Annotated in this window: 236 protein-coding genes (1 of these 236 only partly in view); 150 read left to right on the forward strand and 86 right to left on the reverse strand. The window is 67.1% G+C overall.

Going from position 1 to position 226,087, the window contains the following annotated elements; genetic code table 11:
- Positions 1-314, reverse strand: the 5' end (the start) of a protein-coding gene (ddaH, locus tag AWC31_RS24425; RefSeq protein WP_110775244.1) for a dimethylargininase. The gene continues 553 nt to the left of window position 1, outside the view; 314 of the gene's 867 nt are visible here — the first part of the coding sequence; it begins with the start codon at positions 312-314; its stop codon lies beyond the left edge, outside the window.
- Between the two features lie 112 nt (positions 315-426).
- Here ddaH and AWC31_RS24430 point away from each other — a divergent pair, with 112 nt between their 5' ends.
- Positions 427-873 (forward strand): Rv2324 family transcriptional regulator, encoded by a 447-nt coding sequence (locus tag AWC31_RS24430; protein WP_085146502.1) that lies wholly within the window; start codon positions 427-429, stop codon positions 871-873.
- Positions 874-943: 70 nt separating this feature from the next.
- Positions 944-2,128, forward strand: a complete 1,185-nt coding sequence (locus tag AWC31_RS24435) for an FAD-dependent oxidoreductase (protein ID WP_085146503.1) — start codon at positions 944-946, stop codon at positions 2,126-2,128.
- Positions 2,129-2,183: 55 nt separating this feature from the next.
- On the opposite strand, the gene AWC31_RS24440 is transcribed toward AWC31_RS24435, so the two are convergent.
- Together AWC31_RS24440 and AWC31_RS24445 are read right to left on the reverse strand one after the other, a co-directional pair.
- A complete protein-coding gene (locus AWC31_RS24440) occupies positions 2,184-3,512 on the reverse strand; it encodes a VOC family protein (RefSeq protein WP_085146504.1) in 1,329 nt (442 codons plus the stop codon).
- Entirely contained in the window at positions 3,509-4,024 is a 516-nt protein-coding gene (locus tag AWC31_RS24445; protein WP_067843545.1) for an RNA polymerase sigma factor, read from the reverse strand. Before AWC31_RS24445 ends, AWC31_RS24440 begins: the two co-directional genes overlap by 4 nt.
- A gap of 118 nt (positions 4,025-4,142) precedes the next feature.
- On the opposite strand from AWC31_RS24445, the gene AWC31_RS24450 reads away from it, so the two are divergent.
- Entirely contained in the window at positions 4,143-4,856 is a 714-nt protein-coding gene (locus AWC31_RS24450; RefSeq protein ID WP_207626421.1) for a phytanoyl-CoA dioxygenase family protein, read from the forward strand.
- Here AWC31_RS24450 and AWC31_RS24455 read toward each other — a convergent pair whose 3' ends face one another.
- A complete protein-coding gene (locus AWC31_RS24455) occupies positions 4,857-5,900 on the reverse strand; it encodes a DUF2332 domain-containing protein (RefSeq protein WP_234816985.1) in 1,044 nt (347 codons plus the stop codon). It abuts the gene before it with no gap.
- Positions 5,897-6,499 (reverse strand): mycofactocin system transcriptional regulator MftR, encoded by a 603-nt coding sequence (mftR, locus tag AWC31_RS24460; protein ID WP_067843547.1) that lies wholly within the window; start codon positions 6,497-6,499, stop codon positions 5,897-5,899. The genes AWC31_RS24455 and mftR overlap by 4 nt, the downstream gene beginning before the upstream one ends.
- A gap of 92 nt (positions 6,500-6,591) precedes the next feature.
- Between mftR and mftA the strand changes: the two genes are divergently transcribed.
- The 7 genes from mftA (at position 6,592) to mftG (ending at position 13,078) form a co-directional block, all read left to right on the forward strand.
- Positions 6,592-6,687, forward strand: coding sequence for a mycofactocin precursor MftA (gene mftA, locus AWC31_RS24465; RefSeq protein ID WP_085146505.1), 96 nt, complete (start codon positions 6,592-6,594; stop codon positions 6,685-6,687).
- Positions 6,688-6,689: 2 nt separating this feature from the next.
- Complete coding sequence (mftB, locus tag AWC31_RS24470) at positions 6,690-7,004, forward strand: mycofactocin biosynthesis chaperone MftB (RefSeq protein WP_085146506.1); 315 nt, start codon at positions 6,690-6,692, stop codon at positions 7,002-7,004.
- Positions 7,001-8,179, forward strand: a complete 1,179-nt coding sequence (gene mftC, locus AWC31_RS24475; protein ID WP_085146507.1) for a mycofactocin radical SAM maturase — start codon at positions 7,001-7,003, stop codon at positions 8,177-8,179. The genes mftB and mftC overlap by 4 nt, the downstream gene beginning before the upstream one ends.
- Positions 8,180-8,181: 2 nt before the next feature.
- A complete protein-coding gene (mftD, locus tag AWC31_RS24480) occupies positions 8,182-9,375 on the forward strand; it encodes a pre-mycofactocin synthase MftD (protein WP_085146508.1) in 1,194 nt (397 codons plus the stop codon).
- A gap of 132 nt (positions 9,376-9,507) precedes the next feature.
- Positions 9,508-10,242, forward strand: coding sequence for a mycofactocin biosynthesis peptidyl-dipeptidase MftE (gene mftE / locus AWC31_RS24485; protein ID WP_084356359.1), 735 nt, complete (start codon positions 9,508-9,510; stop codon positions 10,240-10,242).
- Positions 10,239-11,651: a mycofactocin biosynthesis glycosyltransferase MftF gene (gene mftF, locus AWC31_RS24490; RefSeq protein WP_067842115.1), complete on the forward strand. Its 1,413-nt coding sequence runs from the start codon at positions 10,239-10,241 to the stop codon at positions 11,649-11,651. The genes mftE and mftF overlap by 4 nt, the downstream gene beginning before the upstream one ends.
- A gap of 8 nt (positions 11,652-11,659) precedes the next feature.
- On the forward strand, positions 11,660-13,078 hold the full coding sequence (gene mftG, locus AWC31_RS24495) for a mycofactocin dehydrogenase MftG (RefSeq protein WP_085146509.1): 1,419 nt from the start codon (positions 11,660-11,662) through the stop codon (positions 13,076-13,078).
- Here mftG and AWC31_RS24500 read toward each other — a convergent pair.
- Positions 13,065-14,639: an MFS transporter gene (locus AWC31_RS24500; protein ID WP_085146510.1), complete on the reverse strand. Its 1,575-nt coding sequence runs from the start codon at positions 14,637-14,639 to the stop codon at positions 13,065-13,067. The two genes, mftG and AWC31_RS24500, sit on opposite strands and share 14 nt — an antisense overlap.
- Positions 14,640-14,730: 91 nt before the next feature.
- On the opposite strand from AWC31_RS24500, the gene AWC31_RS24505 reads away from it, so the two are divergent.
- Complete coding sequence (locus AWC31_RS24505; protein WP_085146511.1) at positions 14,731-15,396, forward strand: TetR/AcrR family transcriptional regulator; 666 nt, start codon at positions 14,731-14,733, stop codon at positions 15,394-15,396.
- Here AWC31_RS24505 and AWC31_RS24510 read toward each other — a convergent pair.
- On the reverse strand, positions 15,362-16,612 hold the full coding sequence (locus AWC31_RS24510) for a cytochrome P450 (protein WP_085146512.1): 1,251 nt from the start codon (positions 16,610-16,612) through the stop codon (positions 15,362-15,364). The two genes, AWC31_RS24505 and AWC31_RS24510, sit on opposite strands and share 35 nt — an antisense overlap.
- 118 nt (positions 16,613-16,730) lie before the next feature.
- On the opposite strand from AWC31_RS24510, the gene AWC31_RS24515 reads away from it, so the two are divergent.
- Positions 16,731-18,317, forward strand: a complete 1,587-nt coding sequence (locus AWC31_RS24515; RefSeq protein WP_085146513.1) for a carboxylesterase/lipase family protein — start codon at positions 16,731-16,733, stop codon at positions 18,315-18,317.
- A gap of 4 nt (positions 18,318-18,321) precedes the next feature.
- Positions 18,322-18,675, forward strand: a complete 354-nt coding sequence (locus tag AWC31_RS24520) for a nuclear transport factor 2 family protein (protein WP_085146514.1) — start codon at positions 18,322-18,324, stop codon at positions 18,673-18,675.
- Here the strand turns inward: AWC31_RS24520 and AWC31_RS37515 are convergent.
- Positions 18,672-19,145: a hotdog fold domain-containing protein gene (locus AWC31_RS37515; RefSeq protein WP_085146515.1), complete on the reverse strand. Its 474-nt coding sequence runs from the start codon at positions 19,143-19,145 to the stop codon at positions 18,672-18,674. The two genes, AWC31_RS24520 and AWC31_RS37515, sit on opposite strands and share 4 nt — an antisense overlap.
- 433 nt (positions 19,146-19,578) lie before the next feature.
- Here AWC31_RS37515 and rpsJ point away from each other — a divergent pair, with 433 nt between their 5' ends.
- From rpsJ to AWC31_RS24615, 18 genes are all read left to right on the forward strand, one after another.
- A complete protein-coding gene (gene rpsJ, locus AWC31_RS24530; RefSeq protein ID WP_003883485.1) occupies positions 19,579-19,884 on the forward strand; it encodes a 30S ribosomal protein S10 in 306 nt (101 codons plus the stop codon).
- A gap of 14 nt (positions 19,885-19,898) precedes the next feature.
- Positions 19,899-20,552 (forward strand): 50S ribosomal protein L3, encoded by a 654-nt coding sequence (gene rplC, locus AWC31_RS24535; protein ID WP_067842138.1) that lies wholly within the window; start codon positions 19,899-19,901, stop codon positions 20,550-20,552.
- Positions 20,552-21,199 carry a 50S ribosomal protein L4 gene (gene rplD / locus AWC31_RS24540; RefSeq protein ID WP_067842139.1) on the forward strand — a complete coding sequence of 216 codons (648 nt, stop codon included), beginning with the start codon at positions 20,552-20,554 and terminating at the stop codon, positions 21,197-21,199. Before rplC ends, rplD begins: the two co-directional genes overlap by 1 nt.
- On the forward strand, positions 21,199-21,501 hold the full coding sequence (gene rplW, locus AWC31_RS24545; RefSeq protein ID WP_067842152.1) for a 50S ribosomal protein L23: 303 nt from the start codon (positions 21,199-21,201) through the stop codon (positions 21,499-21,501). The genes rplD and rplW overlap by 1 nt, the downstream gene beginning before the upstream one ends.
- A gap of 23 nt (positions 21,502-21,524) precedes the next feature.
- Positions 21,525-22,361, forward strand: coding sequence for a 50S ribosomal protein L2 (gene rplB / locus AWC31_RS24550; RefSeq protein WP_067842155.1), 837 nt, complete (start codon positions 21,525-21,527; stop codon positions 22,359-22,361).
- A 12-nt stretch (positions 22,362-22,373) separates the two neighbouring features.
- Positions 22,374-22,655, forward strand: coding sequence for a 30S ribosomal protein S19 (rpsS, locus tag AWC31_RS24555; protein WP_003892827.1), 282 nt, complete (start codon positions 22,374-22,376; stop codon positions 22,653-22,655).
- Positions 22,652-23,116: a 50S ribosomal protein L22 gene (rplV, locus tag AWC31_RS24560; protein WP_085146516.1), complete on the forward strand. Its 465-nt coding sequence runs from the start codon at positions 22,652-22,654 to the stop codon at positions 23,114-23,116. Before rpsS ends, rplV begins: the two co-directional genes overlap by 4 nt.
- The gene (gene rpsC, locus AWC31_RS24565; RefSeq protein WP_067842161.1) at positions 23,116-23,979 is read left to right on the forward strand and encodes a 30S ribosomal protein S3; all 864 of its coding nucleotides are present in this window, start codon (positions 23,116-23,118) and stop codon (positions 23,977-23,979) included. The genes rplV and rpsC overlap by 1 nt, the downstream gene beginning before the upstream one ends.
- Before the next feature lie 2 nt (positions 23,980-23,981).
- Positions 23,982-24,398, forward strand: coding sequence for a 50S ribosomal protein L16 (rplP, locus tag AWC31_RS24570; protein WP_067842164.1), 417 nt, complete (start codon positions 23,982-23,984; stop codon positions 24,396-24,398).
- On the forward strand, positions 24,398-24,631 hold the full coding sequence (gene rpmC / locus AWC31_RS24575) for a 50S ribosomal protein L29 (protein WP_067842167.1): 234 nt from the start codon (positions 24,398-24,400) through the stop codon (positions 24,629-24,631). Before rplP ends, rpmC begins: the two co-directional genes overlap by 1 nt.
- On the forward strand, positions 24,631-24,927 hold the full coding sequence (gene rpsQ / locus AWC31_RS24580) for a 30S ribosomal protein S17 (RefSeq protein ID WP_067842170.1): 297 nt from the start codon (positions 24,631-24,633) through the stop codon (positions 24,925-24,927). Before rpmC ends, rpsQ begins: the two co-directional genes overlap by 1 nt.
- Positions 24,928-25,013: 86 nt before the next feature.
- Positions 25,014-25,523 (forward strand): NUDIX hydrolase, encoded by a 510-nt coding sequence (locus AWC31_RS24585; protein WP_085146517.1) that lies wholly within the window; start codon positions 25,014-25,016, stop codon positions 25,521-25,523.
- A gap of 272 nt (positions 25,524-25,795) precedes the next feature.
- Positions 25,796-27,295, forward strand: a complete 1,500-nt coding sequence (locus AWC31_RS24590; RefSeq protein ID WP_234816986.1) for a phosphatidylglycerol lysyltransferase domain-containing protein — start codon at positions 25,796-25,798, stop codon at positions 27,293-27,295.
- Positions 27,296-27,401: 106 nt separating this feature from the next.
- Positions 27,402-29,324, forward strand: a complete 1,923-nt coding sequence (locus AWC31_RS24595; RefSeq protein ID WP_234816987.1) for a cellulose biosynthesis cyclic di-GMP-binding regulatory protein BcsB — start codon at positions 27,402-27,404, stop codon at positions 29,322-29,324.
- 2 nt (positions 29,325-29,326) lie between these two features.
- Entirely contained in the window at positions 29,327-30,853 is a 1,527-nt protein-coding gene (locus AWC31_RS24600; protein ID WP_085146520.1) for a hypothetical protein, read from the forward strand.
- Complete coding sequence (locus tag AWC31_RS24605) at positions 30,850-32,340, forward strand: glycosyltransferase (RefSeq protein ID WP_085146521.1); 1,491 nt, start codon at positions 30,850-30,852, stop codon at positions 32,338-32,340. Before AWC31_RS24600 ends, AWC31_RS24605 begins: the two co-directional genes overlap by 4 nt.
- Positions 32,340-34,019, forward strand: a complete 1,680-nt coding sequence (locus AWC31_RS24610; protein WP_085146522.1) for an ArnT family glycosyltransferase — start codon at positions 32,340-32,342, stop codon at positions 34,017-34,019. Before AWC31_RS24605 ends, AWC31_RS24610 begins: the two co-directional genes overlap by 1 nt.
- A 229-nt stretch (positions 34,020-34,248) precedes the next feature.
- On the forward strand, positions 34,249-36,270 hold the full coding sequence (locus AWC31_RS24615) for an alkyl/aryl-sulfatase (protein WP_234816988.1): 2,022 nt from the start codon (positions 34,249-34,251) through the stop codon (positions 36,268-36,270).
- Positions 36,271-36,306: 36 nt separating this feature from the next.
- On the opposite strand, the gene AWC31_RS24620 is transcribed toward AWC31_RS24615, so the two are convergent.
- Both AWC31_RS24620 and AWC31_RS24625 read right to left on the reverse strand, forming a co-directional pair.
- Positions 36,307-37,362, reverse strand: coding sequence for an IS110 family RNA-guided transposase (locus AWC31_RS24620; protein ID WP_085146523.1), 1,056 nt, complete (start codon positions 37,360-37,362; stop codon positions 36,307-36,309).
- 335 nt (positions 37,363-37,697) lie between these two features.
- Complete coding sequence (locus tag AWC31_RS24625) at positions 37,698-38,363, reverse strand: fasciclin domain-containing protein (protein ID WP_085146524.1); 666 nt, start codon at positions 38,361-38,363, stop codon at positions 37,698-37,700.
- 110 nt (positions 38,364-38,473) lie between these two features.
- Here AWC31_RS24625 and AWC31_RS24630 point away from each other — a divergent pair, with 110 nt between their 5' ends.
- Entirely contained in the window at positions 38,474-40,201 is a 1,728-nt protein-coding gene (locus AWC31_RS24630; RefSeq protein ID WP_085146525.1) for a cytochrome c biogenesis protein DipZ, read from the forward strand.
- Here AWC31_RS24630 and AWC31_RS24635 read toward each other — a convergent pair.
- A complete protein-coding gene (locus AWC31_RS24635; RefSeq protein WP_085146526.1) occupies positions 40,198-40,905 on the reverse strand; it encodes a TetR/AcrR family transcriptional regulator in 708 nt (235 codons plus the stop codon). The two genes, AWC31_RS24630 and AWC31_RS24635, sit on opposite strands and share 4 nt — an antisense overlap.
- 55 nt (positions 40,906-40,960) lie before the next feature.
- Between AWC31_RS24635 and AWC31_RS24640 the strand changes: the two genes are divergently transcribed.
- The 3 genes from AWC31_RS24640 to AWC31_RS24650 all read left to right on the forward strand — a co-directional run bounded on the left by AWC31_RS24640 (position 40,961) and on the right by AWC31_RS24650 (position 45,058).
- Complete coding sequence (locus AWC31_RS24640; RefSeq protein WP_085146527.1) at positions 40,961-41,641, forward strand: DUF2306 domain-containing protein; 681 nt, start codon at positions 40,961-40,963, stop codon at positions 41,639-41,641.
- A 57-nt stretch (positions 41,642-41,698) separates the two neighbouring features.
- Positions 41,699-44,062, forward strand: a complete 2,364-nt coding sequence (locus AWC31_RS24645; RefSeq protein ID WP_085146528.1) for a sulfatase-like hydrolase/transferase — start codon at positions 41,699-41,701, stop codon at positions 44,060-44,062.
- Positions 44,063-44,176: 114 nt separating this feature from the next.
- Positions 44,177-45,058: a formylglycine-generating enzyme family protein gene (locus tag AWC31_RS24650; RefSeq protein ID WP_085146529.1), complete on the forward strand. Its 882-nt coding sequence runs from the start codon at positions 44,177-44,179 to the stop codon at positions 45,056-45,058.
- On the opposite strand, the gene AWC31_RS24655 is transcribed toward AWC31_RS24650, so the two are convergent.
- Positions 44,990-45,718 carry a YoaK family protein gene (locus AWC31_RS24655; RefSeq protein WP_085146530.1) on the reverse strand — a complete coding sequence of 243 codons (729 nt, stop codon included), beginning with the start codon at positions 45,716-45,718 and terminating at the stop codon, positions 44,990-44,992. The two genes, AWC31_RS24650 and AWC31_RS24655, sit on opposite strands and share 69 nt — an antisense overlap.
- A 3-nt stretch (positions 45,719-45,721) precedes the next feature.
- Entirely contained in the window at positions 45,722-47,296 is a 1,575-nt protein-coding gene (locus AWC31_RS24660; RefSeq protein WP_085146531.1) for a hypothetical protein, read from the reverse strand.
- Positions 47,297-47,663: 367 nt separating this feature from the next.
- Here AWC31_RS24660 and AWC31_RS24665 point away from each other — a divergent pair, with 367 nt between their 5' ends.
- Positions 47,664-49,040: an MFS transporter gene (locus AWC31_RS24665; protein WP_085147290.1), complete on the forward strand. Its 1,377-nt coding sequence runs from the start codon at positions 47,664-47,666 to the stop codon at positions 49,038-49,040.
- Here the strand turns inward: AWC31_RS24665 and AWC31_RS24670 are convergent, their stop codons facing one another.
- Positions 49,041-50,708 carry a PucR family transcriptional regulator gene (locus AWC31_RS24670; protein ID WP_085146533.1) on the reverse strand — a complete coding sequence of 556 codons (1,668 nt, stop codon included), beginning with the start codon at positions 50,706-50,708 and terminating at the stop codon, positions 49,041-49,043.
- A gap of 186 nt (positions 50,709-50,894) precedes the next feature.
- On the opposite strand from AWC31_RS24670, the gene AWC31_RS24675 reads away from it, so the two are divergent.
- The 20 genes from AWC31_RS24675 to rplO all read left to right on the forward strand — a co-directional run bounded on the left by AWC31_RS24675 (position 50,895) and on the right by rplO (position 65,138).
- Complete coding sequence (locus AWC31_RS24675; protein ID WP_085146535.1) at positions 50,895-51,347, forward strand: GlcG/HbpS family heme-binding protein; 453 nt, start codon at positions 50,895-50,897, stop codon at positions 51,345-51,347.
- A 119-nt stretch (positions 51,348-51,466) separates the two neighbouring features.
- Positions 51,467-52,186, forward strand: a complete 720-nt coding sequence (locus AWC31_RS24680; RefSeq protein WP_067842216.1) for an iron-containing redox enzyme family protein — start codon at positions 51,467-51,469, stop codon at positions 52,184-52,186.
- Positions 52,187-52,220: 34 nt separating this feature from the next.
- The gene (locus AWC31_RS24685; RefSeq protein WP_067842220.1) at positions 52,221-52,598 is read left to right on the forward strand and encodes a Rieske (2Fe-2S) protein; all 378 of its coding nucleotides are present in this window, start codon (positions 52,221-52,223) and stop codon (positions 52,596-52,598) included.
- Positions 52,595-53,824: an NAD(P)/FAD-dependent oxidoreductase gene (locus AWC31_RS24690; protein ID WP_085146537.1), complete on the forward strand. Its 1,230-nt coding sequence runs from the start codon at positions 52,595-52,597 to the stop codon at positions 53,822-53,824. The genes AWC31_RS24685 and AWC31_RS24690 overlap by 4 nt, the downstream gene beginning before the upstream one ends.
- Positions 53,821-55,260: an aldehyde dehydrogenase family protein gene (locus AWC31_RS24695; protein ID WP_085146539.1), complete on the forward strand. Its 1,440-nt coding sequence runs from the start codon at positions 53,821-53,823 to the stop codon at positions 55,258-55,260. Before AWC31_RS24690 ends, AWC31_RS24695 begins: the two co-directional genes overlap by 4 nt.
- Positions 55,261-55,274: 14 nt before the next feature.
- The gene (locus AWC31_RS24700) at positions 55,275-55,628 is read left to right on the forward strand and encodes a Rieske (2Fe-2S) protein (protein WP_067842230.1); all 354 of its coding nucleotides are present in this window, start codon (positions 55,275-55,277) and stop codon (positions 55,626-55,628) included.
- 49 nt (positions 55,629-55,677) lie between these two features.
- Entirely contained in the window at positions 55,678-57,228 is a 1,551-nt protein-coding gene (locus AWC31_RS24705; protein WP_207626438.1) for a gamma-glutamyltransferase family protein, read from the forward strand.
- On the forward strand, positions 57,218-57,646 hold the full coding sequence (locus AWC31_RS24710) for a RidA family protein (RefSeq protein WP_085146543.1): 429 nt from the start codon (positions 57,218-57,220) through the stop codon (positions 57,644-57,646). The genes AWC31_RS24705 and AWC31_RS24710 overlap by 11 nt, the downstream gene beginning before the upstream one ends.
- Positions 57,647-57,810: 164 nt before the next feature.
- Complete coding sequence (locus AWC31_RS24715) at positions 57,811-59,307, forward strand: hypothetical protein (RefSeq protein WP_085147292.1); 1,497 nt, start codon at positions 57,811-57,813, stop codon at positions 59,305-59,307.
- Positions 59,304-60,686: an amidase gene (locus tag AWC31_RS24720; RefSeq protein ID WP_085146545.1), complete on the forward strand. Its 1,383-nt coding sequence runs from the start codon at positions 59,304-59,306 to the stop codon at positions 60,684-60,686. The genes AWC31_RS24715 and AWC31_RS24720 overlap by 4 nt, the downstream gene beginning before the upstream one ends.
- A 254-nt stretch (positions 60,687-60,940) precedes the next feature.
- Positions 60,941-61,309 carry a 50S ribosomal protein L14 gene (gene rplN / locus AWC31_RS24725; RefSeq protein ID WP_014814254.1) on the forward strand — a complete coding sequence of 123 codons (369 nt, stop codon included), beginning with the start codon at positions 60,941-60,943 and terminating at the stop codon, positions 61,307-61,309.
- Complete coding sequence (gene rplX / locus AWC31_RS24730) at positions 61,310-61,627, forward strand: 50S ribosomal protein L24 (protein WP_067842241.1); 318 nt, start codon at positions 61,310-61,312, stop codon at positions 61,625-61,627.
- Position 61,628: 1 nt separating this feature from the next.
- Positions 61,629-62,192, forward strand: a complete 564-nt coding sequence (gene rplE / locus AWC31_RS24735; RefSeq protein WP_067842243.1) for a 50S ribosomal protein L5 — start codon at positions 61,629-61,631, stop codon at positions 62,190-62,192.
- Between the two features lie 4 nt (positions 62,193-62,196).
- A complete protein-coding gene (locus AWC31_RS24740; RefSeq protein WP_064946110.1) occupies positions 62,197-62,382 on the forward strand; it encodes a type Z 30S ribosomal protein S14 in 186 nt (61 codons plus the stop codon).
- A gap of 84 nt (positions 62,383-62,466) precedes the next feature.
- Positions 62,467-62,865 carry a 30S ribosomal protein S8 gene (gene rpsH, locus AWC31_RS24745; protein WP_067842245.1) on the forward strand — a complete coding sequence of 133 codons (399 nt, stop codon included), beginning with the start codon at positions 62,467-62,469 and terminating at the stop codon, positions 62,863-62,865.
- A 13-nt stretch (positions 62,866-62,878) separates the two neighbouring features.
- The gene (gene rplF / locus AWC31_RS24750; protein WP_067842247.1) at positions 62,879-63,418 is read left to right on the forward strand and encodes a 50S ribosomal protein L6; all 540 of its coding nucleotides are present in this window, start codon (positions 62,879-62,881) and stop codon (positions 63,416-63,418) included.
- 2 nt (positions 63,419-63,420) lie between these two features.
- A complete protein-coding gene (rplR, locus tag AWC31_RS24755) occupies positions 63,421-63,834 on the forward strand; it encodes a 50S ribosomal protein L18 (RefSeq protein WP_067842248.1) in 414 nt (137 codons plus the stop codon).
- Between the two features lie 25 nt (positions 63,835-63,859).
- Complete coding sequence (gene rpsE, locus AWC31_RS24760; RefSeq protein WP_084356398.1) at positions 63,860-64,507, forward strand: 30S ribosomal protein S5; 648 nt, start codon at positions 63,860-63,862, stop codon at positions 64,505-64,507.
- Between the two features lie 2 nt (positions 64,508-64,509).
- Positions 64,510-64,689: a 50S ribosomal protein L30 gene (gene rpmD / locus AWC31_RS24765; RefSeq protein WP_067842254.1), complete on the forward strand. Its 180-nt coding sequence runs from the start codon at positions 64,510-64,512 to the stop codon at positions 64,687-64,689.
- Between the two features lie 5 nt (positions 64,690-64,694).
- Positions 64,695-65,138, forward strand: coding sequence for a 50S ribosomal protein L15 (rplO, locus tag AWC31_RS24770; protein ID WP_067842257.1), 444 nt, complete (start codon positions 64,695-64,697; stop codon positions 65,136-65,138).
- A 103-nt stretch (positions 65,139-65,241) separates the two neighbouring features.
- Here the strand turns inward: rplO and AWC31_RS37520 are convergent, their stop codons facing one another.
- Positions 65,242-65,397 (reverse strand): hypothetical protein, encoded by a 156-nt coding sequence (locus AWC31_RS37520; protein ID WP_165766049.1) that lies wholly within the window; start codon positions 65,395-65,397, stop codon positions 65,242-65,244.
- 27 nt (positions 65,398-65,424) lie between these two features.
- Between AWC31_RS37520 and sppA the strand changes: the two genes are divergently transcribed.
- The gene (sppA, locus tag AWC31_RS24775) at positions 65,425-67,209 is read left to right on the forward strand and encodes a signal peptide peptidase SppA (protein ID WP_067842260.1); all 1,785 of its coding nucleotides are present in this window, start codon (positions 65,425-65,427) and stop codon (positions 67,207-67,209) included.
- A gap of 571 nt (positions 67,210-67,780) precedes the next feature.
- Here sppA and AWC31_RS24780 read toward each other — a convergent pair.
- The 4 genes from AWC31_RS24780 to AWC31_RS24795 are packed head-to-tail and all read right to left on the reverse strand — an operon-like array spanning position 67,781 to position 71,430.
- On the reverse strand, positions 67,781-68,692 hold the full coding sequence (locus AWC31_RS24780; RefSeq protein ID WP_085146547.1) for a class I SAM-dependent methyltransferase: 912 nt from the start codon (positions 68,690-68,692) through the stop codon (positions 67,781-67,783).
- 7 nt (positions 68,693-68,699) lie between these two features.
- On the reverse strand, positions 68,700-69,596 hold the full coding sequence (locus AWC31_RS24785) for a class I SAM-dependent methyltransferase (RefSeq protein WP_085146549.1): 897 nt from the start codon (positions 69,594-69,596) through the stop codon (positions 68,700-68,702).
- Between the two features lie 7 nt (positions 69,597-69,603).
- Positions 69,604-70,506, reverse strand: coding sequence for a class I SAM-dependent methyltransferase (locus tag AWC31_RS24790; RefSeq protein WP_085146551.1), 903 nt, complete (start codon positions 70,504-70,506; stop codon positions 69,604-69,606).
- Positions 70,507-70,515: 9 nt separating this feature from the next.
- On the reverse strand, positions 70,516-71,430 hold the full coding sequence (locus AWC31_RS24795; RefSeq protein WP_067842270.1) for a class I SAM-dependent methyltransferase: 915 nt from the start codon (positions 71,428-71,430) through the stop codon (positions 70,516-70,518).
- A 266-nt stretch (positions 71,431-71,696) separates the two neighbouring features.
- Here AWC31_RS24795 and secY point away from each other — a divergent pair, with 266 nt between their 5' ends.
- The 11 genes from secY (at position 71,697) to AWC31_RS24850 (ending at position 81,327) form a co-directional block, all read left to right on the forward strand.
- The gene (secY, locus tag AWC31_RS24800; RefSeq protein WP_067842272.1) at positions 71,697-73,022 is read left to right on the forward strand and encodes a preprotein translocase subunit SecY; all 1,326 of its coding nucleotides are present in this window, start codon (positions 71,697-71,699) and stop codon (positions 73,020-73,022) included.
- Positions 73,019-73,564, forward strand: a complete 546-nt coding sequence (locus AWC31_RS24805; protein WP_067842274.1) for an adenylate kinase — start codon at positions 73,019-73,021, stop codon at positions 73,562-73,564. Before secY ends, AWC31_RS24805 begins: the two co-directional genes overlap by 4 nt.
- Positions 73,561-74,358 (forward strand): type I methionyl aminopeptidase, encoded by a 798-nt coding sequence (map, locus tag AWC31_RS24810; protein ID WP_085146553.1) that lies wholly within the window; start codon positions 73,561-73,563, stop codon positions 74,356-74,358. Before AWC31_RS24805 ends, map begins: the two co-directional genes overlap by 4 nt.
- 113 nt (positions 74,359-74,471) lie before the next feature.
- Positions 74,472-74,993, forward strand: coding sequence for a sigma-70 family RNA polymerase sigma factor (locus AWC31_RS24815; protein ID WP_085146555.1), 522 nt, complete (start codon positions 74,472-74,474; stop codon positions 74,991-74,993).
- Complete coding sequence (locus AWC31_RS24820) at positions 74,990-75,727, forward strand: anti-sigma factor family protein (RefSeq protein ID WP_067842284.1); 738 nt, start codon at positions 74,990-74,992, stop codon at positions 75,725-75,727. Before AWC31_RS24815 ends, AWC31_RS24820 begins: the two co-directional genes overlap by 4 nt.
- Before the next feature lie 134 nt (positions 75,728-75,861).
- The gene (locus AWC31_RS24825) at positions 75,862-77,595 is read left to right on the forward strand and encodes a thiamine pyrophosphate-binding protein (protein WP_085146557.1); all 1,734 of its coding nucleotides are present in this window, start codon (positions 75,862-75,864) and stop codon (positions 77,593-77,595) included.
- The gene (locus AWC31_RS24830; protein ID WP_085146558.1) at positions 77,576-78,256 is read left to right on the forward strand and encodes an SRPBCC family protein; all 681 of its coding nucleotides are present in this window, start codon (positions 77,576-77,578) and stop codon (positions 78,254-78,256) included. The genes AWC31_RS24825 and AWC31_RS24830 overlap by 20 nt, the downstream gene beginning before the upstream one ends.
- Before the next feature lie 8 nt (positions 78,257-78,264).
- Complete coding sequence (locus AWC31_RS24835; RefSeq protein WP_110775282.1) at positions 78,265-79,290, forward strand: 3-oxoacyl-ACP synthase III family protein; 1,026 nt, start codon at positions 78,265-78,267, stop codon at positions 79,288-79,290.
- The gene (locus tag AWC31_RS24840) at positions 79,290-80,321 is read left to right on the forward strand and encodes a pyridoxal phosphate-dependent aminotransferase (protein ID WP_085146561.1); all 1,032 of its coding nucleotides are present in this window, start codon (positions 79,290-79,292) and stop codon (positions 80,319-80,321) included. The genes AWC31_RS24835 and AWC31_RS24840 overlap by 1 nt, the downstream gene beginning before the upstream one ends.
- Positions 80,322-80,353: 32 nt before the next feature.
- On the forward strand, positions 80,354-80,857 hold the full coding sequence (locus tag AWC31_RS24845; RefSeq protein ID WP_085146563.1) for a MarR family winged helix-turn-helix transcriptional regulator: 504 nt from the start codon (positions 80,354-80,356) through the stop codon (positions 80,855-80,857).
- Positions 80,858-80,898: 41 nt separating this feature from the next.
- Positions 80,899-81,327 (forward strand): hypothetical protein, encoded by a 429-nt coding sequence (locus tag AWC31_RS24850; protein ID WP_067842303.1) that lies wholly within the window; start codon positions 80,899-80,901, stop codon positions 81,325-81,327.
- Here the strand turns inward: AWC31_RS24850 and AWC31_RS24855 are convergent.
- The 3 genes from AWC31_RS24855 to AWC31_RS24865 all read right to left on the reverse strand — a co-directional run bounded on the left by AWC31_RS24855 (position 81,324) and on the right by AWC31_RS24865 (position 83,659).
- A complete protein-coding gene (locus AWC31_RS24855; RefSeq protein WP_085146565.1) occupies positions 81,324-81,707 on the reverse strand; it encodes a nitroreductase family deazaflavin-dependent oxidoreductase in 384 nt (127 codons plus the stop codon). The genes AWC31_RS24850 and AWC31_RS24855 overlap by 4 nt on opposite strands.
- A gap of 84 nt (positions 81,708-81,791) precedes the next feature.
- Positions 81,792-83,000, reverse strand: coding sequence for a GAF domain-containing sensor histidine kinase (locus tag AWC31_RS24860; RefSeq protein ID WP_085146567.1), 1,209 nt, complete (start codon positions 82,998-83,000; stop codon positions 81,792-81,794).
- The gene (locus tag AWC31_RS24865) at positions 82,997-83,659 is read right to left on the reverse strand and encodes a response regulator (RefSeq protein ID WP_067842311.1); all 663 of its coding nucleotides are present in this window, start codon (positions 83,657-83,659) and stop codon (positions 82,997-82,999) included. Before AWC31_RS24865 ends, AWC31_RS24860 begins: the two co-directional genes overlap by 4 nt.
- Before the next feature lie 104 nt (positions 83,660-83,763).
- Here AWC31_RS24865 and AWC31_RS24870 point away from each other — a divergent pair, with 104 nt between their 5' ends.
- Positions 83,764-84,564: an HAD family hydrolase gene (locus AWC31_RS24870; protein ID WP_165766055.1), complete on the forward strand. Its 801-nt coding sequence runs from the start codon at positions 83,764-83,766 to the stop codon at positions 84,562-84,564.
- 633 nt (positions 84,565-85,197) lie between these two features.
- On the opposite strand, the gene mmsB is transcribed toward AWC31_RS24870, so the two are convergent.
- From mmsB to AWC31_RS24890, 4 genes are all read right to left on the reverse strand, one after another.
- A complete protein-coding gene (mmsB, locus tag AWC31_RS24875) occupies positions 85,198-86,070 on the reverse strand; it encodes a 3-hydroxyisobutyrate dehydrogenase (RefSeq protein WP_085146571.1) in 873 nt (290 codons plus the stop codon).
- Positions 86,071-86,078: 8 nt separating this feature from the next.
- Positions 86,079-87,245, reverse strand: coding sequence for an acyl-CoA dehydrogenase family protein (locus AWC31_RS24880; protein WP_085146573.1), 1,167 nt, complete (start codon positions 87,243-87,245; stop codon positions 86,079-86,081).
- A gap of 7 nt (positions 87,246-87,252) precedes the next feature.
- Positions 87,253-88,773: a CoA-acylating methylmalonate-semialdehyde dehydrogenase gene (locus AWC31_RS24885; protein WP_085146575.1), complete on the reverse strand. Its 1,521-nt coding sequence runs from the start codon at positions 88,771-88,773 to the stop codon at positions 87,253-87,255.
- A gap of 129 nt (positions 88,774-88,902) precedes the next feature.
- Complete coding sequence (locus AWC31_RS24890; protein WP_085146577.1) at positions 88,903-89,727, reverse strand: MOSC domain-containing protein; 825 nt, start codon at positions 89,725-89,727, stop codon at positions 88,903-88,905.
- Positions 89,728-89,806: 79 nt separating this feature from the next.
- Here AWC31_RS24890 and AWC31_RS24895 point away from each other — a divergent pair, with 79 nt between their 5' ends.
- On the forward strand, positions 89,807-91,315 hold the full coding sequence (locus tag AWC31_RS24895; RefSeq protein WP_234816989.1) for an FAD-dependent oxidoreductase: 1,509 nt from the start codon (positions 89,807-89,809) through the stop codon (positions 91,313-91,315).
- Positions 91,312-91,914 (forward strand): TetR/AcrR family transcriptional regulator, encoded by a 603-nt coding sequence (locus AWC31_RS24900; protein WP_085147296.1) that lies wholly within the window; start codon positions 91,312-91,314, stop codon positions 91,912-91,914. Before AWC31_RS24895 ends, AWC31_RS24900 begins: the two co-directional genes overlap by 4 nt.
- Positions 91,915-92,180: 266 nt before the next feature.
- Here the strand turns inward: AWC31_RS24900 and AWC31_RS24905 are convergent, their stop codons facing one another.
- Both AWC31_RS24905 and AWC31_RS24910 read right to left on the reverse strand, forming a co-directional pair.
- The gene (locus tag AWC31_RS24905; protein WP_085146579.1) at positions 92,181-93,044 is read right to left on the reverse strand and encodes an SAM-dependent methyltransferase; all 864 of its coding nucleotides are present in this window, start codon (positions 93,042-93,044) and stop codon (positions 92,181-92,183) included.
- On the reverse strand, positions 93,037-93,522 hold the full coding sequence (locus tag AWC31_RS24910; protein WP_085146580.1) for a GbsR/MarR family transcriptional regulator: 486 nt from the start codon (positions 93,520-93,522) through the stop codon (positions 93,037-93,039). Before AWC31_RS24910 ends, AWC31_RS24905 begins: the two co-directional genes overlap by 8 nt.
- Positions 93,523-93,680: 158 nt before the next feature.
- Between AWC31_RS24910 and AWC31_RS24915 the strand changes: the two genes are divergently transcribed.
- The 3 genes from AWC31_RS24915 to AWC31_RS24925 are packed head-to-tail and all read left to right on the forward strand — an operon-like array spanning position 93,681 to position 96,051.
- Positions 93,681-94,583, forward strand: a complete 903-nt coding sequence (locus tag AWC31_RS24915; protein WP_085146581.1) for an ABC transporter ATP-binding protein — start codon at positions 93,681-93,683, stop codon at positions 94,581-94,583.
- Positions 94,580-95,293 carry a fluoroquinolone export ABC transporter permease subunit gene (locus AWC31_RS24920; RefSeq protein ID WP_085146583.1) on the forward strand — a complete coding sequence of 238 codons (714 nt, stop codon included), beginning with the start codon at positions 94,580-94,582 and terminating at the stop codon, positions 95,291-95,293. The genes AWC31_RS24915 and AWC31_RS24920 overlap by 4 nt, the downstream gene beginning before the upstream one ends.
- Positions 95,290-96,051, forward strand: coding sequence for an Rv2686c family ABC transporter permease subunit (locus AWC31_RS24925; RefSeq protein ID WP_085146585.1), 762 nt, complete (start codon positions 95,290-95,292; stop codon positions 96,049-96,051). Before AWC31_RS24920 ends, AWC31_RS24925 begins: the two co-directional genes overlap by 4 nt.
- A 30-nt stretch (positions 96,052-96,081) precedes the next feature.
- Here the strand turns inward: AWC31_RS24925 and AWC31_RS24930 are convergent, their stop codons facing one another.
- Entirely contained in the window at positions 96,082-96,483 is a 402-nt protein-coding gene (locus AWC31_RS24930) for a MarR family winged helix-turn-helix transcriptional regulator (protein ID WP_234816990.1), read from the reverse strand.
- 167 nt (positions 96,484-96,650) lie between these two features.
- Between AWC31_RS24930 and AWC31_RS24935 the strand changes: the two genes are divergently transcribed.
- From AWC31_RS24935 to AWC31_RS24950, 4 genes are all read left to right on the forward strand, one after another.
- A complete protein-coding gene (locus tag AWC31_RS24935; RefSeq protein WP_085147298.1) occupies positions 96,651-97,688 on the forward strand; it encodes a substrate-binding domain-containing protein in 1,038 nt (345 codons plus the stop codon).
- Positions 97,689-97,770: 82 nt separating this feature from the next.
- Positions 97,771-98,400, forward strand: a complete 630-nt coding sequence (locus AWC31_RS24940) for an AmiS/UreI family transporter (protein WP_067842350.1) — start codon at positions 97,771-97,773, stop codon at positions 98,398-98,400.
- A 35-nt stretch (positions 98,401-98,435) separates the two neighbouring features.
- The gene (locus AWC31_RS24945; RefSeq protein ID WP_067842353.1) at positions 98,436-99,473 is read left to right on the forward strand and encodes an aliphatic amidase; all 1,038 of its coding nucleotides are present in this window, start codon (positions 98,436-98,438) and stop codon (positions 99,471-99,473) included.
- A gap of 11 nt (positions 99,474-99,484) precedes the next feature.
- Entirely contained in the window at positions 99,485-100,516 is a 1,032-nt protein-coding gene (locus AWC31_RS24950; protein ID WP_085146587.1) for an AAA family ATPase, read from the forward strand.
- Positions 100,517-100,587: 71 nt separating this feature from the next.
- On the opposite strand, the gene AWC31_RS24955 is transcribed toward AWC31_RS24950, so the two are convergent.
- The gene (locus tag AWC31_RS24955) at positions 100,588-101,457 is read right to left on the reverse strand and encodes an EamA family transporter (protein WP_085146589.1); all 870 of its coding nucleotides are present in this window, start codon (positions 101,455-101,457) and stop codon (positions 100,588-100,590) included.
- A complete protein-coding gene (locus AWC31_RS24960; RefSeq protein WP_067842396.1) occupies positions 101,454-102,122 on the reverse strand; it encodes a TetR/AcrR family transcriptional regulator in 669 nt (222 codons plus the stop codon). Before AWC31_RS24960 ends, AWC31_RS24955 begins: the two co-directional genes overlap by 4 nt.
- A gap of 46 nt (positions 102,123-102,168) precedes the next feature.
- On the opposite strand from AWC31_RS24960, the gene AWC31_RS24965 reads away from it, so the two are divergent.
- Together AWC31_RS24965 and AWC31_RS24970 are read left to right on the forward strand one after the other, a co-directional pair.
- Positions 102,169-103,260 carry a DmpA family aminopeptidase gene (locus AWC31_RS24965; RefSeq protein ID WP_085146591.1) on the forward strand — a complete coding sequence of 364 codons (1,092 nt, stop codon included), beginning with the start codon at positions 102,169-102,171 and terminating at the stop codon, positions 103,258-103,260.
- A gap of 1 nt (position 103,261) precedes the next feature.
- Positions 103,262-104,695, forward strand: a complete 1,434-nt coding sequence (locus AWC31_RS24970) for an APC family permease (protein WP_085146593.1) — start codon at positions 103,262-103,264, stop codon at positions 104,693-104,695.
- A 6-nt stretch (positions 104,696-104,701) separates the two neighbouring features.
- Here the strand turns inward: AWC31_RS24970 and rfbC are convergent, their stop codons facing one another.
- The 4 genes from rfbC to AWC31_RS24990 all read right to left on the reverse strand — a co-directional run bounded on the left by rfbC (position 104,702) and on the right by AWC31_RS24990 (position 108,139).
- Positions 104,702-105,298 (reverse strand): dTDP-4-dehydrorhamnose 3,5-epimerase, encoded by a 597-nt coding sequence (rfbC, locus tag AWC31_RS24975; protein WP_085146595.1) that lies wholly within the window; start codon positions 105,296-105,298, stop codon positions 104,702-104,704.
- Positions 105,295-106,290, reverse strand: a complete 996-nt coding sequence (gene rfbB / locus AWC31_RS24980) for a dTDP-glucose 4,6-dehydratase (RefSeq protein WP_085146596.1) — start codon at positions 106,288-106,290, stop codon at positions 105,295-105,297. Before rfbB ends, rfbC begins: the two co-directional genes overlap by 4 nt.
- Positions 106,291-106,403: 113 nt before the next feature.
- Positions 106,404-107,270: an LLM class F420-dependent oxidoreductase gene (locus AWC31_RS24985; protein WP_085146598.1), complete on the reverse strand. Its 867-nt coding sequence runs from the start codon at positions 107,268-107,270 to the stop codon at positions 106,404-106,406.
- 17 nt (positions 107,271-107,287) lie between these two features.
- Positions 107,288-108,139, reverse strand: coding sequence for an LLM class F420-dependent oxidoreductase (locus tag AWC31_RS24990; RefSeq protein WP_085146600.1), 852 nt, complete (start codon positions 108,137-108,139; stop codon positions 107,288-107,290).
- A gap of 112 nt (positions 108,140-108,251) precedes the next feature.
- Here AWC31_RS24990 and vapB point away from each other — a divergent pair, with 112 nt between their 5' ends.
- The 3 genes from vapB to AWC31_RS25005 all read left to right on the forward strand — a co-directional run bounded on the left by vapB (position 108,252) and on the right by AWC31_RS25005 (position 109,897).
- Positions 108,252-108,479 carry a type II toxin-antitoxin system VapB family antitoxin gene (vapB, locus tag AWC31_RS24995; RefSeq protein WP_085146602.1) on the forward strand — a complete coding sequence of 76 codons (228 nt, stop codon included), beginning with the start codon at positions 108,252-108,254 and terminating at the stop codon, positions 108,477-108,479.
- Positions 108,476-108,880, forward strand: coding sequence for a PIN domain nuclease (locus tag AWC31_RS25000; RefSeq protein ID WP_234790670.1), 405 nt, complete (start codon positions 108,476-108,478; stop codon positions 108,878-108,880). Before vapB ends, AWC31_RS25000 begins: the two co-directional genes overlap by 4 nt.
- Before the next feature lie 102 nt (positions 108,881-108,982).
- Complete coding sequence (locus AWC31_RS25005) at positions 108,983-109,897, forward strand: AEC family transporter (protein ID WP_067842423.1); 915 nt, start codon at positions 108,983-108,985, stop codon at positions 109,895-109,897.
- Here AWC31_RS25005 and AWC31_RS25010 read toward each other — a convergent pair whose 3' ends face one another.
- The 4 genes from AWC31_RS25010 to AWC31_RS25025 are packed head-to-tail and all read right to left on the reverse strand — an operon-like array spanning position 109,898 to position 115,220.
- Positions 109,898-111,367: an ATP-binding protein gene (locus AWC31_RS25010; RefSeq protein WP_085147299.1), complete on the reverse strand. Its 1,470-nt coding sequence runs from the start codon at positions 111,365-111,367 to the stop codon at positions 109,898-109,900.
- Between the two features lie 41 nt (positions 111,368-111,408).
- Positions 111,409-113,100 (reverse strand): NAD(P)/FAD-dependent oxidoreductase, encoded by a 1,692-nt coding sequence (locus AWC31_RS25015; protein WP_085146604.1) that lies wholly within the window; start codon positions 113,098-113,100, stop codon positions 111,409-111,411.
- Positions 113,101-113,150: 50 nt separating this feature from the next.
- A complete protein-coding gene (locus tag AWC31_RS25020) occupies positions 113,151-114,704 on the reverse strand; it encodes a flotillin family protein (protein WP_067842433.1) in 1,554 nt (517 codons plus the stop codon).
- A 21-nt stretch (positions 114,705-114,725) separates the two neighbouring features.
- Positions 114,726-115,220: an NfeD family membrane protein gene (locus AWC31_RS25025; protein WP_198538762.1), complete on the reverse strand. Its 495-nt coding sequence runs from the start codon at positions 115,218-115,220 to the stop codon at positions 114,726-114,728.
- 299 nt (positions 115,221-115,519) lie between these two features.
- On the opposite strand from AWC31_RS25025, the gene infA reads away from it, so the two are divergent.
- From infA to truA, 8 genes are all read left to right on the forward strand, one after another.
- Positions 115,520-115,741, forward strand: a complete 222-nt coding sequence (gene infA, locus AWC31_RS25030; RefSeq protein WP_003418601.1) for a translation initiation factor IF-1 — start codon at positions 115,520-115,522, stop codon at positions 115,739-115,741.
- Between the two features lie 83 nt (positions 115,742-115,824).
- Positions 115,825-115,938: a 50S ribosomal protein L36 gene (gene rpmJ, locus AWC31_RS25035; RefSeq protein WP_003879483.1), complete on the forward strand. Its 114-nt coding sequence runs from the start codon at positions 115,825-115,827 to the stop codon at positions 115,936-115,938.
- Positions 115,939-116,107: 169 nt separating this feature from the next.
- Positions 116,108-116,482 (forward strand): 30S ribosomal protein S13, encoded by a 375-nt coding sequence (gene rpsM, locus AWC31_RS25040; protein WP_004571523.1) that lies wholly within the window; start codon positions 116,108-116,110, stop codon positions 116,480-116,482.
- Between the two features lie 3 nt (positions 116,483-116,485).
- The gene (gene rpsK / locus AWC31_RS25045; protein ID WP_067842438.1) at positions 116,486-116,905 is read left to right on the forward strand and encodes a 30S ribosomal protein S11; all 420 of its coding nucleotides are present in this window, start codon (positions 116,486-116,488) and stop codon (positions 116,903-116,905) included.
- A gap of 14 nt (positions 116,906-116,919) precedes the next feature.
- Positions 116,920-117,525, forward strand: a complete 606-nt coding sequence (rpsD, locus tag AWC31_RS25050) for a 30S ribosomal protein S4 (RefSeq protein WP_067842441.1) — start codon at positions 116,920-116,922, stop codon at positions 117,523-117,525.
- Positions 117,526-117,611: 86 nt separating this feature from the next.
- Entirely contained in the window at positions 117,612-118,664 is a 1,053-nt protein-coding gene (locus AWC31_RS25055; protein WP_067842444.1) for a DNA-directed RNA polymerase subunit alpha, read from the forward strand.
- Positions 118,665-118,722: 58 nt separating this feature from the next.
- Complete coding sequence (gene rplQ / locus AWC31_RS25060; RefSeq protein ID WP_085146606.1) at positions 118,723-119,271, forward strand: 50S ribosomal protein L17; 549 nt, start codon at positions 118,723-118,725, stop codon at positions 119,269-119,271.
- A gap of 19 nt (positions 119,272-119,290) precedes the next feature.
- Positions 119,291-120,151: a tRNA pseudouridine(38-40) synthase TruA gene (truA, locus tag AWC31_RS25065; RefSeq protein ID WP_085146608.1), complete on the forward strand. Its 861-nt coding sequence runs from the start codon at positions 119,291-119,293 to the stop codon at positions 120,149-120,151.
- A 74-nt stretch (positions 120,152-120,225) separates the two neighbouring features.
- Here truA and AWC31_RS25070 read toward each other — a convergent pair whose 3' ends face one another.
- From AWC31_RS25070 to AWC31_RS25085, 4 genes are read right to left on the reverse strand one after another with little or no spacing between them, the layout of a single operon-like run.
- Positions 120,226-120,939 carry a cutinase family protein gene (locus tag AWC31_RS25070; RefSeq protein WP_374214040.1) on the reverse strand — a complete coding sequence of 238 codons (714 nt, stop codon included), beginning with the start codon at positions 120,937-120,939 and terminating at the stop codon, positions 120,226-120,228.
- Positions 120,940-120,992: 53 nt separating this feature from the next.
- Positions 120,993-121,664, reverse strand: coding sequence for a cutinase family protein (locus tag AWC31_RS25075; protein ID WP_085146610.1), 672 nt, complete (start codon positions 121,662-121,664; stop codon positions 120,993-120,995).
- 25 nt (positions 121,665-121,689) lie between these two features.
- Positions 121,690-122,340 (reverse strand): cutinase family protein, encoded by a 651-nt coding sequence (locus tag AWC31_RS25080; protein ID WP_067843582.1) that lies wholly within the window; start codon positions 122,338-122,340, stop codon positions 121,690-121,692.
- Positions 122,341-122,379: 39 nt separating this feature from the next.
- A complete protein-coding gene (locus AWC31_RS25085; protein ID WP_085146612.1) occupies positions 122,380-123,432 on the reverse strand; it encodes an EamA family transporter in 1,053 nt (350 codons plus the stop codon).
- A 78-nt stretch (positions 123,433-123,510) separates the two neighbouring features.
- Between AWC31_RS25085 and AWC31_RS25090 the strand changes: the two genes are divergently transcribed.
- Positions 123,511-124,062, forward strand: coding sequence for a CGNR zinc finger domain-containing protein (locus AWC31_RS25090; RefSeq protein WP_085146614.1), 552 nt, complete (start codon positions 123,511-123,513; stop codon positions 124,060-124,062).
- Between the two features lie 50 nt (positions 124,063-124,112).
- Positions 124,113-125,519, forward strand: coding sequence for a type VII secretion protein EccB (gene eccB / locus AWC31_RS25095; RefSeq protein ID WP_085146615.1), 1,407 nt, complete (start codon positions 124,113-124,115; stop codon positions 125,517-125,519).
- Here the strand turns inward: eccB and mycP are convergent.
- Together mycP and eccD are read right to left on the reverse strand one after the other, a co-directional pair.
- The gene (gene mycP / locus AWC31_RS25100) at positions 125,475-126,755 is read right to left on the reverse strand and encodes a type VII secretion-associated serine protease mycosin (RefSeq protein WP_085147300.1); all 1,281 of its coding nucleotides are present in this window, start codon (positions 126,753-126,755) and stop codon (positions 125,475-125,477) included. The genes eccB and mycP overlap by 45 nt on opposite strands.
- A gap of 35 nt (positions 126,756-126,790) precedes the next feature.
- Positions 126,791-128,140, reverse strand: coding sequence for a type VII secretion integral membrane protein EccD (gene eccD, locus AWC31_RS25105; protein WP_110775247.1), 1,350 nt, complete (start codon positions 128,138-128,140; stop codon positions 126,791-126,793).
- A gap of 123 nt (positions 128,141-128,263) precedes the next feature.
- Between eccD and eccCa the strand changes: the two genes are divergently transcribed.
- The 4 genes from eccCa to AWC31_RS25125 all read left to right on the forward strand — a co-directional run bounded on the left by eccCa (position 128,264) and on the right by AWC31_RS25125 (position 133,829).
- Positions 128,264-131,995 carry a type VII secretion protein EccCa gene (gene eccCa / locus AWC31_RS25110; protein WP_085146619.1) on the forward strand — a complete coding sequence of 1,244 codons (3,732 nt, stop codon included), beginning with the start codon at positions 128,264-128,266 and terminating at the stop codon, positions 131,993-131,995.
- Positions 131,992-133,125 (forward strand): type VII secretion-associated protein, encoded by a 1,134-nt coding sequence (locus AWC31_RS25115; RefSeq protein ID WP_085146621.1) that lies wholly within the window; start codon positions 131,992-131,994, stop codon positions 133,123-133,125. Before eccCa ends, AWC31_RS25115 begins: the two co-directional genes overlap by 4 nt.
- Before the next feature lie 74 nt (positions 133,126-133,199).
- Complete coding sequence (locus AWC31_RS25120) at positions 133,200-133,520, forward strand: WXG100 family type VII secretion target (protein ID WP_085146622.1); 321 nt, start codon at positions 133,200-133,202, stop codon at positions 133,518-133,520.
- 12 nt (positions 133,521-133,532) lie between these two features.
- Positions 133,533-133,829: a WXG100 family type VII secretion target gene (locus AWC31_RS25125; RefSeq protein WP_067842485.1), complete on the forward strand. Its 297-nt coding sequence runs from the start codon at positions 133,533-133,535 to the stop codon at positions 133,827-133,829.
- 114 nt (positions 133,830-133,943) lie between these two features.
- Here AWC31_RS25125 and AWC31_RS25130 read toward each other — a convergent pair whose 3' ends face one another.
- From AWC31_RS25130 to AWC31_RS25155, 5 genes are all read right to left on the reverse strand, one after another.
- Positions 133,944-134,498, reverse strand: a complete 555-nt coding sequence (locus tag AWC31_RS25130; protein WP_085146623.1) for a hypothetical protein — start codon at positions 134,496-134,498, stop codon at positions 133,944-133,946.
- Entirely contained in the window at positions 134,495-135,193 is a 699-nt protein-coding gene (locus tag AWC31_RS25135; RefSeq protein WP_085146625.1) for a hypothetical protein, read from the reverse strand. The genes AWC31_RS25130 and AWC31_RS25135 overlap by 4 nt, the downstream gene beginning before the upstream one ends.
- Positions 135,194-135,252: 59 nt before the next feature.
- The gene (locus AWC31_RS25140) at positions 135,253-135,435 is read right to left on the reverse strand and encodes a hypothetical protein (protein WP_067842498.1); all 183 of its coding nucleotides are present in this window, start codon (positions 135,433-135,435) and stop codon (positions 135,253-135,255) included.
- A 226-nt stretch (positions 135,436-135,661) separates the two neighbouring features.
- Positions 135,662-135,949 carry a hypothetical protein gene (locus tag AWC31_RS25150; protein WP_085146629.1) on the reverse strand — a complete coding sequence of 96 codons (288 nt, stop codon included), beginning with the start codon at positions 135,947-135,949 and terminating at the stop codon, positions 135,662-135,664.
- Positions 135,946-136,416 (reverse strand): Asp23/Gls24 family envelope stress response protein, encoded by a 471-nt coding sequence (locus tag AWC31_RS25155; protein WP_085146631.1) that lies wholly within the window; start codon positions 136,414-136,416, stop codon positions 135,946-135,948. Before AWC31_RS25155 ends, AWC31_RS25150 begins: the two co-directional genes overlap by 4 nt.
- A 135-nt stretch (positions 136,417-136,551) precedes the next feature.
- Between AWC31_RS25155 and AWC31_RS25160 the strand changes: the two genes are divergently transcribed.
- Both AWC31_RS25160 and AWC31_RS25165 read left to right on the forward strand, forming a co-directional pair.
- Entirely contained in the window at positions 136,552-137,112 is a 561-nt protein-coding gene (locus AWC31_RS25160) for an RNA polymerase sigma factor (protein ID WP_110775284.1), read from the forward strand.
- A 71-nt stretch (positions 137,113-137,183) separates the two neighbouring features.
- Entirely contained in the window at positions 137,184-137,705 is a 522-nt protein-coding gene (locus tag AWC31_RS25165) for a hypothetical protein (RefSeq protein ID WP_085147301.1), read from the forward strand.
- A gap of 9 nt (positions 137,706-137,714) precedes the next feature.
- On the opposite strand, the gene AWC31_RS25170 is transcribed toward AWC31_RS25165, so the two are convergent.
- Entirely contained in the window at positions 137,715-139,046 is a 1,332-nt protein-coding gene (locus AWC31_RS25170; protein WP_198538766.1) for a DEAD/DEAH box helicase, read from the reverse strand.
- A 294-nt stretch (positions 139,047-139,340) separates the two neighbouring features.
- On the opposite strand from AWC31_RS25170, the gene AWC31_RS25175 reads away from it, so the two are divergent.
- The 3 genes from AWC31_RS25175 to AWC31_RS25185 all read left to right on the forward strand — a co-directional run bounded on the left by AWC31_RS25175 (position 139,341) and on the right by AWC31_RS25185 (position 142,726).
- The gene (locus AWC31_RS25175) at positions 139,341-140,606 is read left to right on the forward strand and encodes a helix-turn-helix domain-containing protein (protein ID WP_085146635.1); all 1,266 of its coding nucleotides are present in this window, start codon (positions 139,341-139,343) and stop codon (positions 140,604-140,606) included.
- 106 nt (positions 140,607-140,712) lie between these two features.
- The gene (gene adh, locus AWC31_RS25180; RefSeq protein WP_085146637.1) at positions 140,713-142,236 is read left to right on the forward strand and encodes an aldehyde dehydrogenase; all 1,524 of its coding nucleotides are present in this window, start codon (positions 140,713-140,715) and stop codon (positions 142,234-142,236) included.
- 91 nt (positions 142,237-142,327) lie between these two features.
- The gene (locus tag AWC31_RS25185) at positions 142,328-142,726 is read left to right on the forward strand and encodes a GlcG/HbpS family heme-binding protein (RefSeq protein ID WP_067842516.1); all 399 of its coding nucleotides are present in this window, start codon (positions 142,328-142,330) and stop codon (positions 142,724-142,726) included.
- Here the strand turns inward: AWC31_RS25185 and AWC31_RS25190 are convergent.
- Positions 142,723-143,430 carry a (2Fe-2S)-binding protein gene (locus AWC31_RS25190; protein WP_085146639.1) on the reverse strand — a complete coding sequence of 236 codons (708 nt, stop codon included), beginning with the start codon at positions 143,428-143,430 and terminating at the stop codon, positions 142,723-142,725. The two genes, AWC31_RS25185 and AWC31_RS25190, sit on opposite strands and share 4 nt — an antisense overlap.
- A gap of 258 nt (positions 143,431-143,688) precedes the next feature.
- Here AWC31_RS25190 and AWC31_RS25200 point away from each other — a divergent pair, with 258 nt between their 5' ends.
- The 9 genes from AWC31_RS25200 to AWC31_RS25240 all read left to right on the forward strand — a co-directional run bounded on the left by AWC31_RS25200 (position 143,689) and on the right by AWC31_RS25240 (position 153,079).
- Positions 143,689-144,117: a diol dehydratase small subunit gene (locus AWC31_RS25200; RefSeq protein WP_085146641.1), complete on the forward strand. Its 429-nt coding sequence runs from the start codon at positions 143,689-143,691 to the stop codon at positions 144,115-144,117.
- 8 nt (positions 144,118-144,125) lie between these two features.
- Positions 144,126-145,850 carry a propanediol/glycerol family dehydratase large subunit gene (locus tag AWC31_RS25205; protein ID WP_085146642.1) on the forward strand — a complete coding sequence of 575 codons (1,725 nt, stop codon included), beginning with the start codon at positions 144,126-144,128 and terminating at the stop codon, positions 145,848-145,850.
- A 1-nt stretch (position 145,851) separates the two neighbouring features.
- Positions 145,852-146,424: a propanediol/glycerol family dehydratase medium subunit gene (locus AWC31_RS25210; RefSeq protein WP_085146643.1), complete on the forward strand. Its 573-nt coding sequence runs from the start codon at positions 145,852-145,854 to the stop codon at positions 146,422-146,424.
- Positions 146,424-148,283 (forward strand): diol dehydratase reactivase subunit alpha, encoded by a 1,860-nt coding sequence (locus AWC31_RS25215; protein WP_085146644.1) that lies wholly within the window; start codon positions 146,424-146,426, stop codon positions 148,281-148,283. The genes AWC31_RS25210 and AWC31_RS25215 overlap by 1 nt, the downstream gene beginning before the upstream one ends.
- Positions 148,276-148,647, forward strand: a complete 372-nt coding sequence (locus tag AWC31_RS25220; RefSeq protein WP_234816991.1) for a glycerol dehydratase reactivase beta/small subunit family protein — start codon at positions 148,276-148,278, stop codon at positions 148,645-148,647. The genes AWC31_RS25215 and AWC31_RS25220 overlap by 8 nt, the downstream gene beginning before the upstream one ends.
- 205 nt (positions 148,648-148,852) lie before the next feature.
- Positions 148,853-150,265, forward strand: coding sequence for an ethanolamine permease (eat, locus tag AWC31_RS25225; RefSeq protein ID WP_067842536.1), 1,413 nt, complete (start codon positions 148,853-148,855; stop codon positions 150,263-150,265).
- Positions 150,262-151,677 carry an ethanolamine ammonia-lyase subunit EutB gene (locus AWC31_RS25230; RefSeq protein WP_085146645.1) on the forward strand — a complete coding sequence of 472 codons (1,416 nt, stop codon included), beginning with the start codon at positions 150,262-150,264 and terminating at the stop codon, positions 151,675-151,677. Before eat ends, AWC31_RS25230 begins: the two co-directional genes overlap by 4 nt.
- Positions 151,674-152,447 (forward strand): ethanolamine ammonia-lyase subunit EutC, encoded by a 774-nt coding sequence (eutC, locus tag AWC31_RS25235; protein WP_085146646.1) that lies wholly within the window; start codon positions 151,674-151,676, stop codon positions 152,445-152,447. Before AWC31_RS25230 ends, eutC begins: the two co-directional genes overlap by 4 nt.
- Positions 152,444-153,079, forward strand: coding sequence for an Lrp/AsnC family transcriptional regulator (locus tag AWC31_RS25240; protein WP_207626426.1), 636 nt, complete (start codon positions 152,444-152,446; stop codon positions 153,077-153,079). Before eutC ends, AWC31_RS25240 begins: the two co-directional genes overlap by 4 nt.
- Here AWC31_RS25240 and AWC31_RS25245 read toward each other — a convergent pair.
- From AWC31_RS25245 to AWC31_RS25280, 8 genes are read right to left on the reverse strand one after another with little or no spacing between them, the layout of a single operon-like run.
- Positions 153,022-153,495, reverse strand: coding sequence for an Lrp/AsnC family transcriptional regulator (locus tag AWC31_RS25245; protein ID WP_085146647.1), 474 nt, complete (start codon positions 153,493-153,495; stop codon positions 153,022-153,024). The genes AWC31_RS25240 and AWC31_RS25245 overlap by 58 nt on opposite strands.
- Before the next feature lie 34 nt (positions 153,496-153,529).
- Positions 153,530-154,264 carry a 3-keto-5-aminohexanoate cleavage protein gene (locus AWC31_RS25250; RefSeq protein WP_085146649.1) on the reverse strand — a complete coding sequence of 245 codons (735 nt, stop codon included), beginning with the start codon at positions 154,262-154,264 and terminating at the stop codon, positions 153,530-153,532.
- Positions 154,265-154,302: 38 nt separating this feature from the next.
- Complete coding sequence (locus tag AWC31_RS25255; RefSeq protein ID WP_085146651.1) at positions 154,303-154,977, reverse strand: RraA family protein; 675 nt, start codon at positions 154,975-154,977, stop codon at positions 154,303-154,305.
- Positions 154,977-155,777: a carbon-nitrogen hydrolase family protein gene (locus AWC31_RS25260; RefSeq protein WP_085147303.1), complete on the reverse strand. Its 801-nt coding sequence runs from the start codon at positions 155,775-155,777 to the stop codon at positions 154,977-154,979. The genes AWC31_RS25255 and AWC31_RS25260 overlap by 1 nt, the downstream gene beginning before the upstream one ends.
- 46 nt (positions 155,778-155,823) lie before the next feature.
- Positions 155,824-156,897, reverse strand: a complete 1,074-nt coding sequence (locus AWC31_RS25265) for an ABC transporter ATP-binding protein (protein ID WP_085146652.1) — start codon at positions 156,895-156,897, stop codon at positions 155,824-155,826.
- On the reverse strand, positions 156,897-157,967 hold the full coding sequence (locus tag AWC31_RS25270) for an ABC transporter substrate-binding protein (protein ID WP_085146654.1): 1,071 nt from the start codon (positions 157,965-157,967) through the stop codon (positions 156,897-156,899). The genes AWC31_RS25265 and AWC31_RS25270 overlap by 1 nt, the downstream gene beginning before the upstream one ends.
- Before the next feature lie 40 nt (positions 157,968-158,007).
- Entirely contained in the window at positions 158,008-158,805 is a 798-nt protein-coding gene (locus AWC31_RS25275) for an ABC transporter permease (protein WP_110775248.1), read from the reverse strand.
- On the reverse strand, positions 158,793-159,674 hold the full coding sequence (locus AWC31_RS25280) for an ABC transporter permease (RefSeq protein WP_085146656.1): 882 nt from the start codon (positions 159,672-159,674) through the stop codon (positions 158,793-158,795). The genes AWC31_RS25275 and AWC31_RS25280 overlap by 13 nt, the downstream gene beginning before the upstream one ends.
- A gap of 250 nt (positions 159,675-159,924) precedes the next feature.
- On the opposite strand from AWC31_RS25280, the gene adhP reads away from it, so the two are divergent.
- The 7 genes from adhP (at position 159,925) to AWC31_RS25315 (ending at position 166,090) form a co-directional block, all read left to right on the forward strand.
- Positions 159,925-160,959 (forward strand): alcohol dehydrogenase AdhP, encoded by a 1,035-nt coding sequence (adhP, locus tag AWC31_RS25285; protein ID WP_234816992.1) that lies wholly within the window; start codon positions 159,925-159,927, stop codon positions 160,957-160,959.
- 237 nt (positions 160,960-161,196) lie between these two features.
- Positions 161,197-161,640, forward strand: a complete 444-nt coding sequence (rplM, locus tag AWC31_RS25290) for a 50S ribosomal protein L13 (RefSeq protein ID WP_067842570.1) — start codon at positions 161,197-161,199, stop codon at positions 161,638-161,640.
- The gene (gene rpsI, locus AWC31_RS25295; protein WP_084356365.1) at positions 161,637-162,098 is read left to right on the forward strand and encodes a 30S ribosomal protein S9; all 462 of its coding nucleotides are present in this window, start codon (positions 161,637-161,639) and stop codon (positions 162,096-162,098) included. Before rplM ends, rpsI begins: the two co-directional genes overlap by 4 nt.
- A gap of 335 nt (positions 162,099-162,433) precedes the next feature.
- Positions 162,434-162,859 carry a hypothetical protein gene (locus AWC31_RS25300; protein ID WP_085146660.1) on the forward strand — a complete coding sequence of 142 codons (426 nt, stop codon included), beginning with the start codon at positions 162,434-162,436 and terminating at the stop codon, positions 162,857-162,859.
- 151 nt (positions 162,860-163,010) lie between these two features.
- Positions 163,011-164,348, forward strand: coding sequence for a phosphoglucosamine mutase (glmM, locus tag AWC31_RS25305; protein WP_085146662.1), 1,338 nt, complete (start codon positions 163,011-163,013; stop codon positions 164,346-164,348).
- Positions 164,349-164,389: 41 nt separating this feature from the next.
- A complete protein-coding gene (locus AWC31_RS25310) occupies positions 164,390-164,695 on the forward strand; it encodes a DUF7162 family protein (protein WP_085146664.1) in 306 nt (101 codons plus the stop codon).
- Between the two features lie 3 nt (positions 164,696-164,698).
- Positions 164,699-166,090, forward strand: a complete 1,392-nt coding sequence (locus AWC31_RS25315; protein WP_085146667.1) for a hypothetical protein — start codon at positions 164,699-164,701, stop codon at positions 166,088-166,090.
- Between the two features lie 64 nt (positions 166,091-166,154).
- Here AWC31_RS25315 and AWC31_RS25320 read toward each other — a convergent pair whose 3' ends face one another.
- Positions 166,155-166,931 (reverse strand): hypothetical protein, encoded by a 777-nt coding sequence (locus AWC31_RS25320; protein ID WP_085146670.1) that lies wholly within the window; start codon positions 166,929-166,931, stop codon positions 166,155-166,157.
- A 115-nt stretch (positions 166,932-167,046) separates the two neighbouring features.
- Positions 167,047-167,925 carry a LysR family transcriptional regulator gene (locus AWC31_RS25325; RefSeq protein ID WP_085146672.1) on the reverse strand — a complete coding sequence of 293 codons (879 nt, stop codon included), beginning with the start codon at positions 167,923-167,925 and terminating at the stop codon, positions 167,047-167,049.
- 70 nt (positions 167,926-167,995) lie between these two features.
- Between AWC31_RS25325 and AWC31_RS25330 the strand changes: the two genes are divergently transcribed.
- A complete protein-coding gene (locus tag AWC31_RS25330) occupies positions 167,996-168,712 on the forward strand; it encodes an SDR family oxidoreductase (protein ID WP_085146674.1) in 717 nt (238 codons plus the stop codon).
- Here AWC31_RS25330 and AWC31_RS25335 read toward each other — a convergent pair.
- Both AWC31_RS25335 and AWC31_RS25340 read right to left on the reverse strand, forming a co-directional pair.
- Positions 168,709-169,749, reverse strand: coding sequence for an LLM class F420-dependent oxidoreductase (locus AWC31_RS25335; protein WP_085146675.1), 1,041 nt, complete (start codon positions 169,747-169,749; stop codon positions 168,709-168,711). The two genes, AWC31_RS25330 and AWC31_RS25335, sit on opposite strands and share 4 nt — an antisense overlap.
- A 38-nt stretch (positions 169,750-169,787) precedes the next feature.
- On the reverse strand, positions 169,788-170,630 hold the full coding sequence (locus AWC31_RS25340) for a dienelactone hydrolase family protein (protein WP_085146677.1): 843 nt from the start codon (positions 170,628-170,630) through the stop codon (positions 169,788-169,790).
- Between the two features lie 67 nt (positions 170,631-170,697).
- Between AWC31_RS25340 and glmS the strand changes: the two genes are divergently transcribed.
- Both glmS and AWC31_RS25350 read left to right on the forward strand, forming a co-directional pair.
- A complete protein-coding gene (glmS, locus tag AWC31_RS25345; protein WP_085146679.1) occupies positions 170,698-172,563 on the forward strand; it encodes a glutamine--fructose-6-phosphate transaminase (isomerizing) in 1,866 nt (621 codons plus the stop codon).
- An 82-nt stretch (positions 172,564-172,645) separates the two neighbouring features.
- Positions 172,646-173,584 (forward strand): alpha/beta fold hydrolase, encoded by a 939-nt coding sequence (locus tag AWC31_RS25350; protein WP_085146681.1) that lies wholly within the window; start codon positions 172,646-172,648, stop codon positions 173,582-173,584.
- A gap of 13 nt (positions 173,585-173,597) precedes the next feature.
- On the opposite strand, the gene AWC31_RS25355 is transcribed toward AWC31_RS25350, so the two are convergent.
- Both AWC31_RS25355 and AWC31_RS25360 read right to left on the reverse strand, forming a co-directional pair.
- Positions 173,598-174,263 (reverse strand): MSMEG_1061 family FMN-dependent PPOX-type flavoprotein, encoded by a 666-nt coding sequence (locus AWC31_RS25355; protein WP_085146683.1) that lies wholly within the window; start codon positions 174,261-174,263, stop codon positions 173,598-173,600.
- Positions 174,264-174,272: 9 nt separating this feature from the next.
- Complete coding sequence (locus AWC31_RS25360; protein WP_085146685.1) at positions 174,273-175,214, reverse strand: PDR/VanB family oxidoreductase; 942 nt, start codon at positions 175,212-175,214, stop codon at positions 174,273-174,275.
- Between the two features lie 119 nt (positions 175,215-175,333).
- Between AWC31_RS25360 and AWC31_RS25365 the strand changes: the two genes are divergently transcribed.
- Positions 175,334-175,924: a TetR/AcrR family transcriptional regulator C-terminal domain-containing protein gene (locus tag AWC31_RS25365; RefSeq protein ID WP_085147304.1), complete on the forward strand. Its 591-nt coding sequence runs from the start codon at positions 175,334-175,336 to the stop codon at positions 175,922-175,924.
- A 25-nt stretch (positions 175,925-175,949) separates the two neighbouring features.
- On the opposite strand, the gene AWC31_RS25370 is transcribed toward AWC31_RS25365, so the two are convergent.
- Positions 175,950-176,855 carry a DMT family transporter gene (locus AWC31_RS25370; protein WP_085146687.1) on the reverse strand — a complete coding sequence of 302 codons (906 nt, stop codon included), beginning with the start codon at positions 176,853-176,855 and terminating at the stop codon, positions 175,950-175,952.
- 57 nt (positions 176,856-176,912) lie between these two features.
- On the opposite strand from AWC31_RS25370, the gene pdxR reads away from it, so the two are divergent.
- From pdxR to groL, 13 genes are all read left to right on the forward strand, one after another.
- On the forward strand, positions 176,913-178,325 hold the full coding sequence (gene pdxR / locus AWC31_RS25375) for a MocR-like pyridoxine biosynthesis transcription factor PdxR (protein WP_085146688.1): 1,413 nt from the start codon (positions 176,913-176,915) through the stop codon (positions 178,323-178,325).
- Between the two features lie 79 nt (positions 178,326-178,404).
- Positions 178,405-179,817: an NAD(P)H-hydrate dehydratase gene (locus AWC31_RS25380; protein WP_085146689.1), complete on the forward strand. Its 1,413-nt coding sequence runs from the start codon at positions 178,405-178,407 to the stop codon at positions 179,815-179,817.
- Between the two features lie 19 nt (positions 179,818-179,836).
- On the forward strand, positions 179,837-181,231 hold the full coding sequence (gene gad / locus AWC31_RS25385; protein ID WP_085146690.1) for a glutamate decarboxylase: 1,395 nt from the start codon (positions 179,837-179,839) through the stop codon (positions 181,229-181,231).
- Between the two features lie 10 nt (positions 181,232-181,241).
- Positions 181,242-181,877, forward strand: coding sequence for an AAA family ATPase (locus AWC31_RS25390; RefSeq protein ID WP_067843601.1), 636 nt, complete (start codon positions 181,242-181,244; stop codon positions 181,875-181,877).
- 61 nt (positions 181,878-181,938) lie between these two features.
- Entirely contained in the window at positions 181,939-183,108 is a 1,170-nt protein-coding gene (gene alr, locus AWC31_RS25395; protein WP_067843607.1) for an alanine racemase, read from the forward strand.
- Positions 183,105-184,193, forward strand: coding sequence for an alpha/beta fold hydrolase (locus tag AWC31_RS25400; protein WP_067842625.1), 1,089 nt, complete (start codon positions 183,105-183,107; stop codon positions 184,191-184,193). Before alr ends, AWC31_RS25400 begins: the two co-directional genes overlap by 4 nt.
- Positions 184,186-184,653: a tRNA (adenosine(37)-N6)-threonylcarbamoyltransferase complex ATPase subunit type 1 TsaE gene (tsaE, locus tag AWC31_RS25405; protein ID WP_067842629.1), complete on the forward strand. Its 468-nt coding sequence runs from the start codon at positions 184,186-184,188 to the stop codon at positions 184,651-184,653. Before AWC31_RS25400 ends, tsaE begins: the two co-directional genes overlap by 8 nt.
- Positions 184,650-185,282, forward strand: a complete 633-nt coding sequence (gene tsaB / locus AWC31_RS25410) for a tRNA (adenosine(37)-N6)-threonylcarbamoyltransferase complex dimerization subunit type 1 TsaB (RefSeq protein ID WP_085147305.1) — start codon at positions 184,650-184,652, stop codon at positions 185,280-185,282. Before tsaE ends, tsaB begins: the two co-directional genes overlap by 4 nt.
- Positions 185,279-185,743, forward strand: a complete 465-nt coding sequence (gene rimI / locus AWC31_RS25415; protein WP_085146691.1) for a ribosomal protein S18-alanine N-acetyltransferase — start codon at positions 185,279-185,281, stop codon at positions 185,741-185,743. Before tsaB ends, rimI begins: the two co-directional genes overlap by 4 nt.
- A complete protein-coding gene (gene tsaD, locus AWC31_RS25420) occupies positions 185,740-186,762 on the forward strand; it encodes a tRNA (adenosine(37)-N6)-threonylcarbamoyltransferase complex transferase subunit TsaD (RefSeq protein ID WP_085146692.1) in 1,023 nt (340 codons plus the stop codon). Before rimI ends, tsaD begins: the two co-directional genes overlap by 4 nt.
- Positions 186,763-186,764: 2 nt before the next feature.
- Entirely contained in the window at positions 186,765-187,220 is a 456-nt protein-coding gene (locus tag AWC31_RS25425; RefSeq protein WP_085146694.1) for a nuclear transport factor 2 family protein, read from the forward strand.
- Positions 187,221-187,404: 184 nt separating this feature from the next.
- Complete coding sequence (gene groES, locus AWC31_RS25430; RefSeq protein ID WP_003892970.1) at positions 187,405-187,707, forward strand: co-chaperone GroES; 303 nt, start codon at positions 187,405-187,407, stop codon at positions 187,705-187,707.
- Between the two features lie 82 nt (positions 187,708-187,789).
- Entirely contained in the window at positions 187,790-189,409 is a 1,620-nt protein-coding gene (gene groL / locus AWC31_RS25435) for a chaperonin GroEL (RefSeq protein WP_085146696.1), read from the forward strand.
- A gap of 445 nt (positions 189,410-189,854) precedes the next feature.
- Here the strand turns inward: groL and AWC31_RS25440 are convergent, their stop codons facing one another.
- Positions 189,855-190,145: a WhiB family transcriptional regulator gene (locus AWC31_RS25440; protein WP_067843608.1), complete on the reverse strand. Its 291-nt coding sequence runs from the start codon at positions 190,143-190,145 to the stop codon at positions 189,855-189,857.
- A 435-nt stretch (positions 190,146-190,580) separates the two neighbouring features.
- On the opposite strand from AWC31_RS25440, the gene AWC31_RS25445 reads away from it, so the two are divergent.
- The 3 genes from AWC31_RS25445 (at position 190,581) to AWC31_RS25455 (ending at position 193,207) form a co-directional block, all read left to right on the forward strand.
- A complete protein-coding gene (locus AWC31_RS25445; RefSeq protein ID WP_085146698.1) occupies positions 190,581-191,372 on the forward strand; it encodes a hypothetical protein in 792 nt (263 codons plus the stop codon).
- Positions 191,373-191,472: 100 nt separating this feature from the next.
- Positions 191,473-192,051: a sigma-70 family RNA polymerase sigma factor gene (locus tag AWC31_RS25450; RefSeq protein ID WP_067842651.1), complete on the forward strand. Its 579-nt coding sequence runs from the start codon at positions 191,473-191,475 to the stop codon at positions 192,049-192,051.
- Complete coding sequence (locus tag AWC31_RS25455) at positions 192,044-193,207, forward strand: anti-sigma-D factor RsdA (RefSeq protein WP_085146700.1); 1,164 nt, start codon at positions 192,044-192,046, stop codon at positions 193,205-193,207. Before AWC31_RS25450 ends, AWC31_RS25455 begins: the two co-directional genes overlap by 8 nt.
- On the opposite strand, the gene AWC31_RS25460 is transcribed toward AWC31_RS25455, so the two are convergent.
- Entirely contained in the window at positions 193,198-193,602 is a 405-nt protein-coding gene (locus tag AWC31_RS25460; RefSeq protein WP_067843610.1) for a DUF5319 domain-containing protein, read from the reverse strand. The genes AWC31_RS25455 and AWC31_RS25460 overlap by 10 nt on opposite strands.
- A gap of 142 nt (positions 193,603-193,744) precedes the next feature.
- On the opposite strand from AWC31_RS25460, the gene guaB reads away from it, so the two are divergent.
- The 4 genes from guaB to phoU all read left to right on the forward strand — a co-directional run bounded on the left by guaB (position 193,745) and on the right by phoU (position 199,293).
- Positions 193,745-195,286, forward strand: a complete 1,542-nt coding sequence (guaB, locus tag AWC31_RS25465; RefSeq protein WP_085146702.1) for an IMP dehydrogenase — start codon at positions 193,745-193,747, stop codon at positions 195,284-195,286.
- Between the two features lie 28 nt (positions 195,287-195,314).
- A complete protein-coding gene (locus AWC31_RS25470; protein WP_198538775.1) occupies positions 195,315-196,442 on the forward strand; it encodes a GuaB3 family IMP dehydrogenase-related protein in 1,128 nt (375 codons plus the stop codon).
- 184 nt (positions 196,443-196,626) lie between these two features.
- Entirely contained in the window at positions 196,627-198,363 is a 1,737-nt protein-coding gene (locus AWC31_RS25475) for a GMC family oxidoreductase (protein ID WP_067842663.1), read from the forward strand.
- A gap of 270 nt (positions 198,364-198,633) precedes the next feature.
- Positions 198,634-199,293: a phosphate signaling complex protein PhoU gene (gene phoU / locus AWC31_RS25480; protein WP_067842667.1), complete on the forward strand. Its 660-nt coding sequence runs from the start codon at positions 198,634-198,636 to the stop codon at positions 199,291-199,293.
- A gap of 3 nt (positions 199,294-199,296) precedes the next feature.
- Here the strand turns inward: phoU and AWC31_RS25485 are convergent, their stop codons facing one another.
- Positions 199,297-199,920 (reverse strand): TetR/AcrR family transcriptional regulator, encoded by a 624-nt coding sequence (locus tag AWC31_RS25485; RefSeq protein WP_085146704.1) that lies wholly within the window; start codon positions 199,918-199,920, stop codon positions 199,297-199,299.
- A 49-nt stretch (positions 199,921-199,969) separates the two neighbouring features.
- Here AWC31_RS25485 and AWC31_RS25490 point away from each other — a divergent pair, with 49 nt between their 5' ends.
- Together AWC31_RS25490 and AWC31_RS25495 are read left to right on the forward strand one after the other, a co-directional pair.
- Positions 199,970-200,680 (forward strand): P-loop NTPase family protein, encoded by a 711-nt coding sequence (locus AWC31_RS25490; RefSeq protein ID WP_085146706.1) that lies wholly within the window; start codon positions 199,970-199,972, stop codon positions 200,678-200,680.
- A complete protein-coding gene (locus tag AWC31_RS25495; RefSeq protein ID WP_085146708.1) occupies positions 200,680-202,638 on the forward strand; it encodes a YhgE/Pip domain-containing protein in 1,959 nt (652 codons plus the stop codon). The genes AWC31_RS25490 and AWC31_RS25495 overlap by 1 nt, the downstream gene beginning before the upstream one ends.
- Here the strand turns inward: AWC31_RS25495 and AWC31_RS25500 are convergent.
- Complete coding sequence (locus AWC31_RS25500) at positions 202,628-203,530, reverse strand: TauD/TfdA dioxygenase family protein (RefSeq protein ID WP_085146710.1); 903 nt, start codon at positions 203,528-203,530, stop codon at positions 202,628-202,630. The genes AWC31_RS25495 and AWC31_RS25500 overlap by 11 nt on opposite strands.
- Positions 203,531-203,604: 74 nt before the next feature.
- On the opposite strand from AWC31_RS25500, the gene AWC31_RS25505 reads away from it, so the two are divergent.
- A complete protein-coding gene (locus AWC31_RS25505; RefSeq protein WP_085146712.1) occupies positions 203,605-204,177 on the forward strand; it encodes a TetR/AcrR family transcriptional regulator in 573 nt (190 codons plus the stop codon).
- Here AWC31_RS25505 and AWC31_RS25510 read toward each other — a convergent pair.
- Both AWC31_RS25510 and AWC31_RS25515 read right to left on the reverse strand, forming a co-directional pair.
- Positions 204,174-206,528 carry a glycoside hydrolase family 65 protein gene (locus AWC31_RS25510; protein WP_085147306.1) on the reverse strand — a complete coding sequence of 785 codons (2,355 nt, stop codon included), beginning with the start codon at positions 206,526-206,528 and terminating at the stop codon, positions 204,174-204,176. The two genes, AWC31_RS25505 and AWC31_RS25510, sit on opposite strands and share 4 nt — an antisense overlap.
- 6 nt (positions 206,529-206,534) lie before the next feature.
- Positions 206,535-207,281, reverse strand: coding sequence for a beta-phosphoglucomutase family hydrolase (locus AWC31_RS25515; protein WP_110775251.1), 747 nt, complete (start codon positions 207,279-207,281; stop codon positions 206,535-206,537).
- 127 nt (positions 207,282-207,408) lie between these two features.
- Here AWC31_RS25515 and guaA point away from each other — a divergent pair, with 127 nt between their 5' ends.
- A complete protein-coding gene (guaA, locus tag AWC31_RS25520; RefSeq protein ID WP_085146716.1) occupies positions 207,409-208,968 on the forward strand; it encodes a glutamine-hydrolyzing GMP synthase in 1,560 nt (519 codons plus the stop codon).
- Between the two features lie 15 nt (positions 208,969-208,983).
- On the opposite strand, the gene AWC31_RS25525 is transcribed toward guaA, so the two are convergent.
- The 9 genes from AWC31_RS25525 to AWC31_RS25565 form a co-directional block, all read right to left on the reverse strand.
- Positions 208,984-209,865, reverse strand: coding sequence for a MerR family transcriptional regulator (locus tag AWC31_RS25525; protein ID WP_067842687.1), 882 nt, complete (start codon positions 209,863-209,865; stop codon positions 208,984-208,986).
- Positions 209,865-211,379 (reverse strand): flavin-containing monooxygenase, encoded by a 1,515-nt coding sequence (locus AWC31_RS25530; RefSeq protein WP_085146719.1) that lies wholly within the window; start codon positions 211,377-211,379, stop codon positions 209,865-209,867. The genes AWC31_RS25525 and AWC31_RS25530 overlap by 1 nt, the downstream gene beginning before the upstream one ends.
- 1 nt (position 211,380) lies before the next feature.
- Positions 211,381-212,301, reverse strand: coding sequence for a reductase (locus AWC31_RS25535; RefSeq protein WP_085146721.1), 921 nt, complete (start codon positions 212,299-212,301; stop codon positions 211,381-211,383).
- Positions 212,302-212,303: 2 nt separating this feature from the next.
- Positions 212,304-213,155, reverse strand: coding sequence for an SDR family NAD(P)-dependent oxidoreductase (locus AWC31_RS25540; protein WP_110775252.1), 852 nt, complete (start codon positions 213,153-213,155; stop codon positions 212,304-212,306).
- Positions 213,152-214,126, reverse strand: coding sequence for an alpha/beta hydrolase (locus AWC31_RS25545; protein WP_085147308.1), 975 nt, complete (start codon positions 214,124-214,126; stop codon positions 213,152-213,154). The genes AWC31_RS25540 and AWC31_RS25545 overlap by 4 nt, the downstream gene beginning before the upstream one ends.
- Positions 214,127-214,287: 161 nt before the next feature.
- Positions 214,288-215,013, reverse strand: coding sequence for a hypothetical protein (locus AWC31_RS25550; RefSeq protein WP_085146723.1), 726 nt, complete (start codon positions 215,011-215,013; stop codon positions 214,288-214,290).
- Entirely contained in the window at positions 215,010-216,227 is a 1,218-nt protein-coding gene (locus AWC31_RS25555; protein WP_085146725.1) for a zinc ribbon domain-containing protein, read from the reverse strand. The genes AWC31_RS25550 and AWC31_RS25555 overlap by 4 nt, the downstream gene beginning before the upstream one ends.
- Positions 216,224-217,828, reverse strand: coding sequence for a S53 family peptidase (locus tag AWC31_RS25560; RefSeq protein WP_085146727.1), 1,605 nt, complete (start codon positions 217,826-217,828; stop codon positions 216,224-216,226). Before AWC31_RS25560 ends, AWC31_RS25555 begins: the two co-directional genes overlap by 4 nt.
- 27 nt (positions 217,829-217,855) lie before the next feature.
- Positions 217,856-218,140, reverse strand: coding sequence for a hypothetical protein (locus tag AWC31_RS25565; protein ID WP_067842756.1), 285 nt, complete (start codon positions 218,138-218,140; stop codon positions 217,856-217,858).
- 285 nt (positions 218,141-218,425) lie between these two features.
- Here AWC31_RS25565 and AWC31_RS25570 point away from each other — a divergent pair, with 285 nt between their 5' ends.
- Complete coding sequence (locus AWC31_RS25570; protein ID WP_085146728.1) at positions 218,426-219,133, forward strand: DnaE2-dependent mutagenesis accessory factor ImuA'; 708 nt, start codon at positions 218,426-218,428, stop codon at positions 219,131-219,133.
- Between the two features lie 3 nt (positions 219,134-219,136).
- On the forward strand, positions 219,137-220,714 hold the full coding sequence (locus AWC31_RS25575; protein ID WP_085146730.1) for a DNA polymerase Y family protein: 1,578 nt from the start codon (positions 219,137-219,139) through the stop codon (positions 220,712-220,714).
- Positions 220,715-220,771: 57 nt separating this feature from the next.
- On the opposite strand, the gene AWC31_RS25580 is transcribed toward AWC31_RS25575, so the two are convergent.
- Positions 220,772-221,821 (reverse strand): nucleoside hydrolase, encoded by a 1,050-nt coding sequence (locus AWC31_RS25580; RefSeq protein WP_264051879.1) that lies wholly within the window; start codon positions 221,819-221,821, stop codon positions 220,772-220,774.
- A 51-nt stretch (positions 221,822-221,872) separates the two neighbouring features.
- Between AWC31_RS25580 and AWC31_RS25585 the strand changes: the two genes are divergently transcribed.
- A complete protein-coding gene (locus AWC31_RS25585) occupies positions 221,873-222,262 on the forward strand; it encodes a VOC family protein (RefSeq protein ID WP_085146734.1) in 390 nt (129 codons plus the stop codon).
- 3 nt (positions 222,263-222,265) lie between these two features.
- Here AWC31_RS25585 and AWC31_RS25590 read toward each other — a convergent pair whose 3' ends face one another.
- Both AWC31_RS25590 and AWC31_RS25595 read right to left on the reverse strand, forming a co-directional pair.
- Entirely contained in the window at positions 222,266-222,583 is a 318-nt protein-coding gene (locus tag AWC31_RS25590; protein WP_085146736.1) for a DMT family transporter, read from the reverse strand.
- Positions 222,584-222,600: 17 nt separating this feature from the next.
- Complete coding sequence (locus tag AWC31_RS25595) at positions 222,601-223,338, reverse strand: SDR family NAD(P)-dependent oxidoreductase (RefSeq protein WP_085146738.1); 738 nt, start codon at positions 223,336-223,338, stop codon at positions 222,601-222,603.
- A gap of 51 nt (positions 223,339-223,389) precedes the next feature.
- Here AWC31_RS25595 and AWC31_RS25600 point away from each other — a divergent pair, with 51 nt between their 5' ends.
- On the forward strand, positions 223,390-224,055 hold the full coding sequence (locus AWC31_RS25600) for a TetR/AcrR family transcriptional regulator (RefSeq protein ID WP_085146740.1): 666 nt from the start codon (positions 223,390-223,392) through the stop codon (positions 224,053-224,055).
- On the opposite strand, the gene AWC31_RS25605 is transcribed toward AWC31_RS25600, so the two are convergent.
- The gene (locus tag AWC31_RS25605) at positions 224,015-226,039 is read right to left on the reverse strand and encodes an SDR family oxidoreductase (protein WP_110775253.1); all 2,025 of its coding nucleotides are present in this window, start codon (positions 226,037-226,039) and stop codon (positions 224,015-224,017) included. The two genes, AWC31_RS25600 and AWC31_RS25605, sit on opposite strands and share 41 nt — an antisense overlap.
- Between the last annotated feature and the right edge of the window lie 48 nt (positions 226,040-226,087).

Below are 226,087 nucleotides of genomic sequence, written 5' to 3' on the forward strand. Positions count from 1 at the left end.
ACGACCGCGGTCCGCCCGACGAGGAATCCGCCGTTGGCGGCATAGACCATGTCCGGCAGGCCGGCGCGCGGCGTCACGAGATCCACGGTGTGGCCCAGGTCGGCGTAGATTCCGCGCAACTCGTGCCACTGGGCCAGCGCGCGTTCGGTGTCGACCGGCGTGGACGTATCCATCCACGGGTTGATGGCGTATTCGACGGTGAAGTACTCGGGTGCCGTCATGGCGTAATGACGGGTGCTCGATTTGCGGGCATGGGGCGGTGCGGCGACGTCGGTGGGCATGACAGCGGGCATGACATCGTCGGAAATCGTCATGAATCGACGATATGAACCCATGATCACGCAATCAATCACTGCTTGTTGCTTGTGATCCATCGATCCGTTGCGGAGAATCGGGAATTGCGGCAGTTTATTGCGTGGAGGCGACATGGACCGGCTGGACGAGACCGACGAGCGGATTCTGGCGGAGCTCGCCGAGCATGCGAGGGCGACGTACGCCGAGATCGGCCAGCGGGTGAACCTGTCGGCGCCCGCGGTCAAGCGGCGGGTGGATCGCATGGTGGCCGAGGGCGTGATCCGTGGTTTCACCACTGTGGTCGACCGCAACGTGCTCGGCTGGCGCACCGAGGCTTACGTACAGGTGTTCTGCCACGGCACAATTGCGCCCGATCAGCTGCGCGCGGCCTGGGTGGGCATTCCCGAGATCGTGAGCGCGGCGACCGTCACCGGCACCGCCGACGCCATCCTGCATGTGCTGGCCCGGGATATGCGCCACCTCGAAGAGGCGCTCGAACGCATCCGCGCCTCGGCCGACATCGAGCGCAGCGAGAGCATCGTCGTGCTGTCCAACATCATCGAGCGGGCGCGCGGGTGACGCGGGTCGTGTACCGGCGCAAATGTAGGGTGGCGCACAACGCTCAGGCGCCATCGTGTAAAAACCCCACGTGACTTCATCTTCGCAATCTGGGGGCGTCGTGATCGTCGGCGGCGGTCTGGCCGCGGCCCGGACTGCCGAACAACTGCGGCGTTCGGAGTACCCCGGGGCCATCACGATCGTCAGCGACGAGGACCATCTGCCCTACGACCGGCCACCACTGTCGAAGGAAGTGCTGCGCGCCGAGACCGACGACGTCACGCTCAAGCCCGCCGAGTTCTACGCCGAGAACAACATCACGCTGCGGCTGGGGTCGGCGGCACAGTCGGTGGACACCGCCGCCAAGACGCTGAAGCTGGCCGACGGCAGCGAAATCGGCTACGACGAGCTCATCATCGCGACCGGCCTGGTGCCGAAGCGCATTCGCTCGTTCCCCGATCTGGCCGGCATCCGGGTGCTGCGTTCCTACGACGAGAGCATGGCCCTGCGTGAGGACGCCGGCAAGGCCCGGCGCGCTGTCGTGGTCGGTGCCGGGTTCATTGGCTGCGAGGTGGCGGCGAGCCTGCGCAAGCTCGGCGTCGACGTGGTTCTGGTGGAACCGCAGCCGACGCCGCTGGCTTCGGTGCTCGGCGAGACGATCGGTGCCCTGGTGACGCGTCTGCACGAAGCTGAGGGCGTCGACGTGCGTTGCGGTGTCGGCGTGACCGAGGTGCGCGGCTCCGATCACGTCGAGCGGGTGGTGCTGGGTGACGGCACCGAGCTCGACGCCGATCTGGTGGTCGTCGGCATCGGCTCGCATCCGGCTGTCGACTGGCTCGAGGGCAGCGGTATCGAACTCGACAATGGCGTGGTGTGCGACGAGGTGGGCCGGGCCAGTGCGCCGCACGTGTGGGCGATCGGCGATGTGGCGTCGTGGCGTGATCACGTGGGAGATCAAGCGCGCGTTGAGCATTGGAGCAACGTCGCCGACCAGGCGCGCGCGCTCGTGCCTGCGCTGCTCGGTCAGGAATCCTCCGCGGTTGTTTCGGTGCCGTACTTCTGGAGCGATCAGTACGACGTCAAGATCCAGTGCCTCGGTGAGCCTGAGGCCGACGACGTCGTGCACGTCGTCGAGGACGACGGTCGCAAGTTCCTGGCCTACTACGAACGCGACGGGGTCCTGGTCGGCGTGGTCGGCGGCGGTATGCCAGGCAAAGTCATGAAGGCCCGCGGCAAGATCGCCGCAGGCGCTCCCATCTCCGACATCCTTCCCTAGCGATTTGTGCACGCTCAGCGGCGGTCAGCGCCGCTGAGCGTGCACAAATCGCTCTCTAGAACTGGCCGAGGTAGAACCGGCCACCCTGGTCGTCGGCGCACATGGCCGTGAATCCGTACGGTTGCTGCGCGGGTTCCTGCAGCACCGTGCCCCCGGCTTCGCGTACCCGTTCCACCGCGGCTTCGACGTCGGCGACGGTCCACATGGGTACGGTCGTCGCGGCCGCGGCGCCGCCGGCCATGCCCGACATCGGCTGGCTGCCCTGCACACCCCAGCCGTCGTCGATACGGCCGGGTTCGAACGTCCAGAACAGCACGCGGCTGTAGAACGCCTTGAAGGCCGCCGAGTCGGGAACTTCGTAGGTGATGTACGAAAGTTCGCCTGGCCCTGCGCCGTTCAACTCCGGCCTGGGCGTGCCGGGCTTCGGCTCGAACACCGCGAACGGCGTCCCGGCCGGATCGGTCGCGTCGAGCACGGTGCCGAAGTCGAACTCCTGAATCTGGCCGGGCTGACCTCCGCCCGCGGCGATCGCCTGGCGCGCGCCGTCCAGGTCGGTCACGGCGTAGCAGCAGAACATCGTGGGCCTGCCCGCGACGCTGAAGATGCCGATGTGCTGCTTGGTGTTGGTGACCTGACCGGTGGCTGCGTCGTAGGTCCAGCCCAGCACGTGTCCGTAGAACGCGGCGGCGCGGGCGGCATCCGGCACCCACACCGACACGTAGCCGACGTCGCCGTGCTGGATCGGTGTCGCCGATCCGGTCGCCGGCCCGGACAGCATCCACCGATGCCCGGACGGATCGATGATGGCCGCATTGCGGGTGCCGTAGTTCTCGTACGGTTCGCGCTGCACGTGCGCGCCACGGGTGCGAGCACGTTCCAGCGCAGCGTCGGTGTCTGGTACATGCAGCATGAGGCTCACGGAATTGGCTTGTGGCGCAGGAGCTCTGAGCCCGATTTCGGGATACTCGTCGGCCAGGTACAGCACGCCACCGCCGATCGCGAGTTCGGCGTGACCGATGCGGCCGTCGTCCATCACGATGGGTTCACCGACCTGGACCGCACCCAAAGCCTCGATGTACCAGGCGATTGCGGTGCGGGCGTCGGGCACGGCGAGATAGGGGATCGCGGCAGGCCGCGGAGTAGATGTGGCGGCGGGCCGCGGGGTAGATGTGGCGGCGGGCCGCGGGGTAGATGTGGCGGTTGCCGGCTCGTTGAGTTCTGCGATGGCAGTGTCGGTGCCGGTCATGACAACTCCTTCGGTTCGGTTGGGCAGCGTGAGCGCCGATTCCAGACGTGCGCGCAACCGGGCGGCGAACTCCGGATCCGGGGCAACCGGAAGCTCGCCGTCACTCAGCACGGTCAACGGATCGTGGCTGTTTCTCATGACGTCCCTCCCTCCGGTTGCGGGTATTGCGCTCGGAATGCTCGGCGGGCCCGCACCAGCAGTGCCTCGGTGGCGTGCACGGTGCGGCCGATCAATTCGGCGCATTCGGGCACCGTGCAGTCGTCCATGTAGCGCAGCGCCAGCACGGTGCGATGTTGTTCGGGCAGTCTTGCCAGAACGCTTTCGGCCACGATGCGATCGAGTTCGGCATCCCAGTCGTCGGCCGGGTCCACCGCTTCGGGCAGTTCGGCCACCGGGATGTTGAACCGGTCGTGTCGCCGCCGGTAGTGATCGGCGAGCTTGTGGCGGGCCACGCCGATCAGCCACGGCACCGAGAGGGGCGGTGGAGACGGCTTGCGGGCGGCATCCATCGCCGCCAGGAATGTCTCCGACGTCAAATCCTCAGCAGTTCCGCGGTCACCGCAACGCCGGATGAAGTACCCGTACACCACCGGCAGGGCTTCGTCGTAGAGCGTCAGCAGTGCCCGCGGAGCGTCTGTCTCGGCGCTCACATCTCTATCGTCGCCGCAGGCGCCCGAACTCCGACGGGTCTGACCGAAGTTTTTTTTCCGACCACTCGAGGCTGAAAATCATTGGCGTGCCGAGCGCGGTTTGCGTCATGGTGGTGGCGTGATCGACGTCAACGAATTCATGCGTGACGGATTTGTCAAGGTCGAGCAGGCCGCGCCGGTGGAAATCGCCGATGCGGCAAGAGATCTCCTCTGGAAGCAGATCGGGTTGTCGCCGGATGAGCCCGCGTCCTGGACGCAGCCGGTGGTGTGGGCGGCCGATCTGACCGGTCAGGGCCCCTTCGGTGAGCTGGCCGGCAGCCGGGTGCTGTCGGAGGCGCTCGACCAGGTGTGCGGCCCGGGCGGCTGGGTGCCGCGGGGTGCGCTCGGCAACATCCCGATCCGGTTTCCGGTCTCGCCACCGGCAGAAGACCGGGGCTGGCACATCGACCTCAACACACCGGTCTCCGCCGAGCACTGGGTCATCAGCGGCAGGCCGCACACCATGCTGCTGCTGACGTTGTTGTCGGAGGTGGGTCCCGACGACGCGCCGACGCGTATCCGGGTGGGTTCGCACCGAGACGTCGCCGCCGTACTCGGTGAGGAGCGGGTCGAGTTCGCCGACTCCGGCAAGTTGGTGGACGACGCCAGCGCGGGCCGGCCGGTTGCGCTTGCCACGGGGCGTCCTGGCGACATGTATCTCGTGCACCCGTTCACCGCGCATGCGGCCGATGAGCACCGCGGCGCCACACCACGTTTCATGGCGCAGGCGCCCATCATGTTGACCGAGCCGCTGAGTCCGTCGAGTTCGTCGGCGCTGGCCTGCGTGTGGTAGCTACTCCCAATGCACCGGCGGGCCGTGCGGCGCACATGAACCCAGGATCCGGTCGGCGCCGTCCGGCCAGCACTGCACGCGGATCAAGAACTCGTGATGGGCGTCCGGGGCGCGGCGCTGAGGTTCGAGGTTCAACCATGCGAACGGGGTGTTCGCCGTGGCGGCGGAGCCGAGGGCCTTCAATCGAGTTTCGACGGCGTGCTGTTCGGCCGCACCGAGGTATTGCCAGGTGACGGAGTGCCACAGCACGGTGAGCGTGCCGGGGGTCAATTGCAGCCGTGACACCGCCTCGGCCGCGGGCATCCGGTCGAGGTCGGCATCGACGCGGCGGGCGATGTCGATGGCACCGCTCAGCCGGTGCAGCCTGGCGGTCATATCCGGCCAGACGTAGCTGAGCAGGGTGAGCCTGCCGTCCTCGGTGCGCGCGTCGACGGGCGCGATGTCGAAGCCGTGGCGATGCGCGATCCGCAGCGGGGCCGCAGGCGGTAGGGCGCCGTGCCACGCATCCTCGATGACGACCGCCGAATCAGCGGGACCCCACTGGCCTCCGGCATGGCGGTAGAGGTAGTGATCGGCACGCAGGTTGAGGCCTGCGCTTGAGCCGATCTCGAAAAGCCTTACCGGCAGCGGGAATCGGTCGACGAGATGCAGCAGGCCGCCGATCAGGGCAGCCGATCGGCCGACCTCGTTGGTCTGGGGCGGCTGGTCGAGCATCGCGCGCAGGTATGCGGTCTGCCGCCGCGCCGTGGCGAGGATCTCGGGCCAGGCGGCTGCGGCGTCCCAATGGCCGCCGACGCTGGGATACCACGCCGCCAGTGCGGGTGCGCGGCCGTCGAGCACGAGCCGGTGCAGCCCGCCCAGCAGGCGCAGGGCCAAGCCGGAGGGGCCGGGATCGTCCTCGTGTCCCGCCAGCACGTCGGCGAAGATTCCGCGCGATCGGATGTCGTCGAGCACGAGATCGAGCAGCTCGGCATACATCGGCGAACCCAGGGCAGCGCAGGCACGCGCCTGCACGTCGAAGGCGCCGAGCAGGCGATCGCTCACGGACTCCCCAACGCGTCAAGGCCCGGACGGGCGATTTCGAAGGCTTGGGCGATGGTATCGGTCAACGAGACCGACTCGTCGGCGAGCCACTTCTCGTAGGCCGACAGGGCGACTCCGAGCATCAACCACGCGACGGTCTGGGGCAGCAGATCGCTGCCTTCCGCACCGATGCGATGTGCCACGTAGGTGGCGATCACGTCGCGCCAGCCGGCGTACATCGTCATCGAATACGCCTGCAGCGCTTCGGTTTCCAGGATCACCCGCATACGCTGGCGATGTTCTGCCATCTCGTGCTCGGCGTAGGTGTTGAACGCCAGCAGGGCTTCGCGAAGTGCCTCGCCGAGTGATATCTGCGGGCTCAGGGTGGCCAGTAGTTCGCGAAGGTGTTGCAGGTGGGCGTCGAAGTCGCCCCATGGTATGGCGCTCTTGGAGGCGTAGTACCGGAACAGCGTGCGCCGCGATATGCCTGCCGCGGCAGCGATGTCGTCGACGCTGACGTCGTCGAATCCCCGGGCCGCGAACAGTTCGATGGCCACGCCGGCGATGTGGTCCTGAGTCGTGGAGCGGCGCCGGCCCACGCGGGGCCCGGGTCCCTGCATCAGATCCACCTCTTCCATTCTGGCACTCGATGCCATATCCTTGCGATCTCGATCACAATTGTCGAGACCCTACGCGACGAAAGGGAGCGTTTATGGAAACGAATCAGCACGCCGAGACCGAGGCCGAGCTCGTCACCGAGACTCTCGTCGAAGAGGTTTCGATCGACGGTATGTGCGGGGTTTACTGATCGTGTCTGCACAGGTCGCCGACGCGGCTGGACAAGCCGGGGTCGCGTTCGATCCAGATGCCGGCTGGCGGTTGCATCCCCAGGTGGCGGTGCGGCCCGAGCCGTTCGGCGCCCTGCTGTACCACTTCGGAACTCGCAAGCTGTCGTTCCTGAAGAACCGGACGGTCGTCGAGGTGGTCAAGTCGCTTGCCGACCACCCCGACGCCCGCTCGGCCTGCCGGGCCGCCGGGATCGACGATGCCCAGCAAGCGCCCTACCTGCACGCGCTGAGCGTGCTGGTCTCCTCGAAGATGCTCATACCCGGGAAAAGCCAATGACTTCTGTTCAGCCCGTGCCGCGGCTCATCGAGCAGTTCGAGCGTGGCCTCGACGCGCCGATCTGCCTGACGTGGGAACTCACCTACGCGTGCAACCTCGCCTGCGTACACTGCCTGTCCTCGTCGGGCAAGCGCGATCCGCGTGAACTGTCGACGCAGCAGTGCAAGGACATCATCGACGAGCTGGAACGCATGCAGGTGTTCTACGTCAACATCGGCGGTGGGGAACCCACTGTGCGACAGGACTTCTGGGAGCTCGTCGACTACGCGACCGCGCATCACGTCGGCGTGAAGTTCTCCACCAACGGGGTGCGCATCACCCCCGAGGTGGCCGCGAAACTGGCCGCCAGTGACTACGTCGACGTCCAGATCTCACTCGACGGCGCGAACGCCGAGGTCAACGACGCCGTGCGCGGTAAGGGCTCGTTCGACATGGCGGTGCGGGCGTTGGAGAACCTGAGCAACGCGGGTTTCAAGGACGCCAAGATCTCCGTGGTCGTCACCCGCCACAACGTCGACCAGCTCGACGAATTCGCCGCGCTCGCAGCGCGTTACGGTGCCACCCTGCGCATCACGCGGCTGCGGCCGTCCGGCCGCGGCGCCGACACCTGGGACGAGCTGCACCCGACCGCCGACCAACAGCGCCAGCTCTATGACTGGTTGGTGGCCAAGGGCGACGGGGTACTTACGGGCGACTCGTTCTTCCACCTTTCGGGCCTGGGCGCGCCGGGCGCGCTCGCCGGGCTGAACCTGTGCGGCGCCGGGCGCGTGGTTTGCCTGATCGACCCCGTCGGCGACGTCTACGCGTGCCCGTTCGCCATCCACGACAAGTTCCTCGCCGGAAACATCGTGTCCGACGGCGGTTTTGACAATGTCTGGAAGTACTCACCACTCTTCCGCGAACTGCGTGAGCCGCAATCGGCCGGTGCCTGCAGTAGCTGCGCGCATTACGACAGCTGCCGTGGCGGATGCATGGCGGCCAAGTTCTTCACCGGTTTGCCACTCGACGGCCCCGACCCCGAGTGCGTCGAGGGCTGGGGCGCTCCTGCGCTCGCGCAGGAGCGCGTCAAGCCCAAGCCCAGCGGTGACCATTCCCGGGGGACCAAACAGGGTCCGGTGGCGCGGAAGCTGCTCACCAAACCCCCGGCCCGATTCTGTAACGAAAGTCCGGTGTAACGATGGCACGAGATACCTGGTTCGAGACGGTCGCGATCGCTCAGCAACGGGCCCGCAAGCGGCTGCCCAAGTCGGTCTACGGGGCGCTCGTCGCGGCGAGCGAGAAGGGCGTCACCGTCTCCGACAACGTCGAGTCGTTCGCCGAACTCGGCTTCGCGCCGCATGTCGTCGGCGCTCCGGAGAAGCGCGATCTCGCCACCACCGTGATGGGCCAACAAATTTCGATGCCGGTGATCATCTCACCGACAGGGGTGCAGGCCGTTCATCCCGAGGGTGAGGTCGCGGTTGCCAGGGCTGCCGCGGCCCGTGGCACCGCGATGGGTCTGTCGTCATTTGCCAGCAAGCCCATCGAAGAGGTCATCGCGGTCAACGACAAGATCTTCTTCCAGATCTACTGGCTCGGCGACCGCGATGCGATCGCCGCCAGGGCCGAGCGGGCACGCGCCGCCGGCGCGGTCGGATTGATCGTGACCACCGACTGGAGCTTCTCGCACGGTCGTGACTGGGGGAGCCCCAAGATCCCCGAGAAGATGGACCTGCCGACCATGGTCAAGATGATGCCCGAGGCGCTGACCAAGCCGCGGTGGCTGTGGCAGTGGGGCAAGACCATGAGTCCGCCGAACCTGCGGGTGCCCAACCAGGCCGCGCGCGGTGAGGCCGGCCCGCCGTTCTTCAACGCCTACGGCGAGTGGATGGGCACTCCGCCCCCGACCTGGGAAGACATCGCCTGGCTGCGCGAACTGTGGGGCGGGCCGTTCATGCTCAAGGGCGTCATGCGCGTCGACGATGCCAAACGTGCTGTTGACGCTGGTGTTTCGGCGATCTCGGTGTCGAACCACGGTGGTAACAACCTCGACGGCACCCCGGCGTCCATCCGCGCCCTGCCCGCGATCGCCGATGCCGTCGGCGACCAGATCGAGGTTTTGCTCGACGGCGGGATCCGGCGCGGCAGTGACGTGGTCAAGGCCGTGGCGCTGGGTGCCCGGGCAGTCATGATCGGCCGGGCCTACCTGTGGGGCCTGGCCGCCGAGGGACAGGCGGGGGTTGAGAATGTGCTCGACGTCCTGCGCGGCGGGATCGACTCGGCGCTCATGGGCCTTGGCCGTTCGTCGATTCATGATCTGGTCCCCGGGGACATCCTGGTGCCGGACGGATTCACCCGTACGCTGGGAGTACCGTCCGCGCCGGGTTCCTGACGGTGCCGGTCGGCGCTTCCCGGCCCGCGTGACAGGGGTGGCGGAAGGGACGCACGTGGTGGCGGCAAGCGGTTTCAGGAAAATTCCGGAAAATCAATTGCTGCCCATGCTCCAACAATTGGCGCACGCCAGGTGAATTCGGCCTACCATCGGCACGTGGCTTTCCCCAGCGGGCTCGGGAACTCGACGTCGAGGCAGCTACGAAGCATGTCGCCAATGTTGGTCATCCCGGTTGGTTCCACCGAACAGCACGGCCCGCACTTACCGCTGGACACCGACACCCGGATCGCCACTGCGGTGAGCCACGGCGTCGTCGAGCGGCTCGTGGGTGGCGAATGGCTGGTGGCACCCGCGGTCAGTTACGGGGCGAGCGGCGAGCACGAGGGTTTCCCGGGAACCGTGTCCATCGGGACGGCCGCCCTCCGGCTTTTGCTGGTCGAGTACGGTAGGTCGGCGTCGAACTGGGCATCCCGGTTGGTATTCGTCAACGGTCATGGTGGAAACGTGGAGGCGCTGGCGGCCGCGGTTGCGCTGCTTCGATACGAAGGGCGCGACGTCGGCTGGGTTTCGTGTAGTGCAGTCGATTCCGACGCGCATGCGGGCCATACCGAAACATCTGTATTGCTACATATTTCGCCCGGTGATGTATGGACCGATGAGCTCACCCGGGGAAACACCGCTCCGTTGGCGGAGCTCATGCCGCGCCTGCGCAGCGGCGGTATCGCGGCCGTCAGCGAACTCGGCGTGCTCGGCGATCCGACGACTGCCACGGCGGCCGAGGGGGAGCGTATCTTTGCTGAGATGGTCAACGGCTGTGCCGACCGGATCACGCGGTGGCAGCCCGACCGGAACGGGATGCTGATATGACCGGACCGAGACTGCCCGACGGTTTTGCCGTGCAGGTGGATCGCCGAGTCAAGGTGCTCGGGGAGGGGGCGGCGTTGCTCGGGGGATCCCCGACGCGCCTGCTGCGGCTCGCGCCGACAGCGCAAAACATGCTCAACGGTGGGCGCCTCGAAGTGCACGACGCGCTCAGCGCACAGCTCGCGCGAACATTGCTCGACGCGACCGTCGCGCACCCCCGACCGGCCAGTGGGCCGTCGCACCGTGACGTCACCGTCGTTGTCCCGGTGCGCGACAACGCATCCGGGCTGCACCGGCTGATCGGTGCGCTGCGCGGCCTGCGTGTGATCGTGGTCGACGACGGCTCGGCGATACCGGTGTCGCCAGCCGAATTCGCCGGAATGCACTGTGACGTCCAGGTGCTGCGACACAGCCGCAGCAACGGTCCCGCCGCCGCCCGCAACACCGGCTTGGCGGCGTGTGAGACCGATTTCGTGGCATTCCTGGACTCCGACGTGGTGCCGCGACGCGGCTGGCTGGAGGCGCTGCTCGGGCACTTCTGCGACCCCGCCGTCGCGCTGGTCGCGCCGCGCATCGTCGGCCTGCACAACGCCGACAACCTCGTGGCCCGGTACGAGGCCGTGCGGTCCTCGTTGGACCTCGGTATGCGGGAGGCGCCGGTGGTGCCGTACGGGACCGTGTCGTACGTGCCGAGCGCAGCCATCATCTGCCGGCGGTCCGCCCTCGTCGCAGTCGGGGGGTTCGATGAGACCATGCAGTCGGGTGAGGACGTCGATCTGTGCTGGCGGTTCGTCGAATCGGGGGCCCGACTGCGATACGAACCGATTGCCCTGGTCGCTCACGACCATCGCACAGATCTGCGAAAGTGGTTCACGCGCAAAGCATTCTACGGTTCGTCGGCGGCTCCGCTCACGGTACGCCATCCGGGCAAGACGGCGCCTCTGGTGATCTCGCGCTGGACGCTGATGGTGTGGCTGCTGCTCGCCATGGGGTCTTGCGTGGGGTATTTCGCGTCTCTCGTGGTGGCCTTCGTCACCGGCAGGCGCATCGCCCGCTCGCTCAGCGCGATCGACACCGAGCCCAAGGAAGTCGCGGTGGTCGCTGCGCACGGGCTGTGGTCGTCGGCGCTGCAGCTGTGTTCGGCGATCTGCCGGCATTACTGGCCGATCGCCCTGATTTCCGCGGTGATGTTCCGGCGAGCCCGCCACGCGGTGCTGCTCGCGGCGGTGATCGACGGGGTGGTGGACTGGGCGACCCGGCGCGGCAACGCCGACGACGACACCAAACCTGTCGGCCTGCTCACCCACATTCTGCTCAAGCGGCTCGATGACATCGCCTACGGGACCGGCCTGTGGACCGGCGTGGTTCGCGAACGCCATCTCGGTGCACTCAAGCCGCAACTACGGAGCTAACGCGGCAATTGCAGAGTGACATATTGATCATCGGCGCCGGAAGCGCCGGATCGGTGTTGGCCGAACGTCTTTCGGCGGATCCGGGTTGCCGGGTGACCGTCGTCGAAGCCGGCCCCGCGCCGGCGGATCCGAGGGTGGCAGCGCAGATCAGCGACGGGGTGCGGCTGCCGATCGGGGCAGCGAGCTCGGTGGTGCGACACTATCCCTCCACGCTGACCGAGGAGCCGCGTCGGCACACCGAGCTGATCCGCGGGTCGGTCGTCGGTGGCTCCGGAGCGGTCAACGGCGGTTACTTCTGCCGCGGGTTGCCGACCGACTTCGACGCGTGGGCCGTTCCCGGGTGGAGTTGGGACGACGTGCTTCCACATTTCCGCGCGATCGAAACCGACCTGGACTTCGATACCCCGCTGCACGGGACAAAAGGTCCGATCAAGGTCCGCCGCGTACGTGAATTCGATGGATGCACGGCGTCTTTCGTTGATGCGGCGGCCGCGGCCGGGTTCGAGTGGATCGACGATCTCAACGGTGCGGACGCGGCGGCCGCGCTTCCCGCGGGCGTCGGGGCGGTACCACTCAACATCAACGGCGGCACGCGACTGGGTCCGGGCGGGGCGTACCTACAACCGGCGTTGCAGCGACCGAATCTGACGCTGCTGTCCGACACCCGGGTGCGCCGGGTGCTCATCGCAGGCGGCCAGGCGGTCGGCGCCGAGTGCACTGACGGTGAAGTACTGAGCGCCGGGCGAATCGTGTTGTGCGCCGGCGCAATAGGATCGGCTCAGCTTCTGATGCTGTCCGGTGTCGGGCCGCCGGATGAGCTCGAGGCGCTCGGCATCTCCGTTGTCGCCGGATTGCCGGTCGGCATGGCGACCGTGGACCATCCGGAGTGGGTGCTGCCGGTCGCCTGGACACCCACGCACGACCTGCCGCCGTTGGAGGCCGTGCTCACCACGGCCGCCGGTGTGGAGATCCGGCCCTACACCGCCGGTTTCTCGGCCCTTGTGCACGGCCCCGGCCACGACCCCGCCGAGCTGCCACACCTCGGGGTTGCCCTCATGCGGCCGCGTTCGCGCGGCCGGGTCCGGCTTGCCTCGGCCGATCCGATGGCTCTGCCCGTCATCGAACACCGCTACGACACCGTGGCCGAGGACGTCGCGGCGCTACATGCCGGCGCGGAGCTGGCTCGCGAATTGGTCAGCCACACAGTGGAAGTCGGTGCGGTGTCGTGGTCAACCTCGCAACACTTGGCCGGCACGGCCCCGATGGGCACCGGACCGGGCGCGGTGGTCGACCCGACCTGTCGCGTGCACGGGATCGAGGGGCTGTGGGTTGTCGACGGGTCGATCATGCCGTCCATCACGAGCCGGGGGCCGCATGCCACGATCGCCATGATCGGTCACCGGGCTGCGGAGTTCATCGGGAGCTGAGCCGGCGAACCCATCGCAGCTGTCGGCCGTCGCGCCCGGGGGCCCAGATTCCGACCAGGACTGCCGCGACGATCAGAACGACGGCCATCACCAACAGTGCGGAGTTCGTCGCGTCCAGGAACGCCATGCGAGCCAGGTCGGCAAGGTGTGCGCCCCGCGGGCCCAGGTGTTCGGACACCGTCAAGGCTTCGGCGAGTGAGTTCAGCGCCGGGCCGCGCACGGCGTCGGGAACCGACGTCAGCGCCGGGGCCAGCACGTGCTGGTACTGCGCGGCCAGGATCGATCCGGCGACGGCGATGCCCAACGCGGCGCCGACCTCGCGCGTGGTGTCGTTGACTGCGGAGGCCACGCCCTGTTTCTCGTCGGGTACCGCCCCCATGATCGCCGAAGTCGTTGGCGCCGTGCATAATCCGATGCCGGTACTGACGATCAGCAGGGGCCATGCGAAATCGAAGTAGGACGAGTCGAGTTCGAGCAGTCGCATACACAGCAGGCCAACCGCGATCAACAGCAGCCCTGCCGCGGCCGCGAGCCGCAACCCCAGAAGCGGTAGGTAGAGATGGGTGGTCGCGCCGAGAACCAGGACCGGAACGGCCAAGGGGCACAACGCGAATGCCGTCTGCAGTGCGCTGTAGCCCATCACCAGTTGGATGTACTGCATGCTCACGAAGAAGAAGCCGAAGCTCGCGAAGAACAGGAACGTCACGCCTGCCGAGCCGGTCGCGAAATCCGGCTTGCCGAACAGGCGCACGTCCAGCAGGGGGTGTTTATGCCGTAATTCGACGAGCGTGAAGACCGCGGCCAGCGCGATTCCGCCGGCCATGCAGCCCCAGACGATGGGGTGCGCCCAGCCGCGCGCCGGTGCTTCCACTACGCCGAAGACGAAGACCGCGACCGCCGTTCCGACAAGGAGGGCACCCAGCCAGTCCAGTGGGGCAGCGCTGTCATCGCGTGAGGAGGGCACCGTGCACGTGAGGACGAACATCGCCACGCCCACGAGCGTGAACGTCACGAAGATGGAGTGCCAGGTCCAGACGTGCAGCAGACCGCCGGTCACGAGAAATCCGACGATTGCGCCGGATCCTACGACTCCGGCCCAGATCCCAACTGCCTTGTTGCGTTCGGATTTCGGGAATGCCGCGGTCAGCAATGACAACGTGGCGGGCATGATGAAGGCTGCGCCCGCGCCGGCGATCGCGCGGGCCATGATCAGTTGGCCCGGGCTGTCGAGGATCAGCGGTGCTGCCGACGCGAGGGTGAAGACCACGAGACCGGTCAGCAACGCGCCGCGGCGGCCGTACCGGTCGCCGATCGCGCCGGCAGGCAGCAGCAGACACGCCAGCGCGAGGGTGTAACCGTCGATCACCCACGTCAGTTGGGCCTGGGTGGCCGATGTCTGGCGCGCGATGTCCGGCAGCGCGGCGTTGAGCGCCACCATCGAGGAGATGACGATCGAGACGTCCATGCAGGCGACGGCGAGCAACCAGTACCGCTGTCGGATCGACAGTTCGGCCATGCCCGGATCTATATCCTGGGCTGACTCGACGAGAGCGTCGGCCATGCTGTGCGCTCCTTCGTCAGGCGATAGTTTTGAGACTAACAGTCTCGCATCGAGACGGTAAGTCTTGTTTCTTTGGCGGAGGTGGTGGACCATGACCCCGGGCAGCAGTGACCCGCGTCCGGCCCGCTCGCGGGCGCGACTCTTGGAGGCGGCGACAGCCCTGTTGCGATCGGGTGGGCCCAGTGCGGTCACCGTCGATGCGGTCACCCGGGCCGCCAACGTGGCGAGGGCCACGCTGTATCGGCATTTCCCGAGCGGAAACGACTTGCTGGCAGCGGCATTTCGATCGCTCATCCCCGCGGCGCCGATGCCTCCGGAGGGCGGCACGCTGCGTGACCGGCTGATCGCGACGGTGCAGGCGCAAGCTGAACTGATCGCCGAGGCGCCCATCACCATCACTGCGATGTCGTGGCTCGCTCTGGGCGGCGACATGGAGCAGCTGCCCTGGCGTGCGTCCGACAGTCAAGAGGTCCGCACGCTGCGCGAGCGGGTGGCCGAGCAGTACGCGGCGCCGTTCGAGGCGATATTCGACAGCCCCGACGCCCAGGCCGAACTGGGACCGGTGGACCGCACGCAGGCGGCCGCGCTACTGCTCGGGCCGATCGTGCTGGGCAAGCTCAGCACGCTGCCGGAGTTCGACTACTCGGCATGTGTGCGGTCGGCGGTGGACGGCTTCCTGGCCACCCACCGCCTGGCTGAGCCGCCCAGGCCTGCGCAGGCGGTCAGCGAAGCGAATAACGAATCGGCAGGTGTTTGAGCCCACCGACGAACGTCGTCGCGGAAAGCTCAGGGGTGCCTGCCAATTCGATGCTCTCGAGCCGTGACAGCAATTCGGTGAACAGGCTGTTCATCTCCATGCGGGCCAGGGCCGCGCCCAGGCAGAAGTGCACACCGTATCCGAACGCGAGGTGCTTGTTGGGGTCGCGGCCGACGTCGAAGCGGAACGGATCTGCGAAGACCTCTTCGTCACGGTTGCCGGAAACGTATGCGAGATAGACGGATTCGCCCTCGGCGATCGGTACGCCGCGCACGGTGGTGTCGGCGGTGGCGGTCCGCATGAATTCCTTGACCGGAGTGGACCACCGGATCATCTCCTCCACGGCGGTGCCCATCAGCTCGGGCTGCTCGCGCAGCCGAGCGAGTTCGGACGGGTTCTCGATGAGCGCGTGCAGCCCGCCGGAGATCGCATCCTTGGTGGTGTCGTGGCCGGCGCTGGCGACGATGACGTAGTACGACGCGGTGTCGACATCGGACAACGGCTCCCCGTCGATACGTCCGTTGGCGATCGCCGAGGCCAGGTCGTCGGTCGGGTTGGCCCGGCGCGATGCGGTGAGCTTCGAGAAGTAGGCGAAGAAGTCGAGCAGGACGGCCAGCCCGTCCTCGAGGGACTTGCCGCGTTGATATTCCTCGTCGTCGCCGCCGAACATCTCCTGGGTGAGCATGTGCATGCGGGAGTAGTCCTCCTCCGGCAGGCCCAGCAGCGACATGATCACGTACAGCGGAAAGTGGACGGCGATCTCGGTGACGAAGTCGCATTCGGGGCCGATCTCGCGCATCCGGTCGACGTACCGCTTGGCGAGTTGGTCGACACGTACCTTGAGGTCACGCATTGCCTTGGGGCGGAACCAGTCTGCGCCGATCGCCCGGACCTTGCGGTGGTGCGGGTCGTCCATGTGGATCAGTGTCCGCAGGCCCATGCCCGCCTCGAGCTGCTCCTTGGCCATGTCGTCGGCGGCCGCGGTCGCCAGCAGGGGGCGGGGTGCACTGATGAAGAGGTTGTTGTCGCGCTCGATGGCCATGATGTCGGCGTGTTTGGTGATCGCCCAGAACGGCCGGTACGGCGGATTGTCGACCCAGGCCACCGGGTTGTCGGCGCGGAGCTGGGTCAAGGCCGCATGCAGTCGCGCGTCGTCGGCATATGCCGTCGGGTCGGCCAGGACTTTGGCGGCGTCATCCATCGTCGGCGCGCTCATTCGGACTCCTCCCGATGCGGGGCTGTTTCACTTGACGGGTGTCAAGAAGTCACCATATGTGACCGGGGCCACTCGTGGAAGAGGAAAGCCAGATCCGTTGCCAGTAGGCTCGTGCCTCATGCGCTCGGGGCGTTGGATCATCGCGTTGCTCACGGCATTGACGCTGATCCTCGCCGGATGTGGCAGCGGCGGCAGCGAGACCGTACCTCCGGTGAGCGCGGACCCGGCGATCGTGCACACCGCGGCGGGCACCTTGCGCGGAACCGTGGCCCCCGACCATCGCCTGTTCGCCGGAATCCCGTACGCCGCACCCCCGGTCGGGCAGCGGCGGTTCGCGGCACCGGCCCCGGCGGCCGGCTGGCCGGGGGAGCGCGATGCCACCAGGCCGGGGCCGCGGTGCATCCAGGACCCCGGCGGCGACCCCGAGCAGGGACGAGATGCCGGTGAGGACTGCCTGACGCTCAACGTGTGGACGCCGCCCGCCTCGGGTGAGCTACGGCCGGTGATGGTGTGGATTCACGGCGGCGCGTTCGTCAACGGCAGCAGCGGGATCTATGACGCGCGCTGGCTGGCCGCACGCGGTGACATCGTCGTCGTCACCGTCAACTACCGCCTCGGCACCCTCGGGTTCCTCGCGCATCCCGCGCTCGGCGCGAACGGGGACGTCGGCAATTACGGTCTGGCCGATCAGCAGGCGGCGCTGCGATGGGTGCGCGACAACATCGCCGCATTCGGCGGCGACCCGCAGAAGGTAACTCTCGCAGGCGAATCCGCCGGCGGCATGTCGGTGTGCGATCACCTGGTCGCGCCCGGTTCGGCCGGCCTGTTCCGGGCGGCGATCCTGATGAGCGCGCCGTGCCAGGCTCAGGCCGACCTGGCGACAGCGACGCGTCGCAGCATCGACTACGCGGCGCAGGCCGGCTGCCCCGACCCGGCGACCGCGGCGGCGTGCCTGCGTGCGCTGCCGGTGGACAAGCTCCGAAAGCCGGTGTGGTACTTCAACATCGGCAGCGACGAGCTCACGGGTCCGGTCACCGGCACCGCGGTGCTGCCTGCGGCCCCGATTCCCGCGTTCACTGCGGGGCAGGCGGCACGGGTACCCATCCTGATCGGCACCAACCGCGATGAGTTCACGTTGTTCGTGGCGTTGCGATACCTGCGCGAGGGGCAGCGGTTCACGCCGGGGGAATACCCCGGATTACTGGCTGAGACGTTCGGGCCCGCGGCAGGCGCCGTGGGCGTGCACTATCCGGCGGACCGTTACGGCGGTGTGGCCGAGGCGTATTCGGCGGCGGTGACCGACGGCGAGTTCTCGTGCGTGGCCGACCGGATGGCCGATGAGCTGACCCGCACGGGAACGGTCTACGCATACGAGTTCAACGACCGCGGTGCGCCGGCTCCGGAGGCCATGCGTAACTTGCCTTTTCCGGTCGGAGCGAGCCACTCGCTGGAGTTGCGCTATCTGTTCGACGTCGGTGGCGCGCCGCCGCTCGACCCGGCCCAGCGGGTGCTCTCGGAGCAGATGATCGACTACTGGGCGGCGTTCGTGCGCAACACGAATCCGGCAGTCGACGGCCAACCGGCCTGGCCTGCCGTCGACGGTGCGGGCGCCCGGATGTCGCTGCGCCCCGACGGCAGCCGGATGATGGACGGATTCGAATCCCAGCACCAATGCCCGTTCTGGGCCGGCCTGAAGGAGAAGTGAGCTGATGCCGACACCGGAGGCGGCGACGTTCGCCGATGACTGGGTCCGCGCGTGGAATGCGCACGACGTCGAGGCCGTCCTCGCGCACTTTCACGACGACGTGCTGTTCAGCTCACCCGTGGCGGCCCGGGTACTTCCCGACAGCGGCGGCGTCGTGCGGGGCAAGGACGCGCTGCGCCGCTACTGGACCACCGCGCTGGCGGGCATGCCGGATCTGCACTTCGAGGTGCTCGACGTCTACCGCGGCGAATCGGTTCTGGTGATCCACTACCGCAACCAGCGCGGTGGACTGGTCAACGAGGTCCTGATCTTCGACGGCGACCGGGTGCGCGAGGGCCACGGAACCTATCTGGACTAGGCCGGCGTGACCCAGGTGGTGATGTCGGCGTGCACCACTTCGACTCCGTGGCGGTCGGTGATGCTGACCGGTACGACGATGTCGGCGCCTTCGGTGATCGTGCTGAAGTCGGGCGCGCTCAAGGTGGCGGTGGCCCGCAACGACGTGGTGGCCTTGGCGAGATAGGACACGTTCATCGCTTTGGGGATCCAGCGGTGGGTCGTGGGCACGGTGGCCTCCATCAGCATCCCCATCGCCATCTCGGCGGCATTGCACGATGCGATCGCGTGCACGGTGTGCAGATGGTTGTAGATGAAGAACCACTTCGGCACTTTTACCTCGGCAAGCCCGGGCTCCATGCGTACGACGTGCGGGACGATCGAGGCGAAATAGGGCACCCGAGCCATGGCCGCGGCCGAGAACAGGCGCGTGCCCAGGGGCTTGCCGGACAACTGCTGCCAGGCGCGGTAGGTGGTGCTCTGCTGCGTCACGGCCCCGACCTTACTCGTCGGTAAGATAGGGCGAAACGTCGAGCGTGGGAACTATGTACGCTGGGCAGCGGTTTTGCGTGCACAGCGCCCACGCTCGGCCCGTTTACCGCGGCTCGATCGGGGATTTGGAGCACGCCAGGATCTAGGGCATACTATTCGGGTTGCCTTGCGCCGGGTTCACACCTGGCTGGGCATCCGACCGGCGCCCAAATGGGCGCATCCGGTTCCAACACCGATCGCGACGGATTTTCCGACGCGGACGAGTGTGCGTGAGGGCGACACGCCCGACCGCGGGGATCGGTGGACCACAGACAGGTAAACAGCGGCGGCAATTCTCGGCGCAAACCGCGCCGGGCACCAGGCCCGAATGGGTTCCCATGGGAATCCGTGCAAGGCCGGCCGATGTACGAAGCAGGAGCGAGGTAGGAGAAGCGTGGCGGGACAGAAGATCCGCATCAGGCTCAAGGCCTACGACCATGAGGCCATTGACGCCTCGGCGCGCAAGATCGTCGAAACGGTCACCCGTACCGGTGCCAGTGTGGTGGGCCCTGTGCCGCTGCCGACCGAGAAGAACGTGTACTGCGTTATCCGGTCCCCGCACAAGTACAAGGACTCGCGGGAGCACTTCGAGATGCGCACCCACAAGCGGCTGATCGACATCCTCGACCCGACGCCCAAGACCGTTGACGCTCTCATGCGCATCGATCTGCCGGCCAGTGTCGACGTCAACATCCAGTAGGAGACCCGAGAAAAATGGCTAGAAAAGGCATTTTGGGCACCAAGCTGGGCATGACGCAGGTGTTCGACGAGAACAACAAAGTCGTCCCGGTGACGGTCGTGAAGGCCGGCCCCAACGTGGTGACCCGTATCCGTACCACCGAGCGCGACGGCTACAGCGCCGTGCAGCTCGCCTATGGCGAGATCAGCCCGCGCAAGGTCAACAAGCCCGTCGCCGGCCAGTACGCCGCCGCGGGCGTCAACCCCCGCCGGCATCTCGCCGAGCTGCGGCTCGATGACGAGGCCGCGGCCGCCGAGTACGAGGTCGGCCAGGAGCTGACCGCCGAGATCTTCGCCGACGGTGCATACGTCGACGTGACCGGCACCAGCAAGGGCAAGGGCTTCGCGGGCACCATGAAGCGCCACGGCTTCCGTGGCCAGGGCGCTGCGCACGGTGCCCAGGCAGTGCACCGCCGTCCCGGCTCGATCGGTGGCTGTGCCACCCCGGGCCGCGTGTTCAAGGGCACCCGCATGTCGGGCCGTATGGGCAACGACAAGGTGACCACGCAGAACCTGAAGGTGCACAAGGTCGATGCCGAGAACGGCGTGCTGTTGATCAAGGGCGCCATCCCCGGACGCAACGGTGGTCTGGTGGTCGTCCGCAGCGCAATCAAGCGAGGCGAGAAGTAATGACTCTCAAAATTGACGTGAAGACGCCGGCCGGCAAGAAGGACGGCTCTGTCGAGCTGCCCGCCGCGCTGTTCGACGTCGAACCCAACATCGCGCTGATGCACCAGGTCGTCACCGCGCAGCTGGCCGCCAAGCGGCAGGGCACGCACGCGACCAAGACCCGCGGTGAGGTCTCCGGCGGCGGCAAGAAGCCGTACCGGCAGAAGGGCACCGGCCGCGCCCGCCAGGGCTCGACCCGCGCGCCGCAGTTCACCGGTGGTGGCACCGTGCACGGCCCGCAGCCGCGCGACTACAGCCAGCGGACCCCGAAGAAGATGATCGCCGCCGCACTGCGCGGTGCGCTCTCCGACCGGGCCCGTAACGAGCGCATCCACGCGGTCACCGAGCTGATCGAGGGGCAGACCCCGTCGACCAAGAGCGCGAAGGCGTTCCTGGGCTCGCTGACGGAGAACAAGAAGGTTCTCGTTGTCATCGGCCGCACCGACGAGGTGGGCGCCAAGAGCGTGCGCAACCTGCCCGGTGTGCATGTGATCTCGCCGGATCAGCTCAACACGTACGACGTGCTCAACGCCGACGACGTGGTGTTCTCGGTCGAGGCCCTGAACGCTTACATCAGCGCGAATACCAAAGAGGAGGTGTCGGCCTGATGGCAACGATTACAGACCCCCGCGACATCATCCTGGCTCCGGTCATCTCGGAGAAGTCGTACGGGCTGATCGAGGACAACGTGTACACGTTCGTGGTGCACCCGGATTCGAACAAGACGCAGATCAAGATCGCCATCGAGAAGATCTTCGGCGTCAAGGTCGATTCCGTGAACACCGCCAACCGTCAGGGCAAGCGCAAGCGCACCCGCACCGGCTTCGGCACGCGCAAGAGCACCAAGCGCGCGATCGTCACGCTGGCTGCCGGCAGCAAGCCCATCGACCTGTTCGGAGCGCCGGCCTAGCCGGCAGAGAGACCTAGAGAATCATGGCAATTCGCAAGTACAAGCCGACGACCCCGGGTCGTCGCGGTGCCAGCGTCTCCGATTTCGCCGAGATCACTCGTTCGACTCCGGAGAAGTCGCTGGTTCGCCCGCTGCACGGCAAGGGTGGTCGTAACGCTCACGGCCGCATCACCACTCGCCACAAGGGTGGTGGCCACAAGCGCGCCTACCGCGTCATCGACTTCCGTCGCCACGACAAGGACGGCGTCAACGCCAAGGTCGCGCACATCGAGTACGACCCCAACCGCACGGCCAACATCGCGCTGCTGCACTACCTGGACGGCGAGAAGCGCTACATCATCGCGCCGCAGGGCCTCAAGCAGGGCGACGTGATCGAGCAGGGCGCCAACGCCGACATCAAGCCCGGCAACAACCTGCCACTGCGCAACATCCCCGCGGGCACCGTGATCCACGCCGTGGAGCTGCGTCCCGGTGGCGGTGCCAAGCTGGCCCGCTCGGCCGGTGTCAGCATCCAGCTGCTGGGTAAGGAAGGCACCTACGCGTCGCTGCGTATGCCCTCGGGCGAGATCCGCCGCGTCGACGTGCGCTGCCGCGCCACGGTCGGCGAGGTCGGAAACGCCGAGCAGGCCAACATCAACTGGGGCAAGGCCGGCCGCATGCGGTGGAAGGGCAAGCGCCCCACCGTTCGTGGCGTCGTGATGAACCCGGTCGACCACCCGCACGGCGGTGGTGAGGGTAAGACCTCCGGCGGTCGTCACCCGGTGAGCCCGTGGGGCAAGCCCGAGGGCCGCACCCGCAAGCCCAAGAAGCCGAGCGACAAGCTCATCGTCCGTCGCCGGCGCACCGGCAAGAAGCGCTAGGAGTAGATAGCGATGCCACGCAGCCTGAAGAAGGGTCCGTTCGTCGACGACCATCTGCTCAAGAAGGTCGACGTACAGAACGAGAAGAACACCAAGCAGGTCATCAAGACCTGGTCGCGTCGATCCACCATCATCCCGGACTTCATCGGGCACACCTTTGCGGTGCATGACGGCCGCAAGCATGTCCCGGTGTTCGTCACCGAGGCGATGGTTGGGCACAAGCTGGGCGAGTTCGCCCCGACGCGCACGTTCAAGGGTCACATCAAGGACGACCGGAAGAGCAAGCGGCGATGACAACCACGATCGAATACCCGTCAGCGACGGCGAAGGCGCGCTTCGTGCGCGTCTCGGCCAGCAAGGCCCGCCGCGTCATCGACCTGGTCCGCGGCAAGAGCGTCGAGGAAGCCCTCGACATCCTGCGGTGGGCACCGCAGGCCGCCAGCGAGCCGGTCGCCAAGGTGATCGCGAGCGCTGCCGCCAACGCGCAGAACAACGAGGGCCTGGATCCGTCCACCCTGGTGGTTGCCACCGTCTACGCCGATGAGGGTCCGACCGCCAAGCGCATCCGTCCGCGCGCCCAGGGGCGTGCGTTCCGGATCCGCAAGCGCACGAGCCACATCACCGTGATCGTGGAGAGCCGGCCGCCCAAACAGAAGGGCGCGTCAGCCCAGTCGGCTCGCAGCCGTCGTGCTCAGGGCAGCAAGGCAGCCGCGAAGAAGACCACCACGCCCGAGACGAAGGGAGGCTCGGAGTAGTGGGCCAGAAGATCAATCCCCACGGCTTCCGGCTCGGTATCACCACCGACTGGAAGTCCCGGTGGTACGCCGACAAGCAGTACAAGGACTACGTCAAGGAAGACGTCGCGATCCGCCGCCTCCTGGCCACCGGCCTGGAGCGGGCCGGCATCGCCGATGTGGAGATCGAGCGCACCCGTGACCGGGTTCGCGTTGACATCCACACCGCGCGTCCCGGCATCGTCATCGGCCGCCGTGGCACGGAGGCCGACCGGATCCGCGCCGACCTGGAGAAGCTGACCGGCAAGCAGGTGCAGCTCAACATCCTCGAGGTGAAGAACCCTGAGTCGCAGGCTCAGCTGGTCGCCCAGGGTGTTGCCGAGCAGCTGTCGAACCGTGTCGCGTTCCGCCGCGCCATGCGCAAGGCGATCCAGTCGGCCATGCGCCAGCCCAACGTGAAGGGCATCCGGGTCCAGTGCTCGGGCCGCCTCGGCGGTGCTGAGATGAGCCGCTCGGAGTTCTACCGCGAGGGTCGGGTTCCGCTGCACACGCTGCGCGCGGACATCGACTACGGCCTGTACGAGGCCAAGACCACCTTCGGCCGGATCGGCGTGAAGGTCTGGATCTACAAGGGCGACATCGTCGGTGGCAAGCGTGAGCTCGCCGCTGTCGCGCCGGCAGCTGACCGGCCGCGTCGTGAGCGTCCGTCGGGCACCCGTCCGCGTCGTAGCGGTTCGTCGGGCACCACCGCGACGAGCACCGAGGCCGGACGCGCTGCCACCGAAGAGGCGCCGGCAGCACCTGCCATCGCAGAAGCGACGGGTGGCACCGAAGCAGCAGCCGCAACTGCTGCCGAGACCACCACAGAAAATTCGGAGAGCTAGTCATGCTGATTCCCCGCAAGGTCAAGCACCGCAAGCAGCATCACCCCCAGCAGCGTGGCATCGCCAGCGGCGGCACGCAGGTGAGCTTCGGTGACTACGGCATCCAGGCCCTGGGCCATGCCTACATCACCAACCGGCAGATCGAGTCCGCTCGTATCGCCATCAACCGGCACATCAAGCGTGGCGGCAAGGTGTGGATCAACATCTTCCCGGACCGCCCGCTGACCAAGAAGCCCGCCGAGACCCGCATGGGTTCCGGTAAGGGTTCGCCGGAGTGGTGGGTCGCGAACGTGAAGCCCGGACGCATCCTGTTCGAGCTGAGCTACCCCGACGAGAAGATCGCCAGGGACGCACTGACCCGCGCGATCCACAAGTTGCCGATCAAGGCACGCATCGTGACCCGAGAGGAGCAGTTCTGATGGCAGTGGGAACTACGCCTGGTGAACTGCGCGAACTGACCGACGACGAGTTGAAGGACAAGCTGCGCGAGTCCAAGGAAGAGCTGTTCAACCTGCGCTTCCAGATGGCGACCGGCCAGCTCTCCAACAATCGTCGGCTGCGCACTGTGCGCCAGGAGATTGCACGGGTTTACACCGTGCTGCGTGAACGTGAGTTGGGTCTGGCATCCGGGCCCGTTGGTGAGGAAGCGTAATGGCAGAGACTAAGGGCCCCAAGCACACTCCGCGGACGGAGAAGCCGCGCGGTCGCCGTAAGACCGCCATCGGCTACGTCGTCAGCGACAAGATGCAGAAGACGATCGTCGTGGAGCTGGAGGATCGCAAGAGCCACCCGCTGTACGGCAAGATCATCCGCACCACCAAGAAGGTGAAGGCGCACGACGAGAACGGCGACGCCGGCATCGGCGATCGCGTCTCGCTCATGGAGACCCGTCCGCTGTCCGCCACCAAGCGGTGGCGCCTGGTCGAGGTGCTCGAGCGCGCGAAGTAACCTTCGCATCCACATGTGCAAACCCCCACCCGCCACTCGGCGGTGTCGGGGGTTTGTGCATTTTCGGAGCGGGCGATGACGTGGTGATGGACGAGACGGTCGCGGTGTATGACGCAGGCGGCAATGTGGTTGGTGCGGCGCCGCGTTCGCGGGTGTACGCCGACGGGTTGTGGCATGCGAGCGCCGGGGTGCTGGTCCGCTCGACCGATGGCCGGCGACTCTACGTGCATCGGCGTTCGGACACCAAGACGGTGTTCGCGGGCATGCATGACTGCCTCGCGGGCGGCGTCGTCGACGCCGGGGAGTCCCCGCTGCAGGCCGCGACCCGCGAACTCGCCGAGGAACTGGGCGTCACCGGGCAGTATCCCGTCCCGCTGGCCTCGGCGGCGTGGGACGGGGAGTGGGCGGGACGTCCGATGCGCTGTCATCTGTTCGCATATCAGGTGACCTACGACGGGCCGATCCGTCATCAGGCGTCCGAGATCGCCGACGGGTGGTGGTGGACCGACGACGAACTCGCCGACCGGCTTGCCGCACCGGACTGGCCGTTCGTGCCCGACACCCGCGTGCTGATCCCGAATTTGTTGCGCCGGTAGCCGATTTTCGCCGTCATCGCGGCCGGTGGGCACATGCCGACCGTATGCGGCGAATCGCCGGCAACGAACTGTTGCTGAATTCGACGCGCCACTGCGAACCTGGGCGCACGCAACGAATTCCGATTTGCTCGTCGGCCGAGCTGCCATACCATCGCGCACATGAGGGTGGGGATATGGCGTCGAATTCGCGCCGATTGCGTGGCTAGCGTCCAAGTCGGCATATTAACTGCGGTGTCAACACCGGTGCGTCACGTGTAGCCACGATGACCGCGATGTCCACGGCCGCGCGCTCGAGACCGGCGACGTTCCTGGAGTGGTACTACGGGCTGCATCCGACCTACCGCCTGGTGATCCGGTGGGCGCTGATCACCGGTCTGACGGCGTTCGCGTTCCGGGCCAGCTTCGCCAGCCTGGTCACCACGACGCGCGAGGGTGGCATCGGCGGTTACGTGTGGACGGTGCCGTTGGTCGCCGCGCTCGTCGCGGTCGGGGTGGCGCGGCGCAACCGCACCGAGCTGCCGATCCACGACCGGCAGACCGACATCATCGTCGGCACCATGGGTTTGGGCCTCGCGCTGATGATCCAGGCGGCCCTGCTGGATCGATATGCGTTGTACTTCCATCTGCTGCGCCTCGATCTGGTCGCCGCGTGGCTGTTCGTACTGTGTTGCTGCGTAATACTTTTCGGCCTTCGGCCAGTCATCCGGTTCACGTGGGTATGGGCATTGTTCGCGCTCGCGTTCTCGCTTCCGTACTACCTCGCGGTGGTCCTGCTTGGCGGTGGAAAGTTCGCCGCCGGGGCGGCAACGCTTCTCATCGCCGCGGTCGGTACGGGTATCGCTGTGGGCCGGACGTTTCGGCGCGGCGTGCTGGGTTCGCTGGGCGCGTGGGCGGTCGGCTTCGCGGTGCTCATCGCGATCGGGACGATCTTTCCGGACACGCCGTTGTTGACCTACCAACAGGTACCCGCGGTGGCGGCGATCTGCGTGGTCGGGGTCGCGATGTATCTGACATCCCGGCGCGGCGTCCGGAAGCGGATTCTGGACCGCAAGGTGGAACCGCTCGCGGCCAAGCAGGTCTGGTCGGGTGTGCCATTGGTGGTGGCGGCCGCGGTGGCGCTGTCACTGTGTGCCCTGCCGACGCAGACCACCACCGCTCCGATCAGCAGGCCCAGTCCCGTTGCGCTGTCACCGGGCCAGCCGTTGGTCGCGCCGGGCGGATGGTCGACGATCGAGCGTGAGGATTTCCGGCAGGTCCACCGTTTCTACGGAGACAATGCCGTGCTGGTACGTCAGTACATGCGGGCCGATCACGGAAACCCGCGCTGGGACAAACTGTCTCGGCCCAGGACGGTGGTGGTGGACAGCATTGTCAGTCGGCGGCCGTTCACGTTCGGGGTCTACCCGGCGCGTGTGCTGTACGGGCTGACCGGGGCGCGGTTGAGTGCCCAGCGCCCGGTCGACCTCGGCATGGGCGTACACGGTCTGATGTTGTCGGTCGTGGACGACGATCTGCTGGTCACGTGGAACTCGCTCCAATTCGCTTGGGGTGACAGCGATCTCGCGAAGCGGGTGACGGTATTCGCCGTCGACAACCATGAACCGGATGCGCCGTTCCCGACCCCGTCCGGCAGCGTCGTGTCGAATCTCCGCACGCTCATCACCTTGCTGTTCCGGGGCAACGCCGTGCTCGACGAACGCAAACCGGTGTTCAAGGACCAGGAACTTCTCACCATTTTCGGGCGCGCTCTGGTGGCCGCACAGTTCCCGTGATCACGAAATGAGGGTGACGTACATGGCCAACCGCACACGTCGGAGCGCGGGTAACGATTTCAGTGAATACCGGTGCGAGCACAACTCCCGGCCTAGGCTTTTTCGAGTGACTGCACGGATGATGCCGCTGCTGGCCGCCGCGATTGTCGTTGCCGGAACTGCGCTGCCCGGTGTCGCGCATGCCGAGCCAGAAGATCCGTCACTGGCCAGTTCGCCAACGCTGAACCTGCGCACACTCGGCGCTGACCCGACGATCTCCCTCTACGGCGTACAGGGCGCGCAAACCCTGACAATACCGGTGCCACCCGGGCTGGTGCCCGCCGAACTGACCGCGACGGTGCAGATGCCGGTCAACGCTCGGGGCGGAACGCTGGAGGTCACGCAGCAGGACCGCACGATCTCGCGCGTGCCGCTGCCGCCCGATCAGGCACCGATCACGGTTCCACTTGCCGGGGCCAGGGTCGTCGACAACGCCGTCACGGTTTTGCTGACCGATTACCTGACGCTGCCCGACGGGTACTGCGTGTACGACCCGACCAATCCGCTGCGGCTGGTCAACACTGAGGTGCGCTACACCGGCCTGGAACGCGCGCCAACGGCGATCGCCGATTTCGTCCCGCCGGTGCTGCGAAAGCTCACGTTGTTCGTGCCGCCGAAACCGTCCAAGCCCGAAGCGGACGCCGCCGTACGCCTGGCGACGGCCACGGTGGCCCAGTACGGACTGCAACGCCCCGACGTCGATGTCGTCGCCACCGACGGAGGCGCCCTGCCGCCGCCACAGCCACTGGAGCGCCAGATCGTCATACGTGCGGGCGATGCTCCCGGCCTGAGCCTGCAGGGCCCCAATGCCGTTCCGGCCCTGGTGGTCTCGGGGTCGGCCGGTGAGCTGACCAATCAGGCGCGGTTGTTGTCCAGCGATATCTCGAAATTGGCCGTGCGGTCGAAAGCCGTTGTGGGGCCGCTTTCGCGGGCACCGCAGCTTCCCGGTGACCTCACGACGATTCGCCAACTCGGCCAGCCCGGTGTCAATGCCACCTCGCTGGTCAATCCGCGCGTGACGATTCCCCTCGACCAGACCAGGCTGGGACGCTCGGTCCACGGCGTGCGCGTACATCTGCAGGGGTCGTACACGCCGCTGCCCACGAGCATCGCCGGTCAGGTGGTGGTCAGCATCGGCGGGCAGACCATCGCTCGATGGGCAACCGAGACGAGCGGAACGATCGACCGTTGGATCGATGTTCCCGACCGGCTGTTACAGCGCTACACGAATCTGGACGTGGAGGTCGACGCGGCGGGGAACACCGGCCGCTGCGGTGAGTTCCAGCCGATCACGCTCACGATCGACGGCGAGACGCCCGTGCACAGCAAGCTCGCCAAGCCGCCGGTTCCGCTCGGATTCCAGTCGCTGCCACAGGCGTTGATGCCGCGCGTCGAGGTCGGTATCGACGACGGGCTCGACAATCTGCGGCGCGCGGTGTTGATCCTGACGGGCCTGCAGCGCCTGAGCGCACGGCCGTTCGATACCGCGGTCGTATCGCGGGACGATGCGATCGCCTCGTCGAATCCCGCGGTGATCGTGAGCGCCGACGAGTGGAACGACGAGCGGATCACGCTCCCGGTTGCCGAGAACGCCGACGGCGTGATCAGTGTCGAAAACGTTGACGGCAGCGGTGATTCGAGCACGCTCACGCTGGACCCGAGGATCGGCTTCGGTTCGCTGCAGACGGTCTACAGCGGTGGTCGCACCGTGCTCGTCGCGACGTCCACCGACGCCCCGCAGGAGCTCGACCGGTTGTTGGGCTGGCTGGATTCCGACATCGGACGCTGGGCAGGCCTGACCGGCAACGCGCTGGTGGCCATACCCGGACGTGACCCGGTCGAACTGACCACGCAGGCGGCGCTGGAACCCGAGGCGGCTGCCACGGGTGACCGCAAAGCGTTGTTCCTCGGTATCAGCGCCGGTGTGGTGGCGCTGACGGTTTTGGTCGGGGCGCTGATCGCACTGCGTGGCCGGCGGTCTCGGAGCTAGCCGTGACGTCGACGGTCCAGACCGCCCCCGGCGCGTGGGATCGCCTGGGGGAATGGTGGTTCGGGCGCACTCCCACCATGCGCCTGGTGCTGCGCTGGACCCTCATCGCGGTGCTGACGATCGTGGCATTCCGGGAGAGCCTGCGGAATCTGGTCGAGACCACGTTGGCGGGCGGTCTCATCGGGTACGTCTGGATGGTTCCGATCGCGGCGTTGCTGGCGGCGTTGGGGGTGAACTACCGGCGGCGCACCGAACTACCCATCCATGACCGGCAGACCGACATCATCGTCGGCGTCATCGGGCTCGGGCTCGCGCTGATGGTCCACGGTGTCCTGCTCAAGCGGTATTCGGAGTTCTTCCACTTGATGCGCCTGGATCTGTTGGCGCTGTGGCTGTTCGTGCTCAGCTGCAGCTTCGTGTTGTTCGGCCTGCGCCCGGTAGCCCGCTTCGGATGGGTATGGGTGCTGCTGTCACTGATATCGGCATTGCCCTATCAGGTCGTCGTGATCACGTTGGGCGGCGGGAACTTCGCGGCCGGGGTCGGGACACTGTTCATCGCGGCCGCCGCGACGGCGATCGCGGTGGGCCGCACGCGCAGGCGCGCGGCGGTCGGGGCGCTGACATCATTCGTCATCGGCTTCGTCGTGCTGTTCGTACTCGACAAGGTGAGGCCGGACGCGCCGGTGATCGCCTATCAGATGATCCCATCGCTCACCTCGATCCTCGCGGTGGGTTTCGCGGCCTTTCTGTACACCCGCCGCGGACAACCGAAACGGCTGTGGGACCGCAAGATCGAACCTCTCGCCGCCAAACAGATCTGGTCTGCCGTGCCGTTGGTGGTCGCGGTCGCGGTCGCGCTGGCCTTCATGCCGTTGCCGAAGCAGCTCAGCGCGACGACGATCAGCCGGGCCGCCCCCTACGAGCTGGATCCGGGCCGGCGGCTGGCCCAGCCGCCGGGCTGGTCGATCACCGGCGAGCAGACCTATACCGGCGTATCGCGGTACTACGGCGACGAGGCGATACTCGTGCGGCAGCGCATGACCGCCGATGTCGGCGACCCACGATTCGACAAGCTGGCGGCACCGCGAACGGTCATGGTGGACAGCATCGTCAGCGAGTTGCCGTTCTCGTTCGACGCCTATCCCGGACAGGTGCTCTACGACACCACGGGCACGCGGCTCAGTGCGCCGCGTCGGGTCGACCTCGGCCACGGTGTGACCGGCCAGCTTCTCTCCGCGATCGACGACCGGCTGCTGGTGACATGGGACGTGCTGCGATTCGCGTGGGGCGACGAGGACCAGGATCAGATCGTCGACGTCTTCGCGGTCGACAACCATCTGCCCGACGCGCCGTTCCCGGACCCGCAACGCGGCCTCATCTCGACCCTACGCAACCTGTTGACGGTGCTGTTCCGGGGCAATTCGGTGTTGGTACAGCGTCAGCCGGTTTACAAGGATGCCGAGCTCCTGACCGAATTCGGCCGCGCACTGGTGGCTGAGCAGTTCGGGCAGACGAGGACCGGACAGTGACGATCCGCGAGATATTCGACGCCGACACCGTGACCGCTGAACAACGTGACTACGCGTTGCACCGGGCGATCAACGGCCTGCGCGAAGACGATCCGCTGCATTCGGCGTCGAAGCCGTTGATGGGTTGGCAGAAACCGGTGCTGCTGGGGCTGCTGGCAGTCGTGATCGCGTTCGAAATATGGCGGCCGATGCAGACTGCGGTGGTCCTCATCGGATTGTGCACGCTGGCATACCTTTTGACGTTGGGCGATCGCGTGTTGATCTTCAAGCGCGGCCTGGCGTCGCGGCCCATCGTCATCGGCGACGAGGCGGCCCGTGCGATACCTGACGAGGAGTTGCCGCCGTACACGATCCTGGTCCCGGCCTACAACGAGCCGGAGGTGGTGGCCGATCTCATCGGCGCGATGGATTCGCTGGAGTACCCGCGGGATCGGCTTCAGGTGCTGCTGTTGCTGGAGGCCGACGATCAGGTGACCATCGACGCCGCCAGGGCCTGCGGGGAATCCGACGTCATCACGATTCTGCTCGTGCCGCCCGCAGAACCGCGGACCAAACCGAAGGCGTGTAATTACGGCCTGCACTTCGCGACGGGCGACATCGTCACGATCTTCGACGCCGAAGATCTACCGGAGCCGCTGCAGTTGCGCCGCGTGGTCGCGGCGTTCCGTCAGCTTCCCGACGACGTGGCGTGTGTACAGGCAAAGCTCGTGTATCACAACGGTCACCAGAATCTGCTGACCGCGTGGTTCACCGCCGAGTACGCACTGTGGTTCGGGTATCTGCTGCCCGGCATGATGGTGAGCACTTCACCGATTCCCCTGGGTGGCACGTCCAATCACCTGCGTCGGGACATGCTGCAGCAGATCGGCGCGTGGGATCCGTTCAACGTCACCGAAGATGCCGATCTCGGGTTGCGGATCGCCGCGCACGGGTACCACACCGCGGTCATCGACTCCTACACACTCGAAGAGGCCAACAGCGATGTGATCAATTGGATCCGGCAGCGGTCCCGGTGGTACAAGGGCTATCTGCAGACCTGGCTGGTGCACATCCGGCAGCCGGTGAAGTTGTACCGGACACTCGGGTTGCGCAGTTTCATCCGCTTCACGCTGGTGTTGGCGGGCACCCCGATCATCGCGGTGCTCAACCTGCTGTTCTGGTTCATCACGGTGTTGTGGTTCCTGGGCCAACCGGCCGTCGTCGGCGAGGTGTTCCCGGCGCTCATCTATTTCCCGGCGCTCATCGCGATGATCATCGGCAACTTCACGGTCATGTACATGAACATGATCGCGCTGCGCGAGGACGACCGGTCGGATCTGCTGTTCGCCGCGCTGAGCGTACCGCTGTTCTGGTTGATGATGAGCATCGCTGCCGCCAAGGGCTGCTATCAGATGATTCGCCAACCATCGTTCTGGGAGAAGACGTTTCACGGTCTCGCCGAGCGTCCCGAGGACAAGGCCGCGCACGAGCAGATGGCGTCGACGTGATGTCTGCTGCACGCACACGGCCGGATTTCCGGCTGAAGGCGGCGATCTTCTTCGCCTTCCTCGTCGTGTATCTCGCGGTGGGGTACTGGCTGCAGATTCAGCACGCGTTCATCATGGGCGACACGCTGTCGCGAGTCGCGGCCACGCAGTCGGTGTTGTTCAGCCGCGATCCGCACCTCGCCGCGCTGGGCTTCATCTTCACGCCCGTCGCAGCCATGGTGCAGATACCGGCGATCGCGTTCAGCGCGGTGTGGCCCCACATCACCACCTACGCGTATTCCGGCACGATCATGTCGGCGGCGTTCATGGCGGGGGCCGCCGTGCAGATCTTGAGCATGGGCATCGATCGTGGTCTGCCGCGGGCATATTCGGTGACCATCACGCTGTTGTTCGCGCTCAACCCGATGATCGTCTTCTACGGCTCCAACGGGATGAGCGAGGCGCCGTTCATCTTCTTCATGGCATGGGCGGTGCGCCGGCTCATCATGTGGATGGTCGACGATGACGTGCACCATCTCGTCGCGGCAGGCGGTATCGCGATGGGGCTGGCCTATCTGACCCGCTACGACGCTGCGGCCTCGATCGGCGCCGCCGGATTGCTGGTCGGCATCACCACCTACCTGCGGGCCAAACCGCCGCCCCGCTTGCGTCGCGCCTTCCTGGACCTGTTGATCGTGAGCGGTCCCGGCTTCCTGGCGTTCCTCGGCTGGGCCGCGGCCGGGTGGCTGATCACCGGTGAGGCGTTCGCACAGTTCACCTCGCAATACGGCAACACCGCGATACTCGAGCAATCCGGGCAGACGGCACCGAACTTCGCCGATGGGCTGCGATTCGCGCTCATCTGCGTCATGTTGCTCGCACCGACGCTGATCCCGCTCGCGCTCTGGGTCACCATGCAGCGGTGGGGCAAACCGAACTGGCAGGTGCTGATCGTGCCGGTGGCGATGTTCGGTGCGGTGTTGGCGTTTCAGGCCTACAGCTACGCCGCCGGATCGACGTTCCCGTTCCTGCGGTTCTTCATCATCGCGATACCGATGACCGCTTGCCTGGCGATGCTCGCGGTTCCCGACGGAGTGTTCGTCACACCGACACGCCGCGGCAAGTACGCACCGCTCGTGAGTGCCGAAGCGCCCCGGCGTCATTCGGCGGCGCGGTATGTGGCCGTTGCCGCGACCGTCGCGATCGGTATTCCGGTGACGGTGATAGGCATGGCTCAACCCGATTACGCACCACAGGAATACGGTCTGGGCGCGGTGCTCTCGCCAGACCCGGACAACGTGACCGAACGCAAGGCCACCGAGCATCGGATCGCGCGCACGTTCGGCACGGAACGAAAGATCGCCGAGTATCTCGACACGCTCGATCTGCCGGACAGTTCGGTGATCACCGATACGGTCTACGGGTTCGGCATTCTCGCAGCGTCGAGCCGGCCGCGGATGTTTATCATCCCGTCCGATCCGGATTTCACCGAGTTGCTCAACGATCCGAGCGGCAACGGGATCGAGTACCTGCTGGCCGTCCCGCCGATCGGCCGCGGCACCTCCGATGCGCTCAATCTCCGTTATCCGACGCTCTACGACACCGGGGCCGAAGTCGCCACCCTGGAACTGGAGATACCCAACGATGGTGACGGCCAGCCGGATTGGCGTCTGTACCGGGTAAACGAACCGGTTGGTTGACGGCCTCCTGCGCGAACAGACGCTTGGGTACCCGAAATTCATTGCTTTGGGGTACCCACGCGTCTGCTCGCGATGAGATAACAATTGACGGGCAATACGCAATTGTCGGCAAAATTCTGCATTCAAATCGGCATAATCCGCTTGTATGGAACCTGTCTCAGATACGAATCGAAATCAGGCCATCGACGCAGGCCAGGGAGAGCACGGGCAGCTATCCAGACGAAAAGCATTGAGCAGCTTGGCCGTTCTCGGTGTGGGCACCGCGGCGGTATCGAGTGTGCTGGCCGCCTGTGACAGCAACGGCGCCGATGGCGGGGGTGCCGATGGCGGCGGCGCGTTGACTACCGACAACAAGCCCAAGGGTGCCACCGAGGCGACAAAAGCAGCTAACCAGAAGGTGCTCGACACCCTGCCGTTCAACGACAAAGCTGATTTCGATGACGCCAAGCGGGGACTCGTAGCCCGTCCCGACACGCTCACGATCAAAGATGCCGACGGCAACGTCGTCTGGGACCTTGAGGAGTACAAGAAGTACATCGCAGCCGACAAACCGGCGCCGGACACCGTCAACCCGAGCCTCTGGCGCAACGCGCAACTGAACATGGAATACGGGCTTTTCGAGGTGGTCCCGGACCGGATCTATCAAGTGCGCGGCTACGACCTGTCCAACGTCACGTTCATCCAGGGCGACACCGGATGGATCGTCATGGACACCGCGATCTCGCCCGAGACGGCCAAAGCGGCACTGGACCTGGCCAACCAGCATCGTGGCAGCAGGCCGGTTCTCGCGGTCGTTCACAGCCATTCGCACGTCGATCACTACGGCGGCGTACGAGGCATCGTGTCTCAAGCCGACGTCGACTCGGGCAAGGTGAAAATCATTGCACCACAAGCTTTTGTCGAGGACGCCGTCAGCGAGAACGTCATCGCAGGCAATGCCATGTCCCGACGCGCGATCTACATGTACGGTGCCCTGTTGCCGCGCAATCCGCAGGGCGGGGTGAACGGTGGCCTGGGGCAGACGGTGTCGACCGGTGTTCCGACGATGATCATCCCGACCGACATCATCAGCACAACCGGCACGAAGATGACCATCGATGGTGTCGACATGGAATTCCAGATGACACCGGGCACCGAAGCGCCGACCGAGATGAACACGTTCTTCCCGCAGTTCAAGGCCATGTGGATGGCGGAGAACACCACCAATACCATGCACAATCTGCTGACGTTGCGGGGCGCACAGGTGCGTGATGCCCGCGTCTGGGCCAGTTTCCTCGACGAAACGATCCGCACGTACGGCCCGAACACCGAGGTGAAGTTTCAGAGCCACCACTGGCCGAAGTGGGGCAATGCCAACATCATCGACTACTGGAAGCGCCAGCGCGACATGTACAAGTACATGCACGACCAGTCGGTCCGGTTGATGAACCAAGGCTATGTCGGGTCCGAGATTGCCGAGGAGATCCAGTTCCCGCCCGAGCTCAACAACTTTTGGCCCGACCGCGGCTACTACGGCACACTCAAACACAACTCGCGAGCCGTCTATCAGCGGTATATGGGTTGGTATGACGGCAACCCGTCAGATCTCGACGACCTGCCACCGCAAGAAGCTGCCAAGAAGTACGTCGAGTACATGGGCGGCGAGGAAGCGATCCTGGAAAAGGCCAAGAACGACTTCGACAACGGCAACTATCGGTGGACCGCGATGGTGCTCAAGCACGTCGTGTTCGCCAATCCCGACAGTGTGCATGGAAAGAACCTGCTGGCCGACAGCTATGAACAGATGGGTTACCAAGCCGAATCCGGACCCTGGCGTTCGGTGTATCTGCAGGGCGCCTATGAACTGCGAAACGGTGTGCCAGATGCGGGCGGCACGGACACCGCGAGCCCGGACACCATCAACGCCATGCCTCCGGAAATGATGTTCGACTACTTGGGCGTGCGGCTCAACGGCCCGAAGGCCGCTGGCAAGAACATCACGCTCAACGTGGACTTCACCGACTTGCGCAAGGTTTATGGGCTCACTGTGGAGAACGGTGTGCTCAACTACGCGCCTCAACCGATACCGAACGCCAACGCGAACCTCAAGCTCACCAAGGCGACCATGAACCAGATTCAGATGGGTGAGTTGAAGCTCACGGACGGCATCGACCAGAACAAGGTGACGCTGGAGGGCAACCGTCAATCAGTCGAAGAGTTCGTCGGTCTGCTCGACACCTTCCCGTTCTGGTTTAACATCGTGACGCCTTGAGCGAGCGCCGGTTTCCGGCGAACAATAGCTCCTATGTCAAGCGGCAGCTGATTGTTGGGTGTGGTGTGGGATTTGGCGGTCGGTGAGCAGGGCTTGGTAGACGCGGCGGCTGATGCGGCGTTTGAGGCAGCGTCGGGCTTTGGCCTTAGTTTTACCCTCGGCGATCAGCCGGTGATAGTAGGTATGGCCTTGGCTACCTTCCATCCGGGCCTGGGTGACGGCGATGCGGTGGATGGCGGTGTTGAGTTGGCGGTTGCCTGAGCGGCTTAACCGCATTTGGCCGGCGTTGGCGCCCGACCATGCCGGGATGGGTGCCACGCCGGCATGGCAGGCGAAGGCGGCCTCGCTGGTGAACCGTTCGATGCCGGCGGCCTCGCCGACGATCTTGGCCGCGGTCAGCTCCGCGCAGCCGTCGATGGCCAGCAGTGTGGGAGCGAGGTCGCGGATGCGGGCGGCGAGGCGCTTTTCGAGGGCGTTGATCTCAGCGGTGAGTCGGATGATGTCGGCCAGCTCGTCACGCGCGATCTCGGCGATGAGCCCGGCAAGGGTCTGCAGCCAGTCCTGTAGGGCTTGCTGGTGTGTGGTCAATTTGAGCTTGCGGGCGGCTGGGGCCTGCTCGGGGTCGAGTTCATGGACATGCCAGCGCAGTCGATTGATCGCCGAGGTGCGTTGCGCGACAAGGATATCGCGGCGGTCGGTGAGCAGCTTGAGCTCGCGTGAGGTCTCGTCATGGCAGGCCACTGGAAGGTCGGGTTCACGCAACACCGCCCGCGCGACCGCCTCGGCATCGATGGGATCGGACTTGCCCCGGGTGCGTGCGGACTTGCGTGTCTGGGCTGAGAGTTTGGTGGGTACCCGCACCACCTTCTGCCCGCCACCAAGCAGGTCACGTTCGAGCCGTGCCGACATGTTGCGGCAGTCCTCGATACCCCAGATCAGATCCGTGCCGAACAGTTCGCGTGCCCATATCAACGCCGCCTGGTGGCCCTCGGTGGTGGCCTTGACGGTCTTTTCGCCCAGCCGCCGGCCCACCTCGTTGACGGCGACAAAGGTGTGTGAGCGCTTGTGCACATCGGCGCCAACAACAATCATGAGAGTTGCCTCCTTCGCTCTGTGGAGAGGGTGTTGAGGTTGGACCGGTCGGCCGACACATCTCAGTCGGGGCGATGCCACGCTCCTATCAAGTCAGGTCGGCCGGTCCGTCTCACCTGATGCCGGCACTACTGCTCAACGCCAACCCCGAGGGCGACAGACGCGTAGGGAGCCAGACACCAGGTGAAACGTAACCAACCACCGCGCCACAGCGGCTGTCACCCAGACCCGCCGTAAACCCGGCACACTCACAATGACACTGAGACGCGTAGGTACCCAGAAATCGTCGATTTCGGGTACCTACGTGTCTGTTCGCGAGTAGAGGTGGCGGCCGGTTATGCCGGGGGCATCAGCACGGTGTCGATCAGGTAGACGGTCGCGTTCGCGGTGCGCACCCCGCCGCACACCACACCCGCGTCGTTGACCTTGAGCGCGTCGCCCGAGCCGGTGACGTTCACGGTCGCGCCCTGCACGGTCTGATGGCTGCCGACCACCTTGGCCGGGCTGGCCTGACCCGGCACGACGTGGTAGGTCAGGATTTTCGTGAGGGTGGCGGAATCGGTCTTGAGCGATTCGATCGTCGCCGGATCGATCTTCGCGAATGCGTCGTCGGTCGGTGCGAACACCGTGAACTCACCGCCGTTGAGGGTGTCGACCAGGTTCACGTTCGGGTTCAACTTGCCCGACACCGCCGAGGTCAGGGTGGTCAGCAGCGGGTTGTTCGACGCCGCGACGGTCACCGGGTCCTGGGCCATGCCGGTCACCGAACCCGGCCCCGACGGCACCTGCTCGGCGTACCCCGCGCACCCGGGCCCGACGAGGTCGGCAGCCGGATCGACCGGGGCGGCCGGCTCGTTCGACATCGGTGCGACCGCGCTCGTGGTCGATTCCACCTGCGGCGCCGGCCGGGCGGTCTCACTCGACGAGCAGGCTGACAGGCCCAGCGCGGCTGCCGCGGCGAACCCGGCCAGCACGCCGGCGGATTTCTGAATGTTTCGCATTTCCACTCCCTGTGTCGGCGACAGCGGTTGCCGTCGTCTACCGGGTATTCGGAGTGGTCTGCGTCATGGATGGGAGCAATCCTTACGGGGACCGGTTCCGAATACCGAGCATGTACACCTTGGTGCTCATCGGATTCCTCGGCGGCCTCATCACCGGCATCTCGCCGTGCATCCTGCCCGTGCTGCCGGTCATCTTCTTCTCCGGCGCGCAAAGTGCCCGTGTGCCCGGCGATCACGGCACGACCATGGTCGAAGTGAAACCGTCGCTCGTGCAGGCCCTGCGCCCGTATTTCGTGATCGCTGGACTCGTCCTCAGTTTCAGTGCGGTGACGCTCGTGGGTTCGGCGGCGTTGCAGCTACTGAACCTGCCGCAGGACGCGATCCGGTGGGCCGGGCTGATCGCACTCCTCCTGATCGGCATCGGGCTGATCTTTCCGCGCGTCGAGCAGCTGTTGGAGAAGCCGTTCTCCCGCATCCCACAGAAGCAGTTCGGCAGTGGGCGTGTCGGTTTCGGGCTCGGGCTCGCGTTAGGGGTGCTGTACGTGCCGTGTGCGGGACCGGTGCTGGCCGCGATCGTGGTCGCGGGGGCGACGGGTTCGATCGGGCTGAACACCGTGGCCCTGACGTTGTCGTTCGCGGTGGGGGCCGCGCTGCCGTTGCTCGTCTTCGCACTCGCCGGGCGGCGGGTGGCGGAGCGGGTCAACGCTTTTCGGCATCGGCAACGCCAGATCCGGGTGGCCGGCGGTGTCGTGATGATCGTGTTCGCACTCGCGCTCGCGGTCAACCTTCCCGCGACGCTGCAGCGCGCGATCCCGGACTACACCACGGCACTGCAGGACAAGGTTGCCTCGACGACCGAACTGCAGGACAACCTGGGCGGCATCGTCAACGATCAGAATGCGCAGTTGTCCAACTGCACCAACGGTGCCGAGCAACTCGAAAACTGCGGACCCGCGCCGGATGTCACCGGAATCAGCGGCTGGTTCAACACGCCCGGCGGAGCGCCGGTGGATATCAAGACGTTGCGCGGCAAGGTCGTACTCGTCGACTTCTGGGCCTACTCATGCATCAATTGCCAACGCGCCGTGCCGCACATCGTCGACTGGTACGACAGATACCGGGACCTCGGATTCACCGTGATCGGCGTGCACACTCCGGAGTATGCGTTCGAACGCGTGCGGGCCAACGTCGAGAACGGCGCGGCCGACCTGGGCATCACCTACCCGGTCGCACTCGACAACGCGTACTCGACATGGACGAACTACCGCAACCGGTACTGGCCGGCCAAGTACTTGATCGACGCGACCGGCACCGTGCGCCACATCAAGTTCGGCGAAGGCGACTATACGACGACCGAGCGTTTGATCCGCGAGTTGCTGGTCGACGCGAATCCAGCTGTGCAGCTGCCGGATCCGACGGACGCGGTAGACACGACCCCGGACTCCGACCGCACGCCCGAGACGTACCTCGGCGTCGGCAAGGAGATCAACTACGCCGGCGGCGGCGTCTACGACGAGGGCGAGGCCACGTTCGCCTATCCGGCGCGCCTGCCTGAAGATTCGTTCGCCTTGCGCGGCCCGTGGCGGCTGGACTACCAGGGCGCCACCGCGGGCGCCGACGCGTCGAGCATCAGGTTGAACTACCACGCCAAGGACGTCTATCTCGTGGTCGGCGGTACCGGCACGGTGACCGTGATCCGCGACGGCGAGACGACGACCGTGCCCGTCAGCGGCCCGCCCACGTTACGCCAGATCGCAGCGACCGGCGAAGTGCGGCGTGGCGAACTCGAAGTACGCCTGAGCCAAGGGCTGCAGGCGTTTTCGTTCACCTACGGTTAGCGCGTGTCAGGTATCCGTGACGCGATGCCGTCGAGTAGCTGGTTCAGGCCGGACCGGAAGTCGGCCACGTGGTCATCGTCATCGCCGAACGCGCCGGCTCGCACCGCGGCGGCCAGCGCCGGGAAACGGTCGCGATCGAGCAACGTGCTGACGACGAACGGGAAGAGCCCGGGATCGGTCTGACCGGCCTCGATGTCGATCGCCGCGGCACCTCGCACGTAGTGCAGCACTGCCATGACCGCGGCGAGTTTGTCGCGCTCGGACAATCCGGTCGGGGCAAGTGCCGCGAGGCCGGCATCCAGCCACGCCAGCTGCCCGGGGTCGACCGGCGGGCCCATCGAAGCGGCCGGCAGGATCCACGGGTGGCGGTGATAGACATCCCATAGGCCGAAGGCCCAATCCTCCAGCGCGTCACGCCAATTCGCATCATCGGTGGATTGCGGCGGCGGACCAGGACCGGCCGACAGCATGAACATCACGAGCTCGTCCTTGCTCGCCACGTGTCGGTAGAGCGACATCGTCCCGCAGCCGAGCCGTTCGGCCAGCCGGGCCATGGACAGCGCACCGAGCCCGTCCGCATCGGCCAGGTCGATCGCCGCCGCGACGATCGCTTCGCGGGTCAGCCCGCGGGCGCGCCGCGGTGCGGTGTCCTGCCGCCACAGCTCCCGCAGGGCGCGGGGGAGGCGGTCGTCGGGTGCGGTCATCGATGCTCAGCGTAAACCAGTGACAACCACGAGCGTATGTCGTACGCTTTTGCGTATGACATACGCATCGCGTCGTCGGGTCGGCCTGGCGGGCGCATTGGCCCTCGTCGTCGTCGCGTTCCTCGCCTACTCGATACCGCCGTATCTGACCGGCGGCACGCGCGTACCCGCGACGTTCGCGTTGCACTATCCGCTGCTGGTCGCACACGTCCTGTTGGCGAGCGTGGCCATGGTGTGCGCGGTCGCGCAGATCTGGCCCGGGCTGCGGCGTCGTCATCCGGGACTGCATCGACGAACCGGGCGCGTGTATGTCGTCACGGCGATCCCCGCGGCGGTGTGTGCCATGGTGATCGGGGTCGCCACCCCGTTCGGCCCGGTGCTCGCCGTGAGCAACGTGGCGCTCGCGGCGCTGTGGCTGTGGTTCACCGTCGCCGGGTTCATCGCCGGGCGGCAACGCCGCTTCGGCGTGCACCGACGCCAGATGCTGCGCAGTGTGACGCTGGCGCTGTCCATCATCACCAACCGCGTCTGGACACCCGTTCTCTTCCTGGCCTTCGAACCGTTGCGGGACAGCGTCTTTGACGGAAACGACGAGCACTATCTGTGGGCGGTGGCCGGTCTGGGCGCGTGGCTGGGGTGGACCCTGCCGATGGTGGTCCTGCAATTCTGGTTGAACCGGCGGCCAGCGGTTTCGCCGTCGTCAGTTTCTCCGGCGGCCCGCCGCGAGCCGGTGTAGTCTCCGGGCGAATCGTCCAAAACCGCGGCGGTTCCCCGACCGGGATGAGGTTTCGCCATGGCTGCTGGAATCGACGGGGCGTTCAACGGCAAGATCGCACTGGATATCAGGGATTCCGAACCGGATTGGGGCCCGTACGCCGCGCCCACGGCCGCGGAGAACGCGCCGAATGTGCTCTACCTGGTGTGGGACGACACCGGCATCGCGACCTGGGACTGCTTCGGTGGGCTCGTCGACATGCCTGCGATGAGTCGTATCGCCGAGCGAGGTGTACGGCTGTCGCAGTTCCACACCACCGCGCTGTGCTCGCCGACGCGGGCGGCTCTGCTCACCGGCCGCAACGCCACAACAGTGGGCATGGCGACCATCGAAGAGTTCACGGATGGATTTCCCAACTGCAACGGTCGAATTCCGTTCGACACCGCGCTGCTGCCGGAAGTGCTCGCCGAGAACGGGTACAACACGTACTGCGTCGGCAAGTGGCATCTCACGCCGCTGGAGGAGTCCAATCTCGCCTCGACAAAACGGCATTGGCCGCTGAGCCGAGGATTCGAACGGTTCTACGGGTTCATGGGCGGCGAGACCGACCAGTGGCATCCGGACCTCGTCTACGACAACCATCCGGTGGACCCGCCCGCCACGCCCGAAGACGGCTATCACCTGTCGAAAGACCTGGCCGACAAGACCATCGAGTTCATCCGCGACGCCAAGGTCATCGCCCCGGACAAGCCGTGGTTCACCTACCTGTGCCCTGGTGCCGGGCATGCACCGCACCACGTGTTCAAGGACTGGGCCGACCGGTACGCGGGCCGTTTCGACATGGGCTACGAGCGCTACCGCGAGGTCGTGCTCGAAAACCAGAAGCGGCTGGGCATCGTGCCGCCCGACACCGAACTGCCACCGGTCAACCCGTATGCCGACACCACCGGGCCCAATGGTGAACCCTGGCCGGCCCAGGACACCGTGCGGCCGTGGGACACGCTGTCCGACGACGAGAAGCGGTTGTTCTGCCGGATGGCCGAGGTGTTCGCGGGCTTCCTGTCCTACACCGACGCCCAGATCGGCCGCATCCTGGACTTCCTCGAGGAGTCCGGCCAACTCGACAACACCGTGATCGTCGTGATCTCCGACAACGGCGCCAGCGGGGAGGGCGGACCGAACGGATCGGTCAACGAAACGAAGTTCTTCAACGGCTACATCGACACCGCCGAGGAGGGGCTGAAGTTCTTCGACCGGCTCGGCGGCCCGCAGACCTACAACCATTACCCGATCGGCTGGGCGATGGCGTTCAACACGCCGTACAAGCTGTTCAAGCGCTACGCGTCACACGAGGGTGGTATCGCCGACCCGGCAATCATCTCCTGGCCCAACGGGATTGCCGCACACGGCGAGGTCCGCGACAACTACCTCAACGTCTGTGACATCACTCCGACGGTCTACGACCTGCTGGGTATCACCCCGCCTGCGACGGTGCGCGGCGTTGCGCAGAAGCCCCTGGACGGCGTGAGTTTCAAAGTGGCCCTTGCCGAGCCGAACGCGCCGACCGGGAAGGAGACCCAGTTCTACACCATGCTCGGGACTCGGGGGATCTGGCACAAAGGCTGGTTCGCCAACACCGTGCACGCCGCCACCCCGTCGGGCTGGTCGCATTTCGACGCCGATCGCTGGGAACTGTTCCGCATCGAATCCGACCGCAGCCAGTGCCACGATCTCGCCGCCGAGCAACCGGACAAACTCGAAGAGCTCAAGGAGCTGTGGTTCAGCGAGGCCGCCAAGTACAACGGGCTGCCGCTGGCCGACCTCAACATTCTCGAGACCATCGGGCGGTGGCGCCCCTATCTGGTCGGTGAACGGACCACCTACACCTACTACCCGCACACCGCCGAGGTCGGTCTCGGCGCGGCCGCCGAACTCCGCGGGCAGTCGTTCAAGGTCCTCGCCGAGGTCACGGTGGAGACCGCCGACGCCGAGGGCGTGCTGTTCAAACAAGGTGGTGCGCACGGCGGTCACGTACTGTTCCTCGCCGACGGATATCTGCACTACGTCTACAACTTCCTCGGTGAGCGCGAGCAGCTGCTGTCCTCGCCCGATCCGGTCACGTTGGGACAGCACGTCTTCGGCGTCAGTTACCAGCGAACCGGGACCGTGCCGGACAGCCACACCCCACTCGGCGACACCACCCTGTTCGTCGACGACGCGGCAGTGGCCGAACTGGCCGGCATGCAGACCCATCCCGGCATGTTCGCCCTGGCCGGTGGCGGCATCTGCGTCGGCCGCAACACCGGGTCGGCGGTGTCGCGCAGCTACCGGGCACCGTTCCCGTTCACCGGCGGCAGCATCGCCAAGGTCACCGTCGACCTGTCGGGTGCACCGTACGAGAACGTGAAAGCCGGTCTGGCGCTGGCGTTCTCGAAGGACTGACCGCCTCGCCCTCCGTTAAGTCAACGACCACGACCACCTGGTCACCGTCCGGACTCCGGGGTTCCGAGGCGGCTGCGCCGATCGCCGACTTCGGCATCCGCATACCCTGAACGCATGTTGACAGAGCTGGTCGAAGTCCCCGGCGGGTCGTTCCGGATGGGTTCGACGAGTTTCTACCCCGAAGAGGCGCCGATCCACACCGCGACGGTCGCGGACTTCGCGATCGAGAAACATCCCGTCACCAATGCCCAGTTCGCCGAGTTCGTCGACGCCACCGGCTACCGGACGGTGGCCGAGCGTCCGCTCGACCCCGCGCTGTATCCGGGCGTGCCCGACGAGGACCTGCAACCGGGTTCGCTGGTGTTCCGGCCCACCCCCGGACCGGTCGACCTGCGGGACTGGCGGCAGTGGTGGGACTGGGCGCCTGGCGCGAGTTGGCGCCACCCGTTCGGGCCGCAGCGGGAGGAGTGCCGCCCGGACCATCCCGTGGTCCAGGTGGCCTACCCCGACGCGGTGGCTTACGCGGCCTGGGCCGGCCGCAGGCTGCCCACCGAGGCCGAATGGGAGTACGCGGCGCGCGGGGGCGTCGAGGGTGTCTATGCCTGGGGCGACGAGGTGACCCCGGACGGCCGGTTGATGGCGAACACGTGGCAGGGCCGGTTCCCGTACCGCAACGACGGTGCGCTGGGCTGGACCGGCACCTCGCCGGTCGGGACGTTCCCACCAAATGCCTTGGGGCTGTTCGACATGATCGGCAACGTGTGGGAGTGGACGACGACGCGGTTCGCGCCCCACCACCGGCCCAATGCGGCGGAATCGGGATGCTGCCCGTCGCCGAGTGGCGATCCCGGCGTGAACCAGGTGCTCAAGGGCGGCTCGCACCTGTGTGCCCCGGAATACTGTCACCGCTACCGGCCTGCCGCGCGATCACCGCAGTCGCAGGACAGCTCGACGACTCACATCGGGTTCCGGTGCGTGGCTGACGCGCTCGTGTAGGCGCAGGTGCCCGGCGATGACGACGGCAACCGTCAGCGCCGTCGCCAGGGCCAGCGGCACGGCCATGTGCAGTCGCAGCAGCATTGCGCCTGCGACCGCGCCGAGGAAGATGACCACGATCGCGGCGATCCTGCGGTTGAAAACCGCCGCCCGTCCGCCGCCGGTCCAGGTTTCGCCGGCCAGGCTCGTCAGGGTCGAGGTCACCACGACCGTCGTCATGTCCTTGACGGCCAGCGCGCGGGCCACCATTGCCTGCACGCCCATCACGGTGGCGATCGCGGTGGCGATGACGACCTGCCCGGTGGCGCCGGGATTGTCACCGCCGAGCGCGACGGCGACCGTCAGTGCGAGGAGCACCGCCGCACCGATCGTGAGCAGCAGTGTGATGCGGGTGTCCCAGCCGGGCGCCGAGCGTCTGCGCACGGTCAGCCCCGCGGCCAGCGCCCCCGCCGTGAAACCTGCCAGCGCGATCGCGGGCCCGAGCACCGGCAGGTCGTCGGCGCCTGCCACACCCATGCCGAGGATCACGATGTTGCCCGTCATGTTTCCGGTGAACACTCGATCCAGGCCGAGATAACCGACCGCGTCGACGATCCCGGTGACGAACGTCAGCGCGAGTGTCGTGAGGAGGCCGAGGCGATTTCGATCCGGTTGCCGCATCTGTCAGAAGAAGGCGATCGCGAACACGGTGGAAAGGATCAACCCGCTCATCACCGGCAGGAAGCACTTGCGCGCCAAGGTGAGAACGGGCACCCGCGCGAATCCGGCCACCGCGACGAGTGACGACCACGCGACAAGCGTTCCGCCGCCCGACCAGATGTTGCCCATCTGGCCGATCGCGGCGAGTGTCGCGGGGTCCATGTCCACGACCGGTGCGAGCGCACCCGACAGCGAACCGGTCAGCGGCAGCCCGCTGAAGCCCGATCCCTCCAGGCCCGCGATGAGGCCGACGAACAGCACGGCGAACGCCGTGACAACGGGATTCGGCGACACGAGTGACTGCGCGGCGGTGATGAGATCGAACAGGAACGCCGGACCTTTTGCGTCCGCGGGCATTCCGAGGATCGCGGCCGAGAAGTCACCGTTCCCGATGAAGAAGAAGCCCGCGATCGGCAACACGATCCCCATGGCCTTGAACGCGAACACGAGGCCGTCGACCACGTGCTGGGACGAGGTCTCCAGGAAGTTGCGCTTGTCGTTGGTGGCGGACGCCGCGAACAGGAGCAGCGCGGCGAGCCCGCCGACGATGGCTGCCGCGTCCCCGCCCTTGAGCGGCGGCACCGCGGTGGTGAACTTCCCCAACAGCAGGTAGACGATGAACGCGAAGTAGACCAACGGAACAAGCACCGCGAACAGCTTCGCAGCCAACATCTTTCGCTCGGGTTCGGGTGGCTGGACCGGATCGGCCATGACGACCGTGGCGGTGGCTGTGGCGGTCGTGCCGTCGGTGACGACCGGGCCGGTCACCGGCGGGGGAGCCGGCGTGTTCTTGCGGGCCGCCCCGCCCCCACCCAATGACGTGTCCGGCGTATCGGCGTCGTCGTCGCGGGACCGCTCGGCCTCGTTCTCCCACTCGCGCAACAGCTCCGGGGACGGCGTCCGCCAGGTGCGGCGCTGCATGAAAAACGTGATGGCCAGTGCGGTCAGGCCGACGATCAGCGACAGCACCATCGCCTTGTCGGCCACGGCATCGGGATCCACACCCGCGGCCTTCGCCGAGATGCCCGGCGCCACCTTGATGATGTAGTCCGATGACAGCGCCATGCCCTGACCGCAGATCGCGATGACCATGCCCACCGACAACGGGGACAGGCCGGCCCGGATGGCGACCGGGATGAGCACCGCGCCGACCAGTGGGACCGCCGGCGTCGGCCAGAAGAACAGGGAGATCACGTAGGTTACGACGGCGAGCACGATGAAGCTGCTGGTGCCGGCCCGCATGACCCGCCGGAACGGCGTCACCATCATGCGGTCGGCGCCCATCTCCCGAAGTGCCCCCAGCATCGCGGTCACGATCGCGATGATCAGGAAGATGTTGAACAGTTCCTTCGCCGCGGTGAGGCTCGCGTTGAAGATCGACGACAGGCCGGTGATGAAGCTGCCCGAGAAGGCCCATGCGGTCAGCAGGGTTGCGGTGACGGCGGGCACGACGATGTTCTTCCGGATCGCCATCGTGATCAATATGACGACGATGCCGGCCAGATAGATCCAGTGCGCCGCGGTGAGTTGGATGTCCAATTCGGGACCTCTCGTTGAACTGCTGGGGGCTGTGCAGTCTGATGCTGGAATGTTCGGCGCGGTCTCGACCTGGGTCAACGACAACAGTGCACATCGGCGACGGCCTCACCATGTGCAGTGTGTTCGAAACTTGTCGACCGCATATCGTGCGGTTTCGACCACGTAACGATTGGCTTGGACTGCGGTGCCGACGGTCCGCCGCAGTGCCGTGGAGCGGCGGCTATGTGCAGATTGACCAGACAGTGCGCTGATGGCCTGTGCACTATCGCCCGGTGGGATCGCCCAATGGTGGCCGTGGCAGTGAGACAGTGCATGGGAGGGGGAGAGAACCCCGATTCCGTTGGCTACGAGGATGGTTGCGAGCACCATGACCGACGTTCGTTCCACCACACACCCCGGCTCGAAGCCGACAGGCCACGACAGCGGCACGCCGCTGGGGCTGGCAGCGCTGCTGGCGGGGACAGTGGTCGGCACCGTGAGCAACAACGTCGTGAACGTGCCACTCGACGCGATCATCGACGAGTTCGACGCTCCACTGGGCAACGGGGTGTTCGTGGTGGTCGGCTTCCTGGTCTGCTTCGCGGCGACGATACCGCTGGCCGGATGGTTCGGCGACCGATTCGGCCGCAGGCGGGTGTACTGCGCGGCCCTGCTGGCGACCGCGGTCTGCGCCGTCGGTGCCGCAACGGCACCGTCGCTGCCGCTGTTGATCGCCTGGCGATCGGCGGGCGGGGTCGCCGCGGCCGCGTTCGCCCCGGCTGTCATGGGCCTGATCGCGTGGATGTTCTCGGGCGAACGCCGAGGCCGCGCGATGGGCGCATGGGCGTCGGCGAACGGTATCGGCCAGGCGGTCGGCCCCAGCCTCGGCGGCCTGGTGGCTGATACCTGGGGTTGGCGGTGGGTGTTCGTCCCGCTGGTCCCGGTGGCCCTGGCCGGTTTCGCCGGAACACTGCGCTACGTGCCGCGCTATCGGGGCGTCAAGATGTCGTTCGACCTGGCCGGGGCGGCCGCGTTGACGATCGGTTCGGCGTTGCTGATGCTCGCGCTCGCGGTGGTGTCACGGCCCGACGTCAGCGGCTGGCTCATCGCGGGCACGGCGGCCGCCGCCGTGGCCGCACTGGCCTGGTTCGGCTGGCACTGCAGGCGTGCCGAGAGTCCGTTCGTCGACGTCCGGCTCATCAGCGAGTCGCGGTTCGTCCGCAGCTGCCTCGCGGCGTTTGCCCAGATGTTCTGTCTCGGTGCGACATTGCTCGCGGTGCCGCTCTATCTGGTCGGCAACTCGGTGTCGATCTCGGCCGCGGGATTCGTGCTGTTCACGGTTCCCGCCGCGATGGCGCTCCTCGGCCCGGGGGTGGGGCGGTGGCAGGACCGGCTCGGGCCGAGGCGCGTGTTGCGGACCGGCCTGGTGTTGTTGCTGGGTGCCCAGGTCGGCATGGCGGTGGTCGTGGCGCAGGATCGGATCGTCCTGCCCGCGTTGATCGCGGTGTTGGTGACCGGCGGGATCGGCATCGCGTTGGTGCAGACACCGGCGGCCACCGGCGCGACGCGCTCGCCCGCCGGTGCGCAGGGCACCGGGCTCGGCTTGTTCAATCTCGTTCGGTTCGGTGGTTCGGCATGCGGTGCGGCGTGGGTCGCGGTCGCGCTCGACGTGGCGGGCTACCCGGCGGTGTTCGCCGCGTGTGCGGTGATCGTGACGCTCGGGCTGGCCGGATCGTTCTTCGGTCCCGACCCGCAGCCGGTGTGATCAGCGGAAGCTGGCTTCCCGGTCGATCGCCGAGTGCACCTCGTCGAGGAGGTCGAGCCGGATCGCCAGCCACACCGTGAACTGGTTTTCCGGGACGCGGATGTCCATGCCGAGCAGCCGTGAGATCCGGTCCAGCTTGGCCAGCATGGTGTTGCGATGCACGTTGAGCACGCGCGCGGTGGCGTTCACGTTGCCGCCCTCGCTCAGGTAGGCGCTGAGTGTCTCCAACAGGTCGGGTCCGGACCGCAACGGCCCCAACATGTCTCGCACCAGCTGGCGACTCTGCTCGGTTTCGGCCACCTGGGCGAGCACGGTGAAGCCACGCAATTCTTGATACGACGTGGCGCCGGTGCGGTGCAGGCGCCGCGCGATGCCGAGTGCGACGCGGGCTTCGCGATAGCTCTCCCTGACCTCGCTCGCGCCGAGCGCCGGCCGACCGTACGCCACCGGGGCACGCAGGCCGCGCCGCCGCTCCAGCTCGAGCGACATGGCCTGCGCGTACTCGTCCATCTCGGCGCGCATGGCCGGGCCGTCCTGGCTGCGCAGCGTGCGGACCACGACGAGCACGTCGCCGATCACCGTGACGTAGGCGTGTACCGCCGGGTGCGGTGCGACGCCTGCGGCATACCGGGCCAGGCGGACCATGCTCGCGGTCGGATTGTCGACGCGGCGGGGCAGCACCCCGGGAGCCACGAAGACCCCGAACCGGGCGTCGAGTTCGATGTCGTGGTGCTCGGCGCGGGCGCGCATGTCGTGTTCGCTGGAGAAGCTGCCGTGCACCAGGGCCTGGACGAAGTCGCCCCTGGCGCGTTCCTCGGCCTCGTCGACGCTGCGTTGCCGCAACATCTCCGAACCGATGATCGCGGTCGCCTGCTCGGTCAGTACCGAATACCTGGCGAGATCATGGCTGCCGGGGTGTGGGTCGGGTACCAGGATCACGACCCAGCCTTCGAACGACTTGCCGAGCCGGATCGCGCTCGCGACACACGTCCAGGTGCTGTCGTGCAGACCGGTGATCGGCTGGATGCGGGTGTCGTGCCCGTCGGAGCGCCGTTCGGCGGCAGGCACATCGGCGGCGAGCATATCGTTCACCGAATCAGCAAGCGGTGCAAGGGTTTCGGGTGTCAGCCCGGTGTGTGCGACCACGTGTCCTCGGGCGTCCAGCGCGACCGCGGGGTTGCGCGCCAGGTTGGACACCTCCCGGACCAGGATCTGCAGCCCGGCACCGCGATGGAACAAGCCGGCAAGCGACGCGTGCACGTGCGTCGAGTACCGCATGACGTGGACTTCCTGGCTGAGCGCGCGCTCGGCCAGTAGCCGGTTGAGGGCGGCGAAACCGACCGGTATCCCGAGCTCGACGACCACCAGGCCGGTGGGCAGCCGCCCCAGATCTGGCGGGATGACGCCGTCGACGAGCAGCGTGGTCGCGCCCCGCGCGGTCAGTGCCGACAGCGCAGCGCCGTTTGCCACCAACGACTCCGGCCGGGCGTAGACCGCCACGGCGTCGAGCGGGTCATGCTGCGACAGCACCTCGTTGAGCGGCAACACCCACGTGAGTTCCCGGTCGAGTCGGTCGGTGCCGGCGACCACCCGGGCGCCGGACATGAGCGACTCGTCCAGCAGTCCCTGCACAGTCATGCGGCCGGTGCCGGTCGGTGGTTCTGTCATGTCAAACCCCGTGCTCTTTTGTGCGTTGTGTATCGATTACCGGACGTGTCGGCACAGACACCATGTGCAACTTAACCGTCATCGGCCACAGATTCAGGTCATATTAACCATCCCATCGGGGACCTGCTCGTTGATAGACATTCCAGCGTCAGCCGACACCGACTGCCGCGAGAGAGCGAAAGATCAATGCATCGAATTCACCGCATCACCCTCGACGACGCGTTGCCACTGCTAGCCGCGGGTCGCGCCAAGGCCGAGGAAATCGGCGTCAAGCAAACCCTGTGCATCTGCGACGACGGCGGCAACGTCCTTGCGCTGCACCGGTTGCCGGGCGCCCGCCTGACCGGTGTGGACATCGCGATCGCCAAGGCGTTCACCGCCGCAGGGCATGAGCGCGCCACGCATCTATTCAACGAGCCGCCCAACGGCCCGGCACTGCCCGGCAACGAGGCGTTCGGCATCAGCCACATGCTGCCCGGCAAGTTCGCGATTTTCGTCGGCGGGTTTCCGCTGGTGTTCGACGGTCAGATCGTCGGCGGGGTCGGGATCAGCGGCGGCAACGGCGAACAGGACAAGGCCGTCGGCGCGGCGATCCTCGCGGAGTTCGATGCGCTGACCGCGTCGGTCGCCCGCGCTTGAGCCGGTGTGCACGTTGACCCGGCAACGGCATCATCGCCGGTGATTGTGACCATCGCCGGTACCCGGCGCTCTAGCTAATGTCCCTGGTACCCAAGTGTTTTCACCGAAAGGATTGATCGATGACCCAGCTGCTCGGGCGCGACGAGTTTCGCGCTGAACTCGAGAACGCCATCAAGGGCCGCGAGGCGAAGAACGCGTCGTTCTCCAAGGCATGGGCGGAAGGCAAGCTGAGCAAGCAGCACTTCGCGCGGTGGGCCGAGAACCACTACCACTATGTCGGGCCGTTCGCCGACTACCTGGCCAACATCTACTCCAACACCCCCGACCAGTTCACCGGCGCAAAGGATTTCACGCTCCAGAACATGTACGAGGAGGAGCTGGCCGACATCCGCCACACCGACCTGCTGATCAAGTTCGGTGAGGCCTGCGGCACGACCCGTGAGCGGATCGAGGATCCGTCGAACATGAACGCCATCACGCGCGGGCTGCAGGCGTGGTGCTATGCGGTGTCGCAGCGCGAACACTTCGTGGTGGCGACGGCGGCCCTGGTGGTCGGCCTGGAATCACAGGTGCCCAGCATCTACACCAAGCAGATCGTGCCGCTGCGCGAGGTGTACGGATTCACCGAGGACGAGATCGAGTTCTTCGATCTGCACATCACTTCCGATGTGGTGCACGGCGAACGCGGTTACCAGATCGTGCTCGACCACGCCGACACCCCGCAGTTGCAGCAGCGTTGCCTGCAACTGGTGCGCTGGGGCGCCGAGATGCGCTTCTCCTACACCAAGGGTCTCTACGACTACTACGTCGCACCGGACCTCGAATCGGCGTCCGTCTGATCTGACCCCGCCGCCTCGGCAGAAAGGTTGAGCTGTGACCACGGATTGGATTGCGGTGGCGAGTACCAAGGAACTCGCCCGTCGCCGCAAGCTGCGCGTCACGCTGGATGGTTCGGACGGCGCCGCCGGCCTGGCCATCGCGCTGTTCGAGGCGGCGGGACAGGTATATGCGTTCGCCGACAGCTGCATTCACCAGGACCGCTCCCTGGCGAAGGGAACGCTGCTGCACGGCAAGGTCATCTGCCCCGGCCATCAGTGGCAGTTCGACCTGGAAACCGGATATGAGGAAAGCCAGGACCGTTGCCAACCCACCTATCCGGTCCGGGTCGAGGACGGCACCGTCTACGTCAACCCCACGGCGCGGATGAGCGCGGTGGCCACCGGGTCTGACGGAAAGGAAGCACAGCCATGACCAGCCGGACATTCGTCACCGTCGGAGCGGGCCAGACCGCCGCGGTGGCCGCCCGTACGCTGCGAAGGCGCGGATTCGACGGCCGCATCGTGCTCGTCGGCGACGAACCGTACGCGCCGTACCAGCGGCCGCCGTTGTCGAAGGAGTTTCTCGCCGGCACAGACACATTCGATTCGCTGGAGATTCTCCCGGAGACCTGGCGCGCCGACAACGACGTCGAGATTCTGACCGGTGCCGAGGTGACCCGCGTCGACGCGAGCACCCGCAGCGTCGAACTCGCCGGCCGTGCGCCCATCCAGGCGGATGCGGTGCTGTTCGCCACCGGTGGACGGCCCCGGGCGCTTCCAGTGCCCGGTCCGCGGCCGGAGCTCGTGCACTACCTGCGCACCGTCGAGGATGCGCAGCGGCTGCAGACCGCACTCACGGCCGGCAGGCGGCTGGCGATCATCGGCGCGGGGTTCATCGGACTCGAAATCGCCGCGACCGCAAAGAACCTCGGTGTCGATGTCACGGTTCTGGAGGCCGCGCAGGTGCCGCTGGGCGGCATTCTCGGGCCGCGCATCGGTGCCGAGGTGGCCCGCATCCACCGCGACCACGGTATCGATCTCCGCACCGGCGTCGGCGTCGACGGGATGCGCACCACCGCAGACGGGGTTGTCGTGACCTGTGGGGGTGGGCAGCCGATCGAGGCCGATGCGGTGGTGATCGGTATCGGCATCACGCCCAACACGGCGGTGGCGTCGGCGTCGGGACTGGCGGTCGACGACGGCATCGTCGTCGACGAGCAGGGCCGCACCTCGATTACCGGTATCTACGCGGCAGGCGACGTCGCGCGGCGCTACTCGACGCGGGCGGGTCGTCACGTCCGCCACGACCACTTCGACAACGCCAACAAACAAGGTGCTGCCGTGGCCAACGCGATGCTGGGCCGCGACGCCGTCAACGACGATGCCCCGTGGTGCTGGTCGGACCAGTACGACCACAACATCCAATTCCTCGGCGCGGCAACCGCCGACGTGGTCATCCGCGGCGACGTCGACGCTCTCGACTTCACCGCTTTCTATGTCGATGACGACGCCCTGCGCGGGGTGTTCACGGTCGACCGCGGCGAGGACGTGATGGTGGGACGCGAGCTGCTCGGCCGCCGGGTCGAGCGTGCCGTGCTCGAGGACGAGGACGCCGACCTGTGGGATCTCGTGGATACCGAGGAGGTGGTGAGCGGATGATCCAAGGCGCCAACTTCATCGACGGGCAGTGGGTTCCGGCGGTCTCCGGCCGGACCTTTCAGCGGCACAACCCCGCCGACCCCGACGAGCTGATCGGCACGTTTCCGGCGTCGGATGCGGCCGACGTCCGCGCCGCGGTCGACGCGCTGGAGAAAGCGGCGCCCGAGTGGGCGGCGACGCCGCCGGAGCGGCGTGCCGCGATCCTGGAATCCGCGGCAGCACAACTGGAATCCCGGGCCGACACGCTGATCGCCGAACTGGTGGCCGAAGAGGGCAAGACCAAAGCCGAAGCCACCATGGAGGTCAGCCGGACCCCGGCGAACCTGCGCTTCTACGCGGGCGAGGCGACGCGCACCACCGGCTCCACCTATCCCTCGGCGGGGGACAACCTCGTCTACACGCTGCGCGAACCGGTCGGCATCGTCGCCGCGATCACGCCGTGGAACTTCCCGTTCAACATCCCGTCCCGCAAGATCGGCCCCGCGCTGGCCGCCGGTAATCCGGTGCTGTACAAGCCATCCGAGGTGACACCGCTGATGGGCCAGCGTCTCGTCGAGGCGCTGCTGGACGGCGGGCTGCCGCCTGCCGCGATCGCGCTGGTGCAGGGGGACGGAACCGCGGGTGCGGCCGTCGCGGCCGATCCGCGGGTCGCGGCCGTGACGTTCACGGGCTCCACCAGGGTGGGCCGGGCGATCCATCGCGAGGTGGGTCCGGAGCGGCGCGTGCAGTTGGAGATGGGCGGCAAGAACCCGGTGGTGGTTGCCGCCGACGCCGACCTCGACGGCGCCGCCGCGCTGATCGTCAAGGGCGCGTTCGGGCTGAGTGGACAGGCCTGCACCGGGACGAGTCGCGTCGTCGCGGTCGATGCCGTCCACGACGCCCTGCTGGAGCGGGTGATCGCGAAAACCGAAACGTTGCAGGTCGGTCCGGGCAACCAGCCGGGGGTGAACATGGGCCCGCTGGCCAGTGCCGACCAGCTCGACAAGTTCCTGCACTATGTGCAGGCCGGAGTCGCCGAGGGCGCGACGCTGCGCTGCGGCGGTACCACCGTCGGCGAGCGCGGATTCTTCGTTCGGCCCACGGTGTTCGCCGATGCGCTGCCCACCATGCGCATCGTCGCCGAGGAGGTGTTCGGACCCCTCGTCGCATTCCAGCGGGCGGCGACCCTCGATGAGGCGGTCGCGTTGGCCAATGCGACGGAGTACGGGTTGAGCGCCGCGATCGTCACGTCCGACCTCGCCACCGCAACCCACTTCGCGCGTCAGTCGCGGACCGGGCTGGTCAAGATCAACCAGCCGACCACCGGCATGGCGATGAACGCCCCGTTCGGCGGCTACAAGTCGTCGAGTACCCAGACGTACAAGGAACAAGCGGGCGCGACGCTCATGGAGTTCTACACGCTCGAAAAAACCGTCTACCTCAACCCGGCCGTTTAACCACAGGAGCTGCAATGGAATTCAAGCGAGTCGCCCGGTCGGGGCAGGTGCCCGAAGGCATCGTCCGGCGGTTCTTCGCCGACGACCACGAATTCGCGGTGGCTCGCCTCAACGGCAAGGCCTACGCGACCTCCAACTACTGCACGCACCTCGACTGCATGCTGTCGTCGGGAAAGCTCGTCGACGACGGCATCGGATGCTCCTGCCACGGCAGCGCGTTCGACCTCGAGACCGGCGAACCGATCTGCCCGCCCGCGACCGTCGCCATCAAGACCTACCCGGTGCAGGAACGCGATGGCGAGATCTTCGTCGGCGTCGAGGCAGGGGAGATGCCTGTCGGGCCGCGGCGCCGACGCAAGGGAGCGTGATCGCGACGTGACGACACTGCAGCGACCTTCAGCGCTGTCGGTCGGGGGCATGGTCAGCTCAAGTCACCCCGCCGCGAGTTTCGCGGGCGCCCGGGTGTTGTCGGCAGGCGGCAACGCCATCGACGCGACCCTGGCCATGGCGGCCATCACGTGGCTCACGCTGCCGGGACAGTGCGGGATCGGCGGCGACGCCTTCGCGGTGGTACGCGAACCCGACGGACGCGTGTGGACCATCGGCGGCTCGGGTTTCGGCCCCGACGGAGCAACCACGCAGTTCTACCTGGACCGCGGGATGGCGGCCATCCCGTTGGACGGCGCACTCGGCGTGACGGTGCCCGGCGCGCCCGCCGCGCTGGCGGCCATGCATGCGCACGGCGCGACCATCGCGCTCAGCGAGTTGTGGGAGCCCGCGGCGCGGCTCGCCGACACCGGCCCACCGTGTTCGGCGAAGACGGCCGCCGACGTCGACGAGGCACTCGCGGCGATCCGCGCCGACAGCGGGCTGGCCGCGGTGTACGCACCGACCGGAGAACCGGTGCGCATCGGCGATCGTGTCGGCCAACCGGATCTCGCGCGCACCATCCGCCGGATCGCGCGCGATCCCGGCGACTTCTACACCGGCGAGTTCGCACAGCGTGCGCTCGAGACGCTGACCGCGGCCGGCGCCCCGTTCAGCGGTGACGAATGGGCCGCCGGGGCGGTGGCCGTGCCCGAGCCCGCGATCACCGGCCGCTACGCAGGCGCCACCATCCACCAGACGCCGTTGCCGACACCCGGCTGGATGGTGCTGCAACAAGCCGCGTTGTGTGATGGTGCCGTCGGATTCGCGCCGTGGCTCAGCGCCGAGGCCATCGACCGCATGGCCCGCGCGGCGCGGGCCGCGTTCGAGGACCGTTTCGCGCTCTGCGGCAGCGACACGTCCGGAGCACGAGATGTGTTGGAAACCAGCAGGATCCAAGCGCAGCGGAACGAGTTGTCCGGTGCGCGCCAGCTCGCGTTCCAGGTACGAGGCGGGGACACGACCTGTACGGTCGCCGTCGACTCCGAAGGCCGCGCGGTGACGTTCATCCACTCGCTCGGCTACACGTTCGGCGCCAAGCTGACGGTGCCGGGCACCGGGGTGGTGCTCAACAACCGGTTGGGCCGCGGCGCATACCTGATCCCCGGCCACCCGAACGAGCTTGCGCCGCGGCGCAAACCGCTGCACACGCTCAACGCCTGGATCGCCACCGGTGACGACGGCGAGCTGCTCGCGCTCGGCAGCATCCCGGGCGGCGACGGCCAGGTGCAGTGGAACATGCAGCTGATCTCCCACGTGTTCGACCACGGTCTCGACCCGGCGGCCGCCGTGTCCGCGCCGCGGTTCACGGTGTACCCCGGCTCCGACGCCGACGTGATCGGCCACCCCGCCGAACTGCGCGTCGAGGCGCGGATCCCCGACGAAACACGAAGCCGGCTCGAGCAACTCGGACACCGCGTCGTCGTCCAGCCGGCCTACGGTGCCGGCGGCAGCGCGCAGGTGATCTGCCGCGACGAACGCGGAGTTCTCAGCGGCGCCGCCGACCCCCGGCAGGAAGGCGTGGCAATCGGTGTCGACTGACCGGGTTACCGCGCCGGCCCCGCAGGGCGACTACGTACCGGCCGTGCAGCACGACGGCGTCATCTACACCGCGGGCATGACGCCACGGCGCGACGGCGTACTGATCCTGACCGGTGTGGTCGGTGCGACCGTGACCGCCGAACAAGCCCGCGCCGCGGCCGGCGTGGCGGCCGGCAACGCGCTGGCCGCGGTGCGTTCGCAGGCGCCGCCCGATGCGGGCATCCGCTGTCTGCGGATGACGGTCTACATCGCATGCGCGCCGACGTTTCACGAACTGTCGGCGGTGGCGGACGGTGCGTCGGCGGCGATCCGCGACGCGATCGGAGAGGCCGCACTGCCCGCCCGCGCGGCCATCGGCGTGCAAACCCTGCCGTCCGGTGCGCCGGTCGAGGTCGACCTGATCGCCGCGGTCAGTTGAGATGGGGCCGGGCCATGTTGCACAGCGCGCCGGCGCGATGGCTGTGCAGGTTCACATGGTCGCGGTCGGGTCAATCGACCACAATCACGAAACCCCTTGAGCACCATCGTGGTATGTCAATTGCAGACAGTTAGATCAGCCTAACGGATTGGATGGTGGCGCCCTTGTCCGCAGCCCATTGGGTCTACCTGGTCGGCCTCGTCGTACTGATCGGGACCGTGGTGGCCAAGAAGAACGTCATCGCCCCGGCCATCATCGCCACGTTCCTCACCGGCCTCGCCTATCAGGGCAGTTTCACCATGGGGCTCGGGGCCGTGTTCAACGCCGCGATCGCCGGAACCCGGGAGCTGCTGCCGATTTTCATCATCATCGCCCTGGTCACCGCGATGCTCGGGGCGATGCGGGCGCTCGGCGCCGACACCGTCATGATCCGGCCGTTGAGCGGGCTGTTCCGCAACGGGCACCTGTCCTACGTCCTGCTCGCGGTCGTGACATTCCTGCTATCGCTGGCATTTTGGCCCACTCCGGTGCTCCCGCTGATCGCCGCGATCCTGTTGCCCGCCGCGGTGCGGGCAGGTCTGCCGCCGCTCGGCGCGGCGCTCGCCATCGCGATCGCCGGCCAGGGCATGGCGCTCAGCTCCGACTACATCATGGGTGTCGCACCCGCGCTGTCGGCCGAGGGGGCGGATGTGCCCGCCAGGCTGATCGCCGACCGCGCGACCATCATCGCGTTGATCGCCGGTGCGGTGGCGCTGGCGATCGCCTACCTGCGCGATGTCCGCACGAAGATGCTCGATGCCGCGGCCGCCGAACAGGTGGAACTGCCGGTGTCCGACGGTGGCGGCGGTGCGCCGCGTCCGTCCGGCGGCACGGCACCCGCAGGCGGTGGCGCGACGCAGAGCGCCGTCGCGACGCTGACCGCGCCGGCCGACACCGCCGCGCCCACACCCCGGTCACCGAAGGCGCTGTTGATCGCCGTCGCGGTACCCGCACTGTTCGCCGGGCTGCTGGTGTTCATGCTGCTCGGCCGGTTCACCACCATCGTGCCCGACATCGACGAAGGGCTGGGCGCACCGCTCGTCGGCGGTACGGCTGCGTTGGCCCTTGTCGCAATCTCGTTGCTGGCCAACCGAAAAGGGTGGCTCGAGGACGTCGGCGGGCATTTCACCGAGGGCATCGCGTTCTCGTTCCGCACCATGGGCATGGTGATCCCGGTGGCCGGATTCGTCTACATCGGGCTGGCCGACTACTCCGCGGGAATCCTCGGTCTGTCCGAGGACGCGCAGGCACCGGCGTTCCTGTTCGATGCGGTCGGCGCGGTACAGCCGCACATCCCGCAGGTGCCCGTGTTCGCCGCTTTCGCAATGTTGTTCGTCGGCATGCTGATCGGGCTGGACGGCAACGGCTGGCCGGGCCTGCCGTTCACCGGATCCCTCGCCGGCACGCTCGGCGACAGCACGACCGATGTCGCGACGCTTGCCGCGATCGCGCAGAACGGCGCGAGTTGGACCGGCGGCGGCACGCTGGTGATCTGGTCGTCGCTCATCGTCGTCGCCGGCCTGACCGGGGTGTCGGTGGTGGACCTCGCGCGACGGCTGTTCATCCCGGTGGTCACCGGGTTGGTGGTGGCGACCGCGATCGCGACGGCGGTGCTGATGTGAGCCGCAGTCTGGCGGCTCCGGGCCGCACCGTCGTCGACACCGCCGCGCTGGTCCGCTCGGGTGAGCTGGCCGCCGTCACGGTCGTGGCCGAGGCGCTGCACCGGATCGAATCCGTCGACGGCGTGCTCGGCGCCTTCGTCCATGTCGACGCCGAACGTGCCCTCGACAGGGCGCGCGCGGTGGACGAGATGGTGGCCCGCGGCGCCGATCCCGGCCCGCTGGCCGGTGTCCCGTTGGGCGTCAAGGAACTTCACCCGGTGCAGGGCTGGCCGTACGCGATGGGCAGCACGCTCTACGCCGACCGCATCGCCGATCACACCTGCACGCTGGTCGCGCGGGCCGTCGAAGCCGGCGCCGTGCCGCTCGGCCTCACCGCGTCACCGGAATTCGGACGCGCGTCCTTCACCGCATCCGCATTGCACGGCGTGACGCGCAATCCGTGGAATCCCGAACTCACCCCGGGCGGTTCGAGTGGTGGTTCGGCGGCCGCGGTGGCCGCGGGGATGGTGCCGATCGCCACCGGCACCGACGGCGCCGGCTCGCTGCGCATCCCGGCGTCGTACTGCGGCCTGGTGGGCTTCAAAGGCACCTACGGCCTGGTGCCCCGGGGGCCCCGGCACCGCGGTGTCGCCGACAACGACCACTACGGCGCACTGACCCGAACCGTGCGCGACACCGCTCGATTCCTGGACTCCGTATGCGGCGTCGATCCCTATGACCGCGCCTCGCTGCCTGCACCGGTCCGCTTCGAGGACAACTTGGACGCCGATCTGCGCGGACTGCGCGTGGCGTTCACGACAGATCTCGGCAACGCGCCGTGCGATCCGCACGTGGCCGAGGCGGTGCAGACCGCCGCCGAGAAGTTCATCGCCGCGACCGGCGCGCAACGCGTCGCGGCCGACCTTCGGATCGACGACCGGTGCGGCGCGGCGTTCCGGACGCTGTCGGCCCCAGACGTGTATGCCCAGCTGCGCGACGTGTCAGCCGGTGCAACCGTGCACCCCACGCTGCGCGGCTACCTCGACGCGGCCGCCGGCCTCGACGCCGACGCGCTCGCCGACGCGCACGAGGCGCGGGCGCTCCTGGTCGCGACCGTCGCCGAGGCCTTCGAACGGTTCGATCTGCTGCTCACGCCGGCGACCCAGGTGCCGGCATTCGCCGCGCAGGGCCCGATGCCCACGGAAATCGCCGGTCAGCCCGTCAACCACTGGGGCGCGCTCGCCGTCACATTCCCGTTCAACCTGACCGGGCAGCCCGCCGTCTCGGTGCCTGCCGGTAGGGTCGGCGGTGCACCGGTCGGGCTGCAGATCGTCGGACGCCGGCACGCTGACCTGCTGGTTCTGGCAGCCGCCGCGGCGATGGAGGACATTGCGCGCTGATCGCCCAGCGTGCGCGCACGCCCGTCGAAAACGGGGCGCGGCGGCCGCTGGACCCGCATGCTCGGCGTGCGAAGTGCGACGATTTGGTGCATTCGGCGTGCTCACCTAGTATGTAGGGGTTGCCTTGGGCAGACCTCGGCTGGCCGCTGTTCTGATCCACAGTTCCGGTTAGCCCCGCGTGCCCTTGGGTGACAAAGACCGCGCACGTCCAGGTCGGTATCTGGCGTGCATACAAAACCAGGTCAGGAGATCGAGTGATTCAGCAGGAATCGCGGTTGAAGGTCGCCGACAACACGGGCGCCAAGGAGATCTTGTGCATCCGCGTGCTCGGTGGCTCGTCGCGGCGCTACGCCGGCATCGGTGATGTCATCGTCGCGACTGTCAAGGACGCCATCCCCGGCGGCAACGTCAAGCGTGGCGATGTCGTCAAGGCCGTCGTGGTGCGCACCGTCAAGGAGCGCCGCCGCGCCGACGGCAGCTACATCAAGTTCGACGAGAACGCGGCCGTCATCATCAAGAACGACAACGACCCCCGCGGTACCCGCATCTTCGGGCCGGTCGGTCGCGAACTGCGCGAGAAGCGCTTCATGAAGATCGTCTCGCTGGCCCCGGAGGTGCTGTAAATGAAGGTGCACAAGGGTGACACCGTGCTGGTGGTCTCGGGCAAGGACAAGGGTGCCAAGGGCAAGGTCCTGGTGGCCTACCCCGAGCGCAACAAGGTGCTCGTCGAGGGCGTGAACCGCATCAAGAAGCACACCGCGCAGTCGGCCAACGAACGCGGCGCATCGTCGGGTGGCATCGTCACCCAGGAGGCGCCCATCCACGTGTCCAACGTGATGGTGGTGGATTCCGACGGCAACCCGACCCGCATCGGCTACCGCGTCGATGAGGAGAGCGGCAAGAAGGTCCGCGTCTCCAAGCGCAATGGCAAGGACATCTGAGATGACCACTGTTGAGAAGACCCAGCCGCGGCTGAAGGCTCGCTACCGCGAGGAGATCCGCGAAGAACTGCAGAAGCAGTTCGAGTACGCCAACGTCATGCAGATCCCCGGTGTGGTCAAGGTCGTCGTGAACATGGGTGTCGGTGACGCCGCCCGCGACGCCAAGCTGATCAACGGTGCGGTCAACGACCTCGCGCTGATCACCGGCCAGAAGCCGGAGATCCGCCGGGCCCGCAAGTCGATCGCCCAGTTCAAGCTGCGCGAGGGAATGCCCATCGGTGCCCGCGTGACCCTGCGCGGCGACCGGATGTGGGAGTTCCTCGACCGGCTCATCTCGATCGCGCTGCCCCGTATCCGCGACTTCCGCGGTCTGAGCGCCAAGCAGTTCGACGGCACCGGTAACTACACCTTCGGGCTGAACGAGCAGTCGATGTTCCACGAGATCGACGTGGACAGCATCGACCGGGCCCGCGGCATGGACATCACCGTCGTCACGTCGGCGACGAACGACGACGAAGGCCGCGCGCTGCTGCGGGCGCTGGGCTTCCCGTTCAAGGAGAACTGAGTAGATGGCAAAGAAGGCGCTGGTCCACAAGGCCAACAAGAAGCCCAAGTTCGCGGTGCGCGCGTACACGCGTTGCCAGCGGTGCGGTCGCCCGCACGCCGTATTCCGCAAGTTCGGGCTGTGCCGTATCTGCCTGCGCGAGATGGCGCACGCGGGTGAATTGCCCGGCGTGCAGAAGTCCAGCTGGTAACAGACCCAATCCAACAGGTTGCGGCAGGCCTCCCCAAGTGATTGGGCCAGGGGGAACCGCCGCGAGAAAGGTGAGCCGGTTGTCATGACGATGACTGACCCGATCGCAGACTTCTTGACACGTCTGCGCAACGCCAATTCGGCGTACCACGACGAGGTGACCCTGCCTCACTCGAAGATCAAGGCGAACATCGCCGAGATTCTCAAGAAAGAGGGCTACATCAACGACTACCGCACCGAGGATGCTCGCGTCGGCAAGTCGCTGATCGTTTCGCTGAAGTACGGCCCGAGCCGTGAGCGCAGCATCGCGGGCCTGCGCCGGGTGTCCAAGCCCGGCCTGCGGGTCTACGCGAAATCCACCAATCTGCCGCGCGTGCTCGGCGGCCTGGGCGTGGCGATCATCTCCACGTCTTCGGGTCTGCTCACCGACCGCCAGGCAGCACGACAGGGCGTGGGCGGCGAAGTCCTCGCTTACGTGTGGTGAGGGGGTAGGAAACATGTCGCGTATTGGTAAGCAGCCGGTTCCGGTTCCCGCCGGGGTCGACGTACAGATCGACGGACAGAACGTGTCGGTCAAGGGACCCAAGGGCACGCTCGCCCTTGACATCGCCGAGCCGATCACGGTTTCGCGCAACGACGACGGCGCCATCGTGGTGGCCCGCCCCGACGACGAGCGGCGCAGCCGTTCGCTACACGGGCTGTCCCGCACGCTGGTGGCCAACCTGGTCACCGGTGTGACCGAGGGCTACACCACCAAGATGGAGATCTTCGGGGTCGGCTACCGCGTGGTCGCCAAGGGCAGCAACCTCGAGTTCGCGCTCGGCTACAGCCATCCCGTTCTGATCGAGGCGCCCGAGGGCATCACCTTCGCGGTCGAGACGCCGACGAAGTTCTCGGTCTCGGGTATCGACAAGCAGAAGGTCGGCCAGATCTCGGCGGTCATCCGTCGCCTGCGTCGCCCGGACCCGTACAAGGGCAAGGGCATTCGCTACGAGGGTGAGCAGATCCGCCGCAAGGTCGGAAAGACAGGTAAGTAACCATGGCTACCAAAACTGAAGGCACAGCTGCCGCTCAGCGTAAGCCGGTGGGGCAGAACATCTCCGAGACCCGACGGAACGCGCGGCTGCGTCGCCACGCGCGCCTGCGCAAGAAGGTCGCCGGCACCGCCGAGACCCCGCGTCTGGTGGTCAACCGTTCGGCTCGCCACATCCACGTCCAGCTGGTCAACGACCTCGAGGGCACGACGCTGGCCGCGGCCTCGTCGATCGAGGCCGATGTGCGCGCCGTCGACGGCGACAAGAAGGCGCACAGCGTTCGGGTCGGTCAGCTGATCGCCGAGCGCGCCAAGGCTGCCGGTGTCGACACCGTGGTGTTCGACCGTGGTGGCTACACCTACGGCGGCCGGATCGCTGCGTTGGCTGACGCCGCGCGTGAGGCGGGCCTGAAATTCTGATGACTGTCAACGAGAGGACTGCATGATGGCCGAGCAGGCAGGTGCCGCTCAGGCATCGGAGGGCCGTGGCGGCCGCGGTCGCCGCGACGACCGCGGTGGCCGTGGTGGCCGCGACAGCGGTGAGAAGAGCAACTACATCGAACGCGTGGTGTCGATCAACCGCGTGTCCAAGGTCGTCAAGGGCGGTCGCCGGTTCAGCTTCACCGCGCTGGTGATCGTCGGTGACGGCAAGGGCATGGTCGGCGTCGGCTACGGCAAGGCCAAGGAAGTTCCGGCCGCCATCGCCAAGGGTGTCGAAGAGGCTCGCAAGAACTTCTTCCGCGTTCCGCTGATCGGCGGCACCGTCACGCACCCGGTTCAGGGCGAGGCCGCTGCCGGTGTCGTGATGTTGCGTCCGGCCAGCCCCGGTACCGGTGTGATCGCCGGCGGCGCGTGCCGCGCGGTGCTGGAATGCGCAGGCGTGCACGACGTCCTGGCCAAGTCGCTGGGCAGTGACAACGCGATCAACGTGGTGCATGCCACCGTTGCCGCGCTCAAGCTGCTGCAGCGTCCGGAGGAGGTGGCGGCCCGTCGCGGTCTGCCCATCGAGGATGTTGCGCCGGCCGGCATGCTCAAGGCCCGGCGTGAGAGCGAAGCGCTGGCCGCCGCGGCAGCGCGTGAAGGATCGGCATAACCATGGCAGAGCTCAAGATCACCCAGGTGCGCAGCACCATCGGTGCGCGCTGGAAGCAGCGGGAGACCCTGCGGACGCTGGGCCTCAAGAAGATCCGCCAATCGGTGGTGCGTGAGGACAACGCCCAGACTCGGGGTCTCATCAAGACCGTTCACCACCTCGTAGATGTTGAGGAGGTTTAGGACAGATGAGCGTTATCAAACTTCACGACCTGAAGCCGGCTGCCGGCTCCAAGACCGCCAAGACCCGTGTGGGTCGCGGTGAGGGCTCCAAGGGCAAGACCGCAGGCCGTGGTACCAAGGGCACCAAGGCCCGCAAGAACGTCCCCGTGACGTTCGAGGGTGGCCAGATGCCGATCCACATGCGGCTGCCGAAGCTCAAGGGCTTCAAGAACCGCTTCCGCACCGAGTACGAGGTCGTCAATGTCGGCGACATCAGCAAGGCCTTCCCCGAGGGTGGCACGGTTGGTGTCGACGAGCTGGTGGCCAAGGGCCTGGTTCGCAAGAACACCCTGGTGAAGGTCCTCGGCGACGGCAAGCTGACCGTCAAGGTCGACGTCACCGCCAACAAGTTCAGCGGTAGCGCCCGCGAGGCGATCACCGCCGCCGGTGGTTCGGTCACCGAGCTGTAGTTTTTCCTGCGCGAGCAGACGCGAAAGCACCCCAAATCAACGGATTTGGGGTGCTTTCGCGTCTGCTCGCGAGGTTGCTCACCGACACAACGTTCAAGCCGGCTCACCTCAGTCGCGGGATGACCTCGGCGGCAAGGCGTTCCATCTGCTCGCGGTCCTCGGCGACGGTGGCGCCGGTCGCGGCGTCGATCACGTCCTGTAGTTCGAGTCGCAGCGAATCGTGCCGCGAGGTGACCAGGACCGCCACTCCCAGCCGCACGGAACTGCGGATCGGTAGGCTCGTGCCATGTTGGACTTTCTTCCTGGACTTCCCGGCCCGGACGAGCTGCGGGCACTCGTACGCCGCGTCGACACCGCGCGTCACAACGGGGTGCCCAGCGGCTGCGTGCTGGAGCTCGACCTGCTGTCGGTGCCGCCGGAGACCGTCGGATTCGATCCGTTCGCGATGATCGCGAGCGGCGGACGGCCCCTGGTGCTGCGCCAGGCCGTCGCGGCCATCCACCGCGCGGCCGAAGACGACCGGGTGGCCGGGTTGATCGCGCGCGTGCAGATCCCGGCCGCCGCAGCCGGTCCGGTGCAGGAACTGCGGGATGCGATCGCCGCGTTCGGCGCGGTGAAGCCGACGCTGGCCTGGGCCGAAACCTATCCGGGCACCCTGTCGTACTACCTGGCATCGGCATTCCGCGAGGTGTGGATGCAGCCGTCGGGAACCGTCGGGCTCGTCGGCTTCGCGACAAGCGCGATGTTCCTGCGCGACGCGCTGGACAAGGCCGGCATCGAGGCACAGTTCGTTGCCCGCGGCGAATACAAGTCAGCGGCAAACCTTTTCACGCAGGACCGCTACACCGATGCCCACCGCGAGGCCGACAGTCGGCTGATCGAGAGCCTGCAGGGCCAGGTCTGGCAGGCCGTCGCCGAGTCACGCAATCTCGAACCCGAGGCGATCAACGCGCTCGCCGACCAGGCTCCGCTGCTGCGTGACGCCGCGGTGACCGGCGGCCTGGTCGATCGCATCGGCTTTCGCGATGAGGCGTACGCCCGTATCGGCGAGTTGTCGGGTGGGCCGCAGAACGTCGAGGCCGACGACGAAGATGCACCGCCGCGGCTGTATCTGTCGCGCTATGCGCGGGCGACGGCACCGAAACCTGCTCCGCCGCTTCCGCAATTGCCGGGCCGCAAGGCCAAACCGACCATCGCCGTGGTGACCCTGCACGGCCCCATCGTCAGCGGGCGAGGTGGCCCGCAGATGCTGCCGTTCGGGAACTCGAGTGCCGGTGGCGACACCATCGCGGCGGCGCTGCGCGAGGCGGCCGCAGACGACGACGTGTCGGCGATCGTGTTGCGGGTGGACAGCCCCGGTGGATCGGTCACAGGCTCGGAAACCATTTGGCGCGAAGTGATTCGGACGCGCGACTCCGGCAAGCCGGTGGTGGCCTCGATGGGTGCGGTTGCCGCATCGGGTGGCTACTACGTGTCGATGGGCGCCAACGAGATCGTCGCCAACGCGGGAACCATCACGGGCTCGATCGGCGTGGTCACCGGAAAGTTGATCTCCCGTGAGCTCAAAGACAAGCTCGGGGTGGGCTCAGACGGCGTGCGTACCAACGCGAATGCCGATGCGTGGTCGACCAACGCGCCGTTCACCGATGAGCAGCACGCGCAGGTCGAGGCCGAGGCCGACCTGTTCTACACCGACTTCATCGAGCGGGTCGCCCACGGCCGCAACCTTTCGGTCGAGGCGGTCGACGCGGTTGCGCGTGGCCGGGTGTGGACGGGGGCGGATGCCAAGGAACACGGGCTGGTCGACGAACTCGGCGGACTTCGCGCCGCGGTCACGCGCGCCAAGGTGCTGGCCGGGCTGGAGCCGGACACCGAGGTGCGGGTGGTGAGCTTCCCGGGCACATCGTGGCTGGACATGTTGCGGCCCAAGCCCTCGTCCCAGCCGGCGGCGGCCTCGTTGCCGCAGGCCCTTGGTGCGTTGCTGGGACAGTCGGTGGCTGGTGTGCTCGATCACGCCGAGCGGTCGGTTACCGGGGTCAGCGCGCTGTGGGTGGGGGATTACCGGTTCTGACCGCGCGCCTATGCGACTCGAACCCGAGTTGTCGATGCGCCCGGCTATGAGCGACAAAGTCGCTGAAATCGCCTCTGCCGCAACATTGGTCACAGAGGTGCCACGCTCTGAGTCGCATGTGTCCGTGTGGCACCACCGGTCACGCTGGTTCCGTAATCTGACCTGCCCGCCTTGTAGCGACATTGTCGCTGGCAAGGTGGGTTGAATACGGACCCGCAATCGACGCCTTGACGTGGGATATCGGTGGGCGGATGGCCCACATTCGAAATGTTCCGCGTATGAAGCGCGGTGGCGGTCCGAAGCCGATTTTCCGCCACAGCGCTGAACGCAGCGATACTGGCGTGGATTGCGTTGCCCCGAAGTCGGAAGTCGCGCACCGTTGCCCGCCTTGGCGAGCGACATTGTCGCTGTAACGCGGGCAGCCGAAATCGCGTTGCCGGCGTGACCGTTGAGGCAAGAGTAGCTTTGCGTGACTCGCGGCTTGGTGCAGGTGTGACGAGCGTTGCCCGCGAGGCGATTTCAGCGACATTGTCGCTCATAGCCGGGCGCAACGACTACGTGCTGTACCTGCTCAGCCGAATGTCCCGCTCACATAGACGATTTCGCCCAGTGGATCGTCCTCGCCGAGGTCAGGCACCGGCAGGCCGTAGCGCGTGAACAGCTCCGACCGCGGCACGGAATTCATCTGCCAGCCCTTGCCGGCGAGATAGTCTGCCGCGGAATGCCGTTCACCGTGGTAGATGAGTGACGGCATGTCGAGGTTCAGCCCGAACTGACTGAACGTCGCGGTTGCCTCGCGCGCCTTCTCCTCATCGAAATCCTTCAAGGCGGGCACGAACTCGGTGGCGACCGAGCTACCGGGTGCGCTGAGCTCGGCGATGTTGTCGAACAGCCGGTCCTGCGCGTCCGGCGGCAGATAGATCAGCAGACCCTCCGCACACCACGCGGTCGGAGCCGACGGGTCGAATCCGGCGGCGCGCAGTGCGGCGGGCCAGTCCTCACGCAGGTCGATCGGCACGGTGTGCCGCTCGGCCGCGGGTTCGGCGCCCAGCCCGGCAAGCGTCCGGGTCTTGAACTCGATGACGTCGGGCTGGTCGATCTCAAAGACCACGGTGCCAGCCGGCCAGGGCAACCGGTAGGCCCGCGAGTCCAGGCCCGACGCGAGGATCACCGCCTGGCGGATACCGCCTTCCGTCGACGCGACGAAGAAGTCGTCGAAAAACTTTGTCCGGACGGCCATCTCGTCGATGTTCGCGCGGACGCGCGCGGCGGCGTCGGGCACAACGGCCTCGATGTCGAGCGTGCCGTCGACCATCGCGGTGAACGCGTCGATGCCCACAGCGCGCACCAGCGGTGCCGCGAACGGGTCATCGATCAGCCCGCGCGGATCCTGGCTGGCGATGGCGCGCCCGGCGGCGACCATCGTCGCGGTGGCGCCGACGCTGGACGCCAGATCCCAGGTGTCGTTGTCGCTGCGTGCCATCAATTCCTCACTTGAACTGAGCCGACAGGTAACCCGAGTCACCGGCGAGTTCGGCCAGGTCCTCGGGGAGTTCGAAGCCGTTCCCAGCGTAGGCGTCGCGCGTGGACTCCACCGTCACCCGCCAGCCGTGTGAGCTCAGATAGTCGCGGGCCGTGTGGCGCTCGCCCGAATAGAACAGGTCCTTCAGGTCGACTTCGGACCCGACGCGCTTCGACCACTCGCTGACCTTCTTGGTCCATTCCTCGGACAGCATGTTCATGTCCATGTGCTCGGTGGCCAGCCGGCTGCCCGGAGCCGACAGTGCGGTGATGTTGTCGAAGAGCCGGTCCTGGGCGTCTGGCGGCAGATAGATCAGTAGCCCTTCGGCGATCCAGGCGGTCGGGGCGGACGGATCGAAGCCCGCGGCGCGCAGCGCGGCAGGCCAGTCGTCCCGCAGGTCGATGGCGACCGCGCGACGTTCGGCACCCGGTTCGGCGCCCAGCTTGGCCAGGGTCTGGCTCTTGAACTCGATGACTTCGGGCTGATCCACCTCGAACACCACGCTGCCCGGCGACCAGTTCAGCCGGTAGGCGCGGGTGTCGAGCCCGGAAGCCAGGATGACCGCCTGCCGGATGCCTGCCGCACCGGCTGCCGAGAAGAAGTCGTCGAAAAACCGGGTGCGCACGGCGATCTGCTCACACATGCGCTGCCGGTCGAGCATCTGGTCGCCTGCGACGCACAACTCGCCGTTGGCGAGCTTGATGAAATGTTCCAGACCCACCGCGTTGACGAGCGCATCGGCGTACGGGTCGTTGATGAGCGGGTCAGGCTGTTTGGTCGCCAGCGCACGGGACGCGGCGACGCCGGTAGCGGTCGAGCCGACGCTGCTTGCCAGATCCCACGTGTCGCCATCGGTGCGTGCCATCGGATTCCTACTTTCGTATCGCGGTTACCGCCAACGAACTACGCATCGGTGCGTTGTCGTCGGTGTCGGGAAATGTGCGGCCGTAGTCGGCGAACATCTCGGTCCGGGGACGCGTCGTCACCTGCCAGCCGTGCTGCGTCAGGTACCCGTCCACCGGGCTGCGATCGCCGTCGTACCAGAGGTCGGACAGGTCGATGTCCAGGCCGTGCTCGCGCCAGCGTTGGCTCATGGCCTGGCCGCGCTCCCGGAAAGTCGCCCCGACATCGAGGTGGAACTCGGTGGCGAGCCGGCTGCCAGGGGCGCTCAATGCGGTGATGTTGTCGAAGAGCCGGTCCTGGGCCTCGGGCGGCAGGTAGATCAACAGCCCTTCGGCGATCCAGGCCGTCGGGACGGACGGATCGAAGCCGGCGGCGCGCAGAGCCGCAGGCCAGTCGTCCCGCAGATCCACCGCAACCGCCCGGCGTTCGGCGCTCGGGGCGGCCCCGATGCCGGCCATGGTCGCCGACTTCGCCTCGATCACCTGAGGCTGGTCGATCTCGTAGACGACGGTACCGGCGGGCCAGGCCAACCGGTAGGCGCGCGAGTCGAGACCGGAAGCGAGGATCACGGCCTGCCGGATGCCCGCCGCACCGGCCGCCGAGAAGAAGTCGTCGAAGAAGCGGGTGCGGACGGCCATGACCGAGATCATCATCTGCGCGGCCGCGGCGTCCTCACCGTCCAACTCGACGTCACCGTCGACCAGCTTGGTGAAGAAGTCCACGCCCACCGCACGGACCAGGGCAGCGGCATACGGATCGTCGATCAGAGGCTGCGGTTCCGCGCTGGCGAGGGCACGCGCCGCGGCGACCATGGTCGCCGTCGCACCCACGCTCGAGGCGAGGTCCCAGTTGTCGGTGTCGGAGCGCGCCATCGGGCGGTCCTACTTCTCGGCGCTGATGTAGACGACGGACGCGAACTGGGCATCGTCTTCGATCGGCGGCAGACCGGTGCGGACGAGGAGGTCGTTGGTGCTGATGCTCGTGGTGCGCCAGCCGTGCCCGTCCAGGTATGCCGTCACGTCGGCGCGATCGCCGAGGAACACCAGCTCGCTGAAATCGAGGTCGAACCCGTGGGCCTTCCACCGATCGGAGAAATCCTGCATCCGCGCGCGGATGGCTTCCTGATCCTCTGCCTTGGTGCTCGGGACGCCTTCGACACCGACGCGGCTGCCCGGCGCACTCAGCTCGGTGATCAGGTCGAGCAACCGGTCCTGGGCTTCTGGCGGCAGGTAGCCGAGAAGGCCTTCAGCGATCCAGGCGGTCGGTTTGGTTGAGTCGAATCCGGCCGCCCGCAGGGCCGCGGGCCAGTCGTAGCGCAGATCCTCGGCCACCGCGCGTCGGTCGGTGGTCGGGCCTGCGCCGAGTTCGGCGAGCGTGCGGGTCTTGAACTCGATCACCTGCGGTTGGTCGATCTCGAAGACCACGGTGCCGGCCGGCCACGGCAGCCGGTAGGCCCGCGAGTCCAACCCGGCGGCCAGGATCACGGCCTGCCGGATGCCTGCGCGCGAGGCGTCCAGGAAGAAGTCGTCGAAGAAGCGGGTGCGGGCGGCCATGCCGTTGGCGAACCGGGTGAGGCCGGTCGCGGCCTCCTCGTCGAGGTCTTCGACCTTGAAATCACCGTCCACGAGCTTGGTGAAGAAGTCGACGCCGACCGCGCGCACGAGCGGTCCTGCGTACGGGTCATCGATCACCGGATCTTCGGCGTTCGTCGCCATCGCCCGCGCGGCGGCAACCATCGTCGCGGTAGCTCCGACGCTCGATGCCAAATCCCAAGTATCGTTGTCCGTCCGCGCCATAACGTCCCCTTTTGTCCGTGTTAGTTAGTCGGTGTAACGAGCTGGCGCCGACTGTACGCTCCGAATCTGAAGACAGCCTTAGCCCGCGGGAGCGCGCAGCGATGCGGGCCAACGAGGGTGCAACTGTTACTCTCGTAGACTGTTTGACAGCTGAGTTCGCAGGCTGCGCGCCTGCCGGACTGCTGCACATGACTTGACCAAACCGCTGGACCCACCAGCCCCATTTGGCACGCCGCGCTGAAGAGGTCGGCTGCGCAGGAGGAAGAGTGCTTTCGGCTTTCATCTCGTCGCTGCGGACGGCCGACCTCAGACGCAAGATCCTGTTCACGCTGGGCGTGGTGATCCTGTATCGAGTCGGCGCGTCGATCCCCTCTCCCGGGGTGAACTACCCGAACGTGCAGAAGTGCATCGAGCAGGTGAGTGGCGGTGACTCGGCACAGATCTACTCGCTGATCAACCTGTTCTCCGGTGGCGCACTGCTGCAGCTCACGGTGTTCGCGGTGGGCGTCATGCCCTACATCACCGCGAGCATCATCGTGCAGCTGTTGACGGTGGTCATCCCGCGGTTCGAGCAGCTGCGCAAGGAGGGCCAGGCCGGGCAGGCCAAGATGACGCAGTACACGCGTTATCTGTCGATCGCGTTGGCGATCCTGCAGGCCACGAGCATCGTGGCGCTCGCCGCCAACGGCGGCCTGCTGCAGGGCTGCTCGCTCGACATCATCCAGGACAGCTCGATCTTCGGGCTCATCGTCATCGTGATGGTCATGACCGCGGGCGCGGCCCTGGTGATGTGGATGGGCGAGCTCGTCACCGAGCGCGGCATCGGCAACGGCATGTCGCTGTTGATCTTCGCCGGTATCGCCGCCCGCATCCCGTCCGAGGGCCAGACCATCCTGGAGAGCCGCGGCGGCGTGGTGTTCACCGCGGTCTGCGTGGCCGCGCTGATCATCATCATCGGCGTCGTGTTCGTCGAGCAGGGCCAGCGTCGTATCCCGGTCCAGTACGCCAAGCGCATGGTGGGCCGCAAGATGTACGGCGGCACCTCGACCTACCTGCCGCTCAAGGTCAACCAGGCCGGCGTCATCCCGGTCATCTTCGCGTCGTCGCTCATCTACATCCCGCACCTGATCACGCAGTTGATCCAGAGCGGCAGCTCCAACCCGGGCACCGGCTGGTGGGACAAGTTCGTCGCCGACTACCTGACCAACCCCGCAGATCCGGTCTATATCGCGATCTACTTCGGCCTGATCGTGTTCTTCACGTACTTCTACGTGTCGATCACGTTCAACCCTGACGAGCGTGCCGACGAGATGAAGAAGTTCGGCGGGTTCATCCCGGGCATCCGGCCCGGTAAGCCGACCGCGGACTACCTGCGGTATGTGCTGAGTCGGATCACCCTGCCCGGCTCGATCTACCTCGGCGTGATCGCCGTGCTGCCGAACTTGTTCCTGGAGATCGGTAACACCGGGTCGGTACAGAATCTGCCATTCGGCGGTACTGCGGTTCTCATCATGATCGGTGTCGGCTTGGATACCGTCAAACAAATCGAGAGCCAGCTCATGCAACGCAACTACGAAGGGTTCCTGAAGTGAGAGTCGTTCTACTCGGACCGCCCGGTGCGGGCAAAGGCACGCAGGCAGAGAAGCTGTCCGAGAAGCTCGGCATCCCGCAAATCTCCACCGGGGATCTTTTCCGCAAGAACATCGGCGACGGCACGCCGCTCGGCGTGGAGGCCAAGCGCTACCTCGACGCAGGCGACCTGGTGCCGGCCGAACTGACGAACCGCCTGGTCGAGGACCGTATCGACCAAGAGGACGCGGCTGCCGGATTTATTCTCGACGGCTACCCGCGCTCGGTCGAGCAGGCCGGTGCGCTCAAGGACATGCTGGCCGCCCGCAACACCAAGCTGGACGCGGTGCTGGAGTTCCAGGTTTCCGAGGACGAACTGCTGACCCGCCTCAAGGGCCGCGGACGCGCCGACGACACCGACGAGGTGATCCGCAACCGGATGAAGGTCTACCGCGACGAGACCGAGCCGTTGCTGGAGTACTACCGCGACGATCTGAAGACCGTTGACGCGGTGGGTGGTCTCGACGAGGTGTTCGCCCGGGCGCTGCGCGCACTCGGCAAGTGATCAACCTGCCGGGGTTGCGCAACCGCAAGGTCGTCGCGCAGCGCACCCCCGCAGAACTGGACGCGATGGCTGTCGCCGGCGCGCTCGTCGCCGCCGCATTGCGTGCGGTCCGGGCCGCCGCCGCGCCGGGCGTCTCGACGCTCGAGCTCGACCGCGTCGCCGAGTCCGTCATCCGCGACGGTGGTGGCACGCCGTCGTTCCTTGGCTACCACGGGTTTCCGGCCAGCATCTGCGCGTCGGTGAATGACCGTGTGGTGCACGGCATTCCATCGGCGAGTGAGGTGCTGGCCGCAGGCGATCTGGTGTCCATCGACTGCGGCGCCATCGTCGACGGCTGGCACGGCGACTCCGCCGTCACGTTCGGCGTCGGCACTCTGATCGACGCCGACGAGGCGCTCTCGGAGGCGACGAAAGCGGCCATGGAAGCCGGAATCGCGGCGATGGTGCCCGGCAACCGGCTCACCGACGTCTCGCACGCGATCGAGGTCGAGACGCACGCCGCCGAGACCCGGCATGACCGTAAGTACGGCATCGTCGCGGGCTACGGCGGGCACGGCATCGGCAGGCAGATGCACATGGACCCGTTCCTACCGAACGAGGGTTCGCCCGGACGCGGCCCGTATCTGGCTCCCGGTGCGGTGCTGGCCATCGAGCCGATGCTGACGCTGGGCACCACCAAGACCGTGGTGCTCGAAGACGAGTGGACCGTCGTCACCGCCGACGGCACGCGCGCCGCGCACTGGGAACACACCGTCGCCGTCACCGACGACGGGCCGCGCATCCTCACCCAGTAGGGCCGCCAGCAATCACTACCTGTTTATCGCCTCAACCCTGGTGTGGTGGGCCCGCGCAAAGGTAGTAATGAACTGGATCACCGCCAACGTCGTATCAAAGACGGAGGTTGGGAATGGACGATCCGGAGGCCGCGATGATGCGGGCGCTCTATGACGAGCATGCCGGGGCATTGTGGCGGTACGCCCTGCGGCTCACGGGCGATCGGGCCCGTGCCGAGGACGTCGTGCAGGAGACCCTGCTGCGGGCCTGGCGCCATCCTGATGTCACCGCTGACACGGACCGTTCGGCCCGCGCCTGGCTGTTCACCGTGGCGCGCAACATGATCATCGATGAACGCCGGAGCGCTCGGTTTCGCAACGAAACCGGTGTCCCGGACCCCGAACAGGTGGCCGACCATCATCAGGCCGCCCCAGACCAGGTGGATACCGCGTTGGACCGGCTACTGCTGAGCACGGCGCTCAGCCAACTCTCCGAAGAACACCGGGCGGTGATCCGCCGCGCCTACTACCAGGGCTGGACCACAGGGCAGATCGCGAACGATCTGCAGATACCCGAAGGCACAGTGAAATCACGGCTGCACTATGCGGTCCGCGCGTTGAAGCTCAACTTGCAGGAAATGGGGGTGACACGATGACCCGATTCGGTGTACCCCATGGCGTCGACCCCGTCGAGCCGGATCGCTACGCGACCTGGGACGCCGCCTACGTGCTCGGCTCGCTGGACAGCAATGAGCGTCGCGAGTACGAGACGCACCTCGCGGGGTGCGCGCAGTGCCGCGCTGCGGTCGCCGAACTGAGCGGCATGCCGGCGCTGCTGGCGATGCTCGAACTCGACGACGTGCGGGCCCTCGACGAAGCAGAGCCCGAACCGCCCCTGCGCCCTGAGGTGCTGCAGTCGGTGCTGAACAAGGTCAGCTCGCGGCGGCGGCGATCACGGTGGATCACCTCGGGCGCGGTCGGGCTCGCGGCTGCGCTGTTGGCGGTCGGCATGGTGATCGCGATCCGCCCGGAGATCATCGGCCTGCAGCGCGGCGCCGAGCAGCAGCAGACCGCGCAGATGCTCGAGATGACCAAGGTCTCCCAGACCCCGATCAACGCCAGCATCGCGATGACCAGCTATGGCTGGGGCACCCGGATCGACATGGCGTGCACGTACGGGGACTGGGGCCGTCGCGACGCACCTCCGCAGAACCTGGGCATGGTGGTGGTCGGCCGCGACGGCAGCCGTGAGGAGATCGCGACCTGGCTGGGGCTGTCCGGCGCGACGGCACTGCCGAGCGGCAACACCCAGAAGCCCATGGAGGAAATCGCTGCGGTGCAGATGGTTTCGTCGCCCGACGGCAAGGTGCTGCTCGAAAAGAAGCTGTAGTCGCGGGGGAGTGCCGTTTTCTCACCTGCCAGCTTGCTGCGCCGATGGTTGGAATTTCCTCGAACCCACCTCCGCGGTGAACCGACCCTACTCACCGGTCGTGTCACTAGGCAGAGGACGGGAGCAGGTGACATATGGCCAAAGGGCACCGGGTGGTCGACCACATCGTCGGCTTTCTCGCAGCAAGCGGGGTCTCACACATCTTCGGCGTCGACGGCGCCAACATCGAAGATCTGTACGACGCGGCATTCTTTCGTGCGGACATCACCGCGGTGTTGGCCAAACACGAATTCTCCGCTGCCGCAATGGCGGACGGATACAGCCGCAGCGGTGCCGGGCTGGGGGTGGTGGCCGCGACCTCAGGGGGCGGCTGCCTGAACACCGTGCCCGGTCTGGGCGAATCACTGGCCAGCCGGGTCGGCGTGCTGGCGTTGATCGGGCAGGCGCCGACCGCCCTGGACGGGCGGGGCGCCTTCCAGGACACCAGCGGTGCGAACGGCGCACTCGACGGCCTGGCGCTGTTCTCGGCCGTTTCGGTGTATTGCCGCCGCGTCGTGACACCCGCCGACATCCTCACGATGCTGCCGGAGGCGGTGGCCGCGGCGCGCAGCGGCGGGCCGGCGGTGTTGCTGCTGCCCAAGGACATCCAGCAGGCGGCCATCGACACATCCACACACGCCAACGGGCGGGTCAACGGAAAGCCCGCGGGCACACCGCTTTCCGATCCGCGGATGCTGGCCGAGATGCTGCGCGGCGCCGATGGGCCGATCACCATATTCGCCGGTGAACAGGTCGCCAGGGACGATGCGCGGCACGAGCTGGAGCGGCTGCGGGCAACTCTGCGGGCGCGGGTGGCGACGGTGCCCGACGCCAAGGACACCGCGGGCATACCGGGTCTCGGGTCATCCTCGTCGCTCGGGGTGTCCGGCGTGATGGGACATCCGGGTGTCGTGGCGGCCGCCGCGCAGAGCGCGGTGTGCCTGCTCGTAGGCACCCGCATGACGGTCACCGCCCGGGCGGGCCTCGACGATGTGCTGGGTACCGTCCCCACCATCTCGATCGGGTCGGCGCCGCCGTATCTGCCGTGCCCCCACGTGCACACCGACGACCTGCGCGGCACGCTGAACCTGCTCAGCCAGGCGTTGTCCGGGCACGGGCGCCCGACCCAGGTGCGTGTCCCGGAGAGCATGGCGCACAGTGAATTACGGCCGCCGGCACACGACGGACCGGGTATCCGTTATCGCGATGCCATGACGGTGCTCGACGCCGCGCTACCCGACGGCACCGACATCGTCGTCGATGCCGGCAACATCGGTGCCTCGGCCATTCACTACCTTCCGGTCCGCCGGGACGGCCGATTCATCGTCGCGCTCGGGATGGGCGGCATGGGCTACAGCTTCGGTGCGGGCATCGGGATGACCTTTCACCGCGCCGGCGGAGGCATGCGTCGGCGGACCGTGGTGATCGCGGGTGACGGGTCGTTCTTCATGCACGGCATGGAGATTCACACCGCCGTGCAGTACCGGTTGCCCATCACGTTCCTGCTGTTCGACAACCACGCGCACGCCATGTGCGTGACCCGTGAGCAACTGTTCTACGACGATCGGTACAGCTACAACAGGTTCGGCCCGAGCCGGCTGGGCGCAGGCCTGGCCGCCATGTTCCCTGGCCTGACCGCGCTCGATGTCGACGACATCGAGCACCTGCCCGCCGCACTGCGCACCGCGCTCGGAGCTGACGGGCCGTCCGTCGTCAGCGTGGAGTGCTCACCCGACGAAATACCCCCGTTCGCAGCGTTTCTCGCCAAGTCCACCAACACACCGTCGACCACGAAGGAGAACACGTCCCATGTCGCTGCCCGCGCTTGAAGACATCACCACCCACCGGGGCACCGCCGACCCCATCGATGGGCTCATCCGCATCGAGACCTCACCCAAGGAGAAGGCCACGCCGATCATCATGGAGATGATGCGGTCGGTCTACCCGCACGACCAGGTGTTCGGCGAGTACTGCACCGTCAACGACTACATCGACTGCCCACCCGACGAGCTGTACGACTACCTGTCCGACACCCGTTGTCTGGAGGAGTGGACTTACAGCCTGCGCGGTTTCAGCCCCACGGAAGAGCCGGGCCTGTGGCTGGCCCACGACCGGCTCGGCGCCGGCCACGGGGGACCCGGCAGTGAGATCTACACGCGCACCGTGGCCAATCGCGATGCGATGACCGTCGATTACCACTGTGCCTGGGACCAGGGCAAACACCTGTGGATGATCTATCTGATGCGTGTCGTCGATGCCCAGGTGGTCTTCGACAAGCCGGGATCGGTTGTGCTGTGGACCAATTGCCACCATCCGTTCTACGACCACAACCCGTATCCGGAAACCGCGCCGCCGGGCCGGCCGGTGTGGGTCGGTGACTTCTGGGACATGTTCGGCCCCGGCCACCTGCTCGAACTGAAGAACCTCAAGGCGATCGCCGAGTACCGCCACCGCAACGGCCTGCCGCTCACCCCGGCCTGGATGAAATGAGCATGCCCATGACCAACGACAACACCGCCGTGAGCCTCGTCGACGTCTCGACGTACCTGCCCGGTGACGCGATCGGCGCCGACTACTACGCGCAGTTCGCCGACTCCGATGATCTGCGGGACAACCTGATGTTCCGGGCGCCGCGGTTCCGTCACCACGTGGCGCCCGACGAGACCGCTATCGACATGGTCGAACGGGCGGCCGCCGGGCTCATCGAACGCCACGGCGCCGACGTCGTCACGGGCGCCGACGTGCTGATCACCCACACGCAGCTGCCCGACATGCCGTTCTACGGCGGCGGCGGGGGAATGGCGCATCGCCTTGGCATGAAACCGAACTGGGTCATCGACCTCCACAACGGCGGCTGCGCGGCGTTCGTGCTCGGACTCAAACTCGCCCGTAATCTCCTGGCGTCGGGAGAGGGCCACACCGCCCTGATCGCGGTTGCCCAGAACGCGGCGGGCCAGATCTTCGAGCAGGAGACCATCCGCCGCAAGGCGCAAGCCTCGGTACCGGGCGACGGTGCGGCGGTCGGGTTGGTGACGCTTTCGGACAGCTCACCGATCCTCGACGTCGAATGCCGCACTTATGGCGAATACGCGGGTGACATGACCATCTCGGTCGACCCGCCGCGCAAGTGGTGGGCAGCAGGCCCGGGCGAAGGGTGCATCGGGTTCACCGAAAGCAAGATCACCAAGGTGCTGGCCCGCGGCAACCGGCAGGTGCCCGAGGTGTCCTACGCCGTCTGCGACCGGATCGGTATGCAGCCCAAGGACGTTGACCTCCTGGTGACGAACCAGCCGAACCGGGTGTTCCTGCGCAACTGGCGCGAGGCGCTCGAACTGCCCGCCGAACGCCACGTCGACACGTTCGACGAATGCGGAAACCTGTTCGCCGCGGGGATTCCCGTCAACCTGGACCGGGCGATCACCGACGGCCGGGTCAAGGCGGGGGACACCGTGTTGATGTCGGCCTTCGCGCATGCCGGTGATTTCGCCGGGGCAGCGGCCGTTCGATGGGGCGGGCGAGTCTGATGGCGTCGCCGCGCGGCGCACTGCTCGATGCGGTCAGTGCGCTCCCACAGGCGGTCAATCCGCTGGCGTTGTCACTCAACGAATGTCCGTTCCCGCCGTTGCCCGCGGTCCGGTCGGCGCTGAGCACCTCGAACGATGCCGTCAACCGTTATCCGGAGTTCCTGCCCGAGCGGTTGCGATCGCTGATCGCCGGACACGACGGGATAGGTGAGGACCAGGTCGTCATCGGGGTCGGCGCGACCGGCGTCATCATGCAGGTGCTGCATGCCGTGACCAGCCCTGGCGACACCATGGTGATGTCGTCACCGACGTTCGACGGGTATCCCATCTTCGCTCAGATGGCGCGGTTGCGATCGGTCACCGTTCCGCTCGACCGCCACGGCCACCACGACCTCGACGCGATGGCCGAGGCCGCGACACACGCCAGGGTCGTGGTGGTCTGCCGGCCCCACAACCCGACCGGCACCGTCGAACCGGCGGCCGACATCGAACGGTTCCTGGCCCGCGTGCCCGCCGACACCGTGGTGCTGCTCGACGAGGCGTATGTGGAGTTCCTGGCCGCCGAGCACCGTATCGACGGGCCGAGCCTCGTCGCCCGGTTCGGCAATGTCGTGGTGGTGCGCACCTTTTCGAAGGCATACGGTCTGGCGGGGCTGCGGATCGGGTACGGCTTCTGCGCCCCCGAACTCGGCAGGCAGCTGTGGACGATGCAACTGCCGTTCGGCATCGGGCTCACCGCCATGGTGGCCGTTGCCGCGTCCTATGATGCGGAAAGCCAATTACGCCAACGCATCCGGATGATCGCCGCCGAGCGGCGGTACCTGCAGATGCGGCTGCGCGCGCTGGGCGTCTACACGACCGACGGCCAGGCCAACTTCATCTATCTGCCCGCCGACCACACGCCGTGGCGCGAAGTCTTCGACGGCACCGGTCTGCAGGTGCGCCACTACGCCGACGGTGGTGTGCGGATCACCATCGGGTCACGGCAGTCCACCCGAGCCGTGCTTCGGGCGGTGCGCGCAGTCCGCTGACGGGTTCGGGGCGGAATGCGGTATGAAGAACCGTGCCCTCCCCACCGGACAAGCGTGACCCCATCGCGCTGGCGCGCGCGAACTGGGAGGCTGCCGGATGGGGCGATGTCGCGGGCGGCATGGTCGCGGTGACCTCGGTGATGCGGGCGCACCAGATCCTGCTGGCGCGCGTGGAGACCGCGCTGCGGCCCTACGATCTGAGCTTCTCCCGGTTCGAACTGTTGCGCCTGCTCGCGTTCAGCCGTACCGGGGCCCTGCCGATCACCAAGGCCTCGGACCGGCTTCAGGTGCACGTCACGAGCGTCACGCATGCGATCCGGCGTCTGGAGGCCAACGGTCTGGTGGAACGGATCCCGCATCCGACCGATGGCCGCACCACGCTGGTACGGATCACCGATCTGGGGCGCTCAACCGTCGAGGACGCGACCGTGACGCTCAACGAGCAGGTGTTCGCTGACGTCGGGATGTCCGACGAGGAATCGCGGGCGCTGGCCGCGTCGATCGAGACGCTGCGCCGCAACTCCGGGGACTTCTGAATTCTGCGGCAGTAGGCTCGAACTCAATCGAGGGGAGCACTATGTACGCCAAGCGTCTGGGGTTGGTGCTCGCGGCCGCCGCGATAGCGGTCGCGGCCTGCACCACGACGACGTCGGGGGTTGCTACCGCACCGGATGACGTAACCCCGTTCACGACGTCGAAGAAGCCGACCAAAAGCCCCACCCGAACCCGCACACCCACGGCGACCGCCGCACCGGGCACCGGTCTGCCGCCGGAGGCGTTCGCCGAGGTGCGGGCCGCGGGGATCGAGGGCTCGGATTCGGCGATCAGCGATCAGGTGTCACTGGCCTGCATCATGGCCGCGGGCAGCTTCAACGACTCCAAGCAGGATGTCGTCGACGTACTGATCCAGATGGGCAGCAAACTGCCGCCCGAAGCACTCCTGGTGATCGTCGACGTGGCCGTGAAATACGAGTGCCCCGAGTACGCGGGGAAACTCGGCGGTTAGGCCGCCAACTGGAGGCTGAGGAACTCCGGCGCCTTGATCACGCGGCGCAACATGAAGCGGATGAACGCCGGCATCCCCGCGGCGCCTTCGTCGCGGTAGACCTTGGGGTCGGTGAGTCGATAGTGGTGGCGCCGGGTTTCCAATTCGCACCCGCCGGCGGCGAGGACGTTTCGTACCCAGTCGGCCTGCGATCCGTACGTGAGCGCGATGACGTAACCGTGGGGACGCCTGAACGCCCACAGCGGCGTGCGGAACGTGCGGCCCGACTTGCGGCCGCGATGGATGACGACGCCCCAGCCCGGAGCCCACGGGGCGATGAATTGGGTGAGCCGATTGAGGCCGATCTTGTTGGCGCGGGCGACCCAGCGTGGAGCCGGCATCAGAACTCCTCAGATGTTGAATTACTGCGTCAAGCGTAGTGCGCCGGGTCCGACGAAGTCAACGATCGTTGAATTTGTGCAGCGCTATTCCATGACGCTGGGCAGCGGAATGGTCGCGGTCACTGTGGTGCCCGCTCCCGGGCGAGAGCGGATGTTGAGCCGGCCCCCGACGATCTCGGCTCGCTCGGCCATCGAGAGCAGCCCGTACCCACTCGTCTCGTCGCTGCCGAGCGGATGCTCAAAGGTGTCGAAACCCTTTCCGTCGTCGACTATTTCGAGACGTGCGACGCCGTCCTCCACGGCGAAGGTGAGCTTCGCCCGAGTGGCCTCGGCATGTTTGACGACGTTCTGCAGGCACTCCTGGGCGATGCGGTACAGCGCCAGCTCGATGTGATCGGGCACGCGGGTCTCGGCGAGGTCGACCTCAAGTTCCACGCGGGGGATCGAGCGGGCCAGGCTCGCGAGGCCACCCGACAGGCCGAGGTCGTCGAGCACCGGCGGCCGCAAGCCGCTGATCGCGGCGCGGGCTTCCTGCAACGTGAGGTCGACGAGTTCGCGTGCCTTGTCGAGTTGTTCAGCCACCGCCGTCGGTTCGCCGACCGCGCGGGCCGCGGCGTCCAGCCGGTACGACAGCGTCACGAGCCGCTGCGAGATGCCGTCGTGAATGTCGGCGGCGAGCCTGCGCCGTTCGAGTTCCTGCGCCTCGATGACCTGCTCGACGAAATTCTCGTGGGCCCGTTCCCGGGCGACGAGCTGGCGGTGCAGCCGCGCCTGGTGCAGCGCACCCGCGATGAGCCGGCCGATGACCACGAGCAGTTCGACGTCGCGGGCGGTGAACTCGCGGCGGTGCACGGTGTGGACGTTGAGCACGCCGACCAGACCGCCGGGGCCGGTCTCCATCGGCACCGAGACCATCGAGGTGAAGTCGCGTCCGCGCAGCGACTCGAACGGCAGATAGCGCGGATCGGCCTCCTTGTCGTGGCTGATCACGACGGGTTCGCGGTGGCTGGCCACCCAGCCCGAGATGCCCTGCCCGAGCGGCAGCCGGATCTTGCCCACCTCGCTGTCGAACGGCGGGGTGGCCCCGGTCAGGGTGAGGGATCGGTCGGAATCGTCGAGCACGTGTACGAAGCACACGTCGGTCGCGGTGGCCGCGGTGATCATCCGGGCTGCCGCGGCGGCGAGCGGCTCGACGCCGGGACCGCTCGACGCCGCCTGGATGAGTTCACGCAGGAGCGCCAGCTCACGGTCGGCGGTCAGGTCGATCGAGGCGAGGTCACGTTTCGTGGTCATTGGTAGATGCCCTCGCGCAGAGCGGTCGCGACCGCGCCCGCGCGATCCCCGACCCCGAGCTTGCGGTAGATGGACCGCAGATGCGTCTTGACGGTTTCGTCGCCGATCACGAGCTTGTTGGCGATCCCGCGGTTGGACAACCCGGCGACGACGTACGACAGGATCTCGCTCTCCCGTTGGGTAAGTCCCTGGCGCACCCCCGGCCAGAACTCGTCGCGCTGCAGCCGCGCCGCGGTGCCTGCCGCCCTGGCGGCCATGCCGGGGTCGATCGCGGTCTCGCCGCCATGGGCGAATTCCAGCTGACGTACCAGTTCATCGCTGCTGATGCTCTTGAGCAGGTAGCCGGACGCGCCGACCCGCAGCGCCTGGAACAGGTACTGCTCGTCGTCGTAGACCGACAGCATGACCACTTTGCGGTCCGGGTCACGCTCGCGCAGCGTCCGGCACAGGTCGAGCCCGCTGGAGCCCTGCATGCGCACGTCGCACAACACGATGTCGGGGTTGAGGTCTTCGACCACGCCGAGCGCCCGCTCGGCGCCGACGGCCTGACCGACCACCTGCACCCGATCGGCGAACGCGGCGAGCATGGCCTTGAGACCCTCGATGACCATCTCGTGGTCATCGACCAGCACAAGGCGCACTGGGCTGGAGGGCGCCATGCCATCACCCTAAATGGGCAGATCGGTTCGGTAGCTCAACTTGGCCTGCCCAATCCCCCCTACGGGGGACGCGGAGCGGGTGTGATGTGGGCCACTCTCGTCAGGTGCCCACAACACAGGAGAAAACATGGCGTGCCGGACGGTTCTGGTGGGACTGTCCGCAGCCGTCAGACACCACTGCCTGTCCGTTGCGGACGGTGATCTTCGATCTCGATGCCCTGTCCGACCTTGACGTCGACGGGCATCGCGTCGTCTTCAACGCCGCGTTCGCCGCGCACGGGTTGTCCATCGCCTGGAGCGTCCCGCGTTATCGCAGGCTGCTGGCGTTGCACGACGAGCGCCAACGCGTCGCGGCCGAACTGCGCAAGCGGTGCGTGGGGCCGGAATGCGACGTGCTCACCGAACTGCTCGCCGACGAGATCTGCGCGACCAAGGACATGATGTTCGACGAGATGATCCTCGACCTGGGCCTGACGCCGCGGCCCGGTCTGGTGGACCTCGTGATGGACGCGTTCGCCGACGGGATACCGGTGGGCGTCGTGTCCAGCGGCCGTCGGCGCTGGGTCGAGCCGCTGGTTCGGCAACTGGTCGGCGAAGGTTTGGTGGAAACGGTCGTCACCGGCGATGACGTGAGCAAGCCCGCTGACGGCTACCGCCACGCACTGGCCGAACTCGGGGTGTTGCCGCATGACGCACTCGCCGTGACGGGCTCGGCCGACGGTCTGCGCGCCGCCAATGCCGCCGGGTTGGCCACGGTGCTCATCACCGCGGGCGACACCGGCGTGGCCGCGCGGACTGCCGCCGCGGTTCGGCCCGACTACGCCGGATCCGAACCGCTGCGGTTGACGACGTGCCGGCGCGTCCACGCCCAGTGGTGGGCCCAGCACAGCCCGTCGGCGGCTTAGCGCTGCGCGGCCGGGTCGGGCTGTCGCGTCGGCTCTTGGCGTTCTCCGGACATCGTTCTCCGGGCACTAGGTGTGGTTCTGCCCGCCTATGCGCGACAATGTCGCTGATAGCGCCTCTCCCGCAACATGTTTCACATCAATCCCACGGCCTGTGATAACAGCTGACACTCTGGCGCCAATGAGTATCATGCGTATCGCCGATTCGGCTGCCCGCATACGAGCGACAATGTCGCGCGGGTGTGGCCATACGACATTCGTTGGCCCGGAACGTCGAAAGGACCCCGCGGCTATCTGTTCACTATGCCGAGGATTCCAGTCAGTATGTGGCAGCAGCCCTCGGCGTAGACACCGCAACGAAGATCGTCAACGACCAGCGTCATCCGTTGTCCGCCTACGAGCGACAGTGTCGCTGCAACGCGGGCGCGTAACCAAAGTGGCTGGTGTTTCGCGGCGAAGTTGTTGTGGCCTGTGTGGTTGAGCGCTCTGGGCCTGGTAGGGCCAGTGAGGCTAGTGTGGCGAATTCAGCGACAATGTCGCGCATAGGCGGGCGGACAGGCACCGCGATGGAGGCGCGGGCAGACACACGCCGCGACGAAGATACGCCGCGACGAAGGCGCGTGCCCACCTCCGGCCTCAGCCGCGCAGCGTTTCGATCACCGCGCTGAAGTCCTTGTCGGCGTTGTCCACCGCAAACTGCGCGTAGATCTCGGCGGCGTGGGTACCGAGCGGGGCCGAGGCGCCGGTCGAGGAGACCGCCGCCATCGCCAGGCCGAGGTCCTTGTTCATCAGTGCAGTCGCAAAGCCCGGCTTGAAATCGTTGTTGGCCGGCGACGTCGGAACCGGTCCAGGCACCGGGCAGTTGGTGTGCACCGACCAGCAGTTGCCGGTCGCGCCGGTGATCACGTCGAACAGCGACTGTGGGGACAGGCCGAGTTTCTCGGCGAGCACGAACGCCTCACCGATCGCGATCTGCTGTACGGCCAGGACCATGTTGTTGCAGAGCTTGGCCGCCTGACCGGTGCCCGAGCCGCCGCAGTGAATGATCTTGCCCGCCATGGGATCGAGCACCGGCCGGGCGCGTTCCACCGCGTCGTCCTCGCCGCCGACCATGAACGCCAGCGTGCCTGCCGTCGCACCCTTCACGCCGCCCGACACCGGTGCGTCGAGCTGCGCGTGCCCGTGGTCGACGGCCCGAACATGGATCTCGCGGGCATCATCGACCGAGATGGTCGACGTATCGATGAACAGCGTGCCCTTGGGTGCCGCAGGCAACACCTCGTCGTAGCACGCCTTGACGATGGCGCCGTTGGGCAATGACGTGATCACCACTTCGGCCTCGGCTGCCGCCTCGGCTCCGCTGTCGAACACCGTGGCGCCGTTGGCTTCTGCTGCCGCCTTCAGGTCAGGCACCGGGTCGAAGCCGCGCACCGTATGGCCCGCGGCGACGAGGTTGGCCGCCATCGGGCCACCCATGTGGCCCAAACCGAGGAATGCGATCGTCGTCACGTGTCTCCCTATGCCGAGGCGCGGGCTCGGGCGGCTTCCGCGCGACCGATGACCACACGCATGATTTCGTTGGTTCCCTCAAGGATGCGGTGCACCCGCAGATCGCGGACGATTTTCTCCAGGCCGTACTCGCGCAGGTAACCGTAGCCACCGTGCAGCTGCAACGCCTGATCCGCCACGTCGTAGCAGGTATCGGTGACGTAACGCTTGGCCATTGCGCACAGGGTCACCTTGTCGGGGTGATCCGCGTCGAGCGCAGACGCCGCACGCAACAACAGATTTCGCGACGTCTCCAGACCGGTGGCCATGTCGGCCAGTGCGAACCGGACCGTCGGCTCATCGAGAAGTGCACCGCCGAATGCCTGACGGTCGGCGAGGTAGCCCGCGGCCTTGTCATAGGCGGCCTGGGCGCCGCCCAGCGAGCACGCCGCGATGTTGATCCGGCCGCCGTTGAGGCCCTTCATCGCGATGCCGAACCCGGTGCCTTCGCCCTCGGCGCCGCCCAGCATGGCATCGGCAGGCACCCGCACGCCTTCGAAGATCACCTGTGCGGTCGGCTGCGCGTTCCAGCCCATCTTCTGCTCGTCGGCACCGAAACTCAGTCCGGGCGTGTCCTTTTCGACCACGAATGCCGATATGCCGCGCGGCCCTTCGCCGCCGGTGCGGGCCATCACGACGTAGACGTCGGATGTGCCCGCCCCGGAGATGAACTGTTTGACGCCGTCGAGGACGTAATCCTCTCCGTCTCGGACTGCCCTGGTACGCAACGCCGAAGCGTCCGATCCCGCCCCCGGTTCGGTCAGGCAGTAACTCGCGATCGATTCCATCGAGGCCAGCCGCGGCACCCAGGTCTTGCGTTGCTCGTGGGTGCCGAAGCTGTCGACCATCCACGCGCACATGTTGTGGATGGACAGGAATGCCGCAATGGTCGGATCGGCGGCCGCGAGTTGCTCGAAGATGCGTACCGCATCGATACGGCGCAGCCCGCTGCCCCCGGCGTCCTCACGGCAGTAGATCGCCGCCATGCCGAGTTCGGCCGCCTCGCGCAGCACGTCGGTGGGGAAGTGGTGCTTCTCGTCCCACTCCAACGCGTATGGCGCGATGCGCTTTTCGGCGAACGCGGCCGCCGTTTCGGCGATCACCCGGTCGTCGTCGTCCAGATCGTGCAGATTCACGCGGCCGCTACTTCATGGTCGGGATGACGAATTCGGCGCCATCCTTGATGCCCGACGGCCAGCGCTCGGTCACCGTCTTGACCTTGGTGTAGAACTGGATCGAGGCCGGGCCGTGCTGGTTGAGGTCACCGAAGCCGGACCGCTTCCAGCCGCCGAAGGTGTGGTAGGCCACCGGCACCGGGATCGGCACGTTGACGCCGACCATGCCGACCTGGACCCGGGACACGAAGTCGCGGGCAGCGTCACCGTCACGCGTGAAAATCGCGACGCCGTTGCCGTATTCGTGTTCGGTGGGCAGGCGCAATGCCTCGTCGTAGTCGTGTGCGCGCACGATGCACAGCACCGGACCGAAGATCTCGTCGGTGTAGATCGACATGTCGGTGGTGACGTGGTCGAACAGGCTCGGGCCGATGAAGTAGCCCTTGGAAAGGTCGGCTTCATCGAAGGTGAGCTCGTCGGTGGCCCGCTCGCGGCCGTCCACCACCAGCTCGGCCCCGGCTTCGACGCCCTGGCCGATGTAGTCCTTGACGCGCTTGAGCGCGGCCTCGGTGACCAGTGGTCCGTAGTCGGCCTTGGGATCGAGGCTGTGGCCCACCCGCAGCTGCTTGACCCGCTCGACGAGGCGGTTGCGCAGGCGATTTGCCGTCTCTTCGCCCACCGGGACCGCCACGCTGATGGCCATGCACCGCTCGCCTGCACTGCCGTAGCCCGCGCCGATCAGTGCGTCGACGGCCTGGTCGAGATCGGCGTCGGGCATCACGATCATGTGGTTCTTGGCGCCGCCGAAGCACTGCGCGCGCTTACCGTGTGCGGCCGCGCCGGAGTAGATGTACTGGGCGATGTCGGAGCTGCCGACGAAGCCCACCGCCTGGATGGTCGGGTGCTCGAGAATGGCGTCGACGGCCTCCTTGTCGCCGTGCACCACCTGGAAGACGCCCGGGGGCAGCCCGGCCTCGATGAAAAGCTCGGCCAGCCGCACCGGCACCGAGGGGTCACGCTCAGAAGGCTTGAGCACGAACGCGTTTCCGCATGCCAGTGCCGGGCCGGCCTTCCACAGCGGGATCATGGCCGGGAAGTTGAACGGTGTGATGCCGGCGACCACGCCAAGCGGCTGACGGATCGAGTAGACGTCGATGCCGGTGCCCGCACCCTCGGTGAACTCGCCCTTGAGCAGGTGGGGGATGCCGACGGCGAACTCGATGACCTCGATGCCGCGCTGGATGTCGCCGAGCGAGTCGGCGACGGTCTTGCCGTGCTCAAGCGAAAGCAGCTCGGCCAGTTCGTTGGCGTTCTGGTTGACCAGATCGATGAACCGCATGAGCACGCGCGCGCGGCGCTGCGGGTTGTAGGCGGCCCACTCTTTCTGTGCCTCGGCCGCGCCCGCGACGGCGGCGTCGACATCGGCGGCCGACGCCATGAGCACCTGCGCCTGAACCTCGCCGGTGCTGGGGTTCATGACGTCGGCGGTGCGAGTCGAGCCGGCGCTCGTGCGCTGGCCGTTGATGAAGTGCTGGATCTGTGTGGTCATGACATCCGTCCAAGGTTTGTGCGCATTGGTGCAGCAGTACAGCTCGGGTCGAACCCGAGATACTTGGATATCCTAGTAATTGGCCGGAGTATTTGGCAAGAGTTCTGCCGATCTGAATGGGAAGGCCGGTCAGCCGAGGGAGACGGGGTCGCCGACCTGCATGGTGCCCTCGGACACCACCTCGAGGTACGTACCGGCACAGGGCAAAAGGCCCATCCCGAAGGCGTCGACACGATTCTCGGCCGCGGGTGTGCGCAGTGCCTGGGGTGCCCTGGGGAGCTCGCCGTGTTCGAGGGTCGGGATGACGCAGCGAGGCGTCGGCCCCATGGCGCGCAGCCGCGTTCCGCCCACGCTGAGAACCTGACCGGTCCACTCGTTCTCGGCGTACGCGGGATAACCCGGTGGCGTGGCGATGACGAGATTGGGCCGGTATCGCGCCGCCTCGACGCCGATGCGTTCGAGGGTCGCCGTCGTGATCGCGTGGACGGGAGCCAGATCGACGAAGGAGTCCCCTGGAGTTGCCTGGGCCAGTTCCAGAATCGGAGCATCGACTTCGGCATCGACTCCCATTTCGAGTACCTGGTCGGGGTCGGCGCGCTCGATCGAGGCGCCGTCGGACCGGCTGCGGCCGAGGCGGACCGAACGCCCCAGGAACCGTGACAACACGTCGTCGACGTGGTCATCCTCGGTGGCCGCCGTGCTGCCGTCCGGCAGTCGGATCAAGACGCCTCCGTCTTGCGTGACGGCGCTGCACGACAAGAGTCCGCGCCACAGTCGCGCTTGCTTCGCACTCGCAACCCTGCCGCTGGATTCGTCGATCAGCGCCAGACGGCGGTCGCCCTCGGCGCCGCGAGCGTCTATGAAGATCGAGTCGACGCTCTCGCCGACCATCGACTTCACCGGATAGCGGTACAGACTCCCGACCCGCAGCTGCTCAACCGTCTCGGCGCTCATGAATCGAACATAGCCCTGTCCGCGCGCGCTCTCGGAGAAACCTCTTTCAATTACGAAACGGTACCGTTATGATATTCGCGTGGAATCCGCTGACGTGAACCCCGATGTGCTCGTGGTCGGTGCCGGCCCCACAGGGCTGACCTTGGCGTGTTCGCTGCGCCTGCATGGTCTTTCGGTGCGGGTTGTCGACCGCGCGCCGGGTCCGGCCACCACATCCCGAGCCAACTTCCTCCATGCCCGCGGGTCGGAGGTCCTCAACCGCATCGGTGCGTTGGGCACGTTGCCGGACGAGTCGCTGCGGGCCATGCGCATCACCAATTACCTCGGCGACCGGCCGGTGATGACGCTGGAATTCGGTGACCCCGGCATGCGTACCGCGTCGCCGCCGATGGTCGTTTCGCAGGCCAAGGTCGAGGCGGCACTGCGGGCCCGGCTCGCCGAACTCGGCGTCACGCCGGAATGGGGCCTGCCGCTGCGAGCCGCGCATCAGGACACCGACATGGTGGTGGCAGAAGTGGGGGACGGCGAGGTGATTCGTGCGCGGTGGCTGGTCGGCTGCGACGGCACGTCGAGTACGACCCGCGAACTCACCGGCATCGACTTTCCGGGCGTCAAGCTGAGTGAACGTTTTCTGTTGGCCGACATCCACCTCGACTGGGATCTCGATCGGGGCGGCACGTCGGGCTGGATCCATCCCGACGGCGTCGTCGGCGCCATGCCGATGCCCTCCAGCGGCACGGACAACCTCTGGCGGCTTTTCGTCTACGATCCGACGTTACGGGAAAAGCCAAGTGAGGCAGACATTCTGGAGCGAATCAAGCAGATCCTGCCGCAGCGTACCGGCCGGCGTGTGCAGATCGGTGACGCCGAATGGCTCTCGGTGTTCACCGTGCATCGCCGGCTGGCGGACACGTATCGGCGCGGGCGAATACTCATCGCCGGCGACGCGGCGCACGCTCACGCGCCGTTCGGCGGACAAGGCATGCTGACCGGTATCGGAGACGCCGAGAACCTGGCGTTCAAGCTGGCACTCGTGGTCCGTGATCGAGCATCCGATGCCCTCGTCGACACGTACGAAGCCGAGCGCAGGCCGCTGGCCACCGAAGTGCTGCGCGGCACGAGCGCGATCACTCGGGTCAACGTCGCCGACAACCCCGTCGGGCGCTTCGTACGTGACCACGTCGCCACGCGCATATTCGGGCTCGCAGTCGTGCAGCGATGGACGACGTATACGGCCTCGCAGTTGTGGGTCAGTTACCGCAAGGGGCCACTCGGTGGACGCGGACGTAAGCCACGCCCCGGCGACCGCATCCCCGATTCGGCCTGTAGCCGTGCAGACGGCACCTCGACGACACTGCACAGCGAGCTCGGCGGACGTTGGGCGCTGCTCGTGCCAACGGGCACCCCCGGGGTGGTCGACGCGGTACATCGCCGGCTCGGTGACTTCGTCGGAGTTCTGTACCACGGCGGTGACCAGATGATGTTGGTCCGGCCCGACGCCCACCTCGCGTGGCGGGGTAGACCGGATGACGTCGACGGCCTCGACCATTGGCTGTGCGCCGCATTGCGATCCGGCAACGCCCGGTGACCACACCGGCAGGCCGTGGCCGGCCACGCGACGCCGCAGCCGACCGCGCCATATTGCAGGCCGCGCTGGATATGTTCATCGAGCGGGGCGTCGAGGGCACCAGCATCGAGCAGATCGCCAAGAAGGCGGGTGTCGGCAAGCCGACGATCTACCGGCGCTGGTCAACCAAAGAAGACGTGATCGCCGCCGCCATGGAGACTTTGATCGTTGACGAGGTGGCTTGGGCGTCACCGGCCGCGATCGAGGTGGAGTCGCCGTATGCGTTGGTGGAAGCGGCCATCGACAGTGCGGCGGCCACAGTGACCACGCCGCAGTATCGCGCCTTGGTGGCCAGGGTGTACGGGTCGGCGGTCAGCCATCCGGCCCTCATGGCGGTCTATTGGGAACGCTATATCCTGCCGCGCCGACAGCTCGCCGCACGCCTTCTCGAGCGTGCCCGCGCGGCCGGAACCGTCGACGCCGACACGAATTTCGACGTGGCCATCGACATGATGGTCGGTGCGATCACCTACCGTGTGCTGCAACCCGACCCGCCCGGCATCGACGAGATGCGGCGCTACCTACGTGCCGTCTACCGCCAAATCGGTCTGTTGCCATGAGTTCTGGTCATCGAAGGCGCGCCGTGTGCCAGATAGCGGCTACCCGCGGCCGTCGGTCGGAACATCTCGCTCCTGCCGCTTGACTACGTATCGCAGCGACAGCAGAACGGCGGCCGGAACTGCCATGAGCGCGAGGACTTGCAGAAGCTCGCTCATCGTTCACCCCGTGTGAAAGTCCCTATGCGGGAGTAGTTTTGCTTCACAACCACTATCTCTACTCGCCGTCCTCGGCATGCGCATCAATCCATACGCATTCTTAACGCCGGTCAGCGTTCGGCATACACCGCGCGTTCGATTGCCGAGGCAGTCATCGTGCGCCCGTTCGGTGTCAGGTAACGGGCTGCGTATTCCTCGGGGCCGACCTGCTCGCGTTCGTGCCAGCGGTATTCGGCGAGAAACGCCGAGACGCCTCGGGGGTCCATGCCGAACTTCCACAATCGCTGCTTGACGACGAAGTCGTCGTAGGCCTTTTGCGCGCCATACATCTGCCGCCCATCGAGGAAATCTTGGCGGACGTATGTGAACCCGAGTGCACTACCCGGCGCGGCACCGGCGAGGTGCTCCATGGTGCTGCGGACGGCGGCCTCGGAGAGGTATTGAGTGACGGCCTCCCAGATATAGAAGATCCGCTGCTTGTGAGTGAATCCCGCGTCGGCCAACCGGATCGTCAGATCGCTCGTTTCGAAGTCCGTCGGCAGGAGCGTGACGTTGCGAGGGGTGCGGCCGAAACAGCGTTGGAGCGCCGAGGACTTGCGCGCGACATTGGCGGGCAGATCGACTTCGCAGACGGGAATGTCCGCGAGCTGGGATAACCGGTATGCGCGGGTGTCGTAGCCGGCGCCGAGGATCACCACTGCTTCGATGCCCTGCGGAATCGTCGCGAGGAGTTGATCATCGAGGTAGCGCTTGCGACAGAGGAAACTGGCCCAGCCGCCGCTGAACTTCTCCTCCGTCACCTTCATCAAGTATCGCCGGACAGCGGGCCATCGGGTGGCGCCCGCGGCGATGCGACCGCTCCAGGGAAGGAGGCGATGTGCCCACGGATCGTGAACCAGTGGCGTCGGTTCGTACTGGTCGGCCGCGACGACGATCATGGGGCCGAGCGCGGTCTGGGCGGCGGGATTATTCACGTGCTTTCTCCGAAGTCTCGTTGATCGACAACTGATTCCACCGTTCGAGCAGTGTGGGGATCTCGGCCATCAGAAAGGTATAGAAATCGCGCATCTGGGTGAGGCGCTGGTGTGCCGGACTTTGACTGTCGGTCGCCTCGATTCCGGCTTCGGCGGCGGCCTGCATCGCCGAGATCGTCTCGTTCTGGTTGGTGAACAAGATCGCCCACGCATTGTCGCGCAGCCGGAAATGGTCGCGCCGGCTTGCGGGCGCAGGCACCCGTTCGGCAAGCCCGACGGAGGTGAGCATCTTGAGCGCCCCGGAGATCGCGCCAGCGCTGGCTTCGAGGCTGTCGGCGAGGTCACTCATGGTGACGCTGGTCTGCTCGGTGAACAGCAGCGTGGCCAGCACCCGTGCTGTCATCCGCTGCATGCCGTGGCTGGTGAGGACCAGTCCGAGCCGTTCGGCTGCGAGCTGAAGATCCGGCGAGGTCGGCATCCCAATCCTTGTCCCTCAAAACAACCTTCACAAATTACTGAAAGTTTAGTACAGTCCAAATCGGTGCTCCGGGAAGTCTGGTCGGAAACGGTATCCACCTGCGCGGAGCCGGTCGGTACACGACAGGCCGCGCCGACCGAAGGGCGACTGAGTTACCGATGCAAACCATCCCCGCGACGATGTCCACTGCCGCCACCTTAGACGTCATCGACGTCCGGGGCCTTACGTTCACCTATCCGAAAGCGGCTGAACCCGCTGTGCGCGGTATGGATTTCACTGTCGGCCGCGGTGAGATCTTCGGCTTCCTCGGGCCGAGCGGTGCGGGCAAATCGACGACGCAGAAGCTGCTCATCGGCTTGTTGCGCGGGCACGGTGGACAGGCCACGGTGTGGGGTCGAGATCCGCTGGAGTGGGGTCCGGACTACTACCAGCGCGTGGGTGTGTCGTTCGAGTTGCCCAACCACTATCACAAACTCACCGGCCTGGAGAATCTCCGCTTCTTCGCCTCGCTGTACGCCGGTGCGACGGCAGAACCCATGGAACTGCTCGATGCAGTCGGACTTGCCGACGCGGCGAATGTGCGAGTTGGCAAGTATTCCAAGGGAATGCAGATGCGTCTGACATTCGCGCGATCGCTGATCAACAGTCCCGAGCTGCTGTTCCTCGACGAGCCGACATCGGGTCTGGACCCGGTCAATGCGCGCAAGGTCAAAGACATCGTCTTGGACCTCAAGGCCCGCGGGCGCACGATATTCCTGACCACACACGACATGTCGACCGCCGACGAACTGTGCGACCGCGTCGCGTTCGTCGTCGACGGCCGCATCGTCGCGCTCGACAGCCCCAACGAATTGAAGATCGCCCGCAGCCGGCGTCGGGTTCGCGTACAGTACCGTGTGCCCGAGACCGGGCTCACCACAGCGGAATTCGAGATGGACGGGCTCGCCGACGATCCCGAGTTCCACAGGATTCTGCGTAATCACCACGTCGAAACCATTCACAGCCGGGAAGCCAGCCTTGATGACGTGTTCGTCGAGGTGACCGGACGGCGGCTGACATGACGAGGCTGCTGAGTGCGGTTCGGCTCGAGGTGATGGTCCAGTACCGGCAGAAGTTCCTGCACGCGGGCCTCTTTTCCGGGCTCATGTGGCTGACGGTGCTACTGCCGATGCCGCACAGCCTTCGTCCCGTGGCCGAACCCTATGTGTTGATCGGGGACATCGCGATCATCGGATTCTTCTTCATCGGGGGCTCGGTGTTCTTCGAGAAGCAGGAACGCACCCTCGGCGCAGTCATCTCGACCCCGCTCCGGTTCTGGGAGTACCTGACCGCCAAACTCGCCGTGCTGCTGGCTATCTCGCTGATCGTGGCAATCGTGGTGGTGAGTATCTCCAGTGGTACCGCCTACCGTCCGGTGCCGATGGTGCTCGGCGTGGTGCTCGGCACTCTGCTGATGCTGATGGTCGGATTCATCAGCTCGTTGCCGTTTACGTCGGTCACCGACTGGTTCCTCTTCTCGGTCATCCCGCTCGCGGCCATGCTCATTCCGCCGATACTCCACCACTCCGGGCTGTGGCCGAATCCCGCGTTGTACGTGGTGCCGACGCGGGGCCCGATGTTGTTGCTGGGTGCGGCCTTCGGTCAGGTGACCCTCTCGGCTTGGCAAGTGGTCTATGCCGTCGGCTATCCCGTTCTGTGGCTTGCGGTCCTGTGGCGCGCCGCTCACGCGCTGTTCGGCCATTACGTGATCGAGAGGTCGGGTGTGCAGTGACGGCATCCTCCCTCCCTGCCGCCGGCCGTGCGTTGGCAGCATTCGGCCGCAACGATATTCGTGGAACCTACCGCGACCCGCTGCTGGTCATGCTGGTTCTCGCGCCGGTGATCTGGACCAGCGGCGTCGCGTTGCTCACGCCGATGTTCACCGACATGCTCGCGCAGCGCTACGACTTCGACCTGGTGCCGTACTACCCGCTGATACTCACCGCATTCCTGCTGCTGACCAGCATCATCATCCCCGGAGGTCTCGGCGCGTTCCTGGTGCTGGACGAGGTCGACGCAGGTACCATGACCGCACTGCGGGTGACGCCGGTTCCGATGTCGACGTTCTTCGCATATCGCGCGGTCACAGTCATGGTGGTGACAACCGTGTACGTGGTCGCCACGCTGTCGTTGAGCGGGATTCTGGCACCCGGGCTGGTCGGCGTCCTGATCCCGATCGGCATGCTCGCCGGATTGTCCGCGATCGTGACGCTGCTGGCGATCATTGCGGTCGCGAACAACAAGATCCAGGGCATCGCGATGGTGCGCGCGCTCGGCATGCTGATCGCCGGGTTGCCTTGCCTGCCATGGTTCATCGACTCGGCGTGGAACCTGGCCTTCGGTGTGCTGCCGCCCTACTGGGCGGCGAAGGCCTTCTGGGTGGCCAGCGCGGGCGGGGTTTGGTGGCCGTATCTGCTGGGCGGTGTGGTCTACAACGTGGCCATCGCATGGCCGCTGTTTCGCCGGTTCCTCGCCAAGACCGAAACGTAGGTGCGCAACCTGGCCGACGATCAGCCGGCGTCAGTCCTGAACCATCCACGCACTGGCGCCGTGCTGGTCGAACCAGGCCTGCTCGGCCGGGCGGATCGTGGACAGCAGGCGGGCGTGCAGCGCAGCACCACGCTTGCTGAGATTCACCCGTACCTTGCGGCGATCGTCGGCGTCGACCTCGCGGAACACGAGGGCCCGGGCAACCAGCCGGTCCACCACGCGTGTCAGGGTCGGCGCCGCGGTCAGGGTCTGCGCGCGCAGCTCGGCCATCGTCAGACCGGGGGAGGTGCCCAGCGCCTCCAGGACCAGCCAGTCGTCCAGAGTGAGATCCTCGTCGGCCAGGTTTCGTTCGATCACCGCGCCGATCATGCGTGCCAGACGCACGAGGTGGGTGCCCGTCGGGGAACCGTCGGGCGGGAGCACGTCCGTCACTGCGGTCGACCTCCCAACTGACGATTGCCTCGCGCCGTTGACCCGAGGATACTTCCAAGTGGAATGATTCTAGCTGACCGTCTCGTCGACCCGGTAACGAGGAATGGAATGCGCGGGTGAACGTACGAGTGCGCACGGCGGCCCGCGACGCCGAATGGCGGCTCGCGATGGTGGTGCCGCTACAGGGGCCGGCCGGGCTGTTCGGGCCGTCCTGTGAGGCGGTCGCCGACCTGGTGGCCCACGACCTCAACGCCGCCGGCGGCGTGCTTGGCCGCGAAGTGCACATCGAGGTGGTCGACGGCGGTGCGCACCCGGCCGCGGTCGCGGCCGACGTGAAACGGCTGATCGACCAAGATCGCATCGACGCCGTCAGCGGTTGGCACATCTCGTCGGTGCGGAACGCGTTGGCGCCCGTGGTGGCGGGCCGGGTGCCGTACTCGTACCCCGCGCTGTACGAGGGCGGGGAGCGGCGCCGCGGCATCTACTGTTGCGGTGAAACGCCCGACCAGCAGATCGCACCCGCACTGCGATGGCTGCGCGACAACCTCGGCATCAAGAAATGGTTCGTGGTCGGCGACGATTACGTATGGCCGCGCACATCGCTGGCGGAGGTGCGGCGTTACGTCCGGGAACTGTCGCTCGACCTCGTCGGTGGATCGTTCGTCGCACTCGGTCACGGAGACATCGACCGGCTCGTCGACAAGGCGGCCCAATCCCGCTGCGAGGCCGTTCTCATGCTGCTCGTCGGTCAGGACGCGGTCGAGTTCAACAGGTCGTTCGCGCGGCGCGGGCTGCACGAGAACCTGCTGCGATTCAGCCCGCTCATGGACGAGAACATGCTGATCGCGAGCGGTCACGAGGCGACGCAGGGTCTGTTCGTCGCGGCGTCGTACTTCCGCTCGATGATCGGCCGGAACTCGATGGAGCTGCTCGACCGCTATCTCACGGTGAACGGATCCAATGCGCCCGCGCTGGGTAACGCGGCCGAATCCTGTTATGAGGGAGCGCATTTCCTCGCGCAGATGATCCACCGGTCCGGCGACTACCGCGACATCGAGGCCGTCGCCGACGGCGCTGCCTATGACAGCCCGCGCGGCACTGTCGAGTTCATGAAACGCCGCACCCGCCAACCGGTCCACCTCGCCGTCGCGTCCGGTGTCGACTTCGAGATCGTCACGACGCTGCCGTCCGACCTGTGTGACTGACCCCGATACCTGTTGACAGTGTGGCGCCAGTCACTTACTTTCATTTGAGTCTATTCCATTTGGAAGTAATGGAGGTGCCCCGATGGGCAACGTCGGTCTCCTTTACGTCGGTGCGGTGCTCTTCGTCAACGGACTGATGCTGTTGAACGTCGTGCCGGCGCGCTCGGCGGCGGTGCTCAATCTGTTCGTCGGTGCGCTGCAATGCGTACTGCCCACCATCATGCTCGTCATGGCTGACGGCGATGCCGCCGCGACGCTGGCAGCCTCGGGCCTCTACCTGTTCGGGTTCACCTACCTCTACGTCGGCATCGTCAACCTCGCAGGTCTGGAACCCGAAGGCATCGGCTGGTTTTCGCTTTTCGTGGCGGGCGGCGCCATCGTCTACGCCGTCCTGTCCTTCACCGTCGTCGACGACCCGGTGTTCGGCGTCATCTGGCTCAGCTGGGCCGTGCTGTGGCTGCTGTTCTTCCTCGTGCTCGGGCTGGGCCGCGAACAGCTCACCCGGTTCACCGGCTGGGCGGTGGTGCTGTTGAGCCAGCCGACCTGCACCCTGCCCGCATTCCTGATGCTCAGCGGCAACTACCGGACAACGCCTGGCGTCGCTGCGATCTGGGCAATCGGGCTCGCGTCGTTGTTGGTCGCCGCGAGGCTGCTCAGTTCGCCGCGCTCGCACCGATCCCGCACTACCGCAAGTCAACCCGTCTACAGCTGAATCACCGTCAACCCCTTCCGGAAAAGGAGTCACCCATGAGGCACGGAGACATCTCCTCGAGCAACGACACCGTCGGCGTAGCCGTCGTCAACTACAAGATGCCCCGGCTGCACACCAAGGCCGAGGTGCTCGACAACGCCCGCAAGATCGCCGACATGCTGATCGGCATGAAATCCGGCCTGCCAGGTATGGATCTCGTTGTGTTCCCGGAGTATTCGACGCAGGGGATCATGTACGACGAGCAGGAGATGTACGACACGGCCGCAACCATTCCCGGCGACGAGACCGCGATCTTCTCGGCCGCCTGCCGCGAAGCCGGCACGTGGGGCGTCTTCTCGATCACCGGTGAGCGCCACGAGGACCACCCGAACAAGCCGCCCTACAACACGCTCGTGCTGATCGACGACAAGGGCGACATCGTGCAGAAGTACCGCAAGATCCTGCCGTGGTGCCCGATCGAGGGCTGGTACCCGGGCGACACCACCTACGTCACCGACGGCCCCAAGGGTCTCAAGATCTCGCTGATCATCTGCGATGACGGGAACTACCCTGAGATCTGGCGCGACTGCGCGATGAAAGGCGCCGAGCTCATCGTGCGGTGCCAGGGCTACATGTACCCCGCCAAGGACCAGCAGGTGCTGATGGCGAAAGCCATGGCGTGGGCCAACAATTGCTATGTGGCCGTGGCCAATGCGGCCGGCTTCGACGGCGTGTACTCCTACTTCGGCCATTCGTCGATCATCGGATTCGACGGGCGCACACTCGGCGAGACCGGCGAGGAGGAGTACGGCATCCAGTACGCCCAGCTGTCGCTGGCCGCGATCCGCGATGCGCGCGAGAACGACCAGTCGCAGAACCACCTGTTCAAGCTGCTGCACCGGGGCTACTCCGGCGTGCATGCCGCCGGTGACGGCGACAAGGGCGTCGCCGACTGCCCGTTCGAGTTCTACAAGCTGTGGGTGACCGACGCCCAGAAGGCCCAGGAACGCGTGGAGTCGATCACCAGGAGCACCGTCGGCGTGGCCGACTGCCGCGTCGGGTCGCTCCCGGTCGAGCAGACCATCGAAGCCTGAGAGGCGACGCGTTGCCGTTTCTCACCGATATGTACCACGACCAGAACCGCAACTCGGCGAAGGTCGCGGACCCGCCCGCCGCCGCTGCGCCCACGGGAGGCTTTGATCCCGAGGCTCTTTCGCGGCGATTGAACGCGGCGATCCTCGGGCAACAAGCCGCCGTCGAGGCGGTGGTCCGTGCGGTTTCGATCGCCCACATCGGTGTGGCCGATCCCGGTCGGCCCCTGTCCAGCGTGCTGCTGGTGGGGCCGACCGGCGTCGGGAAAACCGAGCTGGTCCGCCAGGTCGCGGCGGCGCTGCGCACCGGGCCCGACGACCTGTGCCGCATCGACATGAGCGCGCTGGCGCAGGAGCATTACGCCGCGTCCTTCTCGGGCGCGCCGCCGGGCTACGCCGGGAGCAAGGAATCCTTCACGCTGTTCGACAAGGCCAAGATCGAGGGCGGGCCGTACATGCCGGGCGTCGTGCTGTTCGACGAGGTCGAGAAGGCCGATGCGACCGTGCTCCGGGCACTGTTGCATGTGCTGGACACCGGGGAACTGCGGCTCGCCAACGGCCAGCAGAAGATCTCGTTCCGCAACAGCTACATCTTCCTGACGTCCAACCTGGGATCGCTGGAAGTCGCTGCGGCACAACGGTCCCGGCGTAAGAAGTGGTGGCCCAAGCGCAGGCCGGCGCATCGGACCATGGTGCGCGAGGCGGTCGAATCGTTCTTCGATCCGGAGTTCTTCAACCGCATCGACGAGACCGTCGTGTTCGACGCGTTCGACGACGACACGGCAGAACAGGTGGCCCGCAAGGAAATCGGCGACCTCGTCACGAGGCTCAAGAGCCGCGGGGTCGAACTCGACGTCGACGACAGCGTGGTCGAGCTCGTGCGGGGCCACGGATTCGACCCGGTGTACGGGGCACGAGGGCTGCGCCGAACGATCCGGCACGAGCTCACCGAACCGGTCGCACGCGCGGTGCTGACGGGACAGTCGTCGTTGCGGGCCGGCGTACGGGATGGGGCGTTGACCGTCACCCCGCGAACAGACACGTAGGTACCCAGGTAACGGCATTACCGGGTACGTACGCGTCTGCTCGCCCAAAGGGAATTGCGCCCCACGGGCAATCAACCGAGCGGCTCGGTCGGGGCGTGTGCGGTGCGGACCGCACCGATGCTGGCGGCCGTCACGAGTACGACACCCAGATAGCCGAGCACGCCGATCTGTTGACCGAGCACGACGAGGCCGGCGAGCGCGGCGACCACCGGTGACAGACAGGTCAGCACGGCGAAAACCGCAGGCGCAAGGCGTCGAAGCGAGATGAGCTCCAACGAATAGGGAATCACCGACGACATCAATCCGACTGCCACAGCCACGCCGAGCACGTGCCAGTGCAGTACGTCGGCGACGTCAATCGAGGCGATGGCAAGCGGTGCGACGACGAGTGCGCCTGCGACGGTGGCGATCGCGAGCCCGTCGAGCCGACGGAACTCGGCCGCGGTGCGTGCCGACGCCAGGATGTAGCAGGCCCAGGCGATTCCGGCGGCGGCAGCGAAGGCGAACCCCGCAGGCTCGAAATGCCCACCGCCTTCGCGCGGCCAGCCCAACAGGGCGACACCGGCCAATGCGAGCACGGCCCACAGCCACGCCACCCGGCGCGTGCTCGTGATGACCGAAAGGACCAGCGGTCCAAGGGCTTCGATGGTCACCGCGATACCCAGTGGGATACGCGCGATCGCGAAATAGAAGCAGAAGTTCATCACGGCAAGCGCGGCTGCCAACGCACCTGCCGAACCCCAGGCGCGTCGCGTCAGGCCGCGCACCGACGGGCGCGCCGCGGTGCACAGCACGACGCCTGCGACGGCGAACCGGGCGAACAATGCGCCCACGGTGCCGACCGCGGCGAACAAGCCCACGGCAAGCGCAGCGCCGACCTCTTGGCTTATCGCGGCGACGACGACCAACAGTGCGGCCCCGACCGGGGCGCGCGTGGTCACACCGTCACCGGAAGCGTTGCCCCTGTTGCCAGTTCGGCGTAGCCCCGCTGCAGACGCAGAGCTGTCTCGCGGCTCAGCTCCGGATCGCGCGCCACGATGCGGTAGCCCAGGTAGTCCTCCATCGCCATCAGCGTCATCGCGATATCGCGAGCGGGGGAGCCCAGCCGGAACACGCCGCTCTGCGCACCTGATTCGAGAATCCGCGTGTAGAGCTTCACCTGCCGGTGATAGATGTGCTGGACGTCGCGGCGCTGGTCGAGTTCGAAGCCCGCAGCGAGTACCGCGCGCCAGATGGCCCGCCACTCGGCGTCCTCCGGTCCGGTCGGCAGGCCCGCGGCGATGGTCAGCGCGAGTTGTTCACGCACGTCCTCGGTGCGGTCGACGACGGCGAGACGCTCGTCGTAGAAGCGGGTGTCGGAGCGCTGCGCGAGCTCCGAGAGCAGTTGATCCATCTCCTTGAAGTAGTAACGCACCGCGTTGGCGGTCAGTCCGAGCTCGGCGGCGACGTCGGCGATGCGCAGCGTGGCGAGGTCGTGACGTTCGATCAGCGCGATCGCGGCGTCGAGGATCTCCTCGCGTCGCTCTGCCTGTCTGTTTGGCCGTCCCACGCCTCCATAGTTACCGATTTCACGGTTCCTCTTGCGCATGGCGCCCGTCACGCGCATTATTTTCCAAACGTGAAAAAAACTCGATGTGAACGTTCGGAGACTTATGCGAGCCCGTGACCTCGGCGTTGTTGTCGGTGAACACCCCACCGGCCCCTACAACGCGATCACCGACGTGGCCGGCGTACGCGTCGGGCACACCACGATCCAGCAGGCGCCTGCCGTGAACACCGGGGTGACCGTCGTCGTCCCGCATTCCGGCATCTGGACCGAACCGGTGTTCGCCGGGGCACACCGCCTCAACGGCAGCGGTGAGATGACGGGCCTCGAATGGGTCCGGGAATCCGGCGAGCTCACGTCGGCCATCGGTCTCACGAACACCCACAGTGTCGGGGTCGTGCGCGACGCGCTCGTCGACGCCCAGGTGCAAGCCCGCGGTGAAGGGCTGTATTGGTCGCTGCCGGTCGTCGGGGAGACCTACGACGGCCTGCTCAACGACATCAACGGCCACCACGTGTGCGCCGAGCACGTCCGCGCAGCGCTGGACTCCGCGACCGACGGCCCGGTCGCCGAAGGCAACGTCGGCGGCGGCACCGGGATGATCTGCCACGGCTTCAAGGGCGGCATCGGTACGGCATCGCGCGTCACCGACACCGCCGCCGGTCGCTACACCGTCGGGGTGCTGGTTCAGGCCAATCACGGACGCCGGGAACGCCTGCGGGTCAACGGAGTTCCGGTAGGGGAGCTCGTCGGGACCGACGAGGTGCCGACGCCCGAGATGCCGCGCGCCTACGAGCCGGGGTCGGGATCGATCATCGTCATCGTCGCCACCGACGCGCCGTTGCTGCCGCACCAGTGCACGCGGTTGGCTCAGCGGTCGGCGTTGGCGGTCGGGGCGCTCGGCGGCACCGGCGAACAATACAGCGGCGACCTGATGCTGGCCTTCTCGACCGCCAACCGGGGCATCCCGCCGTACGCATGGGACGAGAACACCGAGACCGAACGCCCCGAGATTCCGGTACGGATGGTCGCCCCGCAGCTCATGACACGGCTGTTCGATCTCGTCATCGAGGCCACCGAGGAAGCCATCGTCAACGTGCTCGTCGCCGCCGAGACGCTCACCGGGCGCGACGGTCGCACCGCACATGCACTCGACCACAACCTGTTCCGCCGGGCCATGCAGCACTCGGAGGGCTGAAATGACAAATCAATCCGTTACCGACAACGGCAGCCGCCTGCACGGAAGGCTCGGCCCGATCGGAGTCGTGTTCATGGTGGTCGCCGCGGCGGCCCCGCTGACCGTGATCGGCGGCAACATGCCGCTGGCCATGGGGCTCGGCAACGGCGCAGGCGCACCCGTCGGCTTCCTGATCGCCGCGCTCGTCCTGCTGGTGTTCAGCATCGGGTTCGTCGCGATGACGCCGTACGTGCCCGAGGCCGGTGCGTTCTTCTCCTACGTGACACTCGGACTCGGCCGGCGCATGGGCAGCGGTATCGCCGCGGTCGCGCTCATCGCCTATACCGCGATCCAGGTGGGGATCTACGGCTACATCGGCTGGGCCATCGACGACACCGTGCGGTTCTACGGCGGCCCGCAGATACCTTGGCCCGTCTACTCATTCGTGATTCTCGCCATCGTCGCACTGTTGGGCTACCGCCACATCGAACTGAGCGCCAAGGTGCTCGGGGTCGCCCTGGTGTTGGAGATCGGCATCGTGGTGCTGCTCGATCTGGTGATCGTCGCCGATCCGGGTCCGCAGGGCCTGAGCCTCGCGTCGTTCTCGCCGGGCGTCTTCACCGACGGCGTGCTCGGCATCGCGGTGCTGTTCGCGCTGACCGGGTTCATCGGGTTCGAGGCGACCGCGGTGTTCCGCGACGAGGCTCGCGACCCCGAGCGCACGATCCCGCGGGCGACCTACGCCGCGGTGCTCATCATCGGCGGCTTCTACGCGCTGACCTGCTGGGCGTTCGTCGTCGCGATCGGGCCGGACCAGGTCACCGAGGTCGCGCAGCGCACGCTCGACGGCGAGGCCAACATGCTGCTCGACACCACCGACGACAACCTGGGCCGCATCGGCCGCGACGTGGTCAACGTGCTGCTGCTGACGAGTCTGTTCGCATGTGTGTTGTCATTCCACAACGTGATCGCCCGCTACCAGTTCGCCCTGGCCCGAAAAGGGTTGCTGCCCAACAAGTTGGCCGTGGTGCACGACCAACACGGTTCGCCTGCGCTGTCGTCTGTGGTGCAGACCGTGACCGCAGCCGTGATCGTCGCAATCCTCGCAGTCCTCGGCATCGACCCGCTCGTCGGGGTGTTCGGGTCGATGGCGGGCGTGGCGACGGTCGGCATGGTCGTGCTGATGCTCACGACGTCGGTGGCCGTGCTCGTCTACTTCGCCCGAAACAGCGAGCATGCCCGCGGCCGGGTCTGGCAGACCCGCATCGCCCCGGTGCTCGCGTGCCTCGGCCTGCTGGCCAGCCTGTGGCTCGTTTTGACGAACTTCACTCTGGTGACCGGCGGTTCGGCCACGCTGAGCGCGATCCTGGCGGCCGTGCCGTTCGTGGGACTCCTTGTGGGCGTTGCCATTCGCCCGCCCGGCAAGGCCGAGCCGGTCAGCACGGCCGGGGAGTGACGGCGGCTACCGGGCGCGCAGTTGCTCGACGAAGGTGCGGGTGTCGTCCCACGTCGGCAACAGGCCGGCGTCCCGCACCTCGTCGAGTGTCGGGGCATTGGCGTCGCGTTCGGACAGGACCAGTTCGTGATCGTCGGGCCAGTCGATGCCGAGCTCGGTGGCCCGGATCGTGTGCTCACGTTGCGGCGCATATGGCGTCGAGCACAGGTACATGACCGTCGAATCGTCTTCGAGCGCAAGGAAAGCGTGACCCAGACCCTCGGAGAGATAGATCGACCGGCGGTCGCGGTCGTTGAGCAGCACCGAATCCCACTGCCCGAAAGTCGGTGAGCCGACCCGGATGTCGACCACGACGTCGAACACCGCACCACGTAGGCAGGTGACGTACTTGGCCTGGCTCGGCGGCAGCTCGGAGAAATGGACGCCGCGCAGCACCCCGGCCGCCGAGACCGAACAATTGGCTTGCCGCATGTCGAAGCGGTGGCCGGCGAATGCGTGAAAGCCGCTGTCGGTGAACCATTCGAAGAAGAGGCCACGCGAATCGCCGTGCAATTTCGGCGTGATCTCCCAGGCGCCGGGGATCTTCAGTTCGCGTGCGGTCACTGCCCGCGCTCCCGATAGTTCGCTTCGACGGCGTCTTTCAAAGGGCCCCACCAGGATTCGTTGTCGCGATACCAGTCGATGGTGGCGCGCAGCCCCTCGTCGAAGTCGGTGTGCTTGGGCGCCCAGCCGAGCTCGTCGTGCAGCGTCGACGGATCGATCGCGTAGCGCAGGTCATGGCCGGCGCGGTCGGGCACATGGTCGAAGTCGTCGGGGTCGCGGTCCATCAGCCGTAGCAGCGTGCGCATGACGGTCAGGTTGTCGCGCTCGCACTCGGCGCCGATCAGGTAGGTCTGGCCGATCCGGCCGTCGGCCAAGATCCGCCACACCGCGCTGTTGTGATCGTCGACGTGGATCCAATCCCGCACGTTGGCGCCGGTGCCGTAGAGCTTGGGCCGCCTGCCGGTCAGCACATTGGTGATCTGGCGGGGGATGAACTTCTCGACATGTTGATAGGGGCCGTAGTTGTTGGAGCAGTTCGAGATCGTCGCGCGCACACCGTAGGAGCGCACCCACGCCCGCACGAGCAGATCGGCGGCGGCCTTCGTCGACGAGTACGGGCTCGACGGGTTGTAGGGCGTGGTCTCGGTGAACCGCGCCGGATCGTCGAGTTCGAGATCGCCGTACACCTCGTCGGTCGATACGTGATGCAACCGCACGCCGTGCCGGCGGACGGCCTCGAGCACCGTGAACGTGCCGATCACATTGGCCCGCAGGAACGGCTCCGGGTCGGCCAGTGCGTTGTCGACGTGGGTTTCGGCGGCGAAATGTACGACGGCGTCGGCCTCGCGCACCAGATCACCGACGAGCTTCGCGTCGGTGATGTCGCCCTGCACGAGCCGGATCCGGTCGGCGACCGGCGCGAGAGCCTCGCGGCTGCCGGCATACGTGAGGGCGTCGAGCACCGTCACCGACGTCGTCAGCGCCTCGTGGAGCGCGAGGTGCACGAAGTTCGCGCCGATGAACCCCGCGCCGCCGGTGACGAGCAACCGCATGCGTCAACCCTAACGGGCGGGAGTTTCCGGACGGTCACCCCGCGCGAGCGACCGCATGATGCCGGTGGTTGACGGCGTGTCGGTGTACAAACACGGTCGCTCGCGGTGTGGGGTTATTCCTCTCCCAGGTCCTCGTTCAGGCCGAGGGGGCCGGCGAGCTCGGTGAGCGTCGGGATCAGCTTGTCCCAACCGCCGAGCACCTGGATCGTCACGTGATCAGCGCCTGCCGCGATGTGCTGGCGCAGCCGCGCGGCGATATCGCCCGCCGTACCGTGCGCGACGACCGCGTCGATCAACTTGTCGCTGCCGGGCTTGGCGATGTCTTTCTCGGTGAACCCGAGCCTGCGCCAGTTGTTGAGGTAGTTGCTCAAGTTGAGGTAGAAGTCGACCGTCTCGCGGCCGATCTTGCGCGCCTCGGCCGAATCGGTGGTCAGCACCACCTTGTGCTCGGGCGCCAGGAACACCGTCTCGCCGAGCACGTCGCGCGCATGCTCGGTGTGCTCGGGCGTGGTCAGGTAGGGATGGGCACCGGCGCTGCGGCGTGCCGACAGCTTGAGCACCTTGTCGCCGAGCGCCGCGACCACCAGGCGGCTCGTCGGCACCTTCGCGGCGTCGAGCGCGTCGAGGTATTCGACGAGGGCGTCGTAGGGCTTGCGGTACTCGTCGGTGTGCTCGGGGTGGCCCACGCCGACGCCCAGCAGGAACCGGCCGGGATGCGCGGCCTCGATGCGGTGAAAGGACTCCGCCACCTGGTTGGCATCGGCCGTCCAGATGTTGACGATGCCGGTGGCCACCTGCAGGTTCTCGGTGTTGTCGAGGATCGGCTCGACGGATGCGAGGTCGGCCGCGGGGGAGCCGCCGATCCACACGGCGCCGTAGCCGAGCTTCTCGATCTCGGCGGCCTGCTCGGGCTTGACCGCGCCTAACGTCCACACGCCGTAGCGGCCGAGATCAGGCTTGAGTGAAAGTGCTTCGGTCACAGGAGTCGTCCTTGTCCTCAGGCCAGGCCCAGCGGCCCGGCGAGTTCGGCCAGTGCCGGCACCAGTTTCTCCGGTGAGGTCAGCACCTGCACGGGTACGTGGTCGGCGCCGGCGTCCAGATGCTCCTTGAGGCGCGCGGCGACGGCTTCAACGGTGCCATACGCGACGACGGCGTCGATGAACCGGTCGCTGCCGGGCTTCGCCAGATCCTCGTCGGTGAACCCGAGCCGCTTGAAGTTGTTGAGGTAGTTGGTCAGCCCGAGGTAGATGTCGAGCGCCTTGCGGCCGACGGTGCGCGCCTTGTCCGCGTCGGTGGTGAGGACCGCCTTGTGCTCGGGCGCGAGAAACGCGTCGGGCCCGAGCACCTCGCGGGCCTGGGTGGTGTGTTCGGGCGTCGTGAGGTACGGGTGCGCGCCCGCCGAGCGCTCGGCCGACAGCTGCAACACCTTCGGTCCGAGGGCGGCCACCACGCGACGGTGCTTGGGGACGCCGTACTCGTCGAGTTTGTTCAGGTAGTCGGTGAGCGCGTCGAGTGGCTTGCGGTATTCGCCGATGGCTTCGCGGTGCCCCACCCCGATGCCGAGCAGGAAGCGCCCGGGATAGGCCGCCTCGATGCGATGGAACGACTCCGAGACCGGCCCGGCGTCCGCCGTCCAGATGTTGACGATGCCGGTGGCGACCTGCAGCGTCGTGGTGGCCTCCAGGATCGGCTCCACCCACTCCAGCTCGGCGGGCGGCGAGCCACCGACCCAGACCGCGCCGTAGCCGAGCGCCTCGATGTCCTTGGCCTGCGCGGGCGTCACACCGCGACCGAACGAGCCGTACTTGCCGAGATCAGGTTTTGCGGGTTGAGCTGTGGTCTGCGTCATGGTTCGGTCAACCCGGCACCGCGGCTTGGCTATTCCGAACGAATCACGCCGATTCTGAGCACGGGGGTTGTGTCGCAGTCCTGCGATATCGTTGATATCAGGAGGCGTGGATATGGCTGATGTGCTGATCAGGGGATTGTCTGACGCGGCAGTTGCCCGCATCGATGCTGCGGCGGCCGAACAGGGATTGTCCCGCCAGGAGTACCTGCGGCGTCGATTCGAAGCCGAGCGCGCCGAGTCCCTGCCGCACGGCAGGATCACCGTCGATAACATGCGCCGCGCCGCTGCGGCGGCTGCAGACCTCGACGACCCCGACGTCATGCGTGATGCGTGGCGATGACCGTCTGGCTCATCGACAAATCTGCCTACACCCGCTTGGCGGTGTCGCCGGATGCGGACCTCTGGATCGATCGCATCGAACGTGGACTGGTGCGGCTCAGCACCGTCACCCGGCTGGAAATCGGCTACTCGTTCCGCACGGCAGCCCAAGCCCGACATGAAGTGGTGTCTCCGCCACTGTCTCTCATGCCGGTGGAGTACCTCACGCCTGCAGCCGAGGATCGCGCCGTCGAGATGCAACTGCTGCTGGCGGACCGAGGGCAGCATCGCGCACCGTCGATCCCCGATCTACTCGTGGCGTCAACCGCGGAGATCGCCGGCCTCACAGTTCTCGCAATCGACAAGGACTACGACCTCATCGCCGAGATCTCCGGACAGCCGATCGAACAATTGCGGATGTGACTTCGCCACGATTGGGCGCCTGCAGAGCCCTGCGCGATAATTCTCCGCGAGCGAAATAAACGGATCGCGGGGAGGCGACTCATCAGACGGAAGGCCCGGTAGGTGCTGGCTGTTTTGCAGGCCTTCGCCGTCATCGCGATCGTCATCGTCGTCGGGATCGTCGTGGGGCGCTACGACGTCCTCGGCGAGAACGCGCGAATGGTGCTCAACCGCGCGGCGTTCCACATCGGCGTCCCGGCATTGATGCTGATTGGCCTCGCCGATGCTCAACTGTCCCAAGTGTTTTCGCTGTTGTTGTTGGCATCGGCCGTCGCCGCGATGGCGGTGTACGCGTTGTATTTCGGGATCGCCAAGCTGATGCGCCGCCCGCGCGGCGAGACCGTCATCGGCTCGATGCTGGCGTCCTACGTCAACGCCGGCAATCTCGGTATCCCGGTCAGCGCCTACGTGCTGGGCAGCACCACCGAGGTGTCGGCGATCATCCTGTTCCAGATCCTGGTCCTGGCGCCCATCAGCCTCGGGCTGCTCGACGCCGAGAACTCGCGGCACAAGCCGGTCGCCAAACGCGTGCTGAGCCTGTTCACCAACCCGATCATCGCGGCGAGCGCCGTCGGGCTGATCCTGGCCGAGACCGATGTCGACCTGCCGCAGGTCCTGCGCGATCCGCTCGAACTGCTCGCCGCGCTGGCCGTGCCGACCGTGCTGCTCGCGTTCGGTATATCGCTGAGTGCGCGCACGCGCGGCGACGGGCACCCGCACCGCGGCGAGCTCGCGCTTGCGATCGCGTTCAAGATCTTGCTGATGCCCGCGGTCGCGTACGGCGTGGCTTGGGCGCTCGGCGCCGACCATCACCAGCTCGAGATCGCCACCGTGCTGGCCGCGCTGCCGTCGGCGCAGAACATCAACACCTACGCCGCCTTGTACAAGCGCGGGGAAACGCTGGCCCGTGACGCGACACTGATCAGCACGATCCTGGCCGTCCCCGTGATCGTGGCCGTCGTCGCGCTGACGGAATGACTACTCGGCGGATTCGACGGCCGCCGAAAGGGGTGCGGGAGCCTGCAACGGCAGCAGCACGACGAAGCGGGTGTTGCCCGGTTCGGAGTGCACCCGCAGGTCGCCGTTGTGCTTCTCGACGACGATGCGCCAGGCCAGGTCGAGGCCGAGCCCGGTGCCCTCACCGAACGGTTTGGTGGTGAAGAACGGGGTGAAGATCCGGCCGATGATGTCCTCGGGGATGCCCGGGCCGTCGTCGCAGATCTCGACGCGGATCATCTCGTCGTTCTCGCGTGCGGTACGGATGGTCAGCGTGCCGTGGCCGTCCATCGCCTGGATGGCGTTGTCGATGATGTTGGTCCACACCTGGTTGAGATCGCCCGGATAGCACTGCAATTCGGGCAGTGACTTGTCCATGTCCTTGACCAGGGTGATCGGCTGATCTTTGCCGATCTTGCCGCCGAACATCATGAGCGTGCTGCGCAGCAGTTCGTGGACGTCGGCGCTCTGGTAGGAGCCCCGGTCCATCTGCGAGTACTGCTTGGCGCCGGCCAGCAGCGCCGAGATGCGCTTGCTCGCCTCGGCGATCTCGTTCATCCGCAGTTCGGTGTCGATCGTGTACTTGAGCCACCCGATCGCGCCCTGCAGCGACGCCGACGCGTCGACATCGTCGACCGAGGCCTCGATGCGCTCGAGCCAGTCGATGTCGAGGCCCGCCTCGACGAACGTCGGCGCGTAGTCCCACGCACTCGAGATGCCGTGATCCTCGAGCCAGTCGCCGATCTGGTCCTCCCGGTCGGAGGTCTCCAGCGCGGTCAGCTCAAGCCCTTTGCTCTTGGCGACCTGCTCGGCCACCTCGTCCTGGATGGTGACCAGCACGCGCAGCGCTTCCGGGGTGAACTTGCCGTCGGCGAGCATCGCGAGCTTGTGGCGCATCTTGCCGACGCCCTCGCGGAGATCGGCGACGGCGCGCGCGGTGGCCGCGGCCGGATTGTTGAGCTGGTGGGTCAGCCCCGCCGTGATGGTGCCGAGGGCGAGCAGCTTCTCGCGCTGACCGATGATCTGGCTCTGCCGACGCCCGCCGACCTTGTGCCCTTCGAGCAGGTGCACGGCCATCGGGAACTGCGACTGCATGAACGCCGCGAACGCGTTGGCGTCGAGCACGAACACCCGCGAGGGCTGCGTCAGCCGTACCGACGCCTCGTAGATGTGTTCCTCACCGGGAATGTAGGCCGACCAGGCGCCGAAGTACACGCCGCGCTGGGAGGTTCGGTTCGTCTGGAGGTCGACGCCGCCCGACCGCTTCGACATGATGAGCTCGCCTTCGAGCATCACGTAGAAGCATGTGGCCGGGTCGCCCTCGGTGACGATCGGGCCTGCCGGGAAGGTCTCGATGCTGCCGGCCTCGCACAGCGTGTCGAGTTGCTCGTCGGAGAGATGCTCGAACAGGAACAGCGTCCGTAGTTCGTCGCGAACACACACTTCGCTCATGTCGGTCATCGACTCCTCATGCTTCGTCGGCGGGGCCGACATCATGCCTCGGCCAGGTAGCGGTGCACCAGCATCACCGCCATCGACCCTTCGCCGACCGCGGCCGCCACCCGCTTCGCGGATTCGGCGCGCACGTCTCCTGCAACAAACACACCGGGCACACTTGTTTCCAGGTGATGCGGCGGACGTTCCAGGGTCCAGCCGCACACATCCCGCAGATCCGGTCCGGCCAGGATGAAACCGTGGTCGTCGCGGGCCACGACACCTTCCAGCCAGTCGGTGCGCGGCGTCGCCCCGATGAAGCAGCACAGCCGGCTCGACCGCACCTCTTCCTGCTCGCCGGTGCGCTTGTTCTGCAGGACCAGGCCGACCAGGTGGTCGTCCTCACCGATCGCCTTGACCACCTCGGTGCAGGTCAGGACCCGGATCTTCGGGTTCTGCTCGATCTGCTGGATCAGGTAGTAGGACATCGACGCTTCCAGCGACGGGCCACGGACCACCATCGTCACCGAGTTGGCCTCGCGGGCCATGAACATCGCGGCCTGGCCCGCCGAGTTGGCGCCGCCGACGATGAACACGTCCTCGTCCTTGCATTCCGACGCGTCGGACACCGAGGCGCCGTAGTAGACGCCGCGGCCGACGTAGTTGACCGGATTGTCGGGATCGTCCCAGCATCCCGGCACGGGAAGCTGGCGGTAGTCGACGCCCGTCGCCAGGATCACCGCGCGCGCACCGATGGTGTCGCCGTCGGCGAACGTGATGGTGCGGGCCGCGCCCGCGACGTCGAGTTGGGTGGCCTCACGAGTGGTGATGACCTCGGCGCCGAAGCGTTCGGCCTGCCTGCGGGCCGACGTCGCGAGCTCGGCGCCCGAGACGCCGGTGGGGAAGCCCAGGTAGTTCTCGATACGTGAACTGCGGCTGGCCTGCCCGCCCGTCGTGGTGCCCTCGATGAGCACGGTCTTGAGCCCCTCGGACGCGCCGTACACCGCCGCGGCCAGGCCGGCCGGGCCGCCGCCGATGACCGCGAGGTCATACATCGTCAGCGACGGGCTCGTGGACAGGCCCAGCATGTCGGCGAGCTCGCCGTCGGTGGGCTCGACGAGCGTGGTGCCGCCTTCGGTGATCACGACCGGCAACTGCAGGCCGTCGAGGCCCGCCGCCTCCAGCAGCTGGCGACCCTTCGGCTCGTCGGCCGTGAACGCGCGGTACGTGTGCTGGTTGCGGGCCAGGAACTGGCGCACCTCCCACGACCGCGGGCTCCACTGGTGACCGATCACCTTGGTGTACGGAATCGCGCGGTCCCCGGCGGCGTGCCAGGCCTCCAGCAGGCCGTCGATCACCGGGTAGAGCTTCTCCTCCGGCGGATCCCACGGCTTGAGCAGGTAATGGTCGAGGTCGACGACGTTGATGGCCGCGATCGCCGCAGTGGTGTCGGCGTAAGCCGTCAACAGCACGCGACGGGCCATCGGGTACAGATCCATCGCGGCTTCGAGGAACTCGATGCCGCTCATCTGCGGCATCCGGTAGTCGGCGACGAACACCGCAACGGTGTCACCGCGCAGCTTGAGTTCGTTGAGCGTTTCCAGGGCGTCCGGACCCGACTCCGCACGCACGACGCGATACCGCTCGCCGTAGTGGCGGCGCAGGTCACGAGCCACGGCACGGGACACGGCGGGATCGTCGTCGACGCTGAGAATTACGGGTTTGCGGGGCTGGGGAGCGGGTCCAGTCATATCGCCACTAATTATGCGCTCCCCAGCCAGCGATTTTCTTGGTCAGGCCGCTACTCGACGTGCGACAGCGATCCATTGCCGTCCGGCGCGACCGGCGGCACGGGAGCTTCGGACCGGTTGAGCAACGCGGCCACGTCGATGCCCGACGACTTGAGTGATTCGAGGATCTTGGCCACCGCGAGCGGGCTGACGCCAAGCAGGCCGCCGACCGCGTCCTGGGTATCGCTCGAGCCGCCGATGATCGAGAGCCGTTCGATCTCGCCGAGCGGCGTCGCGGCCGCCTCGGTCGCCTTGACCACCGACTGCAGGACGTCCGGCAGCATCAGCAGCCGTGCCGCATCCGCGGTGTAGCTGTTGAGGGCGGCCGCGATCTCCTTCTTGCCGTTCGCCTCGGCGAGGAGTTTGGCCTCGATACCGGCCGCCTCGGCCTGCTGTTCGACGCGCAGCGCGTCCGCGAGTTCCTTCTTGCCCGCGGCCTCCGCGACCAGCTTGGCCTGGAGGCTGTCGGCCTCGGCCTGCTTCTCGACCCGCAGCGCGTCCGCAGCGGCCTTGCGGGCGTCGGCCTCGGCCTGACCCTTGCGCCGCTCGGTCTCCGCCGCGGCCTCGGCCGCCAGGATCGAGGACTGCCGCTGGCCTTCGGCGATCGCGATGTCGGCCTGCCGTTTCGCCTCGGCGGGCGCGATCACGTCGGCCTGCAGGGCGGCCTGCGCCTGCTCGGCGCGCCGCTGCTCGACCTCGATGCGGGCCTGCACGCGGGCCGCCTCGGCCTGCTCGATCGCGATGCCGACGTCTTTCTGGGCGCGGGCGTTCGCGAGCGGCCCGGCCTGATCGGCCTGCGCGTTCTCGGCCTCGGTCTGTGCGCGCAACCGGGCGAGCTCGACGTCGCGTTTCTGGTTGGCCGTCGCGATCGCGGTGTCCGCCTCGGCCTGCGCGATCGAACCCTCCTGGCGGGCCTTGGCCGACTGGATCTGTGCGTCGCGCTCGGCCTCGGCGGTGCCGACCGTCGCGTCGCGCTTGACCTCGGCGATTCTGCGCTGACCCAGGGACTTGAGGTAGTCGTTGGCGTCCGAGATGCCGGCGATCTTGAGCACGTCGACCTCCATGCCGATGCGCGCGAGGTCGCCACCGGCCTCCTCGACCACGCTGCGGGCCAACGTGTCGCGGTTGGAGTTGAGGTCCTCGACCGTCATCGTCGCGGTGATACCGCGCAGGCTGCCGGCCAGTATCTCGTTGATCTGGCGCTGCAACTCGTTGAGGTCGGAGGTCAGGAAGCGCTGCACCGCGGTCTGCACGGCCTCGTCGGCCGATCCGATGCGGACCAGGCCGACGGCTTCGACGTTGACCGGCACACCGTTGTTCGACAGTGCGTTCTGCAGGTTGATGCTGACGTTGAACGGTTCGAGGCTCATGATGTCGACGCGCTCGATGCCGGGCATCCGGAACCGCGCGCCGCCGCGGACGACCTTCGGTTGGCCGCGGCCGGTGAACACCGCGACCTCGTTGGGCGGGACCTTGATGTAGTTCTTGACGTAGACCATGGGCAGCACCACCAGGATCAAGATCGCGGCGATGGCGGCCAGTACGACGATGAGCAGCAGGGACACGGTGATGGCCTTTCTAGCGGGTCAGGTCTCTGGAACAGCGACGACATGCACGAAATCGGAGTCGATGTCGGCGATGTAGATACGGGTGGACTTGGGCAGCGCGGCCGGTTCGTCGCTCTTGGCGCGCGAGAACACCCGATTGCCGTCGGCGTCGACGAACGACACCTCACCCCAGCCGCCCGCGGGCACTTCGAGGGTGACGGTGCCGAGCAGGCCGATATAGGAGGAGCGGCCCTTGTGGGAGTTGGACTGCTGGCGGCGCAGGTAGGGCAGGAGCACGCCGTTGAGCACGAACACCAGCACGACGGCGCAGGCCCCGGCCAACAGTGCGGTTGCGAAGGTCTCCATCCCGACCCAGGTGCCGATCAGGCCACCGGTGCCCGCGCCGACCAGCGCGGCCGACACCCCGGTGAGGCTCAGGAAGGGCATACCGTCGCCGTGGCCGATGTCGGCCAGCAACAGCGCAGACAGCAGGGCGACGCCGCCGACGACGAACGCCGCCAGGTACACAGCCATCACGTGTCTCGTCTCCGCTTCTGCGCCGCGGATGGCGCAAATCACTATGAACCATTGTCACGTGTCACGGGCGGCTCGCGTGCATGAATATTTGGTGCCTGCACGCTGGCCAGCCGTGATTTTGGCGCAGGCCGATGAGCGGGTATTGTGGACCAACGGTGCGGCTTCCGTGCCGACTTTCTGCGTGCCCCGTTCTGGATTTACCGGAATTCTGTCGATTCGGCTCACGTTTTGAAGTCGGATGGTCGCTGTGCCGACGGGCGCACGATACGAAACGAAAGCAAGGATCGCCAGACAGTATGGCCAAGAAAGACGGTGCCATCGAGGTCGAGGGTCGCGTGGTCGAACCCCTGCCCAATGCGATGTTCCGCATTGAGCTGGAGAACGGACACAAGGTCCTGGCCCACATCAGCGGGAAGATGCGGCAGCACTACATCCGCATCCTGCCCGAGGACCGGGTAGTGGTGGAGCTTTCTCCCTACGACCTGTCCCGGGGCCGCATTGTGTACCGGTACAAGTGACATAACCGAGCCCGACCGAAACGACAAGAGCACGTGTCGCGCATCCGCGCGTCATCGACAGACCTAGAAGGATCGAAACAGCCGTGAAGGTGAACCCGAGCGTCAAGCCCATCTGCGATAAGTGCAGGGTGATCCGCCGGCATGGGCGGGTCATGGTGATCTGCAGCGATCCGCGCCACAAGCAGCGTCAAGGCTGACCAGCCCCAGCTGACGGCACACCACAACTGAATGCAGACCTCCCAGCACCACTGAATGGATAGGCCATTCGCACACGTCCGGAACGGAGGCCGGACCCCGGAGAGCCCGTAGGGGCTGACGGGAACGGGCTGGGATCAGACCTCCGCATAGAAGAAGGAATACCGCCACATGGCACGGCTCGTGGGCGTTGATCTTCCGCGCGACAAGCGCATGGAGATCGCGCTGACCTACATCTACGGCATCGGCCGTACCCGCTCGAACGAGATTCTCGCCGCGACGGGCATCGACAAGAACATGCGCACGAAGGACCTGACCGACGATCAGGTGACCGTCCTGCGTGACTACATCGAAGGCAACCTCAAGGTTGAGGGTGACCTGCGCCGCGAGGTGCAGGCCGACATTCGCCGCAAGATCGAGATCGGCTGCTACCAGGGCCTGCGCCACCGCCGTGGCCTGCCCGTGCGTGGCCAGCGCACCAAGACCAACGCGCGCACCCGCAAGGGCCCCAAGCGCACCATCGCCGGCAAGAAGAAGGCCAGGTAGACCATGCCACCAGCAAAGAAGGCAGCAGGTACGGCCGCCAAGCGCGGTAAGACCACTCGCCGCCGGGAAAAGAAGAACGTCCCGCACGGCGCTGCGCACATCAAGAGCACGTTCAACAACACGATCGTGTCGATCACCGACCCGCAGGGCAACGTCATCGCCTGGGCGTCGTCGGGCCACGTGGGCTTCAAGGGCTCGCGTAAGTCGACTCCGTTCGCCGCGCAGCTGGCCGCCGAGAACGCCGCGCGCAAGGCGCAGGAGCACGGCGTCAAGAAGGTCGACGTGTTCGTCAAGGGTCCCGGCTCGGGCCGTGAGACCGCCATCCGCTCGCTGCAGGCCGCAGGCCTCGAGGTGGGCGCCATTTCCGACGTCACCCCGCAGCCGCACAACGGCTGCCGTCCGCCCAAGCGGCGCCGGGTCTAGGAAGGATCTAGAAAATGGCTCGTTACACCGGCCCCGCGACCCGCAAGTCGCGTCGTCTCGGCGTCGACCTGGTCGGCGGAGATCAGTCGTTCGAGAAGCGCCCCTACCCGCCCGGCCAGCACGGCCGCGCGCGGATCAAGGAGAGCGAATACCGCCAGCAGCTTCAGGAGAAGCAGAAGGCGCGTTTCAGCTACGGCGTGATGGAAAAGCAGTTCCGCCGCTACTACGAGGAAGCAGTGCGTCAGCCCGGCAAGACCGGTGACAACCTGCTGCGCATCCTCGAGAGCCGGCTGGACAACGTCGTGTACCGCGCAGGCCTGGCCCGCACCCGCCGCATGGCGCGTCAGCTGGTCAGCCACGGCCACTTCCTGGTCAACGGCGTGAAGGTCGACATCCCCAGCTACCGGGTGTCGCAGTACGACATCATCGACATCAAGGACAAGTCGCTCAACACCCTGCCGTTCGAGGTTGCCCGGCAGACCGCGGGTGAGCGCCCGATCCCGTCCTGGCTGCAGGTCGTCGGCGAGCGTCAGCGCGTCCTCGTCCACCAGCTGCCCGAGCGTGCGCAGATCGACGTGCCGCTGACCGAGCAGCTCATCGTCGAGCTCTACTCGAAGTAGTAGGGCTGGCTCCTGTGTGGCCGACCGGCCACACAGGCAACTGACCGGCATCAAATAGCGGGTGCCGAGAAGGAGATAGAAACACCATGCTGATCTCTCAGCGACCCACACTGTCCGAGGAGAGCGTCGCCGAAAACCGCTCCAAGTTCGTCATCGAACCCCTGGAGCCCGGCTTCGGTTACACCCTCGGCAACTCGCTTCGGCGCACGCTGCTGTCGTCCATCCCGGGCGCGGCCGTCACCAGCATCCGCATCGACGGTGTGCTGCACGAGTTCACCACCGTCCCCGGGGTGAAGGAAGACGTCACCGACATCATCCTGAACCTCAAGGGCCTGGTCGTGTCCTCGGAGGAGGACGAGCCGGTCACCATGTACCTGCGCAAGCAGGGCCCGGGTGCGGTCACCGCCGGTGACATCGTGCCGCCGGCCGGTGTGACGGTGCACAACCCCGACATGCACATCGCCACCCTGAACGACAAGGGCAAGCTTGAGGTCGAGCTCGTCGTCGAGCGCGGCCGCGGCTACGTCCCCGCCGTGCAGAACAAGGCCTCGGGCGCCGAGATCGGCCGTATCCCGGTCGACTCGATCTACAGCCCGGTGCTGAAGGTGACCTACAAGGTCGAGGCCACCCGTGTCGAGCAGCGCACCGACTTCGACAAGCTGATCCTCGACGTCGAGACCAAGAACTCGATCAGCCCGCGTGACGCCCTGGCGTCGGCAGGCAAGACCCTGGTCGAACTGTTCGGTCTCGCACGCGAACTCAACGTCGAGGCCGAGGGCATCGAGATCGGGCCGTCGCCGGCCGAGGCCGATCACATCGCCAGCTTCGCGCTGCCGATCGACGACCTGGACCTGACCGTCCGCTCGTACAACTGCCTCAAGCGCGAGGGTGTGCACACGGTGGGCGAGCTCGTCGCCCGCACGGAGTCCGACCTGCTGGACATCCGTAACTTCGGCCAGAAGTCCATCGACGAGGTCAAGATCAAGCTGCACCAGCTGGGTCTCTCGCTCAAGGACAGCCCGGCCACGTTCGATCCGTCCGAGGTCGCCGGTTACGACGCCGCAACCGGAACCTGGACCAGCGATGCCGGCTACGACCTGGACGACAACCAGGACTACGCCGAAACCGAACAGCTCTAACGAAACCGTCCCGGTCCTACCTGATACGGGGGCCGGCCCCATTTAGGAGATAGTCGCAATGCCCAAGCCCACCAAGGGTCCTCGCCTCGGCGGGTCGTCCTCGCACCAGAAGGCGCTGCTGGCCAACCTGGCCACGTCGCTGTTCGAGCACGGCCGCATCAAGACGACCGAGCCGAAGGCACGGGCGCTGCGTCCGTACGCCGAGAAGCTGATCACCCACGCCAAGAAGGGGCAGCTGCACAACCGGCGCGAGGTCATGAAGAAGATCCGCGACAAGGATGTGGTGCACACCCTGTTCGCCGAGATCGGTCCGTTCTTCGCTGACCGCAACGGTGGCTACACCCGCATCATCAAGGTCGAGAACCGCAAGGGCGACAACGCCCCCATGGCCGTCATCGAGCTGGTGCGGGAGAAGACCGTGACCTCCGAGGCCGACCGTGCTCGCCGCGCGGCCGCTTCGCAGGCCAAGGCTGAGGCTCCTGCAGAGGAGACTCCTGCCGAGGACAAGGTCGAGGAGACCACCGAGGCTCCGGCCGAGACCGAGGAGACCACCGAGGCTCCGGCCGACGAGGCCACCGAGGCTGAAGCCAAGGATGACGCCAAGTAGTCCTCAGGACACTCGCGACATGCCCGCCATCGATTCCGGTGGCGGGCATGTTCGTCTTCGGCTCGACATCGCCTATGACGGCACCGAATTCGCCGGGTGGGCGGTGCAGGCCGGTCAGCGCACCGTCGCCGGGGTAATCGATGAGGCGTTGACGACGGTGTTCCGCACGCCCGTCGTGACCCGGACCGCGGGCCGGACCGACACGGGCGTGCACGCGACCGGCCAGGTCGCCCACGTCGATGTACCGGTCGACGCGCTGGCCCATGCCTATCCGCGCACGACGCGGCCGGGCGACTCCGAGTTTCTCCCACTGGTTCGCCGGCTCGCCCGGTTCCTGCCCGCCGACGTGCGCGTGCGCGAGATCACGCGCGCGCCTGCGGGTTTCGACGCCCGATTCTCAGCGCTCCGCCGGCACTATGTCTACCGGCTGTGCACCGCGCCGTATGGCGTCGAGCCGCAGGAGGCCCGGTTCGTGACGCCGTGGTCGCGGCCGCTGGATGTCGAGGCCATGACGGCGGCATCGCAGGAGTTGGTGGGGCTGCACGATTTCGCCGCGTTCTGCCGCTATCGCGCCGGTGCGACGACGATCCGGGATCTGCAACGGCTCGAATGGGTCCGCGACGGCCACTACATCACCGCCTACGTCACCGCCGATGCGTTCTGCTGGAACATGGTCCGCTCATTGGTCGGTGCGCTGCTCAAGGTGGGCGAGGGTCGTCGTGAAACCGACTGGACCGCAACGCTTCTCAGTACTTCAGGCCGGTCCAGTGATTTCGCGGCCGCGCCTGCTCGCGGTCTGACGCTCGTGCGGGTCGACTACCCGCCTGACGATCAGATGGCCAGCCGGACCGCCGTCACTCGGGATCTGCGCACGCTCTGACCCCGCCGAGACTACGGTTTTTGATGAGATTCGGCCGAAAAGCGTCATAAACCGTAGTTTCGCGGCGCTCGCCGCTACAACCGGCCCGCCACGAAGTCCGCGGCCTGGTTGACCATCCCGCCGTCGATGTAGGCGCCCGCAAGGTGATCGGGCCAGTTGTTGCGCCACGTGTTCGGATCGGCCGGGTTGCAGATCGGGTCGGCACCGTGGCACAACTCGATGGTGCGGTCGCTGTAGAGCGGGCTGAAATTGGTGATAGGGCCGACCCAGGCCGCGCCGTTCCCGAACAACGCGATGGCGGCGATATGGGTGTCGGCACCCGCGGGCAGCGGGGTCTTGAAGCCGAACGCCGTGATCGGGACGGCCAGCACGACGTCGGCGACCGCGGCGCCCAACGAGTACCCACCGACGACCAGCCGGGTGTCCGGGCAGTTGTCCATCATGTACCGGATGTGCTGGCTCATGTCGTTGGCGCCGATGTCGATCTCGGTGTCGGCCGGGTACTTCACGGCATAGACGCCGATGTTCTTGTCGACCTTGGAGCGCAGCGCGTTGACGAACGCGTTGCCGAGGGTGCCCACACCGGCCGGCTCGGTGCGCCCGCGGGCGAACACCACCTCGACCTCGGGACACGGTGCCGCTTCGGCTACGGGCAGAGCGGCGGGCGCGACGGCGGAAACCACCGGTGCGACGGCCGCGGCGGCCAGCACGGTGGCCGCCGCACACAGCCATCGGCGAAGCCGTCCGGTCCGCCGCTTTTCCCCGGAGTTGACGGAATGTTCGACCACCTAAGCGATCGTAGCGGAGGAAATTGACGACGTAGCCGATCACGTCGTGCGAATTACAGTAATCCCGCCACGAAACTCGCTGCCTGATCGGCCGGCCCCTCGTATGCGCGGTGTGCCGGAACACTGTCTCCGTTGGTGCAGACGGGATCGTTGGCATTGCACAGATCGATCGCGCGCGAGCCGTACACCGGGCTTGCGGTCAGCGGCAGGCCGAGCTTTGCCGACGGGTTGCCGAACACCGCGACGGCGGCGACGTGCTCGGGCACGTTGGGCGGCAGCGGTGAGTTGAAGCCGACCGCCGGGAACGGGACGGCGGCGATCACGTCGATCACCGCGGCGCCCTGTGAGTAGCCGCTGAGCACCAGCCTGGTCGCCGGGCAGTTGTTCACCATCCATTGGATGTGGGCGCTGGCGTCGTTCGCGCCGTTGGCCGCGGCCAGGAAGTCGTAGCTCGCCGGGTAGTTCACCGCGTAGGCGCCCACCGAGCGGCCGCCGACCTTGTTGCGCAGTGAGTTGACGAAGGCGTTGCCGATCCGGCCGAGCCCGGGTGCTTCGTCCGTGCCGCGGGCGAAAACGACCTCGACATCGGGGCAGTCAGCGGCGGAGGCCACGCCGAGGCTGCCGTTCGGTACCGGCCCGGCTACCGGGAGGAGGAGTGCCGTGGCCGCGGTCAGCACGGCGGACGCTACGAGAAGGGTGTAACGGCGAACAAGATCAAAAGTCACACCAAATGTTAGCCGGTCTTGCTGACTACACCAGTCCGGCGATGAAACCCGCGGCCTGGGGGATGAAGGCCGAGCTCTCATAGTGGGTGTGCGCGAACGGGTTGCGCCCATCGGAGCAGATGGGATCACCGTCGCTGCACATGTCGATCGCGCGCCCGCCGAATCGGCTGGACGTCACAGGGATACCGAACTTGGCCGAAGGATTGCCGAACACCGCGACCGCGGCGATGTTGTTCGACAGGTTGCCCGGCAGCGGGGGAGCCGAACCGATGTCGCCGACCCGGTTGCCCAGCGGCGGGATCCCCAGCAGCATGTCCACGACGGCGGCTCCCTGCGAGTAGCCACCCAGCACGATGCGGGTCGACGGGCAACTCTCGGCCATCGCGGCGATGTGGTTGGTCGCGTCGGTGGCGCCGTCGGCGGCGGCCATGAAGTCGTAGGTCGCCGGGTAGTTCACGGCGTACGTGCTCACCGTGCGACCGCCGACCTGACCCCGCAGCGCATCGGCCAACGCCTGGCCGACACGGCCGACGCCGGCGGGCTCACTGGTGCCGCGGGCGAACACCACCTCGATGTCGGGGCACGGTTCGGCGCTGGCGACCGGCGCTGGAATCGCGGCCAGGGCGGCACCGGCGCACAGAACTGCTGAGGCGATCGCGGCCACCCGGGCCGGCATCCGGAGGAAAGTCACGATCGCAATATTCACACAAAATGCTTAGCCACGGCTAATCGTTTGCTCGCCCGTCACATTCTGCGCCGGATTATCGGGCCAGCACGCCTCGTACACGGCCGAGGTTCGCTCGGCCTTCTGCTCACTGCGATCACCCTGACGCGCGAGTGCGAGCCCGGCGAGCACCACCACACCGCCGAGCGCCTGGATCGGGGTGATGGCCTCGCCCAACATGATCCACGCGATCAGCACCGCGAACATCACCTCGGACAGGCCGACCAGGGACGCGAACCTCGGCTTGAGTCGCGAGATGCTCAGGATGCCGAGCGTGTAGGCGATCGCGGTGGGGATGAGTCCGAGTGCGATGACCGGCACGAGCCACGACGTCGTGAAGCCCGCGATGTCCACGGAGTTGGTGGTGAAGGCCAGCGGCATCACGCCGGTGAAGCCGAGCAGCGCCACGCCGGTCGTTCCGATGATCAGGCCGCCGGTGGCCAGGCTGATCGGGTTGAGGCCCGCGCCGTCGGTGCTCGCCTGGTTGGACATCATGAAGTAGCAGGCCGCGCAGATCGCGGCGGCCAGGCCCCACGTGACTCCGACGACGTTGATGTGGGCACCGCTGAACACGTCGAGCACCAACATGATCCCGGCGACCGCCAGTGCGACACCGGCGAATGTCATCGCGCTGGGGCGCCGGCGCGTCGTGGCCCACAGCCAGCCGACGACGAGGATCGGCGCGGTGTATTCGAGCAGCAGCGCGACGCCGACCGACAGATGCGAGACGGCGTTGTAGTAGCACAGCTGGGCGCCCGCGATGGGGATGAGACCGTACGCGACGACGGTCTTGGCGTGCCGCGCGACTTCACGGATCCAGCCGGGGCGCACGATGGTCGCGAACACGGCCATCGCGACGGCGCCGCCCGCGAGCCGGGCGGTCACCGCCGCCGTCGGGCTCCAGCCGGCCTCCATCAACGCCTTGGCGAACGGTCCCGAGGACCCGAACGCCAGCGCTGAGCTGACGGCAAGCAGCAGCCCGAGCCGAAAATGGTTGTCGGCGGACGTCCGGTTGAGCTTGGCCGGCCCGGTCGCTGTGGCCATCGATGCACCTCCCCGAGGATGTAATGAGTAAAATCAATTTTGGTCATGACGCTACGACGGAAGGGGGTCATGAGTCAAATGCTTTTTACTTATGACACGGAGCTCACACTCCGGGCCGCCGCCGTGCTGGTCAACAGTGATCGGGTGGACGGCGACCAACTCGCCGACCTGGCGGCGCTCGACGCCTACCTGGATCACTTCGGCTGGACGGGCCGCCGGGACCGCGACGCTGCCGAGCTGAGTGCCGTGCAGGGGCTTCGTGTGCGGCTCGGGGAGATCTGGGGCGCGGCGGAGGACGAGGAGGCCGCCGTCGCCTTGGTGAACGGCCTCCTCGGCGACACCAAGGCCTCGCCGTGGTTGACGCGACACCCCGAGATGCCGGACTGGCATCTGCACCTGGCTTCGGCCGACGACCCGCTGTGGCAGCGGATGGGTGCCGAGATGGCGATGGCGCTGGCCGACCTGATCCGCGGTGGTGAGCTGCGGCGGCTCAAGATCTGCGCGGCCCCCGACTGCGAAGCCGTGCTGACCGATCTGTCCCGCAACCGGTCACGCATGTTCTGCGATACCGGCAACTGCGGCAACCGCCAACACGTCGCGGCGTACCGGCAGCGCCAGCGCGAGGAATAACTGTCCGAAGGCCGTCCCGGTACGGGTTAGGGTTTTGCCCGGGGGACTTCATGGCACGGCAACCGGCAACCCGGCTCCAGCTCAGTGGGCATCGATTTCTGTTGCGGCGCATGGCGCATGCGTTGGTGCGCGGTGACGCCAGCATGCTCCACGATCCACTACGGGCACAAGCAATCGCGTTCACGGCGGGCGGTGTGCTGGCCGTCGTGGCGATCACCGCGTGCGCGGTCTTGGCGCTCGTGCGCCCGGGCGGTGAACTCGCCGATGCGCCGATTCTGTTGGCGCGCAATTCAGGTGCGCTCTATGTGCGTATCGGTGACACGATTCATCCCGTGCCGAACCTCGCCTCGGCCCGCCTGGTCGCGGGGGCAGCGGCCGATCCGGTGCCGGTGAGTGATGATGCACTCGCGCGGGCGCGCCGCGGGCCACAGGTCGGCATACCGGGAGCGCCGACGCAGATCGGCAGTCCGCTGAGTATCGACGAATCGGCGTGGGCGGTATGCGATATCGCCGAGCCGGTGTCCACCACACTGGTCGTCGGCGCGTTGTCAGACCGCGTCGCGCCGTTGCGCCATGGTCAAGCACTGCTGGTCGCGCCGCGCGGCGAACCGGCCGCGACGACGTATCTGCTGTTCGACGGCTGGCGGGCCGCAGTCGACCTACGGGATCTGGCCGTCACGCGTGCGCTCCGGCTGGACGGCCTCGAACCAACCGGTGTTTCGCGCGCGCTGTTGGACAGTGTGCCCGAGGCGCCGGCGATCCGGACGCCTGCCATCGCGGGTGCGGGCCTGCCGGGCCCGGCAGCATTACGTGGTGTCGAGGTCGGCAGCGTCGTGCGGGTCACACGCGCCGGCGACACCGACGAGTTCTACGTGGTGCTCGCCGACGGGGTGCAGCGGATCGGCAGGGTCGCCGCCGACCTCATCCGGTTCACCGTGGCACAGCCCGCCGCCGAGCCTCCGGTGGTTTCCGCGCAGGCCATCGCGCGCGTGCCCGTCGTCGAAGACCTTGACGTGGCGAGGGTTCCGCAGTGGGTCGACGCGCACGCGCGTCCCGTGCTGTGCGCGGGATGGGATCCCCGCCAACCCTCCACCGAAACAAACACCACGCTGTACGCGGGGGACTCACTGCCGGAAACCGGATTGCGGCTTGCGCAGGCCGATGAAGCCGGGCCTGCCATCGACCGGGTCGACATCCCCGCGGGGCGCAGTGCGCTGGTGCGGGCCACCGGCATCGACGGCGGCATCGGCGTAGCCGGACCGCGCTACCTCCTCAACGATCTCGGCGTCCTGTTCGGCATCCACGATGACGCTGCCGCAGAGCATCTCGGCTTGACCGGCCCTGCCGTGCCCGCGCCGTGGCCCATGCTTGCGATGCTCCCGCGTGGGCCGGAGCTGAGCCGCGACGCGGCGTCAGTCGCGCACGACGGGCCGACTTCGCGGGGTTGGGGCTCGTAACCGCCTGGACGACAACGTGATTGCCAGCAGCGCGGTCGCGGCGGCGCAGACGGCTGCGCCGCCGAACGCAACCCGGCGCGACCGGGCATCGTCCGGCGTCACGGCGGGCTGCGCGATGCTTGTCGCCGCAACCGGCGTCGGCTCCGAGGTCGGTGCGCCACCGTCGCTCACCGCGGCCAGCGGATCGACGACGCCGTGACCGAGATACGGATTCCATCCGCCGGGCGGCCGGTGCGCGGTGTCCTCGATGCGTCGCATCACATCCCGCGCACTCAAGTGCGGAAACCGGGACCGGATGAGCGCGGCGATCCCCGACACGATCGGCGCGGCGTAACTGGTGCCCGATACAGGGTTGGACTTCCCGAGGGTGTCGATGAGCCGCTCGCCGTCGGGATGCAACGACACGATGCCCTCACCTGGCGCGGCCACGTCGACCCAGGGTCCGCCCAGGCTGAACGTGGAGGCCGTGCCGTCGCGGCTGACTGAGCCAACGCACAACACCAGATCGTCGTACCACGCCGGGGTGGCCACGGAAACCACGGTGTCCCAGTCCGGTTCACCCGCCGGATTCTGCTCAGGGCAATGCCCCGGCCCGCCGACATTGCCCGCGGCAGCCACGACCACGACGTTCTTGACGTCGACGGCGTAGGCCAGCGCGGCACCGAGGGCCCGGTCATCGAGCGCGTCGTCGGCGGCGACGCACGCCACCGACGAGATGTTGATGACGGTGGCACCCAGATCGGCCGCTGTGCGTACCGCTTTGGCGAGTGTGTCGACATCGCCGACGCCGCTTGACCCGCTCGCGTCGGCAAACTTGTTGCTGGACTGGCGGATAGCGAGGATCGACACGTCAGGAGCGACCCCGCTGAAACCGTCGGCCGCCGCGCCGCCGACGATTCCGGCGACGATGGTGCCGTGGCCGTCGCAGTCACTGGTCCCGTCACCGGACGAGACGTAGTCACCGCCGCCGATCAGGTGCGGCAGAAGCCGATGCCGGGTGACGCCGGTATCGATCACGGCCACCGTCTGACCGCCGCCGCGGGACAGCCGCCACACCGCATCCAGCGCAAGTGGTGTGCGAGATTCGGCCACGTCACGCGGTGAGCTGCCGAAGCACTGCCCGCGTTGTTCGGTCGGGTGTGTCGCCGCGGGCGGGGCGGCCGGCGGTAGCAGCGCGTCGTCGATGGCGGGCGGTGTGACCGCGCCTGCCGCCGGAGCTGCCACGAGCGGAAGCATCGCGAATGTGGCTGCCAGGAGCCGATACTGGGCGCTCACAGCGGGCCCAGGCCGCGCACCGCGTCCGCGATGCCGGTGAGCCAGCAGGCCAGCGGCGCGATCGCGGCCAGCGCGACGTATTCCACGGCGTCCACGACGCGTATCGCGGCCGGGCTCGTCACGGCGGCCGGGCTGAGCACCGCAAGGCCCACTGCCACCGCCGCGGCTCCGGTCCAGCTGCCGTATCCGGGGGACCAGACCACGACAAGTGCGAACATCGCGGTGAGGCTGCAGAACCCGAAGATTGTCAGCATGTTTCGACACCGGCCCGATGCATAGGACCGGCTGCGCAGCAGCAGTGCAACGCCGACGGCGGCGGCGAGTGCGAGTGCGGCGGGAGTGACCGCGTGCCGGCTGTCGACCGCGACCAGCAGCGTGCCGAGGGCGGCCGCGGCCGAGCAGCCGGTAACCAGGCCGACCAGCGCCCGGCGCCCACGTTCGGCCAGTGCATCGGTGGAAATGCCGGTGTCGCCGTGAGTTTCCGTGCCGTCGGTTTCGTCGCCGGGGATCGGCGGCGTAAGCCCGGCGAGCGCGATGGACAGCCGCGGCGTCAAGGACAACGCGCCCATGGCCACTGCACTCAGCACCGCGCCGACCGCAGAAGCGCTCAGCGGCCACACCACCGCAGGCGCGGTCGCAAACCCGATCAGCGCGGCGACCGTGACGACGGCGAGCAGAACGTCTGTGCCGCAGTCCGATACCCGCAGTAGCGCGACGCCGACGCAGCCTGCGGCCACCGCGGCGAGAAAGAAATTCGCCGCGTCAGGACCATCGGGAACGACGAGGAACCCGAGAACGGCAGCCTGTGCCGCCGCGGCGACGCTGAGCGTCGCGACCGTGCGCCGTCCGAGACCTATCCGTTGCCCGGCCAACACGGCCGCGGTGACGATCACCGCCAGGGCCGCGGCCGCGACCACCCGCGACCAGCCCTGCGTGCCGAGGCCCGCGCAGACCAGGGCGACCATTCCGAGCAAGCATGCCAACAGGCAGCCCGCCGACCGCAGACCCTGCGGTGTTTCGGGGCCTGGTCCGTCGGCCGCGAGGGCGGCCGTCAATGTGCGTAACCGCGGCGGCTCGACGGCAACCGCGGCCAACATCAGCAGATCTCCGTCGTCAACGCCGTTCTGCACCAACGTCATCGAATCGTCGAGTGTCCGGCCGGCGATAAAGGACAGCTGCCAGCTCCGAGACCCGCCTCCCGGTGCCCCGACCGCGTCGACGATCGACGGCATCAACTCGTTCACCGTCAACGCGGCCGGCAACACCAGGTCGATGGTTACCGGGCCCTCTCGACCGGCGACGACGAACCCGCAGTGAATCGACACGAAGCGCAGCGCATCCGGCATCACATCACCCCCCGGTCAACGCCAGTGCATTCGACCGTAACCGACGTTCTCGGTAGGTCTTTGCGGGAATTTCGACCGCACAACAGTGGAACTGATCGGCGCCGCCGTGCGTCCAAGCCTTTGATGGAACATCCGGTAGCACTGCAGACCTCCGGCGGGCCGCCCGCCGAGCTGGTGATCGATGCGCCGCCACCGGTGCCGAAGGCCACCCCGGTCAATCCGGTGGCCCGGTTGCTTCCCGTCGTTCTGGTCATCGCGATGGTGGGCATGATGGCCGTCTACTTCGGTTCGGGGGCGGCCGCGGCACGAGGTCCGGCGTTCATGTTCTTTCCGGTGATGATGGTGATGTCGGTGCTCGGCACCTTGGTGTACAGCCTGCGCGGCAACGGGCGGGCGGCTGAGCTCACTCGCGATCGCAGCGAGTATCTGCGTTATCTGGACGGGCTCGACGCCGTGGCGGCCGCAACGGCACAGTCCCAGTGGGAAACCTTGCACGGCGAGCATCCCGCGCCCGCGACGCTGTGGCTGCTGGCGGGCACCGACCGGATGTGGGTGCGTGCACCCGATGATCCCGGATTCGGCGATGTCCGGATCGGAATCGGCGTACGGCCTCTGCTCACGCGACTGGTGGCACCTGCCGCCGGTCCGGCCGAGGACCGTGACCCGGTCACCGCGGCAGCGTTGCACGACCTCGTGCGGAACCGATCCGTTGTCGCCGACGTCCCCGTCACCGTGAACATCTGCAGCCGGGCACATCTGGCGGTCGGCGGGCCGTCCGACGACGCCGGCGCCCTCGTCCGGGCCATGCTCTGCCAACTGGCCGTGGCGCACAGCCCGCGCCATCTCAGAATCGCCGCGGTGGTCGGGCCGTCGGCGGCCGAGCAGTGGGACTGGTTGAAATGGCTGCCGCACCACTGGCATCCGCGAGACCCGGCGGGTCAGCGCCCGCTGCGATACCAGACCGTGGCGCAGGCAGTGGACGACGACGCGGCGATGCACGTCGTCGTCATCGCGGACGGCGTCGCAGCCGAACCCAGCATGTCCAAGCCGGGCGTCACCGTATTGACGATCGGATGTGCATCTGACACGAGCCCGGATCTGGCCGTCGGACCCGACAAGGTCAGCCTCGGCGACGCTCTCGCGCAACCCGACCGCCTGACCCTCGCGCAGGCGTTGACGTGCGCACGCCGCCTGGCGCGGTACCGGTCGGCGAAATCCCCGACTGCCGAACGGTCCACCTGGTTGCGTCTCATCGGTCTGGGCGACCCCGCGCGGTTCGATCCGGCGACCTGCTGGCGCACACCTGACGCGCAGAACCTGCTGCGGGTGCCGATCGGGCTGGCCGGGGACAACGCACCCGTTCACCTGGACCTCAAAGAGGCTGCGCACAACGGTATGGGCCCGCACGGGCTGTGCGTCGGCGCGACGGGCTCGGGTAAGTCGGAATTCCTGAAGACGTTGGTGCTCGGGTTGGCGGTCACCCATCCGCCCGAGGCGCTCAATCTGGTTCTCGTCGACTTCAAAGGGGGCGCAACATTTCTCGGTCTCGAGACGGTGCCGCACGTCAGCGCGTTGATCACCAACCTCGCCGACGAGGCCCCGCTGGTCGCCCGCATGGCCGACGCCTTGGCGGGCGAGCTGAACCGTCGTCAGGAACTCCTGCGGGCTGCGGGCAATCTCGCCGACATCACCGAATACCGCCGCAAGCGCCCAGATCTGCCCGCGCTGCCCGCGCTGTTGATCGTCGTCGACGAGTTCTCCGAACTGCTCCACCAACATCCTGACTTCGCCGATCTGTTCGTCGCCATCGGCCGGCTCGGACGGTCACTGGGCATGCACCTGTTGCTGGCCAGCCAACGACTCGACGAAGGGCGGCTGCGCGGCCTGGAATCGCACCTGTCGTACCGCGTGTGCCTGAAGACGTTCTCGCCGAACGAATCCCGTGCGGTACTCGGGGTGCCCGACGCCTATCAGCTGCCGAATACACCCGGTGCGGCGTACCTGAAGACGCCGTCGGGTGAGCTGGCGAGGTTCCAGACGGCGTTCGTCTCGGGCGATTATGACGCCGACGCACCCGTGGTGGCGGCGCCGCAGCGTGTCCGTCCGTTCGTCGCGCGCTGCGTGGTGCCCGACCGGCAGGCGGTGCGGAAACCGAGAACGACCGTGCTCGACGCCGTGCTCGCCAAGTTGGTCGGGCACGGCACGCCGGCTCATCGGGTGTGGCTACCTCCGCTTCCGGATGCCGTGCCGCTCAGCGATGTGTTGATGCCGGCACGTCAGCACCTGACCGTCGCGATCGGCCTGGTCGACCGGCCCTTCGAGCAGCGCCGCGACCGGCTCGTCGTGCGACTCGACGGCGCGGCCGGAAACGTCGCGATCGTCGGCGGGCCGCAATCGGGAAAGTCGATGGCTGCAAAGACATTGGCGTTGGCGCTGGCGGCCACGCACCACCCGTCCGACGTCCAGCTGTACGGATTCGATTTCGGTGGCGGCGCGTTGTCGGCGCTGCGGGCACTGCCGCATGTCGGCGCGATCGCCGGCCGCCACGACGTCGACCTCGTGCGGCGCAGCGTGACCGAACTGGAAGGCCTGGTGCGCAGGCGTGAGAAGCGGTTCGCCAGTTTGGGCATCGACTCGATGGCCGAGTACCGCAAGCGCCGCGACGAAGGTTCCTGTGACGACCCGTTCGGTGACGTGTTCCTGATCGTCGACGGGTGGTCGACGCTGCGAGGCGAGTTCGAGCACCTCGAGCCCCTGATCACCGTGTTGGCCGTGCGGGGACTGTCGTTCGGCGTGCACGTCGTGGCGAGCGCATCGCGGTGGGCAGAATTCCGCCCGGCACTAAAAGACCAACTCGGCACCCGGATCGAATTGCGGCTCGGTGATCCGGCCGAATCGGAGATGGACCGTAAACGTGCCCGCGAGCTCGGCCCGTGCCCGCCCGGCCGAGGTCTGACCCGTGACGGCCGAGAGTTGTTGATCGCCTTGCCGAGACTCGACGGCACGCCGAGCGACCACGGAATCGGCGCCGCACTCGCACGAACCGGTGACACCCTGCGATCTGAGCACCGGGGTGCCCGAGCGCCGGAGATCCGGCTGCTTCCTGCGCTGGTCGAGCACCACATGCTGCGTCCGCCCACCGGTATGCGGCCGGCCACTCAGGTGGTGCTTGGCCTGGGAGAGCTCGAATTATCGCCTGTGGTATTGGATTTCGCCGAGCAGCCAGACCTCCTCATCCTCGGGGACGCCGGCTGCGGAAAGTCCACGGCGTTGCGCACGATATGCCGTGCGCTGGTCGATGCCAATGACCCCGAAGCCGTGCGACTGCTCATCGTCGACTTCCGCCGCACGCTGCTCGGCGTGGTCGAGTCGGAGCATGTGGCCGGGTACGCGGTATCGGCCGGCGCACTCGAAACAGCGTTGGCGGAACTGACTGTCACGCTGCGGGCCCGCATGCCCGGGCCGGACGTCGACCAGCGCGCACTCCGCGACAGATCGTGGTGGGCCGGTCCGGAGCTCTACATCGTGATCGACGACTACGACCTCGTGGCGGGATCGGGGACGAATCCGCTTGCTCTGCTGCTCGAATTCGTGCCGCAGGCACGTGATATCGGGCTTCATATGGTCGTGGCACGGCGATCGGGTGGTGCGGCGCGTGCGATGTTCGACCCGGTCCTGGGCCGGCTGCGAGAACTCGGCTGCATGGGTCTGCTGATGAGCGCGAGCCCCGAGGAGGGCGTGCTGTTGGGTTCGGTAAGGCCGGCGCCGCTACCGCCCGGACGGGGCACCCTCATCACCCGGGCAGCAGCCGATCAACTCATCCAGGTGGCGGTGATCCCGGAGGACGGGCAGTGACCACCGCGGTGCTGGAAATCGGTCCCGTGACCGTGCGCGGACCAGGAACGGTGTCACCCGAACACGCCATGGCCGCGGTGGAGTGCATCGACGACACGACCGCATTGGTCGGCGAGCAGCCGATAGCGGTAGACGACCTGTGGGTCGAGGTTCTCGCCGCTGCCGCCGGGGCCGAAGCCGATGCACTGACTTTGGTGTGCCCCACGTGGTGGACCGCTGATCGGATCGCCCGAATCCAATCCGCAGCCGGAGAACGCGCGGAAAATCGTGTGCTGCAGCGCGTTCAGAAACTCACCGCCGATCGGACCGATACGTCGTGGGCGGTGGTGGAGATCGCGGTGGAACTGGTGCTGGTGTCGCGCGGCGATGGCGAGCCCGTGGCGTTGGTCCGCTGGGGTGAGGACGACGTGCTCGCGCAATCGGTGGTCGATGCGGTTGACGGTGCCGGTGAAGTCATCGTCGATGCGCCTGCCGAAGTCCCGGGTGCCCGTGCCCTCGGTCTCCTTGTCGCCGGCCGGATCGGCGACCGAGGCGCGCGCGTGACGATGGCCGACCCGGCACTGCTGTGTCGGGAAATCGCCACGGCCCACACCGAACCCGAACGACAACGGACGCAACCGAGCAGACGGGGCCCAGCGGTCTGCGCCGCCGTGATCGCGCTGTGCGCCGGACTCGTAATGAGCCTCCCTGACCGCCCGCAGCAGGCAGAACCGATGGCCGTACTGGTCGAGGGCCGGGTCGGTGTGCAGGTCCCGGTCGGCTGGACCGTGCGGCGCATCACCAGCGGACCGGGATCGGCGCGCGTCGAGGTCGTTTCGAATGCCAACCCTGCCGTGGCCGTTCATCTGACTCAATCTCCGGTCTCCGACACCCCGGCCGCCGAAACTCTGCGCCGCGCGCTCGACGAGCAGCCCGCCGGGGTGTTCGTCGACTTCAATGCGGCGGATCGGATCGCGGAACGCCAGGTGATCACCTACCGCGAAGTCCGCGCCGAGCGTCATGTGCGGTGGGCGGTGCTGGTTGATGGCCCCGTTCGCATCGCCATCGGCTGTCAGAACCCGCCCGGCCGCGACGACCTCGTCCGAGCAGCGTGCGCCATGGCCATCAGGTCGGCACATGCGGTGTTCTGAAATCGGGTGGAACCGAATCGGGTTGCGCTGCGTCGAAAAGGTATACCCCGCAACAGAAGACCGAAAGGCTGCCAATGGCTCAATCATCGAACTCGCTGGGCACCGACTTCGACGTGATGACAACGGTGGCCGGGAAGATCGACGTTCTCAACGACGACATCCGGGCCATGCTGCAGACGTTCATCGGCCGCATGTGCAGTGTGCCGCCATCGGTGTGGGGTGGTGTGGCGGCCACCCGGTTCCGTGATGTCGTCGACCGGTGGAACAGCGAGTCACTCAAACTGCACACCGCACTGCAGCGGATCGCCGACACCATCCGCAGCAACGAACAAACGCTGCGCGACGCGGCCGACACCCATTCGCAGCGGCTCGGCGCCGTCGGCGACAACCTCTGATCGGAGAATCTCGTGAACCAAGTCCTGTCTTATGATTTCGGCGAGATCGAATACTCGGTCCGGCAAGAGATCCACACCACGTCGAGCCGGCTGAACGCGGCCTTCGATGATCTGCGGGCGCAGATTGCGCCGCTGCAACAAGTGTGGACCAGGGAAGCGGCCGCGGCATATCAGGTCGAGCAAGCCCGGTGGAACCAGGCCGCGGCCGCGCTCAACGAGATTCTGTTCAACTTGGGTAATGCGGTCCGCGACGGGTCGGACGACGTAGCCGCGACCGATCGCAGCGCCGCCAGCGCGTGGGGGATCTGACACCGCACCCGGAGGAGCCTGTGCGGTCCCGCTCGGAATGGAGAGGCCAAGCGGGACCGCACATTTCCCCGATCCGGCGCAGACCCCTCGTACCTACCTGCGCCGGACGTCTTCTCAGATGACCCGCGAGCGCGTCTGTTCTGGACGCACCTGCTTGATCAGCAGCTGAAATTCGAAGTCGGTTCCGGCGGCTCGTCGCGCGTCGGCCCGACATCGGCGGGCCAGCCGGTGCACATCCTCGGCGGGCGTGTGCGAAGCCACCTCGGCGGTGATGCGCATGACCGGGCGGCCCCGTTCCGTGCGGGTGACGGCCTTGGCCCGCTGCACGGCGGGATGGCGCCCCAGGTCGTCGGCGACCGCGTCGGCGAGCCGATCGAGGTCGACCGCTCCGGCGGCGCCCGTCACCGTGCGAATCGAGCGCGGACGCACGTGCAGCAGCACCAGCCACAGTCCGAGAAGCGCCGCGACCACGCCGCCGACCCCCAACGCCGCGGGCCACCACGGCCATTGCGGTGCACTCGCGAACGCGTCGGCATCGAGCAGGGCGGACGCCTCGCGGGCCACCGGGACGTTGGTGCGGTAGCCGATCAACCATGCGCCTGCCACCAGCAACGCCGCTGCGGCGAAGAACGTGACGAGTCGATCCGCAACGCGGACAACAGTTGTCATGGTGTGTCTCCCTCGGAATGGGCGGTGCGCCACCGCTCGAGCGCATGTTTACGTACCCAGACACCGTCTCCGACAGGCAGATACGCGCGGCGTCGTGGTTTGACGGCGATGACCAGAAGCACCACACCCACGAGGACGGCCAGGATCGCGGCCGGCCACGTCCACCACTGCCATTGGGCGTGCCCGGCCCAGCCGAGCGCGGGAGCGATCCATGCCGTCCCGCCGATCCAGCCGACCTCGATCAGGGCCTCCCTTACCGCGACCACCCCGGCCGCGATCACGGCCAGCCCGACCAGCAGACCGGTGATCGTCGAACCTGCCACGCGACGCGGACCGTACTGCGCACTTTCGCCGATGCCTGTGGTCTCCGCCTCGATCTCGTACGCGTCAGCCACCTGGGCCGGTGTTCTGTCGCTGTCGATCCGGGCGATCCGCACGGCGACGCGCTGCGGGCTTTCCCCGAGGGATGTCGCGAGTTCGCGCGTCACCGCCGTCTCGACATCGCCGAGCACCGTAGCGCCGTCGATCGGCCAGTTCGCGGCGATCTCGACATCCACGACCCGTGACTTCAGCCCACCGTCGACCTGCACGGCGGGAAATGTCCTGCCGGGCACAATTGCGCGGCGACGCACGACCCCGGGTACGGACAGCACCGCATGCTCGATCAGCCGCTGCCGGACGCGATCGCTGATCACGGTCCGACCGCGAAAGGGTTGCGCCACAGGCACTGTCGCAGCCTGTTCGGTTGTCACGGTCAGCTCCTGGGCCGGCGTCCGAGTGCAGTCAGGTCGATCGTCCCGTCGAGGTGGGCACCGATCGCCGCGCCGCCACCGCCCAGAACCAGAGCAAGCAGAAACCCGATCAGACCTCCCGTCACTGCGGCTATCGCCAGGAGCAGGCCCGCGAAAAGGCCGATCACCACGTATTTTTGGTTCATCGTTGAGCTTTCTTGAGAGAGTTTGTGCGACGGCGACGGGCGCGCCGGCGTCGCGCGAGATACGCCGCGAACCGCCCCCGGCAGGTGCGCCGAACCCTAACCGCGGGTTGCCGAGCGCCCTGACCGGGGGCGTCCAGCGCGGCGAGCGCCTCGATCAGCGCCTCGGCGGAGCCGCCGACGTCGGGATGATGTCGTCGCACGACGTCACGGCGGGCACGCCTTCCGGTCACGGCACCGCCGTGACGTCACCGACAACCACGTCGACGGGGACCCGGGCCGCCGTCGAGGCCGCGTCCCGCACCCGATCGGCCGTATCGAGCAGGCCGGCCCGTAGTTCGAGGACGACGTGAACCTGGCCGCGATCGGCGCCGAGGCGGATGCCCCGCACGGTCCGGCCGGGCAGATGCGTCTCGGGCACGCCCGGGCCGAAGTGCAGGCCGATCACCCCGTCCACCGCGGTGACGGCTTCGACCACGCGATCGACGCGTTCAGCGGCCGGTGAAGCTGTGCTCACTTGACGCGGGGCTCGCCGGTGCCGTCGCTGTCGGCGTCATCGTCGTCGGCGAAGTGGACGTCGTGCACGGTGACGTTGACCTCGGTCACCTCGAGTCCGGTCATGTTCTCCACCGCGGAGATGACGTTGCTGCGGATGCCTTCGGCGAGGTCATGGATGGCGACGCCGTACTCGGCCACGATGCCGATGTCGACGGCGGCCTGCCGTTCGCCGACCTCGACACTGACGCCCTGGGTGAGGCTTGGCGAACCCGGCAGCGTCTCACGCAGCTTGCCGACAACCCGTGCCGCCTGGCCGCCGAGGTCGTACACGCCGTCGATTTCACGCGTCGCGATACCGGCGATCTTGGAGACGACGATGTCGGCGATCGTGGTGACGCCATGGCCGGACACTTTCTCGATATCCTTGCCCGGCGCGGCGGTGTTTGCACTGGAGCTAACTTCACGGGTCTGGGTTGCTGTGGTCATCAAGTTCTCCTTCTCACCTAAGTCCCCGGACATTTCGTCCGGCACAATCGGTTCGTCGGGCCGAAGTGCTCGACGCGCACGCAAACGAGACGTAGAACACAGTCTCGGGGGAGGCCGACGGGGGTGGCAGTGGTACTGAGCAGGGACGGACTGCTGGAATGGCTGTCTGACGAAGTGCTCGCCCGCCGCGCTCAGCGCGGCGACCTGGAGGCTTTCGACACTCTCGTGGTGCGCCACGCGCCCGCGCTGCGGCGATTCGTCGCAAACACCTACCCCGACCGGCACGAGTGCGATGACATCGTGCAGGAGACGTTCATCGCGGCATGGAAAGCTCTGCCGACATTTGCGTTCCGGTCGCAGTTCCGCACATGGCTGTATTCGCTGGCATCGCGGAGAACCGTCGATGCCCTGCGCCGGCGCCGGCCCCAGACCGATCTCGACGCCGCGACGGAGACCCCTGACCTAGGACCCGGTCCGGGCCAACGCGCTCTCGACGGCGACTTCATGACGGCGCTCAACCGTGAACTGGCGCGACTGCCGTATCCCGGCCGCGCGGCGTGGTGGTTGCGCGAGGTCTACGACTTGCCGTTGTCGGAGATCGCGACGGTTCTGCACACCACCGAGGGCTCGGTGCGCGGCCATCTGCAGCGCACCCGTAAACGGCTGGCCGAGGCACTTGAGGAGTTCCGCCCATGACGACGTCGAAGCTGTCGATTGGACGCGATGACTGGGCATCGGGCACCGTGTCACGTAAGACTGGAGGTGCGATGGGTAGCACAACCACGGACGATTACGACGCGGTCGCACGGTCGACCGCGTGGATCGCCGATGCCACCCGCAGCCTGGCCGGACTGGGCGCGACACCGGACGATGACCGCGCAATCGATCCCCGTTGGGGCGAAAGTGCTTCAGCCCTCGATCATCTGCGCGCCAGCATCGCCCACCACATCGCGGCGCTGCCGCGCCAGGGGCGGCCGATCCGCAGCGCGCGACCGGGTATCAGCATCTCGCATCTCGCGCTGTCCAAAGTGCTGACCGCGCAGCTCGCCGAACCGGCGGCGGCCGCCTCGGCGGCGGTGGCCGACATCGATGTGCGGGTCGATGCGCAGAAGCTGTCGGCGGTCCACATTCACCTGGTCGCGATCGGAGCCGATCCGCGTGACCACACCTACCTGCACGACGGGGACAGCCTCCGCGACCACGCCGCGGCGGCCATCACCGATCTGCTCGGCGTCACGCCACACATCACCGTCACGTGGGAGGACATCGCCCTGCCGCCCAACGGGTGACGGCCGCCGTCAGCTCACGGAGTCGTTCGACCGGCGGGGTCGCCTGCGGCCACCGCGCGAGGCGTGGGCCTTGGGAGCGTGATCGCCGCGTGAGGTGCTGCGCGGGCGGCGCGAGCCGGACCGTTCGGACCGCTGCGGTGCCTTCGGCTCGGGCCGTGCGGGGGCCTTCGGCTCACCGAAAACCCGCTCGCCCGGGGCGATTTCCCGCAGCACCGGATGATCGAGCCCGTTGACGCGTGTGATGGTCGGCTTCACACCGGCCTTGCGGGTCAGCTGGCGTACGTCGGACACCTGGGCGTCGTGCATGAGCGTCACCACGGTGCCCTCGGCACCCGCGCGGGCGGTGCGGCCGGACCGGTGCAGATACGCCTTGTGCTCGACGGGCGGGTCGGCGTGCACCACGAGACTCACGTCGTCGACGTGGATGCCGCGCGCGGCGATGTCGGTGGCGACCAGCACGGTGGCGCTGCCGTCGGAGAACGCGGTGAGGTTACGGGTCCGGGCGTTCTGCGACAGGTTCCCGTGCAGCTCGACAGCCGAGATGCCGCGCGAATTCAGTTGGCGGGTGAGGTTTTTCGCCCCGTGCTTGGTGCGCGCGAACACGATCGTGCGGCCCGGAGCCGCAGCCAGGTCGGCGACGACGTTGACCCGCGCGGAGTTGTCGACGTGCAGCACGTGGTGAACCATCGCGCTGACGGGCGATTGCGCGGAATCCACACTGTGCACCACCGGATCGTGCAGATAACGCTTGACCAGGACATCGACCCCGGCGTCGAGCGTCGCCGAGAACAGCAGGCGCTGACCACGTTTCGGGGTGCGGTCCAGCAGCCGCTTGACGCCGGGCAGGAAGCCGAGATCGGCCATGTGGTCGGCCTCGTCGAGCACGGTGATCTCGACGGCCGACAGATCGGCGTGGCCGGATTTCACATGGTCTTCCAGCCGGCCGGGGCACGCGATGACGATGTCGACGCCGCGCCGCAGCGCAGCGATCTGCGGGCCGGGGCCGACGCCGCCGAAGATGTTGACCGAGCTGAGTCCGGTCGCTTTGGCGAGCGCGGTGAGCGACGCCTCGATCTGGGTGACCAGTTCACGGGTCGGCGCGAGGATCAGGGCGCGTGGCCGGCCGGGCGCGGGCCGGGTCCGGGTCGCCGACAGGCGTGCGACGAGGGGAAGCAGGAACGCATAGGTCTTGCCGGACCCGGTGCGGCCCCGGCCGAGCACGTCACGGCCGGTCAGCGAATCCGGCAGGGTCGCGGCCTGGATCGGGAATGGGGCCTCGATGCCATTGGCGGCGAGGGTGGCGACGATCTCGGCGGGCAGGCCGAGGTCGGCAAAGGTCATTTGCGCAGACAAAAGAGAACTCCGAAAAGTAGATAGGCGGTCGTCCTGCCCGGCGCGGGTGACATCCCGCGGCGCTCGGTTGACGATCGAGATCGCGGCAGAGGCAGAACAGGCAAGCCGCGTGACCCGACTATACCGGTAGCGAGCCTGTTTACCCGCCTCGGAACGGCCGGCCGTTACCCGCGTCACACCGCCGTCAACTATTCTGGCGGGCACGCGTAAAGCCAGCTGAGAGGCTCTGCGCTCAGGAGCGTGATCGTCGTGGCCACATCGAAGAGCGCAGGTGGGCGGGTAATGACCCGGCTCCCACCTGCGAAGGTGCGTGCCGTGCACAGCCTTTTCGTCGAAGGCCAGGTCGACGCGGCGTATCTGGAGTCCACACCGCTGCGCAAGGTCGTGGTCGAGAGTTGGCGGCGCAGCCTCGCGACCGGCGTCGACCCCGACCGCGGTGGTCAGACGGCAGCTGCCGTCGCGGCACTCGCCCAGCTGCGCGAATCACATCCACTTGCGCCGACGCTGCCGCTGATCCGGCGCCTGCTGGTCGACGACGCCGTCGATTCCGGCGTGGTCGTCGCGGTCAGCGCGGCCGACGGCACCCTGCTGTGGGTCGAGGGCGACCGCGTCGCGTGCCGCAAGGCCGAGGCGATGAACTTCGTGCCGGGAACGGACTGGAGCGAGCGCACCGCCGGGACCAACGCGCCCGGCACCGCACTGGCGCTCGACCGTGAGCTGCAGATACGCGGATCAGAGCACTTCTCCCGCGTCGTGCATCCGTGGAGCTGTACGGCCGTGCCCGTGCACGATCCGGCCACCGGGGCGCTGCTGGGCGCCATCGACCTGACCGGCGGTTCGGCCGTCGCCTCCACACAAACCCTCGCGCTCGTGCGGGCCACTGCCGTCGCGGTCGAGAATCAACTGGCGCTGCTTCAGCTGACCCGCCCGGTGCCCTCCGCGGAGGGAGCGCGCCTGACCGTGCTGGGCGCCGACCGCCCGCGCTGGCAGGTCACCGACGACGACGGGCATGCCCGCTCGAGCGTGCTGACCGGACGGCACGCCGACATCCTCGTGCTGCTCATCCGCCACCCCGAGGGGCTGTCGGCCGACCATCTCGCGATGCTGCTCGACGACAAGGATCTCGACGTCGTCACCATCCGCGCCGAGATGTCCCGGCTTCGCCGTGTCATCGGATCGCACTACATCGCCTCGCGTCCGTACCGACTGCTCGCACCGGTCGCCAGCGATATGGGCGACGTGTTCGACGGGCTGCAGGCCGGCAACGTCCCCGCCGCGCTCTCGGCCTACACCGGCGCGTTGCTGCCCCAATCGGTGTCGCCCGCGATCGGGCGCCTACGCACTGAACTGACCGCGAGCCTGCGCGAGGCCGTGCTGGCGCAATCCGCCCGTGGAAACCTCGCGCTGCTGCGCAAATGGCTGCAATTGCCGGACGGCCGCGACGACCGGCACGCCTGGCGCATGCTGCACGACCACGCCCAAGCCGATCCGGTCGCCCGCGCACAGGCCCGTGGCCACCTCGCCGGACTCGACTCCGAACTGGGCTAGTACGGAATTCTCGGGTTGCACGGAGCGTGCAACCGTGCTGCAACCTCTCACTGCCTACCTTGAGTGACGACCGACACATTTCGTCGTCCGAACGCAGGAGAATGCCATGACTGTTTACGCACGTCCGGGCGCTGAAGGCGCCCTGATGTCGTTCGAGGCCCGTTACGACAACTACATCGGCGGCGAATGGGTCGCGCCCGTCGACGGCCGGTATTTCGAGAACCCCACGCCGGTGACGGGTCAGGTGTTCTGTGAGGTGGCCAGGTCCAGCGAGGCCGATGTCGAGAAGGCGTTGGACGCCGCGCATGCGGCGGCGCCGGCCTGGGGCAAGACCGCGCCTGCCGAGCGCGCGGTGATCCTCAACAAGATCGCCGATCGCATCGAGGAGAATCTGGAGTCGATCGCGCTGGCGGAGTCGTGGGACAACGGCAAGCCGATCCGCGAGACCCTCAATGCCGACATTCCGTTGGCCATCGACCATTTCCGTTACTTCGCCGGTGTGTTGCGGGCTCAGGAAGGCTCGCTGTCGCAGATCGATGAAGACACTGTGGCGTACCACTTCCATGAGCCGTTGGGTGTGGTGGGCCAGATCATTCCGTGGAACTTCCCGATTCTGATGGCGGTGTGGAAGCTGGCTCCGGCGCTGGCCGCGGGTAATGCGGTGGTGCTCAAGCCCGCCGAGCAGACCCCGGCTTCGGTGCTGTACCTGTTCAGTCTGATCGGTGACCTGTTGCCCGCGGGTGTGGTGAACATCGTCAACGGGTTCGGGGTGGAGGCGGGCAAGCCGCTGGCATCGTCGAATCGGATCGCCAAGATCGCGTTCACCGGTGAGACCACGACGGGCCGGTTGATCATGCAGTACGCGAGCCAGAACCTCATCCCGGTCACCTTGGAACTCGGTGGAAAGTCACCGAACATCTTCTTCTCCAACGTCCTTGCCGCAGCTGATGATTACCAGGACAAGGCCCTTGAGGGCTTCACGATGTTCGCCCTGAACCAGGGTGAGGTGTGCACGTGCCCGTCGCGGTCGCTGATCCAGGCCGACATCTATGACGAGTTCCTGGAGCTGGCCGCGATCCGCACCAAGGCGGTGCGCCAGGGCGATCCGCTCGACACCGAGACCATGATCGGTGCCCAGGCCTCCAACGACCAGCTGGAGAAGATCCTGTCCTACATCGAGATCGGCAAAACCGAAGGCGCCAAGCTCATCACGGGTGGCGAGCGGGCGCAGCTCGGTGGCGACCTCAACGGCGGCTACTACGTCGCGCCGACAATCTTCACGGGCAACAACAAGATGCGGATCTTCCAGGAGGAGATCTTCGGCCCCGTCGTGGCCGTCACGTCGTTCACCGACTACGACGACGCCATCAATATCGCCAACGACACCCTCTACGGCCTCGGCGCCGGTGTCTGGTCGCGCGATGGCAACACCGCCTACCGTGCCGGTCGTGACATCAAGGCCGGCCGCGTGTGGACCAACTGCTACCACCAGTACCCGGCGCACGCCGCGTTCGGTGGGTACAAGCAGTCGGGCATCGGCCGCGAGAACCACAAGATGATGCTCGACCACTACCAGCAGACCAAGAACCTGCTCGTCAGCTACAGCAACAAGGCGCTCGGGTTCTTCTGACAAGCAGCCGATAGCTCGAACGTGAGCTTGTGTGCGAGATACCCCGCAAAATTCGCACACAAGCTCACGTTCGCGACCTGAAAGGCAAGGAATGACTTCACTGCCGCTGGCGACAGCGCAGAAAGTGCTCGACGCCGCGATCTCCAAGGCGGACGAGATCGGTCAGCCGATGAACATCGCCGTCGTCGACGACGGTGGTCATCTGGTCGCGTTCGTGCGCATGGACGGCGCCATCAAGGCCAGCATCGACATCTCGATTCGCAAGGCGCGCACCTCGGTGATGATGAACCTGCCCACGAGCGCACTCACAACGGTGTGCCAACCGGGCGGCGAACTCTACGGCCTGGAACAGACCGCGGGCGGGCTCGTGGTGTTCGGCGGCGGGATCCTGCTTGAGGCCGACGGCGAGGTGATCGGCGCGATCGGTGTCAGCGCCGGCAGCGTCGAGCAGGACGTGGCCGTGGCCGAGGCGGGTGTGGCGGCGCTCTAACGAGCTTCGGCGAGAACGCAGTCGCCGCAGTAACCGCCGCCCGGCACTTGGTAGAACAGGCAGCAGTTGCGCCGCCGGAACTGCCCGGTGGCGAACTCGGCCGCGTCGAGCAGGGGAGCGGTCGCGATGAGCGCCGCGACCAGCGCACGGCCCCGCCGCTCGGCGTCGGCCTGCGTCTGCGCGAGCACGGTCACCGCGCCGTTGGCGGCCGATGCCACGTTGCCCCACAACACCTGTGGGGACAACGCGGCCGCCGAGCGCATGGTGTCGTTCAACGGCGTGAAGACGTCGGTGATGACGGTTTCGGCGATGGCCCGCGCGGCCTGGTGTGGATCGGTCACCCTGACCCAGTCGGCTCGTGTCATCGCGAGCGCCGGCCGGTGTGACGAATCGCGTTGCCATTTCACGGTTTCGGTCGTCAATCGCGGGACCGCGGCCAGGCAGACAGCCGCCCCGACGACCGGGGACAACAGCCGCGCGGCGATCGAGAGGTGCAACGAGGATGCCGCGGCCTTGAGCGGCACCGCCGATTCCGCGACACCCATCGACGACGCGATCGCCGCTTGCGTGCGCCTCGTGTAATCGCGCATCGCGGTATCGGTCAGCAGCGTGCTGATCGGCAACCACCCGCCGTCGGCGACCGGCAGGGCGAAGAACTCACCAAGCTCGGCAACCTCACGCAGCAATGCCGCCGTATCGTCCATCGTCCGCACAGGCTAGCGCCGCCGCCGCGGGCAGGCACACCCCGACCGTCTTCCCGGCGTTCACTTCGACACCGGGGCTGTGGTTTTCGGGTTCGGGCCGCCGAATCGCAGCCATGGTGTCGAACTGAACGCCAGGGAGTGCGACCGGTACGTGGCTACCGAGCGCGATCGAGCCTCTGACCTGCGGCGCAACGGTCATGCAACGTGATGCAGCGCACAATCAAGGGTCGACGGCAGTGTCACAGTTGGGAGCAGTGCATGACAGAACCGATCCTCGATCCCTCGGTGGATTACCCGCTGAGTCTCAATCGCAAGGACTTGCTCTTCACGCCCAACGGCAAGCCGATCGACGGCATCACGATGGATGCGGTGATGTCGGGTGATGTCGAAGCCTCAGATTTGCGGATCACGCCGCAGACCCTGCGTCTGCAGGCTCAGATCGCCGAGAAGGTGGGGCGCAAGCAACTCGGCGCGAACCTGCGCCGCGCCGCGGAGATGACGGCCATCAGCGACGAGCGGGTGCTGCAGATCTACAACGCGCTGCGGCCCAACGCATCTACCAAGGCCGAGCTCGATTCGATTGCCGACGAGTTGGAGACGCAGTACGGCGCGACACTTCTGGCCGGGCTCGTCCGTGAAGCCGCCGACGTCTACGAGCGTCGCGACATCCTGGCCACCAGCGAATAGGAGACGACGTGACGGCAGTATCGCCCGGGTCGGTATCGGCCCAGACGACCCAGAAGCGGCAGTCGGAGCGGACGAAGGTTCTGGAGGACCGTCCGGTCAACCTCGACGGATTCGTCGAGGAGTGGCCAGAAGTCGGCATGGTCGCGCTGGACAGCGCGTTCGATCCGGAGCCGAGTGTGCGTGTCGTCGACGGCGTGATCGTCGAGATGGACGGCCGGGCCCGCGCCGACTTCGACTTCATCGACCAGTTCATCGCCGACCACGCGATCGACGTGGCGACCACCGAACAGTCGATGGCGATCCCGGCGGTCGAGATCGCCCGCATGCTGGTCGATCCGCACGTGACCCGCGACGAGGTGATCGCGGTGACGGGCGGCCTGACCCCGGGCAAGCTGCTCGAAGTCATGAAGACGATGAACATCGTCGAGATCATGATGGGCATCCAGAAGATGCGTGCCCGCCGCACCCCGGCCAACCAGGCGCACTGCACCAGTGCCCGCGACAATCCACTGCAGGTCGCGTGCGAGGCCGCGGAGGCGTCGCTGCGCGGATTCTCGGAAGTGGAAACGACTTTGGGCGTGGTTCGCTACGCCCCGCTGGTCGCGATGGCGCTACAGATCGGCAGCCAGGTCGGCACCGGCGGGCCGCTGACCCAGTGCGCGCTCGAAGAGGCCACCGAGCTCGAGCTGGGCATGCGCGGCATCACGGCCTACGCCGAGACCATCTCGGTGTACGGCACCGAGTCGGTGTTCGTCGACGGTGACGACACGCCGTGGTCGAAGGCTTTCCTCGCCGCGGCGTACGCGTCGCGTGGCATCAAGATGCGGTTCACGTCCGGAACCGGGTCCGAGGTGCAGATGGGCAACGCCGAGGGGCGGTCCATGCTGTACCTGGAGATCCGGTGCATCCTCGTCGCGAAAGGTGCAGGCGTGCAAGGCCTGCAGAACGGCTCGATCTCGTGCATCGGCGTACCGGGCGCGGTGCCGGCGGGCATCCGGGCCGTGGCCGCCGAGAACCTCGTCGCGTCGGCCGTCGATCTCGAATGCGCGTCGGGCAACGACCAGTCGTTCTCGCATTCCCCGATGCGGCGTACGGCCCGGTTGTTGCCGCAGATGATGCCGGGCACCGACTTCATCACGTCCGGCTACTCGGCAACACCGAACTACGACAACATGTTCGCCGGGTCCAACGTCGACGCCGAGGATTTCGACGACTTCAACACGATCCAGCGCGACCTGCAGATCGACGGCGGTCTGCGCCACGTCAACGAGGCCGAGATCCTGGCGGTGCGCCGCCGCGCGGGCAAGGCTCTGCAGGCGGTGTTCCGTTACCTCGACCTGCCGGCGATCTCCGATGCCGAGATCGAGGCCGCCGTCTACGCGCACGGCAGTCGCGAGCTCATCCCGCGCGACGTGCTCGAAGACCTCAAGGGTGCCCAGCAGGTGATGGACCGCAACGTGACAGGTCTCGACCTCGTGAAGGCGCTCGAATCGACAGGCTTCTCCGACATCGCCGAGAATCTGCTCGCGGTTCTGCGGCAACGGGTTTCGGGCGATCTGCTGCACACCTCGGCGATCATGACACGCGACCTCAAACCGCTGTCGGCGGTCAACGACCGCAACGACTACGCGGGCCCCGGCACCGGCTACCGCCCGTCCGGCGCGCGCTGGGAGGAGATGAAGCGGTTGCGTCACGTCACGAGTGCCGAGAATCCGGAATTGGAGGTGGAGTGAAATGTCCGACAGAACACTCGCTTTCACCGGTGAGACGACCGCTGAGCCGGGCAAGCGTTCCGACGAGGTGGTGGTGGCGATCTCGCCTGCCTTCGCCGACTTCTTCAGCCAGACCATCATCGGCTTGTCGCATGCCGACGTGATCCGCCAGATCCTGGCGGGCATCGAGGAGCAGGAGGTCGGTGCCCGGTGTATCCGCGTGCGGCACAGCAGCGATCTGGCGGTGGTCGCGCACACCGCGGCCAAGCTGTCGGGCTCGGGCATCGGCATCGGCATCCTGTCGCGCGGTACGTCGATGATCCACCAGCGTGACCTGCCACGGTTGTCGAGCTTGGAGCTGTTTCCGCAGAGCCCGCTCATGACGCTGGAGACCTACCGCAGCATCGGCTCGAACGCCGCGCAGTATGCGAAAGGCGAGTCACCCGAACCGGTTCCGACGCTCAACGACCAGATGGCCCGGCCGCGCTGGCAGGCAAAGGCGGCGCTGCTGCACCTCAAGGAGACCGAGCAGATCCGCAAGAACGCCAAGCCCGTCGAGGTGATCCCGCAATTCTCCGAGGCCGTGGCGAACTGATGACCCGTGCCGTTGTCGGCGTCGACATCGGTAACTCGACGACGGAGGCCAGCGCCGCGACCATCGCACCCGACGGAACGGTGCGGTTCTGCGGTGCGGCGCTCACGCCGACGACGGGAATCAAGGGCACGCCGAAGAATGTCGACGGGGTGGCCGCCGCGGTGGCCCGCGCGCTCGACGTCGCAGGCCTGGCGTTCGCCGACCTCAATGTCGTCCTGCTCAACGAGGCCACGCCGGTCATCAGCGGGCTGGCGATGGAGACCATCACCGAGACGATCATCACCGAGTCGACGATGATCGGCCATGATCCACGCACGCCTGGCGGCCGCGGGCTCGGCGTGGGCATCACCGTCGCGTTCGACGACCTCGCCGAAATCGCCACGGACGCGGGCACGATCGTGGTCGTGCCCAAAGGCGTCGACTTCGAAGTCGCGGCCCGCGCCATCAACGCCGCCACGCAGCGCGGGGTTCGCGTGACGGGGGCGATCCTCGGCAACGACGACGCCGTGCTGGTGGTCAACCGGCTCGACGCGGTGATCCCGGTCATCGACGAGGTGTCGCGCATCGACGCGGTGCCGCTGGGCATGCTCGCGGCGGTCGAGGTCGCCGGGCCCGGCCAGTCGATCCGCACGCTGTCCAACGCCTACGGGCTGGCCACGATCTTCGAGCTCGACGCGGCCGCCACCCGAGTGGTCTCGCCGGTCGCGCGGGCGCTGACGGGCAACCGCTCGGCGGTCGTGGTGCGTACACCCGCCGGTGACGTCGCCGATCGGACGATCCCGGCGGGCGCCCTGGAGCTGACCGGTGAGCGCAAACGGGCGACCGTGGACGTGTCGCGCGGTGCGGTCGAGATCATGGCCGCGGTCGAGCGCGTCAGCCCGCTGGCCGATGTGACGGGCGAAGCGGGCACCAACACCGGGGGCATGATCGCCAACGTGCGTCAGAGCATGGCCGATCTGTCCAACCACGCGGTCGCCGACGTGCACATACAAGATCTGCTCGCGGTGGACACCTTTGTGCCGCAGGAGGTGCGGGGCGGGGTCGCGGGCGAGGTCGCGCTGGAGAACGCCGTGGCACTGGCGGCCATGGTGCGCACGAAGGAAAGCGGTATGCGGGCCGTGGCCGACGCCGTACGGCAGCGGCTGCAAGCCTCGGGTGCCGGCGATGTCGAGGTCGTGGTCGGCGGGGTCGAGGCCGAGATGGCGGCGCTGGGTGCCCTCACGACGCCGGGTACCGACAAGCCGCTCGTCGTGCTCGATCTCGGTGGCGGTTCGACCGATGCGGCCCTGATCGAGCCCGCCGGCGACATCGACGCGGTGCATCTGGCCGGGGCGGGCGATCTCGTCACCAAGCTGATCGACGCCGAACTCGGCCTCGACAACCTCGAGCTGGCCGAGGACATCAAACGGTTCCCGCTCGGAAAGGCCGAGAGCTTCTTTCACGTCCGGCTCGAGAACGGCACGGTGCAATTCTTCGAGAAACCCTTGCCGGCAACGGCGTTCGCCCGGGTGGTGACGCTGGCCGAGCACAGTATGAGCCCGATACCGACGCGTCATTCGATCGACCGGATCAGGGTCGTGCGCCGCGCCGCGAAGGAACGCGTCTTCGTCGTCAATGCCCTGCGGGCGTTGCGCACCATCGCGCCAGGCGGCGATCTGCGCCAGATCGGGTTCGTGGTGCTGCTGGGCGGCTGTGCACTCGACTTCGAGATCCCCGAGCTCATCGCCGACGCGCTCGCGCCGTACGGGATCGTCTGCGGCACAGGGAACGTCCGGGGCAGCGAGGGACCGCGTAACGCGGTGGCCACCGGGCTCGTGGCCTCGCACGCGCAGTTGGTGGGGTCCGGAGTTGGTGCGTAACAGCGGGCAACCCGACCGGCCCGCCATCGTGGTGTTGAGCGCGGCCGGCGGTGGTGTGATCGAGCGCGAGGTTCTTGCGGGCATCGAGGAGGAGGGCGTCCCGCACTCGTTGCTGCCCGCGGGTCTTGACGCGGTCGCGGCCGATCTCGCGCGACACGCGTCAGCGCGGTCACCGCTGCGGGTGGGCGTCGGTCTCGACGCCACCGGCGAGGTCTGCGTGCATCATGAGCAGTTGGCGGAACCGTTGCCGGACTTGGGCTCTGGCGGCACGGCGGACGCCGAGACGGCCCGCACACTCGGGCACAACGCGGCCCGCATCGTGGTCGGTCTGCCGCTGAAGCGGCAAAACCGGTTCGGCAAATAACGCTGTTTGGGTGGACACAACGCCCATGGGGAGCGATACTCTCTAATCAAAGGTTGAGTTTCAGACCTTTAGGCGCACTAGGGGAGTGAGAGCCGAGCGTTGAAAGCCTGGTAACCGGGTGCCGAAAGGTTGGTTACCGCTTTCTGGTCAGTCTCCGGCTGGCGGATGTCGATCGCAAAAGCATTGGAAAACAAGGGAGTTTGCCATGGCGGGTGTGGAAGAGCACCTGGAAAGTGCAGATTATCTGCAGAAGCGCCAATTGAAATCCGGCACAGCGGGCTGGGTCCTGCTGGCCGGGCTCGGCGTCAGCTATGTGGTGTCCGGTGACTACTCGGGCTGGAACTTCGGCCTCGCCGAAGGCGGCTTCGGCGGGCTGGCGATCGCCGCGGTGATCATCGCCGGCATGTACCTGGCGCTGGTGCTGGGTATGGCCGAACTGTCCTCGGCGCTGCCTGCCGCCGGCGGTGGCTACACGTTCGCCCGTCGCGCGCTCGGCCCATGGGGCGGGTTCGCGACCGGTACCGCGATCCTCATCGAATACGCGATCGCCCCCGCGGCCATCGCGACCTTTATCGGGGCATACGTCGAGTCGCTGGGGCTGTTCGGTATCACGAGCGGCTGGTGGGTCTACCTCGCCGCATACGCCCTGTTCATCGGCATCCACCTGGCCGGTGTCGGCGAGGCGCTCAAGGTGATGTTCGTGATCACCGCCATCGCGCTCGTCGGCCTGTTGGTGTTCTCCATCGCCGCGCTCGGCCATTTCGACGTCGCCAACCTGACCAACATCGCGGTGGACGAGAGCGCGGCGGGATCGTCCGCCTTCCTGCCGCACGGCTACCTCGGCATCTGGGCCGCGATCCCGTTCGCCATCTGGTTCTTCCTGGCGATCGAGGGCGTGCCGCTCGCGGCCGAGGAAACCGCGAACCCTGAGCGCAATGTCCCGCGCGGCATCATCGCCGGCATGGCCGTCCTGCTGGTCACCTGTGTGGCGGTGTTGTTCCTGACCACCGGCGCGGGCGGTGCCGAGGAGATGTCGGATTCGGGTAACCCGTTGGTCGAGGCGCTGGGCGACGGCACGGCCGCCAAGGTCGTCAACTACATCGGCCTGGCTGGCCTGATCGCGAGCTTCTTCTCGATCATCTACGCCTACTCGCGTCAGCTGTTCGCGCTGTCGCGGGCCGGCTATCTGCCAAAGGTGCTGTCGGTGACCAACTCTCGCAAGGCACCGACGCTGGCGCTGATCATCCCCGGCGTCATCGGTTTCATCCTGTCACTGACCGGCCAGGGCGCGCTGCTGCTCAACATGGCGGTGTTCGGCGCCGCGGTGAGCTACGTGCTGATGATGGTCAGCCACATCGTGCTGCGGCGTCGCGAACCCGACATGCCGCGTCCGTACCGCACGCCGGGCGGGGCGGTCACCACCGGATTCGCACTCGTCGTCGCGGTCCTGGCGGTCATCGCCACGTTCCTGGTCGATCGCGTCGCGGCGGGCTGGTGCCTGGCGGTGTTCGCGGCGTTCATGGTCTATTTCGCCGTGTACAGCCGCCACCGCCTGGTGGCCAACTCGCCAGATGAGGAATTCGCAGTACTGGCCAAAGCGGAGAGTGAACTGAAGTGAAGTACCGGCAGCAGGTTTCGGGGGTGACCTACACCTTCGACGGACTCGTCGAGGTGATGGCCAAGGCCACCCCGTTGCGCTCGGGCGATCAACTCGCCGGGTGCGCAGCCGAACACGATGGCGAGCGGGCCGCGGCGGCCTGGGTGCTCGCGGACCTGCCGCTGGACACGTTCCTCAACGAAGAGGTGGTGCCGTACGACACCGACGAGGTGACCCGGCTGATCTTCGACAGCCATGACCGCCAAGCCTTTTCGCCGGTGTCGCACCTGACGGTCGGCGGGTTCCGGGACTGGCTGTTGGAGACCGCCTCGCACGATCACAGTGCCGAGCAGTTCGCCGCCGTCGCACCGGGTTTGACCCCGGAGATGGTGGCGGCGGTCAGCAAGATCATGCGCAATCAGGATCTGATCGCAGTATCGGCGGCCGCGCAGGTCACCGCGGCGCTGCGCACCACGATCGGCGCCCCCGGCACGCTGGCCACCCGGCTGCAGCCCAACCATCCGACCGACGATCCCCGCGGCATCGCCGCCGCGGTGCTCGACGGGCTGCTGCTGGGCTGCGGCGACGCCGTCATCGGGATCAACCCGGCGACCGATTCGCCGCAGGCCACCGCCGACCTGCTGTACCTGCTCGACTCGATCCGCACGCGCTACGACATCCCCGCGCAGTCGTGCGTGCTGTCGCACATCACCACCACGATCGGGCTGATCGAGGCGGGTGCACCGGTGGACCTGGTGTTCCAGTCGATCGCCGGGACCGAGGGCGCCAACACCGCGTTCGGGGTGAACCTGCAGTTGCTGCGGGAAGGCCGGGACGCGGCCCGCTCGCTCAACCGCGGCACGGTCGGCGACAACGTCATGTACCTGGAGACGGGCCAGGGCTCGGCGTTGAGTTCGGGCGCCCATCTCGGCGTGGGCGGCAAGCCCGTCGATCAGCAGACCCTGGAGACCCGCGCCTACGCGGTGGCGCGTGACCTGCAGCCGTTGCTGGTCAACACCGTCGTCGGCTTCATCGGCCCCGAGTACCTCTACGACGGCAAGCAGATCATCCGCGCCGGGCTCGAAGACCACTTCTGCGGCAAGCTGCTCGGCCTGCCGATGGGCGTCGACGTCTGCTACACCAACCACGCCGAGGCCGACCAGAACGACATGGACACGCTGCTGACATTGTTGGCCGCGGCCGGCGTCGCATTCGTGATCACCGTTCCTGGTGCCGACGACGTGATGCTCGGCTACCAGAGCCTGTCGTTCCACGATGTGCTCGTGACCCGGCGCACGCTCGGGCTGCGGCCCGCGCCGGAGTTCGAATCGTGGCTGCGCAGTGTGGGAATGGTCGACGACACCGGCCGGTTGACGCCCTTCGACCTGGAGCGTTCGGTGTTGCGGTCGTTGACCTCGGCGGAGGCGATGTGAGCACGAACAACCCTGCCGTCCAAGACTTTTGGGATGAGCTACGTAAGACCACCCAGGCCAGGATCGGCCTTGGCCGAGCCGGTAATGCGTTGCCGACCCGTCAGGTGCTCGAGCTGGCCGCGGCCCACGCCGCCGCACGCGATGCCGTTCACGTACCGCTCGACACCGAGAAGCTGGCCGCCGAGATCCGCGACATCGGGATCGGCGAGCCGATCGTGGTGACGAGCCGCGCGACGTCACGCGACGAGTACCTGCGCAGGCCCGATCTCGGCCGGACGCCCGCAGCGGACATGGACGTGCCCGAGTCCGGGGCCGACATCGGCTTCGTGCTTGCCGACGGGCTGTCGCCGACCGCGCTGAGCCACCACGGTGCGGGGCTGCTGACCGAATTGGTCGCGCGACTCGCCGACCGCCACACCCTGGCCCCGCCGGTGATCGCCACGCAGGCCAGGGTGGCGCTCGGTGACCACATCGCAGCCCAGATGCGCTGTCGGACGGTGCTCGTGATCATCGGGGAGCGGCCCGGCCTGAGCGTGGCTGACAGTCTCGGCATCTATCTGACCCACCTGCCGATGCCGGGCCGTACCGATGCCGACCGCAACTGCATCTCTAACATCCACCCGCCGGACGGGCTCGGCTACGCCGAGGCCGCGCGTATCGCGGCGGGCCTGGTCGACGGCGTGCTGGCACTGGGCCGCTCCGGCGTCGACCTCAAGGACACCTCACGCACGGCCGCGCTCGGGCCGAGCGGTGCCACCGAATTGGAGTGACCGCAGCGCCGAACGTGAACAAGATTGCGCGTTTTCCCCAGAATCTCGCGATCTTGTTCACGCTCGGCGCTTGGCTGGCCGTAACTGAAGGGCAGAATGACGGGGTGGATCCTCAGCTCGCCGACAGCATCGACCGCCGCATCATCGATCAGTTACGCATCGACGGCCGAAGGTCTTTCGGTGAGATCGGCCGGTACGTGGGGCTCAGTGAAGCAGCTGTGCGTTCTCGGTACAACAGGTTGCGAAAGCTTGGGATCGTCCAGGTTGTCGGCATGTCGGATGCGCCCAAACTGGGCGAGATCGAGGCACATATCTCGATCCAGGTTCGCGGCGTGACAGTGGACAGCGTCGCGCGCCAGCTTGCAGCGCACCCCGAGGTCAAATTCGTCGGCGCGGCGCTGGGTGCGTTCGACCTCATGCTCGACGTCCGCTGCGCAGACAACAATCACCTGTCACAGTTTCTGCACGAAACAGTACGGCGCATCCGGGGAATCGAACGGCTCGAGACGGCTACCGTCCTGGAGGTCCTCGAGGACAGTTACCTGTGGGCGGGTTTTCGCGAGGCCACGAACCGTCAGGCCGGTGCCGTCGAGCCCTGCCCGACGCCGCCGCGTAAACCCAACCACGAGTAGTCCTTGAACAGCTCGGTGAGCACGTAGAGGTCCATGATGGCAACGCCGGGAATGCGCCGGACATCATCGAGAAGCGCGCGCACCTGGGTGAGGTCTCGGCAGGTGGCCTCCACGTAGACATCGCGCGCACCGGTGCACAATGCGACGTGATTGACGAGCGGCATCGAAGTGAGTGCGACGGCGACGGAGCGCGGTGTGTGGTCACGCACGGCGAGCATCAGCCGTAACGATTGATGGCCGAGGGTCAGCGGATTACACAGCGCGACAATGTGCAACGCTTCCTGCTCTTGGAGTTTGGCGACACGGCCGCGCACGGTCGCCTCGCTCACCTCCAGCTCTGCCGCGATGGATGTGAAGGTCCGGCGCCCATCGCGGCCGAGCATCGCGATTATTGCGCGATCCGTCTCATCGAACATGTCAGCCTCTCGCCGAGGATATCCTCCGTGTCGGCTAACTGTCGGGGCAACTCCGTCCGATTGCCAGCGCCTCGGAGATCATGGCTGCGTTGTCGGCTGCGCTCCCCGCGGAATCACATGTCACGTCCTCGAGCCCGATCCGCGCCTCCACACCGTCTTCGACCGCGGCGCGCAGCACAGGCCACGCCGTACCGTCCTGTCCGTGGTAGAGGATCGAACACGTCGCGCCGGCGTCGCGGAGAATCGCGGCGATCTGTCTGCACTCGGCGATCGCCTGGTCCGGGTCCGCAGTCTCGGGCTCGATGAGGATCCGGACGTTCTGATGCAGTGTCGGTGAGGACAGCAGGCTCGGTACATCGTCGATGGACCAGACCGCGCTCTCCAGCACGACGCCTCGGGATACCAACAGTTGCGCGGCCTCGGCGGCTCCCTCCTCGGAGAATGCGACCGACGCGAAGTCGGGGAGTGCGCCGTCGGGCCAACCGGCAACATGGCGCATGCGTTCGTCATGACCGGAACACGTCCACAGCCCGGTCGTCGTGCCGATGATCACCGAGGTGTCCGTGGCCCGGACAGCACGCACCATCGCGCCGATATCGTCGGGGTGGATGCTTTGTCCACCATCGGCGGTGCGCGCGTGAGCATGGACCACCGCTGCGCCCAGTGAGATGGCCCGTGAGGCATCTGTCGCGATCTCCTCCGGGGTCAGTGGCACCGTCGGCGCCTCCGCGCGGGAACGCCCGCCGTTGATCGCGGCTTTCAAAAACATCTCGCAAGCTCCTTGTCGACGTTGTCCTTCGTCCCTCGTCACTGCTGGCGCAGGTCCAAAAGGGCTTTCGTCGCGCCCGTTTCCTCCCCGAGCCGCGCACCTGCCCGGATTCGATCGATGAGTGCGGGTTCCTCCGCATCGTCTTGCAGCGCAACGTCGATCACCTGCGCGAGTACGGCGGCGGCGCCGATGAAAACCCCGTTCACGTCAGCCAGTACGACATCGCCCGAACTGACAGCCACTCCGCCGATGGAGACAGCTACGTGATGGCCGCCGGCGTCGATGCCGTGCAGCTTGGTGGTCAACATGCTGCGGCCGTAGGCGTATACCGGTATCCCAAGCTCGGCGATTTCGTCGACATCGGTGACGACGCCGTCGACGACGATCCCACGTGCGCCGCGCGCTGCCGCAGTGGCGGCGATGACGAGACCGACCGGGGCGTGGCGCCTGTCGCCGCCGGTGTCGATCACGAGTACGTCACCCGGCTCCAGGTAACCGGCCGCATGATGCAACATCGTCGAGTCGGTAGCGGTCGTGCGAACGGTTACCGCCCGGCCCACGACCCGGCCGGATCCCGCCTGACGCACGAGTGACGGATCGACGAAGCCTTCTTCGAGGTAGTGCCCGAGCGTCGGGAACGAGACTCGCTCGAGCTTGCCGACGAGCGACGGATCCAGCCGCGGGGGAGCGGAATTGAAGGTGATCGGTGTCATCACGAGGTCACCGTCATCGTGAGCTCGATACGCCGGTTGTCGAGTGCCGGCAAGACGCTGCGAACAGCCTGGGTCCGCGCGGTCGAAATCTCGACGGTGACCACGGCCTCCGGTTCGTCGCCGAGTGCCGCCTTCACCACCCCGAGCGGATCGACCACCAGCGAATCGCCGATGCACGCGGACGAAATGGTGCCCGCAGCCGCGACCCAGACGGTGTTCTCGATTGCACGGGCACGCACCAACGTTTCCCAATGGTCTGCCTTGCGGTGCCCCGACATCCATGCGGCTGACACCGAAATGAGTTCAGCGCCTTGCGAGATCAAGTGGCGAGTGAGTTCTGGGAACCGAAGGTCGTAACAGTTCACCAGTCCGATGCGCAATCCCGCGAGGTCGACTACCGGCGGCAACGTGGGGCCCGGTGTCACGTAGTCGGATTCGCGATACGCAAACGCGTCATACAGGTGCAGCTTGCGGTAGCGGGTGAGGACGTCACCGCCCGAATCCACCGCGACGAGTGTGTTGTTGGGGCGAGAGGTTCCGTTCGGCTCATAGCCACCCGCGATGATGGCGATGTCGTGACTTTCGGCGAGACCGGAAAGGTGCGCCTCGAAAAGGGGCCACTGCAGGTCGACCAGCTCGGAGAGCCGGTGATCGAGACCGTCGACGCTGAGCATCGCCTCCTCGGGGAAAACGATCACGTCAGCGCTGTCTGCGGCGGCGTGGGCGGTGAGTCGGTCGATGGCGGCGAGGTTCGCCGTCGTGTCGGTGGTGGGGCCGAACTGCGCGATGGCAACACGCATGACCACTCCTTTCTAGACGATGAAGGTGGTTGAACCGCTTCCAGATTCAGGAGGCGAGCGCCTTGGCGTCCGCGGCGCGCCAGCTGAGCCACAGGGTGCCGCCAGGCTCTACCGCGGCCAGCTCGGGCGTGAGCTGTGCACTCGGTACTGTGGCCACGAGGTGTGCCTCCGGTGCGATGCGCACGCCGAACCGCCACTCGTCGCCGGTGTAGATCGATTCGGTCAGTGCGCCCCTGATCGCAAAGTCCGCGTCAGGCTGCGTGGCCCCGATCGAGATTCTTTCGGGGCGTAGCGCCAGACCGACCGCAGCACCATCGGGGATCTCTCCGATGGTTGTGGCCGGGACTGGCCCCACAGCCGGTACGACGATGTTGTCGCCGACCTTTGCGGCCTCGATGACGTTGCAGCTACCGATGAACGAGGCGACGAAGCGCGAAGCGGGATGTTCGTAAATTTCAGTCGGTGAGCCGATCTGTAGTATTCGTCCGGCAGACATGACAGCGATGCGGTCACTCATGGTCAACGCCTCCTCTTGGTCGTGAGTGACGTAGACGAAGGTGGTGTGCACCTCGCGTTGCAGCTTTTTGAGTTCGATCTGCATCTCCTTGCGAAGCTGAAGATCGAGCGCGCCGAGCGGCTCATCGAGCAGAATGACCGCGGGACGCCCGACAACTGCGCGGGCAAGTGCGACGCGTTGACGTTGGCCGCCCGAGAGTTGTGTGGGCTTGCGATTCGCGAGCGCCTCAAGCCGTACGAGCTTGAGCGCAGCGTCGACCCGCTCCACAACCTCCAACTTTGGTACCCGTTTGACCCGCAGTTCGAATGCCACGTTCTCGGCCACGGTCAGATGGGGGAACAGGGCATAGCTTTGAAACACCATGTTCAGGTCGCGTTTTCGAGTCGGCACGTCGGTCACCGACGTTCCGGCCAGCTCGATCTCGCCGGCTGATGGCGTCTCGAAGCCGGCGATCATGCGCATGAGTGTCGTTTTTCCGCACCCCGAGGGGCCCAGGATCGAAAAGAACTCGTGCTGACCGATTTCGAGGTCGAGCGGATGAACAACGGTAGCGTCGCCGAAAGACTTCGTGATCCCGGAAAGGCGGATCGCCGACGTGGACATCAGGAGGCCTTGATCCTGGTCCAGCCGTCCTGGTAGTACTTCATCGCCTCACCCGGATCGAGGATGAATTCAGCCTTTCGAAGTTGATCGTCGGAGACGAAGATCGCGGGGTTCTCGCGCACGCTCGGATCGGTGATCAGTGTCTGTGCAGCCTGGTTGGTGGTGGCGAGCGATCCGTCGTTGGTTGCCATCGCGCCGACTTCCGGCCGGAGAACGAAGTTCAACCACTGATATGCGGCGTCCGGGTGAGGTGCTCCCTTGGCGATGGAGAAACTGTCCACCCACAGGGTGCCGCCTTCTACGGGAAGTGTGTATTTCACGTCCGGGTTGGCCGCGACGACCTTGCCGACTGACGAACCGCCCCAAGCCAGTGACGCGCACGCGTCGCCTGCGGCCACCAGGTCGTAGTAGTTCGTCGAGTTGTAACCCGCGAGTAGGGGTTTCTGTTGGAGGAGCTTCTCGGTGGCTCTTTCGATCTCGGCTTCATCGGTCGACGTTGCGCTCGATCCGGTCGATTGCAGGCCGACGATGTAGCTCGCCAGCATGTTGTCGAGCATGTAGATCTTGCCGCGGTAGGCGGGATCGAACAGCGAATTCCAGCTTGTCAGTGGAGCTTTCGTACACGCCTGGTTGTACAGCAGGCCCGTGGTACCCCAAACCCACGGAACGGCATGCTTGTTCTCCGGGTCGAAGCCCGGATTGACGAACTTGTCCATGACATTGTCCATGCCCTGAACCCGGCTGTAGTCGATCGGGTCGACGAGGTTCTGTCCCGCCAGATTCTGGACGGCGTACTGGCTGGGTTCGACAATGTCGTAGCCGGTGTTGCCCGCCGAGAGCTTGGCAATCATCGTCTCGTTGCTGTCGAACGTGTCTACGTTGACCGATATGCCGGTTTCCTTCTCGAATGCTTCGATGACGGAATCGGGAACTTCGCCGGCCCATGCGTACAGGTTGAGCTCGTTCGGCTCGCCTGAATCACTGCCGCCGCACGCGGTCAGGGCGAGCGCCGACGCCACCGCGAGCGCGATACATGCGATGCGTCGTTTCGGCCTGGTTGTCTTCTGCATGGTGGTGCCCTTTCGTGTGGCGAGTTAGGAAGTGAACGAGTCAGCTGGATTGGCCGGCATTTTCGTAGCCGACGAGAATCCGCCGCATCTGTCGGATGCCGACGGCGAAGATGAGCAGCACGGTCGCGACTATCAACATTGCGCCGAGCGCGTTGATCTCGGGTGTGATACCGGTCTTCAGCAGGCTGTAGATGCGCAGGGGCAACGTTGTCGAGCCGACGCCGCTGGTGAAGGTCGAAATGACGATGTTGGAAAACGATGTCGTGAACGCCAGTAGGAACGCGGCGAAAATCGACGACCGCAGCAGTGGGAAAAGCACGCGGATGAAGGTTTGCCACGGTGTGCAGCCGAGGTCTGCGGACGCTTCGGAGAGCGAGCTGTCCAGGGAGCTGATCGCACCCATCAGGATCAACGTCGTCAGGGGCAACGAGATGACGATGTGGCCGAGCACGATGGTCGGAATGCCGAGCGGCAGCTGGACGGTACTGAATACGGTGAGTAATGCTGCGCCGAGGACGATCTCGGGGAGGACAAGGGGAAGCAGGACCGCGCCGAGGAACAACGTCCGCCCCTTCACCCGGTAACGGGCGAGGCCGAAAGCTGTGAGGAAGCCGACCGTCGTCGCAACCGCCGCGGCGATGGCTCCAACGGTGAAACTCGTCTGCAGGGTTTTCAGAAGTGCGCGGTCGGTGAACACCTCGCCGTACCACTTGACGCTGAATCCGCCCCACCGACTGCTGGTTTCCGACGCGTTGAACGAGTACACCACGACGGCCACGATCGGTACGTACAGAAAAACCAAGGCCGCCTTGGCGACCCAGCCCGTCAGGCGGTCCATCGTGCGCTCCTGTTACGGAACTTCAGGATCAGCCCGGCGATGCCGATCGAGGCAATCATGAGGATGAGCACGACCATGGACAGTGCTGCGCCCATTGGCTGATTGCGGAATTCGGTGTAGAGCGTGACGATCAGGTTGCCGACCAGCAGGCTCTTTCCGCCGCCGAGAAGCACCGGGATCACAAACACCCCCAGGGTAGGAACGAAGATCAACAGCGCGGCGGCGACGATCCCGGCTGAACTCAGTGGTGCGATCACCCTGAAATGGGTGCGCCACCACCCGCAGCCCAAGTCGGCGGCCGCCTCACGCAGTGACGGGTCGATGCCGCGCATCGACGCGTAGATGGGAAAGATTGCGGTCGGCAAGAATGCGTAGAGCAGCGCCAGCATGACGGCGGTCTGGCTCGGCACAAGGGGATCGCCCGCATCGCCGAATATTCGGAGCAGGCCGAGGACGGGACCGTCTGACCCGAGCAGCGTCATCCACGCGAACGTGCGCACCAGGAAGTCGGTCCAGAACGGCACGATGATGAGTAGCAGGATCAACGGTTGGCGATGAGCGGGTTGGGAAACCGTGTAGTACGCGACGATGTATCCGACGATGAGGCAGAAGATCGTGTTGAGCGCCGCCATGGCGAGGCTGTAGACAAGCGTCTTCGCGTACACCGGATCGGCCAGTCGGGTGAAGTTCTCGAAGGTGAACCCGCCGCGCACCTGGCCGTAACGGTCCGCCTCCGCGACGCTGTTGCGGGCGACCAGCAGGAGCGGGAGCACGGCCAGCACACAAACGATCAGCAGTCCCGGCGCTAGCAGCGGCCAAGCGGTGAGCGTCTGGTGCCTACTGGAACGCCGCGCGTCGGTAATGGTCATCGGCTGATTCACTCTCTGGCTGGTCGGGTGTGATCATTGTTCTGCTGAGCCGAGGTGGCTGGGAGCGCTTCTCGCTTCGAGATCAGTGGTTGACGCGTTACATCTGTGCGCATATCGCAGTCGTCCGGTGTGGCGGCCTCGAAGCGCGTTTTGACCTGGATGGACACCGGCCGGTTAGCTGTGCTGTTGGCGTGTGCGGCGTGTCACCGAATTGGAGTGAGACGCGCCGAATAGGTGTTGACTGGAGGTCATGACTCCGACATCTGAGACGATGCGCGCTGCGGTGGTCACTGAATTCGGTGCCCCGCTTGAGGTTTCCGACGTTCCCCGGCCCACCCCCGGCCCAGGGGAAGCCCTGGTCAAACTGGAGACCTCGGGAGTGTGTCATACGGATCTTCATGCGGCACACGGTGATTGGCCCGTCAAACCCACTCCGCCATTTGTTCCAGGCCACGAGGGCTACGGAACGGTCGTGGCTCTGGGCCCCGGCGTGGCCGACCTCAAGGTCGGCGACAAGGTGGGCAATGCCTGGCTGTGGTCGGCCTGCGGCAGTTGCGAGTACTGCCGGACGGGGTGGGAGACGCTGTGTGAGAGCCAGCAGAACGGCGGCTACAGCGTCAACGGCAGCTTCGGTTCGTACATGCTGGTGAACGCGGCCTTCGCCGCACGCATCCCTGAAGGCGTCGACCCGGTCGAGGTCGCACCGATCCTGTGTGCCGGAGTCACCGTCTACAAAGGCCTGAAGGTGACGGACACGCAGCCGGGGCAGTGGGTGGCGATTTCCGGGATCGGCGGCTTGGGCCACGTCGCGGTGCAGTACGCGCGCGCGATGGGGTTGCGCGTGATCGCGATCGACATCGACGACGACAAGCTGGCGTTGGCGGGCCGGTTGGGCGCCGAGGTGACGGTCAACGCAAAGACCGCCGACGTCGTGGCCGAGGTGCAGGCGGCGACCGGCGGCGCGCACGGGGTGCTGGTGACCGCGGTGCACCCGCAGGCGTTCGGTCAGGCCATCGGGTTGGCTCGCCGCGGCGGCACCATTGTGTTCGTCGGCCTGCCGCCAGGGGATTTCCCGGCGCCGATCTTCGACATCGTGCTCAAGGGGCTCACGATCCGTGGCTCGATCGTCGGATCGCGCCAGGATATGGCCGAGGCGCTGGACTTCTTCGCCCGTGGGCTGGTCCATCCGACGGTCGAAACTGCGTCACTCGACGACATCAACGAGGTGTTCGGCCGCATGGAACAGGGCAAGATCGACGGCCGGGTGGTCATCGACTACCGATAGTCCTGGCGCCACACGCCCAGTGTTGGCTTGTGTTCGAGATTTCGTGAGAATCTCGAACACAAGCCAACGCTCGGCCCCCGCAACCGCGTTTTGACCTGCGCGTACAGCGGCCGGTAAGCTGCTCCGTTGGCGTGTGCTGCCCTCATGGGCAATCGGGCCCCGGGTCAATGTCGGTCGCCGGGAATCCCAGTGCACATGCCTGACCGGCACTCAACCCGAGAAGAGAAGGTAAGCACTGTGCCTACTTACACGCCGAAGGCGGGTGACACCACGCGTTCGTGGTACGTCATCGACGCCCAAGACGTGGTGCTCGGCCGGCTCGCCGTCGAAGCAGCCAAGCTGCTGCGCGGCAAGCACAAGCCGACATTCACGCCCAATGTCGATGGTGGCGACTTCGTCATCGTCATCAATGCCGAGAAGATCGCCGTCAGCGGCGACAAGCTCACCAACAAGTTCGCTTACCGCCACTCGGGTTACCCCGGCGGCCTGCGTAAGCGCACCATCGGTGAGTTGCTGGAGAAGCACCCGACCCGCGTCGTCGAGAACGCGATCGTCGGCATGCTCCCGCACAACAAGCTCGGCCGGCAGATCCAGAAGAAGCTGAAGGTGTACGCGGGTCCTGATCATCCGCACGCCGCGCAGCAGCCGGTTCCGTTCGAAATCAAGCAGGTGGCCCAGTGACCGAAGTGACAGAGACCGAGGTGACAGAGGTCGTGACCGAGGCCGCCGAGCCGCGCGAGCCGGTCATCATCGACCGTCCCATCCAGACCGTCGGCCGCCGCAAGGAGGCCGTGGTGCGGGTTCGCTTGGTGCCCGGCACCGGCCAGTTCAACCTGGACGGCCGCACCCTGGAGAACTACTTCCCGAACAAGGTGCACCAGCAGCTGATCAAGGCCCCGCTGGTGACCGTCGATCGGCTGGAGCAGTTCGACATCTACGCCCATCTCGATGGTGGCGGCCCGTCCGGCCAGGCCGGTGCGCTGCGCCTCGCGATCGCGCGTGCCCTCATCCTGGTGCAGCCGGAGGATCGTCCCGCGCTGAAGCGCGCCGGGTTCCTGACGCGTGACCCGCGTGCCATCGAGCGCAAGAAGTACGGCCTCAAGAAGGCCCGCAAGGCGCCTCAGTACAGCAAGCGCTGATCTGTACAGCCTTATGCCGCCGAGCGTGGGATCACCCACGCTCGGCGGTTTTTTATTCTGTCGATGTCGGCATTTTCAGTAATGACCTTCGGCGGCGAGCAAGTTTGACCTATTCCTGCTCACGGCGATCTTCGCCGAATAGCGAGCTAATTCGATTGTCGATATTCACGCGAATCATCGGCTGATCTTGGTTTGACATCGGACGCAAATGTGAAAAACCCTTGGGTCGAGGCGGGGGCGTGGAAGCGCGCCCAGGCAGGCCGAATCTGCCGCCGGTGCGAGTCAGTCAGCTCGTTGGGGGACCGGACCGCTTCCTGACTGAAAGGGAGTAGTTGATGAAGAGCACTATCAAGCGAGTGACAGTCGGCGCCGCATTCGGTGGGGCGCTGTTCCTGTCCGCCGGAATGGGCATCGCCAACGCTCAGCCGAATGACGGTCAGGTGGATCTCGCACTCGGCACCGCAGGCGTACTCGAAGACGTGCCGATCGGCACCGCGGCCCAGATCGCCGCAGGCGTCTGCGACGGTGAGGTGGCCCAGGTGACCACGGTCGCGCAGAACGTCGACGCCAGCGGCACGCAGCAGAATGTCTGCAACAACAACGTTGGCGCGGTCGAGTTCAAGCAGAACGAGGGCGCACCCGCCGACGGCGCGGCCGAACAGCCCGAGGGCGCGGCAGAGGGCTCCGAGGGCTCCGGCACCGCCGAGGAGACCGGGAGTGCTCCGGCCCCCGCCGAGGAAGGCAGTGGTGAAGGCAGCTAGGCCTCGCAGCTAGGTGAATCGCCGTCCGCACCCAGACGATGGGAGCGGGCGGCGATTCTCTTTGTCTCGATCCGGTACCGATTCGGCCGCGGCACGGTCGTTGACCTCGTCGGTTGTGTTTCGGGCGGGAAATTATGAGAAGTTTAAGGGCATGGCTCGACTGTTCGGCACCGACGGCGTGCGCGGCGTCGCAAATCGCGATCTGACCGCGGAGCTCGCGCTGGCGCTGGGTTCCGCGGCTGCCCGGCGACTCGGCAACGCCGCCGGACACGGGCGGCGGGTCGCCGTGGTCGGGCGTGACCCGCGGGCGAGCGGCGAGATGCTGGAAGCCGCGGTCATCGCGGGCCTCACCAGCGAGGGTGTCGACGCCCTGCGCGTCGGAGTCCTGCCCACCCCCGCGGTGGCGTACCTGACCAGCGCCTACGACGCCGACTTCGGCGTGATGATCTCCGCGTCGCACAACCCGATGCCCGACAACGGCATCAAGATCTTCGGCCCGGGCGGGCACAAGCTCGACGACGCAACCGAGGACCGCATCGAAGAACTGGTGAACGCGGGTCCGGGGCAGCGGCCGACGGGCGCGGGCCTCGGCCGGGTGGTCGACGCAGAGGACGCGCTGGACCGCTATCTGCGCCACGTGAGTAAGGCCGTCACGACGCGGCTTGAGGGGCTGACCGTCGTCGTCGACTGTGCGCACGGCGCCGGATCGGCGGCCGCGCCCCGCGCCTACCGGGCCGCGGGCGCCAACGTCATCGCGATCAACGCCGAGCCCAACGGCCTCAACATCAACGACGGCTGCGGCTCCACCCACATGGAGGTGCTGCAGGCCGCGGTCGTCGAGCACGGTGCCGATCTCGGACTGGCCCACGACGGCGACGCCGACCGCTGCCTCGCAGTCGACGCGACCGGGCAGGTGATCGACGGCGACGCGATCATGGTCGTGCTCGCCCTGGCCATGCAAGAAGCCGACGAGTTGGCGTCCAACACGTTGGTGGCCACGGTGATGAGTAACCTCGGCCTGCATCTGGCCATGCGTGCGGCCGGTATCGAGGTCCGCACCACGAGCGTCGGTGACCGCTACGTCCTCGAAGAGCTGCGGGCCGGCGAGTTCTCGCTCGGTGGCGAGCAGTCCGGCCACATCGTGATGCCCGGCCTCGGTACGACGGGTGACGGCATCGTGACCGGCCTGCGGCTCATGTCGCGGATGGCGCAGACCCGCTCGACGCTGGCGGCGCTCGCTGCCCCGATGCAGACGTTGCCGCAAGTTCTGATCAACGTCGAGGTCGCCGACAAGGCGACCGTGGCGAAGGCCCCGTCGGTGCAGTCGGCGGTGGCGCAGGCCGAGGCGGAACTCGGCGACACCGGACGCATCCTGCTGCGGCCGTCGGGCACCGAGCAGGTGGTCCGGGTGATGGTCGAGGCCGCCGATGAGAACACCGCGCGCCAGCTCGCGGTGCGGGTGGCTGAATCTGTCAGCCATCAACGCTGATTCGACGGAACCCGTCGGGCCCCGTCCGCGTCTAACCGGATATGGGAGTAGTTGACGCTGCCCGTATCGACGTCGAGGCACTCATGGACGCGGCGCGGCAGTACGAGGCCGCGGCAGACATCGTCGACGCCACCGTCCGGACGCGGTTGAGCAGAGCGGCTTTCGACGGATCGGCGGCTGGCCAGGCCCATGTTGCCCAGGGCGACGCCGTGCGTTCCGCCCTCGACGATCTGGCCGAACCGCTCGGAGAATGGGCCCGCGCGGCGGGGGAGATCGGCGCCGTGCTGCGCGCCTCGGCGGATCGGTATCTTGCCGCGGACGGCAGGGCAGCGAGCCGGGTGGGCTGACCGGTGGCGCTGAACATCGACACCACAGACCTTTTGGCGCCCGGGCGCCCCGCCGTCGACACGTTGGCCGAATACGTGTGGGCCTGCCGGCTGCTCGGCTACCACCATCAGGACCTCACCGGCCACGCCCGCCAGGTGCACGAGTGGTACGACACCGAACGAGGTTTGGATCTGCGGGCGATCGACAACGAATGTGCGGCGCTGACGGCCGCAGCGGTATCGATGGAGCCGGCATTGCGATTGCAGGACAAGCAGATTCGCGTACTGTCTGACGGTTGGCATGGCAGTGGGGCACGAGCGTCTGGCGATTTCCTGCAGCGCCATGCGATCTCCGCCGGACACGCCGTCACCGCACTGCGCGCTGCCGCGTCCACACTGGCTCAACTCTCCGACGAGTTGCGGTCGGCGGTCGAGCGCAAAGTGACTGTCACCCAGCAGATCGAGGGCCGTCACGGCGCGCAGCGTGGTATGTGGCTGGCTGCGGCGCGTACGGTGACCACCGGGTTGGGGGACCGGTCGACCGCCAGCGAACTCATCGACCAGCAGGTGAAGCCCTTCGTGGACAACGCGATTGCCGGCGAATGGCTTACGGTGATGCGCGCCGCGACGACCGCGGTGGCCGATGCCTACGATGCGGCCCTGGCCGCGCTCAGGTCCGGGCCGGTCCCGGTGTTCGAGATACCCGGGGCGCTCGGCCCGGCGTGGTCTCCTGGCGCTGCGGCGCGCGACGCCGCGGTCCGTGACGACGCACCGCCGGTCGGCGCCGCGAGTGCTCCGACGGTGCCCGCCGGCTTCACTCCGGGCCCGAGCAGTGCGCCGTCGTGGCCTTCGGCGCCGAGTTGGTCGGCTCCACCGCCGACGATGAGCCCAGCAGGTGTGTCCGCGCCTGCACCGCCGCCGCCGGCCGCACCGGTCGAGCCGTTGACACCGCCCGGCCTCGGGCAGACGCTCGGCGCGGGATTGCCCGGTGCCGGCGGCGGTTTGCCTGACATGGGTGCCGGTTTGGCGGGCACCGGCCAACAGCTCGCCGACCTGTTCGGTGGACTGATCGGATCGGCTGCCGAGGGATTGCCGGACGAGGATCCGCTCGGTGACGAGCCGCTGGACCTCGACGACGAGGTGGCCGAGGACTCTGAGGAGCCGGAGATCGACGAAGGCGAGGAAGAGGAGGAAGGCGAGGACGACGCGGCCGCTGAGGACGAGCCCGTCGAGGAGATCGAGGATGCGCCCGTCGCGCCGGAACAGGTGGGAAGCGTTGAGCCGCCGGCGGCTCCGCCTGAGCCGGTCCCCACGACGCCGCCGCCTGCTGAGCCGGCCGCTGAACCGCTCGCCGCGCCAGAGGGGGAGACACCGTGTGAGATCGCGGCTGACGAGCTGCCGCAGGTCGGTCAGTGATCGATGACCACACTGGTCACATCAGCACCTCAGCGGAACCGGTAGATGGTTGCAGAACGTGATATCACCGGTGATGTTTGGACGAATCGTCACGTTTGTTGTCGCGTTCGCCATGATCAGAGTCGCGATCGGCCGATGACTTGGCGGCCGGCGACGCTGCGCGCGGGGTGGATTTGGACTTGGTCACTCCATCATCGGCTGCGGTGTGGCGGGTGGTCGATCGGCGATCATCGGGCCCCGGAGCCAGAACGCGGAGCCGCTCTCCGTCTCCCAGCGACTCGCGGACCACGGGTCGAGGTGTCGGTGCTCGCTGGGCAGGCTTGGTCAGCTCGCGTTCGGTTGGCTTGGCCGAAGACTTCGCAGTCCTTGGCTTTGTGGGTTGCTCGTCTACCGCTGCGGGCTCGGTCGGCGCGTTGCGCTTGGCCTGGACGGGTGTATCAGTCGGTGGAAGCGCTGCGGGAGTTGCGTTTTCGCGGTTGTAAAAGAAGTTCTGAATCTGCGATATCACCCACGCGAGGCCCACGAACGCGACGACAACCGGGGCGAGGATCACGGCGGCAGCGGTGCTCGTGATCGTTGAGATCAACGCCCGCCAATCGACACTCGTCGCCGCTGAAGTGGCGTTGGCGAGTTGGCCACTCACCGCCTGATCGCCCGGCGGAACCGCAGTGACCGCGGTTCGGCCAAGGTGCACAAGCAGGGCGTCGGGGGCGTATCTGGCGACGGCTGCGGGTTGCACCGCGCGAACTTCGGTTCGCATGGCGTCGGCGTCGGGCGGTACAGCGACCAGGGGCAATACGAGGGCGCCGGCGAGGGCGAGCGATGGGGTTGCATGACGCATGTGTCCGTCCTTCCACTGTCTCGGACCATAGTCATGCCGCCGCGAGGGCATGGATGCAGTAATGCCCTACTGCATTTTTCGCCGCGCCGGCGCGGTCCTACTCCATGGCGGTCAGTCAGATCGTGTCGTCGCGGCACGCGAGTGCGGCAGCCACGAATGCGTCGCGAACCGGATTGTCGACGGCCGCATTCCAGATCAGGGTGACGTGGCTGGGACGAAGATCGTCTACCGGCACCACCCGGACGTCGGGGCGCCGGTAATAGGCCGTCGTCGACCGTGGCAGCACGACGAACCCTTCGCGCGCGGCGACGTGTTCGAGTTTGTCCTCGACGGTGCACACCGTGGCGCGCGGCGGCGCCCAGCGCTGATCGGCCGTAGCCTGTGTACGCCATTCCGGAAGTGTGGCGGGGTCCTGCAGCAATAGTCGGTCGGTCAGGTCGGCCAACCGCACCGATGACCGCGCGGCCAGCGGATCGTCGGCGGGCAGGAGGGCATCGAGCGGTTCCTCCAGCAGCGGTGCGGTGCCGAGGCCGCGGTGGTCGATCGGCTCGCGGGCGTAGACCACATCGACCTCGCCGCTGCGCACCACCTCGACCTGCTCGTTCCAGCCCACCTGGCGCACCACCGCGCGCCGGCCCGGGCCGGCGGCTTCGAACGCCGTCGCGGCTGCCGTAGCCCGCAGCCCCGGCATCACCCCGACCGTCACCGTCACGGTCGGTGCCGCGACGCGAGACAGCCGCTGGCGCAACGCCTTCGCCTCATCGAGCAGAACCTTGGCGTCCTGCAGGAGTTGCGTCCCCGCCGGGGTCAGCTGAGTGCCGCGCGAACCGCGCGTGAACAGCTGCGCACCGAGTTCGTCCTCGAATGCCCGGATCTGGCGGGACAGCACTGGTTGCGCGATGTGCAGGCGCTGGGCCGCGCGGCCGAAGTTCAACTCTTCGGCGACCGCGACGAAGTACCGCAGTTTGCGCAGATCGAGATCGCTGCTGCTCATACCTCAAGGGTATCGCCGGGCGACGAAAAGGGTCTTGGACGAACCCGGCCGCCGACTCGACAGTGGAGACATGAACCTCAAGAACGCACGCGTCCTGATCATCGGCGGCACATCGGGCATCGGCCTGGGTGTCGCGTCTGCCGTCGCCGACCGTGGCGGCGTTCCGATCGTGGTGTCGCGCAAGCAGTCCAGTGTCGACAACGCATTGGCCACGTTGCCTGACGACGCCCGCGGTTCGACCGTCGATCTGACGGACCCCGAGTCGCTGGACCGGTTGGCCAAGGAGGTAGGGCCGATCGATCACCTGGTGTTCTCCGCGGGCGAGGCTCTGGAGATGATCGGATTCAACGATCTCACCCCCGAGGCGATCACCGGCTTCTTCGGCACCCGGTTCATCGGCCAATTGCAGGCGATACGGGTCTTCGCGCCGCGGATCAACACGGGTGGCTCGATCACCCTCACGAGCGGCACGGCCGCGGAGAAGCCCGGATTGGGCGTTCTGCCCACCGCGGTGTGCGGTGCCATCAACGCGATGACCCGGGCGTTGGCCATCGAACTGGCACCACTGCGGGTCAACGCCGTCGCGCCCGGCCCGATCGTGACGCCGCTGTGGTCGGCGTTGAGCGACGCCGACCGTCAGGCGATCGTCGAGCGGTACGCACAACAGCTTCCGGTGGGGCGGATCGGTGACCCCACCGACACCGCGTTGGCCTACGTCTACTTCATGGAGCAGGAGTTCGGCACGGGCGTGGTGCTCACGGTCGACGGCGGCACAGTCCTGGTCTAACGCGCCAACGACACCAATTCCGCACAGAACCGCACTGATTCGGCGCTGTCGGACGCCAGCGGGTGCACCAGCAGCGTCGTCACGCCGGCGTCAGCGTAGGCGGCCAACCGCTCCTTGACGAAACCCTTTGGCCCGACCAGCGATACGTTACGGACGAGCTCATCGGGTACCGCGTCGATGGCTTCGGTCTTCTTGCCCGCGAGGTAGAGGTCCTGGATGCGGTCGGCCACCTCGCCGAACCCGTACCGGGTGGCGAGGTTGTGGTAGAAGTTCTTACCCCGGGCGCCCATGCCGCCGATGTACAGGGCCAGTTGGGGTTTCGCCCACGCCAGCCGGTCGTCGACGTCATCGCCGATTGCCAGGCTTGCGCTCACCATGACATCGAGCGGACCGAGTTCCGCATCGCGTTTGGCGAAGCCCGCGCGCAGCGCCTCGCCCCACACGTCATCGGCCTTCTCGGGGAAGTAGAACACGGGCTGCCAGCCCTCGGCGATCTCGGCCGTCAGTTCGACGTTGTTCGGTCCAAGGGCCGCGATGGTGATCGGAATGCGTTCGCGCACCGGATGATTGATCAAGTGCAGCGATTTGCCGAGGCCGGTCCCGCGATCGGCCGGCAGCGGGAGTTGGTAGTACTTGCCGTCGTAGTGGACATTCTCGCGACGCCACACCTGCCGGCAGATCTCGACCACCTCGCGCGTGCGGCCGAGCGGAGCGTCGAACGGCACGCCGTGAAAGCCTTCCATCACCTGCGGGCCCGACGTGCCGATGCCAAGGCGGAACCGCCCGTCGGACACGTAGTCGACCCCGGCTGCCGTCATCGCCAGCAGTGAGGGAGTCCTGGTGTAGATCGGTACCACCCCGGTGCCGAGTTCGATGGTCGAGGTCTTGGCGGCCAGGTAGCCGAGCTGGCTGATCGCGTCGTACGAGTACGCCTCGGCCACGAGCGCGATGTCGACGCCGACTTTCTCCAGTTCGACGACCTGGTCGGCGGCCTCTTTGAAACCACCGGCATAACTCAGAAAGATGCCTGTCCGCATCACCGAGTTATATACCCAACCGGTTGGTTGGGGTGTGCTCAGGGCTTGAGGAGCGCGACGACCTTGTCCTCCAGCGCGACGGGATCCGCGTTGGGGTCGGGGGTCTGGGTGTGGGGCAGCTGAACCTCGGGGTCGGCGAAATCCTTGTACGTCTTGTCACCGGCGAGCGTCGCGAGCAGGTAGCCGGTCAGCAGCGCACGCACGATCTTCTGGGTGCCGCGGTGGGCACCGGGCAGGCCGAGGACGCGGGCCAGCCGGCGTCCCTCCATCAGCCCACCGGCCTTGATGTCGTCGACCGTGCGCAGCGTCGCGCCCTCCCACGCCCGCGAGAGCTCGACGGCATTCGAGCGCAACGTCATGGGATCGCCCGGATCCGTCAGCACCAAGCCCGGCACCTGCAGCGTCGCCGCAGGCTGCTCGGCAGGCGGTTTGGTGATCGTAGGGAACAGCGCGGCGACGGCTTTGGGCTTGTTCGGCATGCCCGCCGCGGCGAACACCGCGGCCGACGCGCCGAACCCGTGGCCGACGAGGCCGCGTTTCGTCGGGTGGACGCTGATCTTGCCCGGCCCCAGCCGCACCCCGCTGACGATGTCGAGCGCCGCGCCCAGGTCGAATGCGAGGTTGAGCACCGACGGGGCCAGCCCGGTCTCGGTGTTGGGCGCCGCCGCGACGATGCCCCAGGACGCCAGGTGCTCGAGCGTCTTGGTGTAGTTGTCGGACTTTGCCATCCAGTCGTGGGCGAACGCCACACCGGCCAGGTTCAGGCCGGATTCCGGGGTGTAGACGACACCCGGCACGCCGGCGAAAGCCAGGTCACCGCGCAGTACGCGGTGCGGCCCGCGGCGGGTCAACGCAGCGAAGAGCTTCTTGGTGCTGGCCACCCGTTGACCGTAGCCCACACCTCACGGAATCGGGTGCCAGGTGGGTGTTGCACTACCCTGGATCCCTATGTGTGGAATCGTCGGCTACGTCGGGGCGCGCCCGGCCCGCGACATCGTGGTCGACGCGCTGCGCCGCATGGAGTACCGCGGTTATGACTCCGCAGGTATCGCCCTGATCGACGGTCGCGGCGGATTGACGGTGCGGCGGCGCGCCGGCCGGCTGGCCAACCTCGAAGCCGCCCTCGCCGAGACCGATGACAGCACCCTGACCGGCAGTACGGGCCTCGGCCACACCCGCTGGGCGACGCACGGCAGGCCGACCGACCGCAACGCCCATCCGCACCGCGACGCGGCGGGCAAGATCGCCGTCGTCCACAACGGCATCATCGAGAACTTCGCCGCCTTGCGTTTCGAGCTCGAGGCCGCCGGCGTGGAGTTCGCCAGCGACACCGACACCGAGGTCGCAGTCCACCTGGTCGCCCGGCAGTACACGCACGGCGACACCGCGGGTGATTTCCCCGCGTCGGTGCTGGCCGTCCTGCAGCGCCTCGAGGGCCACTTCACGCTCGTGTTCGCCAACGCCGACGATCCCGGAACCATCGTGGCGGCGCGCCGGTCCACCCCGCTGGTGCTCGGCGTGGGTGAGAACGAGATGTTCCTCGGCTCCGATGTGGCCGCGTTCATCGAGCACACCCGCAACGCCGTCGAACTCGGACAGGACCAGGCCGTGGTGCTGACCGCCGACGGCTACAGGATCAGCGACTTCTACGGCAACACCGACGTTGACTACCGCGAATTCCACATCGACTGGGATCTGTCCGCCGCCGAAAAGGGCGGCTACGACTACTTCATGCTCAAGGAGATCGCCGAGCAGCCGACGGCGGTCGCCGACACCCTGCTCGGCCATTTCGTCGACGGGCGGATCGTGCTCGACGAGCAGCGGATGAGCGATCAGGAACTCCGCGAGATCGACAAGGTGTTCATCGTCGCGTGCGGTACGGCCTACCACTCGGGCCTGCTGGCCAAGTACGCGATCGAGCACTGGACGCGGCTGCCCGTCGAGGTCGAGCTCGCCAGCGAGTTCCGCTACCGCGACCCGGTGCTGGACCGCAGCACGCTCGTGATCGCGATCTCGCAGTCCGGCGAAACCGCCGACACGCTCGAAGCCGTGCGGCACGCCAAGACCCAGAAGGCCAAGGTGCTGGCCATCTGCAACACCAACGGCAGCCAGATCCCGCGCGAGGCCGACGCGGTGCTCTACACCCGCGCCGGGCCCGAGATCGGCGTGGCCGCCACCAAGACGTTCCTCGCCCAGATCGCGGCCAACTACCTCGTCGGCCTGGCGCTGGCGCAGGCCCGCGGAACCAAATACCCCGACGAGGTCGAGCGCGAGTACCGCGAACTGGAATCCATGCCGGATCTGGTTGCCCGCGTGCTGGCCGGCATCGCTCCGGTGGGCCAGTTGGCGCAACGGTTCGCGCCATCGTCGACGGTGCTGTTCCTGGGCCGTCACGTCGGTTATCCGGTGGCGCTGGAGGGTGCGCTCAAGCTCAAGGAGCTCGCGTACATGCATGCCGAGGGCTTCGCGGCCGGCGAACTCAAGCACGGCCCGATCGCGCTGATCGACGAGAACCTTCCGGTGATCGTGGTGATGCCGTCGCCCAAGAACGCCCAGACGCTGCACGCCAAGCTGTTGTCGAACATCCGGGAGATCCAGGCGCGCGGGGCGATCACGGTGGTCATCGCCGAGGAAGGCGACGACACGGTGCGGCCGTACGCCGATCATTTGATCGAGATCCCGGCTGTCTCAACGCTTTTCCAGCCGCTCCTGTCGACGATCCCGCTGCAGGTGTTCGCGGCCGGCGTGGCCCGGGCCCGCGGCTATGACGTCGACAAGCCGCGCAACCTCGCCAAGTCCGTCACCGTCGAATAATCATCGTTTCGTCCAACGTGAACAAGATGTCGAGTCTTTCGCGGCATCTCGGCATCTTGTTCACCTTCGGGACCCCGGTCTGATGGACCTCGCGGTACCAGCGGTCAACATCGCGCCCCGGTGGAGCCGAGGTGACCTCGGGGCATTCGTCAGCGCGGCGGCCTTCGATCACTTCCTCGCCACCTACCGCAACGGCATGGCCCAGCTACCGGATTTCGAACTCTTCGATGTACCGACCTCGTTCGGATCCGTGCGGGCCTACCGCTTCAGCGGACCCGATGACGGTGCGCCGGTCGTGCTGTTGCCGGGCCGCAATGCGTCAACTCCGATGTATCTCGCGAATCTCGGCCCACTGCTCGAGCGTCGTACCGTCTACGGCATCGATCTATTGGGTGAGGCCGGACTGTCGGTGCAGCACACCAAGATCCGTGGTGGCGAAGACCAGGCGCAGTGGCTCGACGAAGCCCTCGGCGGACTCGGATGCGAGCGCGCGCATCTGCTCGGAGTGTCCATGGGCGGCTGGACCGCGGCGAACTGTGCGGTGCACCGGCCGCGCCGCATAGCGTCGATCACCTTGTTGGACCCCGTCTTCACATTCGCGCGCGTCCCCCTGAAACCCGTACTGGCTTCGGTCGCGTTGCTCGCTCCGGGGGTACCCGAGAAGTGGCGACGTGGCGTCATGTCGTGGATATCCGGTGGGGCCGACATCGAGGCCGCCGCTACCGAGGCGGAGCTGATCGCCTCGGGTGCAAAGGATTTCGTGCTCCGCAACCCGATGCCGAAGTTGTTCACCGACGAGCAGTTGCGCTCACTCGACGTGCCAGTACTCGCGCTGATCGCGGGACGCAGCGTCATGCTCGACGCGCAGCGGGCGGCCGAACGGGCCCGACGGCTCCTGCCGCGCGGTCAGGTCGAAATCTGGCCCGCCGCCTCACATGCCATCAACGGCGAGTATCCGAACGAGATCGCCGAGCGGGCCGGCCGGATGTGGGACGAGGTCGACGACATCCGCCGAACGTGAGCTCATGTCGGGGTCAATACAGATCGTTCTCGTAGTGATCTTCGATGACCGCGTGTAGTGAGCCGGCGAGGTCGCCGAGCTTCTCGGCCATCTTCGCAGCGCTTTCGGTGATCGTGAGGGTGTAGAAATCCCCACCGAGGGTCACGGCTTCGGCCAGCCCGCGGCTGTCACCCTCCCACAACTTGGCCCGAATGACGGCCTTGCCGCATTGGCCGAAGACTTCGCGAATCCGCACGATTGTCGCCAGCACCGCCGGTTTGCCGTCTGCGCTGAGCATGTCGAGTAGTTCGGGATCGTCGGTGACGAATGCGTCACCGTTCACCCGGATCACCTCGCGAAGGCCGGGCACGAAGAAGACAAGCCCAACCGCGGGATGACTCGTGATGTTCTCGTGAGTGTCGGCAAGCTTGTTGCCGGGCCGGTCGGGAATCGCGAGCGTCCACGGATCCAGAATGCGCACCGAACCCGGTGGGTCTCCCCGCGGACTGGTATCGAGTTGGCCGTCGGCGCCAACCGTGGACATGCAGAAGAATGGGCTGTGCGCGATGAACCGGGCGGAGAATTCGCCCAGTTTGGCTTCCTTCTTCTCCGCGATGAACCGTTCCGGGAAGCCGACGATCTCGCGGATGCGCTCCATCGTGATCGGCGCGTATGCGTCCGCGGCGGTAGCTGTTTCCATGTGCGCCTCCTACACGTCGAGAACGAGCTGTGGAGTTTGCGCACGCGAAACACATACGTACATACGGTCATTCGCGGCTCGCTCGGTTTCGGAAAGAATGTCGTCGCGATGGTCGGGCACACCCTCGAGCACGCGGGTTTCGCAAGCTCCGCATATCCCTGACCGGCACGACGACGGCACATTGACCCCACCGGCTTCCAGTGCGGTGAGGATGCTCTGATCCTCGGAAACGGTGACGGTCTTGCCCGACGCCGCACACACCACCTCCACCGGCCTGTCTGGCGTCGACGGTTTCGACCTCGGCTTGAAACGCTCGAGCTGCAGGCTGCCGGGCGGCCAGTGCGCGACAGCGTCCTCAAGCGCGGCAAGCATCGTCGCCGGACCGCACGCGTAGATCTTCACTCCCGCGCGAACTTGGGCGAAATGTTCGGCCAGCGGTATCCGGCCGTCCGCGTCCGATGGATAGAAGGTCACGCGTGAACCGTGCGCCCGAAGTTCGTCGAGGAATGGCATCGACGTGACGGTGTGGCCGCCGTAGAGGAGTTTCCAGTCGAGACCCCAAGATTCGGCTTGACGGATCATCGGAATGATCGGCGTGATGCCGATGCCACCGGCCACGAACACGTATGAATCGGCGCGTCGGAGTTCGAACGTGTTTCGCGGACCGGCAATCATCAGGCGCTGACCCGGCCGCAGGAACGCATGCACGTACTCCGACCCGCCGCGGCTCGCCCGTTCGCGCCGGACCCCGATCCGGTAGTAAGACCGCTCGCCGACCGGGCCGCACAACGAGTACTGGCGTTGGATGCCGGTCGGCAGCACCAGGTCGATGTGGGCGCCGGGACTCCAGGGCGGAAGAAGGCCACCGGCCGACGGTTGCAACTGCACGGACACGACGCCGTCGGCCTCCCACCGGAGCTGGCGCACGGCAACGCCGATCCCTTCGGTCACGTCACGTCCTCCGTTCCATTAACAATGTTAACTCCAGGTCAGAGGGTAATGTTAACATCGTTAACGTGTCAACCGGGGCGGAGCGGGTCGGGCTGGTGAACCTCAGTGCGGAGCGAGTCGTGACTGAAGCTCTGTCGCTTATCAACGAGGGCGGGTTGGAATCGCTGACGATGCGGCGGCTGGCTGACCGCCTGAACGCGCATCTGCCGACCATCTACCGGCTCGTCGACGGTAAAGACGCGCTCATGGATGAGATGGCGGAGACGATTCTCGCGAACGCTATGTCAGATTTCCCGCCGGACAGCGCTGATTGGGCGGCTCAGGTCAAAAGCCTTGCGGCAGGCCTGCGTTCGGCGTTGTTGGCGCAACGTGACGGAGCCCGGATCGTCGGCGGAAACTATGCCGCCAAGAGTGCGAACCTGACCTTCACCGACACGCTCGTAGGCCGTATGCAGGCGATCGGGTTGGTCGGCGAACATGCGTTGTGGGCCGCCGGTGCGGTCTTCTGTTACGTATTGGGTGAGGTGCTTGAGCAGCAGGGTGCCACCGGTGGTGAGTTGGAGACGCTCGAGGGCGTGTTGCATGCCGGTAGCTATCCGCACCTTGCGTCCAGCCCTGTCGACCATCTGCTCGACTTCGATGCACGGTTCGAATTCGGCCTGAATCTCTTGGTTTCGGGCATCCGATTCGGCCTGAAACCAAGGGAGTGACGGCCGGCCGCCGCCGAATGTGAACTTAATTGCGAGTTTTCGCCGAAATTTGACCAACAAGCTCACGCTCGGCGTTGTCGCCCAAGCCCGTCGCCAGCCCGCACCCGATCAACCCCACGCCGCACCAGACGGCCACGCCGGGGATATCTCCGGTCAGCAGGATGCCGATGACCGCGGCGGCAACGGGTGCCACGCCCGTCAGCAATCCGGCCCGTCCGGTGCCGAGCCCGCGCACGCACGTGTACCAGAGGATGAAGGCGATCGCGGTCACGCCGACGGCGAGGTATCCGATCGCTAGAACCTCACCGGCATCGAAATCTGCTGCAGCTCGCCAACCTTCGGTTGTCAGCGCGAGGACGCCGAACATCGCCGCCGCCAACCACGTGGTGTGGACCGAAACCCCGGCCGGCCCGTGTGCGGCCAGCACCGGCACGGCCAGCAGAGTGAAGCCGGCTTCGCACACGAATACGACGATGGCCCAGGCCAGCCCGATCGCATCCGCGCGGCCGAGGCCTTCGACCACCACGGCGCCAACGCTCACCACCAAGGCGGCGAACAGGATTCGCGTATGCGGGCGGTGGCCTTCCAACAGGGGTCCGACCGTGGCCAGCGCGATCGGCACGCAGGCGACCGCCACGGCCAGCACGGCGGGCTCGGCATGCTGCGAGCCGTGCACGAGTGCCACGTTGAACAGCACGAGACCGCTCGCGGTGACGCCGAGTAGCCAGAGCCACTCCGCTCCACGAGGTCGGCGCAGCGGGCGGTCGGTGAGCCGAACCCAGGCGAGCAACAACATGCAGGCAATGGCATAGCGCAGTGCCTGGGCGGTGTGTAGTGGCGCGTCGGCGAGTGCGCCGGAGACCGCGACGCTGCCGCCGACGAACGTCATGCCGAGTGCGCCGAACAGGCCGGCGCGGATGGGGCTGGACATGAACCCATGTTGGGCGCAGCATGGTTCACCAAACAGCACCAAGTTTGGACTTCTGTAATGGACCAAATGGCGCCGGGCGCGGATTTTCTGCAGCTCGACCCCGCATCCGCGCCGGCTCGTGGCCTCACGGACTGGCTCGTGGACGCGCTGCGCGGCGCGATCGCCGACGGCCGGCTCACCCCGGGCGTCCGGCTGCCGGCCACCCGGATCCTGGCCGGCGAGCTCGCCGTGTCGCGTGGTGTGGTCGTCGAGGCGTATCGCCGGCTCGCCGACGAAGGCCTGGTGAGCGGGCGCACGGGCGGCGGCACCCGCGTGCTCGCGCGACCGGTCCAGCCATCGCGACCCACACGCACGGTTCCCCGGTCAGGTCGGCCTCGCCTCCCGCGGCCACGCCTGCCCATCGGCCAGGGCATCGACCTCTCACCCGGAGTGCCGGACCTGTCGGCGTTCCCGCGCAGCACCTGGCTGCGAGCCGAACGCGCGGTGCTCGCGGAGGCGTCGCCGGAAGACTTGGGTTACGGCGACCCGCGCGGGCATCCACGGCTGCGGGACGCGCTGGCGCCGTGGCTCGGGCGCACGCGCGGGCTCCGCGTCGATCCCGACGACATCTTGGTGGTCGCCGGGGTGGCACAGGCCGCGGCGCTGTTGGCACAGCAATTGCAGCGCGAAGGTCTCGACACCATCGCAGTCGAGGACCCGGGCTCGCGCGGTGCCGTCGACGAACTCGAGTACTGGGGCCTGCGGGCAGCACCGGTGCCCGTCGACGACGAGGGTGTCCAGGTGCGGGCATTGGCCGAAACTGGCGCAGCCGCAGTGTTTCTCACGCCTGCCCATCAATTCCCGACCGGTGTCGTGCTCGGTCCGCAGCGGCGCCGTGAGCTGCTCGCGTGGGACGGCGAGTTGGTGATCGAAGACGACTACGACGCCGAGTACCGCTACGACCGTGCGCCCGTGCCCGCGCTGCACCCCTCGGCGCCCGATCGCATCGCCTACGCCGGCAGCACCTCCAAGAGCCTGGCGCCCGCGCTGCGGCTGGGGTGGTTGGTCGCGCCGCGGCGACGCCACCCCGACCTGGTGGCCGCCAAGCACGCCACCGATCTCGGCAGCCCGACCGTGCCGCAACTCGTGCTGGCGCGACTCTTGGAATCCGGCGGATACGACCGCCACATCCGCCTGGTCCGCGCGCGACACCGCGCCCGCCGAGACGCGCTACTCGAAACCCTGGCCGCCGCGCTACCGGCGGCCAGGGTGACCGGAGTCGCCGCAGGCCTGCACTTGTTGGCCATGCTGCCCGACGCGGTCGACGACGTTGCCGTGGCCGACGAGCTGCGTGACGCCGGTGTGTTGGTGCACCCGCTGACCTGGCACCGGCGACTGCCCGGACCGCCTGGCCTGGTTCTCGGTTATGCCTCGCACCCGCCGGACCGGTTGCGTGCGGCAGGGGCGATCATCGCGCGGATCGTCGGATGACGGCCATCAAATCCTGACCCCGCCGAGCAAACGCACGTAACCTGTTGACGCGCGGACACGACGAGCGGAATGGGAGCTGATGCGGCACTACTACTCCGCCGACGCGATCCGTGAAGCCGAGGCGCCACTGTTGGCATCGCTGCCCGACGGCGCCCTGATGCGGCGCGCCGCCTACGGTTTGGCCACCGCGGTCGGGCGCGAATTGCGGGCACGGACGGGCGGGATCGCGGGCAGGCGCATCTGCGCCGTGGTGGGATCGGGCGACAACGGCGGCGACGCGTTGTGGGCAGCCACCTTCCTACGGCGCCGGGGAGCGGCGGCCGACGCGGTGTTGCTCAATCCCGACCGCACCCACGCCAAGGCGTTCGCGGCGTTCCGATCGGCCGGCGGTCACATCGTACAAACCATCGGTACGGCAACGGATCTGGTGATCGACGGCGTGGTCGGCATTTCCGGGAGCGGCCCGTTGCGCCCCGACGCGGAGGCGGTGTTCGCCGCCAACACCGCACCGGTCGTCGCCGTCGACATCCCCAGCGGCATCGACGTGCAGACCGGCGCCGCCGACGGTCCCCATGTGCACGCGGCCGTCACCGTCACCTTCGGTGGGCTCAAACCCGTACACGCGCTTGGCGAATGCGGCCGCATCGAACTCGTCGACATCGGCCTCGACCTCGCGCCGACCGACCTCATCGGATTCGAGGCCGCCGACGTCAAGGCCCGCTGGCCGGTGCCCGGGCCGCACGACGACAAGTACACGCAGGGCGTCACCGGCGTGCTGTCCGGGTCGGCGACGTACCCGGGCGCTGCGGTGTTGAGCACCGGCGCCGCCGTGGCCGCCACGTCCGGCATGGTGCGCTACGCCGGAAGTGCTGCCGTGCAAGTTCTTTCGCATTGGCCGGAGGTGGTCGCCGCACCGAGCCCGCAAGAAGCGGGCCGCGTGCAGGCCTGGGTGGTCGGGCCAGGGCTCGGCACCGACGACACCGCGAAGGCCGCGCTGCGGTTCGCGCTGGAATCCGACCTGCCCGTGATCGCCGACGCCGACGCACTCACCTTGCTGGCAGCCGATTGCGGCCCGGTCACCGACCGCAGCGCACCGACCGTGCTGACGCCGCACGCCGGCGAATACCAACGGCTGGCCGGCGTGCCGGTGGGCGATGACCGCGTCGCCGCGACGCGCGACCTCGCCGAGCGGCTCGGTGTGACGGTGCTGCTCAAAGGCAACGTCACCGTCATCGCACAGCCCGGCGCGGCAACGTATCTCAACCCGGCCGGCCAGTCGTGGGCCGCGACGGCGGGCTCCGGTGACGTGCTGTCCGGGATCATCGGCGCACTCCTGGCGGCCGGCCTGCCGTCCGGAGAGGCCGCCGCGGCCGCGGCCTTCGTCCATGCTCGCGCGGCCAACCTGTCGGCCGCCGACCCCGGTCCGAACCCGGCGCCGACCTCGGCGTCACGCATCCTCGCCCACGTCCGCGGCGCGATCGCGGCACTGTAACGAAATCCGAAAGGTTGTCATGTCGCACAAGCACACTCGCGCCCCGCACGTCTCCCCGGCCTACACGGGACGGTTGGCGATGGCCCCGGTTCCGTCGCTGCGCCTGCCGGACGAGGCCATGGACCCCGCCGCGGCGTACCGGTTCATCCACGACGAGTTGATGCTCGACGGAAGCTCGCGCCTGAACCTCGCGACCTTCGTCACCACCTGGATGGACCCCGAGGCCGAGAAGCTGATGGCCGAGACGTTCGACAAGAACATGATCGACAAGGACGAGTATCCGGCCACCGCCGCCATCGAGGCCAGGTGCGTGTCGATGGTCGCCGACCTTTTTCACGCCGAGGATCTGCGCGACGACGACCCGGCCAGCGCCGTCGGAGTGTCGACCATCGGGTCGAGCGAGGCCGTGATGCTGGCCGGGCTCGCGATGAAGTGGCGCTGGCGCGCCAAGGTCGGCGGCGAGAAGGGCGATGCGTGGAAGGGCCGCACGCCGAACCTCGTGATGGGCGCCAATGTTCAGGTGGTGTGGGAGAAGTTCTGCCGGTACTTCGACGTCGAGCCGCGGTATCTGCCGATGGCCGAGGGCCGCTACGTCATCACGCCCGAACAGGTACTCGAGGCCGTCGACGAGGACACGATCGGCGTCGTCGCGATACTCGGCACCACCTACACCGGCGAACTGGAACCGATCGCCGAGATCTGTGCCGTCCTGGACAAACTCGCCGAGGACGGCGGCCATGACGTGCCCGTGCACGTCGATGCGGCCAGCGGCGGATTCGTCGTCCCCTTCATCCACCCCGACCTCGAGTGGGACTTCCGACTGCCGCGGGTGGTGTCGATCAACGTCAGCGGCCACAAATACGGGCTGACCTATCCCGGCATCGGGTTCGTGGTGTGGCGCAACAAGGAACACCTGCCCGAAGACCTGGTGTTCCGCGTGAACTACCTCGGCGGTGACATGCCGACGTTCACGCTGAACTTCTCCCGGCCGGGCAACCAGGTGGTAGGCCAGTACTACAACTTCCTTCGGCTGGGCCGGGCCGGATACACCCAGGTGATGCAGTGCCTGTCGCAGACGGCACGGTGGCTGGGGGACGAACTGCGCGACAGCGAGCACTTCGAGCTGATCACCGACGGTTCGGCCATCCCGGTCGTGAGTTTCCGGCTCAAGGGCAACCCCGGCTACACCGAGTTCGACGTCTCACAGGCGCTGCGCGCCTACGGCTGGCAGGTACCGGCCTACACCATGCCCGAAGGTGCCACCGACGTCGTGGTGCTGCGGGTGGTGGTGCGGGAAGGCTTCTCGGCAGACCTGGCGCGTGCGCTCAAGGACGACACCATCACGGTGCTCAAACACCTCGATGAACTCAAGCCCGGCGGGCAGTTCGACGAGGTGCAACCGTTCGCCCATTAGCGTGGGCGGCGTGCTGCTGTGGATCAACGGGCCGTTCGGCGTCGGCAAGACCCAGACCGCGTTCGAATTACACCGCCGGCTGGGCGGCAGCGTCGTATGCGACCCCGAATTCGTCGGGTACGGGCTGCACCGCACGATGCCGCGCCACTTACGCCGTGACTTCCAGGATCTGCCTGCGTGGCGGCAAGGCGTGTTCGAGGTGCTCGACAGCACGCTGCGGCAATACGACGGGCCGGTGATCGCGCCGATGACCGTCATCGAACCGCGCTACTTCGCCGAGACCGTGGGCCGCCTGCGCGACGTGGGCCACGACGTCTTCCATTTCGCGCTGTTGGCGCGGCGCGAAACGGTGCTGAACCGGTTGAGCGATCGTGGCCTCGGGTTCGGCGGACTCCTGCGCCGTACCGGTAAGCAGGACGCGGCGCTCCGCCGCGAAGCGTTCGCGGTCGAACGGCTCGACCGCAGCTTGGAGAACCTGGCGCGCCCCGAGTTCGCCGACCAGATCTGGACCGACAACCTGGGCATACCGGAGGTGGCCGAGCGCATCGCGGGCATCGCCGGGGTGTCGTTGGCACCGAACACCGACGGTGCGGTGCGGGCGCGGCTGCGTCGCACCGCCGTCACCCTGCGCCACATCCGGCTCTGAGACCGAGCGCCGGACCGCCCGGCCGCACCGCTCTGGGACAATGGTCGATGGTGATATGACGATGCAGACGACCGAACTCACGACCGCCCTCACGCCGCACGCATCGGCGCAGGCAGTCGTCGATCTGGGTGCCATCGAGCACAACGTGCGGCTCCTGCGCGAGCACGCAGGCACCGCGCAGGTGATGGCGGTGGTCAAGGCCGACGGTTACGGCCATGGCGCCCTGCCGGTCGCGCAGGCCGCGCTCGCGGCAGGGGCGGCCGAGATCGGCGTCGCGACCATTCCGGAGGCGCTGGCGCTGCGCAACGGCGGCCTCACAGCGCCCGTGCTGGCCTGGCTGCACCCCCCGGGCACCGATTTCACCCCGGCTGTCGCCGCGGACGTCGAGGTCGCCCTGTCGTCGCTGCGGCAGCTGAACGAGCTCCTCGCGGCGGTGAAACACACCGGCCGGACCGCGACGGTCACGGTGAAGGTCGACACCGGGCTGAGCCGCAACGGGGTCAGCGCCGCCGACTATCCGGCGATGCTGGCCGCGCTGCGCCGCGCGCAGGCCGACGGCGCCATCCGGCTGCGTGGACTGATGAGCCACCTCGTGCACGGTGACGACCCGGAGAACCCGTTCAACGATCTGCAGGGGCAGCGCCTCACGGAGATGCGCGCACATGCCCGCGATCAGGGCGTGACGTTCGAGGTCGCGCATCTGTGCAACTCGCCTGCCGCGATGACCCGGCCGGACCTGACCTACGACATGGTGCGCCCTGGCATCGCCGTCTACGGCCTGAGCCCCATCCCGGAGCGCGGCGACATGGGGCTGCGGCCCGCGATGACGCTGAAATGCCCGGTGGCCCTTGTTCGTTCGGTGAAGGCCGGCGACGGCGTCTCCTATGGGCACGTGTGGGTGGCCGACCGCGACACCACGCTGGCGTTGCTGCCGATCGGATACGCCGACGGGGTCTATCGCTCGCTGAGCGGGCGGATCGACGTGCTGATCAACGGCAGACGCCGCCGCGCGGTCGGACGGATCTGCATGGACCAGTTCGTCGTCGACCTCGGTCCCGATGCGGCCGACGTCACCGAGGGCGACGAGGCCATCCTGTTCGGGCCCGGCACCCAGGGCGAGCCGACCGCGCAGGACTGGGCCGAGCTGCTCGACACCATCCACTACGAGGTCGTCACGAGCCCACGTGGCCGGGTCACCCGCAGCTATGTGCCGGCAGGTCACAACCGTTGAGCGGCAACGCACGCTGGCTCGCGGGGGCGGCCGGGCTGACGGCTGTCGGCACGGTGGCAGGCGTGTCCGTGGCCCGCTCCCTGGCCCGCCGCGTCGGCGTCGAGGACCCATACGCCGGTGAGGATTTCGAGCTGCTCGACGCCGACCGCAGTTCGGTGGTGACGACGTCGGACGGCGTGCCGCTCGCGGTGCGTGAGGTCGGGCCCGCCGATGCCCCGCTCACCGTGGTGTTCGCCCACGGGTTCTGTCTGCGCATGGGGGCCTTCCACTTTCAACGCGCCCGGCTGGCCGAGCAGTGGGGCCCGCAGGTCCGCATGGTGTTCTACGACCAGCGTGGCCACGGCCAGTCCGGTGAGGCGCCGCCGGACACCTATACCGTCGATCAGCTGGGCCGCGACCTGGAAACCGTTCTGGCCGTGACCGTTCCGAAAGGGCCCGTCGTGCTGGTGGGTCATTCGATGGGCGGGATGACCGTGCTGTCCCACGCGCGCCAGCACCCGCGGCGCTACGGGTCGCGCATCGTCGGTGCCGCGCTCATCGCGTCGGCCGCCGAGGGTGTCAACCGGTCACCGCTCGGCGAGATCCTGCGCAATCCGGCCCTGGAGGCCATCCGGTTCGCCGCCCGGTACGCACCGGGGCTCGTGCACCGCACACGCGGCGCCGCACGATCGCTGATCGCCCCGATCCTGCAGGCGGCGTCCTTCGGCGACGAGAAGGTCAGCCCGAGTGTGGTGGCGTTCTCCGGGCGGATGATGCACGACACCCCGATCACGACGCTGGTGGAGTTCCTGCACGCGCTCGAGGTGCACGACGAAACGGCGGCGCTGAAGGTGCTGGCCAAAATTCCCACGCTGATCGCCTGTGGTGACCGGGATCTGCTCACCCCGATGGAATACTCGAAGGCCATGGCAGAGCAGCTACCCAAGTCGGAGCTGGTGATCGTCGGGGGCGCCGGCCATCTGGTGCAGCTTGAGGAGCCCGAGGTGATCGATGACGCGCTCGTTCGCCTCGTCGAGCGGGCCACCCCGTCCAAACTGGTGACGCTCGCGCGGCGCGTGCGGGATCGGGTCCGGCCCAATGGCTGAGCGGTCGAGCGGCAGCGCCGAACTGCCCACCGCCGAGGACACCATCGCCCTCGGGGCCAGCCTGGGTGAAGGGCTGCAAGCCGGCGACGTGGTGGTGTTGTCGGGCCCGCTCGGTGCGGGAAAGACGGTGCTGGCCAAGGGAATCGCGCAGGCCATGGACGTGGACGGCCCGGTCGTGTCGCCGACGTTCGTGCTGGCCCGGGTGCACCGCGCGCGGCAGGCCGGCCGGCCGGCCATGGTGCACGTCGACATGTACCGGCTGCTCGACCATCCCGGCGCCGACCTGCTCGGTGAACTCGATGCCCTCGACCTCGATACCGATCTCGATGACGCGGTCGTGGTCGTCGAGTGGGGCGAAGGCCTCGCCGAGCGGCTTTCCGAACACCACCTCGACATCCGTATCGAACGCGATTCTGCGACCGACGTGCGCACCGCGATCTGGCAGTGGAGCACGCCATGACACAGCTGATCTTGACCATCGATACCGCGACGCCCGCCGTGAGTGCCGGCGTGGTCCGTCGGGATGACGACGGCGCGGTGACCATCCTCGCCGAGCGGGTGACCGTCGACGCCCGCGCACACGCCGAACAACTGACCCCCAATGTGCTCGGCGCGTTGTCCGACGCCGGGGTCGGTGTCGAGGACCTCGATGCCGTCGTCGTCGGCTGCGGGCCAGGACCGTTCACCGGGCTTCGGGTCGGTATGGCCAGTGCCGCGGCGTTCGGCCATGCGCTGGGTGTTCCGGTGCACGGTGTGTGCAGCCTCGACGCGATCGGCTGCCACACCACCGGAGACGTGCTGGTGGTCACCGATGCGCGCCGCCGTGAGGTGTACTGGGCGCGCTACCGCGACGGTGTCCGCGCCGACGGTCCCGCGGTCAATGCGCCTGCCGATGTACCCGCCGATGCGGCGGCGGTCGCTGGATCGCCCGAACACACCGCGCTGTTCGAGCTGCCCGTGCTGGATGCGGTATACCCGACGCCCGCGGGCTTGGTCGCGGCGGTGGCCGATTGGGGCGCCCCCGCACCGCTGGTGCCGCTGTATCTGCGCCGGCCCGACGCCAAACCGTCTGTCGCGGTGCGGAAATGATGATCGTGTACGACGCGCTCACCCGCGCGGACGCCGCGCGGTGTGCGGAGCTGGAATCGCAGTTGTTCGCCGGTGACGATCCGTGGCCGGCGCGGGCGTTTCTGGCTGAGTTGGCCGCCAACCACACGCGCTACATCGCGGCGCGCAGTGACGGCCGGCTCGTCGGTTACGCCGGGATCGCGCGGTTGGGCCGGATGCGCCCGTACGAGTACGAGATCCACACCATCGGCGTCGACCCCGACTTCCAGGGCCAGGGCATCGGCCGTCGCCTGCTCAACGACATGCTCGAATTCGCTTCGGGGGGAACGGTTTTCCTCGAAGTCCGCACAGACAACGAACCGGCGATCAAACTGTATGAAAGCGCCGGATTCGTCAACATCGGCTTGCGCAAGCGGTACTACCGAGCCAGCGGAGCCGACGCCTACACCATGCAACGCCTGCCCCAGGAGGGCTCGACATGATCATCCTGGCGATCGAAAGCTCGTGTGACGAAACGGGAGTCGGCATCGCCGACCTCGCCGCCGATGGCACGGTGAGCCTGCTCGCCGACGAGGTTGCCTCCAGCGTCGACGAACACGCCCGGTTCGGCGGCGTCGTGCCGGAGATCGCATCCCGCGCCCACCTCGAAGCGCTCGGCCCCACCATGCGCCGCGCCCTGGACGCCGCAGGAATCGACAAGCCCGATGTCGTCGCCGCGACGATCGGACCGGGGCTGGCCGGTGCGCTGCTCGTGGGGGTGGCCGCGGCCAAGGCCTACGCCGCGGGCTGGAACGTGCCGTTCTACGCCGTCAACCATCTGGGTGGGCATCTGGCCGCCGACGTCTACGACCACGGCCCGTTACCGGAAAGCGTGGGCCTGCTCGTGTCGGGCGGGCATACGCATCTGTTGCATGTGCGGTCGTTGGGGGAGCCGATCGTCGAGTTGGGCAGCACGGTCGACGACGCGGCCGGGGAGGCCTACGACAAGGTCGCGCGGCTGCTCGGGCTCGGCTACCCGGGTGGCAAGGTCCTCGACGATCTGGCCCGCACGGGTGACCGCGATGCCATCGTGTTCCCGCGCGGGATGACGGGGCCGCGCGACGAGCCGTACGCATTCAGCTTCTCGGGTCTCAAGACCGCCGTCGCCCGCTATGTCGAGGCCAATCCCGATGCGGCGCAAGCCGATGTGGCGGCCGGCTTCCAGGAGGCCGTCGCCGACGTGCTCACCGCCAAGGCCGTGCGCGCCGCGACCGATCTCGGCGTCTCCACCCTGCTGATCGCCGGTGGGGTGGCGGCGAACTCGCGGCTGCGTGAGCTCGCCGAAGAGCGCTGTGCGGCAGCAGGTTTGACACTGCGCATCCCGAGGCCACGCCTGTGCACCGACAACGGCGCGATGATCGCGTCGTTCGCCGCGCACCTGATCGCCGCGGGCGCGCGGCCGTCGCCCCTGGACGCGGCCAGCGATCCGGGACTGCCGGTGGTCAAGGGCCAGGTCGCGTGAGCATGACGGTTGCGGACAAGCTGGCGATCACCGAGCTGCTGTATCGCTACGCCGAGCTGATCGATGCCGGTGACTTCGACGGCGTCGGCAAGCTGCTGAGCCGCGCCACGTTCGCCGGCACCGCGTCGCACGCCACTTCGGGCGAGCAGGCCATCGCGAAACTGTTCGCCGCGACCACGCGGCGCTATCCCGAGCACGGCAACACGCCGCGGACTCGGCATCTGGTGCTCAATCCGATCGTCGACGTCGACGGTGCACAGGCGCGGTCGCGTTCGACGTTCGTGGTGGTGCAGAACACCGACACCGTGCCGCTGCAGCCGATCGTGGTGGGCCGATACTTCGATGCGTTCGCCCGCGACGAACAGGGCTGGTTTTTCACCGAACGCAAGGTCGACGTCGAGATGGTCGGGGACGTATCGGCGCACCTCACGCTCGATCCGAGCGCGTTCGGCGGGTAATCACGGGTCAGCCTTGAGTGCTAGCACTCGCATGTATAGAGTGCTAGGTGGCACGCGGCCAACCCCAGCGCCGGCACCCGCGACGACGGAGCGAGGGGCACGGGCGCATGCCGAACACCTGGAAAAACCCGAGGATCCCGGAGCACACCGGGATTCAATACCCCAACAAGTGGAGGGCTCCATCGTGGCGAGCGTGAACATCAAGCCACTCGAGGACAAGATCCTCGTTCAGGCCAACGAGGCCGAGACCACGACCGCTTCCGGTCTGGTCATCCCCGACACCGCCAAGGAGAAGCCGCAGGAAGGCACCGTCGTCGCAGTTGGCCCCGGCCGCTGGGATGAGGACGGCGAGAAGCGGATCCCCCTGGACGTTGCCGAGGGCGACACCGTCATCTACAGCAAGTACGGCGGCACCGAGATCAAGTACAACGGCGAGGAGTACCTGATCCTGTCGGCCCGCGACGTGCTGGCTGTCGTCTCCAAGTAAAAGCACCCGTGTCCCGCCCCGGAGATCCCCGTGCCAACACGGGTGGTTTCCGGGGCGGTATGCGTATCAAGGAAAGACATCTATGAGCAAGCAGATTGAGTTCAACGAAACTGCGCGGCGTGCCATGGAGGCTGGTGTCGACAAGCTCGCCGATGCGGTCAAGGTGACCCTTGGCCCGCGCGGCAGGCACGTGGTGCTGGCCAAGGCATTCGGCGGTCCGCAGATCACCAACGACGGTGTCACCATCGCCCGTGAGATCGATCTCGAGGATCCGTTCGAGAACCTCGGCGCGCAGCTGGTGAAGTCGGTGGCCACCAAGACCAACGACGTCGCCGGTGACGGCACCACCACCGCGACGGTGCTCGCGCAGGCGCTCGTCAAGGCGGGCCTGCGCAACGTGGCCGCCGGTGCCAACCCCATCGCGCTCGGTTCGGGTATCAGCAAGGCCGCCGATGCGGTCAGCGAGGCACTGCTCGCTGCCGCGACCCCGGTCTCGGACAAGACCGCCATCGCCCAGGTCGCCACGGTCTCGTCGCGCGACGAGCAGATCGGTGAGCTGGTCGGCGAGGCCATGACCAAGGTCGGCCACGACGGTGTGGTGACGGTCGAGGAGTCCTCGACCCTCAACACCGAGCTGGAGATCACCGAGGGCGTGGGCTTCGACAAGGGCTTCCTGTCGGCCTACTTCGTCACCGACTTCGACTCGCAGGAAGCGGTGCTCGAAGACGCGCTGGTGCTGCTGCACCGCGACAAGATCAGCTCGCTGCCCGACGTGCTGCCGCTCCTGGAGAAGGTGGCCGAGTCCGGCAAGCCACTGCTGATCATCGCCGAGGACGTCGAAGGCGAAGCGCTCTCGACCCTCGTGGTCAACTCCATCCGCAAGACGCTCAAGGCCGTCGCCGTCAAGGCGCCGTTCTTCGGTGACCGCCGCAAGGCGTTCCTCGAAGACCTCGCCGTCGTGACCGGCGGGCAGGTCGTCAACCCCGACGTCGGCTTGCTGCTGCGTGAGGTCGGCCTCGACGTGCTGGGCTCGGCCCGGCGCGTGGTCGTGACCAAGGACAGCACCGTGATCGTCGACGGCGGAGGCTCCGCCGATGCCGTCACCGATCGCGTCAAGCAGCTGAAGTCCGAGATCGAGACCACCGACTCCGACTGGGATCGCGAGAAGCTGCAGGAGCGGCTGGCCAAGCTGGCCGGCGGTGTTGCGGTGATCAAGGTCGGTGCCGCCACCGAGACCGATCTCAAGAAGCGCAAGGAAGCGGTCGAGGATGCGGTCGCGGCGGCCAAGGCCGCTGTCGAGGAGGGCATCGTCACCGGCGGTGGCGCCGCGCTCGTGCAGGCTCGCGCGGGACTCGACAAGCTGCGCGGTGAGCTCTCCGGCGACGAGGCGCTGGGCGTCGGGGTGTTCGCCTCGGCACTCTCGGCTCCGCTGTACTGGATCGCCACCAACGCCGGACTCGACGGTTCGGTCGTGGTGAACAAGGTCAGCGAGCTGCCCAACGGGCAGGGCTTCAACGCCGCGACGCTGGAATTCGGTGACCTGGTCGCCGCCGGCATCGTCGACCCGGCCAAGGTGACCCGCTCCGCGGTCCTCAACGCCGCGTCGGTCGCCCGCATGGTTCTTACCACCGAGACGGCTGTCGTCGACAAGCCGGCCGAAGAAGAGGATCACGGCCACGGCCATCACGGCCACGCGCACTAGGTTCTGCTGACGAGACACCCCTGGTCCTTTTGGGCCGGGGGTGTTTTCGTTGGCGTCGGCCGACTGTGGGGCTTGTGCACGCGCAGCGGCTGAAAACCGTGCACAAGGCACACATTGGCAGCCCGGACATCGAAAATATGTTCGATTAGCATCGATGCGTGCGCACGACTGAACCGGCACCGCCGCGCTGTCCGAACGGTCATCGGCTGGGCCCTCATGAGGTGTTGGTCGGCTGGTTCCCCTGCCTGTGCACGCCCGGCCATGGCGGTCATCGCACGTACTACTGCCGCGCCTGCGGGGCCGAGATCTGGCGGCCGCCGTGCCGGCGTCCGCGTGGGTCCACGCTCAGTTGTCAGACTCCGGCGCGCTAGCTGAACGGGCCGCACTAGCAATAAGGCCCCCATTCCGCAGTGGAATAGGGGTCTTATCGCATTTGCTGGCGGGGTCAGGCGCTGCGACGGATGCCGCGTTTGAGCAGTAGCTCGCGCTCGGATTCGGACAGCCCGCCCCAGATGCCGTATGGCTCGCCGACGGCCAGTGCGTGGGACCGGCATTGGGCGATGACGGGGCAGCTGCGGCACATCTCCTTGGCGCGCATCTCACGCTGAGCTCGGGCGCGTCCCCGTTCACCGTCGGGGTGGAAGAACATTGACGAGTCGACGCCACGGCAAAGGCCCTGCATCTGCCAATCCCAGATGTCCGCGTTGGGTCCGGGTAGCTGCTGCGGCTGCGGCATTAGGAAAACCCCTCTCTGCGCGCCCATTTCGCTTTTGCGGAGTGGGCGTGAGTCGGTGGAACCGAACTGAGCACGTGTCGCCGATGACCTCTCGTGCACACAAACTAGGGGCGCTCAATAATTCCCGTCAATAGCCTGAACGTGTGCTCAATGACATAACCGCAGGTCGAGAATTTACATCACGTTCATCGTTGTGATGCGCTGGCCGCGACAACCGTGTTAGGGCGTGGGCAGAGGTTAACCTGTTTTCGCTGTTCGTGCTGGCTGAGCAGCCGAAAAGATTTCCTAGCGGCCGGTAGTTAGTTGACTTGGCATTAACATCGAAGCCATCAATTGTTAACTAATGCGGATCGCGCAATATTAATTACCTGTATCCGGCGGTACCCGGTTCCCGCGGACCCACAATTGATGGCCTATTGATAGCGTCGCCCATCGATGACCGCAACAGGACAAGCCGCCGCCGTGCTGGCTAACGCCGCGTTCGGCGACGACCCGGGCCGCTGGCCGTTGCCGACTGCGACGTCGTCAGAGGACAGGTGGCTGCGCGCGGTCGCCGCCGGGGGACAGGGTCGCTACGCATGCGCGCTCGCTGAACTCGCCGAGCTCAGCCGGACCGCGTCGGGTCCGTTGCTGTCGCTGGCATACAGCACGCGCGCGTCGTTTTTGCGCCAGACCGGTTGGCACACCCGCGCCCGCGGCGCCGACGGCATGGCCTTGGCGCACTGCGGCCAGGACCCGGAGGCCGCCTCCGACGCGCTCGTCGGCCTGGCCGCCGACGCGCTCGGAGTCGGCAGGTTCGGGGTTTCGGCGCGCCTTCTGGAGCGCGCACATCTGATCGACGCCCCGCGCATCCGGACGGCCGTGCGGCTCGCCTGGGTCAGCGCCGAGCTGGCGATGGCCCGCGGTGACGGCGCCGCCGCGGTCGGCCATGCCGAACGCGGGGTGCTGGCGGCGGCCGACTATGGCTCGACGCGCCACGCGATCAAATCGGATGTGGTGCTCGCCGCCGCGTTGTGTTCGGCCGGCCGGCTCGACGCCGCACGCGAGGTCGCCGACGCCGCACTGCCGGCCGCCGAGCAGTCCGGAATGATCCCGCTGCGCTGGGCGTTGGCGTGTCTGCTCGCCGACATCGGCAGCACCGCCCACACGGCCGCGCAGGTCTTCGAGATCCGCGATGTCAGCGCAGATACAGTGCGTCGCAGAGGAGGAGTGTGGTCCGGGCGCTGATCGCATCGAGCCGGGCCACTCGCACCTGATCGTTATTGTTTAGCTGGACCAACCGACCCGCGGGTGTCGGTGCTACGTAACGCTGGAGATATCGCCCACGATGACAAGTTCGGGAGACCGTCTCGACGCTGTCGTTGCTGAGGCAGTGGCTGGCGATCGGAACGCGCTCCGGGAAGTGCTGGAGATCATTCGGCCGATCATCGTCAGATATGTCCGGGCGAGGGTCGGGTCAACCGAGCGAAGTGGTCTCTCAGCAGATGACGTTGCGCAGGAGGTTTGCTTGGCCGCCATCACGGCGCTGCCGCGATACAAAGATCAGGGACGCCCGTTCCTGGCCTTTGTGTATGGCATCGCTGCGCACAAGGTTGCCGACGCGCATCGCGCGGCAGCCAGGAATCGCGCCGAGCCCACGGACGTGGTGCCCGAGCGGTTCTCGCTTGACGCGGGCCCCGAGCAGTCGGCGCTGGACTCCGAATCGTCGGCGCGGATGGCGAAACTGCTGTCGGTGCTGCCGGAGAAGCAGCGCGAGATCCTGATCCTGCGCGTCGTCGTGGGCATGAGCGCCGAGGAGACCGCCGAGGCCGTCGGCAGCACCGCAGGCGCGGTGCGGGTGGCTCAGCACCGGGCACTGGCGCGGCTCAAGACGGAGATCATGGCGACGGGACGGGATCATGCCTGACTTCGGCCGCTGGACTTCGAACGGCGGTGATCCGTCACTCAACGAGATCAACCGCACCGACCGGTTCATCGAAGCGCTCTCGGTGGAACGGCCGGTCTACTCGACCGACCCCGAAGAGGCCGAACTGGCCTACCTGCTGGCCGGCTGGCGCGACGAGGCACGGCAGAAACCCATGACCGGCATCGTCGCACCGCGCGACGCCGTCGCGGCGCTCAACCGGGCGACCTCGCGAAACCGCACCCGCGCGCCGTTGGCGCTGATCGGTTCGGTCGCGGCCGCGATGCTGTGTCTGGGCGGCTTCGGTGCCGCGGTGTACGGCGCAGGCCCGGGAGACGCCCTCTACGGCATGCGCAGCGCGCTGTTCGGCGAGCAGGTCCGCCGGGACGTTCAAGTCGAGCTCGCATCGAGCGAACTGCAGCAGGTGCAGCAGCTGATCGATCAGGGGCAGTGGCAGGAGGCTCAGCAGAAGCTGCAGACGCTGACGACAACGGTCGCGACGGTCGGCGACGCCGAGCAGAAGCAGGAGCTCGTCACCCAGTGGCAGGAACTGTCGGTGAAGGTGGAAAACCGCGATCCGAACGCGACGGTGCCACCGGACGCGCCGCCGCCGGTGCTGCCCGAGGTCACCGTGACGACCACGCCAGGGGCGGGTCCGTCCGAGTCGACGAGCCCGACGAGTTCTCCGTCGGAGACCTCGACACCAGGGGAGTCGACGACACCGTCGTCGGAACCGACCAGCCCGGCGACGTCGACGACCGCGCCGCCGACCGAGACGTCATCGCCGACCAACACGAATGAGCCATCGACTCCGCCGTCGTCGGCGACCGTCACACCGTCGAGTCCGGCTGTCGAGTTGCCGCCGACCTCACAGACCACTGTGGTGACCACGCCTGCGCCGACCAGCGTCACCACGGTGCCCGCGCCTGCCGTCACGACGGAGCCGGAGCCGACGGTCGAGCCGACAACCGAGCCGACGCTGCCGCCGGTCACGCGCACCACGACAACGACGTTGCCTCCGGTGGCGATTCCGCCCGCGGAGGAACCTGAGCCTGCGCGCGGTGGGGCGGCCGACGGGGATCAGAACGAAGGGTCGGCGCCGATCATCGAACTGCCCCTACTACCCGGGATGGGCGGGCACGGGAACGGTCAGCGGTAGCCGTCAGAATCCGACGTGGCCTCGTTGAGTGAAGCGTCGGCATAACCCCGGCAGTAGTCCCACGTCACATATGCGTCGGGCTCGGGGTCGTAGGCGGGTTCGTGCGGGCGCACCGTTCCGTCGACCAAGAGCTGCAGCAGGTTGGCGCGCAGCATGTCCCAGTCGTGGTAGTGGTCCTGCTGGCATTCGTCGCAGCACACCACCAGGCCGCGGATTCCCTTGTGCGCCAACAACGCCTCATACACCGCGAGGTCGGCGAGGTCAGCCTCGACAGCCGTCCGCTCCTGAGGGTCCAGTGGCTGGCCCGGCTCGATCGCGTCGAGCGCAGCCGAAGGGTCGCACGGATCGTCGGCGAAGGGATCGGGTGGCAAACCAGGTGGAAGGTGGTCACGCACGTGTTCCACACTACGCAGCCGCACAGGTATCGCGCCAGCCGTCCCGATGTGCAACGAAGCGGCAACATCGCGGCCGATAGACGAGCCGATAAGATTGGGTGAGAAGTCCGCGCCCGCGTCTGCTCACTGGAGGGCCCCGCCCATGTCGATCGCTGAAAGCAGCGTTCCCATTGCCGTACCGGTGCCGACCGGCGGCGACGATCCGACCAAGATCGCCATGCTCGGCCTGACGTTCGACGACGTGCTGCTGTTGCCTGCCGCTTCGGATGTGGTGCCCGCCAACGCGGACACCTCCAGCCAGCTGACCCGCAAGATCCGGCTGCGGGTGCCGCTCGTCAGCTCCGCAATGGACACCGTCACCGAGGCGCGCATGGCCATCGCGATGGCCCGCGCCGGTGGCATGGGTGTGCTGCACCGCAACCTGCCGGTCGGTGAGCAGGCCGGGCAGGTCGAGACGGTCAAGCGGTCCGAGGCCGGCATGGTCACCGATCCGGTGACGTGCTCGCCCGACAACACGCTCGCCGAGGTCGACGCGATGTGTGCGCGCTTCCGTATCTCCGGGCTACCGGTTGTCGACGACACCGGCGAGCTCGTCGGCATCATCACCAACCGCGACATGCGCTTCGAGGTCGATCAGAGCAAGCCGGTCTCCGAGGTGATGACCAAGGCGCCGCTGATCACCGCCCAGGAAGGCGTCTCGGCCGAAGCCGCGCTCGGGCTGCTGCGCCGGCACAAGATCGAGAAGCTGCCGATCGTCGACGGGCACGGCAAGCTGACGGGTCTCATCACCGTCAAGGACTTCGTCAAGACCGAGCAGTTCCCGTTGTCCACCAAGGACAGCGACGGCAGGCTGCTGGTCGGCGCCGCGGTCGGCGTCGGTGATGACGCCTGGACGCGGGCCATGACGCTGGTCGACGCCGGGGTCGACGTGTTGATCGTCGATACCGCCCACGCCCACAACCGCGGCGTGCTCGACATGGTGCACCGGCTCAAGACGGTCGTCGGCGACCGCGTCGAGGTGGTCGGCGGCAACGTCGCCACGCGCGCCGCCGCGGCCGCACTGGTCGAGGCAGGCGCCGACGCGGTGAAGGTCGGTGTGGGTCCCGGTTCGATCTGCACGACGCGTGTGGTCGCCGGTGTCGGCGCCCCGCAGATCACCGCGATCCTGGAGGCCGTCGCGGCCTGCAAGCCCTACGGCGTTCCGGTGATCGCCGACGGTGGTCTGCAGTACTCGGGTGACATCGCCAAGGCGCTGGCCGCCGGGGCATCGACTGCGATGCTGGGGTCGCTGCTGGCCGGCACCGCAGAGTCGCCCGGCGAGCTGATCTTCGTCAACGGCAAGCAGTTCAAGAGCTACCGCGGCATGGGCTCACTCGGTGCCATGCAGACACGTGGCCCGCAGAAGAGCTACTCGAAAGACCGTTACTTCCAGGACGATGTGCTCTCCGAGGACAAGCTCGTTCCGGAAGGCATCGAGGGCCGCGTGCCGTTCCGCGGGCCGCTGTCGACGGTCATCCATCAGCTGACCGGCGGCCTGCGCGCCGCGATGGGCTACACCGGCTCGGCCACCATCGAGCAGTTGCAGCAGGCTCAGTTCGTGCAGATCACGGCGGCCGGGCTGAAGGAAAGCCACCCGCACGACATCACGATGACTGTCGAGGCACCCAACTACTACACCCGCTGACAAGGGGAGTCTTCAGGTCATGCGTGACATGGTTGAAATCGGCATGGGCAGAACTGCCCGCCGCACCTATGAACTCGACGACATCACGATCGTGCCGTCGCGGCGCACTCGCTCGTCGAAGGATGTGTCGACGGCGTGGCAGCTCGATGCCTACCGGTTCGAGATCCCGGTGGTCTCACATCCCACCGACGCGCTGGTGTCGCCGGAGTTCGCGATCGAGCTCGGTCGGCTCGGCGGGCTCGGCGTCCTCAACGGCGAAGGCCTGATCGGCAGGCACGCCGATGTCGAGGAGAAGATCGCCCAGGTCATCGAGGCCGCCGCCAAGGAGCCCGAGCCGTCGGCCGCGATCCGCTTGTTGCAGCAACTGCATGCCGCACCGCTCGATCCCGATCTCCTCGGCGCCGCGGTCGCCCGGATCCGTGAAGCGGGCGTGACGACGGCAGTGCGGGTCAGTCCCCAGAATGCGCAGGCGCTGACGCCGACGCTGGTCCAGGCCGGCATCGACCTGCTGGTCATCCAGGGCACCATCATCTCGGCCGAACGCGTCGCGCAGGACGGCGAGCCGCTCAACCTCAAGACCTTCATCTCCGAGCTCGACGTACCCGTCGTGGCAGGCGGCGTCCTCGACCACCGCACGGCGCTGCACCTCATGCGTACCGGCGCGGCGGGCGTCATCGTCGGCTACGGCTCGACGAGCGGTGTCACCACGAGCGACGAGGTCCTCGGCATCAGCGTCCCGATGGCCACCGCGATCGCCGACGCCGCCGCCGCACGCCGCGAATACCTCGACGAGACCGGCGGCCGGTACGTGCACGTGCTCGCCGACGGCGACATCCACTCTTCGGGCGATCTCGCCAAGGCCATCGCGTGCGGCGCCGACGCCGTCGTGTTGGGCACGCCGCTGGCGACCTCGGCCGAGGCGCTCGGTGGCGGCTGGTTCTGGCCGGCAGCCGCGGCGCATCCGTCACTGCCGCGCGGTGCGCTCCTGCAGGTGGCCCTCGGCGAGCGGCCCGCGCTCGAGCAGGTGCTCACCGGCCCGTCCGACGATCCGTTCGGTTCGCTGAACCTGGTCGGCGGCTTGCGCCGGTCCATGGCCAAGGCGGGCTACTGCGATCTCAAGGAATTCCAGAAGGTCGGGCTCACGGTCGGCTCTTGATCGTTGCCGCTCCTCGGCACTCGGCCGCCCATGCCCGCGATTGTCACGCTGGCGTGGCTGTCGCGCCCGAGCGTCGCGCTAGCGTGACAATCGGGCCGAGGTGAACCCTCCGAAACGGACATCTCCTTTACAAGTTAGGGCCTCCTGTCTAGAAGTTACCTGCCGGTAGCGTCATACTGATCACATGAAGCCTGACTACGACGTCTTGGTTATCGGTTCCGGATTCGGGGGTAGCGTCAGCGCGCTGCGGCTCACCGAGAAGGGCTATCGGGTTGGCGTGCTCGAAGCCGGGCAGCGGTTCGCCGACGCCGACTTTGCCAAGACCTCGTGGGATCTGCGCAAGTTCCTGTGGGCGCCGAAGTTCGGCATGTACGGGATCCAGCGCATCCACCTGCTGCGCAACTGCATGATCCTGGCCGGCGCGGGCGTCGGCGGCGGATCGCTCAACTACGCGAACACGCTCTATGTGCCACCGGAGCCGTTCTTCAACGACCCGCAGTGGAAGAACATCACCGACTGGCGCGCCGAGCTCATGCCGCATTACGACCAGGCGAAGCGGATGCTCGGCGTGGTGACCAACCCGACGTTCACCGACGCCGACCGCGTGATGAAAGAGGTCGCCGACGAGATGGGCTGCGGCGACACGTTCGTCGCGACGCCCGTCGGCGTGTTCTTCGGTCCCGACGGGCAGAAGACGCCGGGCAAGACGGTGCCCGACCCGTACTTCGGCGGTGCCGGGCCAGCCCGCACCGGTTGCCTGGAGTGCGGCGAATGCATGACGGGATGTCGGCACGGAGCCAAGAACACGCTTGTCAAGAACTACCTCGGGCTCGCGGAATCCGCTGGCGCGCAAGTGCATCCGATGACGACGGTGACGAGTTTCGAGCAGCGGCCCGACGGGCTGTGGGAGGTCACCACGGTGCCGACCGGACGCAAGCTGCGCCGCAAACGCAAGAAGTTCACCGCGACGCATCTGATCCTGGCCGCGGGCACTTACAACACGCAGAAGCTGCTGTTCAAGATGCGCGACACCGGAAAGTTGAGCAGGCTGTCGGCCAAGCTGGGCGTGCTTACCCGCACCAACTCGGAGTCGATCGTCGGCGCGGGCCGGCTCTCGGTGTCGCCCGATCTCGACCTCACGCACGGTGTCGCGATCACGTCGTCGATCCATCCCACCGCCGACACTCACATCGAGCCGGTGCGGTACGGCAAGGGCTCCAACGCCATGGGTCTGCTGCAGACGCTGATGACCGATGGCGCCGGGCCGCAGGGCACCGATGTGCCACGCTGGCGGCAGTTCTTCAACCAGGCCGGTGAGAACCCCCGCGAGCTGATCCGGCTGCTCAACCCGAGCCGGTGGAGTGAGCGCACCGTGATCGCGCTGGTGATGCAGCATCTGGACAACTCGATCACCACGTTCACCAAGCGGACTCGGTTGGGCGTGCGGATCATGTCGTCCGAACAGGGCCACGGTGAGCCGAACCCGACGTGGATCCCGGTGGGCAACGAGGTGACGCGGCGCATCGCCAAGAAGATCGACGGGGTCGCGGGTGGCACCTGGGGCGAGCTTTTCAACATTCCGCTGACTGCGCACTTCCTTGGTGGCGCGGCAATCGGCGACAGCCCGGAACACGGTGTCATCGACCCGTACCAGCGCGTCTACAACTACCCGACGCTCTACGTCATGGACGGCGCCGCGATCTCGGCGAATCTCGGTGTCAATCCGTCGCTTTCGATCACCGCGCAGGCCGAGCGGGCGGCTGCGCTGTGGCCGAACAAGGGCGAGCAGGATCAGCGTCCGGCACAGGGCGAGCCGTATCGCCGGTTGGCGCCGATCGCGCCCGAGCGTCCGGTCGTGCCCGCAGAGGCGCCCGCCGCGCTGCGTCGGTTGCCCATCGAACCCGTCAGCTCGGCCGGCTGAGCGGTGGGTTGAGGACGTACCGGCTCGTTGTCACCCAAGGTTGTGGCCTGAGGTTCAGTATGTGGCGGGTCGATGCCTGTGACGAGCGTGCGACTTTTCGTGGTGGTTTTGGCTTTTGGGCGCGAAAACCTGCACGTTCGTCACAGTGCTTCAAGGGACGACCCTCACGCGGGACGGCGTCGTCGCCGCGGGCGGATTGAAACAGCCCTGGTTTGGGTAAACAAGCCCCAACTTTGGGGGCGGTGTGGCTCCCGGCTGGGAGGATATGGCATGCGAGACGTGTTCCACGACGAGTTGTCGGCGTTGGGTGTGCGGTTGAGCGAGATGTGCGGTCTCGCGAAGAGCGCGATGGAGCGCGCGACGCGGTCCCTGCTCGATGCCGATCTGACATTGGCCGAAGAGGTCATCGCCGACCACGAACACATCGCTGCCCTCAACCGCGAGGTCGAACACACGGCCTTCAAACTGCTCGCACTGCAGCAGCCCGTTGCCGGCGAACTCCGGATGGTGGTCGGGTCGATGCACATCGCCGCCGACATCGACCGGATGGGCGCGCTTGCCGTGCACGTCGCCAACATCTCGCGGCTGCGGCATCCGCAGTGCGCCCTGCCTGAAGACGTGCGCGCGAGCTTCGCCGAGATGGGGGCCAGGGCGGTTCAGCTGGCCGGCACTGCCCAGGAGGTGCTGCTGTCCCGCGATCCCGACACGGCGGCGCGACTGCGTGCCGAGGACGACGCCGTCGATGCCGAGCACCGGCACCTGTTCACGCTGCTGATCGACCACAAGTGGCAGACCGGGGTGTGCTCGGCCGTCGACGTCGCCCTGCTCGGCCGCTATTACGAACGGTTCGCCGACCATGCGGTGGAGATCGGCAAGCGCGTCATCTTCGAGGCGACCGGCGGGATGCCGGTGCACAAGAAGCTGGCCTGACCCCTAGTCGCCGGCGGGCGCCGATTCGAGCAGCGCCGAGATGAGGCGCGCGAGCGATTCGGCGTCGATGGTCCCGGGTTGGAGCACCTCTTCCATCGCGATGCCCGCACTGATGGTGACGACGAGCTGGGCGAGGCCGTCGAGCTGTTGACGCGGCAGGGTGGTGCCTGCCTGTTCGACGACGCGCAATGCCTGCTCTGCCGCGGCGCGGCGGCGCGCGATCAGGCGTTGGCGTAGCTCTGGATCCCGCATGGCGCGCAGCCAGTACTCGATGAGCACGATGTGGTACTCGTGCTGCTCGTGAATCGAGTCGAGCATTGACCGGCTCAACGCGTCGGCGGTCGCCGCGGTGTCGCCGCCGCCGCTGTCGAACGCGGTCGCGATCAGCTCACCGCGAGTCTCGAACTGGCGGTCGAGGAGTGCCAGGAACAACTCGTCCTTGGACTCGAAATTGGAGTACACCGCGCCCTTGGTGAAACCGGCGGCTTGACCGATCGCGTCGATGGTGGCGCCGGCGAACCCCTCGGCCGCGAAAACCTCGAGTGCCGCGTCCAGGATCCGGTCGCGGACCTCGCCGCGAGTGGGGCGAATACGTGCGGGTTTGACGGGCGACATACCCGACAGCATACTCATGAGTATTGAATGGATACTCGCAAGTATCGAAAGGTGTGGGCACATGGCTGACGTTGACGACGACGTCGCTGCACCGCAGGACCCCGACGAAGAGCACGAGGTCCCGGCGCTGATCACGGCCTCCGGTCTCGGCGTCGACGGCGAGCACGGGCCGTTGTTCTCGAACATCGACCTCGAGCTGACGCCGGGCTTCCACGCGATCCAGATGCCCGGCGGCTGGGGCCAGACGGCGCTGCTGCTGACGCTCGCGGGCCGGCTCAAGCCGACCTACGGCACGGTCACCGTGGCCGGGGACACCGAGCCCAAGGCGATTCGGCGGCACTGCGCGATCGCGGCGTTCCCCGACATCGACGATCTGGAGGAGTCGGTGACCGTGCAGACGGTGCTCGCCGAGCAGCGTCGGTGGCTCGCGCCGTGGTACGCGCGGGTGCTTACCGAGGCCGGTGAGGCCGCGCTCGCCGAGGTGTTCGGTGAACTGCCCGCGCCATCGGCGAAGACCTACATCAGCGAACTGTCGGATCTCGAGCTGTTTCTGCTGCGCGTCACCCTGGCGCGCTTCTCGGACCGCCCGATCCTCGTGGTCGGCGACCTCGAGCAGGTGCGTGACAACTCCCGTAGGACGATCGCCGTCGAGCGGCTCGGCGTCATCGCCGAACAACGCACCGTCATCGTCGGGGTCACCAACCCGCTCGGGTCCGACGCTCCTGACCACGGCCTACACGATCACCGCATTCTGATCGGGAAGGACAACTGATGCCGGCCGCACTCGCCTTCGGCTCCGAAATCAAACGCTTCGGCCGCAGCCGGATGACCCGGGCGGCCATCGTGGTGCTGATGCTGCTGCCGTTGGTGTACGGGGCGCTGTATCTGTGGGCGTACTGGGATCCGTTCGGCCAGGTCGACAAGATGCCGGTGGCACTGGTCAATTCCGACCGGGGTGCCGACGTGTCCGGGCAGCATGTGAACGCCGGCGCCGAGATCGCCAAGAGCCTGACCGACGACGCCAGCATGGACTGGCACGTGGTCGACGCCGACGAGGCCCGCCGCGGAGTCGACCACGGCGAGTACTACTTCATGCTCGAGTTGCCGCCGGACTTCAGCGAGGCGATCGCGTCGCCGCTGACCGGAGAACCCAAGCAGGCCAACCTGATCGCGGTGTACAACGACGCCAACAACTACATCTCGTCGAACATCGGCCGCACCGCGATCGACCAGGTGCTCAACGCCGTCTCGACGCGGATATCGGGCCAGGCCGTCAATCAGGTGCTGTCGGTGGTGGTCACCTCCGGCTCGGGCATCAAGCAAGCCGCCGACGGTGCGAGCCAACTCGCCGACGGTGCGGCGAAGGTCGACGACGGCGCCGGCCAGTTGGCATCGGGGCTGGACACCGCGCGGTCCGGCTCGGCGAAGCTGTCCACCGGGGCCAAGCAGCTCTCCGACGGCATCACCAAGGCCACCGACCCGCTGCTGACGGTGAGCAAGGCACTGTCCCAGATCGGCGGTGACACCGAGCAACTGCAGCAGGGCGCGACGGCGCTGCAGCAGGCCAACGACCAGATCGGCACGATCGCCGATGCCCAGGACGCCGCCGCCACGTCGCTGTCCACGGTGATCGATCAGCTGTCGGTGAGTCAGGATCCGTTGGCTGTCAACGCCGTAGGCACGCTGCGTGGCATAGAGGATCAACTTCGCGGCCACCAGTTCACGCCGCAGATCCGCGGTCAACTCACCGACGCCGAGAACGCCGCCATCTCGATGACGACGAATCTTCGCACACCGGGAAGTCCGCTGAACTCCGCGCTCGACCAGGTCGGCTCGAAAGGCCAGGATCTCACGAACAAGCTCACCCAACTACGCAGCGGAGCCCAGCAGCTCGCGTCCGGAAACGCCGAATTGGCAAGCGGTATAGCCAAGCTCGACGACGGCGCGGGCGAACTGAAATCCGGTACCGCACAACTCAAGACAGGCTCGTCCGAACTGGCCACCAAACTCGCCGATGGCGCGAGCCAGGTACCCAACTGGACCACCCAGCAGAAGGACGCGATCGCCGACACCATCGGCGGCCCCGTTAACCTGGAGAACTCGCACGAGAACGCCGCGCCGAACTTCGGCACCGGCATGGCGCCGTTCTTCATCACGCTGGCGCTGTTCTTCGGCGCGCTCGTGCTGTGGATGGTGTTGCGGCCGTTGCAGACCCGGCCGATCGCCGCCGAGGTGCCGGCTATTCGCGTGGTGCTCGCCAGCTACCTGCCCGCGGCGGTGATCGGACTCTTTCAGGCGTTGATCCTCTACTGCGTGGTGCGGTTCGCCCTCGGCATGCACGTCGTGCACCCGGTGGCGATGCTGGCGTTCATGATGCTGGTGTCGTGTGCGTTCGTCGCGGCGACGCAGGCGGTCAACGCACTGGTGGGCCCCGCGGTGGGGCGCGTCCTGATCATGGCGCTGCTCATGCTGCAACTGGTCAGCGCCGGTGGGATGTACCCGGTGGAGACCACGTCACGGCCGTTCCAGGTGTTCCACAACTACGACCCGATGACATACGGCGTCAACGGTTTACGTCAGCTCATCCTTGGCGGCATCGACTTCCGGCTGTGGCAGGCCATCATCACGCTGCTGCTCATCTGGGCGGGCGCGCTGGTGATCTCGTCGCTGTCGGCCCGCCGCAACCGCACGTGGAACCTGATCAGGCTCATGCCGGCGATCAAGATGTGACCAGCCGGGCCGCATCGCCGAGTCCGCGGCTGTGCTGTCCGTGGACATCCACCGGGACGTCGCCGGTCAGCGTCACGCGGTGCATGACGCGGTGCTGGTCGTCGTAGTCGTCGACCGCACGGTGCTGGGTGGCGCGGTTGTCCCAGATGGCGACGTCGCCGGGCACCCAGTTCCAGCGGATGGTGTTCTCCGGCATGGTGATCCGGCGCTGCAACAACTCGAACAGCGTCTGCGACTCGTGGGGATCGAGGCCGAGGAACCCGCGCGTGAAGTCTCCGGCCACCAATGTCCGTTCGCCGGTCTCGGGATGCACGCGGACCACCGGGTGCTCGGTGCGGAAGTCCGGCTTCTCGAATGCAGCGCGCATGAGCTGCTGTTCCTCGGTCAGCGGGATCGTGGCCGCGGCGTAGTCGTACCGGTTGCTGTGCACGGCCCACAGATTGTCGGCGAGGTGTTTGAGCGCCTCGGGCAGCGCGTCATAGGCCGCAGCCGTCGATGCCCAGAGCGTGGAACCGCCGTAGCTTGGCAGTGTGACCGCGCGCAGGATCGAGGCGGCGGGGTAGTTGGGCACGAACGTGACGTCGGTGTGCCAGCGCGTGGCTTTGGCGTACTCCGAATCGATCGGCGTGATGATCGATTCCTGGCCCATCGCCTGGCTGATCGTGGGATGGCCGACGGGCGTGCCCAACAAACAGGTGAACGCGTACTGCTCGTCGTCGGTCAGGTGGTGTTGATCGCGGAAGAAGATCACCTTGTGCCGCAGCAGTGCCGACCGGATCTCGGCGACGGTGGCGTCATCGAGATCGCCGGCGAGTCGCACGCCGTCGACGCGGGCGCCGATGCGGCTGCCGAGCTTTGTCACGGAAACGGGAACGGTGGTGGGAGCAGTCATCGGTGTAGTCCTCTGCGCTGGTGGAGCCTGGTGTAGTCAACTGACTACACCCTGACTTGCGCTAGTGTAGCCACGTGACTACGCCCACGCCACCGGCAAAGCGCGGCGCAAGCCCGGTCGGCCGCGACGAAGTGGTGGCGGCGACGCTGGCCGGCGCCGCGGAACTGTTCGCCGAACGTGGTCCGGCCGGCACCTCGATCCGGGACATCGCCACGCGCGCCAACGTGAACCATGGGCTCGTCTATCGGCACTTCGGCACCAAGGAACGCCTTGTCGGCGCCGTGCTCGAACACCTCGGGGCGCGCCTCACCGCGCTGTTGGGCGACGGTGCCGAGGCCGACGACATCGAACGCACCCTCGACCAGCACACGCGCGTCATGGCGAGAGCCTTGCTCGACGGCTATCCGGTGGGCCAGTTGCAGACCCGGTTCCCTGGCGTCGCACGGCTGCTCGACGAGGTGGTGCCGAAATTCGATGACGAGCGCCGGGCCCGCATGGCGGTGGCGAATGCGGTTGCTCTGCAATTGGGTTGGCGCCTGTTCGAACCGTTCCTGCGCTCGGCGGCCGGCATCGAAGAGGTCAGCCGAGCCGACGTGCAACACAGCGTCGGTGCTGAGATCGCGCGAATACTCGAACCGGACCGCTAGCCGCCGCGGCGCCGCAACGGCTCGCGTCCCACGGGCTGCGGCGGGGTCGGAAGCAGCGGGCGCACGGGTTGCACCGCGACGGTGGTCGGCGCGTTCGTGTTGATCACGAGGTCTTTTCCGGCGTGCCGGATCGCGAGGGTGTGGTCGGGTCCGTCGCGGACCGTGTAGGTGACCTGCTGGTGGTCGGCATGGACCGTCACGCGAAAGCCTTTCCAGCGCAACCGGAAACGCAGACACGAGATGCCGTCGGGCAGGTGCGGGTCGATCGAGAGGATGCCTTCGTCATCACGCAGACCGCCGAATCCGCCGACCAGCGCGGTCCAGGAACCGGCCAGTGAAGCCATGTGCAACCCGTCGCGGGTGTTGTTGTGCAGATCGCGCAGATCGATCATCGCGGCTTCGTAGGTGTAGTCGTGGGCGAGCTCGAGATGCCCGACCTCGGCGCACATCACCGCCTGCGTGCACGCCGACAGCGACGAGTCACGCGTCGTGCGCCGCTCGTAGTAGTCGACGTTGCGGGCCTTCTGTTCCGGGGTGAAGGCGTGGCTCTGCCACTGCATCGCCAGCACCAGATCGGCCTGCTTGAGCACCTGCGCCGGGTAGAGCCGGACATAGGGCTCGTTGAGCAACAGCGGATAGGTGGTGTTGGCGTCGAAGTCCCATTCGGCCAAGGTCGTGAACCCCTGGCACTGCGGATGCACGCCCAGTTCCTCGTCGTAGGGAATGTGGGCGGCATCGGCGGCGTCTCGCCAGGCCGCGGTCTCCTCGGTGGTCACGCCCATCGCGTAGGACGCGTCGGGATGGCGGGTGCACGCGTCGGCCGCGACCCGAAGGTTGTGGGCGGCCATCAGATTGGTGAACACGTTGTCGCGGACCACCGCGGTGTACTCGTCGGGCCCGGTCACCCCGTCGAGATGCCACACGCCGTGGCGGTCGTGGTGGCCGAGCGACATCCAGAGCCGGGCGGTGTCGACGAGCACGGCGAGGCCGCACTCTTTCTCCAGTGAATCGTCGCCCGTCACAATGCGATAGCGCTCGAACGCCATCGCGATGTCGGCGTTGATGTGCCAGGCCGCCGTGCCCGCAGGCCAGTACGCCGAACATTCCTCGCCGCGTATCGTCCGCCACGGGAAGCTGGCGCCCTTGAGGTCGAGGAGCGCCGCGCGTTCGCGAGCCATGTCGAGCGTCGAAGCGCGCCACCGCAGCGCGTCGGCGGCGGCTTGCGGTTTGGTGTAGGTGAGCACCGGCAGCACGAAACCCTCGGTGTCCCAGAACGCGTGGCCGTCGTATCCGGTGCCGGTGAGTCCCTTGCCCGCGATGGCGCGGCGTTCAGCACGCGCACTGGCCTGCAGTACGTGAAACAGCCCGAAGCGCACCGCCTGCTGACAGTCCGGATCGCCTTCAACCTCGACGTCGGCGCAGTCCCAGAACTCATCGAGGTAGGCCCGCTGCGAGTCGAGCAGACCCTGCCACCCGCTGTAGCGGGCGCCGGTGATGGCTGCGGCGGCCTGATCGCGCAGCGCCGGGCGTGACCGCAGGCTCGACCAGCCGTACGCGAGGTACTTGACGATCCGCAGTTTCTGACCTGGCCGCAGCCCGCAGATGACGGTGGTGCGGGCCAGATCCTCGCGGGCGTCGGTGCTGACCTCGACGCGGCCCGGCACGTCGACGTCGTGGTCCATCGCGGCCGCCATCATCAACCCACTGCCGCGGGTGCGGTGCACCAAAAGTGCGCCGTGGTCGGTGTTTTCGTGATGGACGGCTTGCAACGGATGCTTGAGCACTGCCGAGACGCGTGGGTCGCCCGTCGTCTCGGGTTGGTCCTCGTTGGTGACGAGCTCGGATTGCACTGTCACCCGGACGAATTCGTCGATCGCCTCCACGACGTATTCGATCGCGGCGACCCCGCGCTGGGCGAGCGACACCAGGCGGGTGGAGACGATGCGCACCTGCTTGCCCGCGGGCGATCGCCACTGGGCATGGCGGGTGAGCGTCCCGGCCCGCATGTCGAGTGTGCGCTCGTGGTCGATCAGGTCGCCATAACGCACGTCGAACGGCTCGTCGTCGACGAGGAGCCGCAGGATCTTGCCGTTGGTGACGTCGACGACGGTTTGACCTGCCTCGGGATAGCCGAATCCGGCCTCCGCGTACGGTAGGGGCCGCACTTCGAAGAATCCGGCGAGGTAGGTGCCGGGCAGGCCGTAGGGTTCGCCTTCGTCGAGATTGCCGCGCAGGCCGATGTGGCCGTTCGACAACGCGAACAACGACTCCGACTGCGCCAGGAGGTTGAGGTCCAGCCGGGTTTCGCGGACCTGCCAGGGTTCGACCGGGTAGGCGTCGTGGGTGATCATCATCGGCTACAGGAGCTCGGCCAGGTCGGTGACCACGATGTCGGCGCCCTCTTGGCGTAACTGTTGCGCCTGCCCGACCCGGTCCACTCCCACCACGAACCCGAAATTGCCGGCGCGTCCCGCCGCGACGCCCGACAGCGCGTCCTCGAAGACAGCGGCTTGGGCGGGGGAGACGTCGAGCAACTCGGCGGCCCGCAGGAAACTGTCGGGCGCCGACTTGCCGGCGATGTGTTCGTCGCGCAACGTCACGCCATCCACCCGCAGCTCCACGAACTGGGCCAGCCCGGTGACTTCGAGCACCTCGCGGGTGTTGGCGCTCGAGGACACCACCGCGCGGCGAAGCCCGGCCGCCGCGGCCGCCTCCAGATACCGCCGTGAGCCGTCGAACACTTCGACGCCCTCCTCCCGGAGGGTTTTGTGGAACATCTCGTTCTTGCGGTTGCCGAGGCCGTGCACGGTCTCGGCGCCGGCGTCGTCGTCCGGGCCGCCCTCGGGCAGGGTGATGTCGCGGCTCGCGAGAAAGGACCGGACGCCGTCCTCACGCCGCTTCCCGTCGACATAGCTCAGGTAGTCGGTGCCGATGTCGAACGCGACGAACGGCTCGCCGGAGCGTTCGGAGCGCGCCCGCAGATAGTCGTCGAACATGGCCTTCCAGGCTTTCTTGTGCACGCTCGCCGTGTCGGTCAGCACACCGTCGAGATCGAACAGGCAGGCCGTGATCGGCTCGGGCAGCCCCAGCACAGACGTCCTCACTTTCGGTTGGGGACGGGTCTACTCCACCATGCCCATTTTGCGGCCGTCGCATACCGGCATTTGCGATATGTGACCGGGTCCATGCGGGTGGCGTGGACGGAATATCCGCAGCTCTTAGACTGAACCGGTGGCAGCAGAATCTCCCCGCCCTGTCCTCGTCGTCGACTTCGGCGCCCAGTACGCCCAACTGATCGCGCGGCGAGTCCGTGAGGCGCGGGTGTATTCCGAGGTCGTCCCGCACACCGCCAGCGTCGAAGACATCAAGGCCAAGGATCCCCAGGCCATCGTGCTGTCCGGCGGACCGGCCAGCGTGTACGCCGAAGGCGCGCCGCAACTCGATCCCGCGTTGTTCGACCTCGACGTTCCGGTTTTCGGCATCTGCTACGGCTTCCAGGCCATGGCCCAGGCGCTGGGCGGCACCGTCGAACACACCGGGACCAGCGAGTACGGGCGGACCGAGCTGAGGGTCTCGGGTGGCGACCTGCACTCGGAACTGCCCGACATCCAGCCGGTGTGGATGAGCCACGGCGACGCGGTCACCGCCGCGCCGGACGGTTTCAACGTCATCGCGTCCAGCGCCGGTGCCCCGGTCGCCGGGTTCGAGAACCGCGCCCGCCGGCTGGCCGGTGTGCAGTACCACCCCGAGGTGTTGCATTCCCCGCACGGTCAGCAGGTCCTCAGCCGGTTCCTGCACGAGTTCGCGGGTATCGGGGCCACTTGGACCGCGGCCAACATTGCCGAGCAGCTCATCGAGGCGGTGCGCGCACAGATCGGTGACGGCCGGGCCATCTGCGGGCTGTCGGGTGGCGTCGACTCCGCGGTGGCGGCCGCCCTCGTGCAGCGTGCCATCGGTGACCGGCTCACCTGTGTGTTCGTCGACCACGGCCTGCTGCGCGCGGGGGAGCGAGCGCAGGTTCAGCGCGATTTCGTCGCCGCCACGGGCGCCAACCTCGTGACGTACGACGCTGCCGATCGCTTCCTCGAGGCACTCACCGGTGTGACCAACCCGGAGGGCAAGCGCAAGATCATCGGCCGTGAATTCATCCGGTCGTTCGAGCGTGCGGTGCGAGACGCGGTGGGAGCCAACGACGGTGACGTCGAATACTTGGTGCAGGGCACGCTCTATCCCGACGTCGTCGAATCCGGCGGCGGCAGCGGCACCGCCAACATCAAGAGCCACCACAACGTCGGCGGGCTGCCCGATGACCTCAAGTTCAAGCTCGTCGAACCCCTGCGGCTGCTGTTCAAGGACGAGGTGCGGGCCGTCGGCCGCGAACTCGGCCTGCCGGAGGAAATCGTTGGGCGCCAGCCGTTCCCGGGTCCCGGCCTCGGTATTCGCATCGTGGGTGAGGTGACCGCGCAGCGGTTGGACACGCTGCGCCGGGCCGATGCCATCGCCCGTGAGGAACTCACCGCAGCCGGCCTCGATCACCAGATCTGGCAGTGCCCGGTGGTGCTGCTGGCCGATGTGCGATCAGTCGGGGTGCAGGGCGACGGGCGCACCTACGGCCATCCGATCGTGTTGCGGCCGGTGTCGAGTGAGGACGCGATGACCGCGGACTGGACCCGCGTGCCGTACGAAGTGCTGGAACGGATTTCGACCCGGATCACCAACGAGGTGCCCGAGGTCAACCGCGTGGTGCTCGACATCACCAGCAAGCCGCCGGGCACCATCGAGTGGGAGTGAGTAACCGGCGCTCGATTACTGCTCGGCCGCTTTCTCGACATACTCGGTCAACATCTCACTGACCACCGACTCGATGGTCGATTCGATCGAGGAGGCGAGGGTGGCGCTGACCGCGGCGACGGCCTGCGTGCGGAACCGCACCAGCATCGTGATCAGTTCGGCCACTTCGGTGTCGGCAGGCAATGACGCGCCTGGTTTGATCTTCTCGGCCACCTGGTCGACCCCAGCTCGCACCAGGATCGCGCTGATCTCGTCGAGGTGCGGCACGACCTGCTCGTGAATGTCGATGAGCGTGTCGATCCCGACGCCGTACTGCCGGATCTCGTTGAATGCCTCGATCAGCTTGGGCCGCACGATGATCGCGTCGCCGTCGTCGAGCTTTATCACCCCGTTGCCCACCAGCCGGTCGAAGGCGGCATCGTCGTCGATCAGCCGTTTGCCGTCGGCGAGCGGCATCCGCTGCGATTTCTCGGTTGCCCAGCTGCCCGCGATCGCGTCTTCGAGCCCGAGCACATCGCCGATGTCCTTGCCCTGCTCCCAGGCCGACAACATCTCGTGGACATGGGCGATGTTGTAGCCGCGATCCAACATCGACGTGATCAGGCGCAGCCGGGTCAGGTGGGTGTCGTTGAACAGCGCGATACGGCCCACCCGCAGCGGTGGATGCAACAAGCCGCGATCGCGGTACACCCGGATATTGCGGGTGGTGGTCCCGGCGAGCTGCGCCAATTCGTCGATCCGGTATTCACCGGAAGCCGCGACCCCGTCCGGATGGACGGCGGCGTCGAACAGCTGTGACACCGCACTATCGATGACATCTCGGGAGCCGCGGCGCACCCGCCGCAGGATCTGCGAGATCGCACCGGCCTGTTGCCGAGGCTGCTTGGCGGCAGGCATCAGGGTGATGAGGTGATCGCGACCGGAGTGTCCTGCGCGGATGCCGTGTCCGACACGCCACGCACCGCCGCGTTGTAGTCGCCGAACCGGAAATCCCGCATCTGTCGAAGATACTGTGTGGCGAATCCGGGGTACATCGAGGCGTTGAATCCGTCGGCGGTCAGGTACCAGCTGCTGCAGCCGGACATCCACGTGGTCTTGGTCAGCCGCTTCTGCAGCCGGGCGTTGTACCGCTGCTGCACGTCGGCCCGCACGTCGAGGTAGCGCAGATTGTTGCGCAGGATCGTCGTGATGGCCGTGACGGCGTAGTCGATCTGTCCCTCGACGTAGACCAGCAGCGAGTTGTGGCCCGGCCCGGAGTTCGGTCCGGTCATCAGGAACAGGTTGGGATAGCCGTGAGCATTGATGCTCTTGTATGCCTGTGCACCGCCGGACCATTCGTCGGCCAGTGAGCGCCCGCCCAGGCCGGTGACCGGGTATGGCGGGCCGGTCAGGTGCACGTCATAGCCGGTCGCGAACACCACGGCGTCGAGGTGGTGTTCGATGCCGTCGCTCGTGCGGATGCCCACCGGGCTCATGGTCGCGATCGGCCAGTCGATGAGCTTGCAGTTGTCGCGCTGCAGTGCCGGGTAGTAGTCGCTGGAGACCAGCATGCGCTTGCAGCCCGGGGTGAAGTCCGGGGTGAGTTGTCTGCGCAGCCATGGGTCCTTGACCTGCCGGTTGAGGTGCGCCTTGCCGAGCCGGGCGACCAGCCCGGTCAGCGGGGTGTCCCACACCATGGCGGTGGCACTGGCCTCATGTCCCCAGAACAGGATCTGGCGGGCGAGCTGTTGAGCCGCAGGGACTTTCGAGAACAATGTCCGCGCGGCCGGCGGCGTGGCGATGTCGAGCCGTGGGATCACCCAGCCCGGGGTGCGCTGGAAGACCTTGACGAAGCCCGCCGTCTTCACGAGCTCCGGGATTATCTGGACGGCGCTGGCGCCCGTACCGATCACCGCGACACGCTTGTCGGTGAAGTCGTAGTCGTGGTCCCAGCGGGCGCTGTGAATCTTGTGACCCTCGTAGGTGTCGAGGCCGCGGATGTCGGGCCATTTGTGATCCGGCAGGGGACCGGAGGCCAGCACGACGGTGCGGGCCCGGAATCGCTTGCGGCCCGTCGTCTTCACGGTCCACACCCCGTCAGTCTCGTCGAAGGCCAAGCCGTTGACCTCGACGCCGAACTGGATGTGCCTGCGCAGGTCGAAGGTGTCGACCATGTCCTCGATGTGCCGACAGATCTCGTCGGCCGGAGAATAGGCCCGCGACCAGTCCGGGTTCTTGACGAACGAGAACGAGTACAGCAGCGACGGAATGTCGCATGCCGCACCGGGATAGGTGTTGTCGCGCCAGGTGCCGCCGACGCGGTCCGAGCGGTCGAGGATGACGAAATCGTCGACTCCGGCCTCGGTGAGCTTGATGGCCGCGCCGATCCCGGTGAACCCGGCGCCGACGATCAGGGTGTCGTACGTGTGCATGTCAGGCCGCCGGCTCGTGGGTCAGCTCCTTGAACCAGGATGGGATCGGTTTCAGCAGTTTGGTGGGGTACCGGTCGGAGGCCCACACCATCGGATTGGCGATCCAGTGGTAGGGATTTCGCGGGTTGACCACCATGCGTGAGTGCAGCTTCAGCAGCTGATAGCTCGGGACTCGCCAGGTGTACTCGGCGCGGCCGCCGAGTTCCTTGAACCGCATCATCGCCTTGTAGAGCTTCTCGGGTTGCAGGCCCATCTCGACGATGTTGTTGCGCATGCGGTTGAGCAGCGGCACGTACATCAGCGCGCCGATGATCACGCCCGGCGAGGCGATATTGCCGACGAACTCGACGGCCAGGCGGCGTGCGTTGGCGTGGCCGATCATGTTGAGCACCTCGAAATCCACGGCGATGTGCCGGGATTCGTCGTTGTTGATCTTCTCGAAGACCTGGTGACAGACCGGATCGTGCACCTCTTCGAGCAGGAACTTGAGCAGGGCGCCGTCGAGTGCCACCTCGAGCATCGGGATGACGGTGCCGAGCACCGACAGCGGCATGTCGTCGGCGTAGGTGTCCAGCCACTCGATGGCCAGGCGGATGTTGACGTTCGGCTCGGGCATCTCGTCACCGTCGAGCATGCCCCAGCGCTTCATCAGGGCGAGTTCGGCGTTGGCGTGGCGTTGCTCCTCGGCGTGGAAGTAACGGTAGATCTCCGCGATCGTCGGCGTCGGTGCCTTCTTGGCGAGCGCCGCGAAGCCGCGGGCGCCGACATTCTCGATCCAGCACAGATCGGCCATGAAAGCCTTGAGCTTCGGCCGGAACTCGTCACTGATGGTCTCCGCGCCCGGGGCGTCCCAGTCGATGTCGGCCAGCGCCCATTGGCGGTCCTTGATCTTCGCCAGCATTCTGTCCATGTCCATGGCCATCGCTAAACCTCCTGAGAGCCGGTGATGCGGTTCGTGAGACCGACGGCGCGGGTGTACACCGTCGGGGTGAGTCGTTTGATGCCCCAGCCGATCCGGGCATCGGGTTGCGGCATGCAGTACAGCCCGCCGCGGTCGTTGGTATCCAGGCACATGCGGGCCACCCGCTGCGCCGAGAATCCGGTCCAGCGCATGAGCCGGTCGGCGAGCTCGCTGGATTCGCTTGTGATCCGGCCCGATTGGACGATGTTGGTCTTGACGAACGTCGGGCACAACACGGTGACGTTGATCCCCGTGCCCGCGAGTTCGGCGGCCAGTGTCTCCGACAACGACAACGTGCCGGCCTTGCTCACGTTGTAGGCAGCCATGCCCGGTGCAGCGCCGAACGCCGCGGCCGATGCGACGTTGATGATGCCGCGTGGTTGTGCGGTGCCTGCCGCGCGCAGGATCGGGGTGAATACGTGGCAGCCGTGGATCGGGCCCCACAGATTGATGCCGAGGACCCAGCGCCAGTCATCGAGTTCGATGCTCCCGACCGGCTTTCCGCCCGCGCCCACCCCGGCGTTGTTGATCACCAGCGACGGTGGGCCGCCGAACCAGGCCTGAGCGTCATCGGCGAGTTTGACGACCTCGTCGATCAGCGACACGTCGCAGCGCATTGCCGTGGCTTGTCCGCCGTCGGCGAGTATTGCCTCGGCCGTTTTTCTGGCGGCCTCCTCGTCGATGTCGCTGCACACCACGCGGCTGCCGCGGGCGGCGAGTTCGGACGCGAACGCCGCCCCGATACCGCTGCCCGCGCCGGTGACGACGGCGTTCGCCTCACGGCTGCGTTTGGGGCCGCTGCCGAAGATGTTCATCCGGCCACCTGCCTGACTCCGTTGGGGTGCAGTGAATCTGTGATGAACTGTGCGACTCGGTGCATGGCAGGCCGGGCCTCGGGACTCAATCGGGGCAGCGCCTGGAATACGTGCACCTGGTCCGGCCAGACCTCTAGTTCGCTCTGCCCGCCCGCGGCGCGGATGTCGGTGTCGAGCTGGCGGGCATCGGTGACGAGCATCTCGGCGCCACCCGCCTGGATCAACGTGGGCGGCAGGCAGCGCCCACCGGCGACGTCGAGTGTGAGGCGGGGATGGGTGAGATCGACGCCCGCGCAATACAACCCGATGAGCCGGGCGGCGTCGGCCGCCCGGATGGCCGGGTCCCGGCGCAGGCTTTCCCTGGCCCGGGCCTGTGCGAAGGTCAGGTCGACGAGGGGTGACAACAGGGTCAGGCCGGCCGGATGTGCGACGTCGGGCTGGAGGAGGAGGTCGACGGCAAGGTGCCCGCCCGCGGAGTCACCGGCCATCACGACTCGATCCGGTGCCATCCCGTGTTCGGTGGTCAACCATTCCCAGCCTGCCCGAACGTCGTCGGCGGCGGTGGGGAACCGGTACTCGGGCGCGAGTCGGTAATCGATGCAGAAGACCGGCAGCCCGGTCAGCCGCGAGAGCCATGCGGTGAGCCGTCGGTGGGTGCGCGGCGAGCACAGCGCGAACCCGCTGCCGTGAATGTAGTAGACGGCGCGGTCCGCACATGTGACGTTGTGTGCCCGCACCCATTCACCCACGACGCGCGTGCGGTCGGCCGTGCGGATGTCGACCCGTTCGACACGGGCGCCGTCCAGCGCGGGGCCGAAGGTGTTCATGATCTGGGCGATCAATTGCCGCGATGCCCACAGGCCCCACGGGCTCTCCGGTGATAGCGCCCCGCTGAGCCGGCGCAACGTCAAGCTACTGATCGTGGACGCGCTACGGGACCGGATCGATCCCCGTCGGGGTAATTCCGGCATGCCGACCTCCTCGTCGAAGCGTGCGACGAGTACACCAACAATTGGTGACATTTGTCAATGTCAACATTTGGAGATGGCGCTATTTTCTGGCGAGCAGACGCGCAGGTGCTCTGGCAAGCGCTTTCCGGGGTACCTGCGCGTCTGCTCGCGGTAAACGCAACCTAGCGGTTCGGATCCCCGCGCCAGCGAAAGCTGTTGACGTACTTGCCCATATCCAGGGCCAGCTGCAGATTGGCGCCCGACGGCTTGCCGATGCCGGACTGCGGCCCGAACTCGTGGTAGGGGCCGACGGCCGAGGCGATGAGCGCGAGGTCGTTCTTGATCGCCACCATGACGATCACGCGCATGCGCATGTAGTTGCTCGTGGCACCCTGCGGCCAGCAGTCGGCGACAAGGCCGTAACCCGGCTGGTAGCCGACCATCGCATTGGGAATCTCATACGCGGTCTTGGTGTCCGGGAAAGTTTTCTCGACAAGCGAGTTGGCGATCTCCTCCGGAGTCCGGTTGCCTGCGGGCTCGCTGAACAACTGCATCATGCCGCCGTCGCCGCCGGTGAACTCCGCCGTCACGCCGGAGGCTTCGGTGGTGACGTTGTACGCCGCACCGGAGACGGGATAGGACACCGAGAAGCTGCCGTCCTGGGCGGTGAACACCGGGTTGATCGCGACCGGTTCGCCGGTGGGTGGCTGTCCGCAGTCCGGGGGACACATGTACCGCGCCGGTGGCTTGCTCATCGAACCGGACACCCACACGAGCAGACCGGCCACCACCGCGATTCCGGTGCCCCAGATGGCCAGCAGCTTGAGCGCCGAGGCGCGTCGCGTCGGTTTCGCCTGGTATGTCCCGACCGGTACCGCATACCCGGGAAAGAATGCCGGTGTGCTCACGGTGTCTCCGGGCGTCGCTCACGTACCGGCCGGTTCTCGCGGCGTTCGGTACGCGAGGTGCGTGACGACGCGCGGGTGGCCGCGCCGCAGTGCGCGCAGAATGCCATGTCGGGCACGACATGACCGCAGCGCGGGCACAGGATGGGTTGATCGGACGCGATCTCGTCGTGAGCCTCGTGCAGCAAGGCCAGATGCAGGCCGACCCGCAGGGTGAACAGCGCCACCACCGCGACCACGAGATGCACTGCCAGCTGCAGCCATTGGGGTACGCGTGCGACGTCGATCAGCCCGATACCGGCGTAGACGACGAGCACGGCGATGCCACAGCCGAGCAACACCGCCCGCACATAGCCGGGGTGTTGGTCGACCTTGCTCGGCGGCCGGGTGAACCACAAGGCCGCACCGATCAGACCGCCGACGGCAGCCGCGGTCAACGGCATTGCGACACCGCGGATGCCTGCCTCGACCAGCAGGCCCGACATCGGACGGTTGTGGGCGACCATCCCGGTGGTGAGCTGTGGGGCCAGTCGGGTCAGCGTGGCCGCTGCGGTGAACGCGGTCGCGCCGAGCGCGCCGATCATGAAGCCGTCCAACGATTCCCGGGTCGGCGGCCGCAGCAGCCGGACCACCAGCGCAGGCACCAGCATGAGGATCAGGCCGCCCAGCGGCACGCCAAGGCCATTGCGGAGTATCCGGTATCCCGATATACCCGAACCCAACGGGACGCCGTAGGACCGCGCCATCATCGCTCCGGTGAGAAACACCCAGCCGACACCGAGCCCCATACCCAGGACTGCGGTGAGCGCGAGCGTACTTCTGGGCAGATCGCTGAAAGCGTCGGACTCCCACAGGTAGATCAAGAACAGCAGTGGCAGACCAAGTGCGGCGACGGCGATCAGGGCCGCGGGCAAGCGCAGCAGCGCGCAGGCGACCAGGCCCGCGAGCAGGACGACGAGCAACACCCGGAACGGCGTGCGGGCCCGGTGTGACAGATGCGGAAACAGCGAGCTCGTGATGGACGGTTTCAGCAGGTGTTCCTCGGGGGCGACGCAGGATGCGGTGACGCGCAACCATTCCGGCCCGTCGCCCGGCTCCTCGTTGAGGTGCACGCCGCACAGGCCGCAGTACTTGCCCGCGGGAACGTCGACCTTGCAGACCCGGCACTCGGTGGTGGGGACGGCGTCTTCGTCGGGGGTTTCTGGTGTTTCGGTCATCGGTTCGCCCTTTGGAGCGCGAGAAGGTTCTTGGCCAGATTCTCCACGTCGGGCGTGCCCAACCCCGTGGCCATGTCATAGCCCGGCCCGGCGCTGGCGACCGCGTTGCCGCCGAGCGTGACGTCCCGGAATGCCGGGAACGGAGCGCCCGCGGCGATGCGGTAGAGCTGTGGGTTGAGATCGCCGATCAAGCGGCCGCCGTTCTGGGTCAGATACTGGTTGATCACCGCGGCAAGGCCCGCCCAGATGGGCGCCGACTGTGAGGTGCCGCCACCGACGAGGTTCTTCTGGTTGAACACTATCCGCACGCCGGTGAACGGGTCGGCCACCGCGGCGATGTCGGGAGTCAAACGGCGCCCGGCGTTTTCGTCCGTCACGCCCGGGCCCGACACTGCGCGTTGCCATTCCGGGCGATCGAACAGTGCGGACGCGCCACCGCCGGTGCCGAGCGACAGTGGCACGTCGAACCAGGCCTGCTCACCCAGCCACGCGCCGTCGGCGGTGGTGGACAGCGTGGTGCCGCCGACATCGGTCATCTCCGGCAGCGATGCCACCGAGTCCAGGCCGATGTCATCCGGTCCCGGGGGTGAGGACCAGTCTTGTCCGCCTTTGCATTCCAGGCCGGCGAGGTCACCGCTGGCGTTGAACGCCGTGGTGCCGCGCGCATGGGCGGCGGAAAGCGCGGACCGCACCGGGGCGAGGTCGGCGGCGGTCAGCAGTTTGTCGCAGCCCCAGCCGATCGAGAAGCTCCACACCGCACCGGGAAACTGCTGATCGGCCGATTCGAGCATCTGGCCGATCTTCTCGTAGGCGCCGTCGCCTTCGACGGTCGGCCGCGCGTTGATGACCACTTTCCGTGCGTCGGGTGCGATGGCATGGGCGACTTCGAGATCCATGGTGGTCTCGCCGCGCGGTTCGCCCGGCTGTCCGCCGATGAGGACGGGATTCAGCGGGGGCAGATTCCACAGCGTCGTGAAGCTGTCGAGATCGGCTTGGTCGTACCCGTCGAACGCGAAGATCACGATGGTCGTGCCCTTGCCGGTGAAGCCCTGCGCCGCCAGCCCCTCGGCGTTGTAGGTCTTGAGCAACCCGCTGGGCGTCAAGCCCCGATCCGGAACGTCGAGCGGCAGGATCCACGGCAGCGACATCTTGTGCGGGGTGTAGCCGAGGATGCGGCCGAGCTCGTCGACCTCGCCCTGCAACACGTCCGGTACGGCCGGCTGGTGCGGTGAGGCGTAGAACACCTGGCCCTGCTGGCCGCGGTAGTCGTGGATGGCCACCTCGAAGGCGTCGGCGACGCGATCCGGTGCGCCCTCGACGATCGCCCAGGTGTGGCCGGGGCGCCATCGGATGGTCATACCGTGCTGGCCCGCCCAGGTGATGAGGGCATCCGGCCGGGTGGCGTGATGCAGTGCGGCGGTGAGCTGTACCGGGCCGCGGTGGGTCGGGCCGAGATCTGCTGAGGCGGCCAGTAAATGGGCATATGGCCCGTCGATCACGGCCGACGTCCCAGGTGCCTGCGCTGCCCGGAGGTCAGACGCCAACACCAGTACGCCGGCCGTGATCAGAGCCAGTAGCCAGTGGCTGGATACTGCGCGCACGTCGCGTTGTCCCGCGACCGTGCGTGCCTAGTTGTCGCCGGGAGGCGCGGTGGGGGCCGGGGGCGCGATCACCGTGGGCGAGAACGGGTTCGGGCCGCCGGGATCGATGCGCGGGGCCTTCTCGGTCGGCTCGACCGGCGGCGGCGGAGCGGCCGGCGTCGTCGTGGTCGTGGTGGTGGTAGTGGTGGTCGGCGTCGTGGTTTCGGGTGCCTCTTCTTCGGTACCGCACGCCGCGGTGAACGCGATCATGCCCATAACTGCGGCACCGCCTGCGATGACGGTGAGCCGACGCCTCAACTGCCCTGACTTCATCTTGTCCTCACTGTCCCCCGAAGTTACAAAAGCTGGCCATGCGAATCGCTTTGCGATTCCCAATATCTGCAACGCGCGCATGCACCGAAACCCATCCCGAGCAGGTTCTGGCGAACGAACTCTAACTTAATGGCGGGTTGGCCGCAGAGGCATTACTGCAGGCATTACCAATCGGTGACGTTCGGGCCGTCCGCGGCTTGACGGTGTCGGACGCCCAGTGTTTACTCGAGCCATCGAACATATATTCGAACAGAGGCTGGTTTTGATGGTGCGGGAGGTGTTGGTGTGACAGCTGCGACAAGCCTTGACGAACGCCTACGCACCCGCGCTGAGCAGGTAGAACACCTTCGCCGCAAGATTGCGTCGGTGTCGGGGAAAGTCGGTCCGGCGCACCGCGGGGTCTCGGGCTCCGATGACCTTCTCGACGATCAAGAATCTTTGCTGCAGGCGTCCGATGCGCTGGCCGGAACGTTGCCGGTGCAGTTGCCGACGGCGTTGCCGCGCGGGACGGTCGCGGTTGCGGCGGGGGCCCGGTCGTTGACGCTGGGCATCGTGGCGGCGGTGACGGCCGCGGGCGGGCATGCCGTGATCGTCGGTCAACCCGATGTCGGGCTGCTGGCCGCGGTGGAGATGGGCGCCGATCTGAGCAGGCTTGCGGTCATTCCGGATCCCGGCGCCGATCCGGTTGAGGTCGCCGCGGTGCTCATGGACGGGATGGACCTGGTGGTGCTCGGGCTGGGCGGACGCTCGGTGCCGCCGAGCCGGGCGCGCGTAATGGTGGCGCGGGCCCGGCAGAAGGGCTGCACACTCGTGGTGACCGACGGGGACTGGCAGGGCGCGTCCACCCGCTTGGAGGCCAGGGTCTGCGGTTATGAGGTGACCGGTGCGGGCCGTGGCGCGCCCACTCCCGGGCGCGGCCGGATCGGGCGGGTCCGGCTGACGATGCAAGGTAGGGGCCGGTCCTTCGGATCGGCACGCGCGGCAGGCGGATAAGCCATGCCTGCGGGTTCCAGGGTGCTGGCCCTGTGGTGCATGGACTGGCCTGCGGTCGCCGCGGCCGCCGCGGCGGGCCTTTCGCCCACCGCCCCGATCGCGGTGACGCTGGCCAACCGGGTCATCGCCTGTTCGGCATCGGCGCGCGCGGCGGGTGTGCGGCGCAGGCTGCGCCGACGCGAAGCCCAGGCCCGATGCCCGGAGTTGCACGTCGTCACCGCCGACCCGGCGCGGGATGCCCGCCATTTCGAGGGCGTGACGGCCGCCGTCGACGAATTGGTCCCGCGCGCGGAAGTACTGCGGCCGGGCCTGCTGGTGCTGTCGGTGCGCGGGGCCGCCCGGTATTTCGGATCCGAACCGGCGGCAGCCGAACGGCTTGTCGACGCCGTCGCCGCGGTGGGGGCGGAGTGTCAGGTCGGTATCGCCGACCAGTTGGCCACTGCCGTCTTCGCGGCCAGGGCAGGCCGCATCGTCGAGCCGGGACAGGACGCGCAGTTCCTGTCCGGCCTGTCCATCCGGCAGCTGGCCACCGAACCGGCGCTGGCCGCCCCCGGCCGAGAGGATCTGGCAGATCTGCTGTGGCGGATGGGTATCCGGACCCTGGGTAAGTTCGCGGCGTTGTCCCGCACCGATGTTGCGTCCCGGTTCGGTGCGGATGCGGTGGCGGCGCACCGGTTCGCGCGCGGTGAACCCGCGCGGGGGCCGTCGGGGCGGGATCCGGCGGCCGAACTCGACGCGGTGATGAACTGCGACCCACCGATCGAGCGGGTGGATGCCGCGGCATTCGCCGGCCGCTCGTTGGCAAGCGCCCTGCACCGCAGCCTGGAGGCGGCCGGTGTCGGGTGTACCCGCCTGGCCATCCACGCCGTCACCGCCAATGGTGAAGAGCTGGAACGGGTTTGGCGTTGCGCCGAACCGCTGACCGAGGACGCCACCGCCGATCGCGTGCGCTGGCAACTCGACGGCTGGCTGAATCGGCGCACCTCCGAGCGGCCCACCGCCCCGGTCACGTTGCTGCGGCTGCGCCCGGTGGAGGTGGTGTCGGCGGGTGCGCTGCAACTGCCGCTGTGGGGTGGTGTAGGTGAGGAGGACCGGTTGCGGGCCAGGCGCGCACTGCTGCGGGTTCAGGGGCTGCTCGGTCCGGAGGCCGTGCAGGTGCCGGTGCTCAGCGGTGGGCGCGGGCCCGCCGAGCGCATCACCTTCACCCCGTTGGGGGATGAGCCGGTGCCGCGGGCTGACCCGCGGCAGCCCTGGCCCGGCCAACTACCCGAGCCCTCGCCGACCGTATTACTCGACGACCCGGTGGAGCTCCTTGATGCACAAGGTAATCCGATTCGGGTCACCAGCCGGGGGATGTTCTCTGCCGATCCGGCGCGGTTGTCGGGCGCAGGCAAACGCGGTGGCAGGCTGCGCTGGTGGGCCGGGCCGTGGCCGGTCGACGAGCGGTGGTGGGATCCCGAGAACCGGGGCGCGGGCCGCACCGCCCGCGCCCAGGTGCTCATGGGCGACGGCGAGGCCGGTTTGGCGATGCTGCTGTGCTACCGGCAGCGGCGGTGGTACTTGGAGGGGGTCTATGAGTGAGAGAGACGCCGAACGTGAACTTGTGTGCGACTATTCGGCCGAATATCGACAACAAGCTCACGTTGGACGAAGGGCAGCGGTGAACGCACCGACCCGGTCGATGAACCGATCGAAGAACACCACCGGGTCGACGTCCACACCGATGAGCGCGTTGGGCTTGCGGCCCCAGTGCCCGCGCCAGTCGGCGACCGTCATACCGCGTGTCAGCGTCCCGGTTAGCTCGACGTCGACCGTGGTCTGGCGGTACTGCACGAGGTCGGGATCGAGTGCGACCGCCGCGGCCAGCGGATCATGCAGGTGAGCGAGATACCCGTCGCCGGTGTCGAAGTGGAACTCGAAGTAGAACCGCATGGAATCCTCGAACACGCAGATCAGCGGGTTGGCCGAGGTTGATCGCGTGCCTCGCTCGTCGAGCACGCTCATCGGCGCGGACGTGGCCCCGCCTGCTGCCGCCAGCCGGTTCAGCAGTGCGGGCGTCATCGCGATGTTCTCGGTGAGGTTGAGGCCCAGCACGATCGGCACGTGACCCGGGTCGTCGAGCCCCCACGCGGCGCCCCAGCCGCCGAAGACCTCGGCCGCCGACTCCGGGTCCACGCTGATGTTCCACTCCGAGACCGGTGTGGTGTTGCCGCGGTAGTCGAATGCACCGCCCATGATCACGAGCCGGCGCAGCAGTTTGGGCAGGCCCGGCTCGATCCGCATGGCCAGCGCAAGATTGGTCAGCGGTCCGGTCGCCAGTCCGATCAGCTCACCCGGATACGCGCGGGCGGCGCGCACCCACGCTTCGGCGGCGTCGTAGTCGGTGAGCGGCAGATCACTGGCCGGCAAGCGCGCGTAGCCGAGGCCTTGCGGGCCGTGGGTGTCCTCGGCCGTGCGCAGCGGCGCCTTCAACGGCTGTTCGGCGCCTTTGGACACCGGAATTCCCGTTGCCCCACACAGCTTCAGCAGTCCCAGGTTGTTGACGCAGACCTGTTGCACCGGAACGTTTCCCGCGGTCGACGCGATGCCGACGATCTCGGCCTCGGGGCTGGCCAGCAGGTACACGAGGGCCATCGCGTCGTCGACGCCGGTGTCCACATCGGCGAAGACGGGTAACGGAGTATTCACTTCGCCCAGCCTAGAGCGAGACTAAAATTCTCCACCGAGGAGGCGACGACGATGACTGGTCGGGTTGTGCACTTCGAGGTGCCCTTCAGTGACGGCAAGCGTGCGAAAGACTTCTACCAGCAGGTGTTCGGCTGGCAGGTCAACGAATATCCCGAGATGAACTACACGGGTGTCGCGACCGGCCCGGTGGCCGAATCGGGAATGCCCGCCGAGCCCGGATACATCGGTGGTGGCATGTTCGAACGTGAACCGGCGTATCCGCAGGGGCCCGTGATCACCATCGACGTGCCGAGTATCGACGCCGCGCTGGAGAAGATCCGGTCCCTCGGCGGCGAACAGATCGGCGAGAAGACCGCGGTGGGAGAAATGGGGTTTGCGGCCTACTTCAAAGACACCGAGGGCAACGTCCTGGGTCTGTGGGAGACCGCCGCACAGTCCTGAGCCTCACTGCTCGACAAGCCGCAGGCCGATCAGGCCCACCACGATCAGCGCGATGAACGTCATCCGCAACGGGCTCAGTGCGTCGCTGAACAGCACCACGCCCGCGATCGTCACGCCCACCGCGCCGATTCCGGCCCATACGGCGTAGGCGGTTCCCACCGGCAGCTGCTTGACGGCAATCGCGAGGATCGCGAAGCTGGCCGCCGCGGCGGTCACGCACACCACGCTCGGCCACAACCGCGTGAAGCCGTCCGACTGTTTGATGGCCAGCGCCCAGACGATTTCCAGTAGTCCGGCGAAGATGAGCAATGCCCATGCCATCGTGGGTCTCCCTCGTGTCAGGCGTTGTAACCGCCGTCGACGGTCAAGGTGGTGCCGTTGACGTATTGCGCGTCGGGTCCGGCGAGATAGGCGACCGCAGCGGCGATCTCGTCGGCGCGCCCGTAGCGGCCGAGGGGAATGTTGGGCAGGTCGGCGATGGCGTCGTCACTGTCGGCCGGGTTCATCTCGGTGTCGGTGTTGCCGGGGTGGACGACGTTGGCGGTGATGCCGCGCGGTCCGAGATCACGGGCCAGGCCGCGGGCCAGCCCGGCCACCGCGGCCTTGGTCGCCGAGTACAGCGTCACGCCGGGGTAGGGCACGTGATCGGCAAGGGTGCTGCCGATCGTGATGATCCGGCCGCCCTCACCCATGACGGCCGCGGCGGCCTGGCTGAACAAAAACGGCGCGCGGATGTGCAGATCGATGGCCTGGTCCACCTCGGCGGCGCTGACCTGGTCGAGGGGACCGTTCGGAAACACCCCGGCGTTGTTCACGAGGATGTCGAGGCGGCCGAACGCTTCGATGACGGCGTCGACCGCCTGCCGCGCCGCCTCGGGTGCGGCGCTGTTTGCCTGCACCGCAATGGCTTTCGATCCCATCGCGGTGATCTCGTCGACCACGGTCGCGGCCCGCTCGGGCGAGGAGTGGTAGGTGATGGCGACATCGGCGCCCTCGGCCGCCAGTCGCCGGGCGATCGCTGCGCCGATCCCGCGGCTGCCTCCGGTGACCAATGCGGCTTTCGACTCCAGCGACATGACCGTCTCCCATCAATTTTGTAATAGACACTACAAATATAGACTCTTCATATGTCCCGTCAACCCACGCGCCGCGGCCGGCCCCGCGCATTCGATCGCGGCACCGCACTCGAGGCGGCGATGGACGTGTTCTGGGAGCGGGGCTACGAGGGCACGCGAGTGAGTGATCTGACGAAGGCGATGGGCCTGAACGCCCCGAGCCTCTACGCCACGTTCGGCTCCAAGGAGGACCTGTTCCGGGAGGCCGTCGCGCACTACAACGCGCCCGACCGCTCGCCGACCACGATCGCGCTGCAGCGGCCGGGACCCGTCCGTGACGCGGTGGAGGCGATGCTGCGCGACAACGTGCGTGAATACGCCGATCCCGATACCCCGCCGGGCTGTCTGATCGTCCTGGCCGGGATCGCCTATTCGGCCGAGACCGAGGTGTTGCGTGACCTGCTCAAGAGCTGTCGCGACGAAGACCGCGCCCGGCTGCTCGGCCGAATCCAGGGCGGAATCACGACAGGCGAGCTACCCGCCGGTCTGGACGCACAGCGGCTCGCCTCGTTCCTCATGACGGTGCTGCACGGGCTGTCCATCCAGGCGCGCGACGGCGCCTCGCGCGCCGACATGGAGGCGGCGGTGGACATGGCAATGCTGGCTTGGGACCGCACCGTTGACGCCGCCGGGCGCGCTACCAGTGCAGGCCCGGCACCATCCGCGCCGCCCGCTTGACCGGGCGGGCCACCGAACGCGGCACGCGCAGCGATCGCCGCGAGCGGGCGGGTCGCTTGGGCCTGCGAGCGGGAACCGTTGTGCTGTCGGTGGCTTCGGCCGGAACCAGTCCGCGGGCTGCCGCCGAATCGGGGTAACCCAGATAGAGCTGATGCAGCACCCGGCGGGACAGCTTGGGGGTCATGTAGTTGCCGAAGTCGGCGAAGGTGCCCAGCGGGGTGTCGATGCGCGGCGGTTTTTCGACGAGGCCCCGCACCACCATCGCCGCGGCGTGCTCGGCCGAGATCGGCGGCACCGGGTTGAGCCGGCGCGACGGCGCGATCATCGGCGTCTTCACCAACGGCATGTGGATGTTGGTGAACGTGATGTGATCGGACAGGGTTTCGGTCGACACCACATCGGAGAACGCATCCAGCGCAGCCTTGCTCGGCAGATACGAGCTGTACTTGGGGGTGTGCGCCTGCACGCCCGCGCTCGACACGTTGACCACATGGCCGAAGCGGCGTTCCCGCCAGTGCGGCAGCAGGGCCAGCACCATCCGCACCGCGCCGAAGTAGTTGACCGCCATGACTCTTTCGTAGTCATGCAGCCGGTCGGTCGAGTTCACCACCGACCGGCGGATCGACCGGCCGGCGTTGTTCACCAGATAGTCGACGTGGCCGAACCGGCCGAGGATGTCCTTGACCGTGTGCTCGACCGACGCGGAATCGGTGACGTCACACGTGAATGCGTATGCCTGGCCGCCGGCGGCACGGATCTCGGCGACCAGATCGTCGAGTGCCTCGGCGTTACGGGCCAACGCGAACACGCAGCCACCCCGCTCGGCCACCGCGATCGCCGAGGCCCGGCCGATGCCACTGGAGGCGCCGGTGATGATGACGTGCTTGCCGACGAGTGGCCCGGCCGGATCGTCACGCCGAGCCCGGTCCGGGTCGAGGTGTCTTGCCCAGTACTCCCACAGCCTCGGTGCGTAGGAAGCGAATTCGGGGACCTCGATTCCGGTGCCGCGCAACGCATCGACGGTGTTGTCGGCGGTGAACGTCGGCATCAGGTCCACGACATCGAGCACCTCGCCGGGGATGCCGAGCTGGGTGGCCACGATGTTGCGCACCGCCTTGACGCGTCCGCGCGCCTTCACCACCGGTGCGGCGGCGGCCCGCGGCAGCGAGCCGCGGAGCGGCGGCAGCCCGGCCACATCCGCTACACCGCGGTAGATGCCGCGCAGCCCAATGGTTTTCGGAGCCGTCAGGTGGAATGTCTGGCCGTCGCGGCCCTCGGTGTGCATGAGGTGGACCAGCGCGTTCACGACATAGTCGACCGGCACGATGTTGGTGCGGCCGGTATCGGGCAGCATCATCGGCGTGAACCTGGGTAAGGCGGCCAACCGCGCCAGAATCCCGAAGAAGTAGTACGGCCCGTCGATCTTGTCCATCTCGCCGGTTGCCGAGTCGCCGACCACGACCGCGGGCCGGTACACGCGGTAACGCAGCCCTGCCGCGGACCGTACGAGCATCTCGGCCTCGAACTTGGTCTGGTGATATGGCGTCGGCAAGTCCTGGGCGACGTCGAAATCGTCTTCGGTGAAAACGCCCCGATAGGTGCCCGCGACCGCGATGGACGACACGTGGTGCAACGTCGCATCGAGACGCCGAGCCAGCGAGATCACCGCGCGGGTGCCTTCCACGTTGGCGGCCCGCTGTTCGGATTCGCCGACGGTCATGTCGTAGATGGCCGCGCAATGCACGACATGCGCGACGTCCCCGAGCTCGGCGATATCGGCGTCACTGAGGCCGAGATCGGCCGTGGTCAGATCTCCGACCAGCGGTTTCGCCCGCTCGTTCCAGTCCTGTGCGAGGTGTTCGAACCGGTTCAGCGATTCCCGGCGGACCAGCACCCAGACTTCGGCGTCCGGCTGCTGCGTCAGAATCCGCGACACCACGCGGCGACCAATAAACCCGGTACCGCCGGTAACGACATAGCGCATGCGAGACATGGTGGCCCGATATCGGGCAAACGTCAACTGGGGCCGTCG

The organism is Mycolicibacterium wolinskyi (assembly GCF_002101965.1).
GTDB classification, from domain to species: domain Bacteria; phylum Actinomycetota; class Actinomycetes; order Mycobacteriales; family Mycobacteriaceae; genus Mycobacterium; species Mycobacterium wolinskyi.

Coding starts and splice junctions, on each gene's coding strand:
- AWC31_RS24430 (WP_085146502.1), top strand. CDS start 427: ATGGACCGGCTGGACGAGACCGACGAGCGGATTCTGGCGGAGCTCGCC.
- AWC31_RS24440 (WP_085146504.1), bottom strand. CDS start 3,512: ATGAGAAACAGCCACGATCCGTTGACCGTGCTGAGTGACGGCGAGCTT.
- mftR (WP_067843547.1), bottom strand. CDS start 6,499: ATGCAGGGACCCGGGCCCCGCGTGGGCCGGCGCCGCTCCACGACTCAG.
- mftA (WP_085146505.1), top strand. CDS start 6,592: ATGGAAACGAATCAGCACGCCGAGACCGAGGCCGAGCTCGTCACCGAG.
- mftC (WP_085146507.1), top strand. CDS start 7,001: ATGACTTCTGTTCAGCCCGTGCCGCGGCTCATCGAGCAGTTCGAGCGT.
- mftD (WP_085146508.1), top strand. CDS start 8,182: ATGGCACGAGATACCTGGTTCGAGACGGTCGCGATCGCTCAGCAACGG.
- mftF (WP_067842115.1), top strand. CDS start 10,239: ATGACCGGACCGAGACTGCCCGACGGTTTTGCCGTGCAGGTGGATCGC.
- AWC31_RS24500 (WP_085146510.1), bottom strand. CDS start 14,639: ATGGCCGACGCTCTCGTCGAGTCAGCCCAGGATATAGATCCGGGCATG.
- AWC31_RS24505 (WP_085146511.1), top strand. CDS start 14,731: ATGACCCCGGGCAGCAGTGACCCGCGTCCGGCCCGCTCGCGGGCGCGA.
- AWC31_RS24510 (WP_085146512.1), bottom strand. CDS start 16,612: ATGAGCGCGCCGACGATGGATGACGCCGCCAAAGTCCTGGCCGACCCG.
- AWC31_RS24515 (WP_085146513.1), top strand. CDS start 16,731: ATGCGCTCGGGGCGTTGGATCATCGCGTTGCTCACGGCATTGACGCTG.
- AWC31_RS24520 (WP_085146514.1), top strand. CDS start 18,322: ATGCCGACACCGGAGGCGGCGACGTTCGCCGATGACTGGGTCCGCGCG.
- rplC (WP_067842138.1), top strand. CDS start 19,899: ATGGCTAGAAAAGGCATTTTGGGCACCAAGCTGGGCATGACGCAGGTG.
- rplD (WP_067842139.1), top strand. CDS start 20,552: ATGACTCTCAAAATTGACGTGAAGACGCCGGCCGGCAAGAAGGACGGC.
- rplW (WP_067842152.1), top strand. CDS start 21,199: ATGGCAACGATTACAGACCCCCGCGACATCATCCTGGCTCCGGTCATC.
- rplB (WP_067842155.1), top strand. CDS start 21,525: ATGGCAATTCGCAAGTACAAGCCGACGACCCCGGGTCGTCGCGGTGCC.
- rpsS (WP_003892827.1), top strand. CDS start 22,374: ATGCCACGCAGCCTGAAGAAGGGTCCGTTCGTCGACGACCATCTGCTC.
- rplV (WP_085146516.1), top strand. CDS start 22,652: ATGACAACCACGATCGAATACCCGTCAGCGACGGCGAAGGCGCGCTTC.
- rplP (WP_067842164.1), top strand. CDS start 23,982: ATGCTGATTCCCCGCAAGGTCAAGCACCGCAAGCAGCATCACCCCCAG.
- rpmC (WP_067842167.1), top strand. CDS start 24,398: ATGGCAGTGGGAACTACGCCTGGTGAACTGCGCGAACTGACCGACGAC.
- rpsQ (WP_067842170.1), top strand. CDS start 24,631: ATGGCAGAGACTAAGGGCCCCAAGCACACTCCGCGGACGGAGAAGCCG.
- AWC31_RS24585 (WP_085146517.1), top strand. CDS start 25,014: ATGGACGAGACGGTCGCGGTGTATGACGCAGGCGGCAATGTGGTTGGT.
- AWC31_RS24590 (WP_234816986.1), top strand. CDS start 25,796: ATGTCCACGGCCGCGCGCTCGAGACCGGCGACGTTCCTGGAGTGGTAC.
- AWC31_RS24610 (WP_085146522.1), top strand. CDS start 32,340: ATGTCTGCTGCACGCACACGGCCGGATTTCCGGCTGAAGGCGGCGATC.
- AWC31_RS24620 (WP_085146523.1), bottom strand. CDS start 37,362: ATGATTGTTGTTGGCGCCGATGTGCACAAGCGCTCACACACCTTTGTC.
- AWC31_RS24625 (WP_085146524.1), bottom strand. CDS start 38,363: ATGCGAAACATTCAGAAATCCGCCGGCGTGCTGGCCGGGTTCGCCGCG.
- AWC31_RS24630 (WP_085146525.1), top strand. CDS start 38,474: ATGTACACCTTGGTGCTCATCGGATTCCTCGGCGGCCTCATCACCGGC.
- AWC31_RS24635 (WP_085146526.1), bottom strand. CDS start 40,905: ATGACCGCACCCGACGACCGCCTCCCCCGCGCCCTGCGGGAGCTGTGG.
- AWC31_RS24640 (WP_085146527.1), top strand. CDS start 40,961: ATGACATACGCATCGCGTCGTCGGGTCGGCCTGGCGGGCGCATTGGCC.
- AWC31_RS24645 (WP_085146528.1), top strand. CDS start 41,699: ATGGCTGCTGGAATCGACGGGGCGTTCAACGGCAAGATCGCACTGGAT.
- AWC31_RS24650 (WP_085146529.1), top strand. CDS start 44,177: ATGTTGACAGAGCTGGTCGAAGTCCCCGGCGGGTCGTTCCGGATGGGT.
- AWC31_RS24655 (WP_085146530.1), bottom strand. CDS start 45,718: ATGCGGCAACCGGATCGAAATCGCCTCGGCCTCCTCACGACACTCGCG.
- AWC31_RS24665 (WP_085147290.1), top strand. CDS start 47,664: ATGACCGACGTTCGTTCCACCACACACCCCGGCTCGAAGCCGACAGGC.
- AWC31_RS24670 (WP_085146533.1), bottom strand. CDS start 50,708: ATGACAGAACCACCGACCGGCACCGGCCGCATGACTGTGCAGGGACTG.
- AWC31_RS24675 (WP_085146535.1), top strand. CDS start 50,895: ATGCATCGAATTCACCGCATCACCCTCGACGACGCGTTGCCACTGCTA.
- AWC31_RS24680 (WP_067842216.1), top strand. CDS start 51,467: ATGACCCAGCTGCTCGGGCGCGACGAGTTTCGCGCTGAACTCGAGAAC.
- AWC31_RS24690 (WP_085146537.1), top strand. CDS start 52,595: ATGACCAGCCGGACATTCGTCACCGTCGGAGCGGGCCAGACCGCCGCG.
- AWC31_RS24695 (WP_085146539.1), top strand. CDS start 53,821: ATGATCCAAGGCGCCAACTTCATCGACGGGCAGTGGGTTCCGGCGGTC.
- AWC31_RS24700 (WP_067842230.1), top strand. CDS start 55,275: ATGGAATTCAAGCGAGTCGCCCGGTCGGGGCAGGTGCCCGAAGGCATC.
- AWC31_RS24705 (WP_207626438.1), top strand. CDS start 55,678: ATGGTCAGCTCAAGTCACCCCGCCGCGAGTTTCGCGGGCGCCCGGGTG.
- rplX (WP_067842241.1), top strand. CDS start 61,310: ATGAAGGTGCACAAGGGTGACACCGTGCTGGTGGTCTCGGGCAAGGAC.
- rplE (WP_067842243.1), top strand. CDS start 61,629: ATGACCACTGTTGAGAAGACCCAGCCGCGGCTGAAGGCTCGCTACCGC.
- AWC31_RS24740 (WP_064946110.1), top strand. CDS start 62,197: ATGGCAAAGAAGGCGCTGGTCCACAAGGCCAACAAGAAGCCCAAGTTC.
- rpsH (WP_067842245.1), top strand. CDS start 62,467: ATGACGATGACTGACCCGATCGCAGACTTCTTGACACGTCTGCGCAAC.
- rplF (WP_067842247.1), top strand. CDS start 62,879: ATGTCGCGTATTGGTAAGCAGCCGGTTCCGGTTCCCGCCGGGGTCGAC.
- rplR (WP_067842248.1), top strand. CDS start 63,421: ATGGCTACCAAAACTGAAGGCACAGCTGCCGCTCAGCGTAAGCCGGTG.
- rpsE (WP_084356398.1), top strand. CDS start 63,860: ATGGCCGAGCAGGCAGGTGCCGCTCAGGCATCGGAGGGCCGTGGCGGC.
- rpmD (WP_067842254.1), top strand. CDS start 64,510: ATGGCAGAGCTCAAGATCACCCAGGTGCGCAGCACCATCGGTGCGCGC.
- rplO (WP_067842257.1), top strand. CDS start 64,695: ATGAGCGTTATCAAACTTCACGACCTGAAGCCGGCTGCCGGCTCCAAG.
- sppA (WP_067842260.1), top strand. CDS start 65,425: ATGTTGGACTTTCTTCCTGGACTTCCCGGCCCGGACGAGCTGCGGGCA.
- AWC31_RS24780 (WP_085146547.1), bottom strand. CDS start 68,692: ATGGCACGCAGCGACAACGACACCTGGGATCTGGCGTCCAGCGTCGGC.
- AWC31_RS24785 (WP_085146549.1), bottom strand. CDS start 69,596: ATGGCACGCACCGATGGCGACACGTGGGATCTGGCAAGCAGCGTCGGC.
- AWC31_RS24790 (WP_085146551.1), bottom strand. CDS start 70,506: ATGGCGCGCTCCGACACCGACAACTGGGACCTCGCCTCGAGCGTGGGT.
- AWC31_RS24795 (WP_067842270.1), bottom strand. CDS start 71,430: ATGGCGCGGACGGACAACGATACTTGGGATTTGGCATCGAGCGTCGGA.
- AWC31_RS24815 (WP_085146555.1), top strand. CDS start 74,472: ATGGACGATCCGGAGGCCGCGATGATGCGGGCGCTCTATGACGAGCAT.
- AWC31_RS24820 (WP_067842284.1), top strand. CDS start 74,990: ATGACCCGATTCGGTGTACCCCATGGCGTCGACCCCGTCGAGCCGGAT.
- AWC31_RS24825 (WP_085146557.1), top strand. CDS start 75,862: ATGGCCAAAGGGCACCGGGTGGTCGACCACATCGTCGGCTTTCTCGCA.
- AWC31_RS24830 (WP_085146558.1), top strand. CDS start 77,576: ATGTCGCTGCCCGCGCTTGAAGACATCACCACCCACCGGGGCACCGCC.
- AWC31_RS24835 (WP_110775282.1), top strand. CDS start 78,265: ATGACCAACGACAACACCGCCGTGAGCCTCGTCGACGTCTCGACGTAC.
- AWC31_RS24840 (WP_085146561.1), top strand. CDS start 79,290: ATGGCGTCGCCGCGCGGCGCACTGCTCGATGCGGTCAGTGCGCTCCCA.
- AWC31_RS24850 (WP_067842303.1), top strand. CDS start 80,899: ATGTACGCCAAGCGTCTGGGGTTGGTGCTCGCGGCCGCCGCGATAGCG.
- AWC31_RS24855 (WP_085146565.1), bottom strand. CDS start 81,707: ATGCCGGCTCCACGCTGGGTCGCCCGCGCCAACAAGATCGGCCTCAAT.
- AWC31_RS24860 (WP_085146567.1), bottom strand. CDS start 83,000: ATGACCACGAAACGTGACCTCGCCTCGATCGACCTGACCGCCGACCGT.
- AWC31_RS24865 (WP_067842311.1), bottom strand. CDS start 83,659: ATGGCGCCCTCCAGCCCAGTGCGCCTTGTGCTGGTCGATGACCACGAG.
- AWC31_RS24885 (WP_085146575.1), bottom strand. CDS start 88,773: ATGACCACACAGATCCAGCACTTCATCAACGGCCAGCGCACGAGCGCC.
- AWC31_RS24890 (WP_085146577.1), bottom strand. CDS start 89,727: ATGAGCGCCGAGACGGTTGAGCAGCTGCGGGTCGGGAGTCTGTACCGC.
- AWC31_RS24910 (WP_085146580.1), bottom strand. CDS start 93,522: ATGCCGACCTCGCCGGATCTTCAGCTCGCAGCCGAACGGCTCGGACTG.
- AWC31_RS24915 (WP_085146581.1), top strand. CDS start 93,681: ATGCAAACCATCCCCGCGACGATGTCCACTGCCGCCACCTTAGACGTC.
- AWC31_RS24920 (WP_085146583.1), top strand. CDS start 94,580: ATGACGAGGCTGCTGAGTGCGGTTCGGCTCGAGGTGATGGTCCAGTAC.
- AWC31_RS24935 (WP_085147298.1), top strand. CDS start 96,651: ATGGTGGTGCCGCTACAGGGGCCGGCCGGGCTGTTCGGGCCGTCCTGT.
- AWC31_RS24940 (WP_067842350.1), top strand. CDS start 97,771: ATGGGCAACGTCGGTCTCCTTTACGTCGGTGCGGTGCTCTTCGTCAAC.
- AWC31_RS24945 (WP_067842353.1), top strand. CDS start 98,436: ATGAGGCACGGAGACATCTCCTCGAGCAACGACACCGTCGGCGTAGCC.
- AWC31_RS24960 (WP_067842396.1), bottom strand. CDS start 102,122: ATGCGCGTGACGGGCGCCATGCGCAAGAGGAACCGTGAAATCGGTAAC.
- AWC31_RS24965 (WP_085146591.1), top strand. CDS start 102,169: ATGCGAGCCCGTGACCTCGGCGTTGTTGTCGGTGAACACCCCACCGGC.
- AWC31_RS24970 (WP_085146593.1), top strand. CDS start 103,262: ATGACAAATCAATCCGTTACCGACAACGGCAGCCGCCTGCACGGAAGG.
- rfbB (WP_085146596.1), bottom strand. CDS start 106,290: ATGCGGTTGCTCGTCACCGGCGGCGCGGGGTTCATCGGCGCGAACTTC.
- AWC31_RS24990 (WP_085146600.1), bottom strand. CDS start 108,139: ATGACGCAGACCACAGCTCAACCCGCAAAACCTGATCTCGGCAAGTAC.
- vapB (WP_085146602.1), top strand. CDS start 108,252: ATGGCTGATGTGCTGATCAGGGGATTGTCTGACGCGGCAGTTGCCCGC.
- AWC31_RS25000 (WP_234790670.1), top strand. CDS start 108,476: ATGACCGTCTGGCTCATCGACAAATCTGCCTACACCCGCTTGGCGGTG.
- AWC31_RS25010 (WP_085147299.1), bottom strand. CDS start 111,367: ATGAGCGAAGTGTGTGTTCGCGACGAACTACGGACGCTGTTCCTGTTC.
- AWC31_RS25015 (WP_085146604.1), bottom strand. CDS start 113,100: ATGACTGGACCCGCTCCCCAGCCCCGCAAACCCGTAATTCTCAGCGTC.
- AWC31_RS25025 (WP_198538762.1), bottom strand. CDS start 115,220: ATGGCTGTGTACCTGGCGGCGTTCGTCGTCGGCGGCGTCGCCCTGCTG.
- infA (WP_003418601.1), top strand. CDS start 115,520: ATGGCCAAGAAAGACGGTGCCATCGAGGTCGAGGGTCGCGTGGTCGAA.
- rpsM (WP_004571523.1), top strand. CDS start 116,108: ATGGCACGGCTCGTGGGCGTTGATCTTCCGCGCGACAAGCGCATGGAG.
- rpsK (WP_067842438.1), top strand. CDS start 116,486: ATGCCACCAGCAAAGAAGGCAGCAGGTACGGCCGCCAAGCGCGGTAAG.
- rpsD (WP_067842441.1), top strand. CDS start 116,920: ATGGCTCGTTACACCGGCCCCGCGACCCGCAAGTCGCGTCGTCTCGGC.
- AWC31_RS25055 (WP_067842444.1), top strand. CDS start 117,612: ATGCTGATCTCTCAGCGACCCACACTGTCCGAGGAGAGCGTCGCCGAA.
- rplQ (WP_085146606.1), top strand. CDS start 118,723: ATGCCCAAGCCCACCAAGGGTCCTCGCCTCGGCGGGTCGTCCTCGCAC.
- truA (WP_085146608.1), top strand. CDS start 119,291: ATGCCCGCCATCGATTCCGGTGGCGGGCATGTTCGTCTTCGGCTCGAC.
- AWC31_RS25080 (WP_067843582.1), bottom strand. CDS start 122,340: ATGCCGGCCCGGGTGGCCGCGATCGCCTCAGCAGTTCTGTGCGCCGGT.
- AWC31_RS25085 (WP_085146612.1), bottom strand. CDS start 123,432: ATGGCCACAGCGACCGGGCCGGCCAAGCTCAACCGGACGTCCGCCGAC.
- AWC31_RS25090 (WP_085146614.1), top strand. CDS start 123,511: ATGCTTTTTACTTATGACACGGAGCTCACACTCCGGGCCGCCGCCGTG.
- eccB (WP_085146615.1), top strand. CDS start 124,113: ATGGCACGGCAACCGGCAACCCGGCTCCAGCTCAGTGGGCATCGATTT.
- mycP (WP_085147300.1), bottom strand. CDS start 126,755: ATGCTTCCGCTCGTGGCAGCTCCGGCGGCAGGCGCGGTCACACCGCCC.
- eccD (WP_110775247.1), bottom strand. CDS start 128,140: ATGCCGGATGCGCTGCGCTTCGTGTCGATTCACTGCGGGTTCGTCGTC.
- eccCa (WP_085146619.1), top strand. CDS start 128,264: ATGGAACATCCGGTAGCACTGCAGACCTCCGGCGGGCCGCCCGCCGAG.
- AWC31_RS25120 (WP_085146622.1), top strand. CDS start 133,200: ATGGCTCAATCATCGAACTCGCTGGGCACCGACTTCGACGTGATGACA.
- AWC31_RS25130 (WP_085146623.1), bottom strand. CDS start 134,498: ATGACAACTGTTGTCCGCGTTGCGGATCGACTCGTCACGTTCTTCGCC.
- AWC31_RS25140 (WP_067842498.1), bottom strand. CDS start 135,435: ATGAACCAAAAATACGTGGTGATCGGCCTTTTCGCGGGCCTGCTCCTG.
- AWC31_RS25155 (WP_085146631.1), bottom strand. CDS start 136,416: ATGACCACAGCAACCCAGACCCGTGAAGTTAGCTCCAGTGCAAACACC.
- AWC31_RS25165 (WP_085147301.1), top strand. CDS start 137,184: ATGGGTAGCACAACCACGGACGATTACGACGCGGTCGCACGGTCGACC.
- AWC31_RS25170 (WP_198538766.1), bottom strand. CDS start 139,046: ATGACCTTTGCCGACCTCGGCCTGCCCGCCGAGATCGTCGCCACCCTC.
- AWC31_RS25175 (WP_085146635.1), top strand. CDS start 139,341: ATGACCCGGCTCCCACCTGCGAAGGTGCGTGCCGTGCACAGCCTTTTC.
- adh (WP_085146637.1), top strand. CDS start 140,713: ATGACTGTTTACGCACGTCCGGGCGCTGAAGGCGCCCTGATGTCGTTC.
- AWC31_RS25185 (WP_067842516.1), top strand. CDS start 142,328: ATGACTTCACTGCCGCTGGCGACAGCGCAGAAAGTGCTCGACGCCGCG.
- AWC31_RS25190 (WP_085146639.1), bottom strand. CDS start 143,430: ATGGACGATACGGCGGCATTGCTGCGTGAGGTTGCCGAGCTTGGTGAG.
- AWC31_RS25200 (WP_085146641.1), top strand. CDS start 143,689: ATGACAGAACCGATCCTCGATCCCTCGGTGGATTACCCGCTGAGTCTC.
- AWC31_RS25210 (WP_085146643.1), top strand. CDS start 145,852: ATGTCCGACAGAACACTCGCTTTCACCGGTGAGACGACCGCTGAGCCG.
- AWC31_RS25215 (WP_085146644.1), top strand. CDS start 146,424: ATGACCCGTGCCGTTGTCGGCGTCGACATCGGTAACTCGACGACGGAG.
- eat (WP_067842536.1), top strand. CDS start 148,853: ATGGCGGGTGTGGAAGAGCACCTGGAAAGTGCAGATTATCTGCAGAAG.
- AWC31_RS25245 (WP_085146647.1), bottom strand. CDS start 153,495: ATGTTCGATGAGACGGATCGCGCAATAATCGCGATGCTCGGCCGCGAT.
- AWC31_RS25250 (WP_085146649.1), bottom strand. CDS start 154,264: ATGTTTTTGAAAGCCGCGATCAACGGCGGGCGTTCCCGCGCGGAGGCG.
- AWC31_RS25255 (WP_085146651.1), bottom strand. CDS start 154,977: ATGACACCGATCACCTTCAATTCCGCTCCCCCGCGGCTGGATCCGTCG.
- AWC31_RS25260 (WP_085147303.1), bottom strand. CDS start 155,777: ATGCGTGTTGCCATCGCGCAGTTCGGCCCCACCACCGACACGACGGCG.
- AWC31_RS25265 (WP_085146652.1), bottom strand. CDS start 156,897: ATGTCCACGTCGGCGATCCGCCTTTCCGGGATCACGAAGTCTTTCGGC.
- AWC31_RS25270 (WP_085146654.1), bottom strand. CDS start 157,967: ATGCAGAAGACAACCAGGCCGAAACGACGCATCGCATGTATCGCGCTC.
- AWC31_RS25275 (WP_110775248.1), bottom strand. CDS start 158,805: ATGGACCGCCTGACGGGCTGGGTCGCCAAGGCGGCCTTGGTTTTTCTG.
- AWC31_RS25280 (WP_085146656.1), bottom strand. CDS start 159,674: ATGACCATTACCGACGCGCGGCGTTCCAGTAGGCACCAGACGCTCACC.
- adhP (WP_234816992.1), top strand. CDS start 159,925: ATGACTCCGACATCTGAGACGATGCGCGCTGCGGTGGTCACTGAATTC.
- AWC31_RS25300 (WP_085146660.1), top strand. CDS start 162,434: ATGAAGAGCACTATCAAGCGAGTGACAGTCGGCGCCGCATTCGGTGGG.
- glmM (WP_085146662.1), top strand. CDS start 163,011: ATGGCTCGACTGTTCGGCACCGACGGCGTGCGCGGCGTCGCAAATCGC.
- AWC31_RS25310 (WP_085146664.1), top strand. CDS start 164,390: ATGGGAGTAGTTGACGCTGCCCGTATCGACGTCGAGGCACTCATGGAC.
- AWC31_RS25320 (WP_085146670.1), bottom strand. CDS start 166,931: ATGCGTCATGCAACCCCATCGCTCGCCCTCGCCGGCGCCCTCGTATTG.
- AWC31_RS25325 (WP_085146672.1), bottom strand. CDS start 167,925: ATGAGCAGCAGCGATCTCGATCTGCGCAAACTGCGGTACTTCGTCGCG.
- AWC31_RS25330 (WP_085146674.1), top strand. CDS start 167,996: ATGAACCTCAAGAACGCACGCGTCCTGATCATCGGCGGCACATCGGGC.
- AWC31_RS25335 (WP_085146675.1), bottom strand. CDS start 169,749: ATGCGGACAGGCATCTTTCTGAGTTATGCCGGTGGTTTCAAAGAGGCC.
- glmS (WP_085146679.1), top strand. CDS start 170,698: ATGTGTGGAATCGTCGGCTACGTCGGGGCGCGCCCGGCCCGCGACATC.
- AWC31_RS25350 (WP_085146681.1), top strand. CDS start 172,646: ATGGACCTCGCGGTACCAGCGGTCAACATCGCGCCCCGGTGGAGCCGA.
- AWC31_RS25355 (WP_085146683.1), bottom strand. CDS start 174,263: ATGGAAACAGCTACCGCCGCGGACGCATACGCGCCGATCACGATGGAG.
- AWC31_RS25370 (WP_085146687.1), bottom strand. CDS start 176,855: ATGTCCAGCCCCATCCGCGCCGGCCTGTTCGGCGCACTCGGCATGACG.
- pdxR (WP_085146688.1), top strand. CDS start 176,913: ATGGACCAAATGGCGCCGGGCGCGGATTTTCTGCAGCTCGACCCCGCA.
- AWC31_RS25380 (WP_085146689.1), top strand. CDS start 178,405: ATGCGGCACTACTACTCCGCCGACGCGATCCGTGAAGCCGAGGCGCCA.
- gad (WP_085146690.1), top strand. CDS start 179,837: ATGTCGCACAAGCACACTCGCGCCCCGCACGTCTCCCCGGCCTACACG.
- alr (WP_067843607.1), top strand. CDS start 181,939: ATGCAGACGACCGAACTCACGACCGCCCTCACGCCGCACGCATCGGCG.
- tsaE (WP_067842629.1), top strand. CDS start 184,186: ATGGCTGAGCGGTCGAGCGGCAGCGCCGAACTGCCCACCGCCGAGGAC.
- tsaB (WP_085147305.1), top strand. CDS start 184,650: ATGACACAGCTGATCTTGACCATCGATACCGCGACGCCCGCCGTGAGT.
- rimI (WP_085146691.1), top strand. CDS start 185,279: ATGATGATCGTGTACGACGCGCTCACCCGCGCGGACGCCGCGCGGTGT.
- tsaD (WP_085146692.1), top strand. CDS start 185,740: ATGATCATCCTGGCGATCGAAAGCTCGTGTGACGAAACGGGAGTCGGC.
- AWC31_RS25425 (WP_085146694.1), top strand. CDS start 186,765: ATGACGGTTGCGGACAAGCTGGCGATCACCGAGCTGCTGTATCGCTAC.
- groL (WP_085146696.1), top strand. CDS start 187,790: ATGAGCAAGCAGATTGAGTTCAACGAAACTGCGCGGCGTGCCATGGAG.
- AWC31_RS25440 (WP_067843608.1), bottom strand. CDS start 190,145: ATGCCGCAGCCGCAGCAGCTACCCGGACCCAACGCGGACATCTGGGAT.
- AWC31_RS25445 (WP_085146698.1), top strand. CDS start 190,581: ATGACCGCAACAGGACAAGCCGCCGCCGTGCTGGCTAACGCCGCGTTC.
- AWC31_RS25450 (WP_067842651.1), top strand. CDS start 191,473: ATGACAAGTTCGGGAGACCGTCTCGACGCTGTCGTTGCTGAGGCAGTG.
- AWC31_RS25455 (WP_085146700.1), top strand. CDS start 192,044: ATGCCTGACTTCGGCCGCTGGACTTCGAACGGCGGTGATCCGTCACTC.
- guaB (WP_085146702.1), top strand. CDS start 193,745: ATGTCGATCGCTGAAAGCAGCGTTCCCATTGCCGTACCGGTGCCGACC.
- AWC31_RS25470 (WP_198538775.1), top strand. CDS start 195,315: ATGGTTGAAATCGGCATGGGCAGAACTGCCCGCCGCACCTATGAACTC.
- AWC31_RS25475 (WP_067842663.1), top strand. CDS start 196,627: ATGAAGCCTGACTACGACGTCTTGGTTATCGGTTCCGGATTCGGGGGT.
- phoU (WP_067842667.1), top strand. CDS start 198,634: ATGCGAGACGTGTTCCACGACGAGTTGTCGGCGTTGGGTGTGCGGTTG.
- AWC31_RS25485 (WP_085146704.1), bottom strand. CDS start 199,920: ATGCTGTCGGGTATGTCGCCCGTCAAACCCGCACGTATTCGCCCCACT.
- AWC31_RS25490 (WP_085146706.1), top strand. CDS start 199,970: ATGGCTGACGTTGACGACGACGTCGCTGCACCGCAGGACCCCGACGAA.
- AWC31_RS25495 (WP_085146708.1), top strand. CDS start 200,680: ATGCCGGCCGCACTCGCCTTCGGCTCCGAAATCAAACGCTTCGGCCGC.
- AWC31_RS25500 (WP_085146710.1), bottom strand. CDS start 203,530: ATGACTGCTCCCACCACCGTTCCCGTTTCCGTGACAAAGCTCGGCAGC.
- AWC31_RS25510 (WP_085147306.1), bottom strand. CDS start 206,528: ATGATCACCCACGACGCCTACCCGGTCGAACCCTGGCAGGTCCGCGAA.
- AWC31_RS25525 (WP_067842687.1), bottom strand. CDS start 209,865: ATGCCTGCCGCCAAGCAGCCTCGGCAACAGGCCGGTGCGATCTCGCAG.
- AWC31_RS25530 (WP_085146719.1), bottom strand. CDS start 211,379: ATGCACACGTACGACACCCTGATCGTCGGCGCCGGGTTCACCGGGATC.
- AWC31_RS25535 (WP_085146721.1), bottom strand. CDS start 212,301: ATGGCCATGGACATGGACAGAATGCTGGCGAAGATCAAGGACCGCCAA.
- AWC31_RS25540 (WP_110775252.1), bottom strand. CDS start 213,155: ATGAACATCTTCGGCAGCGGCCCCAAACGCAGCCGTGAGGCGAACGCC.
- AWC31_RS25545 (WP_085147308.1), bottom strand. CDS start 214,126: ATGCCGGAATTACCCCGACGGGGATCGATCCGGTCCCGTAGCGCGTCC.
- AWC31_RS25555 (WP_085146725.1), bottom strand. CDS start 216,227: ATGACCGAAACACCAGAAACCCCCGACGAAGACGCCGTCCCCACCACC.
- AWC31_RS25565 (WP_067842756.1), bottom strand. CDS start 218,140: ATGAAGTCAGGGCAGTTGAGGCGTCGGCTCACCGTCATCGCAGGCGGT.
- AWC31_RS25575 (WP_085146730.1), top strand. CDS start 219,137: ATGCCTGCGGGTTCCAGGGTGCTGGCCCTGTGGTGCATGGACTGGCCT.
- AWC31_RS25585 (WP_085146734.1), top strand. CDS start 221,873: ATGACTGGTCGGGTTGTGCACTTCGAGGTGCCCTTCAGTGACGGCAAG.
- AWC31_RS25590 (WP_085146736.1), bottom strand. CDS start 222,583: ATGGCATGGGCATTGCTCATCTTCGCCGGACTACTGGAAATCGTCTGG.
- AWC31_RS25595 (WP_085146738.1), bottom strand. CDS start 223,338: ATGTCGCTGGAGTCGAAAGCCGCATTGGTCACCGGAGGCAGCCGCGGG.
- AWC31_RS25600 (WP_085146740.1), top strand. CDS start 223,390: ATGTCCCGTCAACCCACGCGCCGCGGCCGGCCCCGCGCATTCGATCGC.
- AWC31_RS25605 (WP_110775253.1), bottom strand. CDS start 226,039: ATGCGCTATGTCGTTACCGGCGGTACCGGGTTTATTGGTCGCCGCGTG.